Genomic DNA, 189,316 nt, shown 5'->3' with positions numbered 1-189,316 from the left:
AGGACTCAGGGCCACCCAACAACTCTGGAATTACAAATTCCCCTACTACCGGAATAAACACCAGCATTGAACCAGCGATAATGCCACTTTTTGACAGCGGCAAAGTTACCTTTAAAAAGGTTTGCCAAGGTTTTGCCCCTAAATCAGCTGAGGCTTCCAATAGAGAATGATCCAGTTTGGTTAGAATCGCATAGATAGGTAGCACCATAAACGGCAGATATGTGTAAACCACTCCCACATATACAGCAAAGTTTGTATTTAGCATTGGCAACGGGCTATCAATAACTCCCAACCCCATCAGCAAATTATTGATTAGCCCATTGTTTTTTAAAATCCCTATCCAGGCATAAACCCGAATTAAAAACGAAGTCCAGGAAGGCAACAATATCGACAACAATAAAATAGTTTTCCACTTATCAGAAGCTTGCACCATGGCATATGCCATCGGGTAACCTAATAACAAACAGAATATTGTTGAAAGAAAAGCAATTTTTAACGAGCTGATATAAGCGGCTAAATACAGGTCATCTTCAAGTAAAAATAAATAATTACCTAAATTCAGGATAACTTTAATGGTTTCATCAGCATATTGAAATACTTCAGAATATGGCGGTATCGCTGTTTCCGCTTCAGATAAGCTGATTTTTAAAACAATGATAAAAGGAACCAAGAAAAATACCAACAGCCAGCCATAGGGGATCCCTACAATAAAGCTGCGCCCGGATGGTATCCAACGTAAAAACTTATAGCTATTGATATTAAAGTTCATGACGTTAGCACCACACCACTATCATCTTCCCAACTGATATAGACCGGGTCATCCCAGGTAGGGCGATCCATTTTTCGCTCGACATTGGCCATAGTTGATTGAATAACTGTGCCATTTATCAGCTTTATATAATAAACAGAATGCCCGCCTAAATAGGCTATATCATGCACGACCCCTTTTGCCCAGTTATATTGCCCCCGTGGTTTGGTAATAGTGACAAAGGTTTTTTCTGGACGGATAGCAACGAATACCCACTTTTCTTCCAACGCAGTAATAATGCCCTGACTGAAATAAATATCCCTTTCTAATTGAGGAGAGCTAATGATCACATGGTCCACTTCATCTTTTACAACTTCGCCTTCAAAGATATTAACTGAACCAATAAACTCAGCGGTCATACGACAGTTAGGGGTTTCATAAATATCAACTGGCGTCCCTACTTGCACAATCCAACCATCATTCATGATGCCAATGCGCTCAGCCATTGTCATGGCTTCTTCCTGGTCATGTGTCACCATAATACAGGTCACGCCAACTTCTTCCAGAATTTGCACAACTTCTAACTGCATACGACTGCGTAGCTTTTTGTCCAATGCTCCCATTGGCTCGTCAAGCAATAGCAGTTTTGGGCGCTTTGCTAAGCTCCTGGCCAGTGCCACTCGCTGCTTTTGACCACCCGACAGTTGATGTGGTTTACGCTTGGCGTATTGCTCCATATGCACCAGTTTTAGCATTTCCTTTACCCTAGCAGCCACTTGTTCTTTGGGTAGTTTGTCCTGCTTTAAGCCGAAAGCTATATTTTGTTCCACAGTCATATGCGGAAACAGCGCATACGACTGAAACATCATATTAATCGGACGTTGGTATGGAGGTAAGTCAGTGATATCTTCGCCATCTAAATAGATACGCCCAGCTGTAGGCTGCTCAAACCCAGCCAACATCCTTAAAAGGGTTGATTTGCCTGATCCCGAACCACCCAGTAGCGCAAAAATCTCACCTTTTTTAATTTCAAGCGACACATCATCTACAGCCAAGGTAGTATTAAAATGCTTTGTAAGTTGCTTAATTTCTACCAATACATGATCACGCTGAGGTGGCAGCCCATTACTTCCCAGGCCCCCCACAACAGTTTCTGCCATAATTCGTTATTCTCCAATCTGAAGTCACTAAGAATCTTTCGCGAAGGGTATACTGGCTTGATGCTGGAAAGCAAAAAAGTTGAGAAATAAATTTTGAAAAAGCGCCTACTTATCTGGCTTCATCTTTGTTCAAGCATTACCGATAGGATTAGTTCAGCTTTTATCAAACAGAAAGCAATAAGTATTTGCGCTCCCAAGAGCTGATAATGCGCTTAAAGTTTTCACTTTCTGTTTCTTTAACCGCTACATAAGCATCAACAAACTTTTGGCCCAACATGTCGCATAAAGGCTTACACTGCGCTAAGCCTAACAAAGCATGTTCTAGACTTGATGGCAGGCTGTAATTTTCTATTTTATGGGCATTACCTGTTGAAGGTTCACTGGGCTTTAATTTTTCCAGCATTCCCATATAGCCACATATTAGCGAACCAGCTACAGCTAAATAAGGGTTGGCATCGGCTCCTGCCAGTCGGTTTTCCACCCGACGATTTTCTGGTAATGACTCCGGTACCCGAAACGCGACAGTTCGATTATCGACTCCCCATTCAACATTTAAAGGTGCCGACTCACCAGGCAAAAACCGCCGATAAGAATTCACGTTAGGTGCAAACAATGGCATAGCACTAGGAATGTATTTTTGCAGTCCACCAATAAATCCTTCAAACAACGGCGTAACTTTTCCACCATTGCGATCATTAAAAATATTTTGTCCAGTTTGACTATCATGGACACTCAAATGAATATGCATCGCACTACCAGGCTCGTCGGTAATCGGTTTAGCCATAAAAGTAGCTGTAACACTGTGCTTGAGCGCTACTTCCCGTACGGTTCGCTTAAACAGAAACACCTGATCAGCAAGGGTTAACGCATCCCCATGCTGAAAATTAATTTCCATCTGTGCAGTGCCCTCTTCATGAATCAGCGTATCCACATCTAGCCCTTGCGCCTCGCAATAGTCATAAACATCTTCAAAAAGCGGGTCAAACTCGTTTACAGCATCGATACTAAACGACTGTCGTCCAGTTTCTTGTCGACCTGAGCGACCAACAGGGGGTTGTAAAGGGTGATCAGGATTAATATTGGTTTTGGTTAGATAAAACTCTAACTCCGGAGCAATGATTGGGCTCCAACCTTTTTCTTTATAAAGTTTGAGGATTTTTTTTAACAGATTACGGGGTGATAACTCCATTGGGTTATCATGTTTATCGTATACATCGTGGATGATCTGAGCTGTTGGTTCTTGTGCCCAGGGCACCAAATAAATAGCTTGGGGATCTGGACGTAGCTTAATATCAACTTCAGCTGGGTTAGTTAATTTATAATACAGTTCATCCGCCACGTAATCTCCCGTCACTGTTTGGATTAAAACAGCTTCAGGTAAACGAACTCCCATATCCTGACAAAACTTATTGGCAGGCATAATCTTTCCTCTGGCAATGCCAGTAAAGTCAGCAATTAAACACTCAACCTCGGTAATATTATGTTCTTTGATCCAAGCTTTGATTGACTCCATATCTGTCTCGACCGTTTTTCTATTTTTATATCAGCTTACTATGAATATAGCTCTGCTTGCTGATCATGATATATCAAAAAAAGCTACCAGGAAGGTAGCTTTTAATTATACTCGTCTTTTTTCACCTAAAATGACTAGTGATAGATAACACCAAAGTGTGTTTTTATTTTGCTTTAAGCAATAGCCGTAGCTCTGCCAGGTTTTCTTTGGTTATCCACAACCAACGTTGATTATTACCACCATGATACTTCCATAAACCTATTTTCAGTTGGCGGATATAGAAATCCAATACTTGCTCTGAGTTAGCTGCACTACGGATTATCTCTTTATCAACTTGCCAGCTGTTTAGCTTGCTATCCTTACAGGGTGCCACAAAGCTAATGGCACCATTAGCTGCTTTAGATACCTGCAAGCAATGGTTTGGATGTGACTTAGGCATTATCCTACCAGCATTATCTCTATGCCAAAGTTGGTTATCTTTACCCTGACAATAACTAGGACTTACAGCATACTGTGCATTTTCCAGGCGGTTCTTAGTAACAGTAACACAAGCACCTAACTTAGAAACCAGCAACCAATAAGGTTTTTGAGAGCCATCATCTTTCACTACCAAAGTGAAAGTATCTTCTGCTGCACCACCAGTTGAGCTAAACACAGACAGTTTTACTTTTGCTGTACCTACCGCATCTTTCAGCGGCGTCATTTCCAGCAAAAACTTTTCTGGTGCCTGAGTTTTCTTAATAACCAAGTTACCATCAGGCAACAATGCCTGGTTATCAGAGTTTACCACAAACGTTAAATCGCTTGGCTCAGCACCTTTTACCACTAAGCTAGCACTATAGGTTTGGTTTTTTGGTATTTCGGCTCCATCCTTAGCAAAATTAACTGATAATTTGGCACTACCATCATCCTTTACAATTAAAGTGAATTTTGCTTCAGCAACACCTCCATCAAAATCAAACACAGTGATAGTAACAACTGCAGTACCTGTTGCAGTGGCTAACGGCTCCATATGCAGTGTGTAACTCCCCTTTTGCGAGCCTGCTTTTAGTTTAAGATTGGCATCTGGTAATAGGGCCTGATTATTGGAGTTAGTGACTATGGATAACTTGTCATAATCATCATCACTGATTTCCAATGGCAAGTCATAAGTTTGACCTTTTTTAATTTCCGCTTTTTTGTATTTCAGCTGAATTTTAGGGTCTTTACCTGGTCCAGGGCCTGGATCATCATTAGGATAAAGATAATTAACCCCTACTACATCTTTATCGCTTAAGCCACTGCGATTACCAAGCTTATCTGCTGGCACACTTGGGTCTTTTGGAGTTATTGTAGGCCGACGGTTTTTAGAAAATGCATACGCCGAATAATGCATTACAGAATAGTAATCATAGGGACCCACATTTAAATCAGTATCTGCCTTTTGAAAGTTTCCCTCCATTCCAGACTGTATATTTTCCCAGTGAATATTAACGTAGTTATCACGATCTGCTCGAGATTGCTCATGATAAAAGCCCAGTGCATGCAAAAATTCATGAGCTATAACACCTTGATAAACACAACCTGGATAGCTTAATGATAATTGTTGTTGCCTACCGGTCATACCGACATAAGACCAACAACCAGAACCATTAATTACTCTGACATAATTACTTTGATTTGTACGTTTAACGAATTTTACATTAGTTTTAGAAGCAACATAATCAAGAGCTGCTTCAACTTTAGCTCTACCCTGACTGGGATAACTGGCGTCTATTTGATAATAAAGCACTCCGTTAGGCCACAAACTACGTTTATTTTTCGTAGGTGCGCTAAATTCAGTTACAGCCTCACCATCCTCTCTAACATCCTCAGCCTCAGTCCATGGTGATATTGCAAATGAAGCCCCATATTGCTGAACGTCCTCATGGGTACCCAAAATAATATCGCCTTCATAAATAGCTAAGCCATCTATTACTTGGTAATAGATGCGTTCATCAGTACCATTTAAATAAGTGAAATGAACAGGTCCATTAATATAACGATTAATTTCGTGTTCGGTTTGCTCTGCATAAAGGCCTGTACTCCCCAGTACAGATGCTGACAATAATACAGCTGCCGTGTGCTTTAAATTAAGGTAATGCATTTGCTAACTCCTTGCATATTGAACACCCAAATAAAAATATTTAGATATTCTTGGTTATCCAACTCACGCAAATGTAATTATAGAAATAACGCTTTTTATTGAGGGCTAAAACGAGAGACCTGGTTCACAGGTTTATTGGAACAATATGCGATATACAACAAGTGGATTTGTTACTGTTTCAGAAACGTAAAAAAAACGGCTATATCCTTTAAGATATAGCCGCTATAGCCTTCTCAAATGTCCTTTAGGGTTTGTTGTTGTCGCTGAATACACAACTTCCAGCTAGCATTTTTTATTTCAATTAATGCTGCTATCAATAGCTACACATTAGTAAGCCAGCTCCCTAAAAATCATTCGCTTTAGCTATACATTTTTTGCTTAATTCACTTTTGGATCTAATTCGCCAGCTTCATAAAGCTGAAACATTTTTTCTAAGCTCAATGGTTTAATCTTACTGGCTTGTCCTGCAGTACCAAACGCTTCATAGCGGGCGACACAAATGTCTTTCATCGCTTTAGTCGCGACTGTCAGATATTTACGTGGATCAAATTCAGCTTTATGAGTAGCCAAGAAACGACGGATAGCACCTGTAGAAGCTAAGCGTAAATCAGTATCAATATTCACTTTACGTACACCATATTTGATGCCTTCTTGAATTTCTTTTACTGGCACGCCATAAGTCTCTGGTATTTCACCACCAAATTCATTGATTACTGCTAGCCAATCCTGTGGTACTGAAGAAGAGCCATGCATTACTAAATGGGTATCAGGGATACGCTCATGAATAGCTTTAATGCGCTCAATGGCTAAAATATCGCCCGTTGGCTCACGGGTAAACTTATAAGCACCGTGGCTGGTACCAATCGCAATAGCCAATGCATCAACTTTAGTGGCTTTAACAAAATCAGCCGCTTCTTCCGGGTCAGTCAGCATTTGGTCATGGCTTAGCGTACCTTCAGCACCAATTCCATCTTCTTCTCCAGCCTGACCAGTTTCTAATGAGCCCAAACAGCCCAGCTCACCTTCGACAGAAACACCACAGGCATGAGCCATTTCAACCGTACGACGAGTAACATCAACATTATATTCATAACTGGTGGGGGTTTTACCATCTTCACCTAGCGAGCCATCCATCATTACCGAAGAAAAGCCTAGTTGAATAGAACGCTGGCACACAGCAGGAGAAGTACCATGATCCTGGTGCATAACGACTGGAATATGAGGAAATTCTTCAATTGCTGCCAAAATCAAGTGCCGTAAAAACGGAGCACCCGCATATTTTCTAGCACCTGCAGATGCCTGAACAATCACCGGGCTGTTGGTTTGATCAGCCGCTTCCATGATTGCGCGCATTTGCTCTAGGTTGTTGACATTAAATGCTGGAACGCCATAACCATGCTCGGCAGCATGGTCAAGCAACTGTCGCATACTAATCAGTGCCATTTTCAGTCCTCAAAGTAACAGCGGCAACCTCGAAACTGCCGCGATTCATATATAAAAGTGCAAGCTGTATGTGGATAGATATACCCTACAAGTTGGGTATATTTTTATTACTTTATTATTATGAACGTCGCTCTTCGGCGCGCTCTTCTAGTATTGCTACTGCTGGTAAGGTTTTCCCTTCTACATATTCCAAGAAAGCACCACCCCCAGTAGAAATATAGGACACTTGTTGCTTGATGCCGTATTTATCAACTGCTGCCAAGGTATCCCCCCCGCCAGCAATAGAGAAAGCAGCGCTATCAGCAATTGCTAAGGATAAAGCTTTGGTCCCTTCACCAAACTGATCAAATTCAAACACCCCAACAGGACCATTCCAAATAATTGTGTTAGCTTCTGCCAAAATCGTTTTGAACTGCTCGGAAGTTTGTGGCCCAACATCAAAAATCATGTCATCTTCAGCTACATCGGATACTCCTTTCAACTCCGCTGCAGCTGTTTCAGAAAACTCCTTGCCAGTGACCACATCAACAGGTAGTGGGATATCGGTTTGTGCCATCAGCTTTTTTGCTTCTGGCATTAAGTCAGCCTCATATAAAGACTTACCTACTGGATGGCCTGCCGCAGCAAGAAACGTATTGGCAATTCCGCCACCCACAATAATTTTATCCGCCACTTTGGCCAGAGACTCTAACACCGTAAGCTTGGTTGAAACTTTAGAACCACCAACAATGGCAACCAGCGGTTTAGCAGGGTTATCCAGCGCTTTGCCTAATGCATCCAGCTCATTGACTAACAACGGTCCAGCACAAGCAACAGGCGCATATTTAGCAACCCCATGAGTTGAAGCTTGAGCCCGATGAGCAGTACCAAATGCATCCATCACAAAAACATCACATAGGTTGGCCATTTGCTTGGCTAACTGGTCATCATTTTTCTTTTCGCCTTTATTAAAGCGAACATTTTCCAGTAGCACCACCTCGCCTACTTCCAGCTCAATTCCATTTAACCAGTCTCGTTCTAGCCTCACTGATTTATCTAGCAACTCAGATAAATAATCAGCGACAGGTGCTAATGAATACTCTTCAGAAAACTCACCTTCCGTTGGTCTACCCAAATGAGACATGACCAATACTTTCGCGCCAGCCTCCACTGCCTGCTGAATAGTGGGCAAAGCCGCTTGTATTCTTGCATCGCTGGTTACTTTTCCGTTTTTCACCGGCACATTTAAATCTTCGCGGATTAACACCCGCTTGCCAACAAGATCAAGATCCTTCATTTGGATCACAGCCATTGAAATCCCCCTTAAAATACAACAGCAGTTATATGTTTAACCAATGATAACTGACGTCTAACATTCTATTAGCAAACGCCCACTCATTATCGAACCAGGCAATCACTTTTACCATATTAGTGCCACTAACCTTAGTTTGAGTTAAATCGACAATTGCCGAGCGATCATCGTGATTAAAGTCACACGACGCCAGCGGTTCATCAGTTGCTCCCATTAACCCCTGTAATCGACCATGGCAAGCATCACGAATAACTTCATTTACATCCGAGACATCAGTTGCTCTGCTTACCTGCACCGTTAAATCCATAGCCGAAACATTAATAGTTGGCACGCGCATGGCTAATGCCTGAAATTTTCCTGCTAAATTAGGTAGCAGCCGATCAATCCCTTTTGCCAACCCAGTATCCACAGGAATAATCGACTGTAGAGCACTGCGTGTTAGCCGTAAATTACTATGGTGGTAAGCATCAATGACTGGCTGATCATTCATTGCCGAATGAATAGTGGTTATAGTGCCGTGCTCAATACCAAATGTGTCGTCTAAAGTTTTAATGACCGGCACAATACAGTTGGTTGTACAAGATGCACTGGAAACAATTTGATGATTAGCCTGCAATGTTTCTTCATTAACCCCAAATACGATAGTCGAATCTACCGACTCTGGCTCTGCAGGCTGAGAAAATAGCAGCCGAGGTGTTCCACTAGCTAAATGCTGCTCAGCTGTTTGCCGATCACTAAACGAGCCAGTGCATTCCAATACTAGATCTACCCCTAACTCTTTCCAGGGTAACTTGGCTGGATCAGGCTGGTTAATCACCTGAATAGGATCACTATTTATGACCAAATGATCACGCTGCCTTTTTACTGAAGCGGGAAATCTGCCATGGGTGGTATCGTAACGGGTAAGGTAAGTAATGGTATCTAAATCAGATAACTCATTAATAGCCACCACCTGCATGTGTTGGCGGTGACTGGTTTCGAACAATGCTCTTAACACGCTTTGGCCAATCCGGCCATAGCCATTGATAGCTAAACGAAATGCCATGTTAGCTAAATTCCGATTCTTAAAAACAAAAAAGGCGGTAAGTACCGCCTTATATTCTACTCTTCAAGGTTTAGTAAATCTTCCGCTACTGTGACAACATTTTCAACAGTAAAGCCAAATTCCTTGAACAGATCACCTGCAGGCGCAGATTCACCAAAGGTATGCATACCGACTATCCGACCATCTAAGCCTACATATTTGTACCAGTAATCAGCATGTGCTGCTTCAATGGCCACTCTTGCAGGCACTTCTAAAGGTAATACCTGAAGCTTATATTCAACATCCTGTGCGTCAAAGACATCAGTTGATGGCATAGAAACCACTCTCACCTTAGTACCTTTCGCCGCTAACTGCTCAGCTGCATCCATAGCCAAGCCAACTTCTGATCCAGTAGCAATTAAAATCAGCTCAGGCAAACCATCACAGTCGCGCAAGGTATAGCCGCCTTTAGCCACATTTGCCAACTGCTCATCAGTACGTGCCTGGTGAGGTAAGCCTTGACGAGAAAATACCAGGGAAGTTGGGCCGTCTTTACGTTCAATAGCTGCTTTCCAAGCCACTGCAGACTCGACTGTATCGCAAGGGCGCCACAGTGACATATTCGGTGTAGTACGCAAGCTTGCCATTTGTTCAACTGGCTGGTGGGTTGGGCCATCTTCGCCTAAACCAATGGAGTCGTGAGTATAAACAAAAATGCTGCGCTGTTTCATCAATGCGGCCATGCGTACGGCATTACGGGCATATTCCATAAAGATTAAGAACGTTGCACCGTAAGGCACAAAACCACCATGCAGGGCAATACCGTTCATAATAGCCGACATACCAAACTCACGGACACCATAGAACATGTAGTTACCGCTAGCATCTTCTTTTGTGACGCCTTTGCTGCCTTTCCACAAAGTTAGGTTAGAACCAGCTAAGTCAGCAGAGCCACCCAACAGCTCAGGTAATAATGGGCCATAAGCATTTAAAGTGTTTTGAGAAGCTTTTCGGCTGGCCAGGGTTTCGCCTTTGGTGTGGCACTCTTTAATATACGCTCCTGCCTGATCAGCAAAGTTTGCTGGTAATTCACCAGTTAAACGGCGCTCTAATTCTTCAGCTAATTCAGGATGCGCTGCTTTATAGGCAGCAAATGTTGTATTCCACTCTTGCTCAAGCCTTTCACCCTTAGCTTTTGAGTCCCAGCCCTGGTAGATATTTTCTGGAATTTCGAATGGGCCATGTTGCCAGCCAAGTTTTTCACGGGTTAAGGCAATTTCTTCATCCCCTAATGGTGCACCGTGGCAAGACTCTTTACCTTCTTTATTAGGCGAACCAAAACCAATAATAGTTTTACAACAAATTAAAGTCGGTTGGTCTGGATTGGCTCTTGCTGTCTCTATTGCTTGCTTGATAGCTTCAGCACTATGGCCATCAATACCAGGAATCACCTGCCAGCCATAAGACTCAAAGCGTTTTGGCGTGTCATCGGTAAACCAGCCTTCTACTTCACCATCGATAGAAATACCATTGTCATCATAAAATACGATCAGTTTGCCTAAACCTAAAGTACCTGCCAAAGAGCAGACTTCGTGGGAAATACCTTCCATCAAACAACCATCGCCAGTAAAAGCATAGGTGTAATGATCAATAACCTCATGGCCATCTTGGTTAAACTGAGCTGCTAGGGTTTTCTCTGCAATTGCCATCCCTACGGCATTAGCAATCCCTTGTCCAAGTGGACCTGTTGTAGTCTCCACCCCAGGTGCATAACCATATTCAGGGTGACCTGCAGTTTTGGAATGTAACTGACGGAAGTTTTTAATATCGTCAATAGAAACCTGATAACCCGCTAAATGCAGTAATGAATAAAGCAGCATTGAGCCATGCCCATTGGAAAGTACAAAGCGGTCACGGTTAGCCCAGTTAGGATTAGCTGGGTTATGTTGCAAGTATTCGCACCAGAGTACTTCAGCAATATCAGCCATTCCCATTGGCGCACCAGGGTGGCCACTTTTGGCTTTTTGTACCGCATCCATACTTAATGCACGAATGGCATTGACACGCTCTTGACGGGTCGACGACATGAAATAGTCTCCTACAGCCTAATTGGAGGGTGCTGCAAAGCAACTGTACACATGACTTTTTGCAACCCCCACTTTGCAAGTTAACTTTGGAACAGGTTTAAGCTCGAAAAAACGGTCAGTATTGTCTCTTTTTCTGGCTTTATCAGCAAATGTATTAACCGCAAAACCACAAAGGTTTGATAGCATTCCCACCAAACTGACTTACTGGTCAACTCTTTGTTGTATCAAGCATTACAGCCAATCAAGACTGACTTGCAATTTAGCTTACTCTAGCGGTCTATGCGTAAAATAAGGTAATAGTTTTACACATGCACCACTAGCCACTTTCCCACTACTGGTAATTTCCAGACTATCCTTAAATAACCTTGCATACTAAGAAAGCTACCAGTTTTATGAGTCAGTGGTTTTATAGCTTGTTTAGTGGCTTATTAATAGTTTCAGCACTAACCACTAAAGCTTGCCCTCTTCAAAAGTTAACTTACATAACCGAAGATTATCCACCACATAATTTTATGGAAGAAGGGGTATTACAGGGCATTTCGGTCGATCTGTTACTTGCTGCTTTAGCAGCCATCGACTGCCCAATCTTAAAAAACGATATCAAAATGATGCCATGGACACGTGGTTATTATATGGCTCTTAACCAGCCTGATATTGTGCTATTTGGTATGACTCGAATTAAAGAGCGCGAAAACCTTTTTAAATGGGCTGGACCTTATATGAATAGCCAAATTGGGTTAACAGCTAGAAAAGATGCTTATATTAAAGCCCATAATTTAAATGACCTTAACCGTTTAACTATTGGTGTGGTAAAAGATGATGTCGCTGAGAAGTTATTTAAAGGAATAGGTATCAATTCACCTAACTTTAAATATGGTAATAACCACCCGGAAACCTTAGCAAAAATGCTGGTATCATACCGTTTTGATGCATGGGGTTATGAAATTAACGTTGCTAGATGGATGCTAATAAAGCTGGGTTATAACATCAATGACTTCGAAACCGTGTACACATTCCCCCCCATCCAATCTAGTTACGCCTTTAGCAAAAACACACCTGATAGCACCGTTAAATTACTTCAAACAGCTCTTGATAAAATAAAAAATAAGAAAGGTAAAACAGGCAATACCCTATTAAACGAAATTTACACCAAGTATGGGGTAATTAATTGAATTATTTTAATGCAGCACTCTCAAACAAGGAACACAAGGGGAATAAAAATGAAAACCACACTCCCAACCACAACTTCACCCTGCGTGCGTAATTGCTGCTTAGATAATAACAACATATGCATTGGCTGTTTTCGCTCATTAGATGAAATACTAGAATGGCATAGAGCTAGTGAAGCTAGACGAAAACAAATTTTAGCTAATGCGAAGGCAAGACAAGAAAACAAAAGCATACCATTCACCAATGACTCTTAATTTTCCGTGACTAACCTTGCTGTTGAGTTATCATCATCTTCCGTTGCTTTATAAGATAGCACCCTATCTATTTCTGCAATAATTTTATCTTTAGTAATAGGTTTAGTAATAACACCATCCATACCTGCTTGAATACAAAGTGCTTTATCTTCTGGTAACACATTGGCAGTTAAAGCAATAATAGGTATTTTTCCCTTCTTGCCTTTTAGCTGTCGTATTTGTTTAGTAGCCTCAATACCATCAAGTACAGGCATATGCATATCCATAAAAACAATATCAAAATACTGGTTTAATAACTGGGTGAGTGCTGCTTTACCATTATCTGTAATGACAACTGAAAACCCCAGTTTAGAAAGCACTGCTCTAGCAATCATCTGATTACTGGGCGTATCATCGACTACTAGAACACGCTTGTTATAATCTCTTACCTGTTTTTCAGCAGGTGTCTGTTCAACTGGTGCCGCAATAGGCTCTAAAGGTATCCTTAAAGTAAAGGTTGAACCTTGGCCAGGATTGCTGGCTACCAGCAACTGACCACTCATCAACTGAGCAAGCTTTTGGCTGATTGCCAATCCCAGGCCAGATCCGCCATAAGAACGAGTACTAGAATGCTCAACCTGATAAAAACCTTTAAATATATTGTTTATATTTTTGTGATCAATTCCAATCCCTGTATCACGAACATTGATAATCACCCAGTTTTTATAATTAATTATGGCTGAGTCAACATCAACAACAATACACCCACGAAATGTAAATTTAATCGCATTACCCAACAAGTGTAATAATATCTGCCTAATTCTCCCTTCATCCCCAATATAATAATTACTTAGTTTATCTGAGCATTTTAAAAAAAACTTTATATTTTTTTCTTCTGAGGGAAGTACAAATAGTGCTTTAATTTCTTCAAGCAATAGCTTGAGCGAAAACTTTTTATTGTCAACATCAATTTTACCTGCTTCCACCCTAGAATAATCCAGCACATCATCAATAACGGATAAAAGCGATTTACTCGATTTATAAATCAACTCAACATAACTTGATCTTTCTGAAGAAGAGCTACTCGTTTCCATGAGCAGTTCTGCTGTTGCAACAATACCATTCAATGGCGTTCTGATTTCATGACTCATATTTGCTAAAAAAGAGCTCTTTTCTTCTCCTACCGCTTCAGCATACTCTAAGCTCTCTGCTAACTTGTTAACCTCTCTGGCTAAATTGCCTATTTCGTCAGATGTTTCAATCTGGCAACGCATAGACTTATTACCACCAGCCATTTCCTTAATACTTGCAACAATGTTAAACAGTGGTCGGGTAATATTAGAGGCATAAAGCAAACTAAGGATAAAAGAGCAAAAGCACGATACAACTAAAACAATCAGAAAAACCACTAACCCACCTTTTGTACGTGATTCAACCAGCCCCGCCTGTTCCGCTAAATTTTTATCCAGGTTAGCTATTAGCCCATTAAATTTTTTGATTATTTCACTATACTTTGCAGTCGCTTCGGCCATTTTTAAGTAGGAGCTATCAATATCTACCGCAGCCAGTTTCAGAGCGCTTTCCGTTACCTGATTGTACTGACTAATGCTGGACATTAAATTAAACAGTTTATCCAAGGGAAAGTTTTTTTGATTGTTATTTATTTCACCTGCCAATACAACTAAGCCATTAAATACACTTTGCGCATTTACCACCCAACTGTTTGTATCTTTGTAAAGTTCTTCCTTATTATTACCCAATTGAAATTCACGCAAGCTATCATAAATGAGCGCATGATTAGTAGAAAAGCTGGCATACACGTTAGTAATTTGGCTGTAATACTCTAGTTTTTGTTCTTGAAAGCCTCTGGTAAAAAGTGATTGTTCAATATAAATGTAAAGAAAATTAAATGAAACAAGCAACATCACCAACATGAAACACAGTGGAAACACTAGTGTTTTTGCACGAAGGGACCAGAGCAATTTCATTTATGCTTCTCAAATGATTGAAGCAAAAAATACAACAAGATAATTATGAATAAATAATGTCTTTTCCATGAAAAAACTCCCACCTCCTTGCCTGTTAAAATTTTGTTCTTAAATTATAGTCAACTTCTGCTACCCTTTTTTATTTTGCAAAATATAAGCTATTAAAGCTTTCAGAGAATTGTTTGAAAATACAACTCGCAGCCTCAAAAAGATCAATTTTCAACCAATCCTGGACTTGCCTCTATATATCACCACTGCCACCAATCTATATCAAAAAAATTTGATATAGATGTTGTAGCTGATTTAAGCAACTGCTACACTGGCAGCCATGACTACTAACTCGCTATCTCAAGCTAGCATAACTCAAGATTTAGGCTCTGCTCTTATTAGCTCTGAGGCTCTAGCTAGTTTTTGCAAGGCCAGCGCTGATCCGCTACGACTAGATATCTTACGAGTGCTTAAAGCAGACTCATTTGGTGTGTTAGAGCTATGCGCTATTCTCGACATAAAGCAGTCAGCGCTTAGTCATCATTTAAAAGTAATGGCAAAGGCTGGATTACTGACAACCAGACGAGAAGGTAATACGATTTTTTACCGACGAGAATGGCCCAGGCCAGATCATGCTACAGCTCAGTTACTGACGACTCTTTATAAAACTGTCGATCTGCTTCCGATAACGAAAGCAACTCAGAACAGACTCCAGCAAGTTAAACTACAACGAGCAGAAACCGCCAGAGCGTTCTTTGCTAAATTTGCTGATAAGTTTCGTCAACAGCAGGAGCTGATTGCAGAATACGACATTTATGCCGCCAGCCTTAAAGAAGTCCTGACTACCCTGGCTATTCCCGCAGATAGTACAGCAGTTGAAATTGGGCCAGGCGAAGGCCAGTTTTTAAATGTATTATCTCCACTATATAGCCAAGTAATTGCTGTTGACATTTCCCAGGAAATGCTAGAGAAAGCTAAGTTGTTTGCCGCAGACCAGCAGTTAAATAATATTCAGTTTATTCATCAAGAAGCTGTCGAAGCTTTAGTAACACCCCTGACAGCTAACTGTATAGTGATGAATATGGTATTACACCACGTACCCTCCCCAGCTGAATTGTTTATTAAAGCAAGTGAAGTATTAATACCTGGTGGATCATTATTAATTAGCGATTTATGTGCCCATGACCAGAGCTGGGTACAACAAGCCTGTGGCGATATGTGGTTAGGTTTTACAGAAGAAGAAGTAAATGGCTGGGTTCAACAGACTGACCTTGAACCAAAAGAAAGCCTGTATCTGGGGTTGCGCAATGGATTTCAACTTCAAGTGCGGCATTTTACTAAGCCAGAAACAATCATGACTAGTAACTGATTAAATTAGGAAAATAACCAATGAGCGAATATTCCGTCTTTACTTCTGAATCTGTATCAGAAGGCCATCCAGATAAAATAGCGGATCAAATTTCAGATGCAATTTTAGATGCCATTATTGCAGACGATAATAACGCACGGGTTGCAGTCGAAACATTAGTAAAAACCGGAATGGTTTTAGTCGCCGGAGAAGTACGCACTAACACATACGTCGATATTGAAGATTTAGTACGTGAAGTCGTTTTGGATATTGGTTATAACCACTCCGAAATGGGATTTGATGGCGCCTCCTGTGCTGTATTAAATGCCATTGGTAAACAATCATCAGATATTGCAATAGGTGTAGATGAAGCAGAACACAAAGAGATGGGGGCTGGTGACCAAGGTTTAATGTTTGGTTACGCCACTAATGAAACAGACGTATTAATGCCCGCCCCCATTACATATGCTCACCGCTTAGTTAAACGCCAAGCAGAAGTTAGAAAAAATGGCATTTTACCTTGGCTAAGGCCAGACGCTAAAAGCCAAGTAACTTTTTTATATGATCAACAAGGCAAACCTTGTGGTATTGATGCTGTTGTATTATCAACCCAGCATAAAGATGGCATTAAACAGTCAGAAATACGCGAAGCAGTTTTAGAGACCATCATTCAGCCTGTTTTGCCCGAAGAATGGTTAACCCCAAAAACTAAATACTTTATTAACCCCACTGGTAAATTTGTTATTGGCGGCCCGGTAGGTGATTGTGGTTTAACTGGCCGAAAAATCATTGTTGATACTTATGGCGGTATGGCTCGCCACGGTGGTGGTGCATTTTCAGGTAAAGACCCTTCTAAAGTAGACCGCAGTGCTGCATACGCAGGTCGCTATGTAGCAAAAAATATTGTCGCTGCAGAGTTGGCTGATCGTTGTGAAATTCAAGTGTCTTATGCTATTGGGGTAGCCGAGCCTACTTCAATTAGCGTGAATACGTTTGGCACAGGCAAAATTAGCGATGATCAAATCATCGCGCTAATTCGCGAGCACTTTGACCTGCGTCCAAAAGGTTTGATCGACATGCTCGACTTAAACCGCCCCATTTATAAATCAACTGCCGCTTATGGTCATTTTGGTCGTAAAGAAGCCAAGTTTACTTGGGAAAAAACAGATAAAGCCGATCTTTTAAAACAAACAGCTAAAATCTAACTAAATTTTAAGGGTAAGCTCATGGCTAACGACTACAAAGTTGCTGATATTTCTCTCGCCGACTGGGGCCGCAGAGAAATTAAAATTGCCGAATCAGAAATGCCTGCACTGATGGCAATTCGCCGTAAATACAGTGACAGTAAACCGCTGGCGGGTGCAAAAATTCTTGGTTGTATCCATATGACCATCCAAACAGCAGTTTTAATCGAAACCTTAATTGAATTGGGTGCAGAAGTACGCTGGTCTTCTTGTAATATTTTCTCTACCCAAGACCATGCAGCAGCAGCTATAGCAGCCAGTGGTACCCCTGTATTTGCTTGGAAAGGAGAAACTGAAGAGGAATACGTTTGGTGTATTGAACAAACTATTCTTAAAGACAGTAGCCCTTGGGATGCCAATATAGTGCTTGACGATGGCGGTGACTTAACTGAAATCCTGCATAATAAATACCCTGAAATGCTGAATCATATCCATGGTATTTCAGAAGAAACCACTACAGGTGTCCACCGCCTGTTAGAAATGCTAGAAAAAGGCACCTTAAAAGTACCAGCAATTAATGTTAACGACTCAGTTACCAAGTCTAAAAATGATAACAAATACGGCTGCCGTCACAGCTTAAATGATGCGATTAAACGTGCTACAGACCATTTATTGGCAGGCAAAAAAGCTTTAGTTATCGGTTATGGTGATGTAGGTAAGGGTTCTGCTGCTTCATTACGCCAGGAAGGTATGATTGTTAAGGTAACAGAAATAGACCCGATCTGTGCTATGCAAGCTTGCATGGATGGCTTTGAAGTAGTTTCTCCTTACATCAGTGGCATTAATACTGGTACTCCAGAAGGCATTAACCGTGAGTTATTAGGCACAACTGATTTATTGGTAACTACCACAGGTAATGTGCATGTATGTGATCGAAATATGCTACAAGCACTAAAATCTGGCGCAGTTGTTTGTAACATTGGCCATTTTGATACTGAAATCGATACAGCATTTATGCGGGAAAACTGGGAGTGGGAAGAAATAAAGCCCCAAGTCCATAAAGTTCATCGTAATACCGCTACTGACGACCATATTTTACTATTATCAGAAGGTCGTCTGGTTAACCTGGGTAACGCAACAGGCCATCCTTCACGAATCATGGACGGCTCATTTGCCAACCAAGTACTTGCACAAATTCACTTATACCAGGGCAAATTTGGCGAATTGCCTGCTGGTGAAAAGTCAAAGAATTTATATGTCAGAATTCTACCGAAAAAACTTGACGAAGAAGTCGCTCGTTACATGGTAGAAGGCTTTGGTGGGGTTATTACTAAAATGACAGAACAACAGGCTAAATATGTGAACACCCCAGTTGAGGGGCCGTTTAAACCGGATAATTATAAATACTAAATTATCCTTCTCAAATAGCTTTTATACTTTTAATAATTAAGCCATAAAAGCTAGCGGATATAAATAATAGGGTATTTTGTAGCCTTTTTAAACCTTGATAGACTAGAAATGGTCCTTCAAGAGTGGAAGATAAATACCCTGTTATTCCATATCGAACACTAGGCATATTTTCAACACCCTTTCGCAACAGCTAACAACCCTATCCGAGAAGGCAACAACATTGCTTATAAATACATTATGAAAACACAATCATCGCTTCCAATCAGTTTTGAGTTTTTCCCAGCAAAAACCGATAATGGTGCAGAAAAACTGTTAAATACAGCCAAGAAACTCGCTGCCAGCAATCCTGAATTTTTTTCTGTAACCTATGGCGCAGCAGGTTCAACCCGTGATCGTACAGCTGGAACTGTATTTGATATTAAAAATTTAACTAACATCCCAACAGCACCTCACTTATCCTGTATAGGTGCGAATAAAAATGAAATAGCCGAATTATTAGCGCTTTACCAACAACATGATATAAAAAGAATTGTAGCCTTAAGAGGAGATTTGCCTTCTGGAATGGGCTTAGCTTCTGGCGAAATGCGTTATGCTAATGAACTGGTTGAGTTTATTCGCGAACAAAGTGGTGATCAATTTTACTTAGAAGTGGCAGCCTATCCAGAAGTTCATCCTCAAGCGCCTAATGCCGAAAAAGATCTAGAAAACTTTAAACGCAAAATCGATGCAGGTGCCAACTCTGCCATTACCCAATATTTCTTTAATGCTGATAGTTACTTTTACTTTGTTGAACGTTGCCAACAGCTGAAAATTGACGTGCCAATTATTCCCGGCATTATGCCAATCACCAACTATACCAAACTGGCCCGCTTTAGCGATGCCTGTGGAGCAGAAATCCCTCGCTGGATTCGCAAACAATTAGAAGCCTACGGTGATGATGCTACCAGCATCAAAAAATTTGGTGAACAAGTGATTACTCAACTTTGTGAAAAATTAATCAGCCAAGGCGTACCAGGCATTCACTTTTATACCTTAAATCAGGCTGAGCCTAGTTTGGCTATTGTAAATAATTTAGGATTGGGGAAATAAAGAGGCTGGTTCTATAAGCCTCTTTTTATTTTACTAAATCAATAATCGTTATATAAAATTACTGAGGTAAACTAGTTGTTGGCAACAATCCTATGGTTCCATCAATATCAGTTAACCCACCATCTGCTGTAATAATAGCTGTAGCAGCCTCTCTTTGATTAAAACTAGCCATCGACTGAATCAGGTCATCCACTTGATAAGCACTTAACTCACTCTCTTCTGAAACTGGATCAATCAAGCTGCTAACACCTTCCTGATAATATGAATCATTACCTAAAAGGATATCATTACCAGCACCACCTAAAAGGTAGTCTGAGTCACCTGCACCTGAAAGATTATTGTACTCATTTCCAGTCAGGTAGTCGAAATCGTCATTATTTGTACTCAATTCAACTGTAGGTGTAGATTGAAAAAACTCATCAATTTTTGCAGTATCGTCATTACTCTTAGCTGTAATGGTTAATCCATATTCAATTTCACCAAATAAGCTTTGAGTCTCACTATCATCAGATATTAAGTCTTTATTAGTAGACTGCTGATAGACAACTGCCCCCAAGCTAATGATTTGGTAATTTGACTGGAGATTATTGGTTTCTATACTATCACTTATGCTAGTTACTGCTGCTATGTCACTATTACTCATATTACTCTTTTCAAAATATAAAAGCTCATAGAGACAACACTATAAAATAAATACTACAAATAAGACATAACCAATAACATTACATAACCAGACTTAACATAATATCTACATGTATATCCATGTAGATTATGTTCTGTTTAGCAACTACCCAACCTTCCTCGAATAATGATCAAAAGCAGTGATTTTTTGATACCCCACTTTTTCATATAAAGCTTTTGCTTCATTATTATCTACGGCTGTCGCAAGTTTGACTGTTAATGCATCAGTATCAAGTGCTAATTGTTGAGCTTGCTCCAATAGCGCCTCTGCTATACCTTTTTTACGGTAATCAGGGTGCACATATAAGTCATTAAGATACCACATTCGTTTCATGGCTACAGATGAAAACGCAGGATAAAGCTGGGTGAACCCCACAGATTGGTTGTTAACGAATGCTAAAAATATCACTGAGTCTTTATTTACTAGCCTTTCCTTAATAAAGGCTGTAGATGAGGTTAAATCAGTAGCTTGCTTATAAAACTGACGGTATTTGTCGAACAAAATAGCAACCTGGTTAAGATTTTCTAGTGTTGCTTTTCTAACTTCCATCAACTCTCTCCTACAGGTTTCGTATAATTTTTACAGTATTATACTGCCAAAAAATGTATTCCTACAGGATTGCGCATTAATACAAGTGAAATTAACAGCTGGTATCTGAAGCTAAGAATAACTAACTGGATTTTACTACCATCAATTCCAGCTGCATGGCGATACTTCTGGCAGCTGATGCCTGTTCAGCTAAATCGTCAACCACTCGGTATAAACAAACAGCATCCAATGAATTAAGCTGGTCTTCAAGGCTATAAATTACTTTACGATTTTCTCTTAACTGGGTTCTAGCAGTATCTTCTAAATCTTCTACTTCTTGGGTCATTTCTGAAATAATATCAGCTTCTTTGCCTCTAAAGCCTGTTTCCAATAGATCATCTAACTCCCCAACACAACGATGAGCTAAGGTCGTGGTATCAACCACCACCTTTACAAATTGACTGAGTGGACTAATCACTTTTTCAGGAATAACTAACTGGCGGGAAATAATTCGGGTGGTAATATTATCTGCAATATTAGCAACTTCGTCTTGATCATAAACTAGTTTAAATAATAACTCTCGGGGTACAGGGGTTAAAATTCCAGCTGGTAGTCGTTGGAGGATTTCTTTTTTCAGTTCATCGGCTTCATGTTCAAGCTCATAAATATGCCGCTCTATAACAGCAGCTTCTTCCCAGTCATCACCTGCAGCTGCTTGCATAAATTTAGGTAGAAGCTCAACACAGCTAAGGACTTTAACCATGTGTTGTTGAATAGGGTGGAAAGGTGAACGGGCAAAAAGATCAATGATAGCGTGGCGAAACATAAGCCTTCCCCCTTCCTTTAGTTCATTTACACTTTTATAAGCTTAGCACTTAGGCAAGTGCAGGGAAGGTAAAAAGACTGTCACTAAAAATTCTTTTTACTGACAGCCTTTAGGGAGGACCAGATGTAAGACTTATTTTATCCAAACGGATTTTATATTAGTGAACTCTTTAATTCCTTCTGCAGCAAGCTCACGCCCATAACCAGAACGCTTAACTCCACCGAAAGGTAATCGAACATCACTTTTTACCAAACCATTGATAAATGCATTACCTACCTCAAGTGATAAAGCTATTTGTTCTGCTCGCTCGTTATCCTGACTCCAAATACTAGCGCCAAGACCAAATGGGCTATCATTGGCAACTGCTATTGCTTCTTGGTCATCAGCTACTTCAATAATACTAGCAACAGGCCCAAATATTTCTTCTTGGTAAGCTAATATACCCGGTTTAACACTACCCAAAATTGAAGCCTGATAGAAATTACCGTCCCCCTCTCCTCGTTCACAGCCTAATAAATTAACTGCACCTTGTTTTAACGAGTGAGTGACTTGTTGATGTAATTCAGAACGTAAATCATTACGTGCCATTGGGGCTAAAGTTGTTGCAGGGTCTAACGGATCGCCCAGAGTTAATTGACCAACAGCTTGTTTAAATTGTTCAACAAACTGTTCAGCAATGGATGACTGAACAATAAACCGCTTGGCAGAAATACAGGTTTGCCCTGCATTCATAAACCGAGATGTAACGGCTGTAGGAATAGCTAAATTTAAATCTACATCATCCAAAACTATAAATGCATCGGATCCACCCAACTCCATCACAGATTTTTTAATATTGTAGCCAGCCACTTTGGCTATTTGCCGTCCTGCTAACTCACTCCCCGTGAGTGCTACACCTTTAATCCGTTTATCTGCAATAATTTGCTCCACTTTATTGGAGCCTACCATTAAGGTACGAAAACACCCGTCCGGCAAATCAGCCTCTTTTACTAATTTTTCAATCGCCAAGGCACATTGTGGAACATTAGAAGCATGTTTTAACACTGCGGTATTACCCGCCATTAGCACAGGAACTAAAAATCGAAAAACCTGCCAAAAAGGAAAATTCCAAGGCATTACTGCCATAATAACGCCAAGTGGCTGATAAGTGATATAACTGCGGCTTGCATCTGTTGTCGCTTGCACTGGTGCTAACATTTGCTCAGCATTATCAGCATAATATTCACAAGCCAATGCACATTTATCAATTTCTGCCAATGCTTCTTTATAAAGCTTACCCATCTCGCAGGTAATTAATTTTGCAAGCGAGTCACGCTGTTTTTTTAAAAGACTGGCTAACCTTTTTACCGCATCGGCCCGCTTACTATAAGTAAACTGACGCCACAGGCCAAAGCCCCGATTAGCTTCAGTAATAGCTTGCTCCAAACTGTTATTATCAAACACTTCGAATTCGGCAAGCAGATCTTGGTTAAAAGGATTTACAGACTGGAGCTTCATACAGACTCCTCAAAGGCCTTATTTCTCACAAATAATTCGCCAAACAATACCGCTAAATGTTAACACACGCAAAACCCTTTTCAGGTCAATTGTGAACAGCCGCACCCAATTGTTTACTATTTAGACAACAATCATTTTTTTAAGTTAACCGTTACAACAATCATTTGAAGGGCTTAGATCAAATAGTTTCTATTTAGCTTTTTCCGTAATTAAAAAACTTGTTATTGCAATTTATTTCCCAGAGATATATTCCACTTTTATACGTCGAGTAATTCCCGTAAAAAGCTCATAGGGTATTGTATCTGCCCACACTGCCACCTCATGAGCTGGTAGCGCCTCTCCCCATAACACCACCAGGTCATTTAATTGAGCATTGGCTACTGGGCGCAAATCAACAGCCAGCATGTCCATAGACACCCGACCAATTAGCGGACAGCGAACACCATTGACTAATAAAGGAGTGCCCGACTTGGCATGACGGGGATAGCCATCACCATACCCAATAGCCACGACACCCACAAGCATTGTCTCTGGAGCTTGGTAAGTTGCACCGTAGCCAACAGTATCGCCTTTTTGTACGGTTTTTATAGCTATTAACGCTGACTGCAGTGTCATCGCAGCTTGCAAAGCTTTAGTAGACTTGGGCTGATTTTGCATAAATGGTGATGCACCATAAAGCATAATGCCTGGCCTTCCCCAGCCTAAATAGGTTTCTGGCCAGGCCAATATTGCTGCCGAATTAGCCACACTCATTGGCGGATTAAAAGGCTCAATCAACTTATTGAAGTGGGCTAATTGAACCCGAGTCATACTATTTCCAGGTTCGTCAGCACAGGCCATGTGAGTCATACACACCACCTGCTGCACATTAGGCGATTGAATTAATTGCTGATAAGCGGTTAAAAAGTTTTCTGCTGACAACCCCAAACGATGCATACCACTATCAAGCTTTAACCAAACTGATATTGGTTTGCTTAGAATTGTATTTAATAAGCATTGAAGCTGCCAAAGATTATGTATAACGCAAATAAACTGCTGCTCGGCAATTATAGCCAACTCATCTTTTTCAAAAAAACCTTCCAGTAGTAAAACTGGTCGGCTAATACCAACTTTACGTAGCTGCAGCGCCTCTTCAATACAAGCCACTGCATAGCCATCAGCAATATCTTGCAACGCCTCAGCTACGGCAGTTGCACCATGCCCATATGCATCGGCTTTAATAACAGCAAGTGCTGGTTGTTTGATCAATTGCTTCGCCAACTGATAATTATGGCGAATAGCAGTTAAATTAACGACCGCTTTGGTAGGACGACTCATGAAGTTTAATTACCACTATTACTACCTTACTTATTTACTGTAGCGACAGATAGCTAACCCTTCAGGATCAATTTCTGGGGTATTACCCATTATTTGATCGGCTAACAACTTGGCTGAGCCACAACACATAGTCCAGCCTAACGTACCATGTCCTGTATTTAAATATAAGTTATTCAATGGAGTTGGACCGACAACTGGGGTTCCGTCTGGTGTCATTGGTCGTAAACCGCTCCAAAACTCCCCTTCTGTCACATTGCCTGCCTTCGGAAATAAATCTGAGACAACATGGGCAAGGGTTTTGCGTCTTGATTCCTGCAAAGAAAGATCAAACCCTGCCAGTTCTGCTGTACCGCCAACTCTCAGCCGCTGATCAAACCGAGTCATGGCAACTTTATAAGTTTCGTCCATTACTGTAGAGCAAGGTGCCATCTCAGAATTTTCGATAGGTATTGTCAGCGAATAACCTTTTACTGGATAAATTGGTAATTTAATATCCAACCAGGTTAACAATGCAGGACTAAAAGCTCCCAAAGCGACGATATAGCAATCACCTTCAATAACACCATCTTCCAAGACCAGATTTTTAACCTCGGAAGTCGTTGCATTAATGCCAAGAATTTTTTTGTTAAATAAAAAGCTAACTCCAAGCTGCGTTGCCTGCTTCAATAATGCCTGGCTAAATAAATAACAATCGCCAGTTTCATCCTGAGGCAAACGTAAACCACCTACTATTTTATGTTGCTGATAACTTAAGGCAGGCTCAGCTTTAACACAGCCAGCAACGTCTAAACATTCATACGGAACCTGATATTGCTCAAGCACCTTAATGTCTTTTTCAATTGCACGCAGCTGCTTAGCGGTTCTAAATAACTGCAAGGTACCCAAAGAGCGCCCCTCGTAACAAAGATCTAACTCTTTCCTTAAAGTAATCAGACATTGTTTACTATAAGTCGCCAGTCGTACCATTCTGGCCTTATTGGTAGCATAATGCTGATTGTTGCAATTAGATAACATTTGCCATAGCCAACGCCAAAATAAAGAGTCTAATTTAGGGTGAATAACCAGTGGTGAATGGCTTTGTAACATCCACCTTACTGCTTTTAAGGGAATCCCTGGAGCCGCCCAAGGAGCCGCATAACCAGGGGAAATTTGTCCGGCGTTAGCAAAACTGGTTTCTAAAGCAGGTCCCGGCTGACGATCGACCACTGTAACCTGATGGCCCTGCTTTGCTAAATAATAAGCGGTTGATATTCCAATAACTCCACAACCTAAGACGACTACCTTCACTCTACCCCCTATTTGAGTTTGGTATTATTTGAAGTGCCCATAAGCTTGCAATAATAAAACAAACCCATTACAACCGAATACGCCAGACAACAAATGTGGTACTTTTTTAAAAAATAAATTACATTGAACTGTAACAGCATCGGCCAATTTAGATAGCAATGAGAAATAAACGAGAAACCAGCCGTCAGTTAGATCGAATCGATAGAAATATTCTGCGAATATTACAAGAAGATGGTCGAATATCCTATGTAGACTTAGCTGATAAAGTAGGACTAAGTACAACCCCCTGCCTCGAACGTGTTAAACGGCTGGAACGGGAAGGTTATATTGAAGGCTATGCTGCAAAGCTAAACCCTCAATTACTTCAAGCTGGCTTGTTAGTGTTTGTGGAAATTTGTTTATATTCAAAGTCTGCCGATATATTTGATGAATTTCGCCGTGCCGTAATAAAGCTTCCTCATGTTTTAGAATGCCATCTAGTGTCGGGTGATTTTGATTATTTGATTAAAGCCCGCATTTCGGAAATGGCATCTTATCGTGAGCTACTGGGAGATATTCTACTCAAATTGCCAGGAGTGAGAGAGTCAAAAAGCTATATTGTCATGGAAGAATTAAAAGAAACCTTAACAATCCCTATTCTTGAAGACCCAGCTTAATAAGCTAAAACTCATCAATAAAGGCTTTGAGTATAGGCAGGTGGGATTTTTTAATGCGCTTAAACTCAAAGCCAGCGCCAAAGTCACTGGAAAAATTTGAACCTTGGCACCACATACACTCCGCTTCGAAGTTTATTTGGGTTCCATTTTCCTGCCCATCAGGAAGCACAAAGGCTAATGCAAGTTGTTCATAAAGCTCAACTTTATCAGGCGAAAGCAGCATAAAACCTTTTATATTGATATCAAACACTTTCCCAAGAGCTTTCCCTGTTTGCTGGCTTACCACTTCCACACGACAATTTTTTAGTCGTTTCCTTGGCAAACTCCTCCGTTCGTCGTGTTGGCCATCTGTCATCAGCTACTCCATACAAGTCACTGCTACCTAGTTTATAGTAGCCATTAGAGAACACTACTAAGTGTAAGTGTTAATTTACTCGCCAGCCAAAAAAACAGCTTCCTGACTTACAGCTAAAACGAAAGCAAACCTGAACACAGGTATACTAAAGTTACATACAGGTTAAAAACCTAATGTGTTTAGCGGAAACGGAGGATCCCGTTATGTTTAAACGCATGACAACTGCTAGAGTGAACGATCTTCACTTTAAATACGATGAGCAAACGGGCTTAAAAGCCATTATTGCAATTCACAATACCCGGTTAGGCCCAGCTCTTGGTGGATGCCGGATTATTGAATACCAAAGTACTGACCAAGCAATTGATGACGCTATCCGTCTAGCTAAAGGGATGAGCTATAAAGCTGCTTTAGCTAACTTGCCACTTGGAGGTGGTAAAGCCGTCATTTTGAAACCAGCTAAAATTCATGATCGTACTTTGCTGTTCGAAGCCTTCGGTCGTTTTGTCAATGAATTGGGAGGACGCTATATCACTGCAATGGATGCAGGTACCACCACAGAAGATATGGATGCGGCTGCCACTCAAAGCCATTATGTTACTTGCACGTCTGCTACTGGTAATCCAGCACCGTTTACTGCATTAGGAGTTTTTACTGGGATAAAAGCCTGCTTAAAGCTCAAAGGGCACAGTGCAACTAACCTGCAAAGCGTTCATGTCGCCATTCAAGGGCTAGGTAACGTAGGTTATGAGCTTGCCAGGCTATTATATGAAACTGGCGCTAAGCTCACCGTGGCAGATATTGATAAATCCAAGCTAGCCCGTTGCGTTAATGAATTTAATGCCACTGCAGCACCGGCGGACGCTATTCATAAAGTCCACTGCGATATCTTCAGCCCTTGCGGCCTGGGTAGCATTCTCACCAAAACCACTATCGATGAATTAAACTGTCAGATAGTCGCAGGGTCAGCCAATAATCAACTGGCACTACCTCATTGTGGTGAAATTATTCATCAACGGAATATTTTGTATGCGCCTGATTACTTAATCAATGCAGGTGGTTTGATGTTTGTTGCACTACAACATAAAGGCGCTAAGCTGGACGCCATTAAAAAGAAAATAGAGGAGATTGGTATAACCCTTAATACTCTGCTCAAACGTTCTCTCAACCAAAATATGCCTAGTAGCGAAATAGCCGATCATATGGCTGAAGAAGTACTTTACAAATCCCAACAGTCTAACAAAGTAGTTTTCGGTGCCGGCCAATAACCCAAGGCCAGCCCCACGCCTGATTATCTCAATAGATCTGAGATAATCATCAGCTAAATGATAAATATAAAAAGGGGGATTACATGTCCCAAAACAGTGTTTCCCAGAAGAATGTATCTCAGGCGAAAGTCTCTATTGATTATGTGCAATACCTAAATGAGCACGCCAATTTAACTCAACCGCTGCCAGAATGGGCTGATAAGCCTGACAAGCTCATTAACTACTACCGAGAAATGGTGCAAGCCCGCCAAGCAGACCAAAAAGCCATTGCTCTCCAAAGAACCGGGCAGCTCGGTACATACCCTTCCATTCTTGGTCAAGAAGCTATTGCTGTTGTTATAGCTAGTGTTATGGCTAAAGATGATGTATTGGTCCCTTATTACCGAGATCATGCAGCTATGGTAATGCGGGGCATGAAACAAGCTGATGTGTATCGATACTGGGGAGGTGATGAGCGAGGAAGTGCCAACCCCGACAGCGAACAAGACTTTCCCTATTGTGTCCCCATTGCGACTCAAGTTCCCCAGGCAGCAGGTGTCGCTGCTGCGATTAAGATCCGTGGCCAACAACGTGCTGTGCTTTGTACCTGTGGTGATGGTGGTACTTCTAAAGGTGACTTTCTTGAAAGCATCAACCTTGCTGGCGTTTGGCAGCTCCCCTTGGTGTTTGTGGTTAATAACAACCAATGGGCTATATCCGTACCAAGAAGGCTCCAGTGTGGTGCATCCACCTTAGCCCATAAAGGTATTAGTGCCGGTATTCCTTCTTTACAAGTCGATGGTAATGATGTCATTGCCCTACACGAAGTTATTAGCCAGGCACTGCATCGAGCTCGAACAGGCAAAGGCGCTACCTTGATTGAAGCCATCAGTTATCGCCTAAGTGATCACACTACCGCTGATGATGCTACCCGTTATCGCAGTGCCGAAGAGCTTAAAGCTGGCTGGGCAAAAGAACCCATTAAACGACTTCAACAACATCTGCATCGCAATGGCTGGTGGGATGAGCAGAAAGAACAACGCCTTCAAGCCCAGGTAGCAGATAATGTGCAGCAAGCTGTAGACGAATATCTGAAAACCCCTCCCCCTCCAATCAGTGATTTATTCACCCATCACTATCAGCAAATGCCAGTCAGCTTGGTAGAGCAACAAATGGCAATGGAAGCCAAAATAACCCAGGGAGGTGGCCATGACGAATAAAATCACCTTAGTAGAAGCCGTTAACCAAGCTCTACATTACGCCATGTCCAATGATCCTGATGTGGTCGTACTGGGCGAAGATGTGGGAGCTAATGGCGGTGTTTTTCGAGCCACCCTAGGGCTTAAAGAAAAATTCGGTTTTAGGCGCGTAATGGACACCCCCTTAGCTGAAGCCTTAATTGCTGGTGTCAGTATTGGCATGGCAGCCCAGGGGTTAAAACCTGTTGCTGAAATTCAGTTTATGGGGTTTATCTTCCCCGCCCTTGAGCAGCTTATGTGTCATGCAGCCCGAATGCGCAACAGAACCCGTAGCCGATTAACCTGCCCAATGGTAGTGCGCGCTCCTTTTGGTGGAGGCATTCATGCACCAGAGCATCACTCTGAAAGCACTGAAGCATTATTTGCCCACATACCAGGGATTCGGGTAGTCATTCCCTCTTCACCAAAGCGGGCTTATGGGCTGTTGCTCGCAGCCATTCAAGACCCTGACCCGGTATTGTTTTTAGAACCCAAACGAATCTATCGAGCAACCAAGCAGTTAGTACCAGATGATGGACAAGCTTTGCCGCTAGATACCTGCTTCACTTTAAAAGAAGGTCATGATGTCACCTTGATTAGCTGGGGCGCTTCAGTCCAAGAAACACTGCAAGCTGCAAAGGACTTAGAGGAAAGTGGTATTTCTGCTGAAGTGATAGATTTAGCAAGCATCAAACCCATTGATTACAACACCATTCTTGCCTCAGTTCAGAAAACAGGTCGCTGCGTCATTGTTCATGAGGCCGCTCGAACAGGGGCTGTTAGCGCTGATATTGCAGCGGAAGTCAGCTACCACGCTGCTGTAGAATTGCAAGCCCCAGTTGAAAGAGTTACTGGCTATGATATCACCATGCCTTACTACCGCACGGAACAGTATTACCTACCTAATAAAAACGACGTCATTAATGCTGTGAATAAGACCATGGAGCAAGCATGAAATTTTTCAAACTACCCGATCTTGGTGAAGGTATTCCTGAAGCAGATATTGTGAAATGGCATGTCAAACCTGGCCAACAAATAAAAGAAGATCAAATATTAGTTTCCGTTGAAACTGCCAAAGCAATTGTTGAAGTTCCCTCTCCTCAGGATGGTGTTATTGCCAAGCTATTTGTAAATGAAGGCGACACTATTCACACTGGCGAACCATTAGTGGAGTTTGCCAATGAAGAAGACGAAGATACTGGCACGGTAGTTGGTGAAATCAAGCAAGCAGCGGAAGGTGAGCATGAAGAAGATGAATTCATCATCGGTGCCTCACCCAGTACCAGCCGTCAAGCTCAAATAAGGGCAACCCCTGCTGTTCGGGCATTAGCTAGACGCCTGAATATTGACCTCTCAACTGTTAAAGCAACCGGAGCCAACCAATTCATCACCACTGAAGACGTGGAGCGGGCAGCCCGTTTAAATTCAGTACTCGGTAGCCAGGCTGAGCCCTTAACTGGGGTCAGGAAACATATGGCTAAAAATATGACACTGGCTCACCAGGAAATTGTACCTGTCACCCTGTTCGATGACGCAGATATCAACCACTGGGCACCTAAAGAAGACATGACCATTCGTTTGGTCAAGGCCCTAGCCAAAGCTTGTACAGTAGAGCCTCATCTGAATGCCTGGTTTGATGGTGAGAGAATGGCTCGCCGGTTACACAAAAAAGTGGATATAGGCATTGCAGTTGATACCCCTCAGGGTTTATTTGTTCCCGTGTTACGAGACGTAGCAAACCGTGATGAAGCTGATTTGCGTAAAGGGTTAAACCACCTACGCAAAGATGTAGAAGCAAGAACTATCCCTCCATCTGAGCTACAAGGTGCTACACTTACTTTAAGTAATTTCGGCACCATTTCAGGCCGTTATGCTAGCCCAATTGTGGTGCCCCCCACTGTTTGCATATTAGGTACAGGACGTGTCAGAAAAGAGCCTGTCGCAATAAATAACGAGATAGCAATACATAAAATAATGCCTTTATCTCTGACTTTTGACCATCGAGCTGTAACAGGGGGAGAAGCGGCCCGATTTCTGCAGGCAATTACAACGGAACTGGAAAGTTAATTGCCTGGCAATATTCAATACTTTTCTTAACAACTTTGTAATTCGTGAGTCTAAGGGTTTGAAGGATTTGGGATTTTAGTTAATTACATGTCAGCGGGTGAATATAATGGATATTTTTAGCTCTATAAAAAGTCGTTATGAGTCTATTCAAGAAGAAGAATTAAGCCTACAAGAGTACCTGGAACATTGTAAAAAAGACAGCATGGTATATGCCAATGCAGCCGAACGCATGTTAGCCGCTATTGGCGAACCGGAATTAACAGATACCTCCCGCGACCCCAGGCTAAGTCGAATTTTCTCCAATAAACTTATCAAAAGATATCCTGCATTCGCTGAATTTTATGGCATGGAAGAATGCATTGAGCAAATAGTTGCTTATTTCAAACATGCCGCCCAAGGTTTAGAGGAAAAGAAACAAATTCTTTACTTATTAGGTCCAGTTGGCGGTGGTAAATCTTCGTTAGCTGAACGACTTAAAAGTTTGATGGAGCATATCCCTTTTTATGCCATTAAAGGTTCACCTGTTTTTGAATCCCCATTAGGTTTATTCAATCCTTTGGAAGACGGCAATATTCTCAAAGAAGAATATGGGATTCCAAAACGATACTTAAAAGGCGTTATGTCTCCTTGGGCAGTAAAACGTTTAAAAGAATATGGCGGGGATATTTCCAAATTTAGAGTTGTGCGTTTATATCCCTCTATTCTTAACCAAATTGCAATTTCCAAAACAGAGCCAGGTGATGAAAACAATCAGGATATTTCCAGCCTGGTAGGTAAAGTCGATATTAGGCAGCTTGAAGAATATGCTCAACATGACCCAGATGCATACAGTTTTTCGGGCGGCTTGTGCCGTGCGAACCAAGGCTTATTAGAATTTGTGGAAATGTTTAAAGCCCCAATAAAAGTGCTTCACCCATTGCTAACAGCTACCCAAGAAGGTAATTATAACAGCACTGAAGGAATGGGCGGTTTACCCTTTGAAGGTATTATTTTGGCTCACTCAAACGAATCAGAGTGGCAAAGCTTTAAAAATAATAAAACCAACGAAGCTTTTATTGACCGTGTATATATAGTCAAAGTACCTTACTGTGTACGCGTGACTGAAGAAGTTAAAATTTACGAAAAATTATTACAGAATAGTTCACTTTCCGACTCGCCATGCGCACCTGATACATTACGCATGTTAGCGCAGTTCTCTGTTTTATCTCGGATTAAAGAGCCAGAAAACTCCAATATTTTTTCTAAAATGAAAGTTTATGATGGTCAAAACCTGAAAGATACAGATCCCAATGCAAAATCATTGCAGGAATATCACGATTCAGCTGGAGTTGATGAAGGCATGGAAGGTTTGTCTACCCGGTTTGCATTTAAAATACTATCAAAAGTCTTTAACTTTGACCCCAGCGAAATTTCTGCAAACCCCGTTCATTTACTCTATGTATTAGAACAGCAAATTGAACAACAACAATATGTTCCTGAGGTTCAAGAACGTTATTTACGTTTTATCAAAGAATTTCTAGCACCGAAGTATATCGAGTTCCTCGGTAAAGAAATTCAAACGGCATATCTTGAGTCTTACTCTGAGTATGGCCAAAATATATTTGATCGCTACATCACTTATGCTGACTTCTGGATTCAAGACCAAGAATACCGAGATCCTGAAACAGGTGACATTCTTAACCGGCAAGCAATCAATGATGAGTTAGAAAAAATCGAAAAACCAGCAAATATTGCCAATCCAAAAGATTTCCGTAATGAAATTGTTAATTTTGTATTACGGGCACGGGCCAACAATAAAGGTAAAAACCCAAGCTGGCTTAGTTATGAAAAAATGCGCGCTGTTATTGAGAAAAAAATGTTCTCAAATACAGAAGACTTACTACCAGTAATTTCTTTTAATGCTAAAGCTTCTAACGAAGATCAGCGGAAACACAATGAATTCGTAAAACGCATGATAGAAAGGGGTTATACCGAAAAACAAGTCAGACTACTTTCAGAATGGTATATTAGAGTACGCAAGTCACAATAATTGGTTGAGTTAACCGGCAGGTAAGTCCATGAGTCATATTATAGATAGACGCCTCAACGGTAAAAACAAAAGCACGGTTAACCGCCAGCGTTTTCTGCACCGTTATAAAAAACACATTAAGCGGGCAGTAGCCGATGCAGTTAACAAGCGAAGTATTACCGACGTAGAAAGCGGGAGCCAAATTACCATACCAGATAAGGATCTATCTGAGCCTATATTTCACCATGGAAGAGGTGGGCAAAACACTATTGTCCACCCAGGCAATAAAGAATTTGTTAAAGGTGATAAAATCCGTCGCCCTGAAGCTGGGGGCGGTTCTGGTAGTGGATCAGGACGTGCCAGTAATCAAGGCGAAGGTATGGATGATTTTACCTTTCAAATAAACCATGACGAATTTCTGGAATACATGTTTGAGGATTTAGAGTTACCTCACCTAGTAAAAAAACAGTTGAAAGAGTCAACTGCCTATAAATTTAGGCTGGCAGGTTTTACCAGCAAAGGTACTCCTGAAAAACTCAATATCATTCGTTCATTACGTAGTGCTCATGCCCGTCGCATTGCTTTGTCAGGCTCTGACCGTAAAGAAATTCGCGAATTAAAACGTGAATTGCGGGAAATGGAAGTTAACCCAGGTGCTTATGATGAAATTCGTGCCAAAGAAATAAAAGACCGCATTCGTGAATTAAATATCAAACTCAGACGCTTACCTTTTATTGATGAATTTGACTTAAAATACAATAACTATGTAAAAACTCCTGTTCCTAGCACCAAAGCGGTAATGTTTTGTGTAATGGATGTTTCTGGCTCTATGACACAAGAAATTAAAGACATTGCTAAACGATTTTTTATTTTGCTCTACTTGTTTCTAAAACGAACTTACAAGGAAATTGATGTCGTTTTTATTCGACATCACACATCAGCTAAAGAAGTAGATGAAAACGACTTTTTCTATTCTCGCGAAACAGGTGGCACCATTGTTTCCAGTGCATTAGAACTCAGTCGCGATGTCATTAAAGAGCGTTATCCTGTTCAGGATTGGAATATTTATATCGCCCAAGCGTCTGATGGCGATAACTGGGAAGGTGATTCTACTATTTGTAGTGATATTTTGGTTAATCACATCATGCCATTAGTGCAATATTTTGCTTATGTGGAAATCACTGATCGGCACCACCAAAACTTATGGCGAGAATACGATAAAATCACCGAAGAGTTTCCAAATACTTTTGCCATGCAACAAATCAAGTCGGTTAATGATATATATCCAGTCTTCCGACAATTATTCGAAAGGAAGGAAGCATGAAAAAGAAGCAACCTATTTCAACAGGCTCTGAATGGACTTTCAAATTAGTTGAAAAGTATGACCAAGAAATAAGCCGGGTTGCCGAATTTTATCAGCTTGATACTTACCCAAACCAAATTGAAGTCATCAGCTCTGAACAAATGATGGATGCCTACGCTTCAACAGGTATGCCATTAATGTATAGCCACTGGTCTTTCGGCAAACAATTTTTAAATACCCAGCAAAATTACCGTCGCGGTTATATGGGGCTGGCTTACGAGATTGTTATTAATTCTTGTCCTTGTATTGCCTATTTAATGGAAGAAAATACCATGACCATGCAGGCACTGGTTATTGCCCATGCCAGTTATGGTCATAATTCATTTTTTAAAGGAAATTATCTTTTCCGCACCTGGACTGACGCCACATCAATTGTGGACTATTTATTGTTTGCTAAAAATTATATTAATAAGTGCGAAGAACGATACGGTATTGATGCTGTAGAAGATATTGTAGACTCTTGTCATGCCTTAATGAATTATGGTGTTAACCGCTATAAACGCCCTGCACCACTCTCAACTGAAGAAGAAAAGGCACGTCAACAAGAACGAGAAGAGTATCGCCAACGTCAGCTTAATGAACTTTGGAATACAATTCCCAAACAAGAAAACAAAGGAAAAAACAAAAAAGAAAAACGCTTTCCGGATGATCCAGAAGAGAATATTCTCTATTTCTTTGAAAAAAATGCACCTTTACTAGAAACCTGGCAACGGGAAGTTATCAGAATTATCCGTAAAGTTGCTCAATATTTTTATCCACAGCGTCAAACCCAGGTAATGAATGAAGGCTGGGCTTGTTTTTGGCACTACACTATTTTGCATCATTTGCATGAGGAAGGCCTGGTAACTGATGGCTTTATCATGGAAATGTTGCACTCGCACTCTAATGTGGTTTTTCAACCCAGTTTTGATGACCCCCGCTATTCTGGCATCAACCCTTATACCTTAGGCTTTAATATGATGACTGACATTCGTCGTATTTGCGAAAACCCTACCGAAGAAGATAAGCGTTGGTTCCCGGATATTGCAGGCTCAAACTGGTTAGAAACCCTGCATTTTGCAATGAAAAACTTTAAAGATGAAAGCTTCATTCTGCAGTTTTTATCACCAAAAGTTATTCGGGACTTAAAGTTGTTTTCCATTAGAGATGATGAAAACCTGCCTTACCTGGAAGTTGAAGCCATTCATAATGACGAAGGCTATCGCATTGTTCGAGAAGCATTAGCAGCACAATACAACCTGGGTAACCGGGAGCCGAATATTCAAGTTTACAATGTTGACGTTAGAGGTGATCGTTCGCTGACCTTACGCCATTATCAACATCAACATCGTCCACTCGGTAAAACAACACCAGAAATGCTAAAACACATACATAATCTCTGGGGCTTTGATGTACACTTAGAGTCTATCAGGGATAAAAAAGTACATAGCAGTTATCACTGCCCACCAAAAGAGGTAGAAGAAGAAAAATCAATGATTGAGTTAACCTGAGTCTTACACTAATCGAGTTTCACACTTAAGGGCTGATTTGGCCTTTAAGTGTTCTCAAGCTGCAGTAACACCTCTTTTAATACTCACTCCTGCTTTTTTGTGAAATACCTCTAAATAAATCTCAAATATTCTTCAAGAAAATGCTTTTTTAACAGCAAGAAAAATGGCAAATTTGGCCACACCTGAATTACATCAACACTGATTACTTAACAGACTCATTTCACAGTGTCTAATTGAACCTGACTACAAAACACTCAAAATTCCCTTTAAATTAGTGCTGAGTATTTTCATTTATTACTTTGTCCAATAAATAATGTTGCACTTATTTTTAAAACGCTGTATCACAATCATTAAAATTATTGAACAAGCATTTTTATCTCAAGCTTAGTAAGAAGGTAACACCATGAAAAATACATCCATCTCAGCTGTAATAATGGGGTTGATGATGCTCATTTTAACTGGCTGCCAAGCTTCGGCTAATAAATCAGCAGGAGCACAAGAAAATACAGGGCAAACAGGAATTGTTGAAATTTGGGAATTTGAACGGTCTCACATTTTAAAATGGACACTGTGGAGTTATGACAGCGAAGTGGATCTGTCCGTAATTTCTGATCAAGATGAAGGTTTAATTCAGCAAGCCTTTGCCAACTTTAGCGAGGGAGAATACCGCCAATGGAATAATCAAAACTTAGGCACCTTTGGTTTTTCTGCAGGTAGCACCTATACCAATAGTGATGGAGAAGCTTGTCGCAATTACTCTATTTCAGTTGAAATTGAAAATAATGGTTTTAAATCCCGCGAATCTCGACCTGCTATTGCATGCCTGCAAAATAATAAATGGGAATTTAAACGATCTATTCTCTAAAACTAGTAAGGCTATAAATATTCTTTGAGTTCACGACTCAAAGAATATTTAATTTTGCCCCTCTGGTGGTAAATGCCCTACTTTTACATAAATCATTGCACCTGCTTCCTTTGTATAAGGCATATGCCTACTATAAGGTGGATTGCGTAACCAAGTACCTGCAGGGTATTCACCATCCTCATCATATAGCACACCATCAAGCACTAAAATTTCTTCGCCACCAGGATGAATATGCAACTTAAACTGGGTATTTGGCGCCCACTTCACCAGAGCTATATTTTCTCCTTGAAACTCATGTAAAGGTATTACTTTTAAACCTGAAACTAAGCCCTGTTGCCATAGTTGTCTATGGGTATTGATAGAGACAGGAGTGGTATCAGCCTGATTAAACTGGTGAAGCTTGACAAAAATCAGCGCTCCCTTTTCACCTACCTGTGGCGAATGAGAAGTACCAATTGGGTTTCGGATATAACTCCCCACTGGATATTCTCCATGCTCATCAGCAAAGACTCCTTCAACCACCAAAAACTCTTCACCACCTGCATGCATATGTTCCGTAAATTGGCTATTAGGCTCATAACGCACCAACGAAGTTGCTCTACCTATCTCTTCTCCAATTCGATCAAGCATCATTCTAGTAACACCTTTTACAGGTGAGCTAACCCACTGGTAATCCTCTGGTTTAATAACTACCCGCTTATAAAAATTTGCGTTTACTTTTGAATATTGCCTTTGCTTAGAATCATCAGACATAACATATCCTTGGCATAAACAAGAAGAACTTTTCCACCATATTATCTATCAATAGATAGATAATATGGTTTAAATACCCTCCATGTCAATGAACCAGAGATGATGTTTAAGTACTTAAGAGTGCCTTGCTTTTACTCTGCCGATCACCCACAAATACCGAGAAAAGCAGCCCCTCTACATTAACCAATCAATAACATTTAAATCACAAAATATCACTATTGATGGCTTAATGTCTGATAGTTTTGAAATAAAAAGAAAAATATTCTAAGAAATTTTTATATAGGTATAGACCGAAATGAATTTAGGGGGTATTATCGACTGAGCAAAAAAAAGCCCTAGCGTATTAGGAGGGATGCTAGGGCGTGAAAGTGTACCAATTAGGAGTCAAGCGAGTAACTTAACTGCGTGTAAGTGTACCAGCTGAAGAAAAATACAAAATTCGTAGATGTACCCACACCATTGTGGAAACTACCTACAAGCGAGTAATAACAAACATACAAACTCTCTCTTTTCTTAGAAAGCCAGTGTTGTAATACAACACTGGCTTTTTCTTTCCTGCTACTAAAAACCCATAGCCAATGTAGTTTTGCCACCTATTACAGGTGTATAATTTTCGGCTTTCAATAGGCCTATATTAAATAATTGCAAATGCCATGAGTAAAACCAGAGTATTAACAGGGATTACCACTACAGGAACCCCTCATTTAGGAAACTATGTAGGAGCCATCCGCCCTGCAATTGAAGCCAGCAAACAAGATGACGTACAGTCTTACTACTTCCTGGCCGACTATCACGCTATTGTAAAAGCCCGTGATCCTGAAAGAATTCATCAGTCTACTAAAGAAATTGCAGCAACCTGGTTAGCTCTTGGCCTAAATACTGACAAAGCCTGCTTTTATCGCCAATCAGACATCCCTGAAATAATGGAGCTTAACTGGATAATCTCCTGCTTAACAGCAAAAGGCTTGATGAACCGTGCCCACGCTTACAAAGCAGCTGTTCAGCAAAATGAAGAAGAAGGCTCTAGCGATCCCGATAAAGGTATCACCATGGGGCTATTTGGCTACCCGGTATTGATGGCTGCTGACATTTTGGTACTCAACGCACAAAAAGTACCAGTAGGTAGAGACCAAGTTCAACACCTGGAAATGACCAGAGATATCGCAGGCCGTATGAACCATCATTATAAAGTTGGTTTTAATCTGCCTGAAGCAGTAGTTGATATAGACTCAGCAGTGTTAAGCGGATTAGATGGGCGTAAAATGAGTAAAAGCTACGACAACACTATCCCCTTATTCGTACCAGAGAAAAAACTACGTAAGCTGATTATGAAAATCAAAACCAATTCTCTGGAGCCAGGTGAACCGAAAGACCCTCACACTTGTACGCTATTTGAAATTTTCAGCGCATTTGCTAATGAAGATGAGATTCAAGCTAAACGAGCCAGATATGAAGCTGGCGCTGCATGGGGTGAGTTAAAACAAGAGTTATTTGAATACCTGAACAACCATCTTAAAGAGCCTAGAGCAAGATATGAAGAGCTGCTAAGCAATCCTGACCATATAGAAAAAATTCTTCTACAAGGAGCAGAAAAAGCACGTTCAGAAACCACACCTCTTTTAGATAAAATTCGTCACTCAATTGGTATACGACCAATTAATTCCTAGGAAGGCTTAGCCTGGAACTCAACACTCCAGGCTAACTAAAATCTACACAAGTGTAGACTATTTCACCATTTCTAGTACTAAATCTGCCTTATCTTCATTACCTTTCGTTAAGACACTATATCGCTTAGTATTAATAAACCAGAGCTTACCATTCACTGTGATATTTGCTTGCACAGCATAATCATGAGTGGGTTTAATTTCTTTAGGCTGATATTTTAAATTAAATTGAATAGGTACTTGCTTACCACTATAAGTTTGTTCATTAATGACTATAGCAGGAGCATCCTGTAACGAAACATCCACGAGCTGCACATTGACTACAGCCTCTTTAGGTAAAGCAATCCGCTGTAAATAGGAAACAGAACCAGTTACAATATTAGTGCCTTTATCAACCTCCTGTTCTGCAGCAGTCACATTAATAATTGGTAATAGAACTGTCAGCAAACACACTAAATGTTGCCTCATAAACGCCTCACATCATTTGGATAATCATTGCTCAGGAGTTAGACATCAAGCTTTTGTGATAGTTGAGCATCGTAAGCTAAAAAGCATTCATTTTAACTATAGGGGCAGCCGTCGAGCGATGAAGCCCTATGAGTTTATGTTTTTATAAATGATTAGGGTGAATATTCATTTATTGATGAGAACCATTAAGACTTAAGAGGAGTACTCAATAACTAACTTCAATTTTTGTTGACGAGTCAGCTGCTTTATATTTTTTTCGCGTTTAGATGCACTTGACCGATTATGCCCATCCTCACTATAAACGAGATTAACAGGCGTACGGCCTTTCAAATATTTGGCGCCTGTTCCTGCATTATGCTGACTGATTCTTCGTTCCAAATTATTGGTAATACCTGTATATAAAGTATTATCAGCACACTCCACTATATAAACTAACCAGTCTGTCGTTGTTTTTGTCATTAGCCTATTAAATGTTCTAGTCAAACCCTAAAAATCATTCGTGAAGAGCATAACCATAAAAAAAACGGCTATATACTACACCATGTAAAGTAAGTATATAACCGTTTAAATAATAAGATAATACTGTTACCAGTATATCTTGTTTAGAAGTAACAAGCCTTATTAGTCAATAATCAAGTTATTATTATTTAGCAGATTGCTTAGAATAATGCCTGTATCTTCTGTCCCGTAATGGGCTTGATCAGATAAATCAACTCCATTTAAGACAATTTTTTGAGTCACTGGGCCATTTGCCATTGGGCTTACATCAATTGTTGTTGAGCCATTTGCAAACTCAAAATCCAAATATTCATCTAAGGGGTTATTTTCCTCATCGACAAGCAGGTCTTTTAAGTTTAGTGCGTCGCCCTCAGCGATATTGAATTGATCAATGGTTTCTTCTGCTGGGTTCGCTGCAGTCCCTTGACTCGGCCCAAAATCATAAATATCAGTTTGTGATATAGGGTTATTTGGGTCAATTACATCCACTGAAAAGTCAACCTGGTTGCTGGTTAGTCCTTCCTGGTCCACGCCTACCACTGACACCGATATAACTGGATTGGCATTGGCATCTAGTACGACATTCGGTTTCAAGCGTAACTCATTGCCAACAATTTCAACTAAATCTTTGTCATCTCCAGAAATTTCATAATGATCAAAATTTTGTTCTGGATCAGTCGCAGATAGAGTGCCAATAAAAATACCATTAGAAGTGTCTGCACAGTCTTCTAATACTGTGAGACTACTATCTAAATCAATTGTAGGCGCCTCATTTTCATCGGTAATACAAATAGTAACGTCTTGGGTAGTGGTATTTCCTGCTTCATCCGTGACAGAAACACGCAACACATCCATATTAGGGTTGCTTTCAAAATCCAATAAGCCACTCGCATTGGTTGCAGCACCCAGAGCGGTTAACATAATCACACCAGTAACGGCATCAATCGTAAAATAACCGTCTTGACTGGTTTGAGTGCCATTTTCAAACCTATACGTCAGTCTGCCAGTGCCACCTGCTCCTTCAACATTACCAACTACAGTACTCGAGAGACTGTTTTCAGCTAAATAAAATTTATCGCAGTTAATGACAGGGGGTTGCGGCTCATCAACATCGGTAATACAGATGATGACGTCTTGAGTTGTCGTATTTCCTGCTTCATCCATAACAGAAACACGCAGTGTATCCATATTAGGATTGCTTTCGAAATCTAACAGGCCATTACTATTTGTAGCAGCTCCAAGCGCAGTTAATGTGACAACCCCTGTAGTTGCATCAATACTAAAATAACCATCCTGACTGGTTTGAGAACCATTTTCAAATTTATATTTCAGCTTGCCTGTACCACCCGTTCCTTCAACATTACCAACTACAGTATCCGATAGACTGTTTTCGGCTAAATAAAATTTATCGCAGTTAATGACAGGGGGTTGCGGCTCATCAACATCGGTAATACAAATGGTAACGTCTGCAACAGTAGTATTACCTGCGCTATCCATGACAGAAACACGCAACGTATCCATATTAGGATTGCTTTCGAAATCTAATAAACCATTGGCATTTGTAGCTGCACCAATTGCAGTTAATGTAATAACACCAGTGACGGCATCAATAGTGAAATAACCATCACTACTGGTTTGAGTGCCATTCTCAAAGTTAAATTTAACAGGACTTGAGTCTTTTACTTCAACTTTGCCTACCACTGTACCCGCAGCACTATTTTCTTCTAGGTAAAACTTATCATCAATAATTATTGGGCATTTAGTATCAACAACATCAACACTAAAGTCGACTTGATTACTGGTTAAACCTCCTTCATCTACACCAACAATCGAAATACTGATTGTACCTACTTCTAAGGTAACTCCAGGCTTGAGCTGAATCATATTGCCTGAAATTTCAACGAGATCTTTATCCTTACCAGTAATAACGTAGTGATCGAAATTATTATCAGGATCAACGGCTTTTAAAGTACCAATCTTGATTGGATTAGAAGTATCAACACAGTCTTCTAAAACTGTTAAATCACTATCCAGGTCAATTGTAGGTGGCTCATTAACATTAGTAATACAAATATTAACGGCTTCACTTGTTGAGTTACCTGCACTATCTGTTACTTGTACCCAAACAGTCGCCATATTTGGATCGCTTTCAAAATCAAGCAGTCCATTTTGATTAGTTTCCGAACCAAGTAGAGTTAAATATATTACGCCAGTATCTGGATCTATTTCAAAATAACCATCCTGGCTAACTAACGAGCCATTTTCAAAACTGAATTTAATTCCATTACCTGTTGGATCTGTAGCCTTTACCCTGCCAACCTCAGTACTTGACTGACTATTTTCAGGTAAATAAAACTTATTAGTTGTTATATCGGGCGTTTCTGGATCTGTTGGATCTGTTGGATCTGTTGGATCTGTTGGATCTGTTGGATCTGTTGGATCTGTTGGATCTGTTGGATCTGTTGGATCTGTTGGATCTGTTGGATCTGTTGGATCTGTTGGATCTTCTGGTGTTTCCTCTTCACCTGTATTATTTTCATCATCATCGTCATCCACAAAGCCAACCACGGGGATACCAGCAAAAGGCGCTGTATTAAAATCTGTTTCAGCAATGGTTGAATGACCATCTCTATCAATAACAGGAAAGCCTGGCGAGCCTTCATTTTCTTCAATCGCTGCTGGTGCAGGTGTTTTTGGGCCCGCTGCAGTTGGAGGTAATAATTTAGTGGGGTCAGCACCTAAATCGATAGCAGCAATTATCGCTTTAGCATCTACGACTGATTCTGGCACATAATGTGGTTCAGCTGTATATACCGACTCATCAAGTAAAACTCTATCCCCTGGACCTAGGGTGACGTAGCCATTACTTTCAAAAAACTCTATGTGAACTGTGCCAGAAATTACCTGAATTTTATCATTTCTAAAAATATTATCGTCAGTGTGTAAAATTCTCTGGCTTCCATTTTCAGAAGTTGCGATTGCTTTTCCTGAAATTCCCTTTACTTCACCAATAATAACTGTCGAATCGTTCAGATTATTTTGTGAATTGTTTAACCCCTGTTGGTCCTTCATAATAAATTATTAACCTCCATCAACTGAATTGTGTTGTCTGGGGGCTAATATTTAATTAAGGGGTAGAAAGCAACAATCGTACAAAAGTACAAATTAATTATTGCTGAGAATTAAATCTCACTGCCTTAAGCATAAAGCGAGTTGTAGTCGATCTTTTACTTCGAGTTTTTTAAAAATGTTGGAAAGATGGGCTTTTATTGTTCGTTCCGATACACCCATTTTATTGGAGATTTCTTTATTATTAAGTCCTTCCACTACTTGTAATGCAACTTCCTGTTCTCTTGGCGACAGTTTGTGTAATAGTTCCGAATTTGCATTTTTTCTATTCGGTTGCTGAGCCAGACTTTTTACCATAGCTTCCATAAAAGGTTTACCGCACCACACTTGTCCTTGTGATACAACAGCAATTAATAATGGGATTTGCTTTGCAGCCATAAACGCATTACACACACCCACTACACCAGCCTGAAAATAAGTGTACGCCCGCTTGGTGTCGTACTCATCCTCAAGCACCACCACTTTGGTTTGAGGTTGTTGCTTTATCAGTTCGGGAATCATGGACAGCGGATCAGCTAGATCACGTTCGTGCAGGAGATAAATACTTTCATGTATAGTACGCAAGTTGCTTAAAGCATCTTGCAATGAAGAGGTAGTTATTAATTTATAATTGGCATCAGCAAGGGCTCTTTGCCAATGTAGGCAAACATGCTCTGATGGACTGTATAAAAGTAAAGTCAGCATACTGCTCAAATAATTCTTATCACTACTACCTAAACTTCAGTAAAATTTTACCTAAACTTCAGTGCTTGGTACCTAGAAATTTTAAACAACTTGATACCTAAAAAACTAACACTGGCATTTAAGTTTAAACAACTAGTGCCAAATAAATTATTTATTATTAAACAAGTCCCAAATAGTAAAACACTTACTTCTAATTATTACAACAAAATTAAGCTAAATAGCTTTGGCTTATTAACGCTCTCCGTTCCAAATTTAATTATATTTAACTTACTCATATTCAGTAGTCCTACTCAACTATCAAATTTGGCAATAGCATTGTGCTAACAATAACGCTTAGTCTATTAAACTGATCACCTTAAATAAGCCTAGCAAGTTTGTAAAACAAGAGTAGATAAAATAAGCTTACCTGACCAGGTTCACTATTCTTTTGCTATCAGCGCTCAGTCAATGCATTCTGTTTTGCTCTTAAGATAGGTTTCAATAAATAATCAAGCACTGTTTTCTTACCAGTGATGATATCCACACCCGCCAGCATGCCTGGAATGATAGGCAAAGGTTTGTCCTTACTACCAAGATTGCTCTCTTCAGTTCTTATTCTAACCAAGTAGTAACTTTCATCTTCTTCATCTTGAATAGTATCAGCACTAATATGCTCCACAATACCATCTAAGCCACCGTAAATGGCAAAATCATAGGCAGTGAACTTGACCACTGCTTTTAAGCCAAGACGAATAAAGGCAATATCTTTTGGCCTTATTTTGGCCTCAACCAATAGCGTATCTTCCAGTGGCACAATTTCTATTAAATTCATGCCTGGCTGTACTACACCACCAATGGTGGTGATATTAATTTTCTTAACAATCCCCGCCACTGGAGAACGAACTGAAGTCCTTTGCACCTGATCTTCAATTGATGACCGAGATTCAACCAACTGAGCTATTTTCACCTCCGCTTCTTTCAGTTCTGATACAGCCTTTTCTTTAAACTCCAAACGTACTTCTTGTTCTTGTTGCTGCGTTTCTTTATAGGAAGACTCTAGTTTTGGTATTGCCAGGCCGGTCGTTTCCAGCTCGCCCTCTAAATCATTAAGCCGCTGCTCCAGTTGAATCATTTCCACTTCAGATACAACACCTTGCCTCGCTAGTGGCTTGGTCATTTCATATTCGCGCTTCAATAATCGCCTACTGCGTTCTAAACGCCTTTTCTGTGCTTGAGTGCTTTTTAAATCCTGCTGAACCTGCTCCACCTGTTCTTTCACAATGGATAATTCAGACTCCTTTGATTGCTGGCGACTCTTAAAGATTTCTCGCTCGCGCTTTTTGTACTCAGGGAATTTATCTAGCTCTTTTGGAAAAACTAACGGGGTGTCATTAATTTCAGATTTTAATCGTGCGATGGATGCCAGCAGACTAAAGTACTCAACCTCACTTTCCCGAAAGCTGGAAGCAAAGCGAGTATCATCCAACTGCATTAACGATTGGCCTTTTTTCACCATGTCACCTTCTGCAACATAAAGCTCCTTCAGTATTCCACCTTCTAAGTTTTGTACGACCTGCAAATGAGTAGAAGGAATAACTTTACCCTCGCCACGGGTCACTTCGTCTACATCAGCCCAGGCCGCCCAAATCAATAAGACAATGACAACCGATAGCACAGCAAAAAGTAGAACACGACTCCCTTTGGGTGTTTTTAGCATCATTGCCGCACTGGTGTCTGACATATAGTCCAGATCGTAAGAGGGCATGTTATCCGCGACTTTGGCTTTAAACGCCACTTCTTTGATACGCTCTTTAGAACCCTTTAATCTTGCTTTAGAGCGTGCCGCTAAAGCCTGAGGGCTCTGCTTTTTCAAGGCTGATTTATTCATGCTTCAATTTTCAATTTGCCTTCCCGCAGTGCAGCGTGAACCAATTCTTTAGGTCCATCTGCCACAACCTTACCTTGATCAACGACTATCAGCCGATCAACTAATTCAAGTAATGATGCTTTATGGGTAACTAATACTAGTGTTTTATGTCCAAGCTGAGTCATCAGTTTTTGCTTCATTAGCATTTCACTGGTGTTATCCATGGAACTACTAGGCTCATCCAATAATAAAATGGGGGGATCAAGTAAAATGGCTCTTGCCAGTGCAATGCTTTGGCGTTGCCCTCCAGAGAGGTTACTGCCCCGCTCACCCACCATTAAGTCCAGCCCATCAGGGTGTTTATTGGCAAAGTCAGCCACACCAGAAATCTGAGCGGCTTTGATAATAGCAGCATCATCAACAAAATGAGCCCCAAGTGAGATATTGTCTTTAACAGAACCATAAAACAAAATGATGTCTTGTGGCACACAGCCAATGTTATGGCGCAAGTCAGAAGGGTTAACCTGTCGTAGATCAATACCATCCATTCTTACAGCGCCTTCATTGGGCTGGTATAGTCCTAAAATAAGTTTTTCAATAGTGGTTTTACCCGAGCCAATTCGGCCAATAATGGCTACTTTTTCACCAGCATTAATTTTAAAGCTTACATTAGTCAGTGCTCTCACTTGCTGATTAGGGTAATTAAAACTTACATGATCAAACTCAATATTACCTTCAAACTTTGGCCGGTTTACAAAGCGCTTGTCAGCAGGGTTCTCACCAGGCAACTTCATCACCTCGTTCAATCCCATAAAGGCAGACTTGGCTTGGTTATAACGGGTGGATAGTGAGGCTACCTGGGCCATTGGCGCCAAACAACGACCCGCTAGCATTACCGTGGCAATCAGCCCCCCCATACTGGCCTCGCCTTCGGCAATTAAATAAACGCCGAATGCCACAATACCCACCGTAGACATCTGCTGTACATAGGTAGCCACAGCACCCGCAGAAGCAGAAAGTAATTTTGTTTTCACTCCCCATTTAGCTATGTTACCTACAGCTTGCTCCCATTTATATTGCACCTCACTTTCGGCACGAGCTATTTTTAGTGCTTCAAGACCCGTTAAACTTTCTATGAGTGTCGCATTTTTTTGGGCTGAGGTTCTTAAGGTTTGTTCTATAGAATTTCTGAGTGGTGCTTGGATAAGATAACCATAAACACCGATGATAATGATACCTATAATTGGAATCCAAACTAGCGGACCAGCGATAATTGAAATAATAAGTAAAATAATAACCACAAAAGGCAGATCAACAACGGCGGTAATACTGGTCGATGTAATAAAATCCCGAATACTTTCGAATTCTTGCAGGTTTTTCGCAAAAGATCCCACAGAGGTTGGGTTTGCCGACATTTTTATCCCTAAAACCTGGGAAAATATTTTAGCCGACAGCAAGATGTCTGACTTTTTGCCTGCCAAATCAATAAAATAACTGCGCAGCATTTTTAGCAAAAAATCAAAGCTAAAGACTATAATCGCCCCTACTGCCAGCACCCATAAGGTATCAAACGCCTGATTAGGCACGACCCGATCATATACATTCATCACAAATAATGGTGATGCCACCACAAAAATATTAATTAGTAGAGAGGCAAGTAAAACATCCCGATAAATTTTCCACGAGCCTTTCAAAGTACTCCAAAACCAATGACCTTTTTCTTCTTGTAAATGGGCAGCAGTGCGCTTGTCATAACGAAACTGCTCTTTAATAAAAAAGGCATAACCACTGTAGCGCTGCTCCAATATTTTGGTCGATACTTTTTTTTCCGCATCCCCTGCTTCTGGGATAATAACTCTGGCAGCACCCGCCTTATGATTGACATCAACCAACACGACTACTGTTTGATCTTCTAACAACAATACGGCAGGTGTCACCAATGAACTAATAGCTTTAAAAGGGCGCTTGATCAGTCGGGCCGACAAGCCTGCTCGCTCGGCTGCACGCACGAATAACGCAGGGGTGAGATATCCCCCCTCCAGAGGTAAGCCTGCACGTAACGAATCTTCAGAATGGGCTCTGCCAAAAATTTTTGTGAGAATTACCAGGCTGGCTAATAGAGGGTCAAAAAAAGTTGAATCATCCGTTGCCACTTGCCAGTTTGCTTTTTTCTTTACCGGTTGAGCTTGAACCATGAATTACATATACCCTAATCATTATGCTACACAGCACCGATTTCGACCGGTTTGTTTAGCTTCATATAGTGCTTTATCAGCACGATCAAATATCGCTTTTGGGGACTCATCCCCTTCTCCACAAGCAGCCAAGCCAAACGATGCGGTAATTTGCAACTTATTACCCTGATAATGAAATGGGGCACTTTCGATGCCCTGTCTAACGCTATCCATAACACTCGTTGCATCTACAATATTAGTGTTTGGCATAATAATGACAAACTCTTCTCCACCATACCTGGCGATAAAATCAACTTCCCGCAACCGTTTGCTCAATTGCTTAGCAATAATTTTCAATAACTTATCACCCGCTAAATGACCATAGTTGTCGTTGATTTTTTTAAAAAAATCAACATCAGCGACAGAAAAAACCAACGGTTGTTTATAACGTTTCCATCGAGCGTATTCATACCTGGCTCTTTCTTCATAAGCCTGTCGATTAGCAATGCCTGTTAAACTATCCTGCAATGCTTTAGCTCGCTCTTTATAAAGTGTGTCTTCTAACTCTTTAGTTTGGGTTTCCATTTGAGAAACCCGTTGGACGAGCTGTGTAAGTTGATCAGTCAGGCTGGGCGGCTTATCTAGCTGAGTGTGTTGGGATTCCAACGATTGCAGCACTTTATCCAACTGGGTACTGACTACCTGCTTTAAATCTTCCAGATCAGTGGCCTGCTCTACCGAGTTTTGCAGTTCACCTAAATCTTGTTGCATCAATTGATTATATTTATCAGCTGACTCCAATGCTTGCTGATAATCTGCCTGCGCTTCAACAGCAGTATTTTGAAATGAATGAAGCCGCTCGTTTAAATCTTTTAAATAATGCTCAAATTCCTCTTTTATCTCACCTATTGTCGCCAGAACAATCACTGTGATCGTCTCTAGAGCAGGAATTAACTCAAACCAAGTGAGGCCTTTTTCAATCTTTTTCTTTAAAAATTGAGCATCATCAATCACTGCTTCTGGCACTGCCAGCTGATTAAGCATCGTTAAAATACATTCCCCTACTTGATCAATAACAGAGGTAAATTTATGTTCAAGCGCTTCGAGCTGATCAGTCGTATCTTCTGACTCTGCCTTGATTAGAGCATCAGACAGCTGGGTTGTTTTTTTTTCTATCGTTTCCTCATCAACTAGCTCTATATCAGTTGTTAGTGTCTCAACATATTGATCATTTTTTGTATCAGTATCTGTCTTATGCTCTAGTGCTCCCGCTTCTGTAGTTTCACCTTCTGCTGCCTCAGCACCAAACAGCCGTTGCCACAGGCCTTTAGCTGGCTCTTTATTTTCTTCCTCAAGATCAGTTTTTTCTTGCTCATTACTGGTTGGCAGCAACTTACTCACTAACTCAGAAAACTGCTCTACTACCTGAGGCAGCTCACTAAAGGAGGGGCTCTGCTGTTTTATTTGTTTGCGGAATTGCTTTAAGTCTTTACTGGCTTGCTTATCCAGTTCGATGCCACTGAACTTATCCAGCGCTGTTTCTAAGGCACTAAGCGTCTGTTGCCGATAGTTTCCTTCAATTACCGGCTCTGCCGCTTCTTGCAGGCTTTCAAGTGGATCAGCAATATCTAGAGATAGGTTTTCTCCTCTCAACGCTTTATTCAGCCTTGTCAGCTCTGTATCTAAAGCTGGATGTAAACCATGACAAGCCAAGTTAACCACCAATAGCGCTTTTCTTAACTGATCAATCTTTTCTATAGCAGTCTGCTCTAGCTTATCCAGCTCAGTCAGCTTATCAGCATATTTATTACGCCAGTGCTGTGCGTCTTCAGAAGTTGCATTTAATCCCGTCATGTTTTGCAGCCAATTTAGCATTTCCCAACTCAAGTATAGTCAGCTGCTTAACAAGGCCTAAAAAAGCAAGGATATTTTGCAATACGAGACGACAAAAAAACGCAAATAGAGTGTAAGACTTCTCTAACAGAGTAATCCGTTATACAAGCTTCAGCTCAAGTGCGACAGGCAGGTGATCAGACATTGGCAAATCAACCACACTCACATGCTTAACCAATAAACTATTACTAACGAGTATATGGTCTAATGCACGGTTCGGTTGCCAGCTAGGGAAGGTGTTAAGGTTACTCTGTACTGATACCAGGTTAGTGTTACTCAATGGCGAGTGATCAAGCAGTTGCTCAGCATGGGTGTTCATATCACCCATTAAGATAACTTTAGGATGATCTCCCACCAGTTCTCGAATATATGACAGCTGCCGATTCCTGCTTCGACTACTCAAAGACAAGTGCATCATGATCACCAACAAGGCTGTTTTACCATGACCTAGCTTAGCAACAATGGCACCTCTACCGGGAAAACGACCAGGTAGTTTATGATCTTCTAAAATATCCGGATCAACCCGGCTTAACAAACCATTACTGTGCTGAGCAAATTTTCCCAAATTGCGATTTAGCTGCTGATACCAAAAGGGAAATCCTGCACGCCGGGCTAAATATTCAATCTGATTAATATGGCCTGAACGAATACTACCTCCATCTGCTTCTTGGATTGCAACTAAATCATAATCACGCAGTAAGTGACCAATTCGGTTCAGGTTTTCATCACGACTGGGGTGAGGTAAAACATGTTGCCACCCTCTGGTGACATAGTGACGGTAGTGCTGGGTGCTAATGCCTACTTGAATATTAAAGCTAAGTAATCTTAAGGTGTCTTTCTCAGTTAAACAGGATTTTAGCTCAGCATGTTCAGACTCAAACTCAGTATGCGCTAATGCAGGTGCCACTTGCACTTGAGAAGTAACAAACTGCTTTAGTGTCCTTACCGAAGTACGCAACATCTGTGGTTTCCTTCGCCATCTTGACCGACTGAACATGCTTGATTACTACCAGCGTTAAGGTTTAGCTACTACTCAACAACAGCTGACTCTGTTTTGTTTTCTTGTGTAGACTCAGCACTTCCTTGTTGATCATTATCTTTCTGGCTAACTTTTGGAGTCAGCTTACGCTCTTGCTCAACCAGGTATTCAGCCACTTCCAGCATTTTCTTCTCACCGCCGGCCATGGCTGCTCCTGTTCTGTACTTCCCATTAATAATAATAGCGGGTACTCCTGTTGCACGATAGCCACGGCCTTTAGAGCTAGCCAAACGTAACTGGTTAGCGACCCCAAACGATTTGTACTGCTTCATGAAGTCTTCTTCAGACACACCAAATTTAGCTAATAGCTTAGCCATCTTTTCTGGCGAATCTAAACGGTTGTTATTATCATGGAAAGCAGCAAAAACTGCATCATGAGCTTTCTCATCCAACTTTAGTGCTTCTATAGTGTAAAAAAGTTGGGCATGCTTATTCCACAGCCCACCAAAAGTTGCAGGCATTTTCACAAATTGGACATATTCTGGCAGCTTAGCCGACCAAGGTTTTACTAATGGCTCTAACTTATAGCAATGTGGACAGCCATACCAAAACAGCTCTGCTACCTCAATTTTGGCTGAATCAACGGTTGGTACAGGCTCAGGCAACTTAACATAGTGCTTACCTTCTTCGAACTCCGCTGCAATTGCTGCCAGAGGCATTGTCACCACTAGTACCAGGGCACGACTTAAACTTTTTACCATAGTCTGTTTTTCACTCCTAGTTGTTGAAGATAATGATTTTGATTTGACAGTAGCTTTACCAAAAAGGTTGCTCTAATCAAGCAAATTTTGAAAATAGTAAAGGCTTCATGAGCCTTATAAGATAGGTAGGAACAGGATTAATTAAATCCCAGAAACTAGCGACAAGATGCAGGACGGTATGATGTACTCAAAGTTGCAGTTGAGCAATCAAGCGACATCCCTTTTCCACCTCCATCCACAGCATAAACAAAACTCCAGGTTTTTCCTCCAAGCCCAGAGCCTAGCTCGTTGGTTAACGTTGCAGTCACTGTCATTTTAGTGTCACTGTCTCGAAAAGGTGTAGCAGTTTGAATATATTTAGATGCTGATAGTTTTCCTATAAAGTTCACAACAACCTGATCATTAGCTTGGGGCATACTTCCTTCCCCTGAATAAGCTTCCAACAAGTCTGCTTTACCAATGCTAGCAAAGCTAAGGACCTCGCTAGCTCTAGCTCTAACCACATAGTCCAAATAAACAGGAATAGAGACTGCTGCCAGAATGCCGATAATTGCAACAACAATCATCACCTCAATCAATGTGAAGCCTGGATGCTTAAAATACACCATTAAAGTAACACCAAAAAACATAACTTTAATGAGTGTAGTTTAAAAGTTATCTACACTAAATAAATCCGAATAATTTGTCATTAGTCAATTAAATAGAAAAAGCCATATAAACAACCATGCAAAATATATTTTCAAACTACAGCTAAATTTACTGTGCTTACACCAACCCATTTCATAATACAGCTCGTTTTTAGCTAATGAGCCATAACTTGATGAAATATTCAAAGCAATAATGGTTGCCAATTATTGTTAACAGGACTCTCCCTCAAGCAACTAGACTGTAAACAGTTATATTTAACTGAAGGTATATCATTGCTCATCCGAATATCAAAGATTCTGGGCATATGGCTAGTCACTATTCTATTAATTGGTGGCGGTCGCTATCAGGGAGAAGTACATTATGAAAGTTTTTCTATCAATGTTTATAGGCTGTTATTTGATAGCCTCTATTGCTTGGGGAGAGGAGCGTAGGCCTGTCATCGTACATATAACTCTACCGAGTGACTGGAGTATTGTTGAGTCAAACACTCAAAGCAAACAAGAGAATAAAGGTAAAACGACCTATATAGCCAAACTTGATGACCAAGACCTCTTTGAAGCACACAAAGAACGTACCCTTAGTGTCTTTGCTATTGCTGTTTCACCTAATGATGGTGATGCCAAATCACCTGCAGAATTCCAAAAACAAACCAAGTTTGAAGAGAACACTAAGCCAATTAAAGATGTTTATGAAATGAAGATTGCTGGCGAGCAGTTTGCTGTCTCTGAAACCAAAACGACTCTACAAAAATATGAGACTATTGAGAAAAACTATGTTGCGTTTAAAGGCCCTTGGGTGGTTGAAGCAATGGTGGTATGCACCCCAAGAGAAAGCTGTGTAAACTTCGACGAAGTATTATCAAAAGTAGAGCTAGGACCGAAAGAGCAAGAATAACCGCCACAAACATATTCGCTATGAAATATAAACAAAGCGAGTGGTTTTAGCGAAGACAACAAACCCTAAAAATCATTCAAGAAGGCTATAAAAGGCTGCTACTAACGTTTAGCAGCCTTTTATTTAATTACTTTACTTGCTATGACTTATTAGCAGGTAATAACACAACAAAGTCTTACTTATACAAGCCTTGTACATAAAAAGACAATGCCTGAATTTCTTTATTGCTTAGTTTTTCAGCGATTGCTCGCATAATTTTTGTATCGCCATCATTAACTCGATCGCCTTCCCGGAAATCAGTTAGCTGTTTAGCAACATACTTGGCATGTTGACCAGCCAAACGAGGGAATCCAGCATATGCATTACCTTTTCCTGTTGGCATATGACAAGACGTACAGGCTGGTACACCTTTTTTCAGGTCTCCCGCTCGATATAACCTTTCGGCTAACTTTAAGTCTACCGTTCCTTTGCTGTCTTTTGGTTCTATCTTATTTTTGGGAACTACACTCAAAGGTGCTGGCTGGCTGGCATAGAACGCTGCAATATCTGCTATATCCTGCTCAGATAAATTTTCTGTCATACCAGTCATTTCCAGCACAACCCGTTTTTTATCCTTAATATCAGTAATTTGCTTGATTAAGTAGCGCTCACCTTGTCCTGCCAGGTTTGGAAAGTTATCTGCAGCACTAACTCCTGTAGGGCCATGGCAAGCACCACAAACAGCTGCTTTTTCTTTTCCAGCATTTTTGTCCCCACCGGCATGGGCTAGGCCTGTCACACCGATTGTCAACATCACGCCTATCAAAACTTTTTTCATCAGCTAATCCAAACTTTATTACGTTGATATTGCAGTACACCCAGCCCGGGCTACACGACAGTTTATCAAGTATGTTAACAGTAGCCCTGTTTACTAAAGCTATACTTTTGTATTAGCTATGCACTACCAAGACCCTTGTTAATCAATTATCTCCAGACCATAGGTGATCAATAAGTCGGCAGTTATCACTATTTCATCACCTGCTATGGCAAATCGGCGCCATTATATACTATTCTCTGCCGCAACGTGAACGCTCTGCGAGCTGCTTTCTTAAAATTGCTCAACTGTCTTGCATCCAGTGTAGTCTGGCTTGCTAAAGTAGAAAGCATCTCAACCAGCCAGAAATTATGATGTAACTAGCAGCCACTATGACTGAGTCAGATCAAATTAAACTTGTTAATTTTCAAAAAGCACAGTTTTTAACCAGTGCTAGTAATTTATCCCAGTGCCCAGAAGATCAAGGCTACGAGGTGGCCTTTGCAGGCCGCTCTAATGCTGGAAAGTCTAGTGCACTTAATACTCTGACCGGCTCGAAAAAGTTAGCTCGAACCAGCAAAACGCCAGGTCGTACCCAGTTGATTAATTTTTTCTCTATTTCTGATCTGCAACGATTAGTAGACCTGCCTGGCTATGGCTATGCCAAAGTGCCAGAAGAGATGAAAAAACAATGGCAATATCACCTTGAGCAGTACTTAAGTCAACGCCAATGCCTGATGGGTATAGTGCTAATGATGGATATTCGCCATCCATTGAAAGATTTTGACCTGATGGTAATGCAATGGGCTAACTCTTGCGAAATGCCATTACATATCCTGCTTACTAAAGCTGATAAATTGAAATACGGTGCAGCCAAGCAAACATTGAGCAAACTGCAATCAATCATAGGCAGCTACCATAACCCAATTAGTGTGCAACTGTTTTCAGCTTTAAAGAAAACAGGTGTCGATGAATTGCGGGTGAAACTATCAGGGTGGTTGCAGGAAGATTAAGTTAATAAAGAGTTAGCACTATCCAGCCTCCCCCTTTGAAAAAGGGGGAAACTGTTTTCGCAATCCCCCCAAACACAATCCATATAGTTCACCGTTTATCTCAATAGATAATATTTCACTCGTCCAATTATCCCTCACAACTCCTACACCAAGAAAAAATCTATCAAAAACAGTCAGATAGATTACAGGTCATATGTTGGCACAATAACTGCTTTTAGGAGTTAAGAAATTAAACATTAAAGTTTTGAGTTATCTAGTAAACAGTTTTATGACAGATTCAAATTTAACAAGATACACTATCGAAATACCCGAACTTTCACTGGTTATGCTGATGGGAGCTTCCGGCTCCGGTAAGTCTACTTTTGCTAAACAGCATTTTTTACCAACAGAAATTATCTCTTCTGATTTTTGCCGTGGCTTAGTGGCTGATAATGAAAATGATCAAAGCGCATCAAAAGAAGCTTTTGATGTTTTGCATTTAATCGCTGATAAGCGCCTACAGCGAGGTTTACTGACAGTTATTGATGCCACTAATGTACAGGCTGAGGCAAGAAAATCCTTACTAAAAATTGCCAAAGCTAATCATTGTTTACCTGTAGCTGTGGTTTTAAATACACCGGAAAAAGAGTGCCATGAGCGAAATCAGTCTCGACCCGACCGTCAGTTCGGCCCTCATGTGGTTCGCAATCAAGCCAGACAATTAAGAAGTTCATTAAAGCGGCTGAAAAAAGAAGGCTTTCGTCATACCTATGCATTAAATCCAGAGCAAATAGAAAAAGCGCAGATTAAGCGAGTACCACTTTGGACTAACAAAAAATATGAACAAGGGCCGTTTGATATTATTGGCGATGTTCATGGCTGTTTCGATGAATTAATAATGTTGTTGGAAAAGCTGGGCTATCAAATGACTCAAACTGATAATCACGAGCTTACTTACCAGGTTACAGCCCCTGAAGGCCGCAAAGTTATATTTTTAGGTGACTTGGTTGACCGTGGTCCAAAAAGCAACCATGTATTGAGGCTGGTTATGGATATGGTGGCGCAAAATGCGGCTATTTGTATTCCTGGTAATCATGAAAATAAATTACTGCGAAAATTATCGGGCAAAAATGTCAATTTAAGCCATGGCTTGGCTGAAACTATGGAACAACTGGCTGAAGAAACACCGGAATTTATTGAAAAACTGAAAGACTTTATCAATAGCCTGGTTAGCCACTTTGTTCTAGATGATGGCAAACTGGTAGTTGCTCATGCAGGAATGAAAGAAGCCTATCAGGGCCGCGGCTCTGGTACTGTTCGTTCATTCGCTTTATATGGTGAAACCACAGGCGAAAAAGACGAATACGGTTTACCTGTGCGTTATAACTGGGCTAAGGATTATCGTGGTAAAGCACTGGTCGTATATGGTCATACTCCAGTACCTGAAGCTGAGTTTTTTAATAACACTATTTGTTTGGATACAGGTTGTGTATTTGGTGGTGAATTAACTGCTATGCGCTACCCAGAAAAAGAGCTATTAAGCGTACCGGCAAAACAGGTTTATTATGAGCCATCTAAGCCTTTAAATCCTGAGTCATCATTATCTTCTCAGCAACAGGATGACGAAGTTTTAAATATTGAAGATGTTACAGGCAAACGCTTTATCAAAACCAGCATTAAAAATACCATTTGTGTAGAGCCTTACTATGCAGCGGCAGCGTTAGAGCAATTAAGTCGCTTTACTGTACATCCTAAATGGTTAAATTATTTGCCACCGACGATGTCACCTTGTGCCACCAGTAAATTACCTGAATTATTGGAGCACCCACAAGAAGCTTTTGATTATTACGAAAGCCAGGGTGTACTACAGGTAGTTTGTGAAGAAAAACATATGGGCTCTCGGGCAATTGTGCAAGTATGTAAAACAACTGAAGTTGCAGAGCAACGATTTGGTATCACATCAGGTGAACAGGGAATTTGTTATACCCGAACTGGCCGACGCTTTTTTAATAACAAGCAGTTAGAAGCTGAATTTATCGATCAAGTCGCTAACAGTATTACTCAAGCAGGTTTATGGGATGAGTTAAATACCGACTGGATGACATTAGACTGCGAATTAATGCCCTGGTCTGCCAAAGCAATGGAATTAATCAGGCAGCAATATGCTTCTGTGGGTAGTGCAGCTAATGCTATTTATCCAGCAATGGCTGAAACCTTAAAAAAAGCAGAAAACCGTGGCCTGGCTGTAGAGGCCCTATTACAAAAAGCAAACGTTGCTACTGACAATGCGAAAGCATTTCGTGAGTCCTATCAGCACTATTGTTGGCCTGTGAATGGATTAGCTGATATCAAGCTAGCCCCCTTCCATATCATGGCTACCGAAGATGCAGTGCATAGTGATAAAGATCATTTATGGCATATGAATTTAATAAAGCAACTGGCTGATAACAGTAATAGGTTGATTCAAGCCACTGCATATAAAGTAGTGGATTTAACGCTAGCCGATGAGCAGCAACAGGCTATCGATTGGTGGCACCGTTTAGTCGCTAATGGCGGTGAAGGCATTGTAGTCAAACCCATGGAATTTATCTGTAAAGGTGAAAATGGGTGGGTTCAACCGGCGTTAAAAGTCAGAGGACCAGAATATTTACGCATTATTTATGGGCCTAATTATTCAATGCCAGAGCATTTACATGAATTAAAAAAACGTAGTTTGGGTAAGAAGCGTCGTTTAGCCTTAAGGGAGTTTGCCCTTGGTATTGAAGCACTTGAACGTTTTGTTAATAAAAATCCATTACGTGAAATTCATGAATGCATTGTTGGGCTGGTGGCCTCGACGACAGAACCAGTTGACCCCAGATTATAAGTGGTAAAGAAGAATGTTATTGAATATCACCCTACATAAAGATCAGGCTACTGATTATCAGCCTGCCGACTTGGGCTTTTTACTGCATAAGCACCCGGATAAAGTTCAGGAGTTTGAATTAAGCTATGGCAAAGCCCATGTGCTCTACCCTGAGTTAACTAAACAACTTTGTACTACCAGTTTAATGGTGGAAGTTGATCCTATTAACCTGGTTCGAAGTTTTAAAGGGCCTGCCAGTAATCGTCAGCTGGAACAATATGTTAATGATAGGCCTTATGTGGCTAACTCTTTTTTAAGTGTGGCTATTGCGAAAATATTTCGCTCTGCTATGGCAGGGCAGTGTCAACATAAACCTGAACTCGTTGCAGCTAAATTGCCATTTACTGTAGAGTTAGCTGCTCTACCCTGCCGTGGTGGCACCGAGTTATTGGAGAAGCTATTTAAACCGCTAGGCTATGAAATTACTGCTGAAACAATTGAGTTAGATGACCAGTTTAGCGGGTGGGGTGATAGCCATTATTTTAAAGTTAAATTGACTAATCAATGCCGTTTAGCTGACTTATTGTCACACCTTTATGTGTTGATTCCTGTACTAGATAAGGACAAACATTACTGGATTAATGAAGAGGAAATCGAAAAATTATTACGTAAAGGTGGAGACTGGTTAAAACAACACCCAGAGAAGTTTTTAATTATTCGCCGCTATTTAAACTTTAAGCAGCGTTATACACGCTTGGCTATTAACCAATTAACTACTGAAGTAGCAGAAAATACTACTGCTGATAATCAGGAAGAACAAATTGAAAAGCCATTAAGCTTGAATAAACAGCGGATTGACCAAGTATTAACAACACTGGCCAGTTTGCCAGTAAAAAAAGTACTCGATATGGGTTGCGGTGATGGCAAGCTATTAAAGCAGTTATTTAATAGTAAGCAATTCACCCAAGTAACAGGTTTAGATGTATCCAGCCAAGCCTTAGCAAATGCAGAAAGCAGATTAAAACTGGATAGACTGTCCGAACACCAGCAATCACAGGTTAATCTATTACATGGCTCGTTGTTATGTCGAGATGCGAGAATTAAAGACTTTGACGCCATTTGCTGTATAGAAGTAGTTGAGCATATTGATGAAGATAGATTGCCAGCGTTAGAAACAGTGTTATTTGATTATACCAAAGCACCTTATATTATAGTCACAACACCTAATAGCGATTATAACCAGCGATTTGGTTTAGAGCCTGGACAAGTACGTCATGCTGACCACCGTTTTGAGTGGTCTAGAAAACAATTTACAGAGTGGACACAAACCATTGCTGATAAATATCTCTATAATGTAACTGTTTCAGGTATTGGCGAGGTGGACCAAGAGCTAGGGCAACCAACACAAATGGCGATTTTTACCCTTCATGAATGATTTTTAGGCTTTGTTATCTTCGCTGAGGGTAACATGAGTCAACTTAAATAATAGCTTTAGAATTTCACAAAAAAGTGATAAAAAAATGAGTAGTACAGTAGCGAAATTAAGATCAAAAAACTTACTCAAAAACTCACCAAAATTTTTGGAAAGCAATATCCAATATGAAGTGATTATGGGCTCTGTGGCTTATGGTGTTTCCAATGATACTTCTGATATGGATATTTATGGATTTGCAATCCCCATGAAAACCGATATTTTCCCACATCTTGCTGGGGAAATCGTCGGCTTTGATGAACCTAAGCAACGGTTTGAGCAATTTCAACAACACCATATAAAAGCCCCATCAGCTATGGGTGGTAGAGGCCGAGAATACGATATCTGTATCTATTCGATAACCAAATATTTCCGGTTATTAATGGACAATAACCCTAATATCGTCGACTCATTATTTGTACCACGCAACTGTATACTGCACACGACACCTATTGGTGAAAAAGTGCGGGAAAATCGCCATTTATTTTTGCATAAAGGCTGTTGGGCAAAATTTAAAGGTTATGCTTATTCACAAATGCATAAACTGAAGACCAAAGAACCTATCGGTAGCAGAAAAGCCATATTAGAAACTTATGGCTACGACGTTAAATTTGCCTATCATGTCGTCCGTTTATTATTGGAAGTTGAGCAACTATTGCTGGAAGGAGACTTACAATTAAATCGCCATGCAGAGCAGCTTAAATCTGTACGTCGTGGAGACTGGAGTCTATATGAATTGGAAGAGTTTGTCGCCAGCAAAGAAAATGCACTGGAGCAATTATTCTTAAAATCAATACTACCGGATAAACCAGACAAAACCCCAATCAAACAACTACTGATTGAGTGCTTGGAAATGCACTACGGTTCTTTGGAGGGCGCTATCCATTTAGATAAATCTGAAATCAGGCAAGCTTTAGAGCAAATACAGACTTTAACAGGGCGGTTGATTAACTCTATATAAACTATAAAAGCCAAACTGTGGTAAGTGAGCTTATCGCAGCTTGGCTTGAGAACAATTACAACTCTACTAGCTCCATAACTGCATCCATTTCCACTGCAACCCCTTTAGGGAGTTCAGCTACACCAATAGCAGCTCTTGCAGGGTAAGGCTCTTTGAAATAACGAGCCATGATTTCATTGAGTGCAGCAAAATTGCTCAGATCAGTTAGAAAAATATTAAGCTTAACGATGTCCTGTAAGGTTCCACCAGACGCTTCTGCTACGGCTTTCAAGTTTTCAAAAACCTGTACGGCACTTGCTTCAAAACTATCAGCCACCACTTCCATAGTTTCAGGGTTTAGTGGTATCTGGCCAGATAGATAAACCGTTGTACCTACTTTTACCGCCTGAGAATAAGTGCCAATTGCAGCAGGGGCTTTATTAGTATTAATTGTTTGCTTATTACTCATGTTCACTCCAATTCATTTTCTAAATTATAACTATGAATTTATTGTTGAAATTAACACCCAAAACGAAGTTTTTTAGGCGAAGCTAACAATAAAGCATAAAAAATATTCGTGAAGGGTATTAGCCTTTAATGCGTGATATAGAGGTAACCCCTTTAATCGCACGTAGTTTTTTTATTGTGCGGGCAAGATGCACCCGGTCATTCACATTAATTAACAAGTGAATAATACTAAACTGGGCATCCCTTTCTTCCATACTGATTTTTTCAATATTAGCGTCAGTAGAGGTAATAGTTGTTGCCAACGTTGCAACTATGCCTCGCTGATGCTCCAGTTCAACTTTCAATTCAACTGAAAACTCACCTGATACATTTTTATCCCATTCTACATCGAGGCACTTTTCAGGATTATGCCTTATTTCAACGATATTACGACATGCATTGGTATGAATAACCATTCCACGACCAGAGCTAACGTGACCCACAACCGGATCCCCTGGAATTGGGTGACAGCATTTGGCAAAGCTAAGTACCATCCCTTCTGTTCCCCTGATAGTCAATGGCTGCTCTTTACCACTGGTTTCCAGTTGAGTTTTTTCGTCTTGCACAGCTAAATGCCTGGCAACCAGATAAGCCATTCGATTACCTAAACCAATATCCTGCAATAACTCATCTTTGGATTTAAAACCAAACTCTTTCAGAGAGTTATTAATTTGCTCTTTGGTGAGCTTATCTGTATTGGTATCAAAATTAGCAAGGGCTTTATTTAATAAACGCTTGCCTAATGAAATAGACTCTGAAACTCGCTGCTGTTTTAGGAAGTGACGGATATTGCCTCGTGCTTTACCTGTAATTACAAAACTTAACCAAGTGGCGTTAGGTCGGGCACCTGGTGCTGTAATAACTTCAACTGTTTGGCCACTTTGGAGTGGTTGACTTAACGACGCTAATTTTCGGTCTATACGACAGGCGACACAGGTCTTGCCTACATCAGTGTGAACAGCATAAGCAAAGTCCACAGGGGTTGCTCCTTTGGGCAGTTCCATAATATTGCCCTTAGGTGTAAATACATAAACTTCATCTGGGAAAAGATCGATTTTTACGTTTTCAATAAACTCTAACGAGCTGCCCGCATTTTTTTGTAATTCCAACATACCAGACAGCCAACGGCGAGTTCGAGCATGGCTGCCATTTAACGCTTCATCATCAGATTTATACAACCAGTGAGCAGCAATACCATTATTAGCCATGTCTTCCATTTCCTGAGTACGGATTTGAATTTCAATCGGTACCCCATGCATACCAAATAATGTCGTATGCAATGACTGATAGCCATTAGCTTTTGGAATAGCAATATAGTCTTTAAACCGGCCAGGAAATGGTTTGTATAAATTATGTACTGCACCAAGCACTCGGTAGCAGTCATCTATACTGTTAACAATAATCCGAAATGCATACACATCCATTATTTCAGAAAAAGACTTACGCTGGTTACGCATCTTTTTATAAATACTATAAAGATGCTTTTCGCGGCCGATAACATCTGCCTTAATCCCATGCTCTTCAAGCCGGGTGCTAACAGCATGTTGGATTTTATTAACCAGTTCTTTGCGATTGCCTCTAGCTTTAATAACAGCCTGACGAATTAAGTTGGACCTGAGAGGATACATAGCCTGGAAGCCAAGCTCCTCAAACTCCACCCGAATATTATTCATCCCCAACCGATTAGCAATGGGAGCATAAATTTCCAGGGTTTCTTTGGCAATGCGCCGACGCTTATCAGGGCGCAGCACCCCTAGCGTTCGCATATTGTGCAAGCGATCAGCTAACTTAACTAAAATAACCCGAATGTCCTTGGCCATCGCCAACGCCATCTTTTGGAAGTTTTCGGCTTGCTGTTCAGCTTTAGACTCAAAATGCATTTGAGTCAGCTTGCTCACTCCATCTACCAGCTCACCTACCGTATCGCCAAACTGTTCAGCAACTGCGTGCTTTTCTATGGCAGTATCTTCAATAACATCATGAAGCATGGCCGCCATCAGGCTCTGATGGTCCATGTGCATATTGGCAAGAATATTAGCAACCGCCAGGGGATGAGTAACATAAGGCTCGCCACTGCGACGGCGCTGGCCAAAGTGCGCCTGTTCCGCATAGTAATAAGCCCTGCGAACACAGTGAATCTGACTGCGGTCAAGATAGGTATAAAGTCGTTCAGCTAATGCATCAATGGTTGGCAATACTCGCCTCCTGATTTTCTGCAAAAATACGACAGCAGCAACCACAACTGAACCAAAAGGTTAATTTGCACATTAGACCCATTATCTGCTGTGCGCCCCTTCTCTTGCTTTGGGGCCCATTATGTACTGTGAGACTGTTCAAAAGGCCATGAGCACTGTAGTGTTGCGACACCCTCCTTTTTTACAGGGCTTAATTAATAGACACCAAACAGTCGCCATAAGTTGATATTAAATTAGTCGTTTTCGACTCCAAGGCCATCAGCTTGCTTTTCTTGCTCTTCAAGCATATCTGGCTTGATTAAGCCAGCCGAAATTTCCCTTAAAGCCATGACTGTAGGCTTATCGTTTTCCCAATCTAACAGTGCATCTTTGCCACCCGTGGCAAGTTGGCGAGCCCGCTTAGTGGCAACCATTACTAACTGAAAACGGTTGTCCACATTATCAAGACAATCTTCTACAGTAACTCGAGCCATGACCTACTCCACTTTCATTCCAGTATTAATAAAAAGCCCAGTATCAAGTAACTTGAATTTAACTTAAGAACCTCTGTTAAGGTACTCTTTTCAAGGCATCCAATATAAAAAATAGCCGCTCAGTTTACTTAATCACCAGCCACTATGACAAGAGTTCAATCAGCAATTGCTGATGCCTCACTTGTTGTTTAGTTAACTGCTGCCGACTTGCCAGCACAATAGCCTGTAGCTGCTGCAGTGCTTGATCAAAATCATCATTAACCACTAAGTAGTCATATTCTACAAAATGGGTCATTTCATCTACGGCAGCAGCCATTCGCTTACTGATGACACCTTGATCATCTTGACCACGTTTTTCAAGGCGCTCCTTCAGTGCTGTTTGTGAAGGTGGCACAATAAAAATACTCTGCGCCTCAGGTAATTGTTCTCTAACCTGATGAGCACCTTGCCAGTCGATTTCCAAAATAACATCAACTCCACTAGCTAACTGCTGCCCTACCCATTGTTGCGAAGTGCCATAATAATTACCAAACACATTAGCACTTTCTAAAAAGGCAGATTGAGTAAGCATTTGCTGAAATTGTTCAACACTGACAAAGTGGTAATTAACCCCCTCTTGCTCACCAGGACGCTGTGATCGGGTGGTGTGAGAAACTGATACACAAATATCCTTGGTCTTTTCTACCAGGGCTTTCACTAAACTGGTTTTTCCCGCCCCAGAAGGGGCCGAAATAATAAATAGGGTGCCGATAGTTTCGTTTGTCTTACTCAATGTTCTGGACCTGCTCACGCATTTGTTCAATGTACACTTTCAGATTAACTGCACATTGGGTAGTTTCTGCACTAATTGATTTTGAAGCCAGGGTATTAGCCTCGCGATTCAACTCTTGCATTAAAAAGTCAAGACGACGACCTACAGCATCTTTAACATCCAGCACCCGCCGTACTTCTGTGATATGAGTTGCCAGTCGATCCATCTCTTCATCAACATCAGCTTTCTGGGCCATTAATACGAGTTCTTGCTCAAGCCTATTAGGATCAATCTCAACTTTAGCTTCTGCTAACCGCTGCACTATTTTATCCCGCTGTAACTTTAACAACGTTGGCATCATAGAGCGAACCGTGGAAACTTCCTGCTCAATTTGAGCCAAACGCTTCAAGATAAACTCTTTTAATTCTAGACCTTCCCTGTTACGGGTTTCATTCAGTTCAATCACTGTCTTCTCAAACTCGACAACTGCCGTTTGAAGAATATCGGTTAAATCAACTTCCTGCTGTTGCAATACGCCAGGCCATTCTAGAACTGACAATGGTGCAACAGGCGTTACATTAGGGAACAGTTGTTCAATCTGGCCACAAGCTTTTGCGATATTTTTTGCTAGTGATTCATTAATCACCAGCTCACTTTCTTGCTCTGCCAACAAGTTATAGCGTAAAAAACATTCCACTTTGCCACGGGATAAATGCTTACGCGTTGTTTCTCGTAATGCAGGCTCAATCTCACGAAATGCTTCTGGTAGTCTAAACTGAGGCTCTAAATAACGGTGATTAACCGAGCGGAGCTCCCATATCAGAGAACCCCAGGCTTGCTTTGTTTCACGCCGCGCATAGGCAGTCATGCTTCGGGTCATGATAACGTCCCAAATTAGCTTTAAAATTGTTATTTTAACCTGAATATACGACTATAGAGTAGTTAATACAGCGAAAAGATTACTAACAGACATCAGCATGAAAATAGCTTTACTGTTTAACTGCTTTTTATCCTACTCTGCACTTCCTATATAATACTGGCCAAGTTTTTCAATTGGGTGTCGTAAAGCATTGCTTTTTGCTTTGATTCACCTGTTAGTCAATGGTAAGGAATTTTTATGCGTCCCAGTGGTAGATTATTTGATCAGTTACGCTCGGTAAAAATTACTCGAGAATATACCAAACATGCCGAGGGCTCAGTTTTAATTGAGTTTGGTGACACCAAAGTTATTTGTAATGCTTCTGTGACGGAAGGTGTCCCACGCTTTTTAAAAGGGCAGGGCCAAGGCTGGGTGACAGCAGAATACGGTATGTTACCCCGTTCTACTAATGAGCGGATGGGCAGAGAAGCCGCCCGAGGTAAACAAGGAGGACGCACCCTTGAAATTCAGCGGTTAATTGGTCGCTCCTTACGTGCCGCCATTGACCTAACAAAACTAGGTGAATTTACTATTCAGCTGGATTGCGATGTTATCCAGGCAGATGGTGGCACCCGCACAGCATCTATTACAGGCGCCTGTGTTGCTATGGTAGATGCTATCCGCTATTTACAACGGAATAAAAAACTCACCTCCGACCCACTGAAACAACTAGTGGCCTCCATATCAGTTGGTGTCTATCAGGGGCAACCCGTTCTCGATCTAGACTATATCGAAGACTCTAACGCCGAAACTGATATGAATGTGGTGATGGCTGAAAGTGGCGGGTTAATAGAAGTACAGGGAACTGCTGAAGGTGCTCCCTTTAATCGTGCCGAAATGAACCAGATGCTGGACTATGCAGAGCAGGGAATTGCCCAGTTGATCGAGCTGCAGCGACAAAGCCTGGCAGAATAGTCACCTGAAAAGATGTAGAGATACCCCCTCTACATCTTCACACCTTCATATCTCGTTAAGTCCTTAGCTCCCAATCATAGTCAACAATTACTGGTGCATGACATGAAAACAGCTGTCCCATATAGATACCAGCATTAAGCACCGTATGACGCATACCTTGGGTAGCTAACGTGTAATCATAGCGACAACCATTATTTTGCTCTTTTTCCTCATCAGATGACCACCAGCTATATTTACCGGCTTCTCGGTCCACTTCTCGGTAAGTATCTAGCAAGCCGATTTCATTATTTAGATAACTGAGCCAGTCACGCTCCTCGGGCAAAAAACCACTCTTGTCTTGTTGTGCTCGCCAGTCAGCCACATCTACTTTTTGATGAGCAATATACCAGCTTCCACAAATTAAAAACTCTCGTCGCTTGCGCTTTTGCTTTTCAAGATAACCAGCATATTGCGCCAAAAATTGCTGTTTATCTGCCTGGCTATGTTTATTATTTAGGCTTCCGACTTGATGCGGAGTAGCATCTGGTAGTAGTAAGCTGGCAATACTGACTTTGTCAAAATCAGCTTGAATATAACACCCCAAATTATCTGCCAACTCAAACCCTAATCCTCTAATAACTGCCTTAGGCGGAATTCGGCTATAAATAGCTACCCCACCTTTAGTGGTGTCAGATGCAGAAAAGCAATAGGGTTCATATCCATTTAGGTTAAATTCACTACTCTCAATTTGGTACTCATCGGCATTGGTATTTTGCAAACAAATAATATCGGCATCTTGTTGAGACGCCCATGTAAAAAACCCCTTTTCCTTTGCCTTTTGAATACCTTCTAAATTAAAGCTGATAATCCTCATACGTAGCCCCTTTTCAAAGGAGAGTGTATGATACCCGAGATGTTGCCTGAGCAAAAATAGCGTATTAACACCTTATTACTGAATGATAGTCACTGGTTTTACAAAAGTCTTAAACTATGTTTGTAGCCAGCCATCATAATACTGCTGTTTAAACATGACAGCCTAAATTACAGGCTGGGCAATGGTCTTTAACTCTCACTGTCCCCTACCAATTAAAGCCACGATCACTATGCAAAAGGTGCCTGTTTCCGCCTAAGCTTTAAGTAAGGGGAAGATAGAACCTAGGATACTTATGGAAAGTTATCAACAAGCCTTCATAGAGTTTGCTATCAAGCACGATGTCTTACGATTTGGCCAGTTCACCCTCAAGTCGGGTCGGGTTAGCCCTTATTTTTTTAATGCCGGTCTTTTTAACACCGGTGAGGCACTTGCTCAGCTTGGCCAGTTTTATGCAGCAGCTTTACAGTCAGCTAATCCCTCCTGTGATGTTATCTTTGGCCCCGCCTATAAAGGCATCCCCTTGGCTGCTAGCACAGCAATTGCGTTAGCTAATGAATATGGTAGAGACCTCCCCTTTGCTTTTAATCGCAAGGAAGCCAAAGACCATGGCGAAGGAGGGACAATAGTAGGCGCACCATTAAAAGGTAAGGTTCTGATTATCGATGATGTAATTACTGCAGGTACTGCTATAAGAGAGGTCATGTCTATTATTGAAGACGCTGGTGCTGAACCTGCTGGCGTGTTAATTGCTTTAGATAGACAAGAAAAAGGCAAAGGTGAACTGTCTGCTATTCAAGAAGTTGAAAAAGACTTTGGTATTCCTGTGCTTAGCATTGTGAACCAGTTACAAATTATTGATTTTGTTAAACGCGATGAGAGATTTATGGAATATGCTACGGCAATTGACGCCTATCGCTTGCGTTATGGCATAAACAACTGATGTAGTCTAAAGGGCAATAGAATTGGAAGTATCTCAGCAATTTTCAAAATGGTGCCTTGTTATTACGCTGGCTTTTCAGCTAGTCGCTAACCCTGTAGAGGCAGAGGACAAGCGAACCTTCTATAAGTATAAAAATGAACAAGGCCAAATAGTTATCAATAGTAGTATACCACCTAGGTTTGCAAAAAAAGGTTATACGGTTATTGATACTAGGGGCCGCGTAATAAAAGTTGTGCCTCCAGAGCTCACCCAAGAGCAAATTCTGGAGAAAAAACAACAGGAGCTGTTAGAGCAAGCAAAACGCGAACAAGAAGAACAACAAAAGCAGGCTGACCAAACTTTATTACGACTTTACAGTTCAGTTAAAGACGTTGAGCGAGCCAAGGTGCGGCAGCTCAACGAAATCGAAGGTCGCATTGGGGTTATTCAAGGCAATATCCAACGCTTACAAAACCAAAAAGCAGAAAAACAGGCCAGAGCCGCCAATATTGAGAGGGCAGGCCGAACCGTACCCAAACAGCTGTTAGACTCTATCAAAGAGCAAGAACAGGAAATTGCAGGCCTACAAGAACAAGTTAAAGAAAAGCGAAAAGAGCAAGAACAGACCAACGCCAAATTTGCTAATGATGCCAACCGGCTGAGAGTTCTTCTTGGTTTAGAGCAGCCAGCAGCGGCCTCCTCAGCAGATAGCGAAGTTAAAGTGGCTAGACAAGACTTGCTAGGCATCTGGAAATCTACCCAAGCAGCTGAAGACAAGCATGAGTGGATTCTCAGCCCAAGAGGCACCTTTACCTGGATGAAAAAAATGACAACAGGTGAAAAACTGCTATTTGCTGGAAAATGGCACTTACGCAATCAAAGCCAGCTAATTTTTAATGTAAATACAGAACAAAATACTGACAAAACAGGCACTGTAACCACTTCAAAACAAGGCAAAACTTTTTATATAAACCTTACGTCTTACAAAAAAAATAAATTAACAGTTCAATTTAATGACGAAAAGATTGCCCTGCAAAAGCGATAAGAAAGGTGTTGGATATTTTTACAAATTATGGAACAGAGATAGGTTAGAAAATTATTTGATAGTACCGACAAGAACGAATATAGATATCAAACCAGAAAAGGGACTTCTGAACCAAACAAAAGTCCCTTTTGTTTTGAGTAGCATGTAAGCGAATTAATAATCAACTATTCGCTTTTAAATACCGCACTGGCTAACAGCGGCCATTGATCTGACCAATACTCAGTAGGCGGGCGCTTGAACTCACTGCGCACATATTGGCTGATTCGCCCTTCTGCTGAGGCTAGCAATAAGTTCGCTCCACCCGTTAATGTTAGGTTGGTACGCAGCCCTTCTCTCACTTCCGCTTCACGAATAATTTGTTTAAGCTGAGTTTCCAACCGATCAAATAGCTGAATGACTCTATTTCTTAACCGTGCTGTTTCACCCGCTAACGCATCCCCCGTTAAGATTCTAGTTATACCTGGATTCTTTTCAGCAAACGCCAGCAACATGCTTAATATTTTTTCACAACGTCTGATTGCCGTTTGTTCTTCATTCACAATTAAATTAATGCGAGAAAAAATCGTCTCCTCAATAAACTCTATCAACCCTTCAAACATCTTCGCTTTGCTGGGGAAATGCCGATAAAGCGCTGCTTCCGAAACCCCAACTTCCTTAGCTAACTTTGATGTCGTTATCCTCGCTCCTGGACTGGTTTCTAACATAGTTGCCAAGGCTTGAAGAATTTGTTCTTTGCGCGAGGTTTTTCTTGTCTTATCCATTATCACCTTATTTCTACATTATTAGTTTGTGTTTTTCATGGTGAGGTGTCTTGCTATCCATTATCCCTGACAGGGTTAATCCTGATAGTTGCTAGCCTTTTAAGACTGCTGCAAAACAGCAGCAACAGTCCAGGTTAATTGATAAGGGTCCCTACCCCTTCGTTAGAAAATATTTCTAACAACACCGCATGGGTTTGACGTCCATCAACTATATGAGCGCTTTTGACGCCATGTTTGACTGCACTTAATGCGCAGCGAACCTTTGGCAGCATCCCCCCATGAATTGTCCCGTCGGCGATCAAGTAGTCGACGTCTTCCGTGCTGAGCTGCGTCAGTAGCTGCCCCTGCTTATCCAACAGGCCAGCAACATTGGTTAATAACATTAACTTTTCGGCGTTTAGCACTTCGGCAATTTTCCCAGCGACCAGGTCAGCATTAATGTTGTAAGAGACACCCTCTTCATCAACGCCTATTGGTGCAATAACTGGGATGTAATCACTGGCTATCAGCGTATCAATGAGGTCAGTTTTGATCTTTTCAACTTCCCCCACATGGCCAATATCAATGATTTCAGATGTGTTGGTTTCAGGTGACTGACTGCTAACATTTAGTTTCCGAGCACGTATCGTTTGTCCATCTTTACCCGTTAAGCCAACTGCCTTACCACCCTGGTGATTAATAAAATTGACAATTTGCTTGTTAACCAGACCACCTAATACCATTTCAACAACATCCATGGTCTGACTGTCAGTGACACGCATGCCCTGAACAAAACGAGTTGGAATATTCAATTTGGTTAGAAGCTCACCAATTTGTGGCCCCCCCCCATGAACAACCACTGGATTGATACCTACCTGTTTCATCAGCACAACATCGCGAGCAAAACCTCTCTGCAACTGTTCATTTTCCATAGCATTACCACCGTATTTGATAACGATGATTTTGCCTGCAAATTTTTGCAAATAAGGCAGTGATTCCGTAAGAACCCGCGTAAACTGGGCTGCACTATCATGTGTCAGCGTCATAATTCCAACCTGGTAAAATGCACAACACGCTTTGTGCGCTTCTTGAAAGAGCTGGATAAATAAGCTCAAAAACTCCAGAAGCGCTCCTGTGCTAACTTATCGCAGCATGTGATTTGTTACAAGCTTGCAATGTGAAATAGATTCAATTAGTTGTCGTAAACGGCTAAAAAGTGCGCTTTTAGACTATTAAAAAAACACTATAAGATAGTTGCTGCCATTCTGTCGATCCCAGTCACACACTTTTTCAGCACTAGACACCACCTGCAGCGTGTGCCTGGGTAAGTAAGGAGTTAGAAAGGAATACTAATCTCTGGCGCAACGGCCAACAATTGTTTTTTGAATAAAGACTGAATTTTTTTCAGTAGCTCATTAGTATCCGCCTCAAAACGTAATACCAACATAGGTGTCGTATTAGATGCCCTGACCAAACCCCAGCCAGATTGAAAATCAACTCGCACCCCATCAATATCAGTAATTGTTCCTTTACCAAAATTACCTTCTTCAGCCAGTTTTTTTACTATTTCAAACTTGCTTTCATCGGTAACTTCAATATTAATTTCTGGCGTGCTAACCCCTTCTGGAAATGCACTGAAAATAGCATCTACAGAGCGATTATCAGTACTGATAATTTCCAGTAAACGTGCAGCGCTGTATATTCCATCATCAAAACCATACCAACGCTCTTTAAAGAAAATGTGACCACTCATTTCACCAGCCAATAATGCACCAGTTTCTTTCATTTTGGCCTTAATCAATGAGTGACCTGTTTTCCACATAATTGGGCGGCCACCATAGCCACTAATTAAACTGGTAAGTTTACGGGTACATTTCACATCAAAAATAACATCAGCGCCGGGATTTCGAGATACTACATCCTTAGCAAATAACATCATCAACCGATCAGGGTAAATAACCTTGCCTGTTTCAGTGACTACACCAACCCGATCACCATCACCATCAAATGCTAACCCTAAGTCAGCCCCCGTTTCTTTTACCATAGTGATTAGGTCTTCCAGGTTTTCTGGCTTACCTGGATCTGGGTGATGGTTAGGGAAGTTACCATCTACCTCACAATATAGGGGGGTTACCTCACACCCAAGCTCTTCTAATAGCCTGGGCGCTATTTCTCCCGCCACTCCATTACCACAATCCACAACCACTTTTAACGGCTTGGCAATACCAATATCATCTCGTACCCGCTCAATGTAGCTTTCAACGATATCAATGGCTTGGCGCTGCCCTTGGCCTGAGTTAAAGTCGTTGCTCACAATCCGCTGATATAGATTTTGAATCTCTTCATTCGCCAGGGTTTTTCCACCAATTACTATTTTAAAACCGTTGTAATTTGGCGGATTATGGCTGCCTGTCACCATCACGCCGGTATTACTGTCATCAAGAATATTGGTAGCAAAATACACCAGGGGCGTTGGCACCATGCCAACATCAATAACATTTGCCCCTGTAGAAAGAATACCTTTGATCAACTGCTCACTGATGTCAGGGGAAGATAGCCGGCCATCAGCTCCCACCATGACACACTGTTCATTTGCAGCTAATGCTTCACTTCCTATCGCTTTACCAATCAGCTCTGCTGTTTCTATAGATAAGGTCTCTCCCACTACTCCTCGAATGTCGTATGCTCGAAAGATACTTACTGGCACTTCAGTTTCAGCAGAATCACTACTGACTTTTTCATCCATCTGCTCTTCATCAATCATTTCAATATCCAGGGTACCGTGTTGAAAGAGTGGATTAGTGAAATCAAAGTCAGCCAGCTCTTCTTTATCCTGACTTTGCTCATTGCTCTCCGCTGCAACCTCAGTTGTTACTTGAGCAGACTCTTCAGGCTTGGCTTTACTAATATTGGACTTTAATAGATCTTTAAGACTGATTGCTAGATTGGAGAACAGTTCCAATTTATAAGCCGCATCAGGTGTATTGGGACGTTTTAACAACGCCTCAATATAATCCAACAAAGTACCTGTATCTGCCTGCTCAGCAGTACTCTGTTGTTTTTGTACAACAATCGTCGCCACAATAATACCAACTATGCTAATTAATGCGGCCACTATCAAAACCAGCAGTGAATTAGGAGCATTGTCGCTAACCTCGTCACCTGGTCGAAACTCTAATTTCCATAAGGGGTTTGCAGTACTTAGAGTGAATGGATCATCACTGGTCGCTTTACCAAAATTAGTAATTTCGGTAGCTATACCCCTAAAACTTTGCACTAGCTTAATTTGCCCTTTAGGTGCCTGCTTGTCTTTTAATAGCGCATTTTCTAAGGTTCCTTTTTCAACCGCAGCCACTAACGAACCTAATACTTGACTACCCCGCCTAATTGCAGCGGCATGGAAAATCACTGGTCGATTTTGCACCTGATGAAACTCAGGAAAGACTTCTTGGCTAGCTTCAGCTTTATTGGCTAAATCACGTGCAGCAAAGTTTAGTGGCAATGAGCCATTATTGCTGAGGTCACTACTACCCTTTATCCGATAGTTAAGTTGAATGCCACCAGGAATTATTTTTGACAGATTATTAACCAATTCATTAAGCCCTGCATGATCTTGCTGCTGGGCTTTTTCGGCAACATCTGGCAAGCTTCCAATAGCCGACAGTTGCTGGCTTAATTGAGCCATGTAACTATTAGTTAAGGACTGGTATTGCTGTAGCTGTTCATTGGCAATGCTTTTTTGATAACTATTATTGCCTTGTTGAATAAATCCAACATAAATCACAACTAAGCTAATTAAAGTGGCAGCCAAACTAATGGCACCTGCAAGAAAGGCAAACTGTGTAGAGCTTTTCTGACTGGTATTTAACTTCCCTTCACTTGCAATATTGTTAGCCGATGATTGTTTTTTCTTTTTGGCTAGTTTTGCCATGTTGCCCCCAATTTGTCTCTCCAGACTTGAAGGTGGTCTCTCATATGCCTTTATTATATTTCACATATGAGGCTGCCTGAAATTTTTGTGACACCTTCATATACAACAGGTGACTCTTACTAAAACACCGTTTAAGAAAGACTAAACCTTTAGTATACAAACAATAGGTTAGCCCGGATAACTTACCTGGTAACAGCAGCTTAGATATTTGGTAAATTTTCGGGCTAGAAAACTGAAGCTGAGCTATTAAGCCTAAGCAGAACTAATTGGTGCCTGAGTGACCAAAACCACCCACACCTCTTGCGGTAGACTGGAACTCATTCACTAATTCAAACTCAGCTTGCACAACAGGAACAAGTACTAACTGGGCAATGCGCTCACCTGGCTGGATAGTAAACGTGCTGTTACCCCGGTTCCAACAGGAAATCATTAATTCACCCTGATAATCAGAGTCTATCAAACCAACCAAATTACCCAACACTATACCGTGTTTATGACCAAGCCCAGACCTTGGCAAAATCATTGCCGCAAAATTAGAGTCTTCTATATAAATAGCCAGCCCAGTCGGAATTAACACTGTTTGACCAGGCTCAACCACTAGATCCTCATCAGTGCAAGCTCGCAGGTCCAACCCGGCAGAGCCTTCTGTTGCATAGTGGGGCAAAGGTATTTCGTTGCCTAGTTTAGGGTTTAATACTTTAGCTTGTAATTTTTGCTTCATAACTCAGTTCTAGTGTTGGTTATTGACAGCATGACTAATAAAGTCAATCAGCTTTCTGGCAAGTAAGGTTTTTGCCATGGGAGGAAACGGTTCTTCAACTTCTCGGCTAATCACAGTAACGGCATTGTCATCACTATTAAAGCCAACTGTCGTATCAGCCACATTGTTAGCAATGATCATATCAAGGTTTTTATGCTCTAATTTATCTTTGGCATAATTGATGATGTCTTGGGTTTCCGCAGCAAAGCCTACGACAAATGGTTTACTCGGCTGGCTGGCCACTGAAGCAACAATATCTGGGTTACGAACCAATCGAATAATCATTTCATCTTCAGCAACAGTTGGATCTTTTTTTAGTTTATGGTCAGCTACCTGCTCAGGACGATAGTCAGCAACTGCCGCACAGGCAATAAAAATATCCGCATCAGGTATCACCTGATGGGTAGCCTGATACATATCCATAGCACTAATAACATCCACACGCACAACCCGGTCAGGGGTAGCCAAAGTTACTGGACCAGCAATTAATGTTACCTTAGCTCCAGCAGCCACAGCGGCTTCAGCTAGTGCAAAACCCATTTTTCCAGAGCTGTGGTTGCTGATATAGCGCACAGGATCAATCGCTTCTTGGGTTGGGCCTGCAGTAATCACCACATGTTTACCAGTTAACTTCTCTGACTGAAATTGTTGAGCACAACTATCAGCTAATTGAGTAGGCTCTAACATCCTACCTGGCCCAATGTCACCACATGCCTGTTCACCTTCAGCTGGACCAAAACACTGTATTCCACGCTCAAGCAATACAGTTGCATTATGCTGGGTACTGGCGTCACGCCACATCGCCTGGTTCATCGCTGGTGCCAAACAAATAGGTGCTTCAGTCGCCAAGCATAAAGTGGTTAGCAAATCATTGCCCTGGCCCGCAGCCATTCGAGCCATCAGATCAGCCGTGGCAGGAGCAATTAAGACCAAGTCCGCCCACCGGGCTAACTCAATATGTCCCATCGCTGCTTCAGCCGCTGGATCGAGTAAATCCATATGAACTGGATTACCAGAAACCGCCTGCAAGGTTAACGGGGTAATAAACGACTGGGCTGCTTCTGTCATCACGACCCTGACTTCAGCCCCCTGTTCTTTCAGTCGTCTAACCAGTTCAGCACTTTTGTAGGCGGCAATACCACCTGCAATGCCAACAATGATTCGTTTGTTGCTTAGGGTTGCTAATGTCATGGGTAAAAAGTATTCAGCCTGTGATTATCTGCCGTCTTTTAGAATTGGCTTAAGATACCATTGTTGCCAGTTTTTTCGAAGTAAGTCGTAACAAGGAGCAGTGTTTAATTATGGCGATCACTGACTGGGATAAGTCTGAGCAACCACGAGAGAAGTTGCTGGAATACGGCCCGAAGTATTTATCTGATGCTGAGCTTTTAGCTATATTTTTACGCACAGGCATTCGCGGTAAATCCGCTGTTGACTTAGCCAGAGAGATGATCAATCAATTTGGTGGGCTCAATCCATTACTGGAGGCAGACCTAAGCCAGTTTTGTTCCATCAAAGGGATGGGTACAGCAAAGTATGTCCAGCTGCAAGCAGTACTGGAAATGTCTCGACGTTACTTCTGGCAATCGATGAATAAAAAGCCATTACTCAACAGTAGTGAAGCAGCAAAGAATTTTGTCAAAGCCTGCCTGCAGCCCTATCAAAGGGAAGTATTTGGTGCACTGATGCTCAATAGCCAAAACCAAGTTATTGAGTTTAAAGAGTTGTTTTTTGGTACCATTAGCAGCGCGGCGATCTATCCCCGCGAAGTGGCAAAAGCTGCTTTAGTGGTAGGAGCTCGACATGTCATTCTAGCCCATAACCATCCGAGTGGTTCATCAGAGCCTAGCCAGGCAGATATTGAAATCACAGCCAACTTAAAAGAAGCATTAGAGCTTATTGAAGTAAGCGTAATAGACCATCTGATTGTTGGCGACAACAGAGTCGTATCCCTAGCGGAGTTGGGCTACATTTAAAAAACTAACTCAACTCAAAATTTAGCCAATTTTCTTGCTTAGGGAGTGCTGTTCTGGTATAAAGCACTGCTCTTTAAGGGGGGTGCTGCTTGCACACTGTGGCAAAACACAAGCCTCCTCGTGGCACTAGTTGGAACTTAATCAAGCGCAGAGGCTGAGCAAATGTCTAAGGTTTGTCAGGTCACTGGAAAGCGTCCAGTTACCGGTAACAATGTATCTCACGCACACAACAAAACGCGTCGTCGTTTTTTGCCTAACTTACACCACCATCGTTTCTGGGTAGAATCTGAGAAGCGGTTTGTTAAGTTACGGGTTTCTGCTAAAGGTATGCGTATTATCGATAAAAAAGGTATCGATAACGTATTAGCAGATCTTCGTTCTCGTGGCGAAAAAGTGTAAGGAGCGAATACCATGCGTGATAAAATCAGAATGGTTTCCAGTGCAGGAACCGGTCATTTCTACACCACTGATAAAAACAAGCGTAACACTCCAGACAAACTGGAGATGAAAAAATACGACCCAGTTGTTCGTAAACACGTTATCTACAAAGAAGCAAAAATCAAATAAGATTCTTGTTGTTTTGTCAGTGTGCAAAAAACCCGCTAAAGCGGGTTTTTTTGTTCCTGGTCAGTACGCAACAATCATCTTGAGTTAAAATCCGTTTTTCTAAGTTTACGTTTTTAGAGAGGCAGCAGCCATGGTCAAGGCACCTGAACTTTTATCTCCTGCTGGTACTTTGAACAATATGCAGTATGCTTTTGCCTATGGCGCAGATGCTGTATATGCAGGGCAACCTCGATACAGCTTACGGGTTCGTAATAACGACTTTGACCTGAAAAATCTCGCCAAAGGCATCGAAATCGCTCACCAGCAAGGCAAAAAGTTTTACCTTGCCAGCAATATTGCTCCGCACAATAGCAAAATTAAAACCTATTTACGGGATATTGAGCCTGTTATTGAAATGCAGCCAGATGCATTGATTATGTCTGATCCAGGCTTAATCATGCTGATTAAAGATCGCTGGCCAGAAACAGAAATCCACTTGTCCGTACAAGCCAATGTGGTTAATTATGCTTCTGTTGAGTTTTGGGCTAGGCAGGGAATTAACCGAATTATTTTATCTCGCGAATTATCTTTAGAAGAAGTAGCAGAAATCCGTGAAAAATGTCCAAGCATGGAATTAGAAGTCTTTGTTCATGGTGCCCTTTGTATTGCTTATTCTGGTCGCTGCTTACTTTCTGGCTATATGAATCACCGTGACCCTAACCAGGGAACTTGCACCAATGCCTGCCGCTGGAAGTACGATGCCCATGAAGCAAAAGAAACACCGGAAGGTGATGTAGTGCCAGTGCAGCAAGTCGATCCAGCCAAAGTCGCCCCCCAATTAGGTAGTGGAGAGCCCTCAGATGAAATTGTTTTGCTTCAAGAGCAAGGGCGACCCGACCAATATATGCCTGCTTTCGAAGATGAGCATGGCACCTATATTATGAACTCCAAAGACTTACGTGCAGTACAACATGTGCCGCGTTTTGTTGAAATGGGCGTACATTCACTAAAAATTGAAGGCCGCACTAAATCCCATTATTACGTTGCTCGAACCGCACAGGTTTATCGACAGGCAATTAATGATGCCGTAGCAGGCAAAGCATTCAATATGGAATTAATGGATACCCTAGAAAACCTGGCTAGCAGAGGTTACACCGAAGGATTTTATCGTCGCCATGTACATGATGAATACCAAATGTATGAACGCGGCAACTCAATTAGTGATAAACAACAGTTTGTGGGTGAAGTAGTTGATAGTGATGGTGAGATGATCACTATTAACGTGAAAAACCGGTTTCAAGTCGGCGATAAACTAGAGTTAATGTCACCTCAAGGTAACCAAACATTTGTACTAAATCATATTGAAGCAATAAATGGTGAACAGCGTGATGCTGCTCCAGGTTCTGGCCACCAGGTAAAAATCCCTATGACTGGTTTTAACAGTGAATTTGGTTTATTAACAAAGTATTTAACCTAGACAGAATATCGAGACTGTTTGATATACGCTGAAATATTCAGATTAACAACTCACAAAACATTTTTTACACATTCGTACTAAAAAATAATCAAAAAAACTTGTATTTATTAGCCTAAATGACTATTTACTCAAATGAGAAAACCGCTAGGCTACTTGATTAGGAAGTGAGGGGGAGCCACTTCCTGATACTACGGTTTCAACAGTAGTGATACTCTTTGAAACTAGCCATATAGGCTGGCTCTTTAAAGGGCACTTAATTGGGGGATAAACCATGCACGGACTAGCAACTCAACTTCAAAATACCAACAGCATCGTTCATATAAGCACTTGGCATGCTTTAGTCGCTGAGCTGGCCGAAACAGCACAACCCGTATTTATCTTATTACCATCAATTGGCAAGGAACAAGGAATAATAGAGTCTCTACAAGGAGATATGGTTACCATAAAACTAACAGATAGCCGACTCTTGATGCATTTAAATCAATTGGTCATATACCGCTAAACGAAGCCTTTGTATTTTTTATTTGCCCAAAAGTACAACCATTTACATCCATACCCAAAACGCAGGGTTTTTAGGGGCAACCGTCGAGCAATGAAGCCCTATGAGTTTATGTTTTTATAAATGATTAGGGTGAAGAGCGAAGACAACAGTCCATAAAAATCATTCGTGAAGGGGATTATATGAATAGAAGACATATCTTGTGAATAGCTTTTTTCTAACTCTTAAAAAAACGGTTATTATTGACCAACCAGTAACAACCGTTTTTAGCTTCATTAATTATGACACTGGGTTAGTTAATCGATAGCTACGTAATAGTGCAGCAAAATCAGCTAGCGCCTTGATGCCGCTGGCTTCTGCTTGCTGACACCACTCTTTTAAAGCCTCGATACGTTCATGCTTGTCTTTGAATGTAGTTTGCCAGATTGACTGTAATGCAATGCGCTTTTCGTAAATAGTTTTTAATATGTGGCTATGCTCTAACAAGTGAGTAATACGCTCTTGATGAGCAGGTTTTACTAAACTGGTTTCTCGTGCTAGCAACTTATGGGCCCGACGAAACAGCTTTTTATTCTCTGCCAATGACTTCTCCAGTTTAATAATTGGCTTAATGACCTGCTTCCTGTAATGCACCATTATTTGGAAACGATTATTAATCACTGCCATGATAGTTTCTGCATCAATATGCTTTTTCTTTTTATCCATATAACTAATAGGCTTTTTATGCTTTACGTTAGCCAACTTAAAGAAGCACAAAACTTTGATATAGAACCAGCCAATATCAAACTCCCAGGATTTGGCTGATAATTTGGGAGAGTTAGGGAAAGTATGGTGATTGTTATGTAACTCTTCTCCACCGATTAGAATTCCCCAAGGCAGTATATTACGGGCTGCATCTTTACACTCAAAGTTACGATAACCTGCATGGTGTCCCACACCATTAATAACACCTGCAGCAAACAATGGAATCCAGATCATTTGGATTGCCCAAACCGTTAAGCCTATAATCCCAAAAAACAATAAATCAACGACTAGCAATATACTAATACCCAGGCTTGGGAAGCGGCTATATAAATTGTTTTCAACCCAGTCATTGGGAGTGCGTTGGCCATAACGTTTTAAGGTTTCTTCGTTTTCTGCTTCTTTTCGATAAAGCTCAGCACCCTGCCAAAAAACTGTATTAATTCCTTTAACCACCGGGCTATGAGGGTCTTCTTCAGTTTCACATTTAGCATGATGTTTTCTGTGAATAGCAGTCCATGCTTTTGTTGTCATACCTGTTGTCAACCATAGCCAGCCACGAAATATATGTTGAAGTACTGGATGCAACTCTAAAGCGTTATGAGCACTATAACGGTGAAGATAAATAGTTACAGAGATAATTGTAAGATGGGTTAACAATAAAATAGTTAAAATGAGTTCACCAATGGACAATTGAAGCAGTCCGTTATACCACATGAGAAATATCCTCTAACTTGCTTGACGAGGATACTTAATTGCATCCTCAACTTAATTATTTTTCCTATTTTTATTAATACCCCATGCTTTGGGTATATAGTAATAACGACCTTGTTGTTACTTAATTTCTATGGTCAGTAATACAGCAAATAGCATTCCAAATTTTTTGTATCAGTATGATAAAACAATAAATACTGCCCCAAAAAAATGAGCTCTCTCACTTACAAGACACCACTATCGCATAAATCTTATTTACTATCACATAAACTTTATTTTTTATCCCCTATGAATTAAAGGCTTAGAAAATAGACAGATTGCTGGCAACCAAAAGCAACAACGCTCTCTCATTTTGCACACTGCCACTTTCTCTTATTCAGATTAGTAAAAGCTCAAATGGTTGTGACTTTGACAGAGATAATTTCGTTACCTCTCCTATGTCTCATTACCTGTAATCAGAGTATCACTGTCACGAGTAAGCTGTAAGTTACCAAACTGGTCGACTTCAGCCTGCCAATCTGGCGCTATATAAGTAGTCGCTATCAGCTCACAGATAATGGCAGGGCCTTGAATATTTATGCCGTTACTCAGCAACGTCCGCTGATACACTGGTACATCCTGAGCAATACCATAAACCTTACCACAGCCTACCTCAGCCAATTCTTTAACATCGACTGTAGGAAGTTCAATATTCAAGCTAGGGGCTGTTACTGCTAATCGTATATTGACCAGTTCAACTTCAGTATCCATTTGATGCCCATATTGAGCCTGATGGGCATAATGAAATGCTTCACTAATCATTATCAAGTCAGGCTGCTGCCAGTCGCAAGGAATAGCTAAAGTAAAAGACTGACCAAGGTAACGTATATCTACTTCAGCATCGAAAGTTAGGTCCGCTTCAAACAAACCCTCGGCGGTAATCTCTACAACACCATTTTGTTGTAGCTGGCAGAAAGCCTTGTGAACTTCATTACTGGTTAGCTTGCTAAATGGCTTTCTATAAGTTTGAACCAACTGCCTTGCTCTAGGTGCTGCCAACATACCTAACGCTGAAAGGACACCACTATTGACTGGAACCACCGCCCGGGTCATTCCCAAAGCATCAGCCACAGCACAAACATGCAAGCCACCCGCACCACCAAAGCAGCATAAGGTGAATTCTTTTGGGTCATAGCCTTTTTGAATAGAAATAATCCGTATTGCATGAACCATATGCTCATTGGCAAGCTTTATAATTCCCTTGGCCATTTCTTCAGCTGGCAGTTTCACCGTTTTACCCAATTTAGTAATGGCTTGTTTTGCTGCATCCATATTCAGTTTTAAGCTCCCTCCCAACTGAGTGGATGCTGGCAAACGACCTAATACCAGGTTGGCATCTGTGACTGTAGGATTCTCTCCCCCCAGCCCATAACATGCAGGACCAGGGTCTGCGCCCGCAGAAACAGGCCCAACTTGAAGCATTCCACCACTATCAAGATAAGCAATAGAACCACCACCCGCCCCAATGGTATGCATATCTACCATTGGCACAGCTACCGGGTAACTGGCAATCTTTCCTTCATTGGTGAGCTTTGCCTTGCCATCAATCAATGCAACATCAGTAGAAGTACCGCCCATGTCAAAAGTAATTAATTTATCTTTCCCAATTAAGCCGCCAATAAAGCTTGCTGCAGACAAACCACCTGCTGGGCCTGATAGCAACAAATTAACGGCTCGGTTACTGGCTTGCTCAGCAGCAATGGTGCCTCCAGATGACTGCATCACAGTTACTGGACACGGTGCTGTTACCTTTTGCAACTCATTTAAATAGCTGGCGACAATAGGCCCCAGCCAGGCATTCAACCAAGTGGCCATGCCTCGCTCATATTCTTTATATTCAGGCAGCACAAACGATGAACGACTGACAAACACCTTGTCATCAACAGCAACTTCCAGCGCTTTTTCGTCTGCATCATTTAAAAATGAAAATAATAGATTAATAGCGACTGCAGCCGGTTGATGCTCTGCCACAGCTTGTTGCAATTTATAAATATCAATACCCGTCAAAGGCAGTACAGTATTACCTTTTGCATCCAGTCGGCACCCTACTTCAACACACAGCTCTTTTGACACAGGCGGCTTAACAGGAGCGGGTTGCAGGTTATACAACTCCTGACGTTGTTGGCGCCCAATCGTCAATATATCCCCAAACCCTTCATTAGTGACATAAAGCGTTTTCACCCCCTTGCCTTCTAATGCAGCATTAGTTGCCACGGTTGAGCCATGAATAATCAACAACTCACCCGCTTCCACCAACGGTTGCAGCTCCATTTCCTGAATACCTTGCAAGATAGCCTGTGCCGGGGCTTGTGGAGTGCTAAGCACCTTATGAATCGCCATTGTTTGCACAGTTGCTGGCTCATCGGTATTAACAGGAACAGCTGTTAGAGGCGCTGTTTGTAAGTACACAAAATCAGTGAACGTACCGCCCGTATCAACACCGAGCAAGTGCAGTTGATGTGCCATAGCAAGTGGTAACCTTATTCCAAAACCGCGATTAAAGCTTTATTATGCCAACTTAACCAGCCACGCTACACCTGTTTTATGTCCTGATTTTTTTATGCCAGAGTTACCAGAAGTTGAAACAACCCGTCGAGGCGTAAGTCCTCATATTGTTGGTAGTAATGTTAAACAAGTGGTTATTAGAGAGCATCGCCTCCGCTGGCCTGTTCCGGCTGCTTTGCCGAAGCTGCTCACAGGTTCTAAACTAATCAGCTTAGAGCGTCGAGCTAAATATTTATTGTTTGGCTTCTCTCAGGGCACCTTGATTATTCATTTAGGTATGTCTGGCAGTTTGCGCATTGTCTCTCCTGACCAGCCAGTCGCTAAACACGATCACGCTGATTTTATATTTAGTAACGGGCAAATTTTGCGATTTACCGATCCCAGAAAATTTGGCGCTATTTTATGGGCCGATAACACTACCCCCATTAATGAACACCAACTCTTAGGCCACCTTGGTCCAGAACCCCTCACCAATCAGTTTGATGGCAACTTATTATTTGAGCTTTCCAGAAAGCGATCATTGGCCGTTAAGCAATTTATTATGGATAACCAAGTAGTGGTTGGGGTTGGAAATATTTATGCCAATGAAGCTTTATTTAAAGCCGGCATAAAGCCAGACAGAAAAGCTGGCAGTATTTCTCGCCAACGTTATCTTCGCCTAGCCACAGAAATTAAACATGTATTAGTCGCAGCCATAAAACAAGGGGGAACCACCTTAAAAGACTTTGTTGGCGGCGATGGAAAACCAGGCTACTTCAAACAAGAGTTATCTGTATATGGCCGAGGCGGCGAAGCTTGTCTAATCTGTGGTAAGACATTAGTAGAGATTAAGCTTGGACAGCGTGCAACTGTATACTGTCAACGCTGTCAGAGTTAGCCAATCTCATGGGGTGACAAGCGAAAAATACGACAGATTTCACAAACAATCTGTTGAGTAATAGGCCATTATTGTCGACTCCATAAATAAAGCCTATTTTGTCATCTATATGCAATAAATATGTCTAATTGTTGCCATAATGATGACAGATGGCCCAGAGTTGTTATAGTTGTTGTATATTTTAAAAGCACCGTTCGATAATAAGGAAAACGCTATGCAAAGGCTGAAGTCAAAGCTTTCAGGATTGTTGGGGACTGTTTTAACTACTGTACTTTTAGCAATGCCTGCTACCAGTCAAGCTGAAATAGAACCAATTGATGCGGATGTAAAGGCAGAACGCTCTATCACGGGAACGAAACAAGATCCTTCTGCATATGCCATGATTGGTGATGCAGTGATTGCCCGTCCATTACTATTTGGGATGACTGTTGTAGGTTCTGTCGCTTACGTGGTTACTTTACCATTCTCATTACTAGGTGAGAACGCAAGCCAGGCGGCTGAAACACTAGTCTTGCAACCTGCTCGTGCAACATTTGTTCGCTGCTTAGGCTGTACTGTCTACGACTAGTTTTATTGCAGGCGGGATAAAATTCCTGATTTAGGCCTGAACGCTTGGCACCAGAACACTTACAGTCCCCCAATACTGGAAGGTAAGGTCTGTTGCCATAAAGCGTTGCAGGATTGGTATTTTGTTTTCTTTTTTTACTGACTAATGGCTCATGCCAATTTATTCCAGCAGAAGAAGACGAAAAGGTTAACTGGCCTGCCCAGTAATAATCATATACTTTTGCATTAACTCATCATGACTTTCCTGATGATCAGGATCATGGGGAATGCAGTCAACCGGACATACCTGTTGGCACTGTGGTTCATCATAATGCCCCACACACTCAGTGCACAGCATTGGGTCTATCTCATAAATTTCTTCGCCAGGAGAAATAGCACTGTTTGGGCACTCTGGCTCACAAACATCGCAGTTTATACACTCATCAGTAATCAGTAATGCCATTGCTAAGCTCACAGTTATAGCGTCTAGCCCGCTATGTCATTTTTATTGCTGCTGAACGCTGTTGTTACACTGTGCTAATTGTACGCTACTTCTGGGTAACTGAAAAACTGACAGTTTGTGTGTGTTTTAACCAGCATAGCTATTGTTTATGAGGCTCAAAACAGCCTTTCAGTGCTTTCTCAACACAAGGGTGCACAAACTTGGAAACATCTCCACCTAACGCGGCAATTTCTCTGACTAAAGTTGAGGAAATGTAAGAGTATTTTTCTGAAGGGGTTAAAAATAAGCTCTCTACACTAGGGGCCAAGATACGGTTCATATTGGCCAGCTGAAATTCATACTCAAAATCCGAAACAGCCCTTAGCCCTCTCAAGATGACATTAGCTTTACGCTCCTGCACAAAGTCAGCCAATAGATTATTAAAACCACACACCTCCACATTCTTCAGGCCACTGGTTACCTCTTTGGCCAAGCAAACCCGATGGTCTAGGGAAAAGATAGGCTTCTTTTTTGGGCTTTCTGCTACAGCAATAACAACTTGGTCAAACAGTTTGGCAGCCCGCTCTATCAAATCGGTATGACCTTTGGTAATCGGATCAAATGTACCTGGGTAGACAACGGTATTCATAGTTTTCCCTATTACAATATTTCCGGGTTTTTTCAGCGTTTCTCAATAACTATATACAAAGAGAGTATAAAGCGAATGGTATATGAAGATTATATAAATACAAGGTGATTTGCGGATAAATAATTCAGCTGTTGCTTTTTGATTTCGTCAACTCATTTGCCAGCTGGTTGGACTGTAATGCACTAAGCGCATAAATCGACAACTGTGGATTAGCGCCAATACTGGTGGGAAATACTGAACCATCTAGGATAGATAAATTATCAAAATGATGAAAACGGCACTGGCTATTCACTACACTATTGTAGGGGGTCTCCCCCATTCCACAGCCTCCCATCACATGAGCAGAGCCTAATAAAGTCTTATAAGACACAAGGTCTAACCTATTAATTTGCTCTTTAACTTCATGCCAACTATTACTCAAAGTAGAGTCAATATGAGCAGGAAACACTTGTTTTGCACCTGCTGCAAACTGTATTTCTGCCATGGTTAACAGCGAATGCTTAACTGCCTTCCAAATATAAGGAGTAAGTGGATAATCTAATATCGGAGTACCATCATTGTGTAATATTACCCTGCCACCCTGACTTTCAGAGTGAAAACCATCTCTTAATAATGCCAATAGCACCTGAGTATACGGCAGTTTTAACATACGCTGACGTAACGCATCACCTGTCTTCTTCATTAATACAGAGGCCAATACAGGTTGTAAAGGCGGTACTTCCAGTTTAAAGCCCATTTGGTCATCATCAGGCCATTGAAAATGATCAGAATAAATAGATTGAGGAGCGCCAGCATAACCTGCAACTTCCTGAGGCATTTGGGCAACACTCATCGTCACTGGGTGTAGAAATGTTCGCAAACCAATTCGGCGGTAAGGATCAGGCACATTGGAACGCATTAGAATAGCTGGGCTGCCAATTGCCCCAGCTGCGATTAAATAATGCTTAGCCTTAATGGTAATAGGTGCCTGTTTATTTAAAACACCATTAACCTGTTTTAATGGATAACAAATTAGTTCATTGACTTGGCTTTGCTTCCAGTTAAAGCGCTGGGCGACTGTGGCATATAATAAAGTGGCGTTATTTTCCAAAGCGGCTGGGATAGTTGTCACCAGCATCGACTGCTTTGCATTAGTGGGGCAGCCCGTGCCGCAATAACCTAAATTCCAACAACCTTTAACATTACGTGGAATACTGGCTACTTGATAACCCAGCTTTTCACAACCTAATTTCAATACAGCATTATTGGCATTTGGTGGCACATCCCAGGGACCAATATTCAAACGCTTTTCAATATATTGGTACCAAGGGGCTAAAGTACTGGAGTTAATGCCAGCTACAGTAAACTGATCCTGCCAATACTGAAGGGTTGCTTCTGGCATATGAAAACTAGAAGTCCAGTTAACTACTGTGGTCCCACCCACCGCTTTACCTTGCATAATGGTAATCGCACCATCTTTGGTGGTTCGCCCACCTCCTTCCTGATACAACTCGCCATAAGCAACATGCTCGTCCATATTAAAATCATTAGACGACCGAAGCAGCCCTTCCTCAACCATCAGCACAGTTAAACCAGCATTACTGAGAGTTTCCGCCGCAATACCTCCACCAGCACCTGTACCGATAATAACTACATCTGCTTCAAAGACTAACGGCTTGGTCACTTTTAGCCCATTAACCACCTGCCAGCCTTGCTTTATACCTTGTTGAATTGGATCAGAAATTGTCATGCGCTTTGGCTATTTTTATTAGTTTGCATTTAATAGGTGTTTTAAAAATGATTAACGGGGGTAATAAGTACTTTTTTAAAAGGTACACCAGGGTAACCAATATTGGACCAGTTAATAGGCAGGCTATACCACACCATAATACAGAGTTGGGTTAATGCATGATGTGCTTTTCGCAGTAAACTAATAGAGCTGGTTTGCCAGCGTTGTAAAAAACTAGCTATTTCGTCGTTGGTCGCATTTTCCCAACTACCACGCACACCCGTTATTAGCCACTGAGTCAGGGATAAATTGACTAATCCCAATAATTCTCTCAACTCCTTCTGTAATGCTGGTGATAAAAAGGCAAGTTTTGCATCTAATTGTTTCAGAAAAGCATTTTGTTGCGTTGATCGCCAGTATTCATTACCAGCTTTCAGTTCAGCAGTGATTAATTCAGATTTATTTTTACTAACACCCAAAATTACTGGTGCTACGGCACTAAAAAATCCAACATCTCCTGCACTTAAAAATTGATAGCCTATAGCACTTCTATCAGAACTATTATTAGCCAACTGATTAATAGTAATCACACCAGAAAGCGCTAACGAGCCAGCAATTCCCACTTTTAAAAGCTGACGACGTTTCAACGCAAAGCGTTTATTAAGTAAAATGACATTCATATTTATTATCAGGCATACGCTTCGCGTTTTTTATAGTTTGCTGCAAAGACCTTTAAAAATAGTATTTGTTAGATATCCTCAAAAAATTATCTAACAAATAATCGGTATAACAATTTTAAAATTAGTTGTTTATATGGCGGATAAACCAACTTAGCCCCATTAAATTTACCTTTGCTAAACACAGGTTTAGCTTTGGAAAATGTAAGAAATCCTTCATGTCCATGATATTGCCCCATTCCTGAATGACCAATACCACCGAAAGGTAAATCATCTACTGCCACATGCATCATGGTATCGTTAATACATACCCCTCCTGAGTGGGTATGGGTCAGCACTTTTTCCTGTCTTTGTTGATCAAAACCAAAATAATAAAGGGCGAGTGGTCGAGACCCAGCATTAATTAACTCGATTGCTTCATCAAGGTTTTTATAACCTACTATTGGCAGAATCGGCCCAAAGATTTCCTGCTGTCTTAACTTCATCCCAGGTTTGGTATTAGCAACCAAATGCATCGTCATGTGGCCTTTATTAGCATCTTCAACCACACTCTCCACTTTATGCACTGTGGCACCTTGCTTAGTAGCATCTGCTAACCAGTCCTGCAAACGCTGATGCTGCCTTTCATTAATAATACAACTGTAGTGCTGCTGATTGCCGCTATACATTTTACTGAAGTGAGCTTTAAAAGCGTTAATAAAATCGTTTTCCTGCGATTTTGGCAATAAAATATAATCAGGAGCTACACAGGTTTGCCCTGCATTAAAAGCCTTTCCAAAACAAATTCGCTCAGCGGCCTCTGCAATGGGAAAATCCTGGTCAATAATAACCGGTGACTTACCACCCAACTCTAATGTTACTGGGGTAAGGTTTTGTGCCGCTGCCGCCATTACCGCATGGCCCACCTGAGTTGAGCCGGTAAATAACAAATGATCAAAAGGCAATTTGGAAAAACTAATCCCTACTTGAGCATCACCCGTGGCAACAGCAACTAAATCATTAGGGAAGTTATTGGTTAACAACTCAGCCAATAATGCTGAGGTTTTTGGTGTATATTCGGAAAGCTTCAAGTAAGCTCGATTGCCCGCAGCCAGCGCGGTTGTTAAAGGCCCTATAGCTAAATAAACCGGGTAATTCCAAGGTACAATAATTCCAATAACACCCACTGGCTGATAAATGACTTTTGCTTTCGCTGGCTGCAACTGTAGTCCCACATGACGTTTGCTTGGTTTCATCCAACGCTTTAAGTGCTTCATCGCATAATTAATGCCCTGAATACTTGGCATGATTTCACCCAGCATGGTTTCTGCTGCTGCTCGATTACCAAAGTCTTCATTTAACGCTGCAATCAGCTGATCCTGAGCACTTAACAGTACTTGCTTTAGTTTGGCAAGCCATTCAATCCGCTCCAAGGCCTTTGGCATCGGTTGTTTTTGAAACCCATTCTGTAGCACTCGGAGTTGATCAAGTAAAGGGTTAAGCTCTGTTGCTGAGCTCATTTGAGCAGCAGGTGTAGCCATAGCAGGTCTTCTCCAGCAAGAAGGACGTTAATTTGTATTCCTTTTACTGCTTGTCACTGTTAGTATTATTAGAGTTATTACTCTAATTAGTCAATAGTAGCTATAGATTTAATAAGTTTTATAGATTTAACAGGTTTATTAGTGGCAAAGCCTAAAACACAAGATAAGATCATTAGTGCCAGCTTGACTCTCTTTAATGAACAGGGGGAGCGCAATGTAACGACAAACCATATTGCCTCTCACTTAGGCATCTCACCAGGAAACTTGTATTATCACTTCAAGAATAAGCAGGAAATCATTTATCAGATATATCTTCAATATGAGAATGACTTACAGAAAATTTTAGTATTACCACATGGCCGCTCCATCACACTTGCAGACAAGCAAGATTACCTGACACAAGTTGCACAATGTATGTGGTATTACCGTTTTTTTCACCGAGACCTGGAGCACTTGCTATCTTCTGACCCCAAACTACATGAGCGATACAAACAGTTTTCTCGGTTTTGTTTACAGTCAGCAGAAGCGATTTACGAAGCACTGCGCACAGCAGGTTATATTAGAGCCAGTGATTGTCAATTAAAGGCATTAAGTAATCACTGCTGGATTACTATGACTTCATGGATTGGCTTTTTACGAACAGCAGTTTTGTCAAACTCCAATAGCTTAACCAAACAATGGATTCATGAAAGTATTTTTCAAATTATGGCTATTGAGCAGGCCTTTTTCACTGAGAAAGCTTTATGTGAACTTAAAATACTTCCAGAGCTAACCTCTCCATCTTTACTATTTGAGGCAATAGATGCAGTACCGATGGATCATTGATCTAGGCAGTCACTCAGCAAAGCTTTATCATTTAAAATCTGGCGAGTTAATCATATGCTGCTTAAGAAGTTGGCAATGGATAAAAAATAAATATGATAGCAACACTATTTATACTCAGCTCAGCAGTTTATTAACTGAGTTTGCAGTTAATGGTCCAACTTTAGCGATAGGTACTGCTGCATTAAGAAATAATCAGGTCTTAAAAAAACACGCTGAGCAAGCCTGTAAAAAATTAGCCATTCCTTTAAAAGTACTAAGCCAACAGCAAGAAGCCAACCTTATTGGCTTAGCTTGCAAACACTATGGCTATAATGAAAATTATACAATCATTGACGCCGGCGGTGGCAGCATCCAACTTATTCAACCTGATCAAGGAATACTGTTTTACTCTTATGGCTTAAATTACTTAACTCAACAGTTCAATTTATCTACCAAACCAGAAAATAGAAACACCAAGCAATGTATTGACTGGCTAACCAGCCAACTACCAAAATCAATAAATTCATTTATTTATACCGGCGGTGAAAAACGCTACCTAGAGCACTTAGGCATACCATTAATTAAAGATAAATGCACAAAAGCAGATTTTATTGAATTGGCAAGTCAATTAGTCGAAAAACCTCTCAATGAACTCCGCCAACTATCACCTTTTGACCCTAAATGGATGGATGGCGCCATCGCCTCTAACTGCTTGATTGTTGCATTACTCAATAAATGTAGTGAAGATTTTTTTATGGTGAATAATCTCACTATCGTTGATGGGTTGCCATTTGCTAAAGAACTTGTTGCTTCTAGGGCCTATTAATACTATTTGAATATCACAGTTGTGACTGTAAAAACACTAATCGAGGCGTGAAGAGAGAAATTTAGTTGCGCTAAATGAATGATGAACAACAACGAGTAGACTTTTTACAGTCTCAACCCTTCGAGCCATGATTACTTTTCAACCCGGCCCTGCTACAAATCATTTATGTAGAATGACTACATGGAATTCATTGTGCCTTTCTGAGCGAAAAAATAGTCTACAGCAGTGGTGGCTACTAGGCCCTAGTATAACTTTGCAAGCTTATCGATAATCTTCACTTGATAAAAGCTAAATAACATGATCAATATTTTCAATTAAAAAACAATGACTGAAAAATCAAGTTAATAGCAACTAGCGAAAGTACCCACTTAATGATGAAAGAAAAATTCTTATTGCTAATCTTATGTCGTACCTTAGTACCAATATATGAGCCAACTATACTAGCAATAGCAAGTGCGATGATAAGAAACCAGTAATTTAGAATTGAATAACCCAAAACCCCATAAACTACTAACTTAAAAACATGACTGATTGACATTAATACAGCGTTCGTTGCAACAATGCTATCTTTAGTTAATTCCCTATCTGTTAGTACTGCTGTTGCCAATGGGCCAGTAGCACCAACAATTACACCTAAGCCAGTCTGCAAACAACCAATGAACCACATTGAGTAGTTTGATCGGTTAAGCCAGTTGAATAACTGTGTCCAGGTACTTAATAAAATAAACAAGCCAATTAAAATAGGAAAATAGTCAAAGTTAAAATTTACTACGACTACACTGGCTATCAGTACTCCTATTATTGATCCACCCAAAAAAGTTCCTACCACTGCCCAGTGAATACTTTGAAAAGCAAATAAAAACCTAGAGCAGTTACTCACCAACTGGTTTGCGCCATACATAGGGATTACGGCAAATCCAGGCAAATAAATAGGTAATATGCCTAAAAATAATTGGCCACCAGCAAAACCTAACACTCCACTCAGGGTAGCTGTTACTAATGCAGCGATAGTTAAAATGATCCAATCCATGTATCCTCTTAGTGCACGTACACTTCCTCAATTATGAGTTTATTTAAAAAGAATGCTAAGGTCGTATTGCATTTTATCCCCAGTTTATTTAAAAGTAATAGAGCAAAAAAAACAAAGGCAAGGAGTAAGCCCAATGAAAAAAATTAATGCATTGTCAGCGCTATTCTGTTTAACGATAGGGGGACTATATTTAAACTCAGCATCTGCTAGCTTAATAACTCAAGTAAACTCAGTTAGTGGACTTGGTAGTCAGGCCAACTTTAAAATTGAAAACTTTGAAGATGATCAGTTATCTTCAGGTATTAAGTTTTCGTCAAGTACTGGCACTTATAGAGCCCCAGCGGATATATTTAGTAGTAGCAACACACCTTCAGGCAAGTATGGGTTAACTACAAATAGCTATCCTGACCCTATTTCCATGACATTTACAAACCCAATCACTGCACTTGGTTTATTCTTTGGTAATGATGACAGTTGCTGTACCAATAACTTCACGGCTTATCTTGATATATTCACCGATTCTGGTGAAATTGAAACCATATCGACAGATGCCAACATGAATGACTGGACAGACCAATTTATTGGTTTTGTGAGTGAAACATTAATTACCAAAGTAGTTTTCAGATATGGGTTTGATGGCAACGAACCGCTTCATATATTTCTTGATGATGTAAGATTTAACACTAGCGTAGAGAATATTTCTTTACCAGGCACACTTAGCCTGACATTACTAGCTGGGCTGGGATTATTAAGTTACGGTCGAAAAATAACTTGAATTTTTAGTCCACATCCATTCCGCCTGGCTGTTTTGGAAAAAACCCGCTATGTTTTGACCTTTACGCATTGCCAGTCGGAAGCCTTATGGCTAATTACATTTTTAAGACACAAGTATTTCAATTAAAAACACATCAAAAAACCTCTTTTTAATCAACTAATGTAGGGGTTATTTCCCTTAACCTTATATTGTAGGATAAAGACTGAGAGAGGGATACACATGTCTATTACAATATTCCCGGCACCAATACAACTATAAATCACTTTACTTATTTATACTAACCGAAAAATCCAGCAAACAGTTTTCTCACAATGTCCAGAATATATAATGTACGATAAGCTTTTCAAACTTAGTCCTGTTAACACTACTTTATTCAATCTTCGATATAATCTTAATTAATTTATACAATCTTATTTACCCACCTAGAAAATTCCACAAAATTCAAAAACCATACAAAAGACATAAACTGTTGAAAATTTTCATTCCACAAGGCGGCTGCATAATTATGAATAAAGTATATATGATTAGATATTTATTACTACAGAGAACGATAAATAAAAAATACTTGGACTTGAAATATGATCAAAGCGAGTGATATATAGTTACAGTCAGTTATAATAGATACTGGTATACTTATTAAAATATTAATATCACCTCAGGAGAATTTATGCTTCTCAAGTTCAAATCCATCATTCTGGCAACTGGCCTACTGCTCAGTACAGTTTCTCTTGCTGACACTATTGAGCTAACAGATGGCTCTCGTCTCTCTGGTGAGATTAAGTCCTTAAATGATGGAATCTATGTCATTAATACTTCTAGCTTAGGACAAGTTCGAATAGAGCAAAGCAAGGTACGCACCATCAGTAAAGGTCAGTCTACTACTAATACACTCAATGGCTTATCACTTGACGTCATCAAACATTCTATTACCAATAACCCTGATACATTAAAAACAATTCTGGCACTACAAAACGACCCTCAAGTTAAAGCTATCCTTGCCGACCCTGAGTTGATGAAATTAATCAGTAATGGTGACCTTAATGCCTTACAGAGCAACCAAAAAATACAACAGTTAATGACAAGCCCCGAGGTTCAAGCTATCACTCGACAGATTCTTATTGGGCAGTAAGTCTGAAAAAAGTATAGTTACCCTCTTCCTGAAAAGGGTAACTATTTCCCAATAGTTAGTAATTTTGCTTAACTTGACTAAAATATTGCTGTTTAAAGAAGCTATACAGTTTTTCAGCTAGTACTTTATGTGCTGCTGTAGTTGGGTGTACCTTATCCCAAAATAAGTAGCCATCGCAATTATCTGGGGCATTGCCTGCTATATCTATGCTCTCTGCAGCCTTGGGCTCATCACTGTACAATCCTGACCTGTCTTTTAACCTGTAAGTCTCTCTTTGCCGCTGATACATTTGTTGGCGGGAAGGCAATGCATCATGTAGCATAGGGTTGCTAGCAAAGTTAGGGTTATATTCAAATAACTCTTGTAATTCATATTGATTCATTTCTTCCATCTTTCTCAGTTCTTCTCCTTCTCGCCAGCTATACTGCTCTTGCTGCATCAAAGACTCACTATACGCGTACTGCTTATTTTTACCTTTAATAAAAGGACGCCAAATATAACCTTTGGTATAACATGCTTGATCAGTATTAGTAAAACCCAGCTCTGCTGCATTTTGAATCATTTTCTCTAGTTCGCCAGCAATATCATATAATTTAACTTTTTCAGGGTTTCTTGTCCCCATCAATCGTACCAACTCTTGATTATGTTTTATCGAAACAGCTTCTAAATCAGTTGATTGACTGTAATCATAATAAATAGAAAAAGGGGGAATATTCAGCTTAGGCATATTAATAACCAAGACCTGAGCAGCTCCACCAATTAACGCCTTACTAATTGTTTGATCAATCGCCAACATAACCTGATCAGTATCTCGCCAGTTATTCGTCATATAATCGTTGGCACCCGCCCAAATCACTACAAGATCTGATGACTGGAATTGATCATTTTCTAAAAACTGTTTTACCTCATATTCAAGATTATTAATTACCTGATAAGTAGGGTTATAAGATACTTTTTCATATGAAGCGGCAGTTGCGCCCCCCTCTGCTTCATTAATAATGGTTAAATTAAGAGCATCCTGCTGCAAAGTTTCTTTGATATAATCAACCCAAACCGGACCATCGGAAAACCGTCCTACATGATAAGGGGGACTAGATGGTAACCAGCCTTTGGACTTTTTATACATTTTCCCTGTATCACTTAAACTATCACCAAATATTATTATTCGATTAATACTGTTTAAGTTTTTCGCCTGGAGTTGAGTTGATAAAGAAAAGGTAAGTAAAATTAAAGCAAGGTAAATTAATTTTTTCATAAGCAGCCATTTATTATTGTTATCTTTCATCTTATATTATATATCTTAGTGACTTATAAAGTATGTAATATAAGGTGAATTCAGCACATTAATTGCCGTGTATTCCTTAGTTCTGTAAAGTAACGAATATGAACACACAACAACCAGTTTTTATTATTATTTATAATTCTACTTTATAACACTTGTTTAAAATGGATGACTGATCACAAAAATAGATTACTAAATAAAATTAACAATGTCGATAGCTTTATATGTCCACATAAATAAGTTTGAATAAACGATACATAACAGTGAAATAAATCACATTTATATTTACAAATAGTTAAAAGTTTTTCCTTGATTAGGCTATCTCTATACTCAACCTAACGTACGATCAATAGTAACCCTACTTTAAAGATCAAAAATTGTTCATTCTTCGCCTCGCTAGACATATTAGTGCCAGCTAAATATTATCATTCTTTGATCAACACAATGCTGACGAGGATTTGGGCCTCACATATGCGTTTACTTCATACATCAGATTGGCATTTAGGCCAACACTTCATGCATAAGAGCCGTGAGGCTGAACACCAGGCATTTTTAGAGTGGTTGCTTACAACCATTGATGAGCAAAAAATAGACATACTAATAGTCGCCGGAGACATCTTTGATACAGGTACACCGCCCAGTTATGCTCGAAAGTTATACAATAATTTTATGGTTGGCATTCAAAGCACCCAATGTCAGCAAGTCGTGATTGTAGGAGGTAATCATGACTCTGTAGCGGTATTGCACGAGTCCCGCAGTATTTTGTCCTGTTTAAATGTCACGGTAATTGGTGCCATCTCTGATAGTCTTGATCAACAAGTACTTACAGCTAAGGATAGTGAAGGCAAGCCAGCAGCCATTATTTGTGCAATACCTTATATTCGCCCAAGAGATGTATTAGCTAGCCAAGCATGCCAAACCCAAACAGAAAAACAACAAAATCTCGAGCAGGCAATAGCAGATCATTATCAGCAGGCTTTCAAAGTTGCTCAAAAAAAAGCCGACGAGTACAGCCTAGGGAAACCGTTGCCGATCGTTATGACTGGCCACTTGGCTTCTGTTGGCTGCAAATCCTCTGAGTCAGTACGCGATATTTATATTGGCAGTTTAACAGCCTTCTCAGCTGATCATTTTCCACCTGCCGATTATATTGCATTAGGGCACCTTCACAGCAGCCAACAAGTATCTGATCTGGATTATATTCGCTATTCAGGCTCCCCTATTCCCCTCAGTTTTGACGAGTTAAACGATGTAAAGCAAGTGCTGTGCGTTGAATTATCAGTAAATTGCCCAAGAGCTATCGAATCCATTGAAATCCCTCGCTTTCAACCAATGGCAACCATTAAAGGCAACTTAGTTAGTATTGAAGGCCAATTAAATGAGCTTGAGTTGCCAAAACCAGGTAAAACAACTTGGCTAGAAATAGTAGTTGAAGAAGACGACTATTTAACTGATTTACAATCTCGCATTCAAGCAATAATCGCAGATAAACCATTTGAAATACTAAAAGTAAAGCGCAACCGGTCCCAACAACAAGCGATCGAATTGGCAGCCAAAGAGACCTTAACGGAGTTATCCCCACTGGAGGTATTTCAACGACGCCTTGCACAAGAGTCACTAGAAGATGCAATAAAAGATCAGTTAATCCATCACTTTAATTGTATTGTCAGCGAACTTAACGAAATTGATACAGAAGCGCCTGAACTTAAATCGATAAAATCAAGCAAAGTAAAATCAATAGAGAATGATCAAGCTAATAATAAGGAAATGTCTTCTTTACAGGACGCACCACTGAAATGAAAATTTTAAGTTTAAGGCTAAAAAATATTAACTCTCTTAAAGGCGAATGGTTGATTGACTTTACTCAACCAGACTTTGTCAATAATGGATTATTTGCCATTACCGGCCCGACTGGAGCAGGTAAAACCACATTGTTGGATGCCATTTGTCTTGCTTTATATCATAAAACTCCACGTTTAGATGTTATCTCGACAACCAGCAACGATTTAATGAGCCGCCACACTTCGGAGTGCTTGGTAGAAGTAGAGTTTGAAGTAAAAAGCCAACGTTATCGCGCCTTTTGGCAACAGCGACGAGCTCGAGGTAAAGCGACCGGGAATTTACAACCACCAAAAGCAGAACTTGCTAAACTAAATGGTAGCAGTGAAGGAACTATTATTGCCGACAAACTTACCGAAACCCGAAGTCAAATAGAGGAAATTACAGGTTTAGACTTTAGCCGATTTACTAAATCAATTTTACTGGCTCAAGGTGGTTTTGCCGCTTTTTTAAATGCCAAACCCAATGAACGTGCAGAGTTACTAGAAGAACTGACTGGTACGGAAGTGTATGGACAAATTTCTCAGCGAGTTTACGAACGTTGTCAGCACGAAAAAACCAAGTTATCACTGTTAAATGAAAAAGCCAATAATACTGAATTACTCACAGAGGAAACCAAGCAGCAATTTTTCTCAAAACAAGCAAACCTAGTCGAATTACTGAATAATCTAGATATCGAACTTAAAAAATATAATAAACAAAAAAACTGGCTTGAACAAATAGCAGCAACTGAGACAAAAATAAGTCAAACTCAATATAACATTGAAAGGCATCAAGAAACAATCACTCAAGCAGCCCCAGATGTAAAAAAACTAGATGACTATCTACCAGCTTTAGAAATTAAGCCTGTTTACGATGCCTGGTCAGATATCAATAAGCGCTATGAAAGCAACCAATTGGAAATATCAGGACAGCTAAATGTACAAGAAACCATTTTGCAAGAAATAAAACTGGCAGGCGAACAGGTTAAAGCGATAACTGTGACCTGTAAACAATATCAAGAAGATCAAAACAAGCTAGAAAAACTAGTAGATCAGATTTTACCTCTAGATACTAAAATAGCCAACTTGGTTGAACAGCAACAACAATTTGAAAAAAACTTAACTCAACTAAAACAAGCACAAAGTAAACATCAAGATGACCTTGATAAAGCCATTCAACAATATACTGAAACAAAATCAAACTTTACTAGCGCTAAAAAATATTTAGACGTTAACTCACAACATAAATATCTAGCCGAAAAGCTAGGAGTATGGCAAGAACAACTCAAACAACGAAAAATAATTATTGAGAAAAAACAGGAAGACACTCATAAACTTAATCAAACTAATGAGTTAATTACAAACAAAAATCAACAGCTTCGTCATTTTAAAAAAACCATCTCTGAAAAAAAAATATCACTGCAACAGCAACACAATCAGTTTCAATCTTTATCAGACAAAACCAGCCAACTATTAGCTGAACACAGTGAAGAAACCCTGGAAGTTGCTTACCACCAATCAGTAGCGCAGCGCCCTTTGTTAAATCAACTTGAAAGCCTAGCCAACAAGTATCAAGAGCTCACTCACAATCAAAAGAGCCTAGATGCTAAACATAACTTAATAAAAAATCAGCTGACTGAATACAACTATCAAATAACGACAAAAAAACAGATAAAAGCAACTATTCAAGCACACCTAGCGACGATTGAGAAAAATTTAATCTTAGAACGTAACATTCAAAGCCTTGCTACACACCGCGCTAAACTGCAAGAAGGTCAGCCATGCCCCCTCTGTGGTGCAGAAGAACATCCTTCAATAACAGAGTATCAGCAAATAGATCCCTCCCAAACAGAGCAGCAACTATTAGCCAAACGGAAGGAGTTATCAGAACTAGAAGAAGTTTTACAAAATGTCAGTAATGACATAATTTCTCTCACTCAACAAAATCAATACAACCAACAACAAATTGAAGACATAGCGAAACAAGTTGAACAATGTAACAGTGATTGGGATAAACTGACTTGCCAAGTGGCAATATCCCTCGCTATAACCGATTCGGTTGCTATAACAACTTTTTTACAATATAGCCACTCACAACAGGAAAATATTTCTAGTCAATGGTATGAATATAAATCCCTAAAAAAACAATTAACAGAGCAACAACAGCGAATACAAATATTAGTAACAGAAGAAGCACAGAATGAAACTGAATTAAAATTGATAAAACAATCTATAGAAAGCTTACAAGCTCAACACCAAACTGAAGCCACAAATTTAGATAGTATCCAACAACAACTCGAAGCATTGGAAACTTCGCTTAGTAAAGAACTTACCGGCTTTAATGAAGAGTTACCAAGCTTAAGTTGTCAACACGACTGGCTTAACCAGCAAGTGTTAATCAGCCAGAAATATCAACAAACTCAGCTACAGCATGACAAACTACTGCAAGCTTTAGCAGAAAATAAATTGATAATCAAAGCAATAGAAAAGGATACTCAACAAACAACACAGCTTATAGAAGCCAACACTGACTCGTTAGCCACCATCAATAACAACTTAAAACAACATCAGGTGGAGCGTTATCAACTCTTTGGAGATAAACAAATTCATACTGAACGCAGCCAATTAAAACAACAGTTAGCTGATCAGGAAAAGCTATTACAAACAACCACAGAGCAACATCAGCAACATCAACAACGCTATAACCAATTATCCGGACAAATAACCAACTTGCAAGAAAGTAAGCGAGTATTGAAACAACAGCTACTAGATATTACACAACAATGGCAACAAGCGTTAGCCAAGAGTCCATTTAGCAGCCAACAATTATTTGAACAGGCTTTACTCTCTTCTGCGGAATATCAGCGGTTACGAGAGTTAAAACAGCAACTGGACAGTGAGCAACAACGTTATCAAGCTTTATTACACGATGCGAAGCAAACCTTAATGAACTTACAAAAGGAACAGCAAACCGAACAAACCATTGATGAAATTAACAATAAACTGGTTAAACTAGCGAGTCAGCAAAAACTCTATCAAGAAAAAGTAGCCGAATTAAGGGCTACCTTAAAAGCAAATACTGGCGCTGAGCTAAAACAACAAGTACTATTAACAGAAATAAAACAACAGCAGTCTTTTACTGATAGCTGGGTAAAGCTGGATAGTCTTATTGGTTCCGCTAAAGGGGATAAATTTCGCCGTTTTGCTCAAGGTGTTACTTTGGATCACCTTGTTTATATAGCAAATCAGCAAATACAGCGATTACATGGTCGATATCAACTGAAACGTAAACTCACTGAAGAGTTAGAAATAGTTGTAGTGGATACCTGGCAAGCCGATGTAGAAAGAGACACCAAAACCTTATCAGGTGGCGAAAGCTTTTTAGTCAGCTTAGCCTTAGCTCTGGCACTTTCCGACTTAGTCAGTTACAAAACCTCCATTGACTCTTTATTTCTAGATGAAGGATTCGGCACCCTAGATGCAGAAACACTTGATACAGCACTGGATGCCTTAGATGCCCTTAATGCTAGTGGTAAAATGATAGGAATCATTTCCCATGTTGAAGCTCTGAAAGAAAGAATTCCCACCCAAATTCAAGTAAAGAAAGCCAACGGTTTAGGTTATAGTAAACTGGATAGTTGTTTTGCTATTTGAAAATAATATAGTTAAAACCATTTAATGAGAAATACCATATTTTTTTATTACAGTATTTTTAAAATTTTCATCAATAGAATTCTTGAACGCATCATTTATTTTAGTATAGACAGTATCAGAAGTACTTTTACTAACAGCCATATAGTAATCATACTTAAAAGTCATAATGACTGGATTGATATCATTAAAATCATATCCAAGTTTTTTCATCCTTATAGGCAAGCTGATGTTATTCCCCGATATTAGGTCAATTTTTAAATTAAATAATTTTCTTATATTTTCTTCTTCTGAAATAGTTATATTAAGCCCATTGCTTTCAGTAATACCTATTGAACTAAAAAATTGATGACTTACATCACCACGCATAATACCAATAATATATTTTTTTGCATCATCTATATTTGATAAAACAACATCTGTTCTCGTGTGTAGTTTATATAAATAAAACTGTTTTCCTGAAAATAAAGGCCCTACCCACTTAAATAGTGGCTCTCTTTGTGGAGTGCGCAAAATGGTATAAATGATAACATTGGGTTTATTTAGAGCAATCTCGTATGAGCGCGCCCAAGGATATAAATGAATGTTATACTTGTAGTTGGTTTTATCTAATGTTTTTTTAACAATATCCGTTGAAGCCCCGACTATCCTCTCTTCACTACGGAAGTTATAAGGAGGCCAGTTTTCTGTCACCACCAACAACTCATTGGCACTGAGCCGCAACACGCCCAAAACACCGATAATAAAAGTCAAACACCTTGCTATCATTCAGTTAAGCCTATTAACAAAACCACGCTTAATTATAGTAGCTGCACGCTGCTACCTTAAAAGTTATTTAATATTCGCGTTGTAATAAACGTGTGAATTGTGTACAATTTTGTCCCTTTATGTTTGATGTTATGCCCAAACTCTAGGGTTTTATAAGAAGTAGGAGTAACCACCAGATGCTAAGGACAACAGCAGCGCTATTACTAACTATTACCACTCTGCTTGTCAGCACTGCCAATGCTGAGATTTATCGTTGGGTTGACAAAAATGGTAAAGTCCATTTCAGCGATAAGAAACCTCAGCATAAACCAGCAAGTACTATTGATATCAACCAAACCAATACTTATCAAAATATTGAGTTAAAGCCTTTAGGTCCATCCTCAGTCAAGTCAAGTAATAAACGTAACCGTGGAGTAGTGATGTACAGTGCTGAGTGGTGCGGTTACTGTAAAGTAGCTAGAAACTATTTTCAGTCGAACAAAATTCCATTCAAAGAATACGATATCGATAAAAATGAAAAAGCTCGGCAAGAATACCAAGAGCTAGGTGGAAAAGGCGTGCCATTAATCTTAGTGGGCAAAAAGAAAATGTCTGGCTTTACTCAACAACGATTTGAGTCTTTATATAATCGAAAAAAATAATTCAATCTTATACCCCGCCTCTGTAGAGAACCTCTAAAAATTTTAGTTTTTAGGGGTGCTTTGTAGATTTATGTAATACTTGTGGCCAACTCGCATTAGGGTGCAGTTTCACATAAGCCTTTCCTTCCATCACTGGCTCCAATTCAGCTAAATAATTTACTAAGTAATCTCCTTTAACCTTTAATCTTACCGGATACAATAAGTCACTAAATGAAGAGGCTCCCTCAATTGCTAAGGGGTCTTGCTTAGCAGTGGGTGAAATAAAAGTAATCGTTGCTGGAACAATTATGTCGGTCAATTTTAATAAGGTGATTCTTGCTTCAGAGTTAAGCTCAGCTAAGTTAGCTTCCTCCTTTTCAAGAAAAATTAACATTTCGGCACCTGTCGCATTTAACATCTCCAGTAAAATGGTATCAGGCTTAATTTGTTGTTTTTTTTTCACTTTTATTTGCAATATTCTTCCAGATACAGGCGCCTTGATTTCAGTATGCTCTAGTTGTTGTGTTAATATTACGATTTGTTGTTGCAAATGACTGATTGCTTCTTGGTTTATATTATCCATTTCTCGCGCTAACCGGCAACCAAGTTCCGCTAACTCAATATTTCGGGTATGCGTTGGTTCATTTAGGGAGCAATGACGATGTGAGTCAGTATTTTGTTGTTTCAATAAAGCCAAGCGCTGTTCAACTTTACTGATCTCAGCTTTAATGGGCGACTGACTTAACTCTACAAGCAGTTGATCTTGTTTTACAATAGCCCCGCCCTGGACTTTAATACGTTTAATTTTCCCAGATATGACACTCGTTAAACTAATAACAGGGAGCTTTAGCTCGCTTTTAGCAACAGCAATGCCAGGATAAACATGGCTATAAATAAACCAGCTAGTAATACCGGCAAATATAATAAAGAGTATGACCGCAGATGAATACTGCCAAGGTTTTAGATAGTAAAACGATTTCATACTCTTTATGTATCCTTGATACCCTCTTAGTCAAAGAATAGAAGTTGATATCAACTATTATTCATTCAGTTCGATAAACTTTTCTCCTTTAAATATACGCCTAGGATTACCTCGTTCCAATTGTGTATGCTGCTGCCAACGTTTGGTATTTTCAACAGCAACTGCCGTTTGCTCTAACTCATCAAGCTTCTCTTGTAAGCGAAGTAAGGCAAGCTTCTTATTGCTATGTTGGCTTCGCTGACTTTGTACAACACATTGAATACCTGTTGGTATATGAGTCACCTGCACTGCAGAGTCTGTGGTATTAACATGTTGCCCTCCTGCACCTTGAGCCCGACAAGTGGTGATTTTGATCTGATCTCTGGGAATCTCTAACGCCTTTACCCGCCAGTAACGACCAGAAAAAAACCAGTTTTTACGCTTATGCCCACGGCGAAACTCACTCTCATTTTGCCAAAGCAAAGTACCATGCCAACTTTGCACAAATGCTTCTGCCTCCGCTCCTGTTACAGTATAAAGTACAGAGTGACAACAACCTTTATTATTAGCTGCTATACACTCTACTTCGTTCAACTCAATATCAAACCGCTTTGCTTCTACAGCTAAATAATTTGCAGCTAAAGCAACAGCCCGAGTACATTCTACAGGACCTCTACCAGCGCTCAATTGTAACCAAAACATCAACAACCCCCACTCTTCGCTGTTTTGTAGGTCAAAATGGGTTTAAGGCTAGCGATCAACTCAATCAACCCAGCATCTTTTAAGTCTTGAATTACTTGATCAATTGACTTATAAGCCTGGGGGGCTTCTTCATAAAGTAATGCTTTATTTTTACAAACAACATGACCACCCAGTGATGTTTTTTGTAAATCCTGCACGCGATATTTAGCAGATAGCCGTGCTTTTGCCTCAGAGCGTTGCCATTTTCTACCAGCACCATGAGCCAATGAAAATAAACCCTGTGGACTATTCGTTGGCTTCACCAAATAGGTCAATGCACCTCTGGAGCCTGGAATAGCAACGATACCCTGATCGCTTGGAGTTGCCCCTTTGCGATGCAGCCAACCCAAACCAGGATGTTGAGATACCAAGTTATGAGTAACATCTAGTAACGGCTCCGCATCCATGTTAAGTGTAGTTACTATCTGCCCAGCAATAAGTGAACGGTTGGCTCTCGCCCAATTAACCGCATCATTATGTTTATTTAAATAATCAGCTCCTGCTTTCGAATCAGCAACAATACCTGCTGAATTAAATTGAGCAATATGTTGATTAAGAATTTCATGGCCATAACCGCGAGAACCACTATGTACCAATAGTTGTATATATTTTTTTGATAAGTTAATACTATCTGCCAAGGACTGATCAAAAATCGTATCCACTATTTGCAACTCAGCAAAATGGTTACCACCCCCAATACTCCCTAGAGCTTGGTCATAATTGTTGTTAATAACCTCAAATTGCTGTTTAGTTAGTTTTATTTCTTCATGCCAGTCTACATCCAGTGGCTGGTCTAAAATCACGAGCTTTTCTTTCCATCGTGATATCTTTACTTTATTAATTGGCTTATCCGTTTGCCATAACCCCATACCACACCCAATATCACTTCCGACCAAATAGGGGTATAAAGTATTTTTGCTAAGAAAAGCTGCACCAATAGGATAGCTTTTTCCCGGGTGTAAGTCAGGCATACCTGCCACTTTCTGCATGTCAGGTAAATTAGCCGAAAACTTTAACTGTTCAATTGCTTTACCTTCTATCCAGGTTTTATCAGAAGCAATCAGTTCAACGTTTTCTGCTATATATTGAATAGCGCTTAAAGTGCCCATTTTTATTGTCCATATAAAAAATTTTTAATTAGACAGGGCAATCAAAGCAGGTGAAATAAAGAAGTATTAGTTAGGCAGGAACGTTAATAAATATCATCTACGCCAAACTACAAAACTACCTGAGTGCCTTGTCTATTTGTTTGAGTTTGCAAATTAGTGGTATGTGATTGCATGTTTTACCTCCCTATATAGTCTTCGTCTTCGTGAATGGTTTTAAGGTTAACTAATAAAATTAGTCCGCACTCTAAATAATCTTGCTGAAAAAATCAACTCACTCGTAATTCTTATTTAAGCTTGCGGGTGCTTCTAAAAATAGTAACTTTTTCGAGAGAGCAAGGCAGCACCGCACAGAAGGCCACAGTGTATAAAAGAAATATGAGGACCTGAGTACGGAGCTAACACAGCTATCGCGGAAAAGGTGCATTTTTATAGATGCCCTTATCGATTATTTCCTGATAACCGGCTTTATAATCAGGATACTTAAACTGATAACCTAAATCCAACAACAACCGATTACTGCATCGCTTGCTACTATTACTGGTCCGGCTAAGCGGTAATGTGGGTTCTATGCTTAACTGAGATGCTAGCCAACCAACCACATCACTCAACCTGGCAGGTTGATGATCAACACCATTGTAACACTTTGCTAATTCCACTCCCTGGTTATCCTGCTCGATTAAATAAGCCAAAACACCTGCACAGTCATCCTGATGAATGCGATTAGTATATGGGTCGTTTGATTTAACCACACCATAGCCTGCTTTAACTTGTTTAACCAAGTATTCTCGGCCTGGACCATAAATACCAGAAAAACGCACTATTGTTGAAGGCAGGTTACTTTTAGCCAACAGTTGTTCTGCCTCCAATAATCGCTGCCCCAAGCCTAAAGGTAACGTCTCACTGGTTTCTGTCACCCACTCATCGTTTTGCTGGTGATAAACCCGGCTGCTGGAAACATACAGCAATCGACGAGTATTCTGCTTAGTTTTTTCTAACCAGGTAGTCAGATTGGCTAGCCCTTTTACATAGGCTTGATAGTAGCCCTCGTCGGTACGTTCACTGGCTGCAATAGCGTAAACTACATAGTCACAAACAGGCCAGTTTGAGAACGTTCTTTCAACTGAAATATCAGATGCAATACGATTCACTCCATGAGGCAATAAATCTGAATTTCTTCTTACTCCCCAAACAGCAAACCCTTTTGATAACAAAAGCTTAGCTAAGCGTGTCCCAATATCGCCACAGCCAACAATTAAGCAACTTTTTTGGTCTACCATTGCATGATTCTTCTAAAAAATGTCTACTATAAAGATAAAACTGATTGATTTTTTTAATAACATGTTAATCGGCATAACAAGCCATGCTACGACGAACAAACTAAACGTTAACTTACTAATCAAAAGCAGTTGTAGTTTTTGTTTGAGCAAAATAGCATAATACTGTTTATGTATACAGTATCAAAGTTACGCAAAATACCATACTGCTTTCAGTGAACATATGCAGTATGTTAGTTGGTACTTAACAAGTAGCACTATTTATCTAAATAGCACTAAGTAAATACAGCATGCTTGATAAATAATGCTAAGTAAAAAAATGCGCACTAAAAAACCGAAAGTAGCCTGTCATGACTCTGACTGAACTTAAATACATTGTTACGCTTGCCCAAGAGCAGCACTTTGGTCGCGCTGCCGAGCGATGTTTTGTTAGCCAGCCCACCTTAAGCGTCGGTGTTAAGAAATTGGAAGACGAACTGGGTGTCGCCATTTTCGAACGTACCAAAAATGCTGTACATGTAACGCCGCTGGGACAAAAAATAATAGAACAAGCCCAAAAAGTGCTAGAAGAGGCCACAGCCATTAAACATATCTCTTCTGCTGGCAAAAACCAATTAAGCAGCCCATTGCGGGTAGGGGCGATCTTTACAATTGGTCCTTATTTGTTTCCTCATCTGGTTCCTCAACTACATAAAGTGGCACCTGAGATGCCACTTTATATCGAAGAAAACTTTACAGCAGTACTCAGACAAAAACTGCGTAAAGGAGAGTTAGATGCCATTATTATTTCGCTTCCCTTCACTGAACCTGATGTGGTTACCAAACCATTATACGACGAGCCATTTTCAGTGTTAATGCCTGCCGATCATCGTTATACACGCCTGAAAGTCGTTAACCCAGAGCACTTGGCTGAAACTGAATTATTGCTATTAAGTGAAGGCCATTGTTTTAGAGATCAGGTTTTAGACCTCTGTCCAGCACTTGCCCAAACAGCAGATAAAACCACAAAAACCCAAACTACCGTAGAAGCTAGCTCATTGGAAACCATACGACATATGGTTGCTTCCGGCATGGGGATTACTGTCTTGCCACATTCTGCTGTGCATGATGGCCACTACGCAAAGGGAATGTTGGCCAACCGACCATTTAAGTCTCCTCCTCCTTATCGTACAGTTGCGCTAGCTTGGCGAGTGAGCTTCCCTAGACCCAAGGCAATTGATGTATTAGCAGATGCATTACGGTTATGCTCTGTTGCTGATTAGCATTTTTGACGAATTAAATTGCTCTGTAACCGGTACAAAATGGCAATGGCAAATGACTTACATCAGGTCTCCATTACCCAGCTGAAAGGTGTGGGTACAAGCTTGGCTGACAAACTAGCCAAGCTAAACATTTACACTATTCAGGATTTATTATTTCATCTGCCCCTACGTTATCAGGACCGCACACGAATCACGCCAATAGGCATGCTGCAATTTGGTAACGAAGTCGTCATTCAAGGTGTCGTACTAAAATCGCAAGTCGCTTTTGGTAAACGCAGAAGCTTAATGTGCCAAGTTCAGGATGACTCTGGTATTGTTACGTTACGTTTCTTTCATTTTTCTGCCAGCCAAAAAAATAATTTAGCGTCTGGCGCCGAAATTCGTTGCTTTGGTGAAGTTCGCCATGGCAGTAGCGGTTATGAGCTTTACCACCCAGAATATCAACTGCTTACCAGTCATCAGCCCTTGCCGGTTGAAGAACACTTAACGCCGGTATATCCAACTACTGAAGGCTTAAGCCAAAAGCGTCTACGCAGCCTTTGTGCATTAGCACTCGACATGCTGAATAATCAGCATGGTCTTAAAGAATGGCTACCCAGCACTATTCAAAGCCGGTTTAAAATGGCCTCTCTCTCGGATGCGGTTAAGCTACTCCACTTACCACCACCTGAAACAGCACAACAATTGATTGCTGAGGGAAAGCACCCTGCTCAACAACGGTTAAAATATGAAGAACTATTAGCTCATCAACTTAGCTTGCTACGGTTGCGACAAAAAGCCCAAAAAATGCCTGGCTACCCACTTGCTACAGGAGAGGAACTACAACAAGCGTTGTGCAATAACCTTCCCTTTACATTAACCAGAGCACAACAACGAGTCATTAATGAAATTAATGCTGATTTAGCCAAACCTGAGCCCATGTTACGACTAGTGCAAGGTGATGTTGGCTCAGGCAAAACCATGGTAGCAGTAATGGCAGCCTTAAGAGCAGTAGCGAATGGCTATCAGGCAGCGGTTATGGCACCAACAGAAATTTTGGCCGAGCAACACCTCAATAACTTCACCGCTTGGTTAACTCCACTAGGACTGAAAGTTTCCTGGTTAGCAGGCAAGTTGAAAGGAAAAAAGCGCACTGAACAGCTGGCCAGTATTGCCTCAGGTGAAGCACATATTGTGGTGGGTACCCATGCCATTTTTCAGGACGACGTAAAATTTAAACAGTTAGCTGTAGTCATTGTGGATGAACAACACCGTTTTGGTGTTCACCAACGGTTATCTTTAATGAGCAAAGGAGAAAACGGCCAAGCTAAACCCCACCAGCTAATAATGACTGCTACTCCTATACCCCGTACTTTAGCCATGTGCGCCTATGCTGATTTAGACTGTTCTGTGATTGACGAGTTGCCACCAGGACGGACACCCGTCACCACAGTGGCAATTGAAGATTCACGCCGCCCCCATGTTATTCAGCGGGTTCAACATGCTTGCCAAGATGGCCGTCAGGCCTATTGGGTGTGCACACTAATTGAAGAGTCAGAAGCATTGCAGTGCCAAGCAGCAGAAGCCACTGCTGAACAATTACGCGAAGAGTTGCCAGATCTTCAGATTGGTCTTATCCATGGCCGTATGAAAGCCAGTGAGAAAGCCGCCATTATGGCTGAATTCAAAGCCAATAATTTAAACTTACTGGTCGCTACCACTGTTATTGAAGTGGGTGTTGATGTTCCCAATGCCAGCCTAATGATCATTGAAAACCCAGAACGACTTGGTCTTGCCCAGCTTCATCAATTGAGAGGCCGAGTAGGTCGCGGATCAACTGACAGTTATTGTGTATTACTCTACCATCGTCCTTTATCCAAGCATGGTCGCGCCCGCCTGGAAACTATGCGTGAAACAAATGATGGTTTTGCTATTGCTGAAAAAGACTTGGAATTACGTGGCCCTGGAGAAGTGTTAGGTACCCGTCAGACAGGTTTAATGCAATTTAAAATTGCCAGTTTAGAGCAAGATGCTCATCTGTTACCACTCGTAAAAAACACGGCTGAGCAACTGATTACCACTCACCCAGAAACAGTAGAACCTTTAGTTACGCGCTGGTTAGGGCAAAATGAACAATACGCAAATGTTTAATTAATTGACTCAACTCGTCTTATTTCAATCATATTATCTAGTGCAATTCTTTTCAGTATTTCATCACATCCTTGACTTGGATTAACTAATACAAGTTTGCCACCGTTTTTCATCAGCAATGTTTTTGTCACTAACAAATCTCCAATCCCCATTGAGTCAATGAATTGAACTTCAGATATATCTAACTCAACATTGTTTGGGTTGTTTGCAACAATTCCTTTAATCACCTTGCTTAAACTCATTCGCCCACCAGTAACCAACGAACCAGATAAATAAATATAAGTGGTTTTGCCACTTACCTTGTGTTTTATATTAAATGCCATAGAAAGGTCCTTTTTCTGCAACCATTTTATAAGTGGCTTTAAATAACCAAGCATACTCTTCGCTTTGGCTATATATCGCTATAAAAGTGACAACTAACTTCATACTTTCCCTATCACCTGTTTACTATAGCTAAAGTAGCAGGGCTGGATCACATATTTTACTATCCGTTACGCTTTACCAAAAAGCTAGACTTATACCCTTTATACACATTTGGTATTATCGCCAGCAGAATTTGCTAATAGTGTTAACCGAGCCTAGGGCACCTTTAAGAAAACGAACGAGAAAGCTAAAAAAATGCTCAGAAATAATAAAAGAATTAATATAACTAAACTATTAACAGGTTTATTTTTACCTTTTCTGACTAGCCCTAGTGGGGCTGATGATATAATGCAAAATCAAGAAATTCCAGACCTGCTTTGTCGTGACATCTCAAAGTGTCAAAAAATAGCAAAACCAACAGAGTGGCCTGCATCAGTTGAAGCAAAAGGTTTGGTATACGGAAACTTGTTATTTACATTCATTTTGCCACCACCAGATAAAGCCGTTCGCTCTTTTGATTCAGACTCTGGTCTTGCTGCCTTGCTTGAAAATGGCTCTGCATTCTCTTTTTATGTAACAGACCCCATGGAGGATACCACCAGAGCCTTTGAGTATGTATTTGATACTTCTATTAGCGCATTACCAAAGCAACTACCCGTCGATTATGAAGCGGCTGTAGTGATGTATGGGTTAAAAGATATGCCCGCTAAAGATACTGAGCTAAAAAAATACAAAAAAGCCCCATGGACTGTAGTAGTAGCCTTTAGTGAATCTGAAGGGGTAAAAATAATGGCTGCTCACAAACAGTTTACTGATAGACTGTTTATCGTAAAGCTTAACCCTCAAGCAAAACAATATTTTAATCAAGTCATGTCTTCTATGACATTAGGCGAAAGGTGATCAAGAAAAAATAGAGCAAAAATCCTGTTTATATATTCCATATGTATTGGGCATATCGCTGATCGATACATCAACCTTGTGATACCCATCACCTATTTTCAATTTTAGAAAACCAATTCTTCCTATACTTACAACTGATAGATTAATACAAGGCGGTATATGTCTATTTAGATATTTTAAAACTAAAAAATATACATCATCATTTTCAATAAAAATTAGCCATTAATATTTTTATCAAGGAGGATATATGAAAATATTACGCGCTTCTTTATTTCCATTTATAGTCATGATTTATCAGCCCACCCAAGCTCAAGCTGTCAATCTTATTCAAGAACAAGGTGACAACTATAACCAGATATTTCAAAGCGAAAATCCAGCTATTGCTCAAGAAAAGTTAATTACAATAAATACTGATTTTTTATTCACAATAGTGGAAGACTTAAAGCAGATAAAAATAATGCTTTTTGATGGTTTAACTATAGTGACTAACCAAGAGAAGGTTATCCATGATGTATTGCTAAGCGATCTATGGGTTGGTTCTGTTCCCAACGACAGAAACAGATCCGTTATTCTTGCTATTTCACCAGTTAGCATTTCAGGAACAATAAAGTTATCAGATAGAATTTTTTCATTCGCTTTGTTAATGGCCGACATATTCTGCGCGAAGAGATTAATCCTGACCTGAATGAAAGTGACCTGAACCAAATAGATGAAACCAAGGAAAAAAAGGGTTATTCAATTGTTAATTCCGAGCGTGAAGCAAACGATCTCTACCCATACAACGACTACTTAATATCGGAATGATTTACCTCAAAAGGCGTATATTTTTTAATATCTCCTTAGAGCGTGTTTTAAAAATCAAGAAATGTATAACTCACACAAATATTGTTTGGTTTGCAATCAATGAGTCATCTTGTTGTAGTCGACTCAATAGGGAACAGGGTTAAACCTGCCCCCTAGTCCTTCTTTAATGATGGGTGGTATAAGTGGTGCTACCAAACAATTCCTTCATCCATTTAAATAAGCTCTCATGGAGTTCAGGGGACAACCAAAAGGCATAGCTAAGAGCAATGTCTGGTGTTACATAATACTCTCTCCTTACTAGCTCAGGTCCTCCTAGTTCTTCATCCTCATAGTGAATTAGGTAATCCAAGGGTAAGTACTCTGCTGAAGCGGCTATAAGCTCCCCTCCAGGTCCGTCTAGCCAGACTTCAGGCTCTAAACTACTCTTGTCGTGTGACTTGATTGAATTAAGGAGGGACCACATGCCAAGATTGCCAACCTCATCCATATCAGGATTCAGCTTTATATCAGCTGTACTTATCTTGCCTGTATCTGTCGTCATTGAATTATTACTCCTTTTTATTTCAAGCAGGGTATGTATTAACGGATACGACAGATCTTGTCCAGAAATATAAGCAGAGAGTCTAATTAATGTTCAGCTAAATTTAATACTAGTTAACACTCACTACCAATATAGTTCCCTAAATGCTTAAATGAGAGAGATGACTGAATGGTTGAAGGTAGGAGGTCCAAGTTTCTACACAGGTATCATTTATCAATCTCAAATCCAAGACAAAGACTAGCTATAGCGCTCAATAAAATAACGTTGTACAATGCGCACCTCATAGTAAGTAAATAGCTCTATACCTGGACAGAACAATGTTGTTACACGCCTACAAAACATTTTTTATCTGACCCCAGTTCCTCTGGGTAACTAGCTGATTACCTCAGCACTAGTTCCTATTTCTTTCTTCATAGGTTTGCAGAGCTTTATCTGTTGAGCTGCTGTGCCTGTGCGTCTTAAAAATTATATTTAGAGGAAGCTACTGAGCCCCATGAGGGACTACTGTAGCTGTGCTTTGCTATGTATATCCGTTTTAGCATACACCTGAAAGATGACTGCTCATGCCATAGTAGTGGTCTTTTTTAAGCTATTTATCAACTTATTAACGACAAGGAATTATTCGAATATGAAGAGCAAGAAGCTAAAGCTGTGCTTAGTTGGTTTAACGATAATTTAGATGCGCCAACATGGCTAGCTAAATCCAAAAAGCCTAATGCACGCTTCGTCGCTTTATCCTGGTTCAAGGACACAGCCATTAAGCACATCAAGCAAATGAGAAAAATAGCTGCAATTCTTGAGTCAAGAGATATTGCAGTAACACAGACACGGACCGAAAGGCCTGGCTACATTGTTTATGAAGACGATTATCAAGTAGCTGCTGAGCCTTATTCAGATACTTTTATTTAATTGGAAAAGGAGAAAAACAAATGGCGCTTAATGCAAAAGGTAGTAGAAAAATAGTGGTTGATGGACATGAGTTTCGCTGGAGAGCTAAGCAGCGTTCAGGCTTTATTAATTTGACTATTTGGCCCAGTGCGAATGACAATTTAAGATTAACGGGACGTACACATTATACATATGATTTTAACGATGAGTGTAGCGGGAAATACATCTGTACATACCAAGCCGTAATCACAAGCCGCGTGGTGAAGGCTATTATTGAACACTTCGGAATCAATGAGCTTCACCAGCAAAAAGGACAGATTAATTTAGGGGCAATTGAAAATTACTTTGATATGAGCCAAGCTGTCAGGAGCCTTGCCTGGTAATTTTTAATTTGTTTATTGAATATGAAATAATTTAAACTTTTTATCCTATATCCCATTCCAAATAACCCTATCCCCTTCAATGCCAGACTAACTGACTCAGGCACATGCAAAATAAATTATCCATAGCATGTGCCGAAGGGGAGACTCGAACTCCCACGCCCGAAGGCACTGCCACCTGAAGACAGCGTGTCTACCAAGGGCGGCTTGTTCACGGTTAGTAAATACTATGCGTTATTCCCAGATATGAAACTGTTTACCCCTTTTGTACCAAAACTGAGAGTCGAGATGGTACAAAACCGAGGTGAGATGTGGACTACCTACGCACTCGAAATGGTACATTTTACTTCCGAAAGGTCATACCAATGGAACTAAGATACTTATTTTGCAAGGGAGAATTACAGCTATCGCTAGGGACCAAGACAAAGACTGAAGCCCGTACTAGAGCGGCTACGTTGCGTGGGGCAATCAATGCAGCCATAGATGAGATAAAGTCAGAAAAGAAACTAGAACGAAAATTAGCCATCTTAGAGCAGCTTGATATCTTTCTTAAATCCTTCATAAATAAGAAACACAAAGCCTATGAAAGCTTGGGAACAAGGCAATTTAAGCCTAGGCAAGGAGAATTAAATCAGGAAAAAACTAAACCGAAAATAACTACCCTGTCAGTGTTGTATATCCAATTTGAAACTGAAAAAGTAGCTACTGAATGGGGACACAAAGCCAAGGAAGATTATTACACGGCATTTAAGGCCTTAATTGACTTGGTTGGTGATGTGGTCCCTGCAAAGGTGAATAACGCCTTAGCCAATAAATACAGCCAAGGGCTGCTTACATATCCCCAGCGGAGAGCTGTAGGCCCTAACGCTAAGCTCAGCTTGAAAGAGTTAGCTAAGCGCAACTCCCCTACTATCTCTGCTAGAACCGCTAAGAATCATTTTACACGAATGAATGTCTTTTTTAATTGGCTTGCCCAGCGTAAATATATCAAGGCTAATCCACTATCTGGCCTATCACCCAAGGGCAAGAAGACCACAACGAAAAAGCTGTCATTTAATCAGGATGATTTAAAGCTCATCTTCAGTCAGCCACTGTTTAAGGAGAAAAAATATAATTGTGAGTGGCAATATTGGTTACCTATTTTAGCCCTTTACACGGGAGCACGTCTTGAAGAGCTGGCACAGCTTAGCGCGAGTGATGTTAAGCAGGAAGAAGGCATTTATTATTTGCACATTCACGGCGAGGAAAATAATCAATTAAAAAATGAAAACTCAGCTAGAAAAATACCCCTTCACTGTGAGGTCCTAAGCCTTGGCTTTCTCGACTATTTAGCTACAAGACAAGGACAGCAGCTCTTCCAATTAAATAAAGTGAGTGGGAAATACGGCAAGAATGTCACTAAATGGTTTACCCGATTTAAACAGCGTCTTGGCTTTGGTCCCTCTAAAGTGTTCCACAGCTTCCGGCATACCTTCCGTGACTTAGCGGTTGAATCAGGCGTGCCTAGCGAGCATATCAAGGCTCTATTAGGACACACGCAAGGTGATGTGACACATGGCATTTACGGTTCTGGGTTTAGTTTAAGGGTGCTTAATGCAAGCTTACAGAAAATAGAGGTAAGAAACTTTTGTATGAATTTGTGAGATAAGTATTGATTGATATATACAAAAAGAGCGCTTTGTTTAGCGCCCTTAATGTAATTCATACAAGACTTGAATTAGAACTTGTATTGAGCTGATAAAGTGTAGGTGTCGATGTCAGTTTCACCGAACAATAGCTCTTTATCACCTACATCATTGATGCGCTCCCACTGAAGACCAAAAGCGATATTTTTAGTTAGGTTATAATTAGCTCCTAGACCAACCGTTAAGCTCGTGCCTTTCTCTGACTTGGAGTCAATTTTATTAGAGCTAGCTCCGACTGCTACTTTAGTTTCTTCCTCAGCTTTCCACTTTAAAGCACCCACACTTGCTTGTAATTCAAAGCTGTTATTAATTGGATAATAGCCTATAGCTTTAACACCATAACCTTTAATTTCTGCTTCAGTTTCTACAACAGCGTTACTGCCATTAGGATAAAAGTCTGCTTCAGGATTTCCTAAACTGTTATAACTAGCTTCTACACCGAAATATTTATTAACACGATATCCGGTAAATACTTTCCATATGCCATCGCGTTCCGTATATTTTAAAGTACCACCAACGTTGCTAGCTCTGTCTTTGGCCGTACTGAAAGAGTCATCATAATCAGCAGCACCTAGACCGAGACCTAGGTAAAAACCGCTTTTACTATCTTCAAAAGGATTTAAATTAGTTTCCGCAAAGGCAGGTACAGCAAAGGCTGACACTACAGCAACAGCTAATACAGCTTTTTTCATAACTCCCCCTAGGAGTACTTCTTGTTGAAAATTATTCTTAATTGTTTGAGTAGGTTAAAACGTCATCGATATTGTTATACGAAAAGGCATTTACAAAAAAGAGTAATTCCCGTACTTCCATCTTTGAAATTGGTATGATAAAGGGTGTGTAAATGCAAACAAAAAGAAGACAAATGTAAATAATGTAAAGAATGTAAGCTTAGAAATAAGGTCAAATATTATGTTTATGAGATAAATAATTTAGGCTCCCTCATTTAATCTTGAGGGGCCTAAAGTGGAGCTAACAGCTATTGGAAAGGATTCTGCAATGAGTCAATTAACTTTGCTTGTCCTGCTACTGGTTGAATTGTTACTTCAATATTTTTTGTGTCCCGAAAAATATTATAGGTAACTGAGTAAATACCATTAGGAAGTGGTTTTTTGTAAATAAATGGGATTGGTTCTCTTGAATAAAAGGTTTCTAGCGCTCCAGCAGCTTCAATAAAGCCTATTTCACCAGAAACAACCCTTAAATTATGGGTTATCTGTGCATCACCTTGTCTGGATATTTGTGAGGTAATATCTAAGTTATAATCACCTGTAGGTAAAAGAAAGAATGAATATTCTCCTTTATTTACGCTATCAACTAACCTTTTAGTTTCTCTTTGCCAAACAACAGACCATGGTTTCGCCTGGTCTGCTTCACTAAAATCAAAAATGATTTCACTATCACCCTCTATATCTAAGGCTACATTTAAATCATATGTGAAATAATCCCCTATTTCCCAACCAGCAAAGAACTGCATGTCAGCAATTAACAAGCCTGATGTTTCATAGCATTCAAGTATTAAAGACATACAAAACTAGTCTTCCAACCAAGAGAATTTAGGGTCAGCTATGCCTTTCGCATAGAATGTCTTGGCAGCAGCTAAAGCGTGGTCTAAAGCAACAACTTGTTTTGCTGGATAGTCGCAAGAATTACCCGCAGTTACTAACTCAATAAGACCTGAAAATTTCTGTCCTTCTTCTAATATTAAATTTCTTTCATCTTCTGTATAAATGTAAACAAAATAACCTTTGCTACCACCACATACTGATATATAGCTGGGTCCAATATCAAGCAAGACCTCAGTATGGTTCTGTCCATTCAAAGCCTTAATCGCCTGTTCTACATCTATCCAAGAAGGGTTCTGTAGCTCATTTAAATTTGCATTAACACCTTGTCGATTATCTGTAGATAATTCCATCATGTTCACTCTCACTTAATTTCAACTGGAACCGGTTTAGAGGGCTGCTTAGCAGTAATAATAAAAGTACCTTCTGGTGTTATTGCTATAACTCTTTTCAAGCCCGCAGCTCTCATAAGGGAACCTACACCACCTTTTTTACCACAAGCTTTACACAACCCTCTATCAACAAACAACACAGCTTCATCTTGCCTTACTCCTTTATTCGCTAGACGCTGAAATACTTCGCCTTCAGCATGTGTCCTTGTTTGAGCGTTAACCTTAATAGTGACAGGTTGCCTGTTGCGTGATGCTTTGCTACTTCTTCCCAGCAAAACCATCTCACTGGTCTCTAGCCTAGCTAATGTGTGTTCGCCTTCTGTCGGGAATTTTAGACGCCTCCTGGCTTTCGACATAGAGCTAAACACTTGCTCTTTAACTTTGCTCAAAGGTACTGGGTTGCCTTTAACATCCCTAAACACCATGTTTTCAAAGTCAAATTTATACTTTCTAGGTTGTGGTGTCACACGCTTGTGATACCGTCTTTTAGAGGGATTTTTGGACGGTCTAAGTTCATAGCCAGGATTATTTTTATAGGTGAAAACCTGCTCCCGGATAAGCTTTTTAGTGTCCCCCTCAATGCTTAGCCCATCCCGAGTATAGCTATTTCTCCCTTTTTTATCGCCTTTCCCCCTGCCTCGGGTAGACCCAATAGCTCCACCTAAAGCTCCCATTTCAGCAGCCATGCCTACCACATTCCCAGTCTCTCGGGCTTCCTGCATAGCTGCATCAGGACCATACTGAGCTATGAGTTTTTTAATGTAGACTAACTGGTTTAGCTGGGGATTATTGTCACTGGCATCTCTTCTTAGCCCTTGCCTGACAGCTTCGCCCCTGTCGTACATGTGGCTATCAGGACCAACATATAAACCCGAAGCTCCACCACCATGCATAATGGCCCAGTCTTCCCCAGCCATATCCTTTTGAGGCTGTGTCTCACTTCGTCTTAATATGGGAATGCCAGGATAACCCCAGGCTTCAGGTTTAAGCCCTTGAATATACGTCAGCCATCTTATGTCACCTTTTGTTGGGCTAGCGGTATCAATGGGGCTGCTAATACCTTGGTCAGTTAGTAGGGCGCTATGAATCTGCTCTAAGCGCAATATCCGGGCTTTTGGGTCTTTAATTTGTAAGGCTTTATTACCCTGCTCCTGTATCCTTTTGGCATAGGACACATCACTTTCACCAGGGCGACGGGCTAAGTGCATATCGTACTGGTCGTATGGTTCTATTTCAGGGTATTCAACGGTAACTTGCTTGACGTGCTCAGGGAGGGGAATGTGTTTGCTGCCATGTTTACCTAAGTAGCCAGTATCAAGGGGCTGGCCACTAGCAGCGTCTTTGACAACGTAGACCTCACCAGCCATTCCCTTTTCGTTCTGGTCTACGAGTTGTATTTTTACCCAGTTCTTGGGCTTCTCCTGCTCCTTCTTTACTTCGCCTTGAATAGTCCCATTGTTAACCGCAGCGTTAAACCCAAGACCTGAAGAGTCCATGTTACCGAAGTAATGCATACCCTTATTGCCGTCTAACTCTGGTCTTTCTGGGTCCCGCTGAAAGCCGTACTTCATGCCCTGGAAAGCAACACGGTTAAAGTCTGTTGGAGATATTCCGCTACCGCCAGGAGCACCCGCACGAGCCGTAGAGCTGGCCTCAATGACGCCGCCATGACTCGTAACGCTGCCAAGTACTGCAACTGGCTTATTATCAACGTTCAGCCAACCGAGGCCTGTCACGATGGTTGCACCGCAAGCTGTCTTATCGCCAACTCGGGCAACTGGGAGGCCGTCTACAAGCGTGCTTGTGGAACCCTCTACAACTGTATTATCACCACAGAGAGGACAACTATGTTTATCCCCAACCTTTGCCAAATCTGCCACTGCTACTTCCTTACAGCTCAATGAACAACAGGAGCAGTGAGTCTATCAGGGTTTTAGGTGGGCTTTGTTTTTGGATGGTGACTTTGTGAGGTGCTTTGAAATTCAGGCTATCTGCAGCTGTTTTTAAAAGGACTATAAAGTTGCAACACAGTTTTAGTATATGCACCGAATAAGGGGTAAAGATTAAGGTTTTGAAAGTAGCAGAGTAGTTTTTTATAGTGCTAAAAGTGCAATTTACATTTAATTAAATATGTGGAGATTGAGTTCTAAAATTAACTAATAGATACAATATTTAAGGTTTTGTAAGGAAATTACATATCTTAATAAATATAAGAATTGTTATTTCATAAGGGAATCTCATGTTTCAACAACGTTTAGATATATATAAAGACATTGAAAAACAACGGAACTCTAAAATTATTGTATTTATAACTGGAGATAGACCAGGATTAGAAACTCAAATTCACAGCGAAGTATATGACTATTTTGTAAATCATCTCGATAAAATAGGTGTAACAGCCAAGATAAGCCTTTATCTCTATACCCGAGGAGGTAATACTTTAGCTGCATGGAGTATTGTTAATTTAATTCGCTTATTTTGTGATGAATTAGAAGTTATTATACCTGCTAAGTGCCATAGTGCAGGAACTTTAATGGCGTTAGGGGCCAATATAATTATTATGACTAAACAGGCTACATTAGGGCCTATTGACCCATCAATTCACACGGCATTGAATCCACAAATTGAAGGCGCTCCTGTAACTTCAAAATTTCCTGTCAGTGTAGAAGCAATCCAAGGATTCACTGAACTAGCCAGAGAAGAGTATGGTATCAGTTCTGATGAAACTCTTGGAAATGTTTTACTAAAACTGTCAGAGAAAGTTCACCCTTTAGTGTTAGGTGAAGCGTACCGAACAAGAAGCCAAATAAAAATGCTTGCAGACAGACTAATCTCTCACCAACTCCAAGAGCAGGAAAAAAAAGAAAAAATTATTAACTTTCTGTGTAGCGAATCAGGAAGTCATGACTACACTATCAATAGGCGAGAAGCTAAAAATGACTTAGGGTTAGCTATTGAGAATCCGAGTGAAGAACTGTATACATTAATTAAAAAGTTGTATGATGATATTCACGAAGAACTGAAGCTAACTGAAACGTATGACCCTAGTAGCTTGCTGGGGACTGATGAAGCAAAAGAATATGAGTTGAAGCGTAGTATTATTGAAAGCATTGATGGTCACTCATATTATTTCGTTTCAAAAGGTTCTCTTACCCGGCATGAAATTAGCAGCAATGGCATAACCCAGCGTATTATTGATGACCGTAGAACATTTGAAGGTTGGAAATATGAAGAAGCAAAGCAATAAAAACTTATTGAATCCAATACAACATTATGTGGGTAAAACTAGCACATCTAGCTTTAGCAGTGACTTGAGCACTTCAGCCAAATGTGACTCGCTATCTTCCATAGTTGCGAATAATCAAATTGTTGTTAACGGTAGCTATTATTTTGAATCGAAAATTATTAAAGTTGACTAATTTAGTTTTCACTCAAAAATTTGTCAGCTCTTTTTGAATATAGGCCAAACCAAAATCCCCCCATGGGGGGCTAGTGTTTCACAGTTTGCCTTGCGTTTATCTTTTTGTCTCCTCTCTTCTTTGTCCATCATTGCTCATGCATCAGCTTGGCACGCAAATATAAGCAGCTCATTTGTTTGAGTGTCTAATGGACCGTGACCTAATGCTCTCCCAAAGCAACACAAGACACCTGTCAGATTAAGGTACACCCTAACTGGACGTCAGGTTAGAGGGTGAAAGTGCGTCAGAATAGGGTCATTTTCTTTATTTGTTGACACATCTCTCAGAGGCTCTTAGACTCTATCCTGACACTTTAAGGATAAATGAACATGACAGCTAAACGAGTAGGATACATAAGAGTCAGCACGTTAGACCAAAGCACAGAGCGTCAGCTAGAAGGCATAGAGCTGGACCACACCTTCACTGATAAAGCTTCAGGCAGAGACACCAAGCGCGAGCAGTTGGAAGAATTACTTAGCTTTGTTCGGGCTGGTGATACTGTTGTGGTCCACAGTATGGACAGGCTAGCAAGGAATCTTGACGACTTACGCCGTGTTGTCCGGGGGCTAACCGATAAGAATGTCAGTGTCAGCTTTATCAAGGAGAATTTAACCTTTACCGGGGAAGACTCGCCTATGGCTACCTTGATGCTCTCTGTTATGGGTGCCTTTGCTGAATTTGAAAGGTCACTGATTAAGGAAAGGCAGAGAGAAGGAATAGCCCTAGCGAAGCAGAAAGGTGTCTATAAGGGCAGGAAGAAAGCACTAAGCACTGAAGATGTTGAGCAGCTGAAAGCCCGTGTTGCTGCTGGAGAAGCTAAGGCAAAAATAGCGCGTGACCTTGGGATTAGCCGCGAAACACTTTATCAATATTTAAGAGCTGAGGCTTAGGGCATATACCTAATTTGTGGTCCATCCCTACTCATTACCTATCATTGACTTCATAATGTGGCGCTTTGAAAATATAGCTACTGTGAGGAGTCAATAACATGAGTGAGATGTTTAAATTAATTCTACCTGAGCCAGAAGAAATTAGAGAATTAATCAAAGAAGCTGGTTTTACAAGAGCTGAAGCAGCTGAAATGATTCATGTTTCAAGACGGCAATTAAGTAAATGGCTAGCGCCTACTGACAGTCAAAACCTCAGAGAAATGCCTTTAGCAGCATTTGAACTATTATTGATTAAAATTGGCAAACATCCTTTTTATAAAAAAATTGAAGAATAATATTGATATATAAAACGTTAGGTGTATTATTATTCCTGCCTTTGGATGAAGGCAAATAAAAATCCCACTCAAAAAATAGGAATAAGCCGAAAGGCGGTTCCGTTTATATGTTGGAGAATATCATTATGAACCCTCACGCTATCTTTGCGTTTAAACTCTTTTCTTTTTCCTTCGAAGTAGATTCATTAACTACCTACTACATTAAACTAGGCCGTCTAGCTTGGTATATCTGTAAGCCCTCTGATGATGTTCTAGGCCGCTCCTTTCTTCAGCAGTTAAAGCCTGATGTATTGGACTCAACAGGCCGCTATATTTACTAAGAGCACGGCCCTGAGATAGCTTAGGGACAGCTTTAATTTATCCCTAGGCTAAACCTTAATTACATTTTTGTGTCCTTCGTAAACCATGAGAGGCAGTTAGTCCCTTATTGCTTTCTTTACAGGTACACCCTGGCTTGAATTTAAAGTACGGCAAATCAAGTGCTTATAAGAGTGGAATTATTCTTGCTATTTAAAAGTGAAATTAATTCACTTATTTATAGGCAGTAATATGGATGTAAAAAATAAGTTACTTGGCTTTCTTGCAGGCACTGTTCTGTGTGGGGTAGCAGCTACAGCTAATGCTACTTTATCAGCAACTATGACATTTGAGGGGGTAGCTCCAGCGGGAAGTACTACATACGCTGTGACTCCTTATACAGAGAATGGCTTTACACTGACAAATTCTCTTGGGGCTATGTCAGGTTCGGATGGTATTTTTAGTGCTACATCTGGTGATAATACAAATGGTACCGACATATTTGGATGGTGTTCTGGTTGTGGCCCTTTAGTTATTAGTTTAACAAAAGATGGTGGCGGTTTATTTGACTTTTTATCATTTGATAGCGCTGTACTTGAGACAGGTATTGGACCAAATTTTATTGATGTTGTTGGCTTGTTTCCAAGTCAGCCGACAATGACTGTCTCTATTACACAGACTGAAACTTGGACTACTGAAAATATAAACTTTATTGGAGTATCTCAAGTAAACTTTATATTTGGTACTGGGCATTTAGTTTTTCCTAACCATGCTATGGACAATTTAGTTTTGCATGTGCCTGAGCCAGCTAGCCTTGCGTTGATGGGGTTAGGCCTATTAGGAATGGGATATAGAAGGAAGGGTTTAAATTAAATCACTTTGAATTAAATTTTTTAATAGTCGTGTCCCCAAGAAATGCATTAGTACAACATGAAGTTTCTAGCATACACCTAAGGGGACACCTAAATTATATGGACCACAACAGAGGATTTAATTAGCTCTTTTGCTTGGTCCACTGCTATAGCATTTTTTCTCTAATTAATTTTATTTACCAGTGCTTTAAAGGAATAAGCATGTCTGCAATGAATACAACTATCACGAATAAAGAAATAAATACATTTAGTCACAATGCCTTTGGTAAGCTAAGGACACTAGTTAAAAATGGTGAGCCGTGGTTTATCGCTAGCGACGTTGCCTACCTCCTGGGCTACTCAAACACGCGAAAAGCAATTAAAGACCACTGCAAAGCCCCGTCATTGCTTAAAAGTAACGAATCGTTACCTTTGGAAATTCCATCAAGGGGACTGACAATTATCTCTGAGCGTGATGTTTACCGTTTAATTTTTCGGTCTAAATTGCCAGAGGCTGAACAGTTTGAAGATTGGGTTGTTGAGGAGGTCCTACCAAGCATTAGGAAAACAGGAGGCTACCTCCTAGCCCACCCTGAAGACACCCCAGAACAAATAGAAGCAAGAGCCTATCATCTAGCCCAAGACACAATTAAACGTCAGGAGAAGGAAAAGAAGGAGCTACAGCAGACCGTTATTTCTATGGAGCCTAAAGCTCTCTTTGTAGATAAATATGTGATGGCAAAAGGCACCTATGCACTGAGAGACGTAGCTAATCAGTTAGGCATTAGGCCGAATAAATTTAATCAGAAGCTGAGGCAAGATAAGGTGCTGTATAACAAGCGAGGACAACGGAATGTACCGTATCAGTATTACTTGGCTAGGGGATACTTCTGTTTAAAGCTTGGCGTAGATGAGGAAGCCGGGAGAGCCTACCAGGGAACCAGGGTGACTAATAAAGGCTTATCGTGGCTTACAAAGAACTACGAGCACATGAAAGGCCAGCTATAAATAATACTGCTGTTGTGTCCACTTATTAATAGAGCCTCAGCTAATCCCTGGGGCTTTTTTATATGTAGGAAATTAAAACTCCAGCACTAATACAGGCCACGTCATTCGGTACTTTGAGTAACGGACCCCCTTAGACAATTTTAAAATTCACTTTTCAGCTTAAAAAACAATCAGCCATGTAAACCTATAGATTAACTTTAAGATACCTAAAGCCAACCTAAAGATAACTCTCATTATCCCTTAACTGAAAGGACCTCAATCAATGAATAATTTAAATACATCAGCCCTAACAACTACAGCTCCTATCATCATTGAGAACGTAAACATAAGACAAGATGAGCAAGGCAGATTTTGTCTTAATGACTTGCATAAGGCTGCTGGTGGGTTGAAAAGGCATCAACCTAATTATTGGGTTAATAATGCTCAGACTCAGGAATTAATAGCTGAAATGACCGATACCGGAATTCCGGTAACGCCTAATTATCAACCAATTGAAGTTATCCGAGGTGGATTAAATCAAGGAACTTATGTTGATGAAGACTTAGTTTATCAGTATGCAATGTGGGTCAGTCCTAAGTTTAACCTTAAAGTTATCCGCACATTTAAGGCAGTAACTAAAGGCCAACTCCAGCCACTAGAAGACGAAAATCTTATAATGGCGAAAGCTTGCCTTATTGCACAAGACACCATTAAAAAGCAAGAAACCCTTCTTCTAGAAAGCCAAAAACAAATCGCTGAGATGCAGCCTAAAGCTGACTTCGTATCTCATTACGTCGAAGCACGAGGCACAAGCAATCTGGAAGAAACCGCAAAAATACTAAAAATAAAACCACGTACTTTCACTAGGCAGCTGCGTGAAGACCGTGTCCTCTTCTACAACGTGAAAGGCAACAATGTTCCCTACCAGACCTACCTAGACCGTGGTTACTTCGTCGTTAAGACAGCGTTAAACAGCGCTGAGCGCGCGTAATAATAGAGGGCGACCAGTTGCCTGCTGACATTGAAAAAATGCTAACGACCTAGATTTAGTTAACAAAGTTTATTGTTATGATGATTAAAGAGCTTCGTATGCTAGACCAAAAGCTCATTGTAATTTAGAGGTGACTGATACATTAGTCAACTCAATGGTGCTGATGTACTAACACACAACAAATTAGGTATTGTATGTGATGAAAACAGTATTCGCCGCATTCTTATTGTTACTCTCAAGTCAAGTATTTGCCGGAGGGGCTAGTGTTGAAGTTGAGCTACTATCGTTAACTGAAACAAGAGAAGACAAGTACATTTTAAAATACAGGAATATTGAGTCTGATGAGATTTATAAAATTTACCTATCCTACGACAAGGGAAGGTATATTGTTAACCCTAAACTTACTCACGATAAATATACTGCAGCAATAAGTTTATTAAAAAAACAATTGAAACAAAAAATACCTGTAAGGTTCGGTTGGTTTGCTCGTGGCCCCTGCCTGATAAACAAGAGCAAAAATATATATCGTAGTGATGCTCTAAAAATATATGAAGAAAACTACCCTGATAAAGCACAGGTTGTCTATGCCTTTTGCCAGTACCGCTAAATAAGTTAGAGTCTTTACTACCATAGCCATTATGTAACTAGGGTGTGCTACTGAAGTGGTCTACCAGAGCACCAGTAGCATGGAGTGGCTAGCTTATCGTTTCGCTGCTTAAGTTCTTTTGTTGCTCAGTGAAATTATCTTTTTTCTTTACTGACACAGTTTTAGCAAAAATCAGTAACTGCAAAGAGCCCAGGAGAAACCAAAACGTCGGTTGGTCATAAAAATGAAATGCTTTACGTATTTTAACTGGAATAACGCTTTCAAAAAAGTCAATATGATAAACTATCCAAAGGTTAGACTCTGCATAAACAATTACTTTAAACAGGAATAAGCTTATTGAAAAAAACAAACAATAAGAAGTACTGATTAGTAATATTAGTTGAGCAAAACAGAACAACACTCTTTTCATCACTAAAAACCTTAAAGCTTAGCATAAAAGTATAGCTTGCATTTTATTTAAAAGCTCAATTGCTATGTGCGGTAGAAGCTTTAAGTATTTATTAATCAATTATTAATTGCTTTTTACTTCTTTCTCAATTAAATACGAGCCTATATCCATTACTGGAATAGAGGCGAATCATTACTTATTTGACATAGCCCTGCGTAAATTCCTAGGTATAAGTGGACCACAACAAAAGGGCTAAGGCCGAACATAGCAAAATGCTAGGTGCCAGTAGTAGCAATAAGTACAACCAGAACCTCTACTAACCTGTGTCTATTTTTTAAGCGTTCCGAGGATTCCCGGAGCGCTCCTTAAGCCACTGCGGAATCTCAAAGCCAGCCAAGCTACAGGCCCCTACCTGCCTAGCGCTAACCAACGGACCAACCTAGAAGAAGACTGTTTCCCCAATGCGTCAATTAGACGCCCTTATAATGTGTGGTCTGATGGTCCTACTGGTATCTATCACTTGCCTGCGGAAATCAAAAAGCCACTCCCCGCTAGGCCTTACCATCCCTGGCCATTTTTACCCCGGAACTTAGATAAGTTTTAACTGGCCATTATTTGCCCTGCGGAAATTCAAAAAGGTGTCCCGCTGTAAGCCTTGTACTCTGCGGCCTCAGTCTACCACGCAACTTAGATAAGTTTACCTTGTTGTCTTTTGGTTGATTGGATTATTTAAATCCTGCACCCGGTAAAACGTCGGGTTCCAGATATAGAAAGAGATAGCAGGTTATTGGTCACTTAAATTTCAAATGTTGGAATTCTCACAGCCCAAATTTGGGCTCTGCTTATTACTCATTCAAAAGCTCAAATCTGAGACATTGGAGTGTAATTAATCCAAGAGGGGGAATTAGCCCCTTTCTCTGTATTAGGAAGTTACATAGCTAGTAATTATTTATCAGATTAAAGCCTGACCGATGAGGGAATTCCCCCTTCGCCTAAATAATAAACAAAATTAAAATACTGTGATTCACAGTGTTTCAATAAAATAAATAGCAATTAATAGGAGAATAAAGGCTAATTTACCTATCATTTTTCGTGGTCATTTTACCCATTAACTTTGCTCTTTTTAGCCTATTAATTAGCCATTACCTCAATAGCTATAAGTTATTAAAAACTCCTTTCTTATGCGCGGAAATGTATATATCCAAATCGCTACAGCCCGCGTCATCTCTGGGCAAAAATAACCCCCCCCCTTAAGAATAAATTCACCTTTCATTCTTGCTTACTTTTTAGCCATAAATCACAGTAGCTACAAGACAGTCTCAAGATATATATAAGGCACTTTTATTCTTACCTATGGAAGTGCATTAAGAAGGTATTTAATAGCACTCTAGCAAGCTCTTAGACACCTTCTGATGGCTATTTATTATAGAGCAAAAAGATAATGGACCACAAAGCTAAAACCAGCTTTCAAATGAAGACAGGTCTTGCTTAGGTCCTATCTCCCTGGTTCATCCCTGAAAAATAGCAAATTAATTGAGCTGAAAATAGGTGAAATTAATACCGGAATAAAAGCAAATAAAAATGGAAATTATCACAATTAAATATCCAGTAATTGGCTCGCTCAAAGTGATAAAGGAAGCAGATAAGCTTTGGTTTGACGCTAAGGATGTCGCTGAGCGTTTAGGCTATCAGCGTCCTTTAGCTGCTGTTGAGTATCACTGCAAGTGGGTCCTAAAACGGGACCTATCTACTAGCTCAGGCATTAGAGAGTTAGTAGTTATTTCAGAGCAAGACTTTTACCGCCTTATTTACCACTCACGGTTATCCAAGGCTAAGCGCTTGGGTAAATCCATTTTAAACACAATATCTCTGCTATAAGGAAAAATAATCAATGATGAAAAATAAATTAAAAATAACCAAAGATGACTTAAGCTGGTGCCTGGACTTCGATAAGCAAGGCCGTGTGTGTCTCTGGTCAGTTATGTACTCTGCCACTGATGAAGATGACTACAGCCCCGACGCTTGGTTCGCTGAGGAAGGCCAGGGGATAATCAGGGAGCTAGCCGAGGATATGCCTTTAGATAAGCTCGTAGATTACAACAAGCGCCTAGCGATGTACCCAGGCTTCGACCCCGTAATCCTTGACACATTCTATGCTGATAAAGCTGTGGCCTTGAGCTACGCCCTTTGGGTGTCTCCTGTGCTCTATACGGGCTTGTCTCAGTTCATTTAAGAACAAAGTAAGCTGAACCTATACGGCTTCTGTAGTGTTGCTTGGAGAGGCTTATAGGTGCCTTAAAGAAGGCATGTTATTTGGGACCAAGAAAAAAAAGGATAAAAGCAAATTGGTGAGAAAGGCAAACTAACACCTGAATATTAATCAGACATTCTCTTTATTTATCTGGACAACAACTGCTGTATCCGTTAATACATACCTGACTTGCAATATAAAGGAGTAATATTTCAATGACGACAGATACAAGCAAGACAAGTACAACAGATATAAAGCTCAATCCTGCTATAGATGAGCATGGCAACTTTGGCTTGTGGTCTCTTCTTAACTCATTAAAGACTCCCAATAAGAGCAGTTTAGAACCTGAAATCTGGCTGGATGGACCTGGAGGAGAGCTAATTGCAGTTTCAGCAGAATACTTGCCCTTAAAATCCATAATCCACTATGAGGATGTAGCACAAGGCAGTCATGGACTGGTTCAACGTGAATATTATGCAGCACCTGAAATAGCACTTAGCTACGCCTTTTGGGTATCTCCAGAACTCCACAAGAGCCTATTTAACTGGATGAAGAGCTGCGGTAATAATCCTTATACCACTCTACATTAAACAGGCCTAGAGGCAGGCACAAGCCTGTTCTCTTTTTTATGGACCACAACAAAGGGATGGCTTAGCCCTCGGTCAACTTAAAGCTGACTAGAGCTGAGCTTTAAGTCACCTACAAGAACAGCCTCATTAATAAGCCTCACTCCTTTAATCCTTTTTTCTTGGTCAATTAACAACAAAGACAACTAAGCCAAAGGTATCAGCTAGTCACGATGAGTTAGCTTAAGGTCAGCCTATGCAAATAGATAGCCTTAAGTTATCTCATCACTACCTAGCTATTCACCTATCACTAATTAATTGAGTAGGAAGAATAATCAACAAAGGAATAAATAACTAAGACAGCCTAAAGGTAGCTTTAAGATATCCTCTAGTTACCTATAGCTTCTGTGTCTGTTGTGTCTTATTAAGAAGAGAATAACTAATAAGGAATAAGTAACTAAGAAGTAAATAAGCTTAAGTAGCTAAGGATATCTATAGCTATCTAGAGGTAACTTAAAGATATCTTTAGGTATCTTAGCTCATCTTAGAGCCTCTCCTGCACATACTAGACACTTAGAAATCAACCCTTCTATTTCAATCATTTATCACTCATTTTATTAACCCTGAGATAATTACTCCTGTGAAGAATTTAATTATTCCCCCTAACCTGCAATTCAATAAGTTGTTAAGTACCTTGTTCAAATCTGACTATTACACACGGTTCCCCGCGAACAATGTGGGGGTACATACAGAGCAGCTAGATGACGTTCTAAATGCTGCTATCGATAAGCCCATAATTAGACACCGAGAGAAGTACCGAGAAGCCCTACAAGCTATCATTTTTAATTTATATACATGTTCTATAGCTAGGGAAAAACTAGGCTTAGAAGAGCGTGTAGGCGTCTTATACCAATCCTGTTTATTAGCTTGTTAAAACAGCCCAACATCTGGAGCACAAGCTTTTAATGTTATTTTTCTTATTCACAAATACATTCCATGCCTCACAACAAGACTCAACAATATCATTGAAATTTTTAAAACAACGGTTTGCCAGTGAATCCTCTCTCAGTTTTTCCCATATCCGCTCTACCGGGTTAAGCTCTGGGGAAACGGGTGGTAAATTTAATAGCGTGATATTCGCAGGTATTTCTAGGCGATGAGTCGTATGCCATGCCGCTTGATCAACGATAACCAGTCCGTGTCTTCCCTTAGAAATGGCTTTTGAAATTTCTGTTAAGTGCAACCTCATTGCTTCTGTGTTAGCAATAGGTAATACAAGAGCCACTCCTCTATCTTTAGCAGGACAAACAGCGCCAAAGAGATAAGCTGACTCAAACTGTTGTTGCTTTACCACTCGTGGACGCGTACCTTTCTCTGCCCAAATACGCGTACAGGTATTTTGCTGACCCACTCTGGCTTCATCTTGAAACCAAATATCAACTTTATCTGGAGAAACGCATGAGGGAAGTACTTTTAAGGCCTCTTTTTCAAAGTTTTTTTAAATGCTTGCTGTTTATCTGGGCTATGATTAGGATGTTTAGATCTTGATGTAATCCAAGAAAGTCCTGCTTTATGCAATACTTCATAAATACTACTTAAGCTGTAGTCTATATTAAATTGTTCCAGCAGCAACTGTTGTATGTCTTTACCCTGAACTCTACCGCCTTGACGATGGTTTTGTAAGGTAATAACGGCTGCTTTAAATTCATTATATTGTGAAGGACAAAGAAATGGTTTTTTTCCTCTACCGGGTTGTTCATAAAGTCCTTCAAGGCCATCTCGTCTAAAACGGTTGAGCCAGTCCTGAATGGTATTGTTTGATTTCCTTAATGCTCGTGCTATTTCAGTTTGAGACCAACCTGCTTGTAAATGAGCCATCGCTAATAAGCGAAGCCGTGTTCTTGGATGTGGCTCTCTGTTCAGTAAGGCATCAAAGTCGTAGTCATACAATTCATCTGGAATAGAAGCAATCCTTGCCATTATTAAATTCCTAGTCAAATTAAGTGAAATACTGTGACCAGGTATTTTACAGATTATTTACCACGATTGGTATTATTTAGCAGGAACAGAACCTATTACCACAACAAGTCAAGATACGACAAAACAAGCCTAGCTTATCAGCCATTTATTCGCCTATTAAATAGCTTGGAAGATAAAGCCTACATACGGACACACAAGGGCTTTAAGAGTCGAGATAGAACTTCTGGTGTACCTAGTACTACTGAGCTTACAAAAGACGGTCAGCAGTGGCTGGAGGGCTTTATAAACGAATGTAGACCACACGAATTAAATACTGAGAAGGAGCTTATTTATTTAGTCAATGAGAACAAGAAAAATGCTGAGTACGAGGACACAGAAAAGACCAATCAATTTAGACATCAGTTGAAGTCTTTTAATAACTTCATTGCTCAGCACTCACTAAGCTACATCTCAGCGGATGACCAGGAAGAAATGCAGCCACACAGCTTATTCCTGAAGTATCACCGAAAGTTTCACAAAGATTTTTCCCTTGGTGGCAGGCTCTATTCCCCAATTCAAAATTTAAAGAAGGAAGAAAGGAGGACAATAAAGTTAAATGGACAGCCCACGGTTGAGCTTGATTTTAAATCGTTGCATTTACGGCTGCTATACAACAAGAGTGGTCTAAAGAGCCCTAAAGACTGCTACGAATTTGGAGAGATGCCAAGGGAAGTAGCCAAGCTTATTGCTCTTATCTGCCTAAACACAAATAACAAGACAAGAGCTCTCCAGGCACTCCACAGGAAGCTTAGAAAGCAGCTGAGCTACAAGGACATTAAGCAGGCTGTAGATATCTTCCTGAAGGCACATAGCCCACTTTCGCAGTACTTTTTCCGAGAGACTTGGGCACAATTACACTACTGGGACAGCACAATTGCCTTTAATGTGATGCGAGCTTTTCAGGAGGAAAATATACCTATCATTGGGGTGCATGACTCCTTTGTGGTCCCAGAAAAAGAAGAAGACAGGCTTAGCATGGTGATGACCAAAAGTTACAGAGAGCTTGCTCAGTTTGAGCCTGTTATTAGCAAGGAGTAAAGGGGGGCCCTGAAGAAATAGGGACTCTTATTAACTACAGGCTTGTATTGTTAGGGGGCGTTTCATCCCTCCAAGGTGTATGGAGCGGTAAAACACCGCCTACCTTTAATTATAGGGTTTGTAGCGTAAGGCCTTAATCCAGGGCCTACTTAAACATGTCTCAAGCCCCTTACTCTTTGTTTGTTTGTCCGTGTGTGTATACCTGTTTTTACGCCTTTAGCTCTCCTTACACTTCCAAGCGATTAGTCACAGAAAACCACTGGCAATTAAGCTAGATAACAAATAGATTTATTGATTAAAATACAGACAAGAAAGACAACAGAAGTACACCAAACAGTGTTGACTTTTTAGCCAGCAGCATGGTACAAAATCAGCGGAATGGGTGGTACAAAATGGAGCTAAACAAACGTTTGAATCTGGGGAAAACTTGAGTACTTACAAAGACTTAGAGAAACTGGTGCCGAAGGGGAGACTCGAACTCCCACGCCCGAAGGCACTGCCACCTGAAGACAGCGTGTCTACCAATTCCACCACTTCGGCTTGAGTATTTTTTGATGAAAAGGCATATATGGTGCCCAGAGGCGGAATCGAACCACCGACACGGGGATTTTCAATCCCCTGCTCTACCGACTGAGCTATCTGGGCGCTGACAGGGCCGCTATTAAACCGTTAGTTTGCTTTTGAGTCAAGACCTTCCAGAAAAAAAAGCAAAAAAGATGCTGTGTAATTTTTATTCAACCTTAATGGCAGCCCAATTCGCTAGGTTTTCCTGCGAATAACTCACTCGGTTTCTGACGGAGGGACAAAACCTTCCGCTTGTTCGTAGTCTTCTCCTGCAAAGTATTTATCCATTTGCTCAGTTAAATATTTGCGGGTTTCTGGGTCCATCAGATTCAGTCTTTTTTCGTTGATCAACATAGTTTGATGTTGTTGCCAGGCAGCCCAGGCCTCTTTTGAGACGTTCTCATAAAGCCATTTACCCTTTTCACCAGGGTATGGTGGCACAGCTAATCCTTCTGCTTCTTTCTTTAATTTGACGCAATATACAGTTCTTGTCATTGATTACACCTACTGAATAAATATTGTACAAACTATTTATTTATAAACTGGCGGCTAGCTTGTGAATAAGCTTTTTAACAGGCGCTGCTAACCCTACTGTAGCGGGTTGATTCAGGTTGTACCAAAGCCACTGTTCTGGCTCTAGCAATTGCTGTGTGGATTGCCGTAAAAACAGCTTAACAGGAGTTATATCTAAATGATAATGGCTAAATGTGTGCCGCAACGGATTCCAAATTTCTGGCTTCGTTAATTTCAATTGCAGGGTACTTTCTAACGACTGAACCCACTTGGCTTGCTCTGTATCTGCTTCAGGAAAACTCCACAGTCCACCCCATATCCCCACTGCCGGTCGTTTATTCAACAACACCTCACCGTGCTGATTAACAATCATAACTAAACTGGTTTGCTTAACGGGTAATTGTTTTTTTGGTTTTGGCTCAGGGTATAAATGGGCTTCGCCATGTAAATGGGACTCACACTTTTTAGCCACTGGACACAAACTGCAAGCCGGTTTACTGCGCGTACAAACTGTAGCGCCCAAATCCATCATCGCTTGAGTATAATCACCAAATCGCTGTTTAGGAGTATAATGCTCGGCTATTTCCCACAACACTTGCTGTGTTTTTGCTTGACCGGTCCAGCCAACAACACGATGAAATCGGGCCAATACCCGCTTAACATTACCATCTAATATGGCTGCTCGTTTATTAATGGCAATGGATAAAATAGCCCCCGCTGTAGAGCGGCCGATGCCAGGCAGCTCAGCTAACGCCTCAACGGTTTCAGGAAATTGACCGTTGTACTCCTCCACCACTCTTTTAGCGGCCTTATGTAAGTTTCTAGCACGGGCGTAATACCCCAAGCCCGTCCACAAATGCAACACTTCATCAATATCTGCTTTTGCCAGTTTTTTTACGGTTGGGAAGCGCTTCATAAAGCGCTCAAAATAAGGAATAACGGTGGCAACCTGGGTTTGCTGCAGCATTATTTCAGACACCCAAACCCGATAAGGGGTTTTATTTTGCTGCCAGGGCAGTTGCTTACGCCCATGCTTATCAAACCAAGTCAATACTGGCTGATTGAACTGCCTTGCTGAAATCATTAATTAAACAAACCTTTCAGTAACTCTTTTGCTCGCTCACTGCCTTTTTCACCGAGCTTCTCTTTCAATTTGTCACCCAGCTTATCATCAAGCTTTTTATCCAATTTGCGTTTAAGCTCATCTTTTACAAGTGCTTCGGCAACTTCTTTCATTCGCTCGCTATCAACACCGCATAGTCCTTCTTTTTGGCCAAATTTGCCTTTACAGCGAACCGGCCAGCGAATATTGGCATAGCGCTCATTGATTCGACAAGCTTGATCACCTAAATCACCGGTTTGACCTAAAATCGTCAGCCCTAAATGATAATCCAGCATTTGCCTTACCAGGTCTACTTCTCCGTCGCCCTCTAGTTTCATCTGATCAAGTGAGGCAATTAAGTCATTATTTTTAGCCACGCCTTGACGGATATTGAATTGCCCATGTAATGACTTAAATTGGGTATTGCTATCCCAAGTCTTTCCACCCATTTTTTCTTTACGGATTTTAGCAACCGCAGTACAAACCATCTGGTTAACATTCGTCCCAGCAAACTGTCCGTCACTCACTTTAAATTTTACTAAGCCATTTAATTGCTTAGTTAATTCACTGGCTGTTAGTCCTTTCGTGGTAATTTCACTATTGATATGGCCAATGCCTGACACTTGGTTAACATCCATTAAATTCGTTAACAACGGCTTTAATTGTACACCTTCCAGTTGATTATTGGCTTTAATCGTAGGTTGCTTACCACGTACATCAACTGTCAACTGTTGCTTAAAACCACCTTCATACAACTTGGCGGATAGATTTTTCACATTAACCAGCCCGCCGCTTGCTTCTACCATAAGCGCCACATCAGTCAGCTCCGCTTTTTTAGCAATGAGTTTTTTCAAAGTCATTTTACCGGCCAAATTCAACCCTTTTAATGTCTCAACAGGAATAACCGGTTGCTCTACTGTTGCTGATTGTGTAGCTGGAGCTGTTGCCGGCGCATTACTTGATTCTGGCTGAGTGGCAGGTGCTTTAGCAGGCTTTGTGGTTTTAGCCGGTTCTGGTGGCAAATAATGGTCAACATTAAACTGATCAATTTGTAAATCAAACTGCAATGCCTGGGTAGCAAAGTCCTTAATGGCTATCTGGCCTGTTAATTTGCTTTCATCTAAGGTCATATTCACAGCATTTAAAGTCAGCTGTTTATCAGTGCCTTTAAATTGGGTGTTTAACGCCAATTGGCTCAATGCTTTATCAGAAGCCATGGCAGGCAATTCAACTCCAACACTAGACAACCACCGCTTGATATTTAATGGCTTTAAGCTTAATTGCCCGCTCATTTGTGGTGCTGTCGCAAATTGCTTAGTTTCACTGGTCAAGGTTAAACCCAGCTCACCAAACTGTATCTGCCAGTCATTTAGCGCCATTACTTGTTGTTTTAAATCAATGTCTAAATGACCATTAATTGTCCCTTTAAGACTTTTATTATTGGTTGGTTCTCCTACCGCAGCTAGCTCCCAGTTTAAGTCTTTCATTTGATAATGCTGGCCAATAAAGTCCAATACTAATGTTGTATCAAGTCGGCTATCTAACGACAGGCGTGGCTTGCTGCTGCTATAACTAAACGACAATTTAACTGGGAATGGCTTAGCGCTAGCAATCGCCCCAGTTGTAAAGTTGATATTTCTAATTTGTTGGTTAGTACCGGCCTGCTCGTCTTTATAATCCAAAATCATATTTTTAACTTGCACACTTTCTACTGCCAACACGACTGGCTTAGCTTTCTGCACCTTTGGCTCATCAGTAGATGGTGTCTGTTGATCGGAAGGCTGGCTACCAGGTTTTTGCTTACCAGCCGTTTGTGGCTGATTGGGTATTTCCCAATTACCTTTACCATTTTTATCTTTAACTAAATTAAGATTTAAGCCCGTTAACACAACATCATTCATTTCTACCCGACTACTGAGTAAAGGCCATAATTCCAAGCCCAGTTTTGCTTCCTCTAAGGCCAGTAGTGGTTGCTGTTGACGGTCCAACATCGCAACATCATTAACAGCAAAACTCAATTGTGGAAACAGTGCCAGTTCAATATCACCGTTAATACGCATTTGAAACCCAGTTTTATCCTGGACGACTTTTTCCAACTCAGGCTTGTAATCATTTGGATTAATAATTGAGTTAATAAATACCAATGCCAGTACAACCAGCAGCAATAATACCGCAATTGTACCTAAGGTAATTTTCAGTAGCGTTTTCATTCAGTTGCCCTTATACGTTTACTTTCACGCTGCGATATAAACGGGTAAAACTATCAGCGCTTCATTATCCGCTTATTTTACTCTATTCTGGGATGTCTTGATATAAACGACAGGATAGGCGTGTTATTGTTTTACCCACTCAGCCACTTTTTCTGCAATGGCTAAAGCAGCCGTAAGGCCGGGGCTTTCGATACCAAATAAATTAACCAGACCGGGTAATTGATGGTCTGCCTCAGTTTGGATGATAAAATCATTGGCAGGCTCACCTGGGCCCTGCAGTTTTGGACGAATCCCTGCGTAGGCTGGCATTAAGTCTTGCTGATTAATCGCTGGGTAATAGCGCTTAATTGCTTCATAAAACAGCTTAGCCCTGGTCTCTGGCACACCGTAATCCACATCACCTACATACTCAACATCAGGCCCAAATCTCACCCGCCCAGATAAATCAAGTGTCGCATGAATTCCTAAACCTGTCGTATTGGTTTCAGGTGTTGGATAGATCAGATGCTTGAATGGTGCTTTCCCCTTTAAACTAAAGTAATGCCCTTTGCAGTAATGCAGCGGTGGTATATTTTCGGGTACTAGTGTCGTTATAGCTTTCGCTACCCGTTGTGCTCCAAGCCCAGCTGCATTAACCAGCCAACGGGTTTTAAATGAATAATCTTCTTGCCCTGCCGCTGCTTGGCCTGTTGCGACATGTACAATAAAGCCATCTGCTACCTGTTCAACCCCGTTTACTCGTGTGCCGAAGAGTGAAATAGCCTGTTGTTGCTCAGCCTCTGTTAGTAGCCTTAACATCAACTGATGACTATCGACAATCCCGCTTGAAGGTGACAATAAAGCGACAGAACAACTAACCGCCGGTTCTAAAGTAGCTACTGCCGACTGATCCAGCCATTGTAAATCATTGACTCCATTAGCTGTTGCTTGTATATAAATACACTGCAACTGCTGCTCTTCTTCCGGCTGACAAGCCAAAATCAATTTGCCACATTGCTGAAAAGGAATCTGATAACGCTGGCAATAGTCGTATAATAAGCTTTTTCCCCGAACACACAGCTGGGCTTTTAATGACTGGGTAGGATAATAAATGCCCGCATGAATCACTTCACTATTTCGACTGCTAATTTCCTCTCCAAAGTGAGGATGTTGCTCCACAATGACTGTCGTGTTATTGGTTTGTGCTACTTCCGCAGCAATTGCCAATCCCACTACACCTGCACCAATAATGGTGAAATCCACTTGCTCCATAATACCCCACTACTCAATCCACTATAGAAATCAACCAGTGAAGAATAGGGTAACGCAAACAGAGACCAAAAGGTTAGCAGTACAATTACTGGCGGTTACTGTTCAACCAAAGAACTGGCCTGTGCAGTACTGAGTAATGGTTGTAGATTGGCCATAGATCTCACCCACGGCTTCAGAAACTGAATTTGCTTCAGCGGCAAACGGCTTAGTTCTTTTTTTGCCTGCTCCCTATTCTCATACACACCATACAGGAGTATGTGTAAAGGCTGGCCATGCGGTTTTACAACCACATGGGTACTGGAGTACAAGAAAGGGTATTTCAGTTGCAAGTTACTAATAGTTTGAACTTCATGAGCAGCGATCAACTGAATAGTCACATAATGTCGTGGTACTTGTTTCAAACGAGCAACCGTTGCTAAATGATCCGTTTTATTTGCTAAATTTAATGCCATCAACCGAAGCCGGTCTTTCTTAGCCGTTTCTTCTAAACTTTCTCGCTTGCCCGGCACATTAAGATCATCGCACTGCCATTGGTTTTCCACTAACTCACCCGACTTACATTGCCAAGGGGAAGCAACCGCCATCCCTTTCGTCTGTTCCTGCTCAGGCTGCTCAACTGCATATAACATTGTTTCATCTTGGTTTTTATTATTCCACGGTAGCCATTGACACCCAGAAAGACAGCATATCACTAACCCGCTACCAACTGCTGCCCACCGTTTAGCCCGTAATTGCATTTGTTTTATACCTAAAGGTTTATTCTGTATAAACTTCTAATGAGGTATTTTTAGTGTAGCTATTAATTGAATTTTTACTGCATTTTTATTAACAGACTTGTTATCTAAATACACGACTCAAGTAAGGCTTACTAAAAAAATAAGCGGGCTAGTACTCTTTAAGAAGCTCTTAACTTTGGGATGCTAAACATCGAGTGACAACGACCGCAAGACAGCTGTTGCCCTGGCATGCTTGGCTCTTTATCGTAGCGGCTATCCTTAGCTACATCTGTCACCTTATACTTATGATCACAAGAAGGACAAAAACAAAATAGTTGATCGCCAGAAAGTGCTATCTCTGCTAACACAGGTGGGGGAGGTTGTTGTGTAACACCTTTGTTTTCCCCATTTACTGGAATAATTCCCTGTGTTAGTTCATAAGGAATAGGCACAACAACCGTTGATTTATCACTACTAATATCACTTAATGTCTGTAAAACCCTCAATGTCATCGCACCCGGTGAAGACGCTAGCGTTTTAGCTGCATCAGAAAATATCTGTGCAGTCACTTGATCAGCCTCTGCTCTAATTTTTTGTGCACTGGCCTCTTTGCTTGCTTCAGTCTCACGCATCATTGCACGTAATAAGTTATTGTCCATGCTGGCATCAGTTAAACGAATATCGACATCGGCAATTCCCCACTTTGTGGAAGTCTTCCGAATCACTCGTTCAATTTCTTCCGCAATAGCTGATTTATTTCCCCTTACTTCTTCAATGGTTTTAGTTCCCAATACATCAGATATCGTCGTCAATGCCAATTGTCGAATACTATGGTTATAATCTGAAACTTGTAATAATGCTTGCTGACAATCAACCACTCGGTAATGTAAAGTACCCGAGATGGTCACAGCAATATTTCCATTCAACACCACTTGCTGATTCGGTAAGTCCACCGTTTGAATACTACTCTTTGTCGTGATCACTTGTTGTAATATTGGAATACAGAATCCAAGACCCGGCTCGACTAAACCTGAATATCTACCAAGAGTAAGCTTAACACCTACCTCATCTTGATTAATAACATAAAACCCAAAAAAAGTGATTACCGATTTTTTGCTCATCAACCTATCCTTGATTACAGGGACAAACTCCTTTCATTTAAAAGTAGAGTAGCCGATGATTTGAAGTTAAAGAGTTAAAAGCAGCCTTATTACAATGGTTTTTCACCAACAATACAGGTCTCATCTTTTGCAATAAGAAGGGAAGGTGTGGAAGCATCTAGCAGCAGTCGTTTAAAGCTTTCAATTTGCACTTTGGCCCCGAGCCTTTTAGCGATAATAGTTTCTTTAAAATTAACCCGAATCATATCCCCCTCCTGGGTTTCTGTTACATCAGTTCGGATCACTTCTAATGTCTCTGTTAATGCTGAGGCCACTCTCAGTTCATCAGTAAGTTGAGGCCTAAGTTTTCGTTGTAAAACAGTACAAGTTGGATCAGAATAAATTAAAATATCTGCATCAGATTTATACAACTGCATAAGTTTATCTAATGCTTTCTGCTGGGTTAGTTCTGTTATTTTTTCCAAAAAACTGCCCACATGGTGTGACTTCACTTTTTCCTCAGATTTTAGATGTAACCGCTTTCCTTCTCCTTTTATACAAGGTTTATCCTGAAAAAATAGCTTTCCGTTCACTTTGCATTGGTAAACTGCTGCACTGACACTACCCATAGACATAAGTAACAGAATAAAAAGGGTAAAGTTATAACAGTACTTCATAATAAACCCCTATAACGCTAGAGTGTGCAGCTTATCTTAATTCACAGTAAAATATAGCGTTAATGGTTTGGGTTAACCAATGCCGTTAAAATATGATCCTGCCATTGTCCATTGATTTTCAAGTAAGACTTTGCATAACCCTCTTGCTGAAATCCCAACTTTTTCAATAATGCCTCACTACGCACATTATGAGGTAAATAGTTGGCCATTATCCGATGCATATCGAGGTGCTCAAATACATAATGAATAGCATGTTGCAATGTTTCCAGCATCAACCCCGTACCTTGATAACGAAGATCAACAGAGTACCCAAGATGACAAGCTTGAAAGGCACCGAGCACAATATTAGAAAAATTACAGCTAGCAATCATTTCATGCTCCTGTTGATCTAATACAACCAAAGGAAGCATCATCTCTTGTTGAAATAAATTAAACGAATTAGTTATTCTTTCCCGCCAACCGGCTAATGAATAAAAATCCTTATCCCGCTTGGGCTCCCATGGGGCAAAATGATCTTGGTTAGATAGATAATATTGATAAATGAGCTCAGCATGATCAGGTGTTAAGACGGTGATAACACCACGGGATATATTCATTGTTGGTATCGCATCCATACTACTTACTCTCTTACATATACAAAATATCGTTATTTAAGTAACATTTTTGCTATAACAATACAACTGATGTTTATTAACAGACCCAGTCGTCCCATTAACAATGGTCCTGTTAAATGAAAACAACTAAACTTAATATGAAAGTGCAAACCAAGGAGTTTGGACATGCCTATCACTCCTCTCAAATATCAAATCACTACTGCAACTCGGCAAGTTAACCATCTGTTTAGCTTATTAGAACAACAACTACTTGAAAATCCTGATAATCAAGAAGCCATTAGCTTGCTAGAAGATATACAAGTATTTGCTGGGTTATTAATTGAAAAAGCAGAAACCACCCTTAAAAAAGCAGGCGCACATCACCGCTCCCCAGAGCAATGTCATGAACAGGATTTAACCGCCGTAATGGAAAAATGGTAATATACTCTTCGCGAATGATTATTAGGCTTCGTTACCATCGCTAAGCACCATGGATGGTGTGAATGCAGTTTATGCATGGTGGTATGGATACCACTAATTAGAGCAATGCAGGAGCAATAAACTGCCTCTACCTCAGTCATTTAGCCTATCTAAACTCCTGAGGCTTCCTCGCTCGGGGGCCTCACCTAAAGTCCCTACACTGTGAGTATATTTTTTACATCTAAAAATGAATCATAATAGGTATAGTGTTTAATTATTAGATTAAAACGACTGAATTTACATCAATTCTTTAACCCCTAAGACCAACTACTCCCTACACTATATTCATCATAAATTATTTGCCGATCAAAAAAAGAACAAATGATTATTAAATACACAAATTCATCAGACTATGACTGGAGGCGCCCTTTTATATTACAAAGGAAGTCGTTGCTGTAGTGTTAGCTTTTGTTATATTGATCAATATAATGTAAAAAAGATTCATTATTGATACCGACAACCAAATATTTGAATTAAAGTAAGTGGGTATCTGTAAGTTAAAATTTCAATAGGTTGCTATTTATGTTTAAACGTATTGCTTCTGATGCATTAGGGTTCAGTGATATCGGTGAAATTATTGACCCTAAGGATTACGATAAAGTTGACGCTGACGATTATGTCATGCATGAGGACAATGAAAAGATATTCTTTTTAATCAAATCAAAAACAGATGAATATTGCTTTACCAATGTAGCACTTATTCACTTAGATGGCACCACTGCAATTAGTAAAAAGCGATTACTGAAGCGTTATAGTTACCATGAACATATGATCAGTGATGTTATGTTGGAAACAGCAGGTACCGTTGATTTAGATGCCGAAATCAAATTTCAGATGGGTAAAACTGCTTACTCAATTGATGTTAAAAAAAATCAAATCGAGCATCTAAAAGATTTATATAAAGCACTGTATACCATTAGTTCTATACAACGAGATAACAGCCATTACTACCGGTTTGCTGAACGAAGTGTAGAGCTTGCTTCAAATACTGTGCATCGCTCTACCAGCTCCACCACACTTGAGACCCAGTTTAAGGAAATCAATCAACATGCCTTCGACTGGCTACACCTTGCACGAGATGCCTACTGTAGAAAAGATTTCAGTGATATTTTTGAGAAATACATAAACAATTAACTTACCCTTTTAATTATTTCAGTCAAATACTCCAGGAGCTTTCTCAAGAAAGTTCCTGCTAAAGCAAGGAAATATAATTTTAGTAGTACGCTAAATAAGCATTAAGCCAATCCGTTATTTTCTTACGCCGCTTTTCTATAGAATTCATTTGTTTATTATTTATAGTCTCCATAAAATTATTAATTAATAAAATGACCAGAGTCCTACTTTTATTGGGTGGATAGAAACTAATTTTCTGATTAAGCAATTCGATGATGCTGGTTTGCTTATCTGTTTCAGTATTATTGAGAATCTTCATTAATGCACTCTGGGTTTGTATGCGTCTAGTTAAACGCTCTTCAAGCAGTCCCTTGAAAGTAGTCACCTTATTATTGATCATCAACTTTTGCTCATCAGTCAATGAGCCAACAAAAAAAGTAAACTTATCATACACATTATCAATATCGTAGTCTTCGATTCTTTCTTTAATTTCATTATTTTCTTCAGCAAAATTAGCATACATCTCTAATTTCTGACTTTCATCAAGTAAAAGCATATACTTAGCTAGCAACACATTGACTTGCTTAGCTAGCTCAAGGTAATTCTCCGCTATAAACTGATGTACCTGACCAGCCTCAAACTCCTTAACCTTAATTTCATTTAAATAAGTTTTCAGTTTCACAACACGATGTTTCTCACGTGTTAACATTTTCTCAATATCTTGCGATAAAGCTTCTTCCTGCGAAGCATTCAACGATAAAGTATCAGCAATGCGGTCAGCAAACAGTGAAGGTAAGTTACGAATGAAAAAAGATTGTAAGCTACAACTGGCTAATAAAACGATGGTAATAGTAACTATAACCTTATAAGAAATATGTTGTAATCTACATAAGTTTTTCATAATTTTGAAATATATACATATACTTTAGACTATCAACAATATACCATGCATTATCTACAGCTAGTTAGATTAGCATATAAACTAATAGCCAATTAACGTTCCACTGGAAGCGGACCCTTTACTAAATCAGAATTTTTTAAACCTCTTTTTTCATAATACTTCTAACTCTAGCTTTGACTGATGCAGCCTCATCCTTCATTGCCATTTCAAAAAGCTGCTTAACTTCAGCCATATATACTGGATCACTGCTGTCCCACATTTACAGCATCCTCATTTGCTTATGATCATCTGTATTATTCGGTGGTGAGGGTGTAAATAATGCTTTAAGCTCTCTACGCTCAAACAAAGTGAGTTGCATGAGTCGAGCTATTTGAGTGATCGATAGTGTTATTCCATGAGAAAATTTTAGATAAGCGACGAGCAAATAAGCACACATGGCTACCCATATCTGGGTTAACACGGCATTTTTAGAGGTACCGACAAACGATTTTATCTTTAGGTTTTGCTTTATCCACTTAAAAAATAGCTCTATTTTCCAGCGTTCTTTGTAAATAGCTGCAATGGTGCTGGCTGCGAGCTTACTATTATTAGTTAAAAAGTAATATTGGTTGCCAGTCTCTGGGCATTTAAAACCGATACGACGTAAATGACCTTTATAAACAGCCCCTTGTTGGCTAGTCAACTGAATGTGCTGATCAGAAGTGACTGTACTGCTATTGTCGGTAGGCTGGCGCTTTAGTACACGGTATTTGGCTTGCTTTTTTAGTCGGGTTACAAAGAAGATTCCTTGCTCATTTAAAGTATTAAACCAGCGATAATCAGTGTAGCCACGGTCTACAGCAAGAATACTCCCCTTGGGGAGATCAAGGCTGCGTGCTATCTGTATTTCATGACATTTCCCTTCAGTAATACTCATAAATGCAGGCAAGTAGCCATTATGATCAAACCCAACATGTAACTTGATAGCACCTTTACTTTTTCGAAAATCTGCCCAAGGAAACATGGATAAACACAAGTCGATCACTGATGCATCAAGAGAATACAATGGATTTTTAAAACGAAACTTATGCCCTGGCCGATGATGATGACATTTATTTAATAGCTTATAAAACAAGGCTTCATAAAGCGTAGCGGGTTGCTGTTCATTGACACGGGCCAAACTACTTCTGGTGATATTTCCAATACCATGGTGATAGCGTTTATGCTGCTGAATCGATAGGTGATCAATGATGTCACGCAAACTATTGCGACCTGAGAGTTGACCAAATAATAGCGCAACAAACTGCCCCCACCGAGTCATTTTACGTAGCCGTTGACCCGTATGATGCTGATTGGCTAGTGATTCAAACTCATGTCTAGAAAGCAACTGAAGTATTTGGTGCAAGATTGTGTTACGATGAGCCAAGGCTTAAATCCTCTGGTTTTGCAGTGTTTGGTTGCACTCTCATTGTAACAACTTATGGGGACTTAAGCCTTTTTTGTTTCAATCTTATGGGACAGCAGTGATACTGGATACTGTTTAGCTAAGATATAAAAGCCATTATATCCCCATGCACGTATAAATTTATTCTTATCAGTAAGTGTTTCTCTTAAAAACTGTTCTACTTTCTTACACTCTACTTTAGCAATAGGCATAAAAGGAAGTGATTGGAGTATATGCAGTTTGGACTCCCAGTTGGCTAATTTTTTTAAGTAACCATAAATACACTTTATTTGCTTTTTCTGCAAGCAATGTCCCTCTTCTAAATAGGCTTTCAGTAACCAAGTAGCGCCCTTTTGGAAGTCAGGGTAGTTAATTAATTCAATAATAGAGTCAGCAAAGTCTATCTCAATGTAGTGCGTGTCATAAATTATTGAAATAATAGCTTTAGACTTTCCATCCCAGGCAGCTAATTCTTTTCTAATATCCATAATATCGATCAGTTTTTAAGATTTTAAAGTACAACATTTGATAATATTGTACTTGATGTTATCAGTTTTTATAGAAGCAATAGATACACCAAAACTCTTAATATTTGAAAGTGTTTTATTATGATGTAGACGAATTTTTTCAGCTGTTGCATGTTCTTTATCATGGGTGGTATGAGCATCCGCCACTAATTGTATAGAGTAGCCTAATGCGGCAGCTCTCCTAACAGTGGTATCCACACAGAATTCCGTCGCATAACCACAAATGACTAAATCAGTAATAGAATAACTTTTCAAAATACTATCAAGCTCAGTTCTTAAAAACGAATCAGGTGTTGTCTTTCTGACAAGTACGTCTGTATCATGCACAACTAAATCTGACTGGAGTTGCCATCCCTCAGAACCATAAGTAATGATGCTATCCTCTTGCTCATGCTGAATAAAAATAACCGGAACACCTAAACTTCTCGCCTGCTCAGCCAATAAGTTAATATTACTAATAACACTGTCCACAGCAAATGGTGGTGGATTACTTTCAAATAAAACACGTTGTACATCAATGACTAACAATGCAGACTTCATTTTTTCCTCAGCAAAAATTATTTTTCAGTACTCAAAGTTATTGTGCATTCGGTCCTAAATGCTCAGCGATTAGTTGCCTAGATCCATTATGATAAACGATTGTTGAGGTACCACGCCCATTACCAGGTTCTGGTACATTTACATCACTCGATATTTTACCAGAGTTCTGCTTCCAGATTATATGTCGATTTTATTCCATGCTTAGCATAAAATGCTACATGATTTATAGCTTCTTCTTCAGAATATACTGCTACTAAAATACCACCACGCTTAATTCTCTGTTTAGCAGTTTGAAGAGAATCCACAAATTCATCTTGTACAAAATTAAGAACATCTTTTACTCTACCACTAATACCGATAGTTCTAATAATATATTGCATGCCTTCAGGGGCAAAGGTATACATATTAATATTACTCAAAATGTAATAATTTTACCTAATTATCACTATACCTAAGCCATTAACTGCTGTATATTTGAACAGCATGGAAACTTAATTGAGAAGGTATAAATAATGGCTATCAACAAAGTTCAATTTCAAAAAGGCCTGAGTTTAAACGAGTTTCTCAAACAATATGGTACAGAAGAACAATGCTTTAATACCTTATACAAATTGCGATGGCCAGAAGGTTTTCAGTGCCCCAATTGTGGATACGACAAATGCTGTCAACTCACTACTAGAAAGCTTCAGCAGTGCTATAAATGTCACCAGCAAACATCTGTAACTGCAGGTACTATCTTTGAATCAACCAAATTACCATTAAAGACTTGGTTCCAAGGGATGTATTTGATCTCCCAAGACAAAAAAGGTATATCAGCCATAGAATTACATCGCCATTTAGGTATTTCCTATCAAGCTGCCTGGAGAATGAAACATAAGCTCATGAAAGTGATGCAAGAAAGAGAAGGCACCAAGCAATTGTCGGGTTTTATTGAAATTGATGATGCCTATCTTGGTGGCGAGCGTACAGGTTGCAAAAGAGGTAGGGGAGCAGATGGGAAAATACCTTTTGTAGCAGCCGTAGAAACAACAAAACAAGGTCAACCGACACGAATTAAACTGAGCATTTTAAAAGGGTTTAATAAAGAAGAGATAACGGCTTGGAGTAGGCAGAATTTGGCCAAGGGCAGTACCGTAATCTCCGATGGACTGGCCTGTTTTAATGGTGTCATAGAAGCAGGTTGTCTTCATGATAAAATTGTATGCGGTGGTGGTCGTGCATCAGTAGAGGAACCTGAATTTTATTGGGTTAACACCATCCTTGGAAACTTAAAAAGTGCTTTACGTAGCACTTATCATGCTATTCGCGCTAAATATGCACAACGTTATCTTGCTGAATTTCAGTATCGATTTAATCGAAGATTTAGCTTAGTAGAATTTATTCCTAGGCTAGCATTTGTAGCACTGAGAACACCTCCACTACCAGGTAAGCTACTAAATATAGCTTAGGTATGATGATAATTAGGTAATTTTAACACATTATTCAACTTGCTTTGTATTATCTATCAACAGTTATTCGTTTAAACCGCTTTAGTTTAGTCATACTTTGAGAAAAGAGTGTTCCTGGCTTGACACATTGAATACGCATAGGGGGGCGAAATTTTTCTAACCTGACTATTGTTTTATATTCCATTGACAGCGATGCAAGCTGGTCATTAATTTTGTTGGCAATACTATCTTGTTGCTCTGGGCCGTCATATTCCAAATTCATAACTAGCTCAGATGCCATTTCATCAGCGGTATCCATAATTTCTAGTACAAACTTATCGCTATAGCCAGCACTAGTCACCGCTTTGTTTATTTGGTCAGGATAAAGATTGGCAGCTCCATAACAAAAAGCATCATCTTGACGACCTTTAATTCTACTCACCAGGGGTAAACTACTTCCACATTCACATTGCTTGCTTGTTTTTTGTATAATATCCCCCATCACATACCGTATAATTGGAGTGCTCTTACGCCATAGATTTGTCACTACCATTATACCAACTTCACCATCATCCACTGGCTGCATGGTCTCAGGATCAACTACTTCTAACAACAGTTCAGGAGCACACCAATGGGTATACCCTGTCGTTCGACTATATGAACACTCAATTGAGCCTATTGCAATCTCTCCACAACCATAAATATCGTAAATTTTGGTATGAAATGCTGCCTCCATTTTTGTGCGGAAAGCTTCTGTAAAAGGTTCACCACCAATAACTATTCGCTTAAGATCTAAGTCAGCAAAATCCAGTTCTTCTTTTAATTGATCATAGAAATAAGATAGAAAAGAGGGATAAGTAATTATATCAGCTGGTTTTAAAATCTGTAACTTTTCTTTATGCCAGTGCATTGGCATCCGCACATCAGCCCTCACCGTTGGTGCCAGCTGTTCACTACCATTTTGGATAAAAAAGCTAGATGGCCACGGCCCTGTAGGGAATAAACAATATATTGGTCGATTACCTCTACCATTATTAGTATAAGGAGAACCTATACCAGCAATACTTAACATCTGAGCAACATGGCCATAAATATGAGGAATCTCCTTTTCAGCTACCGGAATTAATTTTGGCTTACCAGTGGATCCAGAGGTTTCTAAATAAGTTGCAACATCATTTAAAGATAACGAACAAAAGCCAGGAAATTTATCTTGACTTAATTGTTTAGAATCAATAATAGGAAGTAAACTAAGCTGCTCAAGTGATGTGAGTTGAGAGGGGTGTATGCCACTATCATCTAATAGCTTACGATAAGTAATGTTATTGCTATAGTGAAATTCTACTATATTTTTTAACTTAGCTAACTGCAGTCCAGGAATATCTCTAGCCGTTAACCCAAAGTATGTATGAATAAACTTATTATTCATAACAGAAAATTCCTTTTATATATCAATATTAATAGTCAAGTATCTATCAGCCCTTAAAAAGCAACTGATAGGTATATTTGAGTTCTTTAGTTCAATGCATCCTTTAAACAAAATATATACTATGACTTGATAAATACTAAGTAGCCTTAGAATGCATTTCCAGGTTTAACTCTATTACCCACTGTAAACTCTGCAGCACCCACTTCTTTCAATGAGAATTGAATAGGTATATTTCGTGAGGCTGCACGACAGTAATCAGGCATTAACCGTATAAACGTTGCTTCTGGTGGCATTGATTTATCTAACACCACAATAAAGTCATCCTTTTGGGTGCAGCCCGTACTAGTTACAACAATAGTAACAGCCTTCTCAGTCACTTGTAGCCCATGTAAAGTTTCAATGGCTGGTTTATATTGGTTAGTAAGCTCATTATCAACCTCTTCCATTGCTGTCGTTGCAGAAGCAAGAAACAAAGCAAATAAGCAAGTAGTTGCTTTTAATACGGTTCTATTTAATACAGCGCTAAATTTATTTATTAACATATCTACTATGTCTCCCTGACTGATAAATTGTTTAACATTTAACCTTTTATGAGCTTAAAAGGTTAGAACAATTTAAATCACAGGAAGTTTACAGGCAAGCTGTATAAAATTTATAATGAAAGCAAAGCTTCAAATCCTTTAGCTGTCATTGATGGCTCAAACTCGATAACCTCAAAGTTTGCAACATCAGCCTGATAAAAAGGATCTTCTTTAACAATGGCATCAACAATCTCACGCTCAACACTCTTTATAAGAATAACACCGCCGCTACGAGGTTTCTTTCTTCCAGATGCAATAAAATAACCATTTTCGTAATACTTTTTAATATATTCAATATGAGCATCAAGGTGTTTATCAACTTCTGCTAAATCAACTTTGTAGGTTAAAGATACAATGAACATTATTCAGCTTTACCCTCTATAATTGCTTTGAAAGCTTCTTCCAGATTTAATCTAACATCTTCAATCCATTCAATAACTTCTTCTGGAGTTTCTGATTGCATTGTAATGTTGTGGATCAATAACAATGTTGACTTCATCTTTTCAAGGTTTCTAACAGACTCCCAGCTCATCCCTTCATCAATATGAAATAATAATTTGTCTGAGTTAAGAAAACCAAAGTTTTCTACTACTGCTTCTCTTAAATTAATCCAAGCACCTTGAAGATCAGAAATGGCAGTTTTTTCATATCCAGTTGGCTCAATATCAAAACTCATAATACTTATCTATTTATATTGTCTAGATGATTATTTAATCATCAATGAAAATTTGAGCAAAACGACCTGGCTCCCATCCAACTATATCAGAAACCTGACCATCACCTACTTCAACGATTCTTTCTTTACCCTCTTTAGTTTTAATTAGGTCAATAGAAAAGAATCGTGATGTTATTCGGCTTGCACATTCTATCACTATTTCAGGTATAGGCTTATTAGCTTCTGGTGCAAAGGCTTTACTATCAAGAACAAAATACCTTACTTCGGTATCTGGTAAAAAGTTTTCAATTTTTCGAATACAAAAGCCACCTTCAATCTTGCCACGGTATTTTTGCATTTCATGAATAACTGTTACAGCCTGTGCTGGCTCAGTGATTATTGAACCAATAGATGTTTTAAGTGACTTCACATAATCTTTAATAAAGTAACTTTCCCAACCAATATTCTTCAATTCTAGCTCAAGATTACAATCTTTAGGCAAAATAATAGTCTCTGGCGTTAAGTCAGAAATTAGTTCATACCAATTAGGTAGATAGTGTAAAGCTAAATAAGAGTCAGTATCTGTAACTAGCTTTCCTCCACTATTTATAACTGATGCCCACAAGTTTTGATACTCTTGTTCATTTAACATCCAGCCACGATAGATAACATCATTAGATACTGCTGGCGTTATTCTTGAGGATGGGCTTAATTGGTCTAAATTAATCGTTGAACACTGAATACCTTCATTATCAAAAGCTTCAGCCTGAGCTTGATACATTTCATCGGGCTTAGAAGGACTGAAGTAGTCACTGGGGAATAGAATATACACTTAGATTACCTTGATTAGATAGTGTCATATGCCTTTTTCAACTGTTTTCTAACATCCGAAGATAATGACCGTGCTATCGGATACCCAAGTATTCTAATAGGGTTAAGGTAATGCTTCCAAACAGGTTTCGCATACCATTTTTCCATACGTTTTCTTAGATATTCCTCATTATACCCCCAATCAGGCATAATCATCCAAAACATACATGGAATGATCAGAAAGGAATCAACTGCAAAAGAACCACAGACATCCCGAATAATTATTTTATTAACACTATCCCAGTCAGGATATTGTTCTTTAATTTTCCTTGCATAGTTAGGGTAATCATCTGCTTCAAGGCCAATTTCGGTCCAAGCATATGAGATTACATCCCAGATTATGAAGTGTCCCATTATTTATATCGTTTACTCAGTCTATCTCTACATTAATTTGACATAAAAATAATTTTTAACCACTTAACTAAACTGAATAATTTTTCTAAAAAGAAGCATAAAACCTAAAAATCTTGAGTTTTAAAACATACTTCTATTAGTATTCTTAAAAAAACCTTACCATTTTTTACTTCACAAATAGCCTTAGTTTCATATCTTCACGCTACCGCCCTTGGACTACTCCAATCTAATACCTCCACATACTCCTATTCCTCATCTATTTTTCACTTACTCTTTATTTCTTCACATTCAATACCAACAAACAACACCATAAGCCAGATATATGAAGTAACAGGGTGTTCTGAAGCTAACCATGGATGCCTTTTTAACCTTTGATGGTACAAGGATAGGCCTTCAAGGAGGCTGTCGCAAAACTACTGCGCTTGCAAATACCGCGTTAAAAACCGGCTCAAAATGCTCATTTATTAGCTCTTTTTCGCCGATTTTTGCCTTGTCTTTACTGCGCTCCTGACTTTTTGTGACCTCCTCCAAAGGTAGTGGAAGAATACCCTGTTATTCCGTGAATACCTTTTATACTATGCCCCTATCTATATCTCTCATCCTTTCTATCCCTATACATTTGATGTCGTTCAGTTTACTTGCAACAAATCTAAACTGTTATATCACTCACATCAAATCAATCAGTATAAATTTTGTTCTGAATAAGTAATACACCACTTGTAAATACGACCATTGTCGGTCTTGAAATACGACGGTTTATCACTTGTTTATTTTTCTGATATCAATAATTCATTTTTTAGTTGCGACATAAATGTCGCTTTGTTATAAAAAGCACATCGATGATGTAAGTCAGCGATTGCTGGAAGTACAGGTTTAGCTGAGTGCTCTGCACTGTGGTTAGCGTTGCGCTAACCGAGGGGAATAGTCCTCCAACTTTCAAGCACAATGACGACTGTTTCAGCCCCACTTCGACGGTAGTACCCCTATTTGTCGTTGCGGTCTGGAACAACCACGCCGATCGGGGTTCCGCACGACAAATAGGGGTACTACCGTCGGTGGGATCAGTGAGTCGTCAATGTTCCAGGTTTAGTAGTAAACCCTTCCAGAATAGGGGTTAGGCTCTCTTAATTTTAAGGGAGCGCTTTCCCAACTCTTCCTAAAAATTTCCAATACCCAATGCGAGAGGCTTTTAGGGGAGGCCGTCAAACGATGAAATCCCATGAGCTTATGAGCTATGGGATGAAGAGAGAAGACAACAAACCATAAAAGTCTCTCGCGAAGGGTAAAAATAATGACTAGGGGATGATTTGTGCCACTCATATTGACGCTCGATCAACTACATCGAGCATTGCAGGTAAGCGACCCTCAGCTTGTACAACTCATTGTTCAACTTTCCCAGCAAATCGAAACACCGCAAAAGCCTACCCGCCAAGGTGCCGATAGCTTTGACTCATTTATTGCTGAAATTTCCACCAGTACTTTTCGCAAAAAACCAAAAGAAGAACAATGGTCATTACGGGTAGAACGCATTAAAGCGTTAGAAGCAGCTGATGCCGAAGTGCCATTAACTGAATGCTTAAAACTCCACCAGATTTTATTTGCCCTTTATGAAAAAAATGATGCATTCAGTCGGTGGTGTTTACTTTCAGTTATTCCAAAAATCGAGCTAACTTATGGACCCTGGCGGGCATTAAAAGCCATTTTTAAACAAGCTGAAGCTGACAACGACACTCTCATTTACGGTGCATTGGCAGCCCGCTTTGATCAAGCATTGGCCGATGGCGATTTTCAAATCAGTCGTAATACCCTAGTGTACTTAACCCGTCGTGCTTGGCGTTACTTACGCCGTCTGGGTGAAAGTCTACCTGCCTGCTACCCTGATACCGCATGTGATGTATTAGCCCATTATACCGATGATGCAAACTGGTCACGTACCTGGATAGCCAATCATATTTTTTATCACGAAAATGGCCAATATAATCGCAACCGTTTTACCTTCCGGGGTCGCCCCAGTACCTTACTTAAATACCGAGCCTTTGCCGACAGTTGGCGACTAACCCCCAGGCCATTATTTGCCTTATTAGAACAAGCCCAGTCAGAACAAGTCCGGCGCTATGCCACCACAGCCTTAAAGACTGATTTTCGTGCCAGTTTACGCGAAGTTGAGCCACAATGGATTAGCCGCTTAGTAGGAAACGAAAGTGCAACCATTGACGAATTTGTTATTTGGGTATTGGATAATGTCCCTCGTTTTGAACAAGCCGCCTTTAAAGAATTAGGCTTACACAACACCGTATTAGCATTGTTTAACTCCCCTTCAGATAATGCCCGTATTTACGCCGCTACTTATGCGCGTACCCATGCAAGAGACCTATCAATTACTGCATTAATCCGATTAATTGATAACAGTAATGAAACTGTTCGGCAGATGGCGTTTGACTTAATTCAGACCCACGAACCACGCAATGGCATTGGTTTGGAAAACTGGGGAGCGATATTAGAAACCTATTATGGTTGTCAATTTGCTACCGATGCATTACTTAAGTATTTTTCCAAACGGGAACTCACGCCCGCCTGGTATAGCCAACGCTTGCTTAAACCCGCCTCTAATGGTTTTGATTTCGCGGTTAAATACCTTACTCAACATCATTCCAATAAAACCTTGGAGGCGAGTTACTTTTGTGAGTTACTAGAAAAATTAGATTATCAACAAAGTCGGGCGCGAAAAACCATTCGCTTTGCTTGTGAAGCATTAACGGATTTTGATCTTAATACCCTTGCCAGTGATTTTCTCAAAAAACTGCTCATCAACCCCGACACTCAGCGTTATATCGAAAGATGGGTAGACCAAGGGTTATTAACTCCTCAATCACTGGAATTGGAGTTTTTAAAAACCATCGTTTATCACCCCAGTTGGGAACAAGACAGTTGGCTAGCAGAAATTAAACACAACCAACCCTGGGCTGAAGATTTAGTTTATACGACTGATTTGGCCGAAACCATTTTTGAGTGGCTGGCAGATATACGTCACTTTACTCCAGAGCAATTAAGTTTTAGTTGGTTGATGACATTAGTTGAACGTAGCGAACCGCTTTATCACGACTTTGCTGTAGATGTTATGAACCGGGCCTTTTTACCAGCTGATTTTGCGCCTGAAACAGAAGGTCAACCTGCATCAAAAGAAGCCGCCTGTACTGACACTGAAATTAACGTGGATTTTGGCGGCGATAGTTTTTTATTTACTGGCAAACTCGCCAAAATGACTCGAAAAGAAGCCACAAATAAAGTGACTGTCGCTGGCGGTAGCAATGCTTCAGGTGTAACGAAAAATCTGAACTGGCTGGTGATTGGCGATGAAGGCTCCCCGCTTTATGGAGAAGGGCGCAAAGGTTCCAAGCAAGTTAAAGCAGAATCATTAATTACTGAAGGTGCCGAATTAAAAATTATTTCCGAAACTGCTTTTCTACAAATGCTGTCAGGTGAACAACGGGAGTTTTCTGACGATGCCATTGAGGCAGGTTGTCATCGTTTGTGGGAAATGATCACCACCCCAAGCAAAGAAGATGCCCCACTCACTTTATTTGCACTGTCGTATATTCGCCATCACCACCCAGATATTTGTTTACAAGAAACTGATCGGCCCGTAGACCCAGGCGCAGAAATTCCTGCTGATTTTCTAAGCTTTGAACGTGTTAAACCGCTATTTAATGACAGCCGTGGCAATATCCGTGCTTTTGCATTAGAACTGGCCCACTGGGAATTTGCTCGCTGGCAGCCGCCTATTGAGCATATTGTGACGTTAAGCGAATCCAATTATAAATCAGTACGGAATTTTATAACCAAAGCCTTAACTGCTGATAACAACCAAGAACATAAACGTTATCGCATCGACCCAGATATACTCACTCCAGAAGCCGTCTATAGCTTTTGCGAATCGGCAGATAAATCCGCACGGGAGTTGGGTATGGTGTTAATTGGAAAACATCCCCGTTTACAACTGCCTCAAGAATTATTCCGGCTTACCGAAAGCCCTGATCGAGCTGTGCGCGGTTTTGTGATTCAACGTTTCTGGCATTGGTATCGTGACCGAGGCATTACCCCTGGCTGGAAGCCACAACTGTCGTCTGTTGCTACGCTTGGGGCAAAGGCCAAACAGCAAGCAGAAGCGGCTCAACAAAATTTAGGTGATGGTGCACCTACTAAACCAACTGCATTACCAGCCAGTCATGACAGCTTAGAACAATTCTTGCGCCGAATTTTATTTGAAATTGCCCCAGGCCGATTAGCCAAAAATGGTGCTTCAAACAAAGGATCAAAAACAGCAAATCAAAAAGCTAAGGGAGAAGTTATTAATAAATTAAAGCCACTCCCCACTCGCAAAGCTAAGTTGAACTTAATTGAAACTCTACGGGATATTGCCGTGGCTGATGTCGAATTTGCTCGCTACGTTCTGCCTTTATTGCAGGAATTTAAAGGTTCTCGCGGCAAAAGTGAGCATGCTGCCAGCTTAGTGGCAGTTACTCGCATTATTACCAAACATCCTGAACTGTCAGCACAAACCAGTCAGAGTCGCGAATTATTAAAGGGCGGCCAATTGGCCAATGCTTAAAGGGGAATACCAATGAGTGAATTAATAGAAAAATATCTCCCCTACTGTGGTGTCATTAAAGCGTTAGGGGCCAGTGAAAATACCGTTTATTTTATAACTGAGCACCCCGAAAAGCAGCTCACCCCCTGCTATCAACTCAATTTAGAAACCCTGGCGCTCAGCGAAACCCTGCTAGAAAATAATGCCAGTGCACTTTTAGTACTTAACGATAAAGTTTGGCTTGGTGATATTACTGGCAATATTTTCTGCAATGGTAAACGTATTACCCAGTTAAATAACCAAGTCACTAAAAATACTGAAAAAACACCAAACCCAATTAAAGCCTTGGTGACATTAAACCAGCAGCGACTCGGGGTTTTAATTGACAACCAAATTGTTATTGTCGACCAAACTAAAGGCACCCAGTTACAAACCCTAGAGCTATATTCTGAGAAATCTTCTGGGCTATCTTCTGGACTGCCTCCTAAAGTATCTCCTGAAATATCAGAAACCGGAACCGCTATCGCGACTGATGCCAGTGGTCAATGGTTAGTGGCAGGCACGAGTAAAGGCAACGTTTTCGTTTTTGAAAACGAAGCGGAAGACCAGTCAGCATTTAAGCTGAGCGAGTCGGCGAAGCTTCACGAAGGTGCTATTACCTCGTTAGCTTTTGACCCAACTGAGCTGCGGTTTTTATCAGCTGGTAACGACAACAAACTGCTACTGACTCATGCACGGGGCAAGCTGGAAGCAGAAGACCGTGACCGGGGGGCTGGCCATGCAGCACCCATCACTGCCATTGTGCAAACAGCCGGCGAGCGCTTCATTACAGGCTCTCAGGATAAAACCTGCAAAAGCTGGCTACGCGCCGGTGCTACGCGCCCATCGACTTTTAGTGAAGGTATAGGCACCGTTTCAGGCTTAGTCATTGCGCATATTCATAACCGCCCCCACTTGGTAGCAGCCAGTGGTGGGCGTTTTTCCGTTATTGCACTGGATGCGGCTGGCAAGTTCAGCCAACTTACCCACCGCCTCTACGACACATATATACTGGCCAAAAGCGAGCTAGCCAGCCATCAAGTCACTCATCGACAAACGGCTATTGAGCGCTTAACCCGTTATGGTGATAAAGCCTCACTGCAACTGTTGGATAAGCAAATCCACCAAGACCGGGACTTTGCATTACGCCAACTGATTGTCGAGCGCATTGCCACTATTCAACACCCAGATACCCAACGGTTATTAGAATCCTACTTAAATCACAAGGATGAAGCCGTTAGAACTTTTGCCTTTACCAAACTACGCGAACGATTCACCACTGATGAAACACTTCGCCCAATGGCTTTAGCCCTTAAAACCGGCCAAGTGGATGTGGGTAAGCTCGCGGTAAATGCACTAGCAGAAGTAGCGGCGGACGATGACCGAGCAATGATGCGCTTAATCAGTGCATTAGATGTCAAAGCCTATGCAGTGCGAATGTTGGCTCTCGCTCGTCTAGAAGTCGTTAATCCAGATGCCAATATTGTTGCCCTTGGTGCAAGTCAGGCGGATATTCGTCGGGCATCGCTGGTTAGGCTATTTCAACGGAATTTACTGGAGCAACCTCGGGTTATATCCACCCTCCGCCGACGCTTGGATGACGACGACAACGAAGTGCGCCAAACCGCCTTTTTAGTTAGTTTATTCAGTCGCCCAGCGCTGGCCAAAGCCATTCGCGAGCGAGATAAAAACCTCCACCGGCTGCTGTTTGATATTGAGCAGTTTTCCTTTGAGACTGATGTTACTGAGGGGCCTAAGGGATCAAAAGACACTACGGCCAGCCAACAAACAGCGAAAGAGCCCCCCAAAGTCCGCAAAACCAAACTGGCTCTGGAAGCAACGGATTATGCACCTTTGTTACAAGCCACAGCGAGCTTGTCACTGGATAGCTGCTTACTCGGTGCTCACTGCTTAGCCTTGCTCAATGACCCACGGGCGTTTGGCTTATTACTGCAACTCAGCCGTGAACAAGATAAAAGTGCTCGGGTTATGGTTTGCCATGGATTGGCTAATTTGAATGACCCACGGGCTGACCAGCGGCTACAAACGCTTCTGAATGACTCTGCAATTGAAGTCAGAGATGCTGCCTTTTCTGCACTGTCTGTCATTCACGAAAAACAACCTGTTACAGCCGCACAGCTCGGCTTAATCAGCCATCATGAAGATGTTCGCCGCCGGGCTTTACAAGCCCTGGTAAGGGTAGCGAAAAAAGAGGGCATTGCAGACACCCACCAAGTACTCTTCCAACGTGCAATTAATGATGGTAACCCTAGTGTCCGTAGTGAGGCTTTCAAAGCAGTACTCAATCTACCAGTGGGTGATAGCCATGAAGCAGCATTACGATTTGCCTTACAAAGTACCCATGCGGATATTCGCCGGGAAGTGCAAACCGAGCTAATAGCCGAAGCCAGCCACCACTGGGCTTGGTCTTTGCTACTGGAGTTACTGAATGACCCAGATAAAACTATTCGTGATGAAACCTTAGCCTTTGCCCTGAAGAAAACCAAAGGCCGCGACTACGCCCCACTGGCCGCAGCACTAAAAAGCCCTTATCGGGATACACGCTTAACAGCCATTAGTGAGCTCAACAAAAAGCCTGGTGAGCAAGCCCAACAGCTACTGGTTGAAGCCATCAATGACAGTGAACGGGACGTTCGCAAACAGGTTATTCAAGCCTTAGTCGATGCCCAAGCCACCAAAGCACTTCAACAGGCAATGGCCAGCGAATACCAGGATGTGGTATTACAAGCTGCTAGTGCCTGTGCGCGCTTGGGTGATGAGGCTGCACTGGCGCCATTATTAACCCTGGTAACCCAAACAAAACCGGATAACAAAGAGGATGCCAAACGCTGGCAAACTACGGTTGAATCTGCATTGGCAGGTTTAGCCCTGTTGGAGTCACCTGCCTGTGTAAGCACCATTACACCGCTGCTGGAAAGTGACATCAGCTCGATTCGCCGGGCTGCAGCTAAAGCCCTGGTCTGGTGTTGTGATAGCAGTCAACAAGCCACTCTAGAAAAAGCACTGCACCATCAGGATAACGAGGTCAAACTAGCAGCCGCCCAGGGCCTGGCCTTATTAGGCAGCGAGTCTGGTATGCCTGGTGATAATAGTCTAGCTATGCAACTAGCTTTAGAGCAAAGCCAAACCCAGGCAGAAAAAGTCCTTTGTGTGAGTGCATTAATGGCTTTTGGTGAGGCATTTGCTGACAGGCTGAGTTTTTACCTGGATGACAGTGATCAACTCGTCCGTATAGCTGCCTTAATGATGCATTTGCTGCCCAGTTATAAAGGGCAACCAGGACAAAGCCATGATACTTTCGCTACCCCTTTGTTGGCCATGCTATCGGCTGAAACCCCAATACTACGGTTAATTGCAGCCCAGGCCATTGAGCGCTTACACGATAAGCCCTCCTATGCTGAGTTACTCAACGCTGTGTTTAACAACCAGTCTGGTGAGCCATGGCAAATCCGTGCTGAAACCATTGATCTATTTGCTGAGCTGGTGGTATTCGGCAGCAGCCGTCTACGCAGCAAAACCCTCCAGCTATTGGAATACTTATTTGCTAATAAGCAGGATGCTTGGGATCAAGCCTGGCAGCACCATACCCAGCGCTATAAAACTGAAATCAATGAGCTAAAAGCAGCTACCAAGAAACACAAACTGGCTAAAACCAAAGTGGATCAAGCTGAGTTGGAGCAAGTGGCCTTTGGCACCTACTGCGGCTTAGTTCGCGAGCAAGGCAATACCCCAGGGCGACGCAAGGTGCGCCATGCTGATAGTTCGATCATCACCGTACGTCAGTCAGCCTTAGCCTTGCTAGCCAATATGGTCAAGCGTAACAACGATTTATTAGGTGCTGCAGAATCTGTATTTATGCAGGCCTTGGGTGACCCCAACCAAACTGTGCGGCTTTACGCTCTTGAGCAGCTACAAACATTGGGAACCGATACCACCCTACTAGCGAATGAGTGTCTGGAAACCGGTCATAACGACCTGGGGGTGAAAGCCCTGGAAATGCTGACTGAAGGCGAAAGTCTGAAGCAAGGCCAAGTCATTTTGCAACAAGCGATGGTCAGTCGTACCGATAACCTAGCGCTGGAAGCCGCTAAATTATTACTAAAAAAAGCTAAGCCAGTGACAGTGGCCAAAGCCGCTCTGGATGCAGCTGATAAAACCGTCAGGCTAAGAGGCATTGATTGGTTAGTTGAAGATTACGATAACCCCAAAGCTCAGGCACTGCTGCATAAAGCTCTTAACTCTCGCCATCAGGAAGTGCGAGAAAACAGCACTTACGCCTTAGCCGTTAAGAAAGATCCAAAGGCATTTGATGCGCTGGTTACACTGCTGAATAGCCTGCTGCTGAACCACACTGGCAAAGGGTTTAGCCGTGAGCAGAACCGAGGAATTCAGGCACTGGTTAAGTTGGGAGAGCCCAAAGGAGCCAATGCTCTGCTCGACTTGGTGGATAAACTGGAACAGCTAGGCAAAACCTCAGCAGAACAGCTCAATAGTTTATTTAATGCAGCGGGTGGTTTTCGTAATCCAGCAGTTGCCCCAAGGCTGTTAGCCATGATGGATAACACTTCATTACGCCAAGGCGCATTCAACGCATTGCTAATCATCAGCGGCTATGACCAGCCGATTGAAGACCCGGAAGATGACAAGGTTGATAAAAGCTGGCTTGAACAACAGCACCCCCGCCATGATCAGCTATTGCAACAGTTGTTAGACCGTTGCTTAGCGCTGGGAGAAACCAAGCTCATTTTACGGCTGTTAGAGGGCGCCCGCTGGTCACCATCTGATGCGGTTAATGACTCTCTCGCCACCCTAACCCGTCATGCTAATGATGATATTCGTCAGCTAAGTGTTTTTAGCCTGGGCTGGCGGATTCGCAAACGCAGTGGTCCAAGCACAGCCGTGGTCAGTGCACTAGCCAATCAAGACCCAATTACTCAGTTTTGGTCTGCATACAGCTTAGCCTTAGCTGGCAATGACCAGGGCATCAGTATCTTACTGGCAGGTGTAGACACCCTAACAGACTTAAGACTCCGCCAATTAGCAGTGCAAGCATTAGGTGAGCTAGGAGATGAACGCGCACTCGATACCCTATTACGACTAGCCAAAGATGATGAGCATGCCTTGCAGGAAGTGGCGGCTGAAGCCATCGGGCACTTAGGTCAGTCTGACCAGGCCGAGACAATTTTTGAGCTGTTAAAAAGTTTTGTGAGCAGTGATCGCTGGGGTTTGGTGATTAATGGCCTGCATGGTTTGCGCTACTTTGATACCCGAGCTGGCTGGCAGCTCGTTCGTGAAAAAGCCGAAGATAGTGACTTCTTTGGCCGGGAAACCGCTCTTGAAGTGTTGGGCTATAACGACGACCCAGCCAGCAAAGACTTATTACTCGCTGTATTGGCAGAAAACAGTGCTAACTATTATGACTGGGGCGAAGCTGCACTCAACAGTGCCCGGCATTTATTTGGGGAAGACGCTTTGGCCCCTGATTATGCCTTCCTGCGTTGTGGTGCTGAGTCGTTTGGTAATAATGACGACTTCAGCCAAGCACTAAAGCGGGTTTGTAGCATTGGTGAAGCCAGTGAGATGTTTCGTATTCTGCCTGACTGCGCCATAGGCGTACGTACCCAGCTTGCGATGAGTTTGCTGAACCGAGAGCCACTGCCATTGAAAGAAGCAATTGCAGCCTTAGCTAGCCCACATAGGGAAGCAGTGGAGGTCGCCGCTACTGTAGTTGGCTACAGCCAAGCTACAACTAAAGCGATTACTCAAGCAGTAGATAAGTCACTCGCCACCTGGGCTGATAAGTGGGCGGAAATGCGAGTTTTAGAACAGCAAAGCATAAGTCACTATCACTCTGACGAGAGCGAAAACCTCACCCTTACCTTGCAGCGATTAATCTGGGTTGCTGGTGTAGCAGGCTGTAGCTCTGATGTGCTGTTGGCTTTAGCCACTGCCCACCAAGATGACACTGCATTCAATGACACTCGCTTTGCGGCTTTCCAAGCACTAGCATCCGTTAAACAGACTGAGGCTACTCAGTCTTTAATAGCTGAAGCCGTTTTCCATACCGATAGCCGAATCCGTAGCCTGGCTGCTAGCGTGATTACTAACAGCCAAACCACCCCAGTTGTAGGCCTGGCAGCCCAAGCCGCCAGTGATCGTTCGGTTTATCAGCAACTCACCCAGCAGTTTGATGCTAAATCAATGAACGAGGCTAGCGTGGCAAATGCACATTTGCAGGGAGTTGTGCTACCACAGGTAATCAGCAACCAAGGCACTGAAGCTTTACTGGCCACTGCTTTGAAAGACGAGTTAGCTGAAAACACCCGTTTAGGGGCTATTGAGGCATTGGCCCAATTAGCCAGTACTGAGGGTGAAGCGGCATTGGTGAATGTGGCCACAACTGAAACCATTGATGAAGATTTACGCAAAATGGCCTGGCGATGTGTGCGCCGTTCCAAGCGGGCAAGGGTGGCAGGAAACTAACTATGAGCAATGAAAACAAAACAGAGGAAGCGGTAAGCTCTCCTTCTCATACCGAGATCGCTATCGAATATGCAGGGCAAAGCCAAACGACAGCTAAAGATTCTGGGGTAGAACTCAGCCTGTTTGGCAATATTAAGCGAGACCCAGTAAGTTTGGCAGGCAAGGTCAAACAACCCATGGCTTTTCGCGAGGCACTTTCAACCTTGTATGCCATTGTTGGGAGTGATTATCGCTATAAACCGAAAGATCGCACCGCTTACCAAGCTTATCGGCGGATGCGTAATGAATCGGCGAATAAAAATGCCTGGCAAGCCCAACAAGATTACTTTAACTGGCTACTGAGAAATGATCCGCAAGCGTTCTTGATTTTAGACCCAGTAATCAGCGTGCAGCCGGATCAGCTGATATTGGAAGTGTTTTCTAAAGATGAAGGGACTTACGCTAACCTGGCTATCGATCTATCTGCATTTGAGTTAGAAAGTAAACCCTCTTGTGGTACCACCAATATTGACTTTAGTGATGCACTAAATGAAAGCATTCAGCAATTCCGTAGCTACCGCGACACCACCTTACGGATTGGCCAAGAAACCGTAGCTGTCGATGTTGAAGGGAAAGACAGTACTTTAGAAAAGCAAATCAAGGTACCTGACTCTTGGCTACGGGGCTTTCTGCAAGTGCAATCCGCCGCCATGTTACCCAGTGATAGCTTTACCCTAGCACCAATGGATATTTACAACTGCTTGCGCCACTTACGAATGAATGCCGATGTTAAAGGGAAACGTCGTGGCTTGCGGGTTGAACTAGTGCCAGGAGAAGCTCCCCGGTTATTGCTAGAACCCTGGGAAACAGTGATTGAGTCGGGTGCTGGTATTTACCAAGGCAAACAGGCTAAAGTGGTCAGGCTCTGGGGCCGTCGTCGTTTGATGCTGTTAAAGCGGCTCTTACCATTTATTGATTCAGTAGATGTACATATTGCCGGAAGTGGCCTGCCCTGCTTTTGGGTATTACGTTGTGGGCCAATGACATTAACTTTAGGTCTAACCGGATTTACCGCCAATGATTGGTCGCAAGCATGTACCTTTGATTTACTATTACCCAGAAAATCAGAGGCTGACAAAAGCGATCAGACCAATCAGGCACTGGAACAGGTCATTAAATACCTGACTCAACACTGGTTTGCCAGTTTGAATGATCTAGCTAAAGCAACCCAATTAAAAAAACCTGAATTGATTGCTGCATTACAGCTTGGCTGCCAACATGGACAGTTGATGTATGATATTGCCCAACAGGTTTACCGCCTTCGGCCATTGACCAATACTCTGTTAGATCGACCACGACTGGAGTTTCGTAACCAACGGGAACGAGTTGCCCATGACTTATTAGCGCGAAAAAATACGGTTACAATCAGCAGCGAAAACCGTATTTATGGCACAGGGACAGAAGTAACCGGCAAGGTAGAAGTAAAAGAAGATAAACGGGACTATCGACCACTGTTTTTAATTTCTGAAGAAGGTTTTGTCTCAAAAGCCGAATGCAGTTGTAGCCTTTTTCGTAAACAAGGCTTAAAAGCAGGCCCTTGTGAACATTTAATTGCCTTACGATTAGCTTTTGCCAAACGGGAAATTCAGCGTAAAAACAGCAGCAAATCCCGTTCAACCATTACTGTAGAAACCCGTACTTATAGTCGCCGAGATAAACAAGGGGAACATTTGTATCAAATATCCCTTGACCATAAACGGGTTAATTGCCGCTGGGGGCGAACAGGTACCAATTTGCGATTACAACGCTTTCAATTTAATTCCGTAGAAATGGCCCGAAACGACTATTTGGCGAAAGTCGAGAAGTTAATTAGTAAGGGCTATTTAGATGCATCAGCGGACTAATCATATGAAACAACAAAGTAAAATTAATCAACTATGGAATGCTATCGAAAAAGCCGGCAGTATGAATGCCTATATCGATGGCCAATTACGCGAACACGGGTTTTTAGTAAAGCGCCGTGATACCGATAATATGTCTAAACGAGAATTAGACCGGTATAAAAAAGAATTAAAAGCTGAAGCTGCTGAGAAAAAACGCTTAAAACAAGTTGCTTGGCAAGCCTATAAAGCCAACCACATTGTTCATTTAGGTGACGGCATTTATTGGAATGACCATGATGATTTTGATCGTTGGGATTTAAATAATGCCGAAGAACGTGCCGCTGAAAACGAACTACCACCCTTAGATAAACCACAACAGTTAGCCCACGCATTAGGCATTACTATTCCTCAATTACGCTGGCTAGCTTTCCATCGGGATGCAGCAACTGAGTTACATTATCGGCGTTTTACCATTCCGAAAAAAGACGGCAGTGACAGAGCTATTTGGGCACCAAAAACACTGTTAAAACAGGCGCAATATTGGATTAATGACAATATTACCCGCAAATTAATTGTACATGGTGCTGCCCATGGTTTTATTCCAGGTCGTTCTATTTTAAGTAATGCCGAAGTTCATACCAACTCCAAAATCATCCTGAAAATGGACCTGGAGAATTTCTTCCCTACTATTACCTTAAAACGGGTGAAAGGCTTATTTAGAAAAGCAGGTTATCGAGAGCAAATAGCCACTTTATTAGCTTTGTTAGTCACTGAAGCCCCGAGGGAAGTTGTTGAGGATCAAAACAAAACCTACTTTGTTTCCATGGGGCCACGCTGTTTACCTCAAGGTGCTCCTACCAGCCCAATGATTACCAATGCGCTATGTTTAAAGCTAGACCGACGGCTAACAGGCATAGCTGAAAAATACGGCTGGCGTTATAGCCGCTATGCAGATGATTTAACCTTCAGCCTGCCAGATGGCAAGGACAAACAGCCAAATTTAGGTAAGCTAATGCATGTAATAAAGCAAATTGTCAAAGATGAAGGTTTTATTATTCACCCGGAAAAAACTCGAATCACTCGTAAAGGCGGCAGACAAAAAATCACTGGCCTGGTTGTGAATGGTCAAGGAACACCCCGTGTACCACAAAAAACTAAACGGGAATTAAGGGCTGCTATCCATAACTTAAAAAATGGCAAACCGCTAAGAGAAGGTGAAACATTGGCCCATCTTGAAGGGTTGGCTGCATTTATTTGCATGACTGAGCCAGCGTTAGGCCATAAAATGCTGAATCAATTGAAAGCAGTTGCTAATACTTTGTAAGTATACTCTTCGCGAATGGTTTTTAGGGGCAGACGTCGAATAACAAAGCCCAACTAAAAACCATTCGTATTGGATATATCACCTACAATACCAAATACCCCGGATTCAATTAAAGAAGCTACGCAATACTTGAAAAGTATTGAAAGACGAGTGCTAAGCAGAGTTGCATAGCATGAAGCAATGTAAATATCTGTAAATATTATTGTCAACAATGTTATCTCTAAATATCGTCACTATGACAGTTTATAGAGCTGGTGAAGTCAACTAATAAGTAATGAGCTATATACTGTTAAATTAGCAGCACTAAAAAACCAGATAAAAATGACTCAGGATTAGTCTATGAACCGCAGGGAAATGATTAAAGGTGTTGGTGTTGGCTCGTTTTCTTTAATAGCAAGCAGCGCAATAGGTCAGTCGCTTTATAAGGACTATAATACCCCATCAAAACTGCTTACTCCTCATTGCAGCCTGACACCAGAACAAATTGAAGGCCCATTTTATATTGACACGGGCCTGATTCGTCATGACATTACAGAAAACAAAGTGGGTGCACCATTAATACTCATGTTTTCTGTTGTAGATGCAGAAACTTGTCAACCAATCAAAGATGCTGTCGTTGATTTATGGCAGGCAGATGCACTAGGGTACTATTCAGGGTTTGATAAACAAGGCCCTAATCAAGACAAAGATTTTTCTGGAGAAACTTTTTTGCGTGGTACCCAAATAACCAATAACCATGGCCAATGTATTTTTCAAACAATTTATCCAGGCCATTACACTGGACGAGCGACCCACCTTCATTTAAAAATAATATTCAATAACAAATCTCTCATTACCACTCAGTTATATTTCCCCGATGATATCTCCGACCAGGTCCATCAAACCAGTCCTTATAATGAAAACCTTGCAGAGCGCACGCGCAATGAAGATGATTGGATTATGGTAGATGGCTTAATGCTAACAATAAATCCACATCAACAGTTTTATGGTTTTGAAGCAAACTATGTGTTGGGTGTGAATAAAACATAATGCGAGTAAAATATTTCACCTGATGCTCAGTCACTAAAAGGAAGATAATAGTGCCCATAAAACTTTAATACACTATTATCTTTCCGACAGTTATGACTTAGCAATACTACAATTTACTGACTGAAGTCGGTAAAGCAAAACTCACTAAAATCAAAGTGGGTGGTGGTGGTACCGATGAAGGTAAAGAAACCTTCGCAATGAGTCTGTCATCACTTTAATTCGAGAGCGTTGGATTGGAAGTTGAACCACTGATACAATTGCTAATATAATAGCTCAGGATAAACTGGCTGCCGCTAAAGCAGCTAAGAAATTTTATGACGGGGTTTCTAAGTATTTGGCGGCACCAGATCCTCATCAGCAGTACGTCAAAACTAATAATTTAGCTAGCTTAATAACTAGTGCTTTATTCACTCAAGAAGAATATTCATTAAAAACATCAGTTAAGCTCCCTAATACAATACTGCGGACAGTTTTATAGGTGTTGTATGTTAGTGTTTACGGGGGGAGTGCTCTACTCTCATATACTTTATTGCAAGATAGCATGAGGCTTAACATGCAATAAACTCCTCCTTCCTATGGTACATGGCCTGTAGAGCAATGTTTTATAATTCAAAAACTGTCCACAGTATTGTAATAGAGAAAATAGTAAATTTATTGTAGAGTGGTGAAAATTAATTTAAATACAAACTAAGTAAAACAATAAAATTTCAAACAAGAATTACCAAAAAAAGCTTCTTTTGAACAAATATATTATGAAAATGGCGCTACTGCTTATATAACTTGGTCAGTTATTTCTCCACGACCAATAACTATGGATCATGATGACTATGGTCGTATCTTTTCATGGTTATGCTTAGGATATTAGCTTACCCCTACATCTTTTCACCAGTAAGTAGTGATTTACATCTCATTTTGTTCTAGAATAATAGCTCACTTAAGCCAATAAAACCTAGAAGTACTTATGAAAGCCAAGATTATTTCAGTAGTTTTTGCCATTTTGCTGTTACCTGCATGTGACTCAATTGACCCAAAGGACAATACGAAGGCACGAGAAGCTTTAATAGGAACCTGGAAAGGCGATGGTGACTATGATACTGAAAATTCAGGCACTAAAGACTACTGGAAAACCACTCGATATGCTAATGGGAGCTATGATTTAGAAATATTAACCTTAGACCCAAAGAAAAAAACTTATGAATACTATAAAGAAAATGGTCAGTGGCATGTAAATAAAGGATACTACACTGAAGTTTCTGACAAGGGTGGAGAAGCTAAATATATTATTCTTGATCTATCAAGTAACAAGTTTGATTATAATGATGCATCAGATACTGACCATACCTATTATATTCAAGAGGATCGAGTTAAAACTTCTTATAACCTGAGAAAGCCTCCTAGTGGATATACAGAAAAATAGCCTTTAAGCCTTGGTAACACCAAGGCTTTTTATCTTTAAATCACCGTTACACTTTTCGCTAAATTTCTTGGTTTATCTGGATTATACCCTCTTTGGATCGCAAGATAATAAGCTAACAGTTGGCAGGGGATAATATGACTAATCACACTAGCTAGATTATTCGCTACAGGTAATTTAATCATATAGTCAAATATTTCATTGGGTTTATGACTGATACCGATGATCATACCACCACGGGCTTTGACTTCTGAGGCGATAGCTGTCATATAGCTAGCATTGGTTTCATCCATAAAACAAATAACTGGAGTACCTTTTTCAATTAAAGCAATGACACCATGTTTAAGTTCGCCGGCTGGAAAGGCTTCAGCATGAATATAGCTAGCTTCTTTAATATTAAGTGCACCAATTTTACCTGCACTAATAAAGTGTCGATTACCTAATAAATAAATATTATTGCCAGTCATAGTCTGGGCCAAATTTGCAATGGCTTGTAGATTATCATCATTAAAATAGAGGCTTAACTGCTGAGATATCTGCTCAATTTCAGTTTTAGCAAGCTCATATTGATTAATAATCGTTTTAGCGAGCAAATAACCAAAGGTTAATTGCGCAGTACTGCTTTTGGTTGATAGCACACAGACTTCAGGGCCTGCATAGCTAAAAAACACAAAATCAGAAAGCCTAGAGAGCATAGCGCCAGGCATATTAACCACACTAGCAATCAATACGCCTTTTTGTTTTGCCTGCTCGACAAAATTTAGTGTATCTGCTGTTTCTCCACTTTGGCTGATTGCTATTAACACATCATTAGCTTCCATTGATGCTAAATAACTTTCAGCTTCATAAGCCGGTATTGGCGTAACAAAAACACCAGCGACTTTTCGCAACATGCCAGCAATTTGCTCGCCAATAAAAAAAGCTGCACCTGCTCCAGTGATAAAAATATTAGTAGCTTTACCAATAGCGCTGATGAGTCCTGCTAATTCGTTATGCTTTATTGCTGCAGCTCTTGAAACTGTTTCCCACTGTTGATTTATCTCCTTTAGCATAAAGTGGGAGAAGCCTTCTTGAACGTGTTCTTGTTGATAATTTTCAAGTATCTGCCAGGTAGGGGAAACTTCTTGACTCGTCTTTAAATCGATTAGTTTCACTCTATTTTGTTCACAACTAATCATTTGTAAATCATCAACCAGTAAACAAGTATTAGTATACTGAGAAAATGAATAATAATCTGAAGCAAGAAAAAGTGCTTCATAGCTATCATTTGTTGTATTACAAGGTTTAACGCCAGCAATTAATGGAGAACCATTGCGAATTCCAATTAACAGTTCAGTTTCTGCACAAATCAACACTAACGTATTCCGCCCTTTTATTTGTTTAAATACATTACTCAGTGCGATTTGATAATCATTTGATGAAAATAAAGTGTCCTTATTTATTACACGGTTTGCCTTCAACAGACTGAGCTCACTTTCTAACAAGTGAATAATAACTTCTGTATCAGTTTCACTAATCAGCTTGATTCCTTGTGAGATAAGTTGGGCTTTTAGTATCTGGTAATTTTCAACAATACCATTATGCACTAAGGCAAACTGCTTTGTTGTTGCTACATGGGGATGACAATTGGTGATATTAACCGCTCCATGGGTAGCCCAGCGCGTGTGGCCGAGAGCCAAAGTCCCCTCAAAACCAATAGGAGATACCTCCGCTGACTGCAGTGGATCAAGTGTTTTATAGACTTCTATCCTGTCCTGCATGGGGATCGCTAGCCCCCAAGAGTCATAACCCCGATACTCTAGACGTTGTAACCCCTGCACAACTGTCGTAACAGCATTGTCTTTGCCAATATAGCCGAATATACCACACATAGTTTGTCACTCCCCAGCTGACAGTTTATTAGCCAATATAAATGGATATACCATTGTCATAACAGCATATACAAAGCATACTTGAGTGAATAGACTAGTTGTCAGCAGAAAATTGACAAATATACCCTTCGTAAATAAACTTCAGGTTTTGTTATGACCGTCATGGATGACGGGAATGCAGTTTATGCATGGTGGTATGGATACCACTAATTAGAGCAATGCAGGAGCAATTGCCGAGGAGCAGTAAGCTGTCATCGCAATTCGTCCCAGTCATTTATTACAGGACCTCATCACTTGATGCCTTGCCAAAAACGCCTTCACTGTGGGTATTTAAACTTAAAGTGGGTTATTACTAGCAAATGAATATAAAACAGGTATTAGCAGAGTTAGATTTGGAGGCCAGAGAAGTTGACGTTTATTGTACTTTATTAGCGCTTGGCACTGCCTCTATTCGCGACATTGCTGAAAAATCAGGCGTAAATCGTGGTACAACCCATGAGATACTTAAAAATCTACTAAAGAGAGGATTGGTTAGTTTTCATCCCAAGGGAAAGCGACGCCACTTTTGTGCCGAATCACCCACTAAGTTATTGGAACTGGCAACCGATCGACAAGAAAAGCTACGCTCTGCAACACGGCATTTAGTAAGCGATATTATTCCTGACTTAAATCGACTCAGGCCAGAAACCAGCTCTCCTCAAGTCAAATACTATGAGGGAGATGAGGGAATTGAAAAAGTATTAAAAGACATTTTAAATACTGCAGAAAAAGCTGAATCGAGAAGTTATGATGTTTATTCATCTAAAGCTATTCGAAAATACCTGTATCGGCCTTTTCCCAATTATACATTACAACGGGTAAAACGTAATATTCGAGTCAGAGCCATTGCCATTGGTGAAGGCGGTGAAGAGGCACCGCTTTCAGAAAGAAAATGGATTGATGACGGCAATAATGGTGGACAAGCAAGTTATGTGGCCATTTTCCCACCTAAATGCGCTATGATTTCATTACAGGAAGGAAATTACCCTACTGCCGTTGTTATTGAATCAGCTGCAATTAGCCAAGCACTGCAGTTATCATTTAATACGCTATGGCAGTTATTGTAAGTTTTAGTTTGGCATAAAATTTACCATACTACGTCCATACATTGATTTCTTACGGTCTACAATACTGGGTCTACCGCTTTTGCCATAAGGAATTTTGGTTATTTCACCACCAGATTTGAGGAAGTCCGCAGTTTGCTGTTCAATACTCTGGTGGGTTTCTATACAAGTTGATTGTTTTTTCTTACGAGGCATAACCGGCCTTTCGTTTGTAATATTAATATCCAAAAGAATAGACCAAGTTTACTAATTTTGCTTAGCTTTCTTCTACTATTAGGTAACTTCGTTCATGGATCAGGGATTTAGTAAAACCCAGTCAGCTACATCTGGATTAATGAATTTTGACTCTAAATACGCACGCTCAATTTCCTTATTCTTTCTTAGAATTGCTACTCCTTTAGTTAAGTGCTGATAAATCTTATCTGCATTTTTTGATTTTTTTGATACAACAAAGCTACGTTCACCTAGCAATTTTATCTTAATACCTTTAACTGGAACCAGATTGATATCTTTTAGTTTTTGCACTTTATGCTGAGTTTGACTAAACTCAAAAAGGGTAAAGTCAGCTCTGTTGTTATTGATTAGCTTATACATAGACTCCAACCCATTGGTTTCATAAAGTGTATCCAAATTAAAGCTTTTCAAGGTATTCCAATCAATTACCCAGTTTTTTATCATAACTCCTTTAAACTTTCTTAAATCTTCTAGTGTTTTCACACTGTCCAATTTGGTATTACCTGCTTTTACATATATTCCTTTAATAAAGCCTCCAACAGGAATAATTGGTTCTGATTGATAAAGTGCAACCTCATCAATTTCATTTTTCCAAATAGTTTCAGCAGGAATATTTTCCCTTCCCTTTTTCACTTCCGCCAACATTCTTGTATAGTTTGGGTAAAGTGTTAGCTGAAGATTAAACTTCAGGCCGCTTTCATATAACGCCCGGCAAATTAGTATTAAATCCACTGTTGCTCGATTAGCAAACTCTGAATCATAAGCTTTTAAACTTTTACAAGGAACAGCCGTATTCCATTGATTAAAATTCTCATAAACGTATTCTGGAGCTGCTATTTTTACTTTAATTATTTCTTGAGCAATACTCAGTGGATATAGTACTAAGTTACAGCAAACAGCTGATATGAGAAGAAATGATTTATGTAGCATTTTTGGTCTACACCCAACTGTATGTTCTCTTTTGAGTGTAGCCGACCCTTTGTCAGTAATTATGTTTTAGGAGAACTCTTTTCAAAATATATGATTGGTTGATCAACCACTAACTGACGAACAGCTTCAGCTGCTTGTTCAGTTAATACCTGAATTACACGCTGCCCGACCCCTCGGCCTTGATTTGGCATGCAAATACATAACGCGACCAACTTCCAGGCTGTTGACTGATTAACCAATGCCCAACCTATGACTCGACCATTAAAACGAGCCACATATAAGCGACTAGCTGATTGCTCACACCATTGAGTCCAAAACTGCTCTAGTGAAGGCAAAGGCTCTACTGTCGAGCTATGACTATTGGTTAGCCATTGTTGGTAGCTTTTAGCTATATCCTGGTAATCCTGATCATTAATGTTAGTTAATACTTCAACGGTTACTGGCACTTTACCTACTCCTCTGTCGCAAGCAATTATACCTTAAGATACCTTTAGCACTGACAGTTTTTTAAATTAGATGAGCAATTCGATTGACCTGTCTATAACTTTATACTTTAGGGTATATCTTTTACCCACAAGGTAGGAGTTCCTCATGCCACTATCTGATGCTGATTTTATTGATCAATTTGAACGAAAAATATTATCCCCTGAGCATTTTAATCATATTGGCCATCTTCGTTTAGCATGGCTATATTTGCAGAAAAATAGCCTCACCAATGCCGTTTTTAAAACAACAACAGGTATTCAAGCGTATGCTAATCACCTGGGAGCTACAGACAAATTTCACCATACTATTACTGAAGCCCTGGTATATATCATCCATAACAGGCTCATTGGGCAAACCGACCCTACTTTCGCTGATTTTTTATCCACAAATCAGGATTTAGTAAATAATGCCAAAGCGGTTATTTATCAGTATTATTCAGAAGAAATATTATATTCCCTTGAAGCAAAACAGTTTTTCATCAAACCTGATAAACAAGCTTTTACAACGGATACATCTATAGCAATTTAGAGAAAATTATGTACACCATTGGTCAAGTTAGCAAACAGTTTAATTTATCCAGAAGTACTTTGTTGTATTACGATAAAATTGGTCTATTGAAACCCTCTGCACGCAGCCAGGCTAATTACCGTTTGTATACTGACAATGATGTCCAAAAAATGGAGTTAATAAATACCTACCGCCAAACAGGGTTATCCTTAGAAAAAATTGCTCAGTTAATAGAAAGCGATTCAAATAAAAGCAACACTATTTTGGAACAACGATTATTGCAGCTTAATAAAGAAATCAATCATCTTCGTAAACAACAGCAAATCATAGTCCAGTTAATTGAACAACAATCTTTGCAAACTAAAACTCGTGCTATTAATAAAGAGCAATGGGTTCAGCTATTACGGGCAACTGGATTAACTGAAGAGGATATGAGCCGCTGGCACATTGAGTTTGAAAAGGCTATGCCAGAAGGTCATCAGGACTTTCTAGAATGCTTAGGCATAGATGAGGCTGAAATTAAAGCTATTCGTGCCTGGTCAAGGCAAGGTACTAGGGCCTGTTAACGCAGCTGGGCGAAAGATAGTCTGCGGCAATGGTGATTCAAATAGTGTTAACAGGTTAGCCCCCTAAAAGTCATGCGCTTTGACTATTTTTAAAATAAATCACCTTAGTGATCCATTTTATCTTTAAACTGTCGAATATCCCGCCGTTGTTTTTTGGTTGGTCGCTTGTCTGGCGATAATTGACTGGCATATACCGATTTTCGTTCTGCCGCTTTGGCTTCCCGTTTATTAATGCTCTCCTCCGTTTCCTCATACAATAACTGGGCCTCAGGAGCTCCTCGGCGCTGATCAGAAAGTGCTTTAATAACAATGATACGCTCATCCCAACCTTGGCGAATAGTCAGCTGATCGCCAATTTGAGGCTCTTTACTGGGTTTAGTTCTTATCCCATTGTAATGAACCTTACCTCCTTCAATCGCTTCTTTAGCTAAATTACGAGTCTTAAAAAAACGAGCTGCCCACAGCCATTTATCTAAACGAATTTTATCTGTTTCCTGATTACCTTTTGCCATTCACAAATAACCTCAAATCGAACAAACTATAAAACCGGTAATAAATCTTGATAGTTATCCACCGCATTAAATTCTTCTGTATCTCTAATTGCTTTTTTACTATCAGGTTGCTTGATTGCAAGTAAGTGTTTAATTCCATACTTTTTAGCAGAGCGAAGAATGGGCAAGCTGTCATCAATAAAAAGGGTTCGACCACCATCAAAACTAATGCGCTTGCTTAGCCCCTGCCAAAAATGCTGCTCTTCTTTCGGATAACCAAACTCATGAGAACTGATAAGCCAATCAAAATATTGGGCTAACTCAACCCGTTCCAGCTTTAACGATAAACTATCCTGATGGGCATTAGTAATCATCACCACCTGCTTATCCGACTGGTGTAGTGCATGCAAAAACTCAGCTACCCCAGGACGTAAGCTAATTAAGTGTTTTATTTCTTGCTTAAGGGCAACCATATTCAGGTCCAGCTCTTGATTCCAGTAGTCAAGGCAATACCATTGCAATTTGCCCATCGTTTCCTGAAATTTAGGGTAGATACGCTGCTTGGCTTCCTCCACTGTTAACTGGTGTTTTTCTGCATACTTGATTGGTACATATTCCAGCCAAAAGTGATTATCAAAGTGTAAATCCAGTAAGGTACCATCCATATCCAGAAGTACCGTGTCAATTTGCTGCCAATCCAACATACTATACCTTTTGAGATAATGTGCCCTTTAGAGTTTAGGTAAGCAGAGGTATGATAGCCTGTTCGAGGAGGGAACAAAATGAAAACCAAGCCAACCATTTTAAAGCAGCAAATCGTTGCAGAAAGCCGTCTGTTTCGTATTGAGCAAATGGCGCTACGTTTCAGTAATGGCGTTGAAAGAGTTTATGAACGGTTGGCACCGCGTGGTACTGGCCACCAAGCCGTAATGGTGGTTCCTATCACTAAAAATAACGAAGCTATTCTGATTCAGGAGTATGCAGCGGGATCCAATCAATATGAATGGTCTTTACCCAAAGGCTTGGTAGAGCCTGGAGAGGATGTTTTAGTCGGAGCTAACCGAGAGCTACAGGAAGAAGCTGGCCTAGCTGCTCGACAATTGCAAGTGCTTACCGAGTTCAGTCTTTCGCCAAACTATATGTCTCACAAGATGAAGGTCATCTTAGCCCAAGACCTGTACCCTTCCCGATTACCAGGAGATGAGCCTGAACAACTAGACACTTGCCGTCTACCATTGGGAAACTTATATGAATGGACAACAAGAGCCGACTTTACAGAAGCACGGGCTATTGCAGCCTTATTTTATGTTAAAGAGTTTTTAACAAAATGAAATCACTGACTGATCCACTACTAACCATCTGCCAACAAGCAGCTAAATCCATTATGGATATTTATCACCAAGCTGATTTTGAGCAATGGCATAAGCAGGATCAGTCCCCTGTAACTGAAGCAGACTATGCATCACACCAGATTATTGTTGAAGCCCTTCAGCAGTTGACTGAACAATACCCCATTTTATCTGAAGAATCTTCCACTATTCCATTTAGTAAAAGACAACAATGGTCGCGTTATTGGCTGGTTGATCCCCTTGATGGCACTAAAGAATTTATCAAACACAATGATGAATTCACCATTAATATTGCCTTAATTGAAAACCATCAGCCCATCTTAGGTATGCTTTATGTGCCAGTCAGTGGTGAGTGCTATGTAGGAGGGAAAAGCTTTGCACCAATGCGGTGGACAGCAGAAGAATCTTGGCAACCCATTAATCACACAGCTCAAGATAGTAAAACACTCTCAATTTTAATGAGCCGGAGCCACTTATCTACTAAAGACCAACAATTGCTCACTGATCTAAAGAAAACATTTTCTGTCAAAGTGGTGCATGCAGGCAGCGCCCTAAAGTTTACCTGGCTAATTACCGGTAAAGCCAACCTATATTGCCGTTTTACTCCAACCTCAGAGTGGGATACAGCCGCTGGACAAGCGATTGTTGAAGCGGCAGGTGGCATCATGCTTACCTCTGCAGGCAACAACTTTGCTTATAACCAGAAAGACTCTCTGATTAATGGACCTTTCCTAGCTACTACCTTAACTGGCTCTAGATTAACAACAGTCAATAGAGTTTTCCAACAAGTTATTTAATCTGAATTTCGTTGCTATTATTGTATAAAAGTCAGTTTTATTGCCTTGAAATTACCGTTCCATATAAAGTCATTATCCTATTAACCTACTGTTTATTTACAGCCAGCAGTTTAAGTTATTGTGCTCCATTCAAAATTGCTACATTTCACTTTCCACCCTATGAATATAAATCTGATGACGTCATTACTGGTATTTCTGTTGATATTGTTAAAGCTATTTTTCAAGAAATGGGTGTTGAATTTGAACTCTTTGAGTTGCCCTGGTCAAGAGGGCTAAAAGCATTAAAAACAGGAAAGATTGATTGCTTTATCGAAGTTTTATGGAAGCAAGAAAGAGAAACTTATATGGACTATGCCAAAGAAGTGCTGATGCCTGAAACAGCATCTTTTTTTGTCTTAGGTAACTCATCCATCCAGTTTAGTGGTAATTTATCAACACTTTCATCTTATAAAATTGGTGTTCGGCAAGACTTTAGTTATGGCTCAAGTTTCGATAGCTCAATTGCCAGTAACCAGTATAAAATCATTACTAGACGAACTAAAAATGAAGATCTATTACGTATGCTAAATACTGGAGAAATAGATATATTAATAGGTGATAAATATGGCATGTTATACCTTTACCAACATACTTTTATCAGACACAAAAGAACTATTAAACGTCTTACACCTGATGTAGAAGACACTCCCAGTTATATGGTATTTACCAAACAACGAGATTTATCAGCTATTCGGAATCAGTTTATTAAAGTATTGCATAATTTTAAAACAGATGGACGCTATCAAAACATTATCAACCATTGGGAAAAGGCTCTCAAACAAGAGCTAACAATAAACCCTAAACCTTAACTGGCTTATTCAACACAGAATGTGGGTTTACTAGAAGGCCAGGGGCTATACACAATTATTAGAGATACCCTCAACTCTACTATTGCTTCTATTATTATTTTTGAGTAGTTTCATTCTGTAAGCATAAAGCTACTCATAGTGCTTTTGCTTTACATAAAAATGACTAATCAGTCATCCTGCCAATCAAAATGGCATGTTCATATGTAGAGTATAAAACAATAATAACCATTAGGAGTGAAGACCCAAGTGAAACTCAATAAATTATCTAAAATATTAGCATCCACAATAACTGCAACGGTCGTAGCAACAGGACTTAGCATGAGCTATCCCACAGTTGCAGCAGAAGTGCCTGCGGGTGTTGAGCTAGCCAAAAAGCAGAAACTTATTCGCGGCATTGGTGCTGAACCTGGCTCGTTAGACCCACAAAAAGTGGAAGGAACACCAGGCGGTTATGTAGTGAGAGACTTATTTGAAGGGCTAGTTACTGAAGACCCTTATGGCAAAATTATTCCAGGGCAAGCAGAGTCCTGGACTGTTAGCAAAGATAAAAAAGTATATACCTTTAAAATACGCGATAACGCAAAATGGTCAAATGGTGACCCAGTAACTGCTAATGATTTTGTATTTGCTTTCCGTCGGGCCGTCGACCCAAAATTAGGCTCAAACTACGCTTGGTATATGGAATTAATGGGAGTTAAAAATGCTTCCGATGCAATTAATGGTAAAGTGAAACCGTTTGAGTTAGGGGTTAAAGCCATTGATAACAAAATGTTTGAAATTACCTTAGCCAAGCCTCTTCCTTTCTTTATCAAAACCCTTGCACACTATACAACTTATCCAGTGCACCAAAAAACCGTAGAAAAATTTGGTGATAAGTGGACCCAACCAGAGAATATGGTATCCAATGGCCCATACAAGTTAACGAAATGGGTAGTTAATGAACGTATGGAGTCAGTAAGAAACCGTCATTATTGGAATGATAAAAAAACGGTCATAAATAACGTCTCTTATTTGCCAATTGAATCTTCCAATGCAGAGCTTAATCGCTATAAAGCAGACGAAATGCATCTAACTCATACGATTCCTGAAGATCATTTTCGTAACCTTAAAAAGAATATTCCTGACGAAATTAAAGTACATGGTATAGTTGCTACCTACTTTTACGTATTCAATACCAAGAAAAAGCCTTTTGATGATGTACGGGTAAGAAAAGCCTTAGCATTAGCCATCGACCGCAATATCATCACTGATAAATTACTGGGCATGGGACAAATTCCCACCTTTTCACTAACCCCTCCCTATGTCGATGGCTTTGAAGCACCAATAAACCCCTACTCTAAAATGAGCCAAGCGGAGCGAGTAAAAGAAGCTCAAAAGCTAATAGCTGAGGCAGGTATCAATGAAAACAACCCATTAAAATTTGAAATTTTATACAATACTTTGGAATCGCATAAAAAAATTGCTCTTGCTGCCGCATCTATGTGGAAGAAAAACTTAAAGCATGTCACAGTTGAGCTGCTTAATCAGGAATGGAAAACCTTCTTAGAAACCAAGAAACAGGGAAATTTTACTGTTGCCCGCTACGGATGGAATGGCGACTATAACGAAGCATCTACCATGTTAAGCATTCTTACCACTTCAAGTGGTGCAAATGATGGAAAATATAATAATGCAGAATATGACAAGTTATTAAGCCAATCAGCAACAGCAAAAAATCCGAATAAGTATTATCAACAGGCAGAAGCCATTATCGCTAAAGATATGCCAATCTTGCCATTTTATCATTATGTAAGCCATGTTTTAGTAAAGCGGAATGTAGGTGGCTATGCTAATGCTAACCCTCTAGAAAACATTTATTCGAAAAATCTTTATATTACTAAAAAATAATTACTACACCCTTTAAGAAAAGGATTTTCTTAAAGGGATTAATAAAAAAATAACAAATACGAGGCTATACAATGATAAGAAAAACTCGTCTTATACTAACCACCTTTACCTTTTTTATTCTAACCTTCAACGCCCTCACTCATGCAGCCAATATCCCATCAGGTGCTAAATTAGCAAAACAACAAACATTATATAGGGGTAACGGATCTGAACCTACATCCTTAGACCCACATCATGTACAAAGCAATGTTGGTGGAAGTATCACAGGTGACTTATTTGAGGGATTAGTCAGCCAGAACGAAGCTGGTGATATTATTCCAGCTGTTGCAACCCACTGGGAAGTGGCCGATAGTAATAAAACCTTCACTTTTTACTTAAGAAAAAATGCTAAATGGTCTAATGGTGACCCAGTTACTGCTCATGATTTTGCTTATAGTTTTCAACGTGCTGTAAATCCAGCAACCGCTTCAGAGTACGCTTGGTATCTGGAAATGGCAGATATTATTAATGCTAAAGAAATTCTTGCAGGTAAGCGAAAGCCAAATACTCTAGCTGTAACAGCTTTAGATAACTATACCTTACAAATAAAACTTGCCAATCCTAAACCTTATTTTATAAAAATGCTATCTCATTATACTATGTTTCCTGTCCATAAAAAAACGATAGAAAAATTTCAAGATAAATGGAGTCAACCGGGCAATATGGTAAGCAATGGTGCCTATCAATTAACTAAATGGGTAGTTAATGAGCGAGTTGAAGCTGAACGTAATCCACATTATTGGGATAACCAAAATACAATTATTAATAAAGTCGTTTTTCTACCTATTGAATCAAGTAATGCTGAACTAAACCGTTATAAAGCGGGCGAATTAGACTTAACCAGTACTATTCCACCTGATTTTTATCAGCGATTAAAAAAAGATATTCCTAGTGAACTTAAAGTAAAACCCCATTTAGCTACTTATTACTATGTTTTCAATACTAAACGTAAGCCTTTTAATAATGTAAAGGTACGCAAGGCGCTATCAATGACTATCGATAGAGATATCATTGTTAATAAAGTATTAGGAGAAGGTCAACAAGAAGCATTTGGCTTTACACCTCCAGCTATTAACGGCTTTGTTAAGCCAGACAATCCATATGAAAAACTTTCTCAGCAAGAGCGATTAAAAATGGCGAAAAAGCTTTATCAAGAAGCCGGGTTTTCCAAGGAAAAACCACTTACATTTGACTTACTTTATAATACAAGCGAAGGCCATAAAAAAATTGCGCTAGCGATTGCTTCTATGTGGAAAAAACATTTAGGCGTAAAAGTGACAATCAATAATCAAGAATGGAAATCATTTTTAAGCACTACCCGACAAGGTAGTTTTGATGTAGCAAGAGCTGCATGGATTGCCGATTATAACGAAGCCTCCTCCATGTTAGATGTGTTGACCACTAATCATGGCAATAACGATGGAAAATATAGTAACCCAAAATATGATCAATTAATGCTAAATGCAAAAAAAGCAAAAGACCCATCGACAATCTACCAGCAGGCGGAAGCTGTTCTAGCGAAAGATATGCCGATTGCGCCAATTTACCACTATGTACGAGTACGACTGGTTAAACCCCATGTTGGAGGCTATATGAACAAAAACCCTACAGATCAGTTGTACTCAAAAAATCTTTATATTTTAAATCATTAAGTTATTGATAAGAGAGAAGATGGTGCCGGCACCAAGAGTCGAACTCGGGACCTACTGATTACAAGTCAGTTGCTCTACCAGCTGAGCTATACCGGCACTGTAGAAAGGAATGGTGATAATAGTTAATCAAACTATCTCTGTCAATATACCCTGTGTGAATGATTTTTAGAAAAGTCGCTGCAACTCATCACTTGATGGCCTCATCTAAAATACCCTTCACTGTGGGTATATACTTTATAAGCTATATACATTAAGAAAGTCGTTTCTTTAGTAAAAAAATCTAATCAATAACGAAAAAAGCCTGCTTAATAAATAAGCAGGCTTTTAAAATTTTGCCATCCTTGAGTCAAGTTCCCTTTGGCTATTGTTTCCATTCAATCCTATTGTTCAGGACAGTCCATGTGTTTTCCTAACACTTACGGGCCTGAATTCCTTTCAGAATCCCTTAGCTGCAATCCTTTTGATTCCCTTGCTACGTCGCTGAATCTGAGTGCTATTGTGCCCAGTTGCTAACCGACTGTCATTCAGTAAAAGAGTAAAGCCGTGTAGGAAATTTGCCATAGTGAGTAAGGCATTTAGCTCAACAGCAACAAGTATGGCTATTAAACAAACGATTACCTCTTTTTGCCTAGGCCGCCAAACAAAAAAACCCACTTAACTAGTGGGTTTTTTCTTACCGTCCCTGATGCTAGCTTCCTGCCAGCGCTCCTTATTACCCCATCCTTGAGGCCTTTAGTATAAGCTGTTCCTTACAAACTAAGGTCTTCCATGACCTTTTGTGGTGCTTCCTTGCTTGGAACAGGCTTTAACATCTTTTGCTGTTATTAAGTATTATTAATTTTACTGATGAGATCATTAGCGATCATCGCTAACTTCTGTGAGATATCAGCTATTTAATAGGTCATGATTTGACCTGAACGTTTTAATGCAGGGAAAGCCAAAGTAATGTCATGATTAAAGTGATTTCGGCTTCTCATATAAAAGCTTAATTATCTAGCTCCAAACCAAAAAGCCCGCATTTGCGGGCTTTTTATTCCTTGTGTATGGTCAACATCCTGTTAACTCATAATCCTGAAATCTTGTGTGCTTGTGTTAACTTCCTGTTTAGCTCATCCGTAAGCACAAACCCTGTTGCTTCATCCTGAAGCGATTTCCTATTCCTACTTCAGTCCTTCTCTAATGAATTCCTTTAGCTTTCCTAGCTTGACTCCCTCGACACAGCATCCCTGTGTCAACTCCAGCTATCCTTATTCCTTGAGTTCAGTTCCTATTTCCTTTCCCTTGCTATCCCTATTTATTGCTTCCGTAGCAAAGACATCCTTTTAAACTAGCGCAATCCTTGCGAGGTGCTTCCTTGCACCGATCATCCTTGATCATCTGCCTCAGCGTTCCTTGCTGAAGTAACGCAGATCATCATAAGTGGGATTCATTATGGAGGATCAAAAGTGAGGATACAGCCGCTAAACACCAACTTGTTTTGTAGGAGATTTGCTATTTGACATGTCCGCCATACTCACCAAACGGTTACGCCCTTCAGATTTAGCTTTATAGAGCGCCGCATCTGCCTGATCTAACAAATCATTAAGCTGATAGTCGTTAATCGCGTATTCATTAGCTGCCAAACCAGCACTCACAGTTAGTATTTCTGCAACTGGGCTGCCTTCATGAGGGATCTTGGCTTCCCGGATTGCTTCAAGCAAGCTCTCGCCAATTTGCCTACCCCCTGTTAGCCTTGTATCTGGCAACAATATTACAAACTCTTCACCACCAAAGCGGGCAACTAAGTCAACTGGACGCCTTAATTGTCGTTTGATGGTTTGTGCCACAAGGCGAAGGCATTCATCTCCCCCTAAATGGCCATAGGTATCGTTATATTGCTTAAAATAGTCCACATCAATCATCATTAAGCATAATGGACTATTGCGACGTCGAGACCGTTTTAACTCCTTTTGCACAGCTTCATACAGCCCATTACGATTGGCAACACCTGTCAGCACATCTTGTTTACTCATTGCTTCCAGTTTGGCATTAATTCTATTTAGCTCTTGTTGAGATTGAACAATGCGCTCCATCGCTTTCACTTGAGCTCGAACCAAAGCAGGCTTGATAGGCTTTACCAAAATGCCATCACCACCAATCATCAGCGCTTCAGCATATTCATTGTCATCAGTACTGGCAGTAATAAAAATTATAGGTAACCAACTGTCATATTCTTCACGAATTTGACGGGTAGTTTCCAGCCCTCCCATTTTAGGCATGCTGATATCCATCAACACCATATCAATGGTAGTGCATTGCATAAATTCCAAAACTTGATAGCCATTTTCAGCCAAATAAGGAACATGCCCTGCTTTGCTAACAACCTTAGCTAAGAGCAGTCTAACTGAAGGAGTATCTTCTGCAATCAGGATATTCAAAAGGCGTTACCTTTCCTTGGTATTTCTCAGCAGGAGGCTTAGTTTTTATTACTAGTATATACACTTATTTAACTAGCTGCCGATAAATAAAAATATACATGGCCTTGCTGCAGTAACAACAGCTAACTAGGCTTAAGATGAAAAGCAACCGAACATTATAGGTGTGACAACAATGTTTCAGTGGCTTCGCAAACAACGGGATGAAAAAACCTCCAGCTATGACAGCAGTAATTTACAAGTTCTAAATAAACTCTGTCAGGAACATAGTTTTATTGATGTCCAACCTACTGATATCAATCAAAACTATCGGAGTATGATTTTATTGGTGCAGCCAGAGGAAAATTACTTACTAATTGACGAGCTGTATCCAGCCCCTCCCCAAAAAGTGCTTGAGCCAGGTAATTTGTTAGATATTAGTTGTCATGACCAGGGGTTTCGTACCCGTTTTCAGTCGAGTTTTCTTGGCTGTGAACACTTTGAGAATATGCCTGCATACCGCCTTTCAATGCCCATTGAGTTACAACATGGCCAACGGCGAATGAATTTTAGGGTGCAAATACCGCCTGAAGATTTCATTCGGGTAAGCCTTACAGGCTTTGGACCTGTGACCGCATCTGGACGCATTATTGACTTATCCAACAGTGGTATCTGCTTAAAGTTAATGGGCCCTCCTCCTGATGGACTACATCGTGATGGGCTTGTTGGTAATTGTATTTTTAAAACAACAGATGATGAACAAGTTAAAAGTAAACTTCTTGTTACACATCTAGAATTTAATCGTAAACCAATTACCCATACGATAGTGGGTGGTAAGTTTATGAATATGGAACCATCTATTCACAAGAAACTTGACCGATTTATTGCTAAACTGCAGCGAGAGCAAAGAAGACAGTCCCTAGCAGCAAATGATAGCCACCCTATTTAGTTTTTCTTGCATTGCGAATATACCCTTTTCAAATTTTTTAAGTTTTGTTACCGTCGACCTTGACCACCATGAAAGATGGATATGCAGTTAATACATGGTGGTATGGATACCACTAATTAGAACAATGCAGGAGCAATTGCCGAGGAGCATTTATCTGCCCCCCCAACTTACAAAAACATAAACACAGAGCGGCAGTCTGATACAACAAGAATTTCTATTCATTTAAAATAACATCCACAATTTTTCAATAAAACATTATTTCTCTCAAGATCTAATATTTATTGAGAAACAGCCAGCAAATTCTTTCTTTAAAAATACTCATATTCACCTCACCGTTTATACTTTTAACTAAGTCAGCAACACACATAAATTTATCTCTTCTTGCAGTATTTATTTAGCAGTAGCAGCACAAAAAAATAGCATCCAAAAAATTCAGAAAAACACCAAATACTTAGCTATTTCATAAGTACGCACATATTGGAGGTTACACCATGGAATTGGTTAATTACTTTAATCAAGTAAAAGAAAACTGCCGGGAAGTGGTTACTCTTTACGAAAGAGCTGCAAAAAGCAGCAAAGTAAATAGCGACAAGTTTTTGATGCTGGAAGAGTTATTACAACTTATTGAGACAGAATTTTGCCCTTTATGCAAAACAATTATTACTAAATATCGTATTATTGGAATTTGCCTACCAGATCAAGCATTAAAAAGAAAACTACATTATTTGTTTGATCAAATTGCAGAACACTTACAAGGAGTAAGCAACCGCCTGCAAAAAAAATTTAACCAATTAAAAACTAATGTTGACTATATTTTAAGTCTAATCCCAGTAGTTGCATTAGTTAAAGATGTATGTCTATACGCAAAAAATTTATTAGATGATTTTTCCCTTATTGAAGACACTTGTCAAACAGCCGTAAACAGAGTTAATCCTTCAGTATTACTAAAAGAGTGCGCGTAAACTACCAACTTAAAAATAATTTCCAAAAAAATGTTTTTGTAATATTTAAAAATTAACCAGCTACACACCCTCCCCCAGAGGGAGGGGACTAAAAATCAATCGGTATATACTCACAGCGAAGGATAAGTTATTGCTAGCCTACGACTGTATGATTTGCAGTAGCTGCCTTAATTTATTTAAAGACGCTACTGGACGCTTAGTAAACTAAATCACTGGGATGACAGTTAATTGTTCTTTGGCAATTACTCTAATTAGTGGTATCCATACCACCATGGATTAACTGCATTTTCACCAATCCTCAGCAGTCAAGAACGACGGTAATAAATCCTAAAAATAATTCACGAAAAATATAAGTTTATCGAGCCTGTTGTTGCTGACTTGACCGATGGCCACTTAACTTCGCTGCATGCGCCATTACATGGTAAATATAATTTTGCTCATGAACCCCATGAAATAAAAACGCCCATGGACCTGAAGCATAAATCGCCACATCTTCCCCCCCATGGGTTTCTGCCGACATTGGTACTAATGCCTCTTGAAAATAGTTTTTAGCATTAGTACTAATATCAGTAATATTAAGTCGACCTACCTGGCGTCTACCAGATTGGTCATGTATAGCGCCAAGCCCACTATAGTAACCAAGTGTTGTGTAGGGCATACCATCCGCTGCCAGCGTGGGCTTCGTATTTGGTTGCCCTTTGCTGTTATTGCCAACCACTTTACCCAATATTGGGTTACCACGTGTAGGATATCCTCCCATAGTAAATACATGACTGTGGTCCGCTGTTACTATAATCAACGTCTCTCGCGAATCAGTCATTTTTCTTGCTGTTGCTACTGCATTGGCAAACTCAACCGTATCATGCAGGGCTAGGTAAGCATTCCCCGCATGATGACCATGATCAATTCGTCCTCCTTCAACCATCAGAAAAAAACCATTTTCATTTTTTTCTAAAACTTTAATTGCCTTAGAGGTCATTTCTGATAATGAAGGTTCCCCACCTTTATCATCACTTCTATCAGCTTCAAAAGCCATATGAGAGCGATTAAAAAGTCCTAATAAATGATCAACATTTTCTGCTTTAACAGCTTTAAACTGTTTTGCATTCCAAACAAATTGAGACTTGTCATATTGGGTTAGCCATTCATTTACTAAATTACGTCCATCCCCCCTTGTACCGGTTTTATTTGGTTCTTCTGGATCAGCTTGGTTATCAGGCAAAAAACTCCTACGACCACCACCCAGCGCTACTTCCAAACCATCACCATAGGAAAACTCAACTAACTGCCTTGCTATATCTTTACAGCCAGCTCGCTTTGCTGCAGTAGGTAAGTCTTTGTCATCTTCCCAATTTCGTTCAGGGGTATGAGCATAAGTAGCAGCAGGTGTTGCATGAGTAATTCGCGCAGTAGTCACAACACCTGTTGACATTTCAGCCTCTTCGGCCTGCTCCAGTAATGTCATTACTTTGTGTTGCTTCGAAGTTTCACAGTCTCCTCGAATTGCTTGCTGACCAACAGAGATAACCCCAGCCAAGGTTTTTACCCCTGTTACCATGGCCGTCATCGTTCCAGCGGAATCTGCTGTTTGCTGGTTAGTGTTATAGGTTTTTGACAACCCCACATAAGGGAGTTTCTCAAACGCTAGAAGGTTTTCTTCTCCCGCTTTCTCTTTTAATTGGCCATCTAAAATTCTGGCCGCAGTCACTGTGGATACTCCCATACCATCACCAACAAACAAAATAACATTACGTGCCAGTGCAGTATTTGACTGCTGCCTGATCGCTGCTGCTACTGCTTGCTGGCCTGCTTCATACCAGGTATCCGAGCTTTCTTGCTGAGCTATAGAGACTTTTGGTAAACAACACCAGATAATTAGCAAGCACTTACCAGCAATCCTTTTCACTGTTAGTTGCATGATATTTTCCTTAACCATTATGACACCAGTAATTTAAACTGAATTTATTTATTACGACCGTTCTATTAAATTTAATTATTATTGTTGATATTGAGCCACTTCTATATGTCAGTAAAATGACCGCTTTTTTAACAAGAAGTGTAAAGCAAATTTATATGTTTAAACAGCTTAATACCAAACGCCTGAAAGGAGTGCCACTCAACTTATCATTAGTTGACCAACGGCTAGCTGCTATCCAGCAATCGGCACCTCTTGTTGGTAAATGGTTATATTGGTGTAATCCTGACTATTCTGCAGTCACCAATAAAGAGTGGATTGAACACTGCATGAATCAACAAACACTTAATACCGAGTTCAACTTTGCTTTTATCAATAAAAAGACCCAAGAATATATTGGTGAAACTAGAATAAGTGGCATTAACTTCCCCCATGGCTTTACCAATCTTAGCTATTGGGTGAATGCCAGTTGTCTGAAACAAGGTTATGCATCTGAAATAATTACTGCAGCTGCTCAGTTTTGTTTTGAAGCGCTTAATTTAATTCGAGTAGAAATTGTGGTCGATACTGATAATCATGCAAGTATTAATACAGCTAAAAAAGTTGGTGGGCAATTTGAAGGTAAGCTTCGGCATCGCAGTAGAATAGAAGACAAACCCCGGGATTCGTATATGTTTGGCTTATTTCCTGACACGTTAGTGCTGCATCCTAAAGCAGAAGCAGTATAATAGTACTGTATAAAATCTAGCTTTGAGTATTAACCTTTATGCTGCATATTGTGCTTTTTGAGCCAGAAATACCACCCAATACTGGCAATATTATCCGGTTATGTGCAAACACTGGCTATCAGTTGCATTTAATAGAGCCATTAGGCTTTGACTTAGATGATAAAAAATTGCGTCGTGCGGGTTTGGATTATTCCGAGTTTGCCAAACTAGCAGTGCATAAGTCACTTGCAGGCTTTTGCCAGTCAGTCAATGTCAATCGCTTGTTTGCTATTAGTACCAAAGGCTCTACTCTCCACACTGATGTTCAGTATGAACCTAATGATGCACTATTATTTGGCCCAGAAACCCGAGGACTACCTAATAATGTTTTGCAAAATGAGGTTAAACCTGAGCACATTGTAAGGCTACCCATGAAGCCCAACAGTCGTAGTATGAATTTATCTAACTGTGTTTCAGTGATGGTTTATGAGAGTTGGCGACAACTGGGTTTTAAAGGTGGGGAGTAAGACGTAATAGAGGGGCTAATTAATGCCCCTTTATTGTTTAATTAAATAGCTAGATTACCCCGTAGGTATCAAGCTTATTGAATAGTTTCTGGCTGCTGTTGCTCTTGCTCACGCTGCTGTAGTGCTTGAGCATACAACGCATCAAAATTAACTGGCGCTAACATAATTGGAGGGAAACTACCGCGTAATACCAAGCTATCGATGCACTCGCGAGCATAAGGAAATAGAATATTAGGGCAAAAAGCACCTAGTGTTTGATGCAATGAAGCATCATCTAATCCTCTGATCAAGAACACCCCTGACTGCTGAACTTCAACAACAAATGCAGTCTCTTCATTATTAGTAACAGTAACTGTTAGGGATAACACAACTTCAAACACACCATCTTCAAGCTGGGTATTTTGCGTGTTCAGATCCAAATTAACCTGTGGCTGCCATTCTTTAGTGAAAATCTCAGGTGCCTTGGGCGACTCAAATGAAAGGTCCTTCACATAGATCCGCTGTAATGCAAACTGAGGTTGATTTTCTTCGCCAGCGGCCTGATTTTGTTGGTTTTCAGCCATTTATGTAATTCCTTAGTTAATTTCTGTTTAATATCGTAAGCGTGCCAGCAATACTAACTCAGCTGACGCACTTCGTCATTCATCACCACGTTGGCCTGTGACAGCAACCATAGCACTATTCTGTGTTTGTGTCGCAAAATAAAGACGACTCTCGCTGTCTGCTATGCTTGTGGATTTGATTACTGGTATTCAGCGATCAGCGGGTCAAGTTTACCTGCTCTCTCTAAAGCGTAAAGCTCATCACAACCGCCCACATGCCGCTCACCAATCCAAATTTGCGGCACAGAGGTACGCCCCGCCTTTTCAGCCATCACTCTACGTACTGCGGGCTTACCATCCACACTAATCAGTTGATAAGGAACCTGTTTGCTATCCAGCAGGCGCACTGCTCGGATACAAAAGGGACAATAAGCTGAGCTGTAAATAGTTATGCCACTCATTTCTCTATAACTTCCTCAGCAATCATTACTGGCCAATAAAAAGTCACTTAATCACCGGCAAGTTTTCACTGGTCCAGGTTTGCATGCCACCTTGCAGCCTCATTACTTGCTCAAAGCCCGCTGCTTTAAGTGCTTTACCTGCCGTACTACCTTGTTGCCCCATTTTATCAACAATAACAATGGGCTTATCCTTATGCTTATCTAACTCTTTCATCCGTTCAGCAAACTTGGCAGAAGGAATATTGATAGCATTAACAATATGCCCCTCTTGGAATTCCTTACCATCTCGAACATCTACCACTATTGCATCTTTGTTGTTTACTGCTGAAGTTAGCTGACTGGTGGTGATAGTTGCCCCA

169 protein-coding genes and 3 tRNA genes (2 of these 172 running past the window's edge) are annotated in these 189,316 nt (G+C 40.4%); 78 read left to right on the top strand and 94 right to left on the bottom strand.

The window, feature by feature from the left end:
- From G4Y78_RS02475 to tkt, 8 genes are all read right to left on the bottom strand, one after another.
- Positions 1 to 769, bottom strand: partial view of an ABC transporter permease subunit gene (locus tag G4Y78_RS02475; protein WP_163831335.1) — the 5' portion only. It extends 152 nt beyond the left edge of the window; 769 of the gene's 921 nt are visible here — the first part of the coding sequence; the start codon lies at positions 767 to 769; its stop codon lies off the left edge, out of view.
- Positions 766 to 1,908: a polyamine ABC transporter ATP-binding protein gene (gene potA / locus G4Y78_RS02470; protein WP_163831333.1), complete on the bottom strand. Its 1,143-nt coding sequence runs from the start codon at positions 1,906 to 1,908 to the stop codon at positions 766 to 768. Before potA ends, G4Y78_RS02475 begins: the two co-directional genes overlap by 4 nt.
- 163 nt (positions 1,909 to 2,071) lie before the next feature.
- Positions 2,072 to 3,421, bottom strand: a complete 1,350-nt coding sequence (locus tag G4Y78_RS02465) for a glutamine synthetase family protein (RefSeq protein WP_163831331.1) — start codon at positions 3,419 to 3,421, stop codon at positions 2,072 to 2,074.
- Between the two features lie 163 nt (positions 3,422 to 3,584).
- Positions 3,585 to 5,546, bottom strand: coding sequence for a M12 family metallopeptidase (locus G4Y78_RS02460; RefSeq protein WP_163831328.1), 1,962 nt, complete (start codon positions 5,544 to 5,546; stop codon positions 3,585 to 3,587).
- A gap of 378 nt (positions 5,547 to 5,924) precedes the next feature.
- Complete coding sequence (gene fba / locus G4Y78_RS02455; RefSeq protein ID WP_163831326.1) at positions 5,925 to 6,989, bottom strand: class II fructose-bisphosphate aldolase; 1,065 nt, start codon at positions 6,987 to 6,989, stop codon at positions 5,925 to 5,927.
- 118 nt (positions 6,990 to 7,107) lie between these two features.
- Positions 7,108 to 8,280, bottom strand: coding sequence for a phosphoglycerate kinase (locus G4Y78_RS02450; RefSeq protein WP_163831325.1), 1,173 nt, complete (start codon positions 8,278 to 8,280; stop codon positions 7,108 to 7,110).
- A gap of 28 nt (positions 8,281 to 8,308) precedes the next feature.
- On the bottom strand, positions 8,309 to 9,325 hold the full coding sequence (locus tag G4Y78_RS02445; protein ID WP_163831323.1) for a type I glyceraldehyde-3-phosphate dehydrogenase: 1,017 nt from the start codon (positions 9,323 to 9,325) through the stop codon (positions 8,309 to 8,311).
- 56 nt (positions 9,326 to 9,381) lie between these two features.
- On the bottom strand, positions 9,382 to 11,391 hold the full coding sequence (gene tkt, locus G4Y78_RS02440; protein WP_163831321.1) for a transketolase: 2,010 nt from the start codon (positions 11,389 to 11,391) through the stop codon (positions 9,382 to 9,384).
- Positions 11,392 to 11,783: 392 nt separating this feature from the next.
- On the opposite strand from tkt, the gene G4Y78_RS02435 reads away from it, so the two are divergent.
- Both G4Y78_RS02435 and G4Y78_RS02430 read left to right on the top strand, forming a co-directional pair.
- The gene (locus G4Y78_RS02435) at positions 11,784 to 12,563 is read left to right on the top strand and encodes a substrate-binding periplasmic protein (protein ID WP_163831319.1); all 780 of its coding nucleotides are present in this window, start codon (positions 11,784 to 11,786) and stop codon (positions 12,561 to 12,563) included.
- Positions 12,564 to 12,611: 48 nt separating this feature from the next.
- Complete coding sequence (locus G4Y78_RS02430; protein ID WP_163831317.1) at positions 12,612 to 12,815, top strand: DUF1289 domain-containing protein; 204 nt, start codon at positions 12,612 to 12,614, stop codon at positions 12,813 to 12,815.
- On the opposite strand, the gene G4Y78_RS02425 is transcribed toward G4Y78_RS02430, so the two are convergent.
- On the bottom strand, positions 12,812 to 14,782 hold the full coding sequence (locus G4Y78_RS02425; protein WP_163831315.1) for an ATP-binding protein: 1,971 nt from the start codon (positions 14,780 to 14,782) through the stop codon (positions 12,812 to 12,814). The genes G4Y78_RS02430 and G4Y78_RS02425 overlap by 4 nt on opposite strands.
- Before the next feature lie 328 nt (positions 14,783 to 15,110).
- Between G4Y78_RS02425 and G4Y78_RS02420 the strand changes: the two genes are divergently transcribed.
- From G4Y78_RS02420 to metF, 4 genes are all read left to right on the top strand, one after another.
- Positions 15,111 to 16,139, top strand: coding sequence for an ArsR/SmtB family transcription factor (locus G4Y78_RS02420; protein WP_163831313.1), 1,029 nt, complete (start codon positions 15,111 to 15,113; stop codon positions 16,137 to 16,139).
- Between the two features lie 20 nt (positions 16,140 to 16,159).
- Positions 16,160 to 17,323: a methionine adenosyltransferase gene (gene metK / locus G4Y78_RS02415; protein ID WP_163831311.1), complete on the top strand. Its 1,164-nt coding sequence runs from the start codon at positions 16,160 to 16,162 to the stop codon at positions 17,321 to 17,323.
- A 21-nt stretch (positions 17,324 to 17,344) separates the two neighbouring features.
- On the top strand, positions 17,345 to 18,712 hold the full coding sequence (gene ahcY, locus G4Y78_RS02410) for an adenosylhomocysteinase (protein WP_163831310.1): 1,368 nt from the start codon (positions 17,345 to 17,347) through the stop codon (positions 18,710 to 18,712).
- 237 nt (positions 18,713 to 18,949) lie between these two features.
- The gene (gene metF / locus G4Y78_RS02405; RefSeq protein WP_163831308.1) at positions 18,950 to 19,801 is read left to right on the top strand and encodes a methylenetetrahydrofolate reductase [NAD(P)H]; all 852 of its coding nucleotides are present in this window, start codon (positions 18,950 to 18,952) and stop codon (positions 19,799 to 19,801) included.
- 58 nt (positions 19,802 to 19,859) lie between these two features.
- On the opposite strand, the gene G4Y78_RS02400 is transcribed toward metF, so the two are convergent.
- The 6 genes from G4Y78_RS02400 to G4Y78_RS02375 all read right to left on the bottom strand — a co-directional run bounded on the left by G4Y78_RS02400 (position 19,860) and on the right by G4Y78_RS02375 (position 25,938).
- Complete coding sequence (locus G4Y78_RS02400; protein ID WP_163831306.1) at positions 19,860 to 20,444, bottom strand: hypothetical protein; 585 nt, start codon at positions 20,442 to 20,444, stop codon at positions 19,860 to 19,862.
- Positions 20,445 to 20,588: 144 nt separating this feature from the next.
- Positions 20,589 to 21,032, bottom strand: coding sequence for a GNAT family N-acetyltransferase (locus tag G4Y78_RS02395; RefSeq protein WP_163831304.1), 444 nt, complete (start codon positions 21,030 to 21,032; stop codon positions 20,589 to 20,591).
- A gap of 121 nt (positions 21,033 to 21,153) precedes the next feature.
- Positions 21,154 to 21,837 carry a TIGR00153 family protein gene (locus G4Y78_RS02390; protein ID WP_163831302.1) on the bottom strand — a complete coding sequence of 228 codons (684 nt, stop codon included), beginning with the start codon at positions 21,835 to 21,837 and terminating at the stop codon, positions 21,154 to 21,156.
- Positions 21,838 to 21,969: 132 nt separating this feature from the next.
- Positions 21,970 to 23,334, bottom strand: a complete 1,365-nt coding sequence (locus G4Y78_RS02385) for an NAD-dependent succinate-semialdehyde dehydrogenase (protein WP_163831300.1) — start codon at positions 23,332 to 23,334, stop codon at positions 21,970 to 21,972.
- 231 nt (positions 23,335 to 23,565) lie between these two features.
- Complete coding sequence (gene alr, locus G4Y78_RS02380; protein ID WP_163831298.1) at positions 23,566 to 24,651, bottom strand: alanine racemase; 1,086 nt, start codon at positions 24,649 to 24,651, stop codon at positions 23,566 to 23,568.
- Positions 24,652 to 24,681: 30 nt separating this feature from the next.
- Entirely contained in the window at positions 24,682 to 25,938 is a 1,257-nt protein-coding gene (locus G4Y78_RS02375; protein WP_163831297.1) for a D-amino acid dehydrogenase, read from the bottom strand.
- Between the two features lie 158 nt (positions 25,939 to 26,096).
- On the opposite strand from G4Y78_RS02375, the gene lrp reads away from it, so the two are divergent.
- Positions 26,097 to 26,594 carry a leucine-responsive transcriptional regulator Lrp gene (lrp, locus tag G4Y78_RS02370; RefSeq protein ID WP_163831295.1) on the top strand — a complete coding sequence of 166 codons (498 nt, stop codon included), beginning with the start codon at positions 26,097 to 26,099 and terminating at the stop codon, positions 26,592 to 26,594.
- 4 nt (positions 26,595 to 26,598) lie between these two features.
- On the opposite strand, the gene G4Y78_RS02365 is transcribed toward lrp, so the two are convergent.
- Complete coding sequence (locus G4Y78_RS02365; protein ID WP_163831293.1) at positions 26,599 to 26,949, bottom strand: PilZ domain-containing protein; 351 nt, start codon at positions 26,947 to 26,949, stop codon at positions 26,599 to 26,601.
- A gap of 203 nt (positions 26,950 to 27,152) precedes the next feature.
- On the opposite strand from G4Y78_RS02365, the gene G4Y78_RS02360 reads away from it, so the two are divergent.
- From G4Y78_RS02360 to G4Y78_RS02325, 8 genes are all read left to right on the top strand, one after another.
- Positions 27,153 to 28,214 carry a Leu/Phe/Val dehydrogenase gene (locus tag G4Y78_RS02360; RefSeq protein WP_163831290.1) on the top strand — a complete coding sequence of 354 codons (1,062 nt, stop codon included), beginning with the start codon at positions 27,153 to 27,155 and terminating at the stop codon, positions 28,212 to 28,214.
- Positions 28,215 to 28,297: 83 nt separating this feature from the next.
- Positions 28,298 to 29,413: a pyruvate dehydrogenase (acetyl-transferring) E1 component subunit alpha gene (pdhA, locus tag G4Y78_RS02355; protein ID WP_163831288.1), complete on the top strand. Its 1,116-nt coding sequence runs from the start codon at positions 28,298 to 28,300 to the stop codon at positions 29,411 to 29,413.
- Positions 29,403 to 30,386, top strand: a complete 984-nt coding sequence (locus G4Y78_RS02350; protein WP_163831286.1) for an alpha-ketoacid dehydrogenase subunit beta — start codon at positions 29,403 to 29,405, stop codon at positions 30,384 to 30,386. The genes pdhA and G4Y78_RS02350 overlap by 11 nt, the downstream gene beginning before the upstream one ends.
- Entirely contained in the window at positions 30,383 to 31,498 is a 1,116-nt protein-coding gene (locus tag G4Y78_RS02345; RefSeq protein ID WP_163831284.1) for a dihydrolipoamide acetyltransferase family protein, read from the top strand. The genes G4Y78_RS02350 and G4Y78_RS02345 overlap by 4 nt, the downstream gene beginning before the upstream one ends.
- 106 nt (positions 31,499 to 31,604) lie before the next feature.
- Positions 31,605 to 33,527 carry a PrkA family serine protein kinase gene (locus G4Y78_RS02340; protein ID WP_163831282.1) on the top strand — a complete coding sequence of 641 codons (1,923 nt, stop codon included), beginning with the start codon at positions 31,605 to 31,607 and terminating at the stop codon, positions 33,525 to 33,527.
- Positions 33,528 to 33,555: 28 nt separating this feature from the next.
- Positions 33,556 to 34,830: a YeaH/YhbH family protein gene (locus tag G4Y78_RS02335; RefSeq protein WP_163831280.1), complete on the top strand. Its 1,275-nt coding sequence runs from the start codon at positions 33,556 to 33,558 to the stop codon at positions 34,828 to 34,830.
- Positions 34,827 to 36,359: a SpoVR family protein gene (locus tag G4Y78_RS02330; RefSeq protein WP_163831278.1), complete on the top strand. Its 1,533-nt coding sequence runs from the start codon at positions 34,827 to 34,829 to the stop codon at positions 36,357 to 36,359. Before G4Y78_RS02335 ends, G4Y78_RS02330 begins: the two co-directional genes overlap by 4 nt.
- Positions 36,360 to 36,762: 403 nt before the next feature.
- Entirely contained in the window at positions 36,763 to 37,224 is a 462-nt protein-coding gene (locus tag G4Y78_RS02325; RefSeq protein WP_163831276.1) for a hypothetical protein, read from the top strand.
- A gap of 48 nt (positions 37,225 to 37,272) precedes the next feature.
- On the opposite strand, the gene G4Y78_RS02320 is transcribed toward G4Y78_RS02325, so the two are convergent.
- Positions 37,273 to 37,977 carry a cupin domain-containing protein gene (locus G4Y78_RS02320; RefSeq protein ID WP_163831274.1) on the bottom strand — a complete coding sequence of 235 codons (705 nt, stop codon included), beginning with the start codon at positions 37,975 to 37,977 and terminating at the stop codon, positions 37,273 to 37,275.
- 653 nt (positions 37,978 to 38,630) lie between these two features.
- On the opposite strand from G4Y78_RS02320, the gene G4Y78_RS02315 reads away from it, so the two are divergent.
- Positions 38,631 to 39,644, top strand: a complete 1,014-nt coding sequence (locus G4Y78_RS02315; protein ID WP_163831272.1) for a tryptophan--tRNA ligase — start codon at positions 38,631 to 38,633, stop codon at positions 39,642 to 39,644.
- A 57-nt stretch (positions 39,645 to 39,701) separates the two neighbouring features.
- Here the strand turns inward: G4Y78_RS02315 and G4Y78_RS02310 are convergent, their stop codons facing one another.
- The 10 genes from G4Y78_RS02310 to G4Y78_RS31255 all read right to left on the bottom strand — a co-directional run bounded on the left by G4Y78_RS02310 (position 39,702) and on the right by G4Y78_RS31255 (position 52,681).
- Positions 39,702 to 40,109, bottom strand: coding sequence for a YbaY family lipoprotein (locus G4Y78_RS02310; protein WP_163831270.1), 408 nt, complete (start codon positions 40,107 to 40,109; stop codon positions 39,702 to 39,704).
- Positions 40,110 to 40,301: 192 nt separating this feature from the next.
- Entirely contained in the window at positions 40,302 to 40,568 is a 267-nt protein-coding gene (locus G4Y78_RS02305) for a GIY-YIG nuclease family protein (protein ID WP_163831268.1), read from the bottom strand.
- A 162-nt stretch (positions 40,569 to 40,730) separates the two neighbouring features.
- The gene (locus G4Y78_RS02300; protein ID WP_163831266.1) at positions 40,731 to 43,679 is read right to left on the bottom strand and encodes a retention module-containing protein; all 2,949 of its coding nucleotides are present in this window, start codon (positions 43,677 to 43,679) and stop codon (positions 40,731 to 40,733) included.
- Between the two features lie 117 nt (positions 43,680 to 43,796).
- Positions 43,797 to 44,420, bottom strand: a complete 624-nt coding sequence (locus tag G4Y78_RS02295) for a response regulator transcription factor (protein ID WP_163831264.1) — start codon at positions 44,418 to 44,420, stop codon at positions 43,797 to 43,799.
- A gap of 433 nt (positions 44,421 to 44,853) precedes the next feature.
- Positions 44,854 to 46,287 (bottom strand): HlyD family type I secretion periplasmic adaptor subunit, encoded by a 1,434-nt coding sequence (locus G4Y78_RS02290; protein WP_230425680.1) that lies wholly within the window; start codon positions 46,285 to 46,287, stop codon positions 44,854 to 44,856.
- Positions 46,284 to 48,461, bottom strand: coding sequence for a type I secretion system permease/ATPase (locus tag G4Y78_RS02285; RefSeq protein WP_163831262.1), 2,178 nt, complete (start codon positions 48,459 to 48,461; stop codon positions 46,284 to 46,286). The genes G4Y78_RS02290 and G4Y78_RS02285 overlap by 4 nt, the downstream gene beginning before the upstream one ends.
- A gap of 21 nt (positions 48,462 to 48,482) precedes the next feature.
- Positions 48,483 to 50,315, bottom strand: a complete 1,833-nt coding sequence (locus G4Y78_RS02280) for a diguanylate cyclase (protein WP_163831260.1) — start codon at positions 50,313 to 50,315, stop codon at positions 48,483 to 48,485.
- Positions 50,316 to 50,433: 118 nt separating this feature from the next.
- The gene (locus G4Y78_RS02275) at positions 50,434 to 51,294 is read right to left on the bottom strand and encodes an endonuclease/exonuclease/phosphatase family protein (RefSeq protein ID WP_163831258.1); all 861 of its coding nucleotides are present in this window, start codon (positions 51,292 to 51,294) and stop codon (positions 50,434 to 50,436) included.
- A gap of 68 nt (positions 51,295 to 51,362) precedes the next feature.
- Entirely contained in the window at positions 51,363 to 52,073 is a 711-nt protein-coding gene (locus G4Y78_RS02270) for a thiol:disulfide interchange protein DsbA/DsbL (RefSeq protein ID WP_163831257.1), read from the bottom strand.
- Positions 52,074 to 52,228: 155 nt separating this feature from the next.
- A complete protein-coding gene (locus G4Y78_RS31255; protein ID WP_163831255.1) occupies positions 52,229 to 52,681 on the bottom strand; it encodes a pilin in 453 nt (150 codons plus the stop codon).
- A 400-nt stretch (positions 52,682 to 53,081) separates the two neighbouring features.
- On the opposite strand from G4Y78_RS31255, the gene G4Y78_RS02260 reads away from it, so the two are divergent.
- Positions 53,082 to 53,615: a hypothetical protein gene (locus tag G4Y78_RS02260; RefSeq protein WP_163831253.1), complete on the top strand. Its 534-nt coding sequence runs from the start codon at positions 53,082 to 53,084 to the stop codon at positions 53,613 to 53,615.
- 175 nt (positions 53,616 to 53,790) lie between these two features.
- Here the strand turns inward: G4Y78_RS02260 and G4Y78_RS02255 are convergent, their stop codons facing one another.
- A complete protein-coding gene (locus G4Y78_RS02255) occupies positions 53,791 to 54,432 on the bottom strand; it encodes a c-type cytochrome (protein ID WP_163831251.1) in 642 nt (213 codons plus the stop codon).
- A gap of 368 nt (positions 54,433 to 54,800) precedes the next feature.
- Between G4Y78_RS02255 and yihA the strand changes: the two genes are divergently transcribed.
- The 4 genes from yihA to G4Y78_RS02235 all read left to right on the top strand — a co-directional run bounded on the left by yihA (position 54,801) and on the right by G4Y78_RS02235 (position 60,677).
- Entirely contained in the window at positions 54,801 to 55,421 is a 621-nt protein-coding gene (yihA, locus tag G4Y78_RS02250) for a ribosome biogenesis GTP-binding protein YihA/YsxC (RefSeq protein WP_163831249.1), read from the top strand.
- A gap of 268 nt (positions 55,422 to 55,689) precedes the next feature.
- A complete protein-coding gene (locus G4Y78_RS02245; protein WP_163831247.1) occupies positions 55,690 to 58,266 on the top strand; it encodes a polynucleotide kinase-phosphatase in 2,577 nt (858 codons plus the stop codon).
- Between the two features lie 13 nt (positions 58,267 to 58,279).
- The gene (locus G4Y78_RS02240; RefSeq protein ID WP_163831245.1) at positions 58,280 to 59,680 is read left to right on the top strand and encodes a 3' terminal RNA ribose 2'-O-methyltransferase Hen1; all 1,401 of its coding nucleotides are present in this window, start codon (positions 58,280 to 58,282) and stop codon (positions 59,678 to 59,680) included.
- A gap of 85 nt (positions 59,681 to 59,765) precedes the next feature.
- A complete protein-coding gene (locus G4Y78_RS02235; RefSeq protein ID WP_163831243.1) occupies positions 59,766 to 60,677 on the top strand; it encodes a nucleotidyltransferase domain-containing protein in 912 nt (303 codons plus the stop codon).
- A gap of 55 nt (positions 60,678 to 60,732) precedes the next feature.
- Here the strand turns inward: G4Y78_RS02235 and G4Y78_RS02230 are convergent, their stop codons facing one another.
- The 5 genes from G4Y78_RS02230 to G4Y78_RS02210 form a co-directional block, all read right to left on the bottom strand.
- Positions 60,733 to 61,125, bottom strand: a complete 393-nt coding sequence (locus G4Y78_RS02230; RefSeq protein ID WP_163831242.1) for a RidA family protein — start codon at positions 61,123 to 61,125, stop codon at positions 60,733 to 60,735.
- Positions 61,126 to 61,243: 118 nt separating this feature from the next.
- Positions 61,244 to 63,358: a bifunctional GTP diphosphokinase/guanosine-3',5'-bis pyrophosphate 3'-pyrophosphohydrolase gene (gene spoT, locus G4Y78_RS02225; RefSeq protein WP_163831239.1), complete on the bottom strand. Its 2,115-nt coding sequence runs from the start codon at positions 63,356 to 63,358 to the stop codon at positions 61,244 to 61,246.
- A gap of 233 nt (positions 63,359 to 63,591) precedes the next feature.
- Entirely contained in the window at positions 63,592 to 63,831 is a 240-nt protein-coding gene (gene rpoZ / locus G4Y78_RS02220) for a DNA-directed RNA polymerase subunit omega (protein ID WP_163831237.1), read from the bottom strand.
- A gap of 142 nt (positions 63,832 to 63,973) precedes the next feature.
- A complete protein-coding gene (gene gmk / locus G4Y78_RS02215; RefSeq protein WP_163831235.1) occupies positions 63,974 to 64,603 on the bottom strand; it encodes a guanylate kinase in 630 nt (209 codons plus the stop codon).
- Positions 64,596 to 65,462: a YicC/YloC family endoribonuclease gene (locus G4Y78_RS02210; protein WP_163831232.1), complete on the bottom strand. Its 867-nt coding sequence runs from the start codon at positions 65,460 to 65,462 to the stop codon at positions 64,596 to 64,598. Before G4Y78_RS02210 ends, gmk begins: the two co-directional genes overlap by 8 nt.
- A 237-nt stretch (positions 65,463 to 65,699) precedes the next feature.
- Here G4Y78_RS02210 and rph point away from each other — a divergent pair, with 237 nt between their 5' ends.
- On the top strand, positions 65,700 to 66,416 hold the full coding sequence (gene rph / locus G4Y78_RS02205; protein ID WP_163831229.1) for a ribonuclease PH: 717 nt from the start codon (positions 65,700 to 65,702) through the stop codon (positions 66,414 to 66,416).
- 55 nt (positions 66,417 to 66,471) lie between these two features.
- Here the strand turns inward: rph and G4Y78_RS02200 are convergent, their stop codons facing one another.
- Positions 66,472 to 67,269 (bottom strand): exodeoxyribonuclease III, encoded by a 798-nt coding sequence (locus G4Y78_RS02200; protein ID WP_163831228.1) that lies wholly within the window; start codon positions 67,267 to 67,269, stop codon positions 66,472 to 66,474.
- A gap of 292 nt (positions 67,270 to 67,561) precedes the next feature.
- Between G4Y78_RS02200 and pyrE the strand changes: the two genes are divergently transcribed.
- The gene (pyrE, locus tag G4Y78_RS02195) at positions 67,562 to 68,209 is read left to right on the top strand and encodes an orotate phosphoribosyltransferase (RefSeq protein ID WP_163831226.1); all 648 of its coding nucleotides are present in this window, start codon (positions 67,562 to 67,564) and stop codon (positions 68,207 to 68,209) included.
- Positions 68,210 to 68,231: 22 nt separating this feature from the next.
- Entirely contained in the window at positions 68,232 to 69,233 is a 1,002-nt protein-coding gene (locus G4Y78_RS02190; RefSeq protein ID WP_163831224.1) for a hypothetical protein, read from the top strand.
- Between the two features lie 164 nt (positions 69,234 to 69,397).
- Here G4Y78_RS02190 and slmA read toward each other — a convergent pair whose 3' ends face one another.
- From slmA to coaBC, 5 genes are all read right to left on the bottom strand, one after another.
- Entirely contained in the window at positions 69,398 to 69,994 is a 597-nt protein-coding gene (gene slmA, locus G4Y78_RS02185; protein ID WP_163831222.1) for a nucleoid occlusion factor SlmA, read from the bottom strand.
- Positions 69,995 to 70,128: 134 nt separating this feature from the next.
- Positions 70,129 to 71,019: an acetylglutamate kinase gene (gene argB / locus G4Y78_RS02180; RefSeq protein ID WP_163831220.1), complete on the bottom strand. Its 891-nt coding sequence runs from the start codon at positions 71,017 to 71,019 to the stop codon at positions 70,129 to 70,131.
- Between the two features lie 290 nt (positions 71,020 to 71,309).
- Complete coding sequence (locus G4Y78_RS31505; RefSeq protein WP_163831218.1) at positions 71,310 to 73,904, bottom strand: phosphomannomutase/phosphoglucomutase; 2,595 nt, start codon at positions 73,902 to 73,904, stop codon at positions 71,310 to 71,312.
- Between the two features lie 262 nt (positions 73,905 to 74,166).
- Positions 74,167 to 74,625, bottom strand: coding sequence for a dUTP diphosphatase (gene dut, locus G4Y78_RS02170; RefSeq protein WP_163831216.1), 459 nt, complete (start codon positions 74,623 to 74,625; stop codon positions 74,167 to 74,169).
- Between the two features lie 9 nt (positions 74,626 to 74,634).
- Positions 74,635 to 75,855 (bottom strand): bifunctional phosphopantothenoylcysteine decarboxylase/phosphopantothenate--cysteine ligase CoaBC, encoded by a 1,221-nt coding sequence (gene coaBC / locus G4Y78_RS02165; RefSeq protein WP_163831214.1) that lies wholly within the window; start codon positions 75,853 to 75,855, stop codon positions 74,635 to 74,637.
- A gap of 110 nt (positions 75,856 to 75,965) precedes the next feature.
- Between coaBC and radC the strand changes: the two genes are divergently transcribed.
- The 5 genes from radC to G4Y78_RS02140 all read left to right on the top strand — a co-directional run bounded on the left by radC (position 75,966) and on the right by G4Y78_RS02140 (position 79,165).
- Positions 75,966 to 76,640: a RadC family protein gene (radC, locus tag G4Y78_RS02160; protein WP_163831212.1), complete on the top strand. Its 675-nt coding sequence runs from the start codon at positions 75,966 to 75,968 to the stop codon at positions 76,638 to 76,640.
- A 162-nt stretch (positions 76,641 to 76,802) separates the two neighbouring features.
- Positions 76,803 to 77,039, top strand: coding sequence for a 50S ribosomal protein L28 (gene rpmB, locus G4Y78_RS02155; RefSeq protein ID WP_163831209.1), 237 nt, complete (start codon positions 76,803 to 76,805; stop codon positions 77,037 to 77,039).
- A 12-nt stretch (positions 77,040 to 77,051) separates the two neighbouring features.
- Positions 77,052 to 77,207 (top strand): 50S ribosomal protein L33, encoded by a 156-nt coding sequence (gene rpmG / locus G4Y78_RS02150; RefSeq protein ID WP_163831207.1) that lies wholly within the window; start codon positions 77,052 to 77,054, stop codon positions 77,205 to 77,207.
- Positions 77,208 to 77,337: 130 nt separating this feature from the next.
- Positions 77,338 to 78,663, top strand: a complete 1,326-nt coding sequence (gene trhP / locus G4Y78_RS02145) for a prephenate-dependent tRNA uridine(34) hydroxylase TrhP (protein ID WP_163831205.1) — start codon at positions 77,338 to 77,340, stop codon at positions 78,661 to 78,663.
- A 271-nt stretch (positions 78,664 to 78,934) separates the two neighbouring features.
- Positions 78,935 to 79,165: a hypothetical protein gene (locus G4Y78_RS02140; protein WP_163831203.1), complete on the top strand. Its 231-nt coding sequence runs from the start codon at positions 78,935 to 78,937 to the stop codon at positions 79,163 to 79,165.
- Positions 79,166 to 79,441: 276 nt separating this feature from the next.
- Here the strand turns inward: G4Y78_RS02140 and G4Y78_RS02135 are convergent, their stop codons facing one another.
- Positions 79,442 to 80,620 carry a DesA family fatty acid desaturase gene (locus tag G4Y78_RS02135; RefSeq protein WP_163831201.1) on the bottom strand — a complete coding sequence of 393 codons (1,179 nt, stop codon included), beginning with the start codon at positions 80,618 to 80,620 and terminating at the stop codon, positions 79,442 to 79,444.
- Positions 80,621 to 81,052: 432 nt separating this feature from the next.
- On the bottom strand, positions 81,053 to 83,122 hold the full coding sequence (locus G4Y78_RS02130) for a hydantoinase/oxoprolinase family protein (RefSeq protein ID WP_163831200.1): 2,070 nt from the start codon (positions 83,120 to 83,122) through the stop codon (positions 81,053 to 81,055).
- Between the two features lie 94 nt (positions 83,123 to 83,216).
- Here G4Y78_RS02130 and mutM point away from each other — a divergent pair, with 94 nt between their 5' ends.
- Together mutM and G4Y78_RS02120 are read left to right on the top strand one after the other, a co-directional pair.
- The gene (gene mutM / locus G4Y78_RS02125) at positions 83,217 to 84,038 is read left to right on the top strand and encodes a bifunctional DNA-formamidopyrimidine glycosylase/DNA-(apurinic or apyrimidinic site) lyase (RefSeq protein WP_163831198.1); all 822 of its coding nucleotides are present in this window, start codon (positions 83,217 to 83,219) and stop codon (positions 84,036 to 84,038) included.
- 214 nt (positions 84,039 to 84,252) lie between these two features.
- Complete coding sequence (locus G4Y78_RS02120) at positions 84,253 to 84,606, top strand: hypothetical protein (protein WP_163831197.1); 354 nt, start codon at positions 84,253 to 84,255, stop codon at positions 84,604 to 84,606.
- A gap of 186 nt (positions 84,607 to 84,792) precedes the next feature.
- Here the strand turns inward: G4Y78_RS02120 and G4Y78_RS02115 are convergent, their stop codons facing one another.
- The 5 genes from G4Y78_RS02115 to G4Y78_RS02095 all read right to left on the bottom strand — a co-directional run bounded on the left by G4Y78_RS02115 (position 84,793) and on the right by G4Y78_RS02095 (position 89,580).
- The gene (locus G4Y78_RS02115) at positions 84,793 to 85,047 is read right to left on the bottom strand and encodes a YfhL family 4Fe-4S dicluster ferredoxin (protein ID WP_163831195.1); all 255 of its coding nucleotides are present in this window, start codon (positions 85,045 to 85,047) and stop codon (positions 84,793 to 84,795) included.
- A gap of 139 nt (positions 85,048 to 85,186) precedes the next feature.
- The gene (gene coaD / locus G4Y78_RS02110; protein ID WP_163831193.1) at positions 85,187 to 85,675 is read right to left on the bottom strand and encodes a pantetheine-phosphate adenylyltransferase; all 489 of its coding nucleotides are present in this window, start codon (positions 85,673 to 85,675) and stop codon (positions 85,187 to 85,189) included.
- Positions 85,676 to 85,799: 124 nt separating this feature from the next.
- The gene (locus G4Y78_RS02105) at positions 85,800 to 87,404 is read right to left on the bottom strand and encodes a GMC family oxidoreductase (RefSeq protein ID WP_163831191.1); all 1,605 of its coding nucleotides are present in this window, start codon (positions 87,402 to 87,404) and stop codon (positions 85,800 to 85,802) included.
- 41 nt (positions 87,405 to 87,445) lie between these two features.
- Entirely contained in the window at positions 87,446 to 88,063 is a 618-nt protein-coding gene (locus tag G4Y78_RS02100) for a hypothetical protein (RefSeq protein ID WP_163831190.1), read from the bottom strand.
- 86 nt (positions 88,064 to 88,149) lie between these two features.
- Positions 88,150 to 89,580, bottom strand: coding sequence for a coniferyl aldehyde dehydrogenase (locus G4Y78_RS02095; RefSeq protein ID WP_230425679.1), 1,431 nt, complete (start codon positions 89,578 to 89,580; stop codon positions 88,150 to 88,152).
- 141 nt (positions 89,581 to 89,721) lie between these two features.
- Here G4Y78_RS02095 and G4Y78_RS02090 point away from each other — a divergent pair, with 141 nt between their 5' ends.
- Both G4Y78_RS02090 and G4Y78_RS02085 read left to right on the top strand, forming a co-directional pair.
- Positions 89,722 to 90,405 (top strand): TetR/AcrR family transcriptional regulator, encoded by a 684-nt coding sequence (locus tag G4Y78_RS02090; protein ID WP_163831188.1) that lies wholly within the window; start codon positions 89,722 to 89,724, stop codon positions 90,403 to 90,405.
- The gene (locus G4Y78_RS02085; protein ID WP_163831186.1) at positions 90,383 to 91,210 is read left to right on the top strand and encodes a Ppx/GppA phosphatase family protein; all 828 of its coding nucleotides are present in this window, start codon (positions 90,383 to 90,385) and stop codon (positions 91,208 to 91,210) included. The genes G4Y78_RS02090 and G4Y78_RS02085 overlap by 23 nt, the downstream gene beginning before the upstream one ends.
- Positions 91,211 to 91,520: 310 nt before the next feature.
- On the opposite strand, the gene G4Y78_RS02080 is transcribed toward G4Y78_RS02085, so the two are convergent.
- Complete coding sequence (locus tag G4Y78_RS02080; RefSeq protein WP_163831184.1) at positions 91,521 to 92,240, bottom strand: sulfite exporter TauE/SafE family protein; 720 nt, start codon at positions 92,238 to 92,240, stop codon at positions 91,521 to 91,523.
- A gap of 133 nt (positions 92,241 to 92,373) precedes the next feature.
- On the opposite strand from G4Y78_RS02080, the gene G4Y78_RS02075 reads away from it, so the two are divergent.
- A complete protein-coding gene (locus G4Y78_RS02075; protein ID WP_163831182.1) occupies positions 92,374 to 93,015 on the top strand; it encodes a hypothetical protein in 642 nt (213 codons plus the stop codon).
- Positions 93,016 to 93,682: 667 nt separating this feature from the next.
- Positions 93,683 to 94,144: a hypothetical protein gene (locus G4Y78_RS02070; protein WP_163831180.1), complete on the top strand. Its 462-nt coding sequence runs from the start codon at positions 93,683 to 93,685 to the stop codon at positions 94,142 to 94,144.
- 55 nt (positions 94,145 to 94,199) lie between these two features.
- Here G4Y78_RS02070 and G4Y78_RS02065 read toward each other — a convergent pair whose 3' ends face one another.
- Complete coding sequence (locus tag G4Y78_RS02065; protein ID WP_163831178.1) at positions 94,200 to 95,399, bottom strand: SGNH/GDSL hydrolase family protein; 1,200 nt, start codon at positions 95,397 to 95,399, stop codon at positions 94,200 to 94,202.
- Between the two features lie 498 nt (positions 95,400 to 95,897).
- Between G4Y78_RS02065 and sbcD the strand changes: the two genes are divergently transcribed.
- Both sbcD and G4Y78_RS02055 read left to right on the top strand, forming a co-directional pair.
- Positions 95,898 to 97,226 carry an exonuclease subunit SbcD gene (gene sbcD / locus G4Y78_RS02060; RefSeq protein WP_163831176.1) on the top strand — a complete coding sequence of 443 codons (1,329 nt, stop codon included), beginning with the start codon at positions 95,898 to 95,900 and terminating at the stop codon, positions 97,224 to 97,226.
- On the top strand, positions 97,223 to 100,900 hold the full coding sequence (locus tag G4Y78_RS02055) for an AAA family ATPase (RefSeq protein WP_163831174.1): 3,678 nt from the start codon (positions 97,223 to 97,225) through the stop codon (positions 100,898 to 100,900). The genes sbcD and G4Y78_RS02055 overlap by 4 nt, the downstream gene beginning before the upstream one ends.
- Positions 100,901 to 100,921: 21 nt before the next feature.
- On the opposite strand, the gene G4Y78_RS02050 is transcribed toward G4Y78_RS02055, so the two are convergent.
- Positions 100,922 to 101,665, bottom strand: a complete 744-nt coding sequence (locus G4Y78_RS02050) for a substrate-binding periplasmic protein (protein WP_222937623.1) — start codon at positions 101,663 to 101,665, stop codon at positions 100,922 to 100,924.
- A 176-nt stretch (positions 101,666 to 101,841) separates the two neighbouring features.
- On the opposite strand from G4Y78_RS02050, the gene G4Y78_RS02045 reads away from it, so the two are divergent.
- Positions 101,842 to 102,306 carry a glutaredoxin family protein gene (locus G4Y78_RS02045; RefSeq protein ID WP_163831169.1) on the top strand — a complete coding sequence of 155 codons (465 nt, stop codon included), beginning with the start codon at positions 101,842 to 101,844 and terminating at the stop codon, positions 102,304 to 102,306.
- A 49-nt stretch (positions 102,307 to 102,355) separates the two neighbouring features.
- On the opposite strand, the gene G4Y78_RS02040 is transcribed toward G4Y78_RS02045, so the two are convergent.
- The 4 genes from G4Y78_RS02040 to G4Y78_RS02025 form a co-directional block, all read right to left on the bottom strand.
- Positions 102,356 to 103,267, bottom strand: coding sequence for an HlyD family efflux transporter periplasmic adaptor subunit (locus tag G4Y78_RS02040; RefSeq protein WP_163831168.1), 912 nt, complete (start codon positions 103,265 to 103,267; stop codon positions 102,356 to 102,358).
- A gap of 57 nt (positions 103,268 to 103,324) precedes the next feature.
- On the bottom strand, positions 103,325 to 103,948 hold the full coding sequence (gene prfH / locus G4Y78_RS02035; RefSeq protein ID WP_163831166.1) for a peptide chain release factor H: 624 nt from the start codon (positions 103,946 to 103,948) through the stop codon (positions 103,325 to 103,327).
- Positions 103,948 to 105,096, bottom strand: coding sequence for an RNA ligase RtcB family protein (locus tag G4Y78_RS02030; RefSeq protein ID WP_163831164.1), 1,149 nt, complete (start codon positions 105,094 to 105,096; stop codon positions 103,948 to 103,950). The genes prfH and G4Y78_RS02030 overlap by 1 nt, the downstream gene beginning before the upstream one ends.
- Positions 105,097 to 105,500: 404 nt before the next feature.
- Positions 105,501 to 106,373 carry an SDR family oxidoreductase gene (locus G4Y78_RS02025; RefSeq protein WP_163831162.1) on the bottom strand — a complete coding sequence of 291 codons (873 nt, stop codon included), beginning with the start codon at positions 106,371 to 106,373 and terminating at the stop codon, positions 105,501 to 105,503.
- 347 nt (positions 106,374 to 106,720) lie between these two features.
- On the opposite strand from G4Y78_RS02025, the gene G4Y78_RS02020 reads away from it, so the two are divergent.
- Both G4Y78_RS02020 and recG read left to right on the top strand, forming a co-directional pair.
- Positions 106,721 to 107,632, top strand: coding sequence for a hydrogen peroxide-inducible genes activator (locus tag G4Y78_RS02020; RefSeq protein ID WP_163831160.1), 912 nt, complete (start codon positions 106,721 to 106,723; stop codon positions 107,630 to 107,632).
- 45 nt (positions 107,633 to 107,677) lie between these two features.
- Positions 107,678 to 109,762 carry an ATP-dependent DNA helicase RecG gene (recG, locus tag G4Y78_RS02015; RefSeq protein WP_163836356.1) on the top strand — a complete coding sequence of 695 codons (2,085 nt, stop codon included), beginning with the start codon at positions 107,678 to 107,680 and terminating at the stop codon, positions 109,760 to 109,762.
- Here recG and G4Y78_RS02010 read toward each other — a convergent pair.
- Positions 109,759 to 110,085 (bottom strand): STAS domain-containing protein, encoded by a 327-nt coding sequence (locus G4Y78_RS02010; protein WP_163831158.1) that lies wholly within the window; start codon positions 110,083 to 110,085, stop codon positions 109,759 to 109,761. The two genes, recG and G4Y78_RS02010, sit on opposite strands and share 4 nt — an antisense overlap.
- A gap of 295 nt (positions 110,086 to 110,380) precedes the next feature.
- Here G4Y78_RS02010 and G4Y78_RS02005 point away from each other — a divergent pair, with 295 nt between their 5' ends.
- Both G4Y78_RS02005 and G4Y78_RS02000 read left to right on the top strand, forming a co-directional pair.
- Entirely contained in the window at positions 110,381 to 111,025 is a 645-nt protein-coding gene (locus G4Y78_RS02005; RefSeq protein ID WP_163831156.1) for a hypothetical protein, read from the top strand.
- A gap of 247 nt (positions 111,026 to 111,272) precedes the next feature.
- Positions 111,273 to 111,710: a hypothetical protein gene (locus G4Y78_RS02000; protein ID WP_163831155.1), complete on the top strand. Its 438-nt coding sequence runs from the start codon at positions 111,273 to 111,275 to the stop codon at positions 111,708 to 111,710.
- A 282-nt stretch (positions 111,711 to 111,992) separates the two neighbouring features.
- Here the strand turns inward: G4Y78_RS02000 and G4Y78_RS01995 are convergent, their stop codons facing one another.
- Positions 111,993 to 112,370, bottom strand: coding sequence for a KilA-N domain-containing protein (locus tag G4Y78_RS01995; protein ID WP_163831154.1), 378 nt, complete (start codon positions 112,368 to 112,370; stop codon positions 111,993 to 111,995).
- 651 nt (positions 112,371 to 113,021) lie between these two features.
- On the opposite strand from G4Y78_RS01995, the gene G4Y78_RS01990 reads away from it, so the two are divergent.
- From G4Y78_RS01990 to G4Y78_RS01980, 3 genes are all read left to right on the top strand, one after another.
- Positions 113,022 to 113,279 carry a hypothetical protein gene (locus G4Y78_RS01990; protein WP_163831153.1) on the top strand — a complete coding sequence of 86 codons (258 nt, stop codon included), beginning with the start codon at positions 113,022 to 113,024 and terminating at the stop codon, positions 113,277 to 113,279.
- Positions 113,280 to 113,299: 20 nt separating this feature from the next.
- Positions 113,300 to 113,641, top strand: a complete 342-nt coding sequence (locus G4Y78_RS01985) for a hypothetical protein (protein ID WP_163831152.1) — start codon at positions 113,300 to 113,302, stop codon at positions 113,639 to 113,641.
- Between the two features lie 308 nt (positions 113,642 to 113,949).
- A complete protein-coding gene (locus G4Y78_RS01980) occupies positions 113,950 to 115,281 on the top strand; it encodes a site-specific integrase (protein ID WP_329604936.1) in 1,332 nt (443 codons plus the stop codon).
- Between the two features lie 74 nt (positions 115,282 to 115,355).
- On the opposite strand, the gene G4Y78_RS01975 is transcribed toward G4Y78_RS01980, so the two are convergent.
- The 4 genes from G4Y78_RS01975 to G4Y78_RS01960 all read right to left on the bottom strand — a co-directional run bounded on the left by G4Y78_RS01975 (position 115,356) and on the right by G4Y78_RS01960 (position 119,160).
- A complete protein-coding gene (locus tag G4Y78_RS01975; protein ID WP_163831150.1) occupies positions 115,356 to 116,015 on the bottom strand; it encodes an outer membrane beta-barrel protein in 660 nt (219 codons plus the stop codon).
- A gap of 287 nt (positions 116,016 to 116,302) precedes the next feature.
- Positions 116,303 to 116,815, bottom strand: coding sequence for a hypothetical protein (locus G4Y78_RS01970; protein WP_163831148.1), 513 nt, complete (start codon positions 116,813 to 116,815; stop codon positions 116,303 to 116,305).
- A gap of 42 nt (positions 116,816 to 116,857) precedes the next feature.
- Complete coding sequence (locus G4Y78_RS01965; protein ID WP_163831147.1) at positions 116,858 to 117,244, bottom strand: Imm1 family immunity protein; 387 nt, start codon at positions 117,242 to 117,244, stop codon at positions 116,858 to 116,860.
- Between the two features lie 8 nt (positions 117,245 to 117,252).
- Positions 117,253 to 119,160, bottom strand: coding sequence for a PAAR domain-containing protein (locus G4Y78_RS01960; RefSeq protein WP_163831145.1), 1,908 nt, complete (start codon positions 119,158 to 119,160; stop codon positions 117,253 to 117,255).
- A 359-nt stretch (positions 119,161 to 119,519) separates the two neighbouring features.
- Here G4Y78_RS01960 and G4Y78_RS01955 point away from each other — a divergent pair, with 359 nt between their 5' ends.
- The 11 genes from G4Y78_RS01955 (at position 119,520) to G4Y78_RS01905 (ending at position 128,925) form a co-directional block, all read left to right on the top strand.
- Positions 119,520 to 120,527, top strand: coding sequence for an SDH family Clp fold serine proteinase (locus G4Y78_RS01955; RefSeq protein WP_163831143.1), 1,008 nt, complete (start codon positions 119,520 to 119,522; stop codon positions 120,525 to 120,527).
- Positions 120,528 to 121,067: 540 nt separating this feature from the next.
- Positions 121,068 to 121,628: a recombinase family protein gene (locus tag G4Y78_RS01950; RefSeq protein ID WP_163831140.1), complete on the top strand. Its 561-nt coding sequence runs from the start codon at positions 121,068 to 121,070 to the stop codon at positions 121,626 to 121,628.
- Positions 121,629 to 121,726: 98 nt separating this feature from the next.
- On the top strand, positions 121,727 to 121,963 hold the full coding sequence (locus G4Y78_RS01945) for a helix-turn-helix domain-containing protein (RefSeq protein WP_163831138.1): 237 nt from the start codon (positions 121,727 to 121,729) through the stop codon (positions 121,961 to 121,963).
- Between the two features lie 125 nt (positions 121,964 to 122,088).
- Positions 122,089 to 122,283, top strand: a complete 195-nt coding sequence (locus G4Y78_RS01940; RefSeq protein WP_222937622.1) for a hypothetical protein — start codon at positions 122,089 to 122,091, stop codon at positions 122,281 to 122,283.
- Between the two features lie 229 nt (positions 122,284 to 122,512).
- Positions 122,513 to 123,133, top strand: a complete 621-nt coding sequence (locus tag G4Y78_RS01935) for a PEP-CTERM sorting domain-containing protein (RefSeq protein WP_163831134.1) — start codon at positions 122,513 to 122,515, stop codon at positions 123,131 to 123,133.
- A 200-nt stretch (positions 123,134 to 123,333) separates the two neighbouring features.
- A complete protein-coding gene (locus tag G4Y78_RS01930) occupies positions 123,334 to 124,119 on the top strand; it encodes a BRO family protein (protein ID WP_163831132.1) in 786 nt (261 codons plus the stop codon).
- Between the two features lie 262 nt (positions 124,120 to 124,381).
- Positions 124,382 to 125,089, top strand: a complete 708-nt coding sequence (locus G4Y78_RS01925; RefSeq protein ID WP_163831130.1) for a KilA-N domain-containing protein — start codon at positions 124,382 to 124,384, stop codon at positions 125,087 to 125,089.
- Positions 125,090 to 125,285: 196 nt separating this feature from the next.
- Complete coding sequence (locus G4Y78_RS01920; RefSeq protein ID WP_163831128.1) at positions 125,286 to 125,696, top strand: hypothetical protein; 411 nt, start codon at positions 125,286 to 125,288, stop codon at positions 125,694 to 125,696.
- A gap of 1,969 nt (positions 125,697 to 127,665) precedes the next feature.
- Positions 127,666 to 127,962 carry a BRO-N domain-containing protein gene (locus tag G4Y78_RS01915; RefSeq protein ID WP_163831126.1) on the top strand — a complete coding sequence of 99 codons (297 nt, stop codon included), beginning with the start codon at positions 127,666 to 127,668 and terminating at the stop codon, positions 127,960 to 127,962.
- A gap of 13 nt (positions 127,963 to 127,975) precedes the next feature.
- Positions 127,976 to 128,317 (top strand): hypothetical protein, encoded by a 342-nt coding sequence (locus G4Y78_RS01910; protein ID WP_163831124.1) that lies wholly within the window; start codon positions 127,976 to 127,978, stop codon positions 128,315 to 128,317.
- Between the two features lie 233 nt (positions 128,318 to 128,550).
- On the top strand, positions 128,551 to 128,925 hold the full coding sequence (locus G4Y78_RS01905) for a hypothetical protein (protein ID WP_163831123.1): 375 nt from the start codon (positions 128,551 to 128,553) through the stop codon (positions 128,923 to 128,925).
- Positions 128,926 to 129,823: 898 nt separating this feature from the next.
- Here G4Y78_RS01905 and G4Y78_RS31250 read toward each other — a convergent pair.
- Complete coding sequence (locus G4Y78_RS31250) at positions 129,824 to 130,336, bottom strand: IS630 family transposase (RefSeq protein WP_163836355.1); 513 nt, start codon at positions 130,334 to 130,336, stop codon at positions 129,824 to 129,826.
- Between the two features lie 38 nt (positions 130,337 to 130,374).
- A complete protein-coding gene (locus tag G4Y78_RS31245) occupies positions 130,375 to 130,881 on the bottom strand; it encodes an IS630 family transposase (protein ID WP_163831121.1) in 507 nt (168 codons plus the stop codon).
- Positions 130,882 to 130,914: 33 nt separating this feature from the next.
- Here G4Y78_RS31245 and G4Y78_RS01890 point away from each other — a divergent pair, with 33 nt between their 5' ends.
- Positions 130,915 to 131,958 (top strand): hypothetical protein, encoded by a 1,044-nt coding sequence (locus tag G4Y78_RS01890; protein WP_222937621.1) that lies wholly within the window; start codon positions 130,915 to 130,917, stop codon positions 131,956 to 131,958.
- 455 nt (positions 131,959 to 132,413) lie between these two features.
- Here G4Y78_RS01890 and G4Y78_RS01885 read toward each other — a convergent pair.
- The 10 genes from G4Y78_RS01885 to rimJ all read right to left on the bottom strand — a co-directional run bounded on the left by G4Y78_RS01885 (position 132,414) and on the right by rimJ (position 140,705).
- Positions 132,414 to 132,498 (bottom strand) — tRNA-Leu (locus tag G4Y78_RS01885).
- Between the two features lie 29 nt (positions 132,499 to 132,527).
- Positions 132,528 to 132,603 (bottom strand) — tRNA-Phe (locus G4Y78_RS01880).
- A gap of 135 nt (positions 132,604 to 132,738) precedes the next feature.
- Positions 132,739 to 133,017 carry an oxidative damage protection protein gene (locus tag G4Y78_RS01875; protein WP_163831117.1) on the bottom strand — a complete coding sequence of 93 codons (279 nt, stop codon included), beginning with the start codon at positions 133,015 to 133,017 and terminating at the stop codon, positions 132,739 to 132,741.
- A 40-nt stretch (positions 133,018 to 133,057) separates the two neighbouring features.
- Positions 133,058 to 134,119, bottom strand: coding sequence for an A/G-specific adenine glycosylase (gene mutY, locus G4Y78_RS01870; protein WP_163831115.1), 1,062 nt, complete (start codon positions 134,117 to 134,119; stop codon positions 133,058 to 133,060).
- Positions 134,119 to 136,347, bottom strand: a complete 2,229-nt coding sequence (locus tag G4Y78_RS01865; protein ID WP_163831113.1) for an AsmA family protein — start codon at positions 136,345 to 136,347, stop codon at positions 134,119 to 134,121. The genes mutY and G4Y78_RS01865 overlap by 1 nt, the downstream gene beginning before the upstream one ends.
- Before the next feature lie 123 nt (positions 136,348 to 136,470).
- On the bottom strand, positions 136,471 to 137,598 hold the full coding sequence (locus G4Y78_RS01860; RefSeq protein WP_163831111.1) for an NAD(P)/FAD-dependent oxidoreductase: 1,128 nt from the start codon (positions 137,596 to 137,598) through the stop codon (positions 136,471 to 136,473).
- Positions 137,599 to 137,693: 95 nt separating this feature from the next.
- Positions 137,694 to 138,335: an SPOR domain-containing protein gene (locus G4Y78_RS01855; protein ID WP_163831109.1), complete on the bottom strand. Its 642-nt coding sequence runs from the start codon at positions 138,333 to 138,335 to the stop codon at positions 137,694 to 137,696.
- 158 nt (positions 138,336 to 138,493) lie between these two features.
- Positions 138,494 to 139,435 (bottom strand): SPFH domain-containing protein, encoded by a 942-nt coding sequence (locus G4Y78_RS01850; protein ID WP_163831107.1) that lies wholly within the window; start codon positions 139,433 to 139,435, stop codon positions 138,494 to 138,496.
- 89 nt (positions 139,436 to 139,524) lie between these two features.
- The gene (locus G4Y78_RS01845; RefSeq protein ID WP_163831105.1) at positions 139,525 to 140,091 is read right to left on the bottom strand and encodes a DUF4124 domain-containing protein; all 567 of its coding nucleotides are present in this window, start codon (positions 140,089 to 140,091) and stop codon (positions 139,525 to 139,527) included.
- A gap of 59 nt (positions 140,092 to 140,150) precedes the next feature.
- Entirely contained in the window at positions 140,151 to 140,705 is a 555-nt protein-coding gene (gene rimJ / locus G4Y78_RS01840) for a ribosomal protein S5-alanine N-acetyltransferase (protein ID WP_163831103.1), read from the bottom strand.
- Between the two features lie 165 nt (positions 140,706 to 140,870).
- Here rimJ and G4Y78_RS01835 point away from each other — a divergent pair, with 165 nt between their 5' ends.
- A complete protein-coding gene (locus G4Y78_RS01835; RefSeq protein WP_163831101.1) occupies positions 140,871 to 141,125 on the top strand; it encodes a hypothetical protein in 255 nt (84 codons plus the stop codon).
- Positions 141,126 to 141,686: 561 nt separating this feature from the next.
- Positions 141,687 to 142,298: a PH domain-containing protein gene (locus G4Y78_RS01830; RefSeq protein WP_163831099.1), complete on the top strand. Its 612-nt coding sequence runs from the start codon at positions 141,687 to 141,689 to the stop codon at positions 142,296 to 142,298.
- A 79-nt stretch (positions 142,299 to 142,377) separates the two neighbouring features.
- Here G4Y78_RS01830 and G4Y78_RS01825 read toward each other — a convergent pair whose 3' ends face one another.
- The 5 genes from G4Y78_RS01825 to G4Y78_RS01805 all read right to left on the bottom strand — a co-directional run bounded on the left by G4Y78_RS01825 (position 142,378) and on the right by G4Y78_RS01805 (position 146,072).
- On the bottom strand, positions 142,378 to 143,178 hold the full coding sequence (locus tag G4Y78_RS01825) for a hypothetical protein (RefSeq protein WP_163831097.1): 801 nt from the start codon (positions 143,176 to 143,178) through the stop codon (positions 142,378 to 142,380).
- A 259-nt stretch (positions 143,179 to 143,437) separates the two neighbouring features.
- Positions 143,438 to 144,583 (bottom strand): IS4 family transposase, encoded by a 1,146-nt coding sequence (locus tag G4Y78_RS01820; RefSeq protein WP_163830996.1) that lies wholly within the window; start codon positions 144,581 to 144,583, stop codon positions 143,438 to 143,440.
- Between the two features lie 62 nt (positions 144,584 to 144,645).
- Positions 144,646 to 145,089 (bottom strand): hypothetical protein, encoded by a 444-nt coding sequence (locus G4Y78_RS01815; protein WP_163831095.1) that lies wholly within the window; start codon positions 145,087 to 145,089, stop codon positions 144,646 to 144,648.
- A gap of 15 nt (positions 145,090 to 145,104) precedes the next feature.
- Positions 145,105 to 145,668, bottom strand: coding sequence for a cysteine hydrolase family protein (locus G4Y78_RS01810; RefSeq protein WP_163831093.1), 564 nt, complete (start codon positions 145,666 to 145,668; stop codon positions 145,105 to 145,107).
- A 155-nt stretch (positions 145,669 to 145,823) separates the two neighbouring features.
- Positions 145,824 to 146,072 carry a hypothetical protein gene (locus G4Y78_RS01805; RefSeq protein ID WP_163831092.1) on the bottom strand — a complete coding sequence of 83 codons (249 nt, stop codon included), beginning with the start codon at positions 146,070 to 146,072 and terminating at the stop codon, positions 145,824 to 145,826.
- A 108-nt stretch (positions 146,073 to 146,180) separates the two neighbouring features.
- On the opposite strand from G4Y78_RS01805, the gene G4Y78_RS01800 reads away from it, so the two are divergent.
- Complete coding sequence (locus tag G4Y78_RS01800) at positions 146,181 to 147,116, top strand: IS1595 family transposase (protein ID WP_163830705.1); 936 nt, start codon at positions 146,181 to 146,183, stop codon at positions 147,114 to 147,116.
- A 49-nt stretch (positions 147,117 to 147,165) separates the two neighbouring features.
- On the opposite strand, the gene G4Y78_RS01795 is transcribed toward G4Y78_RS01800, so the two are convergent.
- The 6 genes from G4Y78_RS01795 to G4Y78_RS01770 all read right to left on the bottom strand — a co-directional run bounded on the left by G4Y78_RS01795 (position 147,166) and on the right by G4Y78_RS01770 (position 150,981).
- Entirely contained in the window at positions 147,166 to 148,521 is a 1,356-nt protein-coding gene (locus tag G4Y78_RS01795) for a phenylacetate--CoA ligase family protein (protein WP_163831090.1), read from the bottom strand.
- A 146-nt stretch (positions 148,522 to 148,667) separates the two neighbouring features.
- On the bottom strand, positions 148,668 to 149,063 hold the full coding sequence (locus G4Y78_RS01790; RefSeq protein ID WP_163831088.1) for a hypothetical protein: 396 nt from the start codon (positions 149,061 to 149,063) through the stop codon (positions 148,668 to 148,670).
- Between the two features lie 110 nt (positions 149,064 to 149,173).
- Positions 149,174 to 149,464 (bottom strand): YciI family protein, encoded by a 291-nt coding sequence (locus tag G4Y78_RS01785; RefSeq protein WP_163831086.1) that lies wholly within the window; start codon positions 149,462 to 149,464, stop codon positions 149,174 to 149,176.
- Positions 149,464 to 149,778: an NAD-glutamate dehydrogenase gene (locus G4Y78_RS01780; protein WP_163831083.1), complete on the bottom strand. Its 315-nt coding sequence runs from the start codon at positions 149,776 to 149,778 to the stop codon at positions 149,464 to 149,466. Before G4Y78_RS01780 ends, G4Y78_RS01785 begins: the two co-directional genes overlap by 1 nt.
- A gap of 34 nt (positions 149,779 to 149,812) precedes the next feature.
- Positions 149,813 to 150,538 (bottom strand): ATP-grasp domain-containing protein, encoded by a 726-nt coding sequence (locus tag G4Y78_RS01775; protein WP_163831080.1) that lies wholly within the window; start codon positions 150,536 to 150,538, stop codon positions 149,813 to 149,815.
- A gap of 65 nt (positions 150,539 to 150,603) precedes the next feature.
- Positions 150,604 to 150,981 (bottom strand): hypothetical protein, encoded by a 378-nt coding sequence (locus G4Y78_RS01770; protein WP_163831078.1) that lies wholly within the window; start codon positions 150,979 to 150,981, stop codon positions 150,604 to 150,606.
- A gap of 1,309 nt (positions 150,982 to 152,290) precedes the next feature.
- Between G4Y78_RS01770 and G4Y78_RS01765 the strand changes: the two genes are divergently transcribed.
- The 6 genes from G4Y78_RS01765 to G4Y78_RS01740 all read left to right on the top strand — a co-directional run bounded on the left by G4Y78_RS01765 (position 152,291) and on the right by G4Y78_RS01740 (position 167,744).
- Positions 152,291 to 155,590: a BRCT domain-containing protein gene (locus G4Y78_RS01765; RefSeq protein WP_178124447.1), complete on the top strand. Its 3,300-nt coding sequence runs from the start codon at positions 152,291 to 152,293 to the stop codon at positions 155,588 to 155,590.
- 12 nt (positions 155,591 to 155,602) lie between these two features.
- On the top strand, positions 155,603 to 162,112 hold the full coding sequence (locus tag G4Y78_RS01760) for a HEAT repeat domain-containing protein (protein WP_163831076.1): 6,510 nt from the start codon (positions 155,603 to 155,605) through the stop codon (positions 162,110 to 162,112).
- Between the two features lie 2 nt (positions 162,113 to 162,114).
- Positions 162,115 to 163,995, top strand: a complete 1,881-nt coding sequence (locus G4Y78_RS01755; protein WP_163831075.1) for an SWIM zinc finger family protein — start codon at positions 162,115 to 162,117, stop codon at positions 163,993 to 163,995.
- 4 nt (positions 163,996 to 163,999) lie between these two features.
- Positions 164,000 to 165,298, top strand: a complete 1,299-nt coding sequence (locus tag G4Y78_RS01750; protein WP_163831073.1) for a retron St85 family RNA-directed DNA polymerase — start codon at positions 164,000 to 164,002, stop codon at positions 165,296 to 165,298.
- Between the two features lie 339 nt (positions 165,299 to 165,637).
- Positions 165,638 to 166,327, top strand: a complete 690-nt coding sequence (locus G4Y78_RS01745) for an intradiol ring-cleavage dioxygenase (protein ID WP_163831070.1) — start codon at positions 165,638 to 165,640, stop codon at positions 166,325 to 166,327.
- Between the two features lie 961 nt (positions 166,328 to 167,288).
- Positions 167,289 to 167,744: a hypothetical protein gene (locus tag G4Y78_RS01740; RefSeq protein WP_163831068.1), complete on the top strand. Its 456-nt coding sequence runs from the start codon at positions 167,289 to 167,291 to the stop codon at positions 167,742 to 167,744.
- Positions 167,745 to 167,779: 35 nt separating this feature from the next.
- Here the strand turns inward: G4Y78_RS01740 and glmS are convergent, their stop codons facing one another.
- Positions 167,780 to 169,612, bottom strand: coding sequence for a glutamine--fructose-6-phosphate transaminase (isomerizing) (gene glmS, locus G4Y78_RS01735; RefSeq protein ID WP_163831066.1), 1,833 nt, complete (start codon positions 169,610 to 169,612; stop codon positions 167,780 to 167,782).
- Positions 169,613 to 169,971: 359 nt separating this feature from the next.
- On the opposite strand from glmS, the gene G4Y78_RS01730 reads away from it, so the two are divergent.
- Complete coding sequence (locus tag G4Y78_RS01730; protein WP_163831064.1) at positions 169,972 to 170,718, top strand: TrmB family transcriptional regulator; 747 nt, start codon at positions 169,972 to 169,974, stop codon at positions 170,716 to 170,718.
- A gap of 3 nt (positions 170,719 to 170,721) precedes the next feature.
- On the opposite strand, the gene G4Y78_RS01725 is transcribed toward G4Y78_RS01730, so the two are convergent.
- The 3 genes from G4Y78_RS01725 to G4Y78_RS01715 form a co-directional block, all read right to left on the bottom strand.
- Positions 170,722 to 170,910: a hypothetical protein gene (locus G4Y78_RS01725; protein ID WP_163831062.1), complete on the bottom strand. Its 189-nt coding sequence runs from the start codon at positions 170,908 to 170,910 to the stop codon at positions 170,722 to 170,724.
- Positions 170,911 to 171,009: 99 nt separating this feature from the next.
- Positions 171,010 to 171,594 (bottom strand): hypothetical protein, encoded by a 585-nt coding sequence (locus G4Y78_RS01720; protein ID WP_163831060.1) that lies wholly within the window; start codon positions 171,592 to 171,594, stop codon positions 171,010 to 171,012.
- Between the two features lie 344 nt (positions 171,595 to 171,938).
- Positions 171,939 to 172,325: an acetyl-CoA sensor PanZ family protein gene (locus G4Y78_RS01715; protein WP_163831058.1), complete on the bottom strand. Its 387-nt coding sequence runs from the start codon at positions 172,323 to 172,325 to the stop codon at positions 171,939 to 171,941.
- 145 nt (positions 172,326 to 172,470) lie between these two features.
- On the opposite strand from G4Y78_RS01715, the gene G4Y78_RS01710 reads away from it, so the two are divergent.
- Together G4Y78_RS01710 and G4Y78_RS01705 are read left to right on the top strand one after the other, a co-directional pair.
- A complete protein-coding gene (locus G4Y78_RS01710) occupies positions 172,471 to 172,893 on the top strand; it encodes a hypothetical protein (RefSeq protein WP_163831056.1) in 423 nt (140 codons plus the stop codon).
- Between the two features lie 8 nt (positions 172,894 to 172,901).
- Positions 172,902 to 173,438 (top strand): MerR family transcriptional regulator, encoded by a 537-nt coding sequence (locus tag G4Y78_RS01705; protein WP_163831054.1) that lies wholly within the window; start codon positions 172,902 to 172,904, stop codon positions 173,436 to 173,438.
- Positions 173,439 to 173,542: 104 nt separating this feature from the next.
- On the opposite strand, the gene hslR is transcribed toward G4Y78_RS01705, so the two are convergent.
- Positions 173,543 to 173,950: a ribosome-associated heat shock protein Hsp15 gene (hslR, locus tag G4Y78_RS01700; RefSeq protein WP_163831052.1), complete on the bottom strand. Its 408-nt coding sequence runs from the start codon at positions 173,948 to 173,950 to the stop codon at positions 173,543 to 173,545.
- 26 nt (positions 173,951 to 173,976) lie between these two features.
- Entirely contained in the window at positions 173,977 to 174,633 is a 657-nt protein-coding gene (gene yrfG, locus G4Y78_RS01695) for a GMP/IMP nucleotidase (protein WP_163831049.1), read from the bottom strand.
- Between the two features lie 78 nt (positions 174,634 to 174,711).
- On the opposite strand from yrfG, the gene nudE reads away from it, so the two are divergent.
- From nudE to G4Y78_RS01670, 5 genes are all read left to right on the top strand, one after another.
- A complete protein-coding gene (nudE, locus tag G4Y78_RS01690) occupies positions 174,712 to 175,260 on the top strand; it encodes an ADP compounds hydrolase NudE (RefSeq protein WP_163831047.1) in 549 nt (182 codons plus the stop codon).
- Positions 175,257 to 176,075, top strand: a complete 819-nt coding sequence (gene cysQ / locus G4Y78_RS01685) for a 3'(2'),5'-bisphosphate nucleotidase CysQ (protein ID WP_163831045.1) — start codon at positions 175,257 to 175,259, stop codon at positions 176,073 to 176,075. The genes nudE and cysQ overlap by 4 nt, the downstream gene beginning before the upstream one ends.
- A gap of 20 nt (positions 176,076 to 176,095) precedes the next feature.
- Positions 176,096 to 176,923, top strand: coding sequence for a substrate-binding periplasmic protein (locus G4Y78_RS01680; protein ID WP_163831044.1), 828 nt, complete (start codon positions 176,096 to 176,098; stop codon positions 176,921 to 176,923).
- Positions 176,924 to 177,169: 246 nt separating this feature from the next.
- Positions 177,170 to 178,810 (top strand): peptide ABC transporter substrate-binding protein, encoded by a 1,641-nt coding sequence (locus tag G4Y78_RS01675; protein ID WP_230425678.1) that lies wholly within the window; start codon positions 177,170 to 177,172, stop codon positions 178,808 to 178,810.
- Between the two features lie 71 nt (positions 178,811 to 178,881).
- Complete coding sequence (locus G4Y78_RS01670) at positions 178,882 to 180,501, top strand: peptide ABC transporter substrate-binding protein (RefSeq protein WP_163831043.1); 1,620 nt, start codon at positions 178,882 to 178,884, stop codon at positions 180,499 to 180,501.
- Between the two features lie 20 nt (positions 180,502 to 180,521).
- Here the strand turns inward: G4Y78_RS01670 and G4Y78_RS01665 are convergent.
- Both G4Y78_RS01665 and G4Y78_RS01660 read right to left on the bottom strand, forming a co-directional pair.
- A tRNA-Thr gene (locus G4Y78_RS01665) sits at positions 180,522 to 180,597 on the bottom strand.
- 1,364 nt (positions 180,598 to 181,961) lie between these two features.
- Positions 181,962 to 182,918, bottom strand: coding sequence for a GGDEF domain-containing response regulator (locus G4Y78_RS01660; RefSeq protein WP_163831042.1), 957 nt, complete (start codon positions 182,916 to 182,918; stop codon positions 181,962 to 181,964).
- Between the two features lie 172 nt (positions 182,919 to 183,090).
- On the opposite strand from G4Y78_RS01660, the gene G4Y78_RS01655 reads away from it, so the two are divergent.
- Together G4Y78_RS01655 and G4Y78_RS01650 are read left to right on the top strand one after the other, a co-directional pair.
- Entirely contained in the window at positions 183,091 to 183,843 is a 753-nt protein-coding gene (locus G4Y78_RS01655; RefSeq protein WP_163831041.1) for a flagellar brake protein, read from the top strand.
- A gap of 491 nt (positions 183,844 to 184,334) precedes the next feature.
- A complete protein-coding gene (locus tag G4Y78_RS01650; RefSeq protein WP_163831040.1) occupies positions 184,335 to 184,805 on the top strand; it encodes a hypothetical protein in 471 nt (156 codons plus the stop codon).
- Between the two features lie 355 nt (positions 184,806 to 185,160).
- Here G4Y78_RS01650 and G4Y78_RS01645 read toward each other — a convergent pair whose 3' ends face one another.
- Positions 185,161 to 186,723 (bottom strand): alkaline phosphatase, encoded by a 1,563-nt coding sequence (locus tag G4Y78_RS01645; RefSeq protein ID WP_163831039.1) that lies wholly within the window; start codon positions 186,721 to 186,723, stop codon positions 185,161 to 185,163.
- Between the two features lie 155 nt (positions 186,724 to 186,878).
- Between G4Y78_RS01645 and G4Y78_RS01640 the strand changes: the two genes are divergently transcribed.
- Together G4Y78_RS01640 and trmL are read left to right on the top strand one after the other, a co-directional pair.
- Positions 186,879 to 187,448: a GNAT family N-acetyltransferase gene (locus tag G4Y78_RS01640; RefSeq protein WP_163831037.1), complete on the top strand. Its 570-nt coding sequence runs from the start codon at positions 186,879 to 186,881 to the stop codon at positions 187,446 to 187,448.
- A 38-nt stretch (positions 187,449 to 187,486) separates the two neighbouring features.
- Complete coding sequence (gene trmL, locus G4Y78_RS01635) at positions 187,487 to 187,954, top strand: tRNA (uridine(34)/cytosine(34)/5-carboxymethylaminomethyluridine(34)-2'-O)-methyltransferase TrmL (RefSeq protein ID WP_163831035.1); 468 nt, start codon at positions 187,487 to 187,489, stop codon at positions 187,952 to 187,954.
- A 74-nt stretch (positions 187,955 to 188,028) separates the two neighbouring features.
- On the opposite strand, the gene secB is transcribed toward trmL, so the two are convergent.
- From secB to G4Y78_RS01620, 3 genes are all read right to left on the bottom strand, one after another.
- A complete protein-coding gene (gene secB / locus G4Y78_RS01630) occupies positions 188,029 to 188,517 on the bottom strand; it encodes a protein-export chaperone SecB (RefSeq protein ID WP_163831034.1) in 489 nt (162 codons plus the stop codon).
- Positions 188,518 to 188,696: 179 nt separating this feature from the next.
- A complete protein-coding gene (gene grxC, locus G4Y78_RS01625; protein ID WP_163831032.1) occupies positions 188,697 to 188,957 on the bottom strand; it encodes a glutaredoxin 3 in 261 nt (86 codons plus the stop codon).
- Between the two features lie 43 nt (positions 188,958 to 189,000).
- Positions 189,001 to 189,316, bottom strand: the 3' portion of a protein-coding gene (locus G4Y78_RS01620; RefSeq protein WP_163831030.1) for a rhodanese-like domain-containing protein. It continues 98 nt past the right edge of the window; only the last 316 of its 414 coding nucleotides appear in the window; the start codon falls outside the window, past its right edge; its stop codon occupies positions 189,001 to 189,003.

This window comes from Spartinivicinus ruber (assembly GCF_011009015.1).
Lineage (GTDB): Bacteria > Pseudomonadota > Gammaproteobacteria > Pseudomonadales > Zooshikellaceae > Spartinivicinus > Spartinivicinus ruber.
This window is presented reverse-complemented; position numbering and strand designations above follow the sequence as displayed.

What these genes read in the sequence shown, in the direction of transcription:
- potA (WP_163831333.1), bottom strand. Translation starts at nt 1,908, where the DNA reads ATGGCAGAAACTGTTGTGGGGGGCCTGGGAAGTAATGGGCTGCCACCT.
- G4Y78_RS02465 (WP_163831331.1), bottom strand. Translation starts at nt 3,421, where the DNA reads ATGGAGTCAATCAAAGCTTGGATCAAAGAACATAATATTACCGAGGTT.
- G4Y78_RS02460 (WP_163831328.1), bottom strand. Translation starts at nt 5,546, where the DNA reads ATGCATTACCTTAATTTAAAGCACACGGCAGCTGTATTATTGTCAGCA.
- fba (WP_163831326.1), bottom strand. Translation starts at nt 6,989, where the DNA reads ATGGCACTGATTAGTATGCGACAGTTGCTTGACCATGCTGCCGAGCAT.
- G4Y78_RS02450 (WP_163831325.1), bottom strand. Translation starts at nt 8,280, where the DNA reads ATGGCTGTGATCCAAATGAAGGATCTTGATCTTGTTGGCAAGCGGGTG.
- G4Y78_RS02445 (WP_163831323.1), bottom strand. Translation starts at nt 9,325, where the DNA reads ATGGCATTTCGTTTAGCTATCAATGGCTATGGCCGGATTGGCCAAAGC.
- tkt (WP_163831321.1), bottom strand. Translation starts at nt 11,391, where the DNA reads ATGTCGTCGACCCGTCAAGAGCGTGTCAATGCCATTCGTGCATTAAGT.
- G4Y78_RS02435 (WP_163831319.1), top strand. Translation starts at nt 11,784, where the DNA reads ATGAGTCAGTGGTTTTATAGCTTGTTTAGTGGCTTATTAATAGTTTCA.
- G4Y78_RS02430 (WP_163831317.1), top strand. Translation starts at nt 12,612, where the DNA reads ATGAAAACCACACTCCCAACCACAACTTCACCCTGCGTGCGTAATTGC.
- G4Y78_RS02425 (WP_163831315.1), bottom strand. Translation starts at nt 14,782, where the DNA reads ATGAAATTGCTCTGGTCCCTTCGTGCAAAAACACTAGTGTTTCCACTG.
- G4Y78_RS02420 (WP_163831313.1), top strand. Translation starts at nt 15,111, where the DNA reads ATGACTACTAACTCGCTATCTCAAGCTAGCATAACTCAAGATTTAGGC.
- metK (WP_163831311.1), top strand. Translation starts at nt 16,160, where the DNA reads ATGAGCGAATATTCCGTCTTTACTTCTGAATCTGTATCAGAAGGCCAT.
- ahcY (WP_163831310.1), top strand. Translation starts at nt 17,345, where the DNA reads ATGGCTAACGACTACAAAGTTGCTGATATTTCTCTCGCCGACTGGGGC.
- metF (WP_163831308.1), top strand. Translation starts at nt 18,950, where the DNA reads ATGAAAACACAATCATCGCTTCCAATCAGTTTTGAGTTTTTCCCAGCA.
- G4Y78_RS02400 (WP_163831306.1), bottom strand. Translation starts at nt 20,444, where the DNA reads ATGAGTAATAGTGACATAGCAGCAGTAACTAGCATAAGTGATAGTATA.
- G4Y78_RS02395 (WP_163831304.1), bottom strand. Translation starts at nt 21,032, where the DNA reads ATGGAAGTTAGAAAAGCAACACTAGAAAATCTTAACCAGGTTGCTATT.
- G4Y78_RS02390 (WP_163831302.1), bottom strand. Translation starts at nt 21,837, where the DNA reads ATGTTTCGCCACGCTATCATTGATCTTTTTGCCCGTTCACCTTTCCAC.
- G4Y78_RS02385 (WP_163831300.1), bottom strand. Translation starts at nt 23,334, where the DNA reads ATGAAGCTCCAGTCTGTAAATCCTTTTAACCAAGATCTGCTTGCCGAA.
- alr (WP_163831298.1), bottom strand. Translation starts at nt 24,651, where the DNA reads ATGAGTCGTCCTACCAAAGCGGTCGTTAATTTAACTGCTATTCGCCAT.
- lrp (WP_163831295.1), top strand. Translation starts at nt 26,097, where the DNA reads ATGAGAAATAAACGAGAAACCAGCCGTCAGTTAGATCGAATCGATAGA.
- G4Y78_RS02365 (WP_163831293.1), bottom strand. Translation starts at nt 26,949, where the DNA reads ATGACAGATGGCCAACACGACGAACGGAGGAGTTTGCCAAGGAAACGA.
- G4Y78_RS02360 (WP_163831290.1), top strand. Translation starts at nt 27,153, where the DNA reads ATGTTTAAACGCATGACAACTGCTAGAGTGAACGATCTTCACTTTAAA.
- pdhA (WP_163831288.1), top strand. Translation starts at nt 28,298, where the DNA reads ATGTCCCAAAACAGTGTTTCCCAGAAGAATGTATCTCAGGCGAAAGTC.
- G4Y78_RS02350 (WP_163831286.1), top strand. Translation starts at nt 29,403, where the DNA reads ATGACGAATAAAATCACCTTAGTAGAAGCCGTTAACCAAGCTCTACAT.
- G4Y78_RS02345 (WP_163831284.1), top strand. Translation starts at nt 30,383, where the DNA reads ATGAAATTTTTCAAACTACCCGATCTTGGTGAAGGTATTCCTGAAGCA.
- G4Y78_RS02340 (WP_163831282.1), top strand. Translation starts at nt 31,605, where the DNA reads ATGGATATTTTTAGCTCTATAAAAAGTCGTTATGAGTCTATTCAAGAA.
- G4Y78_RS02335 (WP_163831280.1), top strand. Translation starts at nt 33,556, where the DNA reads ATGAGTCATATTATAGATAGACGCCTCAACGGTAAAAACAAAAGCACG.
- G4Y78_RS02330 (WP_163831278.1), top strand. Translation starts at nt 34,827, where the DNA reads ATGAAAAAGAAGCAACCTATTTCAACAGGCTCTGAATGGACTTTCAAA.
- G4Y78_RS02325 (WP_163831276.1), top strand. Translation starts at nt 36,763, where the DNA reads ATGAAAAATACATCCATCTCAGCTGTAATAATGGGGTTGATGATGCTC.
- G4Y78_RS02320 (WP_163831274.1), bottom strand. Translation starts at nt 37,977, where the DNA reads ATGTCTGATGATTCTAAGCAAAGGCAATATTCAAAAGTAAACGCAAAT.
- G4Y78_RS02315 (WP_163831272.1), top strand. Translation starts at nt 38,631, where the DNA reads ATGAGTAAAACCAGAGTATTAACAGGGATTACCACTACAGGAACCCCT.
- G4Y78_RS02310 (WP_163831270.1), bottom strand. Translation starts at nt 40,109, where the DNA reads ATGAGGCAACATTTAGTGTGTTTGCTGACAGTTCTATTACCAATTATT.
- G4Y78_RS02305 (WP_163831268.1), bottom strand. Translation starts at nt 40,568, where the DNA reads ATGACAAAAACAACGACAGACTGGTTAGTTTATATAGTGGAGTGTGCT.
- G4Y78_RS02300 (WP_163831266.1), bottom strand. Translation starts at nt 43,679, where the DNA reads ATGAAGGACCAACAGGGGTTAAACAATTCACAAAATAATCTGAACGAT.
- G4Y78_RS02295 (WP_163831264.1), bottom strand. Translation starts at nt 44,420, where the DNA reads ATGCTGACTTTACTTTTATACAGTCCATCAGAGCATGTTTGCCTACAT.
- G4Y78_RS02290 (WP_230425680.1), bottom strand. Translation starts at nt 46,287, where the DNA reads ATGAATAAATCAGCCTTGAAAAAGCAGAGCCCTCAGGCTTTAGCGGCA.
- G4Y78_RS02285 (WP_163831262.1), bottom strand. Translation starts at nt 48,461, where the DNA reads ATGGTTCAAGCTCAACCGGTAAAGAAAAAAGCAAACTGGCAAGTGGCA.
- G4Y78_RS02280 (WP_163831260.1), bottom strand. Translation starts at nt 50,315, where the DNA reads ATGCTAAATTGGCTGCAAAACATGACGGGATTAAATGCAACTTCTGAA.
- G4Y78_RS02275 (WP_163831258.1), bottom strand. Translation starts at nt 51,294, where the DNA reads ATGTTGCGTACTTCGGTAAGGACACTAAAGCAGTTTGTTACTTCTCAA.
- G4Y78_RS02270 (WP_163831257.1), bottom strand. Translation starts at nt 52,073, where the DNA reads ATGGTAAAAAGTTTAAGTCGTGCCCTGGTACTAGTGGTGACAATGCCT.
- G4Y78_RS31255 (WP_163831255.1), bottom strand. Translation starts at nt 52,681, where the DNA reads ATGGTGTATTTTAAGCATCCAGGCTTCACATTGATTGAGGTGATGATT.
- G4Y78_RS02260 (WP_163831253.1), top strand. Translation starts at nt 53,082, where the DNA reads ATGAAAGTTTTTCTATCAATGTTTATAGGCTGTTATTTGATAGCCTCT.
- G4Y78_RS02255 (WP_163831251.1), bottom strand. Translation starts at nt 54,432, where the DNA reads ATGAAAAAAGTTTTGATAGGCGTGATGTTGACAATCGGTGTGACAGGC.
- yihA (WP_163831249.1), top strand. Translation starts at nt 54,801, where the DNA reads ATGACTGAGTCAGATCAAATTAAACTTGTTAATTTTCAAAAAGCACAG.
- G4Y78_RS02245 (WP_163831247.1), top strand. Translation starts at nt 55,690, where the DNA reads ATGACAGATTCAAATTTAACAAGATACACTATCGAAATACCCGAACTT.
- G4Y78_RS02240 (WP_163831245.1), top strand. Translation starts at nt 58,280, where the DNA reads ATGTTATTGAATATCACCCTACATAAAGATCAGGCTACTGATTATCAG.
- G4Y78_RS02235 (WP_163831243.1), top strand. Translation starts at nt 59,766, where the DNA reads ATGAGTAGTACAGTAGCGAAATTAAGATCAAAAAACTTACTCAAAAAC.
- G4Y78_RS02230 (WP_163831242.1), bottom strand. Translation starts at nt 61,125, where the DNA reads ATGAGTAATAAGCAAACAATTAATACTAATAAAGCCCCTGCTGCAATT.
- rpoZ (WP_163831237.1), bottom strand. Translation starts at nt 63,831, where the DNA reads ATGGCTCGAGTTACTGTAGAAGATTGTCTTGATAATGTGGACAACCGT.
- G4Y78_RS02210 (WP_163831232.1), bottom strand. Translation starts at nt 65,462, where the DNA reads ATGACCCGAAGCATGACTGCCTATGCGCGGCGTGAAACAAAGCAAGCC.
- rph (WP_163831229.1), top strand. Translation starts at nt 65,700, where the DNA reads ATGCGTCCCAGTGGTAGATTATTTGATCAGTTACGCTCGGTAAAAATT.
- G4Y78_RS02200 (WP_163831228.1), bottom strand. Translation starts at nt 67,269, where the DNA reads ATGAGGATTATCAGCTTTAATTTAGAAGGTATTCAAAAGGCAAAGGAA.
- pyrE (WP_163831226.1), top strand. Translation starts at nt 67,562, where the DNA reads ATGGAAAGTTATCAACAAGCCTTCATAGAGTTTGCTATCAAGCACGAT.
- slmA (WP_163831222.1), bottom strand. Translation starts at nt 69,994, where the DNA reads ATGGATAAGACAAGAAAAACCTCGCGCAAAGAACAAATTCTTCAAGCC.
- argB (WP_163831220.1), bottom strand. Translation starts at nt 71,019, where the DNA reads ATGACGCTGACACATGATAGTGCAGCCCAGTTTACGCGGGTTCTTACG.
- G4Y78_RS31505 (WP_163831218.1), bottom strand. Translation starts at nt 73,904, where the DNA reads ATGGCAAAACTAGCCAAAAAGAAAAAACAATCATCGGCTAACAATATT.
- dut (WP_163831216.1), bottom strand. Translation starts at nt 74,625, where the DNA reads ATGAAGCAAAAATTACAAGCTAAAGTATTAAACCCTAAACTAGGCAAC.
- coaBC (WP_163831214.1), bottom strand. Translation starts at nt 75,855, where the DNA reads ATGACATTAGCAACCCTAAGCAACAAACGAATCATTGTTGGCATTGCA.
- radC (WP_163831212.1), top strand. Translation starts at nt 75,966, where the DNA reads ATGGCGATCACTGACTGGGATAAGTCTGAGCAACCACGAGAGAAGTTG.
- rpmB (WP_163831209.1), top strand. Translation starts at nt 76,803, where the DNA reads ATGTCTAAGGTTTGTCAGGTCACTGGAAAGCGTCCAGTTACCGGTAAC.
- rpmG (WP_163831207.1), top strand. Translation starts at nt 77,052, where the DNA reads ATGCGTGATAAAATCAGAATGGTTTCCAGTGCAGGAACCGGTCATTTC.
- trhP (WP_163831205.1), top strand. Translation starts at nt 77,338, where the DNA reads ATGGTCAAGGCACCTGAACTTTTATCTCCTGCTGGTACTTTGAACAAT.
- G4Y78_RS02140 (WP_163831203.1), top strand. Translation starts at nt 78,935, where the DNA reads ATGCACGGACTAGCAACTCAACTTCAAAATACCAACAGCATCGTTCAT.
- G4Y78_RS02135 (WP_163831201.1), bottom strand. Translation starts at nt 80,620, where the DNA reads ATGTGGTATAACGGACTGCTTCAATTGTCCATTGGTGAACTCATTTTA.
- G4Y78_RS02130 (WP_163831200.1), bottom strand. Translation starts at nt 83,122, where the DNA reads ATGGCACATCAACTGCACTTGCTCGGTGTTGATACGGGCGGTACGTTC.
- mutM (WP_163831198.1), top strand. Translation starts at nt 83,217, where the DNA reads ATGCCAGAGTTACCAGAAGTTGAAACAACCCGTCGAGGCGTAAGTCCT.
- G4Y78_RS02120 (WP_163831197.1), top strand. Translation starts at nt 84,253, where the DNA reads ATGCAAAGGCTGAAGTCAAAGCTTTCAGGATTGTTGGGGACTGTTTTA.
- G4Y78_RS02115 (WP_163831195.1), bottom strand. Translation starts at nt 85,047, where the DNA reads ATGGCATTACTGATTACTGATGAGTGTATAAACTGCGATGTTTGTGAG.
- coaD (WP_163831193.1), bottom strand. Translation starts at nt 85,675, where the DNA reads ATGAATACCGTTGTCTACCCAGGTACATTTGATCCGATTACCAAAGGT.
- G4Y78_RS02105 (WP_163831191.1), bottom strand. Translation starts at nt 87,404, where the DNA reads ATGACAATTTCTGATCCAATTCAACAAGGTATAAAGCAAGGCTGGCAG.
- G4Y78_RS02100 (WP_163831190.1), bottom strand. Translation starts at nt 88,063, where the DNA reads ATGAATGTCATTTTACTTAATAAACGCTTTGCGTTGAAACGTCGTCAG.
- G4Y78_RS02095 (WP_230425679.1), bottom strand. Translation starts at nt 89,580, where the DNA reads ATGGCTACACCTGCTGCTCAAATGAGCTCAGCAACAGAGCTTAACCCT.
- G4Y78_RS02085 (WP_163831186.1), top strand. Translation starts at nt 90,383, where the DNA reads ATGCAGTACCGATGGATCATTGATCTAGGCAGTCACTCAGCAAAGCTT.
- G4Y78_RS02080 (WP_163831184.1), bottom strand. Translation starts at nt 92,240, where the DNA reads ATGGATTGGATCATTTTAACTATCGCTGCATTAGTAACAGCTACCCTG.
- G4Y78_RS02075 (WP_163831182.1), top strand. Translation starts at nt 92,374, where the DNA reads ATGAAAAAAATTAATGCATTGTCAGCGCTATTCTGTTTAACGATAGGG.
- G4Y78_RS02070 (WP_163831180.1), top strand. Translation starts at nt 93,683, where the DNA reads ATGCTTCTCAAGTTCAAATCCATCATTCTGGCAACTGGCCTACTGCTC.
- G4Y78_RS02065 (WP_163831178.1), bottom strand. Translation starts at nt 95,399, where the DNA reads ATGAAAAAATTAATTTACCTTGCTTTAATTTTACTTACCTTTTCTTTA.
- sbcD (WP_163831176.1), top strand. Translation starts at nt 95,898, where the DNA reads ATGCGTTTACTTCATACATCAGATTGGCATTTAGGCCAACACTTCATG.
- G4Y78_RS02055 (WP_163831174.1), top strand. Translation starts at nt 97,223, where the DNA reads ATGAAAATTTTAAGTTTAAGGCTAAAAAATATTAACTCTCTTAAAGGC.
- G4Y78_RS02050 (WP_222937623.1), bottom strand. Translation starts at nt 101,665, where the DNA reads ATGATAGCAAGGTGTTTGACTTTTATTATCGGTGTTTTGGGCGTGTTG.
- G4Y78_RS02045 (WP_163831169.1), top strand. Translation starts at nt 101,842, where the DNA reads ATGCTAAGGACAACAGCAGCGCTATTACTAACTATTACCACTCTGCTT.
- G4Y78_RS02040 (WP_163831168.1), bottom strand. Translation starts at nt 103,267, where the DNA reads ATGAAATCGTTTTACTATCTAAAACCTTGGCAGTATTCATCTGCGGTC.
- prfH (WP_163831166.1), bottom strand. Translation starts at nt 103,948, where the DNA reads ATGTTTTGGTTACAATTGAGCGCTGGTAGAGGTCCTGTAGAATGTACT.
- G4Y78_RS02030 (WP_163831164.1), bottom strand. Translation starts at nt 105,096, where the DNA reads ATGGGCACTTTAAGCGCTATTCAATATATAGCAGAAAACGTTGAACTG.
- G4Y78_RS02025 (WP_163831162.1), bottom strand. Translation starts at nt 106,373, where the DNA reads ATGGTAGACCAAAAAAGTTGCTTAATTGTTGGCTGTGGCGATATTGGG.
- G4Y78_RS02020 (WP_163831160.1), top strand. Translation starts at nt 106,721, where the DNA reads ATGACTCTGACTGAACTTAAATACATTGTTACGCTTGCCCAAGAGCAG.
- recG (WP_163836356.1), top strand. Translation starts at nt 107,678, where the DNA reads ATGGCAAATGACTTACATCAGGTCTCCATTACCCAGCTGAAAGGTGTG.
- G4Y78_RS02010 (WP_163831158.1), bottom strand. Translation starts at nt 110,085, where the DNA reads ATGGCATTTAATATAAAACACAAGGTAAGTGGCAAAACCACTTATATT.
- G4Y78_RS02005 (WP_163831156.1), top strand. Translation starts at nt 110,381, where the DNA reads ATGCTCAGAAATAATAAAAGAATTAATATAACTAAACTATTAACAGGT.
- G4Y78_RS02000 (WP_163831155.1), top strand. Translation starts at nt 111,273, where the DNA reads ATGAAAATATTACGCGCTTCTTTATTTCCATTTATAGTCATGATTTAT.
- G4Y78_RS01995 (WP_163831154.1), bottom strand. Translation starts at nt 112,370, where the DNA reads ATGACGACAGATACAGGCAAGATAAGTACAGCTGATATAAAGCTGAAT.
- G4Y78_RS01985 (WP_163831152.1), top strand. Translation starts at nt 113,300, where the DNA reads ATGGCGCTTAATGCAAAAGGTAGTAGAAAAATAGTGGTTGATGGACAT.
- G4Y78_RS01975 (WP_163831150.1), bottom strand. Translation starts at nt 116,015, where the DNA reads ATGAAAAAAGCTGTATTAGCTGTTGCTGTAGTGTCAGCCTTTGCTGTA.
- G4Y78_RS01965 (WP_163831147.1), bottom strand. Translation starts at nt 117,244, where the DNA reads ATGATGGAATTATCTACAGATAATCGACAAGGTGTTAATGCAAATTTA.
- G4Y78_RS01955 (WP_163831143.1), top strand. Translation starts at nt 119,520, where the DNA reads ATGTTTCAACAACGTTTAGATATATATAAAGACATTGAAAAACAACGG.
- G4Y78_RS01950 (WP_163831140.1), top strand. Translation starts at nt 121,068, where the DNA reads ATGACAGCTAAACGAGTAGGATACATAAGAGTCAGCACGTTAGACCAA.
- G4Y78_RS01945 (WP_163831138.1), top strand. Translation starts at nt 121,727, where the DNA reads ATGAGTGAGATGTTTAAATTAATTCTACCTGAGCCAGAAGAAATTAGA.
- G4Y78_RS01940 (WP_222937622.1), top strand. Translation starts at nt 122,089, where the DNA reads ATGAACCCTCACGCTATCTTTGCGTTTAAACTCTTTTCTTTTTCCTTC.
- G4Y78_RS01935 (WP_163831134.1), top strand. Translation starts at nt 122,513, where the DNA reads ATGGATGTAAAAAATAAGTTACTTGGCTTTCTTGCAGGCACTGTTCTG.
- G4Y78_RS01930 (WP_163831132.1), top strand. Translation starts at nt 123,334, where the DNA reads ATGTCTGCAATGAATACAACTATCACGAATAAAGAAATAAATACATTT.
- G4Y78_RS01925 (WP_163831130.1), top strand. Translation starts at nt 124,382, where the DNA reads ATGAATAATTTAAATACATCAGCCCTAACAACTACAGCTCCTATCATC.
- G4Y78_RS01915 (WP_163831126.1), top strand. Translation starts at nt 127,666, where the DNA reads ATGGAAATTATCACAATTAAATATCCAGTAATTGGCTCGCTCAAAGTG.
- G4Y78_RS01910 (WP_163831124.1), top strand. Translation starts at nt 127,976, where the DNA reads ATGATGAAAAATAAATTAAAAATAACCAAAGATGACTTAAGCTGGTGC.
- G4Y78_RS01905 (WP_163831123.1), top strand. Translation starts at nt 128,551, where the DNA reads ATGACGACAGATACAAGCAAGACAAGTACAACAGATATAAAGCTCAAT.
- G4Y78_RS31245 (WP_163831121.1), bottom strand. Translation starts at nt 130,881, where the DNA reads ATGGCAAGGATTGCTTCTATTCCAGATGAATTGTATGACTACGACTTT.
- G4Y78_RS01875 (WP_163831117.1), bottom strand. Translation starts at nt 133,017, where the DNA reads ATGACAAGAACTGTATATTGCGTCAAATTAAAGAAAGAAGCAGAAGGA.
- mutY (WP_163831115.1), bottom strand. Translation starts at nt 134,119, where the DNA reads ATGATTTCAGCAAGGCAGTTCAATCAGCCAGTATTGACTTGGTTTGAT.
- G4Y78_RS01865 (WP_163831113.1), bottom strand. Translation starts at nt 136,347, where the DNA reads ATGAAAACGCTACTGAAAATTACCTTAGGTACAATTGCGGTATTATTG.
- G4Y78_RS01860 (WP_163831111.1), bottom strand. Translation starts at nt 137,598, where the DNA reads ATGGAGCAAGTGGATTTCACCATTATTGGTGCAGGTGTAGTGGGATTG.
- G4Y78_RS01855 (WP_163831109.1), bottom strand. Translation starts at nt 138,335, where the DNA reads ATGCAATTACGGGCTAAACGGTGGGCAGCAGTTGGTAGCGGGTTAGTG.
- G4Y78_RS01850 (WP_163831107.1), bottom strand. Translation starts at nt 139,435, where the DNA reads ATGAGCAAAAAATCGGTAATCACTTTTTTTGGGTTTTATGTTATTAAT.
- G4Y78_RS01845 (WP_163831105.1), bottom strand. Translation starts at nt 140,091, where the DNA reads ATGAAGTACTGTTATAACTTTACCCTTTTTATTCTGTTACTTATGTCT.
- rimJ (WP_163831103.1), bottom strand. Translation starts at nt 140,705, where the DNA reads ATGGATGCGATACCAACAATGAATATATCCCGTGGTGTTATCACCGTC.
- G4Y78_RS01835 (WP_163831101.1), top strand. Translation starts at nt 140,871, where the DNA reads ATGCCTATCACTCCTCTCAAATATCAAATCACTACTGCAACTCGGCAA.
- G4Y78_RS01830 (WP_163831099.1), top strand. Translation starts at nt 141,687, where the DNA reads ATGTTTAAACGTATTGCTTCTGATGCATTAGGGTTCAGTGATATCGGT.
- G4Y78_RS01825 (WP_163831097.1), bottom strand. Translation starts at nt 143,178, where the DNA reads ATGAAAAACTTATGTAGATTACAACATATTTCTTATAAGGTTATAGTT.
- G4Y78_RS01815 (WP_163831095.1), bottom strand. Translation starts at nt 145,089, where the DNA reads ATGGATATTAGAAAAGAATTAGCTGCCTGGGATGGAAAGTCTAAAGCT.
- G4Y78_RS01810 (WP_163831093.1), bottom strand. Translation starts at nt 145,668, where the DNA reads ATGAAGTCTGCATTGTTAGTCATTGATGTACAACGTGTTTTATTTGAA.
- G4Y78_RS01805 (WP_163831092.1), bottom strand. Translation starts at nt 146,072, where the DNA reads ATGTATACCTTTGCCCCTGAAGGCATGCAATATATTATTAGAACTATC.
- G4Y78_RS01800 (WP_163830705.1), top strand. Translation starts at nt 146,181, where the DNA reads ATGGCTATCAACAAAGTTCAATTTCAAAAAGGCCTGAGTTTAAACGAG.
- G4Y78_RS01795 (WP_163831090.1), bottom strand. Translation starts at nt 148,521, where the DNA reads ATGAATAATAAGTTTATTCATACATACTTTGGGTTAACGGCTAGAGAT.
- G4Y78_RS01790 (WP_163831088.1), bottom strand. Translation starts at nt 149,063, where the DNA reads ATGTTAATAAATAAATTTAGCGCTGTATTAAATAGAACCGTATTAAAA.
- G4Y78_RS01785 (WP_163831086.1), bottom strand. Translation starts at nt 149,464, where the DNA reads ATGTTCATTGTATCTTTAACCTACAAAGTTGATTTAGCAGAAGTTGAT.
- G4Y78_RS01780 (WP_163831083.1), bottom strand. Translation starts at nt 149,778, where the DNA reads ATGAGTTTTGATATTGAGCCAACTGGATATGAAAAAACTGCCATTTCT.
- G4Y78_RS01775 (WP_163831080.1), bottom strand. Translation starts at nt 150,538, where the DNA reads ATGTATCAAGCTCAGGCTGAAGCTTTTGATAATGAAGGTATTCAGTGT.
- G4Y78_RS01770 (WP_163831078.1), bottom strand. Translation starts at nt 150,981, where the DNA reads ATGGGACACTTCATAATCTGGGATGTAATCTCATATGCTTGGACCGAA.
- G4Y78_RS01760 (WP_163831076.1), top strand. Translation starts at nt 155,603, where the DNA reads ATGAGTGAATTAATAGAAAAATATCTCCCCTACTGTGGTGTCATTAAA.
- G4Y78_RS01755 (WP_163831075.1), top strand. Translation starts at nt 162,115, where the DNA reads ATGAGCAATGAAAACAAAACAGAGGAAGCGGTAAGCTCTCCTTCTCAT.
- G4Y78_RS01750 (WP_163831073.1), top strand. Translation starts at nt 164,000, where the DNA reads ATGAAACAACAAAGTAAAATTAATCAACTATGGAATGCTATCGAAAAA.
- G4Y78_RS01745 (WP_163831070.1), top strand. Translation starts at nt 165,638, where the DNA reads ATGAACCGCAGGGAAATGATTAAAGGTGTTGGTGTTGGCTCGTTTTCT.
- G4Y78_RS01740 (WP_163831068.1), top strand. Translation starts at nt 167,289, where the DNA reads ATGAAAGCCAAGATTATTTCAGTAGTTTTTGCCATTTTGCTGTTACCT.
- glmS (WP_163831066.1), bottom strand. Translation starts at nt 169,612, where the DNA reads ATGTGTGGTATATTCGGCTATATTGGCAAAGACAATGCTGTTACGACA.
- G4Y78_RS01730 (WP_163831064.1), top strand. Translation starts at nt 169,972, where the DNA reads ATGAATATAAAACAGGTATTAGCAGAGTTAGATTTGGAGGCCAGAGAA.
- G4Y78_RS01725 (WP_163831062.1), bottom strand. Translation starts at nt 170,910, where the DNA reads ATGCCTCGTAAGAAAAAACAATCAACTTGTATAGAAACCCACCAGAGT.
- G4Y78_RS01720 (WP_163831060.1), bottom strand. Translation starts at nt 171,594, where the DNA reads ATGTTGGCGGAAGTGAAAAAGGGAAGGGAAAATATTCCTGCTGAAACT.
- G4Y78_RS01710 (WP_163831056.1), top strand. Translation starts at nt 172,471, where the DNA reads ATGCCACTATCTGATGCTGATTTTATTGATCAATTTGAACGAAAAATA.
- G4Y78_RS01705 (WP_163831054.1), top strand. Translation starts at nt 172,902, where the DNA reads ATGTACACCATTGGTCAAGTTAGCAAACAGTTTAATTTATCCAGAAGT.
- hslR (WP_163831052.1), bottom strand. Translation starts at nt 173,950, where the DNA reads ATGGCAAAAGGTAATCAGGAAACAGATAAAATTCGTTTAGATAAATGG.
- yrfG (WP_163831049.1), bottom strand. Translation starts at nt 174,633, where the DNA reads ATGTTGGATTGGCAGCAAATTGACACGGTACTTCTGGATATGGATGGT.
- nudE (WP_163831047.1), top strand. Translation starts at nt 174,712, where the DNA reads ATGAAAACCAAGCCAACCATTTTAAAGCAGCAAATCGTTGCAGAAAGC.
- cysQ (WP_163831045.1), top strand. Translation starts at nt 175,257, where the DNA reads ATGAAATCACTGACTGATCCACTACTAACCATCTGCCAACAAGCAGCT.
- G4Y78_RS01670 (WP_163831043.1), top strand. Translation starts at nt 178,882, where the DNA reads ATGATAAGAAAAACTCGTCTTATACTAACCACCTTTACCTTTTTTATT.
- G4Y78_RS01655 (WP_163831041.1), top strand. Translation starts at nt 183,091, where the DNA reads ATGTTTCAGTGGCTTCGCAAACAACGGGATGAAAAAACCTCCAGCTAT.
- G4Y78_RS01650 (WP_163831040.1), top strand. Translation starts at nt 184,335, where the DNA reads ATGGAATTGGTTAATTACTTTAATCAAGTAAAAGAAAACTGCCGGGAA.
- G4Y78_RS01645 (WP_163831039.1), bottom strand. Translation starts at nt 186,723, where the DNA reads ATGCAACTAACAGTGAAAAGGATTGCTGGTAAGTGCTTGCTAATTATC.
- G4Y78_RS01640 (WP_163831037.1), top strand. Translation starts at nt 186,879, where the DNA reads ATGTTTAAACAGCTTAATACCAAACGCCTGAAAGGAGTGCCACTCAAC.
- trmL (WP_163831035.1), top strand. Translation starts at nt 187,487, where the DNA reads ATGCTGCATATTGTGCTTTTTGAGCCAGAAATACCACCCAATACTGGC.
- secB (WP_163831034.1), bottom strand. Translation starts at nt 188,517, where the DNA reads ATGGCTGAAAACCAACAAAATCAGGCCGCTGGCGAAGAAAATCAACCT.
- grxC (WP_163831032.1), bottom strand. Translation starts at nt 188,957, where the DNA reads ATGAGTGGCATAACTATTTACAGCTCAGCTTATTGTCCCTTTTGTATC.